The sequence below is a fragment of the Kribbella pittospori genome, assembly GCF_004331465.1.
Lineage (GTDB): Bacteria > Actinomycetota > Actinomycetes > Propionibacteriales > Kribbellaceae > Kribbella > Kribbella pittospori.
Genome location: NZ_SJKB01000005.1, coordinates 55,570 through 286,255 on the forward strand (window position 1 = coordinate 55,570; position 230,686 = coordinate 286,255).

Here is a 230,686-nt window from a genome sequence, read left to right on the forward strand (position 1 = left end):
GACCAGCTCCGGCTCGACGACAACCACGACATCCGGCACGCCATCCGCCAGCACTCCCTCGGCCAGTACGACGACCAGCAGCACCGACGTCGACGAGATCCCGCAGGAGACCGCCGGACCGTACCCCGGTGACGGCTCCAACGGCCCGAACGTCCTCACCGAGTCCGGCATCGTCCGCAAGGACATCACCAAGTCCTTCGGCTCCGCGTCCGGAGTGGCAACCGGCGTACCCCTGACCGTGACACTGACCGTCCTCGACGCGGACAAGGACACCCCACTGGAAGGTGCGGCTGTCTATCTGTGGCACTGCGACGCAGAGGGCCGCTACTCCCTCTACTCCGACGGCGCGACCAACGAGAACTACCTGCGCGGCGCCCAGGCCGCGGACTCGTCCGGCAAGGTCACGTTCACGACGATCTTCCCCGCCGCGTACATGGGCCGCTGGCCGCACATCCACTTCGAGGTCTACTCGAGCCTGTCCGAAGCCACCGCCGCCGGGAAGATCAGCGCGACCTCCCAACTCGCCCTCCCCGAGGATGTGTGCAAGACCGTCTACGCCACCGACGGATACGACGGAAGTGCGCAGAACCTGGCCCAGACTTCGCTTGCGAACGACAACGTGTTCGGCGACGACGACGGCGTACATCAGCTCGCGACAGTCACCGGAGACACCAGCAGCGGGTACGTCGCCACGCTCAATGTCGGCGTCTGATGCGGCACACCGTGGGTAGGTAGCACGGAGTTACCGGCGGGCAAGTAGCGTTGGGTCGATGCCAGAACCGCGTGATCCCCAGAATCCCGCCCAGCCGGCCGGGCCGCCGCCGCCCGGTACCTGGGTACTTGGTCGTATCCGCGGCATCCGGCTCACCATGCGGTTCACCTGGCTGCCGGTGGCGATGCTGCTCGCGATCGGGTTCGCCGCGATCATCGGGCAGCAGTTTCCCGACCTGGGTGGTTGGCGCTATCTGGCCGCGCTCGCGTTCGTGGTCGCGTTCACCCTGTCGATCCTGGTCCACGAGCTGGCGCACGCACTGATGGCGATGCGGTTCGGCATCGGGGTGTCGGAGATCAACCTCGGCTTCTTCGCGGCCGGCACGCATATCGAGGGGGAGCGGAAGTCACCGCTCGAGGAATTCGCCGTCTCGGTGGTCGGCCCGGTCGCGTCCCTGATCGTCGGTGGCCTCGCGTACCTCGGCTCGCGCGCCTTCGACGAGGGCGTCGGGTACGTCGCCCTGTGGGAGCTCGGTATCGCAAACCTCATCGTCGGCGTGACGAACCTGCTGCCCGGGCTGCCGCTGGACGGTGGCTGGGTGCTGCGCGCGGTGGTTTGGAAGTTCACCGGCAACATGCACACCGGCACGATCGTGGCCGCGTGGGCCGGCCGGATCCTCGCCATGCTGGTGCTGGCGGCTCCGGTGATCATCGAAGAGGTCTGGAACCGGCAGCCGACCATGATCGACTTCCTGATCGCGCTCGCGGTCGGGTTCTTCCTCTGGATGGGGTCGACCGCCTCGCTGATGCAGGCACGGCTCCGTCGCAAACTGCCCGCGCTCCAGGTCCGCACGATGGCCCGCCGCGCGATCGCAGTCCATTCCGGTACGCCGATCTCCGAGGCCGTCCGGCTGGCCGCGGACGCGCAGGCCGGGGCGGTCGTCGTGATCGACGGCGAGGGCAAGCCGCACGCGCTGGTGTCGGAGACCGCGGTGAGCGCGGTCGCGCCGAACCAGCGCCCGTGGACCACCGTCAGCGAGGTTTCGACCCGCATCGGCGCGGGCCACATCATCGGGATCAACGACACCGGTGAAGAGATCCTCAAGACGCTGCGCGAGCACCCCGCGTCGGAGTACCTCGTCCTGGACGCGGCCGGCTCGGTGTACGGCGTGCTCGCGACCAGCGACATCGAACGGGCGTTCCGAGGCCGCTGAGCCGGCCCACCCCTCCTCCACCTCATCCCGCCTCGCCAGCGTCTGGTGGGTTGACCCACCAGATGGTGGGTTCACCCAGGGGAATCCGCCCGGCCAACCCACCGTCTGATGGGTCAACCCATGAGAGGTTGTGGGGAGGGGCGGGATTCGGGGATCGGAGTGACTCAAAGTTAAGGTGAGCGCCTTATGGCTGACTTGCGCGACTTTCCCGACCAGGCGTACTCCGGGGTCCACCACGGCCCGTTGCAGGCGGGGGAGTGGATCACCCTGCAGGACTCCAAGGGCCGCCGGCACTCGGTGTTCCTGGAGCGCGGGAAGATCTTCCACACCACCAAGGGCGGGATCGCGCACGACGACCTGATCGACGGGCCGGACGCCGTGGTGATCAAGTCCAAGGGCGGCGTCGAGTACCTGGCGCTGCGCCCCTTGATGGCTGACTACTCAGTCTCCATGCCGCGCGGTGCGGCCGTGATCTACCCGAAGGACACCGCGCAGATCGTCACGATGGCCGACATCTTCCCGGGTGCGAAGGTGGTCGAGGCCGGCGCCGGCTCCGGCGCTCTGACCACGGCGTTGCTGCGTGCCGTCGGCATCCAGGGCCAGGTGATCTCGTTCGAACGGCGGGAGGACTTCGCCGAGGTTGCGCGCAAGAACGTGACCGGTTTCTTCGGCGGTGAACACCCGGCCTGGCGGCTCGAGGTCGGCGACCTGGTCGAGAAGCTGAACGAGCCGGATGTGGACCGGGTCATCCTCGACATGCTGGCGCCGTGGGAGTGCGTTGACGCCGTCGCTGAGGCCCTGTCGCCCGGTGGGGTGTTCTGTGCCTATGTCGCCACCACGACGCAGCTGAGCCGTGTTGTGGAGACGCTGAGGGCACATGGTGAGTTCACCGAGCCGCGCGCCTGGGAGTCGCTGGTGCGGGATTGGCACGTCGAGGGTCTGGCCGTTCGCCCGGGCCACCGGATGCAGGGGCACACCGCTTTCCTGGTCACCGCGCGACGGATGGCGCACGGAGTTCAGGCGCCGCGCAAGAAGCGCCGGCCGGCCCCGGGTGCGTACGGCGACGACTACGCCGGACCGCGTCGGGCCGAAAGATCGGAAGACATGCCGAAAGCAACTGGTTCATCCGCAACCGACACGTGATGGGATTCAGCTTGCCCAGCGACGTTTTCTGGGTAAGGTCCATAAGGTCGAGCCCCACATGGTGAGGTGATGATCGTGGCTGGAGACGAGAGTCCTACCGCGGCAGAGCTGCGTAACCAGGTCCGTTACCTGGAAGCCGAGGTCGCAGCGTTGCGGCGTCGGTTGCTGGAGCATCCGGCTGACAGCCGGTCGCTCGAGAGCAGGCTGTCCGAAACCCAGGCCTCCTTGGCGAGTGTCACCGCTCAGAACGAGCGGCTGGCAGAGACGCTGCGGGAGGCGCGAGAGAAGATCATCGCCCTGAAGGAGGAGGTCGACCGGCTGGCCCAACCGCCGTCCGGTTTCGGCACCTTCCTCGGCCGCAATGACGACGACACGCTGGACGTGTTCACCGGGGGCCGCAAGCTCCGGGTCGCGGCCAGCCCCTCGGTCGACCTGGACGGGCTGAAGCTCGGCCAGGAGCTGATGCTGAACGAGGCGCTGAACGTGGTCGAGGCCTGCGATTTCGAGGTCGTCGGCGACGTGGTGATGCTGAAGGAACTGCTCGCCGACGGCGAGCGGGCGCTGGTGATCGCGCAGGCCGACGAGGAACGGGTCGTCCGGCTCGCCTCGCCGCTGCTCGACATCCCCCTGCGGGCCGGTGACTCGCTGCTGCTGGAGCCACGCTCCGGATACGTCTACGAGAAGATCCCGAAGTCCGAGGTCGAGGAGCTGATCCTCGAAGAGGTCCCGGACATCGACTACACGCAGATCGGTGGCCTGTCCGGTCAGATCGAGCAGATCCGGGACGCGGTCGAGCTGCCGTACCTGCACAAGGACCTGTTCCTCGAGCACGAGCTGAAGCCGCCGAAGGGCGTCCTGCTGTACGGCCCGCCGGGCTGTGGCAAGACCCTGATCGCGAAGGCGGTGGCCAACTCGCTGGCCAAGAAGGTGGCCGAGCGGACCGGGGTGGACGGGCAGAAGTCCTTCTTCCTCAACATCAAGGGTCCGGAGCTGCTGAACAAGTACGTCGGCGAGACCGAGCGGCACATCCGGCTGGTCTTCCAGCGGGCCCGTGAGAAGGCCTCCGAGGGTATGCCGGTGATCGTGTTCTTCGACGAGATGGACTCGCTGTTCCGCACCCGCGGAAGCGGTGTCTCCTCCGACGTCGAGAACACCATCGTTCCGCAGTTGCTGAGCGAGATCGACGGTGTCGAGGGCCTGGAGAACGTCCTGGTCATCGGTGCCTCGAACCGTGAGGACATGATCGACCCGGCCATCCTGCGACCCGGCCGGCTGGACGTGAAGATCAAGATCGAGCGCCCGGACGCCGAGGCGGCCCGGGACATCTTCTCAAAGTACCTGACCACCACCCTGCCGCTGCACACCGACGACCTGAGCGAGTTCGGCGGCGACAAGGCGGAGTGTGTGAACGGTATGATTCAGCGCACCGTCGAGCGGATGTACACCGAGGCCGACGAGAACCGGTTCCTCGAGGTCACCTACGCCAACGGCGACAAGGAGGTCCTGTACTTCAAGGACTTCAACTCGGGCGCGATGATCCAGAACATCGTCGACCGGGCCAAGAAGATGGCGATCAAGGCCTTCCTGGACGAGAACCAGAAGGGTCTGCGGGTGCAGCACCTGCTGCAGGCGTGCGTGGACGAGTTCAAGGAGAACGAGGACCTTCCGAACACGACCAACCCGGACGACTGGGCCCGCATCTCCGGCAAGAAGGGCGAGCGGATCGTCTACATCCGTACGCTCATCTCCGGCAAGCAGGGCACGGAGCCCGGCCGCTCCATCGACACGGCCACCAACACGGGTCAGTACCTGTAAGACACCGTCGTACGACGACCGCCCCTGGACACGCCGTCCAGGGGCGGTCGTCCGTCTGTGGCAGTCAGGACACAGCGACGCGGCGGGTCAGATCGGCGAGCTCACGGTTGAAGTGGTCGGGCTGCTCCAGGTGCACGGTGTGGCCGACTCCGTCGTACCAGGCGGCCTCGGCGGTCGGGCAGGTCGCCAGGAGGTGTTCTGCCATCGCCGGGAGCACCACAGTGTCGGCTCTGCCGTGGGTGACCAGCAGCGGCACCGTGAGCGTCCGCAGTACGTCGTCCTCGTCGATTTCGCGGGCTCCCAGGTTGGCCCGGATCCGGGCCGGGACGGTCATGCTCGCCGCGAGCAGCAGTTCCGTGTCGTCCGCCGTGAACGGGATGGCCGAGAAGGCCCTGATCAGACCGCGCGCCCCACGAATGTTGGTCGGCAGGTCGTCGGCGATCAGATCGGGGAAGTTGTCCAGGAAGCCGGGCCCGATCAGTGTGCCGAACGCCGCCGGACCGAGCCGGGCTGCTCCGCCGATGAGGTCGATCCCGCCGATCCGATCCTCGCCGTACGCTCGCACGTAGTCGCAGATGACGAAGGCGCCGTACGACCAACCCACCACGACCGGTCGGTCGAGGTGCAACTGCTCGATGACCGCGGCGAGGTCGTCGGCCCACAGCCGGGCGTCGGTGTAGTGCTCCTGCTCCAGCGGCGCCTCGGACATGCCGTGACCGCGCAGGTCGAACGCCACGAGCCGGAACTCTCCGGCGAGCGCGCTCTCGTATTGCTTCCGCCAGCACAGATGGCTCTGCGACAGGCCGTGGATGAACACGATCGGTGGCCCGTCCGGCCGGCCCCATTCGCGGACGTGCAGGCGCAGACCACCACCGCCTCGCACGGTGTGGATCGTCGGCTGCTCGATGACTGCAGTCATGGTCCCTCCCCTTGGTTCGTTCGGTCGACTCGATCGTCACCGGGCGGGGGCAAGGACGGCATCGGGAACGAGCTACGTATCCCTGGCCCACCGCCTACGTATCCGGCGTGATACTGACGAGATGAAGGTCGGCCCGAGCGACGATGTGTTCGTCGGGCGCGCCCGTGAACTCGAGGCGCTCGAGGGCGCGCTGGACGCTGCTCGGGCCTGCCGCGGAGGAACCGTCCTGATCACGGGCGAGGCCGGCATCGGTAAGACGCGGCTGACCTCCGAGCTGTCCGTGCGCGCCCGGGACGCCGGCTTCGAAGTCCTGCTCGGGCGCTCGATCGACCTGGTCGGGACCGAATTGCCGTACCAGCCGTTCGCGCAGGCACTGGGTCCGGTCGGTGCCCTCCCTCGGGCAGACGGCCAGCAGTTCCGGGTCTTCGAGCTCGTCCTGGGTCTGCTGACAGAGCGGGCGGATTCCGCCCCGGTGCTGCTCGTCCTCGAAGATCTGCACTGGGCGGACACCTCCACGCTCGATCTCGTGGTGTACCTCGCGCAGTACGTCGACGACCGGCCGGTGCTGCTGGTCGGGACGTACCGCGCCGACGAGCGGTCGTCTGCCGAGCGGATGCTCCGGCTCGCCAATGGGGTACGGCGTTCGGGATCGGCCCTGCTCGTCGACCTCGGACCGCTCGACCGCGACGAACTGGCCACACTTGTCGCGTCGTACGCCGTCCCGCCACGGACCGCTGCCTTCGCTGACACGATCGTGGTCCGCTCCGAGGGCAATCCGTTCTTCGCGCAGGAACTGATCGCCGCGGCCCGCGACGGTGGTCTGCCGCGAGGCTTGCGTGAGCTCCTGCTGCAGCGGGTCGACCGGCTCGACCAGCAGGCCCGGGCGGTCGTCCGGATTGCCTCGGCCGCGGGCCGGGAGGTCGGATACTCGCTGCTGCGAGCGGTCGCCGTAATGCCCGAGCAGGACGTTCGCATAGCGCTGCGGCAGGCGGTCGAGCACGGCGTGCTGGTCGCCGAACCGGCGACGAGCAGCTATCGGTTCCGGCATGCGTTGCTGGCCGAGGCGGTGTACGCGACCCTGCTGCCGGGGGAGCGCGAGGAGATTCACGAACACCTCGCCGAGGAGCTCGCGCGCTCGGGCGCGGCCGCGCCGGCCGAGCTGGCACCGCACTGGGCGGCCGCGGGGCGCATGGCCGAGGCGCTGGCAGCGTCGGTCGCCGCCGCCAATGAAGCCGTGTCCGTCGCCGGTCTCGCGGAGGCGCGCGCCCATCTGGAGCGAGCGATCTCGCTGTGGCCGGCGGTGCCGAACGCGGCCGAGCTCGCCGGCTCCGATCTCGGCGGTATCTGTTCGTGGGCCGCCGTGCTTGCCGGCGAGACCGGCGAGGCACCTCGGGCGGTCGAGCTTGTCCGGCAGGCGATCGACCTGGTCGGAGTCGGCGATCGGCGTCGGGCGGCACTGCTGCAGGTACGCCTGGGGGAGTACCTCCACCAGATCGGCAGCGACCTGTCCGGACTCGCGGCGCTGGAGCGGGCGGTCGAGCTCGCACCGGCCGAGCCGGTGCCGGATCGGGCGTACGTGGTGGCCTCACTCGCGGGCGGTCTGATGGTCGCGTGGCGCCACGCGGCATCGGTACGGCTGGCCGAGGAGGCGTTGGCGCTCGCGCGTGACGCCGGTGCCGGCGAGGGCCTGGTTCGGGCGCTGACCGTGCGTGGCGCCGACCTCGTTTACCTGGGCAGGACCGAGGAGGGCCTGGCCGACCTCCGTGAGGCGCTGCTGGTGGCCGAGGAGATCGGCGACCGGATCGGGCTGGATCGGGTGTACGTCAACCTGACCGATTCCCTGACGATGCTCGGCCGGCTGGAGGAGTCCGTCCAGATCGGCCGCGCGGGTCTGGAGGCGATCCATCGGTACGGCCTCAAGAGCGCCGTACTGGTCTCGAATCTGATCGAGGCGCTGCTCGCCCGGGGCGAGTGGGACGAGGCCGATGCGCTGAGCACGGCCGCGCTGCGGTCGACGATGGCGAGCTTCCCGTACATGCTGCTGATGCTCCGAGCCGATCTCGACGTCGGCCGCGGTGACTTCGTCGCGGCGCGGGAGCACCTCGACGCCGCGCTCCAGACGCTGCGCCCGGACCGTGGCCTGGGCATCTACGACGTCGACCTGGCCGAACTCGCGCTGTGGGAGCGGCGGTGGGCCGACGCCGCAGAGCACACGAACGCGGCCTTGGAATCGTTGGGGTCCGTCAGGGCTGAACAGCTTCGGGTGTGGTTCTGTGCAAAGGGGTTGCGGGCACAGGCCGACCTCGCCGCGGTGGCCAGGACCCGACGCGATGCCGCCGCGGAGCGGAGCGTGCTCGACCGCGCTGACCAACTGATCGCGGTCGCCCGTCGTGCCGGCGAGGACGCCCTACCGGTGACGCCGGTCGGCGGCGCCTGGCTGGGGCTGGCCGAGGCCGAGTACGAGCGCACCCGGGGCATCGCCGATCCTGGACTGTGGGTGGATGCCGCGGGTCGCTGGGAACTCCTGGCCCGTGCACCGCTCACCGCCTACTGCCGCTGGCGCCAGGCGGAGGCAGTGGTGACAGCCGGAGGATCGCGGGCCGAGGCAAGCATTCCGGCCCGTTCGGCGTACGAGGTTGCGGTCCGGATCGGTGCGCAGCCGTTGCAGCGAGAGCTCGAGCTGCTCGCCGAACTGGCCCGCCTGCGGATCGCGACCCCGCCGGCCGACGTTGAACCCGCCGGAGGCTTTGACGAGGTTCTCGGCCTGACAGCGCGCGAGGCTGAGGTGCTGACGCTGCTGTCTCGTGGCTGCACCGATCGCGAGATCGCCGTGACGCTGGTGATCAGTGTCCGGACGGTCGGCGTCCACGTGTCGCACATTCTGCGGAAACTCGGTGCCGCCAACCGGATCGAGGCCGCTGCGATCGCCCACCGGATGTCCGGGCACAGCTGAAGGGTGCGACCGGGGTTTCCCCTGATTACGGGGACGGCGAGCCGGGCTTAACTTGCTGGTATGGCGACGGATGAGGTGCGGAAGGACCTGCGGGCGGCGGTGGCCGCGCGGCAGGAGTTGGGACCGGAGTACGAAGCGGAAGTCATCGACAGCTTCCTGGCGAAACTCGACGAGCGGGATGCGCACCGACAGGCCGGCGCGCTGCCGGAGCGGGCCGGTCCGCCGCACCCGAGCCGCGAAACGGACCCAGGTGGCCTCGCGTTGGCGATCATCTCGGTCGTCGCGGCCATCCCGATCACCGCCATCTCGGCCGACATGCTCGGCCTGCGTGGCCTGGTCGTCTCCTGGGCCGGCCTGGTCGCCGTCAACTTCGCCCGCACCATCGGCCGCCGCAACACCCGCTGACAGCCACTCAGAGCCCGGAGACGATGTCTCTGAGCCCGTTCTCCACGTCGTCAGGCAGATCCAGCAGCAGGCCGCGGTGGACGCCGTACCAGGGCGAGAGGCGCCCCCAGTCCCGGGCGCGCTCTCGCAACTCCGGAGTGATGTCGTAGGTCTCGGCCACACCGTCGACCAGTGCGTCCGGAGCACTGTTGAGAACCCAGCACAGATCGAGTGCCGGATCACCGATCTCGGCGTCGGTCCAGTCGATGATGCCGGTGATCCGTCCGTCGGTGACCAGGATGTGCTCCGGACCGAAATCGCAGTGCACCAGGCTGCTCCGAACCTGGGCAACACGATCGAGCAGTGCCATGGCCGACGGCCGCAGCTCGGCGGGTAGGAGCGGCACGATCTGAGCCCGGCACTCGTCCAGGAACACCGCCTTGTCGGCAAACGCCGCGGGCGCGCCGGGGACTCCACGTGCCTCCGCCTCCGCCGGGTCCACGGCATGCAGCGCTCGGAGGAATGCTCCGATCTGGCGACCGATCGCCGTACCGCCGTCCTCGAGCGGTGTGCCAGGCAGCAACAGATGCCGTACGCCGTCCTCCGTCGTCTCCGGCACCGGGACTGGCAGAGGTAGCTGTGGAGCAAGCCAGGGCATCAGTGTGGCCTCAGTCAGCAGGCGGGGACGGACTGCCGGGCGGCGGGGTGAGCGGTAGATCCACGGACCGTCGATCCACGCGTGGCTGTCCCACCCCTCGATGATGGTCACACGAGGCTCCTGACGTAGGGCCCGAGGAGGGCGGTGGTGTCGGGCATGAAGGACCAGTCCGGATCGTCCAGCTTGGCTACGAGGTCGGCGGGGGACATCCAGGCGCCCCACTCGACCTCCTCCGGCTGGTGCTTGACCGGGCCGTCCCAGACGCACGTGTACAGGTAGGCGTGGTACCTGGTGTGGTCGTCTGCGAAGTCGTCCTCCGGCAGCCGGGTCAGCTCCGCATCGGTGATCCCGAGTTCCTCGGCCAGCTCCCGGACCACGGCGTCGTACGGATCCTCGCCGGCGGCAACGACGCCGCCGGCCGAGAAGTCGTACCGGCTCGGGTAGAGATCCTTGGTCGGCGTACGGCGATGCACGTAGATCTCACCGGCCGCATTCCGGACGAGTACGCCGGTCGCGGAGTGTCGCAGGTTGTCCCGCCGCATCTCCGACCGCGGCCGTGCCTCGATTACCACGTTGTCGTCGTCCAGAATGGCCACCATTTCGTCCACCCGCGAAGTCTCACACGTAACCCTGTGGACACAGCAACGGATTTCGTCGCGGACACCGCGTAGGCTCGTTCGCATGAGTGTTCGGCGGATCATGGGAACCGAGACAGAGTTCGGGATCTCGGTACCAGGCCAGCCCGGGGCGAACCCGATGCTGACCTCGAGCCAGGTGGTGAACGGCTACGCGCAGACGCAGCCGCTCGCGCGCAAGACCCGATGGGACTTCGACGAGGAGCACCCGCTGCGGGACGCGCGCGGCTTCGACCTGAGCCGGGAGGTGGCCGATTCCAGCCAGCTCACCGACGAGGAGACCGGGCTGGCGAACGTGATCCTGACCAACGGCGCGAGGCTGTACGTCGACCACGCCCACCCGGAGTACTCGGCGCCCGAGACGACCAATCCGCGCGACGTGGTGGTCTGGGACAAGGCCGGCGAACTGGTGATCATGGAGGGCGCGCGACAGGCCCGGCAGATCCCCGGCGCCCCGCCGCTGAACCTGTACAAGAACAACGTCGACAACAAGGGCGCGTCGTACGGCTCGCACGAGAACTACCTGATGCGCCGGTCCACGCCGTTCGCGTCGATCGTGCGGCACCTGACGCCGTTCTTCGTGAGCCGTCAGGTGGTCACCGGCGCCGGCCGCGTCGGGATCGGCCAGGACGGCACCGCGAACGGTTTCCAGATCAGCCAGCGGGCCGACTACTTCGAGGTCGAGGTCGGCCTGGAGACGACGCTGAAGCGCCCGATCATCAACACCCGCGACGAGCCGCACGCCAATCCGGACCGGTACCGCCGGCTGCACGTGATCATCGGCGACGCGAACCTGTCCGAGATCTCGACGTACCTGAAGGTCGGCACCGCCTCGCTGGTGCTGGCGATGATCGAGGACGGCTGGCTGACCGACGACCTGAGCGTGGACCGCCCGGTCACCGCGCTGCACGAGGTCAGCCACGACCCCACCTGTACGCACCTGATGACGCTGAAGGACGGCCGCAAGCTCACCGCCGTCCAGCTGCAGACGGAGTACCTGGAGCAGGCCCGCAAGTACGTCGAGGACAAGTACGGCGACGACGCGGACCGGCAGACCAAGGACGTGCTGCACCGCTGGGAGCAGATCCTGGATCAGCTGGCCATCGATCCGATGAAGCTGGCCGACCAGCTCGACTGGGTGGCGAAGTACAAGCTGCTCCAGTCCTACCGCGACCGCGACGGCCTGGAGTGGGACGACCCCAAGCTGCACCTGGTCGACCTGCAGTACGCCGACCTGCGCCCGGACAAGGGTCTTTACTACAAATTGGTGAAGGCCGGCCGGATGCAGCGGCTCGTCTCCGACGAGGAGATCCGGATGGCGGTGTCGCACCCGCCGACCGACACGCGGGCGTACTTCCGCGGCCGCTGCATGCAGCAGTACGCGCCGCAGGTCGCGGCCGCCTCCTGGGACTCGGTGATCTTCGATCTGCCGGGTAAGGAGTCGCTGCAGCGGATCCCGACACTGGACCCGTTGCGGGGCACGAAGGCGCATGTCGGGGCACTTCTTGACCAATGCGACACCGCGAGTGACCTGGTTCGCACCATTACTGGGGGCGCCGCCGGGTAGGGTCGCTATTGAGGGTCGGTTGGGCGACCCTCCCAGCGGTTCTAGGAGGTGTGTCACATGGCGAAGGACGGCGGTCAGCAGCACAAGCAGCCGAAGCGTTCGTCGACCGAGGAAGAGGTCGAGCAGGTCGAGGCGTCGGAAGACGTCCAGGAGCGCAAGGAACGGCTCGACGAGGACGTCGATTCGATCCTGGACGAGATCGACGAGGTGCTCGAGGAGAACGCCGAGGAGTTCGTCCGCGGATTCGTGCAAAAGGGTGGGGAGTGAACCGCTCGATGACTTTTGATGCCTCCGGCCGGTTGCCGGAAGCCTTCCTGATCCCAGGTGGCTCGTCGTTCATGGACTTCCTGTCCGGGCACGCGCCCGACCTGTTGCCTGGACGGCGCAGCCTGGGGTCGGCCGACTTCTCCCACGACGTCCCGCACGGTACGACGATCGTCGCGGCCACCTTCCCCGGTGGCGTGGTGATGGCCGGCGACCGGCGGGCCACGATGGGCAACATCATCGCCCAGCGTGACATCGAGAAGGTGTTCCCCGCCGACGAGTACTCCGCGGTCGCGTTCGCGGGCTCGGCCGGTTTCGGGATCGAGATGGTCCGGCTGTTCCAGGTCGAGCTCGAGCACTACGAGAAGCTCGAGGGCGCCACCCTCAGCCTGGACGGCAAGTCCAACCGGCTGAGCGCGCTGATCCGGGGCAACCTGGCGATGGCGATGCAGGGCCTGGCCGTGGTGCCGCTGTTCGCGGGCTACGACGAGGACATCAAGGGCGGCCGGATCTTCTCCTACGACCCGACCGGCGGGCGCTACGAGGAGACCCACTTCCACAGTGTCGGCTCGGGCTCGCTGTTCGCCCGCGGCGCGCTGAAGAAGCTGTACCGCGAGGACCTGTCCGCCACCGACTGCGTGACGGTGGTGATCCAGTCCCTGATCGACGCCGCCGACGACGACTCGGCGACCGGTGGCCCGGACATGCTGCGGCGGATCTTTCCGGTGGTCGGCGTGGTCACGGCGGACGGCTACAAACGGCTGCCCGAGGACGAGGTGGCCGCGATCGTCGACAGCGTCTGGGCCGAGCGGCACCAGCGCCCCGACGGCCCGGCCTCGGCCTCCCTGACCTGACCCCCGATCAACCGATACAGTCCCATCGACCGATAGAGGACGACACCTTCGATGAGCGTTCCGTTCTACGTCTCGCCCGAGCAGCTGATGCGGGACCGGGCCGACTTCGCCCGCAAGGGCATCGCCAAGGGCCGCAGCGCGATCGCACTGCAGTACGCCGACGGCATCCTGTTCGTCGCGGAGAACCGCTCGCCCGCGCTGCACAAGGTGGCCGAGATCTACGACAAGATGGCCTTCGCCGCCGTCGGCCGGTACAACGAGTTCGAGAACCTGCGGATCGCCGGCGTCCGGCTGGCCGACATGCGCGGGTACTCCTACGACCGGCGTGACGTCACCGGCCGCGCACTGGCCAACGCCTACGCGCAGACCCTCGGCGCGATCTTCTCCTCCGGCGGTGAGAAGCCGCTCGAGGTGGAGATCCTGGTCGCCGAGATCGGCGGCAGTGCGGCCGAGGACCAGATCTACCGGCTCACCTACGACGGCTCGATCGCGGACGTCCGTGGGTACGCCGTGATGGGCGGTCCGGCCGAGCAGGTCGCGGACTACGTCGGCGAGCACTACCAGGAGGGCATCTCGCTGGCGGGTGCGCTCCGGCTGGCCGTGGACGCACTCGGCCACGACGGCACCGAGGTCCGGCAGTTGACGTCGGACCAGATCGAGGTCGCGGTCCTGGACCGGACCCGGACCCAGGTGCGCAAGTTCAAGCGGATCTCCGTGGAGACGCTGGAGCGCATCCTGTCCGAGTCCCGCCCGGCCGAGGACGCCACTGCGGAGTCCAAGGACTCGACGCCGGCCGCAGAGGACGGAGCGACGTCCGCACCGGCCGACGATGCCCCGGTCGCCCCGCCGACGGACGACGTACCTATTGCTCCACCGGAGGAGCCGGACGACGACCGGCCGCTGTGAGCGAGCCGGAATGGCGTTCAGCCGCTGCGGACTCCGCGGCGGCTGAACTGTCTCGGCCCGGTGACCCCACGGCCTGGGAGTTGGTGGGTGAGGAGCTGGGGTTTCACCGGTTCCTGACGGTGAAGCTGCGGCGGTACCGGCTGCCGGACGGGCGCGAGGTCGAGTGGGACGTGTTCGGCCCCGAGTCCGATCAGGGGATCAGCGCCGGTGTCACGGTGCTGCCGTTGACGCCGGAGGGACGGATCGTGACGATCCGGATGTTCCGGGCCGGGCCTGACCGGATCGTGACGAACCTGCCCGGTGGGCTGGTCGAGCCGGGGGAGGAGCCGGCGCTGGCCGGTGCACGCGAGCTCGAGGAGGAGACCGGGTACACCTGCGAGACGCTCGACCTGGTCGGCTGGCAGTGGTCTTCGGCATCCTCGACGTTCCGGAAGTACATCGCGATCGCGCGCGGCTGCCGGCCGGACGGCAAGCAGTCGCTGGACGAGACCGAGGACTGCGTTCCGGTCGAGCTCACTGTCGACGCGTTCCGTGCCGAGTTGCGCACACCAGGTGCGATGACCGGCCTCGACGCGGCCTATCTAGCGCTGGATCACGCCGGACTGCTGTAGTAGGGCCATGACGCCTGAGCCTCAGCAGACCACCCGTCGCGACGACGGTTTCGACCTCGGCGACACCGTCGGGCTGGTGCACGGCCCGACCACCGATCCGGACGCCGAGCGAGTCGTCCGCGAGACGCTGACACGGGCCGGCGTACAGACGATCACCGACGGCGAGGCTGCTGTCACTGTGCGACTCGGAGGCACTGCCGAGGGATTGCCTCCCGAGGGGTACGTCGTTGCCGTCGGCGACAACCAGGTCGTCCTCGACGGTGTCGATCAGCGCGGCACCTTCTACGCCGCGCAGACCTTCGCACAGCTTGTCGAGGGCAACCATGTGGACGGCGTCGAGATCCGCGACTGGCCGACGATGCGCTACCGCGGTTCCATCGAAGGCTTCTACGGTACGCCGTGGTCGCACGCGGATCGGCTCGATCATCTGGACTACCTCGGCACGCACAAGATGAACACCTACGAGTACGCGCCGAAGGACGACCCGTACCACCGCGAGCGGTGGCGCGACCCGTACCCGGCCGACAAGCTGGCCGAGCTCGGCGAGCTGGTCGAGCGCGCGGTGCGGAACAAGGTCGACTTCACCTTCGCGCTGTCGCCCGGCCTGTCGATCCGCTACTCCGACGACAGCGACTTCCAGGCGCTGATCGCGAAGTTCGAGGCGCTCTACGCACTGGGTGCGCGCGCCTTCAACGTGGCCCTGGACGACATCGAGTACGAGAAGTGGCACAGCACCGAGGACGAGGAGAAGTACGGCGCCGGCGGTGGCGGCGCCGGGCGCGCCCAGAGCGAGTTGCTGAACCGGATCCAGCGCGAGTGGGTCGCGACCAAGCCGGATCTCGCCCCGCTGCAGATGGTCCCGACCGAGTACTACAACGTCGACGAGACGCCGTACAAGCAGGCGCTGCGCGAGCAGATGGACAGCGCCGTGGTCGTGCACTGGACCGGCATCGGCGTCGTACCGGAGACGATCACGAGCGCACAAGCGGCCGAGGCGAAGGCCGTGTTCGGGCACGACATCCTGATCTGGGACAACTACCCGGTCAACGACTACGCAGCGGCCCGGATCCTGCTGGCGGCGTACAGCGGTCGCGAGCCGGGCCTCGCCGACCAGGTCGTCGGCGTGATCTCGAACCCGATGAACCAGGCCGCGGCCAGCAAGATCGCGCTCTACTCGTTCGCCGAGTTCGGCTGGAACCCGGCGACGTACGACGAGCAGGCCTCGTGGCACCGCGCGCTCGCCGAGCGGGCCGGGGGAGACGCCGAGACGATCGCGGCCCTGGAGGTCTTCGCCGACCTCACCACGTACGACGGCCGGCTCCACCTCGTGAACGCGCCGGTCCTGGCCGCGCAGATCACCGCGTTCTGGAAGACCTGGAAGGCGGGCGACCTCGCCGGGGCCATTGCTCAGCTCGAGCCGTACCTCGAGGCCATCGAGAACGCACCCGCCCGGATCCGCGCCGGGGTGGCTGACCCGGCGTTCGCTGACGAGGCCGGGGCCTGGCTCGACGCGGCCTTCCTCTGGGCGCAAGCGTTGCGCGAGTCTCTCCGGCACCTCGAAGCAGTGGCCGAAGGCAACAGCTCGGACGCCGCCACGACCCGGGACCAGATCGACCATCTGGTCACCCAGGCCAAGACGATCCGCGACAGCCGGCTCCCACACTCCAAGACCCATCCCCAACTCGGTGACCCTGTCATCGAGACCTTCCTGACCGAGGCGACAGAGGGCGGCCGGGTATCCTGACCGGTGGACCGCGACTGGCGCTGAGGTGGACGACCACCGGGGAACGGTCCGCCGGAGGATCCGGCCGAGCCGCGCGCCTGGGCACTTGACCTGTTGTCGACGCCCAAGGGAGCGCGTGCCATGACTGCCACTTTGATGACCGGGACCGACCTCGCCGCCGAGATGGTGGCGAAGGCGGCCGACCGCGCCCGTGCACTGCAGGAGCGGACCGGGGTCCAGCCGTGCCTGGCCACCGTGCTGGTCGGTGACGACCCCGCGTCCGCGACGTACGTGCGGATGAAGCAGAACCGCTCGAAGAAGGCCGGCATCGGGTCGCGGAGCGTCGTACTGCCTGCCGAGACGACGACCGAGGACCTGGTCGCGGAGCTGACCAAGCTGTCCGAGGATCCCGCGGTGCACGGGATCCTGCTGCAGCACCCGGTGCCGGCGCAGATCGACGAGCGGGCCGCGTTCGAGGCGATCGACCCGGCCAAGGACGTCGACGGGGTGACCACGCGGTCGTTCGGCGCGATGGCGTTCGGCGAACCCGGGTTCCGGTCCGCGACCCCCGGCGGGATCATGCGGCTGCTCGAGGCGTACGACGTACCGATCGCCGGGGCGCACGCGGTCGTGATCGGCCGCAGCCCGATTCTCGGCAAGCCGGTCGGGATGTTGCTGCTGGCATCGAACGCGACCGTCACCTACACGCACTCGCGGACCACCGACCTGCCCGCGATCGTGCGGACCGCGGACATCGTGGTGGCCGCGGTCGGCCGGGCGAACTTCCTCCAGGGCGACTGGCTGAAGCCCGGCGCGGTCGTCGTCGACGCCGGCTACAACGAGGGCAACGTCGGGGACGTCGACTTCGCCGCGGCGGCCGAGGTCGCGAGCCTGATCACGCCGGTCCCGGGCGGTGTCGGCCCGATGACGATCGCCCTGCTCCTGGAGCAGGCCGTCGACGCTGCCGAGGCACAGACCGCCTAACGGTCGCAGCCACCGTCCTTGTCGGCGCGGGAGTGCGGGCGGGCGATGTCGTCGATGCCCTTGTAGGCGTACGGGTCCGTCCCGGCGACCATCACGATGTCGCGGTAGTCGTGTTTGCCGACATGGACGTCGGCCGGCACGGAGTGCCAGGGGAGCAGCGACTCCGCGCTCATGTAGTGGTTGGCGAGGGCCCGGCGGAGTCCGCGCCGGCTGGTGTTCGGCAGTGATCGGTGCAGCAGGTAGCCGTTGAAGATCACCGCCGCACCCGCCGGCACCTCGACCGGTACGGCGTCGTCGTCGGAGTACGGGAAGTCGAACAACTCCACCGTGCAGTCGAAGCGGAGGTCGTCCTGCTCCCGGTCGGGATAGATGACGCCGCGCCGGTGCGAGCCGGGCAGTACCCACAGGCAGCCGTTCTCCACGGTGGCGTCGTCCAGCGCGATCCACACCGCGGTCAGCGAGCGGTCCCTGGTCGGGATGAAGAACTCGTCCTGGTGCCAGGCCTGGCCCGGCTTGCCCTCGGACTTGATGAACAGCATCGACTGCATCGCCTTGACGTTCGGCCCGATCAGCGCGGTCAGTGCCGTCACCACCCGCGGTGCGTGCAACGCGGCCAGCGCCGCGTCGGACACCTTGTGCGGCTGGTGGATGCACAGGTACTTGCGCAGGACGTCCTCGCCCGGCTCTGTGCTCGGGCCACCTTCGACCTCGCCGAGGTCACCGCGGCACAGGTCCTCGGCCGCTGTGTGGAGCGCGGCGACCTGGTCGGGTGGAAGGGCCTGATCGAGTACAACGAAGCCGTCCCGCTGGAACGACTCGATCAACTCGTCGGTGACCTCGGTGAACCTGCGTACGGCGGTGACAGGCGGCATCTGGTGCTCCATCCGGCGTGGGGTTGGTTCACAGTCTCAGAGCACGGCGGGACGGCCAATGTCGCGAGCAGGCGCTCTACTATCTGTTCGTGACATCGCGACCGCCGGTGATCAGCGTGAACTCCGTGGTCCAGGTCGCGGACTATGCGCCCGGGGCAACGTACGGTCCGCGCTGGTTGCCGAACTTCGAACTGCTCTGGCTCCTGCACGGTTCGGCGCTGTGGCGGACCGAGGTGTACGACGACGCCGGGGTCCATCAAGCGACGGTCGAGGAGGAGTTGCGCCCGGGAACGGTGGCGTTGGCCCGGCGCGGCAACCGGGATGCCTATATCTGGGACTGTGATCAGTGGTCGCGGCACGCCTACGTGCACTTCCAGATCGAGGACTTCGGCGGACTCGGTGCTCCGTCGAGTTGGCCTTCGGTACGGCCGAGGTCCGATCCCGGGCTGCTGGACGAGCTGTGCACCTATCTGCTGGACCTGGCCGGCGTACCGGAGTCGGTTCCAGGACACAGTGACCGGCTGGTGGCGACGATGCTGGAGGTCTTCCTCAGCGCTCCGGTCGGGGCGTCGCGGGAGGAGATGCCGGACGGTGTTCGGCGCATGGTCGACCACGTTGCGACGGTGTGGGCCAGGGGCGGGCCGCGGATCATCTCCGTCCCCGAGCTGGCCGCCGCGGCGAACCTGTCGGCGGGGCACCTGCACCGGCTGTTCCGGGAGCGGTACGACTGCGGACCGGCGTACGCCTTGGATCTGATCCGGCTGGCCCGCGCGGCGACTGCTCTGCTCCGCACCAACGCGACGATCGCGGAGATCGCGTCCGACGGCGGCTACAGCAATCCATACCACTTCTCACGGCGCTTCTCCCTCGCGTACGGCGAACCGCCGGGCACGTTCCGGCGTCGTCGGCAGCTGTCCGATCCGCTTGCGCCGGTACGCGAGGCCGGGCTGCTTCCGGTGGCCCGGCGGCTGCTGGAGGCCGCTCGGGCTGGCTGAGGCCCGGGGGCAGAATCCGAGACGGCTGTCCACTCTGTGGCGGCTCTGGCCTAGTGTTGAGACAGACAGGAGTACCTGAGCGAGGAGGCGGACACGTGGCGGTACGGGCGATCCGGGGTGCCACCCAGCTCGACGTGGACGAGCGCGAGCATCTGCTCGAGCGGTCCGCCGAGCTGGTGCGGGCGGTCCTGGAGGCGAACGATCTGGAGAACGAGGATCTGATCAGCATCCTGTTCACCGTCACGCCGGACCTGCACTCGGAGTTCCCGGCGGTGGCGGGCCGGCAGATCGGGCTGACCGACGTACCGCTGATGTGCATGCAGGAGATCGCGGTGCCGCACGCGCTGCCGCGGGTGGTCCGGATGATGGTGCACACCGAGTCGCAGCGGTCCCGGGAGAAGATCCAGCATGTCTACCTGCACGGCGCCGTCGCGCTCCGACCGGATCTGACGGGCGCCCAGTGACCCATGAGTGAGCTGCGGGGTCCGGTCCGGATCGTCGGGACCGGCTTGATCGGTACGTCGATCGGCCTGGCGCTGGCCCGGCTCGGTGTGGTCGTGGAGCTGGTCGACGCCAACCCGGACAGCGCGCTGATGGCTGAGCGGATCGGGGCCGGTTCGCGGCTGGTCCAGATCGAGCCTCAGCTCGTGGTGGTCGCCGTACCGCCGGACCATGTCGGCGCGGTGATCGCTGAGCAGCTCGAGCAGACCGACGCGATCGTCACCGACGCAGCCAGCGTGAAGTCCAAGCCGCTGGCCGACGCGCGCAAGCTCACGAACGACCTCAGCCGGTACGTCGGCAGCCACCCGATGGCGGGATCGGAGCGGAACGGCCCGTTGGCCGGTCGCGCTGACCTGTTCGACGGCGCGACCTGGGCGATCACTCCGCACGAGACCAGCGCACCAGAAGCGGTCGAGCTGGTCCGGCGGCTGGCCGAGGCGTCGGGCGCGCGGACTGTCGAGCTGTCGGTCGAGGACCACGACCTCGCTGTCGCACGGGTGTCGCACCTGCCGCACCTGATGTCGGCGCTCGCCGCCGGCACGCTGGCCGACGCCCCGAGCTCGCATCTGCAGTTGTCCGGTCAGGGAGTCCGTGACGTCACCCGGATCGCGGCCGGCGACCCGAAGCTGTGGACCCAGATCGTGTCCGCGAACTCGACTGCCCTGACCGGTCTGCTCGAGCAGATCCGCGGCGAACTCGACCGAGTACTCATTGCTCTGGGCAAGGAAGAGGCCGGCGAGGAGCTGACCTCGATCCTCGGCCAGGGCGTTTCCGGCGCGGTCCGCGTGCCCGGCAAGCACGGTACGCCGCACATCGATCTCGTCACCGTTCTGGTCACGATCCCGGACCGGCCGGGACAGCTGGCCCGGCTGTTCGCCGACGCCGCCGAGTCCGGTGCGAACGTCGAGGACCTGCGGATCGACCACAGCCCCGGCCGCCCGGTCGGTGAGGTCGAGTTGGCGGTCAAACCGGGCTCGGTCGACCAGTTGGTCGACGTACTGACCGAGCGGGGCTGGGTCGTGCACCGGTAGGTGCCCGGGTTGTCCCCTCCCACAGGTAATCTCTGGGCCATGATTATCGCTGTGGACGGCCCGAGCGGCTCCGGCAAGTCGAGCACCGCCCGAGGCGTCGCCAGCCGGCTGGGGTTGCGCTTTCTGGACACCGGTGCGACGTACCGCGCGGTGACGTGGTCGGCGATGGAGCACGGGCTCGATCTCGACGACCCCGCTGCGGTCGCGGAGCGGGCGCGGGAGCTGCGGCTGGAGATCAGCACCGACCCCACGCGGCAGTTCGTCATCGCCGACGGCACGGACGTGACGACCGCGATCCGGGAGCCGCGGATCAGCGAGTCGGTCTCCAAGATCGCCACCAACCTCGACGTCCGCAAGGAGCTGATCCGGCGGCAGCGCGCCGTCATCGACGCCGCCCAGCCGAGCGGCGGGATCGTGGTCGAGGGCCGGGACATCGCCACCGTGGTCGCGACCGACGCCGAGCTGAAGGTGCTGCTCACCGCCGACCAGGACGCCCGGATGGCGCGCCGCGGCGCCGAGCTCGCGGCCGGTTCGGTGACGGCCGAGCAGCTGCGCGACCAGATCGTCCGCCGGGACGCCGACGACGCGACCGTGTCGGAGTTCCAGGTCGCCTCCGACGGCGCGGTCACCATCGACTCGACGCATCTGTCCCTGGAGGAGGTCATCGACGTGATCAGCCGGCTTGCGAAGGAGGCCGAGGCCGCGCGCCGGGAGTCATGACAGCCGAAGTCACCGGGCACCTGGAGCTGCCCAGCACTGCCGACCTGCGCCCGTTGCCGTACCGGCTCGCGCTGCCGCTGCGCAAGGTCGCCAAGCCGTACTTCGAGCGCAAGTACAAGCTGACCGTCTACAACGAGGACCGATTCCCGCTGACCGGGCCGGTGCTGATGACCCCGAACCACCTCAGCCTGCTGGATGCACCGCTGCTCGGGGCGATCGCACCCCGGATGCTGCACCAGCTGGGCAAGATCGAGGTGTTCGGCGGCCTGCAGGGCTGGTTCCTGCGCCGGATCGGGCAGATCCCCGTCGACAGGTCGTCGTACGACCCGCTCGCGGTGCGGCAGTCGATCCACGTACTGCGGGACGGCCGGGTGCTGAACATCTACCCGGAGGGGACCCGCGGCCCGGGCGACTTCAGCCGGATCCGGGGCGGAGTGGCGTATCTGGCCATGGTGACGGGGGCGCCGATCCTGCCGGTGGCGCTGCTCGGGACCCGGCTGCCGCACGGCGATGTGGAGGGTTTCCCACCCGCCGGGAGCCCGATCGACGTCGTCTATGGCGAGGTCTTCACGGTTGACCGCGTACCATTTCCCCGGAGGCACTCCGACGTACGAGCGGTTGCCGACCAGATCGGCGACGTGCTGCGAGCCCATATGAAGGCGGCCGTCGAAGCCACCGGCCACCCTCTCCCGGGCGGGCCAGACAAGAAGGACCCTGATGAGTGACCTGCCCACCGGCTACGACTTTGCCGAGCCCACGCACGACCGTGAGGACACCGGTCCGCTGCCGGTGCTCGCGATCGTCGGCCGGCCGAACGTGGGCAAGTCCACGCTGGTGAACCGCATCATCGGCCGCCGGGAGGCCGTCGTCGAGGACACCCCGGGTGTCACCCGCGACCGCGTCTCGTACGACGCCAACTGGGCCGGCCGGGGCTTCACCGTCGTCGACACCGGCGGCTGGGACCCGGACGCGGTCGGAATGGCCGCACTGGTCGCCGCCCAGGCCGAGGTCGCCATCAACGCCGCCGACGCCGTCCTCTTCGTCGTGGACGCGACAGTCGGCATCACCGACGCCGACGAGGCCGTCGTCCGCGTACTGCGCAAGTCCGGCAAGCCGGTCGTGCTGGCCGCGAACAAGGTCGACGACCAGCGGATCGAGTCCGAGGCGATGAACCTGTGGAGCCTCGGCATCGGCGAGCCGTTCCCCGTCTCGGGCATGCACGGCCGCGGCACCGGCGACATGCTCGACGCCGTCCTCGAGGCGTTGCCCGAGGCGCCGCCGGAGCGCGACGGCGAGGCCGGTGGACCGCGCCGGATCGCGATCGTCGGCAAGCCGAACGTGGGCAAGTCCTCGCTGCTGAACAAGGTGGCCAAGGAGGACCGGGTCGTCGTCAGCGACGTCGCCGGTACGACGGTCGACCCTGTGGACGAGCTGATCACGCTCGCGGGCAAGGAGTGGCGGTTCATCGACACCGCCGGGATCCGGCGCAAGGTGAAGAACGCCTCCGGACACGAGTACTACGCCTCGCTGCGGACCAACGCCGCGATCGAGCGGGCCGAGGTCGTCGTCGTGGTCATCGACGCCTCGGAGACGATGTCCGAGCAGGACCTGCGGATCATGAACGCGGTCGAGGAGGCCGGCAAGGCCCTGGTGATCGCGTACAACAAGTGGGACCTGGTCGACGAGGACCGGCGTTACTACCTGGAGCGCGAGATCGACCGCGACCTGGTGCAGTTCCGCTGGGCGCCGCGGGTGAACATCAGCGCGCTGACCGGCCGGCACATGGAGAAGCTCGTCCCGGCCATCGAGGCGGCGCTCGAGGGCTGGCAGACCCGCGTCCCGACCGGCCAGCTGAACGCCTTCCTCGGCCGGCTGGTGGCGGCGCACCCGCACCCGGTCCGCTCCGGCAAGCAGCCGAAGATCCTGTTCGGCACCCAGGCCACCACCATGCCGCCGACGTTCGCGATCTTCACCTCCGGCCAGATCGAGCCGTCGTACCAGCGCTTCATCGAGCGCCGCCTGCGCGAAGACTTCGGCTTCGTCGGCAGCCCCGTCCACGTCCAGATCCGAGCCCGCCAGAAGAAGCCCAAGCGCTGACCCCACCTCCCCGAAACCCGGTAAGAACCACCCCCGAGCATGCGGTAAGGTTTACCCCGGCTCGCTCCTTGGAGCGAGCGCCGGGCTGTGGCGTAGTTTGGTAACGCGTCTGGCTGGGGGCCAGAAGACCGCAGGTTCAAATCCTGTCAGCCCGACCCCCAAAGAGGGGCGCCGATTCTGTCGGTGCCCCTCTTTACGTTGATCCCCATGAACACCACGGGGGAGCGGCGGACCTGGACCGATGTCGAACTTTGTGAAGCTGTGCAGACCAACGCGTCATGGCGCGCGGTCGCCCGCGCCCTCGGCCTGAAAGGCACCTCCGCAGGCACCATCCGCTCCCTCCAACGGCATGCGTCCCGGCTTGACCTGGACACGAATCACTTCACCGGACAACGGCGGTGGTCCGATCGGCAGTTGCGTGCGGCGATGCGTGAGTCGACCTGCTGGGCGGACGTGTTCGCCGGCCTCGGCATCGGCGACAGCCCCGAGACTCGGGTCCGCATCAAGGGCCATGCTGTGCGGCTGGGGCTGGATTGCACGCCGTTGAAGCCATCGCAACCGCCCTCACTTGCTGGCGAGGTGTTCGATCAGCCTGTGCGGCCGGAGATGCTGCGGACTGCAGCGCCTGGCCTGGCGATGGCTTGGTTTGCTCTGCGTGGTTGTGAAGTTGCGCTGCCGGTCGAGCCCCAGGCGTACGACCTGCTGGTGACGACGACCAAGGGCATCCAACGAGTGCAGGTCAAGACGTGCGCAGCCCGCGACGGCAAGGGCCACTGGAGCGTGGGGATCGGGCGACGTCCGTACGTGCTCGACAAATCCGCCGGGAAGATGCCGTACGACCCGGATTCGATCGACCTGTTCTTCATCGTGCTCGGCGAGGGCGACATCTTCGTGATCCCGAGTTCCGTCCTGGCCGGGCGAGTCCGGATCTATGCGGAGACGTACGTCCACTACCGAGTCGGAGACGCATCGAGTTTGTTGCGGTGAGGGGGTATCGGCTCTGGGCTGATGCCCCTCACCGGGTTCAGCGGATGCCGGCGAGTTCCTTGGGCTCGGGGTTTTCGTCGATGCGGAGGCTTTCGCCTTCGATGTCTACCTTTGGGGTGATGCGGTCGAGCCACTTCGGGAACCACCAGGCGCGGTCGCCGAGCAGGCTCAGGACGGCCGGGACCAGCGTCATCCGGACCACGAAGGCGTCGATCAGTACGCCGATGGTCAGGCCGAAGCCGATCGCCTTGATGATCGGATCGTGCACCAGGATGAACCCGGCGAACACCGACGCCATGATGAGCGCAGCCGCGGTCACCACCCGAGCGCCGTGCCCGATGCCTTGGATCGTCGCGTCGGTCGCGTGCCGCCCGTGCACGAACTCCTCCCGCACCCGCGACACGATGAACACCTCATAGTCCATCGCCAGCCCGAACAACACGCCCATCATGATGATCGGCAGGAAGCTCACCAGCGGTCCGGGCGAGTCCACGCCGACCAGGCTTGCTCCCCAGCCCTGCTGGAACACAGCGACCGTGATCCCGAACGTCGCCCCGATTGTCAGCACGAATCCGAGCGTCGCCTTCAGCGGCACCAGCAGCGACCGGAACGCCAGCAGCAACAGCAGGAACGAAAGCCCGATGACCACGAACAGGTACGTCGGCAACGCGTCGGACAGCTTGTTCGACACATCAACCCCGACGGCCGTGTTACCGGTCACCGAGATGCTCGAGTCGCCGGTCGCGAGCGGCTTGACCGCCGACCGCAGATCCTTCACCAGGTCCGCGGTCGCCTCGGTGGCCGGTCCGCTCTGCGGAATGATCTGCAGTAGGCGAGTCGATCCGTCCTGGCTCGCCGGGCCGGGCTGCGCCGCGACTACGTCGTGCATGCCCTGCGTCTTCGCCAGCACCTGCTGGACGAGCGCGCCGGACTTCGCCGGGTCGTTGCTCTTCACAACGACGACGAGCGGCCCGTTGGCACCTGCTCCGAACGCCTGAGCGGTCAAATCGTACGCGACCCGCTGGTTCGAGCCGGCCGCAGCCGACGCGCCGTCAGGCAGCGCGAGCCGCATGTCCTTGGCCGGAATCGCCAGCAGTCCGAGCCCGATGATGCCGATGGCAACGATCGGGACGCGGAACCGGGTGACCAGCCGCCCCCACCGGAAGCCGAAGCCTTCCTTCGGCGCGGTGGCCGGCGCCTTCCGGATCTTGCGGGGGAGGATCCGGTTCCCGATGAACCCGAGCATCGCGGGCAGCAGCGTGAGCGCGACCAGTACGGCGGTCAGCACTGTCGCTGCAGCCGCGAATCCCATCGCAGTGAGGAACGGAACGCCGACCACGGACAAACCGGCCAGCGCGATGACGACCGTCGCACCCGCGAACAGCACCGCCGACCCAGCGGTCGCCGTCGCCCGGGCAACAGACTCCTCGGGATCCATCCCCTCGGCGAGCTGGCTTCGGTGCCGTGAGCTGATGAACAACGCGTAGTCGATGCCCACCGCGAGCCCGAGCATCAGCGCCAGGATCGGTGCCGTCGACGACACATCGGTGAACGCGGTCACGATGAACAGACCAGCCATCCCGGCCAGCACGCCGAGCAGCGCTGTCAGCAAGGTCATCCCGGCGGCGACCAGCGAACCGAACGTGACGACCAGCACGATGCCCGCGACGACCACGCCGATCACCTCGGTCGCTCCGATCTCGGGTACGCCGCCGACGACCTGGCCGCCCGGGACCACCTTGAGGTCTCCGGAGCTGAGTCCGCTCAGGCCGTCGTACGCCTCGGTGGTCTGCTTCGAGAGCTCATCGGCGGGCTTGCTGAACTGGACGCTGATCAGGCCGGTGCTGCCGTCCGGGCTGATCGCCTTGCTGGTGAACGGGTCGACCGCACCGATCACCTCGGGCACCTTCGCGACCTTGGCGACGGTCGCGCCGACGGCGGCCTTCACGGTCGGGTCGGCGAGCGTCTTGCCGTCCGGTGCCTTCACCACGACCGTGGCCGACGCGCCGCTCGCCGCAGGCAACTCCTGCTTGAGAGCGTCGAGCGCGCGCTGCGACTCGGTGCCGGGGATGGAGAACGTGTTCGCGGTCTTGCCGCCGAGGCTCAGCGCGGCGACCCCCAGCGCGACGAGGAAGATCGCCCAGACGGCGGCGACGAGCCGCCGGCGCTGGTAGGAGAACCGGCCGAGCCGGTACAGCAGATTGGCCATCGGGTTAGGCGTCCGTTCGGATCGTGCGGGCGGGCAGTGGAGCGCGGCGTCGGGGCGGAGGCCGGGGCGATGTACGTCGTGGTCAGGCGGATCTGAGAATTCTGCGCAGGGCGATGTCGCAGAGGTTGCGGAGTTCGTCGCCGCTGCGTTCACCGGGATGGCGGCACTCGCCGAGCAGGCCGTTGATGGCGAACTTGGCCAGATCCCGCTCGAGTGGATCGTCGCTGCCGGCCAGCAGGTCGGTCAGTCTGATGCCGTCAGCAACCAGTTGGGCGATCTCGGGCACCTCGTCGATCACCGGGAGGATGTCTTGCAGTACGTCGATCACGCCGCGGTACCGCACCGCGAGGTCGGTGAACTGCTGGATCGCGAACTCCTGGGCCTCGGCCTGCGACAGCCCGGCGGCGGAGTCCATCAGCCCGGCCAGGTCCGCGGCGGCCGGCTCGAGCACGGCGGCCAGGACGGCGGGCTTGCCGTTGAAGTGGTACAGCACCGTCGCCTTGGAACAACCGGCGGCGGAGGCGATGTCCTGCAAGGAGGTGGCGTTGTAGCCCCTGTCCTGGAACAGGCGCATCGCCTGCCGGACGATCTCGTGCCGGGTGCGCTCCCGGACCGGGGTGGCTGCCATGGAAGCCATCCTTCCTGACCGATCGGCCAGTTTTCAACCGATCGGTCAGATCTGTGCTGTGGCTCACGTCTGGTGCGCTGGGTTGATTGCGGTGTAATGCTGTAATCAGGAGGCGGAGATGGCGGAGGACGACGTACTGGACGCGTACTCCCGGGTGGTTTCGGGAGTGGCGGAACACTTGATCCCGCGGGTCGCGAGTCTGCGGATCCGGAGCCGGCGGGGCGACTCGTCCGGATCGGCTGTGGTGCTGACCGAGGATGGGCACCTGCTCACGAACGCGCATGTGGTCGGTGACGGCTCGGGCGCGACCGCGGAGTTCGCCGACGGCACCTTGGCGGAGGCTCGGGTGATCGGCGTCGACCGGTTGTCGGACCTCGCCGTACTGCGCGCCGATCGGGACATCCCGGATCCGCCGGAGTACGGCGACGCGGACGGTCTGAAGGTCGGGAACCTGGTGGTTGCTGTCGGCAATCCGTTGGGCCTGGCCGGCAGCGTGACCGCGGGCGTGGTGAGCGCACTCGGGCGGTCGCTGCCGGTGCGCAGTGGGTCGGCGCAACGGATCATCGAGGACGTCATCCAGACCGACGCCGCGCTGAACCCCGGGAACTCCGGCGGAGCCCTTGCCGACGGCAACGGACGGGTGATCGGAATCAACACAGCCGTGGCCGGCATCGGTCTCGGTCTCGCGGTCCCCATCAACCCGACCACTCGCCGGATCATCTATTCGCTGCTGCATGACGGGCGGGTACGCCGTGCCTACCTCGGACTGGTGACGACGCCCGCACCCCTCCGACCCCAGTTGGCTGAACGCTTCGACCAACGGAGTGCGCTCCGCGTAGTCGAGGTCATCACTGGAAGCCCCGCGGCGCAAGCCGGCCTCCGCCAAGGCGACCTCGTCCTTGCCGTCGACGGCACACCTCTCCGCGACGCCCAATCCCTCCAACGCCAACTCTTCGCCGACGCCATCGGCCGTCGCACCGAAATCACAGCCATCCGCAACAACGCCCTGGTAGACGTAGTAGCCCACCCCACCGAACTAACCGACAGATAGTTCCCCATGCACCCGCTACGCGCGCTCCCTTCGTCCGCGTGCTCGCGGCCGCTCCCACCCGCCCCTTCCTTGCCTGCGCCGGGGCTCCTGCGTCGCCCGGTTTGCTGAATGCCTGAGGTGGACTCGGCTCAGTCGATCAACTCGAAGGTCCGGGGTACGGGGTGGGGACGGTCGCGAGACTGCAGTCCGTTGAGGGTGGGGACCGTCGCGGGACTGAAGTCAATCAGTTGTGGACTCGGGTCCGAACACACAGAACTCCAGCCGTCGCTCAGCGGTTCTTCTTGAGTGGCGCGCGGAGTAGGACGCCGGTGCCGGGCTTCAACGGGTTGCCGGGGAAGGTGAAGTCTCGGGTGACTTCTGTGAAGCCGAGGTGGTTGTGGAGGTCCAGGGTGGGGCCGTTTGCGAGGTTGGCGAAGTAGTGGATGGTGTCTGCTCGCTCTGCCGTCCAGCGCATGCGGTCGACTGTCAGGAGCTCGCCTATCCCGTGGCGGCGCCAGTCCGGTGAAACGATCAGGCCGACGAGGTAGTACCCGGTCGGCGCCATGCCAGGTGGATCGGCGGACGTCGTCTCATGCCAGATCACCCCGCCGTACCCGACCACCTCGTCACCGACGCACGCGACTGCGGAGTACCGGCGTGGATCCTGCAGATCGCCGAGCAACCTTCGACGCCGTCCGTCGACCGACCCGCCTGTGCGCGCCACGATCAACCGCGCGCAGGCCTCCAGATCGGCCTCTTCCGCCGGTCGTGTCGCTACCTCGGCACCTAACGCTCGGCGGTCAGTGTCTGGCTCGTAGTTCGCGAACCCGCTCATTGCGTCAGCCTAGAATCTGGCGATGGACGAGCGAATGGTGCGTGCCGCGGAGCTGTGTGAGCGAGCGATCTTCAACGGGGAGTTCGAGGGGCTGACCGCGGCCCAGCGAGAGCTCGATGCCGTGCAAGCGGATCTCGCAGTCGCTCGCGGCAAGGTGTTGCACGCACGGTTCCTGGACAACCGAGTCGAGGATCCGCACGAGCTCCCGCTGTTCGAGCAGGCGACCGAGCTCTACGGCGCGCTGGGCGATCAGCGCGGTGAGGCGAACGCGCAGTTCTGGATCGGTTGCTTCCATCAGGTCGTGCGCGACGACGTCCCAGCCTCGATCGAGCCGCTGACGACCTCGCGGGACCTTGCCCACAAGGCCGGCGACGACCTGACGCTGTCGTACGCCGTCCGGCACCTCGGCATCGCGGCGCAGATCTCCGGCGATCTCGACGGCGCCCGTACGCTCCTCGAGGAGTCGACAGCACTCCGTCGTACTCTCGGCTTCACAGCAGGCGTTGCCGCCAACCTCGTCGGCCTCATCTACGTAGCCATCGCCCAAGACCGTCCGGACGACGCCCGCGCACTGGCCGACGAGGCGCAGGAGCTGGCGGCGTCAGCCGGAGCCGTCAAGGTCAGCGAGCACATCGAGGCAGCCCGTTCCCGCATCTAGCGCCGGTCAGCGGGCGTCGACCTAAAAGGCCGCGCGAGCGGGACGCCGCGGACGCTAGGGTCGCGAACGTGTTGAGCTCACCGGTGAGTAAGGACTTGGTCGTCGTAGGCGCCGGCATTGTCGGCGCATCGGTGGCCTATCACGCCGCCCAGGCGGGCGCTGCCGTGACGCTGGTCGACGGCGGGCGGCCGGGCGCCGGCGTGACGGCGAACTCGTTCGCCTGGGTCACGCTCGCCGGGCCGAGCGGAACGTCCGGCGTGCAGGAAGGTCCGGCCGCCGGGCTGCGGGCCACCGCGACGGCGGAGTACCACCGACTCGGCACCGAGTTGCCAGGACTCCCGGTGACCTGGTCCGGATCGCTGACCTGGACCAGGGACGGCAGTGCACCGGACGCCGGGCCTGGGCAGGCGGTCGTCGACGCGGCCACCGTGGCGACGCTCGAGCCCACCGTACGGCAGCCTCCGGAGTGGGCGCTCTGGGCGCCGAGCGACGGCGCCATTGACTCGGTGGGTGTGACCGAGCGGCTGGTCGCGGGCGCCCGCGCCCATGGAGCTCAGGTGCACCTGGACACGCCGGTTACCGCGGTCCGCCGGGATGCAGCCGGCCAGATTGACGGGGTTGAGACGGCTGCCGGATACCTCTCCGGTACGACGGTGGTGCTGGCGGCCGGAGTGGCCACGGCCGCTCTGGCCGCGCCGCTCGGCGTACGCGTTCCGGTCGACCCGTCGCCGGCGACGTTGTTCCGGTTCAGCGCACCGGCCGGTCTGGTCCGCGGCGTCGTGAACACCGAGGACTTCGACCTTCGGCAGGTCGCCGCGGACCGCCTGATTGCCGCCGCGGACTCGCCCGAACAGACCCTGGCCGCCATCCGATCCACGTTCCATGGCGCCGAGAGCGTCGAGTTGCTCAGTACCCACGTCGGAATGCGCCCGATGCCGGCCGACGGCGAACCGATCGTCGGTCCGGTCGCCGAGGTCCCCGGCCTCTACCTGGCAGTGATGCACTCGGCGGTCACGTACGCCGCGGCCGTGGGCCGACTGGTCGCGCGGGAGCTGGTCGACGGAACCGTCGAGTCGGCCCTGTCAGGCTGCCGCCCGGATCGCTTCTAAGACAGCCTGCTAGTCGATCGCACGCGCGGGCGGGCACCATGCGCTCGGCCGCAGTCCGCCGCGCTTCCCGCAGAAGCCGATCTGGCTGGGTGCCTTCCTCCCGTCGACATGCTGCACGGAGACCAGTTTGTCGACGGGGATGTGCTGGTCGACGAGTCCGCCGAAGTCGATCTGCCCACTCTCTCCGTCCAGTGCGGCCTTCCCATGGATGCTGCTGAGACCGTGCCAGACGGCCGCCGGGGTCAGCGGCAGGCCGGGCGCGGTGTCCTGCAGTCGCCCGACGGCCTTCAGGAACAGGTTGACCGCATCGAAGGCCAGCGAGGCATGTCCGTCCAGCGAGGAGTTCTTCACCTTCTCGCACTCGCGGGGGAACAGGTCCTTCATCGTGCTGTAGAGATCGCTCGCGCTCTCACAGGTCGCCGTACCAGGAGTGAAGTCGAGGAAGTCGAAGGGCACTCTCGGGTACGTCGCGCGCTGCTGCGGGTCAGCCGCGAACCGTGCCACGTCGTCTCCGCCCAGGAACGTCGGCGGAGTCGAACCACACACGTCGTTGGCGCCTTCCAGCACCTTGGCGAAGTCCTCCGACCGGCCGGCGAAGAAGACCAGCCCTCGATAGCCGCACGCGCCCTCCCCGACACTGCGCGCGCCGTCCCCGGACAGCCCGGCCGGCGCAGGTGACGGGACGAACGACAGGTCCTGGACCGTGAACCCCGCGGTCGCGAACGATCGATCCGCATCGTCGCGCAGGTTCTTGCTGTATTCGTCCGTCGGATCGGACGAGTAGACCACGCGGACAGTACGCCGTACCTTGCCCTGCGAGACGAGGTGGTTCGCGTACGCCGCTGCGATCGCCGCCTCCCGTCGATTCTGCGGACCGACCTGGTAATACAGCGGCGACTGCTGGTCGAGCACGTCCGCCGACAGGGTGGTCGCGACCATCGGCAGCCCGATCTTGGTCAGTTCGTGGATCGTGGTGATCGTCGCCTGACGACTCTGGTCGAGCCCGGTGACGCCGACGATCGTCGGGTCGGCGCGCATCATGTCCTGCAGCAGTCCGACGACCGCAGGCCCGAACTGCATGTTGGATCCTGCGCTGGCCGGGAAGATCCGCAGTACCGGATCGGTCTCGCCCTGCTTGTCGAGTTGCCGCCGTTGCGCGCTAGCCACACCCTGAAGAGCCTCCCGCGCGTACTGCCGTCCGGAGCCGCCGAGCAGCGCCGAGATGTGGACCAGCGTCACGACCCGGCGCCGCGGCGACGCCTCGTGGAGGCGGTCGGCTTCGTCGTTCTGCCGGGCGATGGTCGCGAGCGTGTCCCGCACGTCCTCGTCCGGTACGCCGAACGCGTAGCCGTTGGGGGCGATGCCGACACACTCGCCGGTCGCCTGCCGCCGGAGGGTGCCGGCATCGGGGTTCGAACTGCTGAGGTCGCAGTGTTCGCGCTGCCAGTCCTTCAGGTCGTTGAGCGCGTAGACACATCCCGCGAGCACGACGACCGCAGCCATGACGCCGGCGGTGACCGTGACGCGGCGGCGACCCCACTCCAGGGTCGCGGGCAGCTTGATCACCTGCGCCGGTTCGACTCGCTCCAGCAGTTCGTCGTAGCTCTCGTCGTCCGCTGTCAGCGGCGTGGGAACATCCAGTACGAGGTACCAGTCCTTGGCCTGGCGGCTGCGCTTGGCTGTCCCGAACTTGAAGGCCCAGGTCTTGTAGGTCTGCAGCGGGTCGAACCCAGCACGGGGCTGGGACCCGGGGGCACGTGGCGTGCCGGCGATCACCAGCAGCGGGTCGAAGAGCCCGGTTTCGTTGCGGACGTCGATGAGCGATCGGATGAACGCGTTGCCACAGTTGTCGTCGTCGGCGCCCTTCAGGAACGCGATGCAGTACGCCGTACGCCGCCAGGCCCGCCGTCTCCAGAAACGGCGCCGGTACGCGACCCGGAGGTCCTCCAGAAAGGCGTTGATCATGAGCTTGCCGATCTGGTCCGGGTTCTCCCGTTCCCGGCGCGGCTGCGCGAGACGCAGGGCGAATCCGACGAACGTTCCCGGATCGCCCGGCGCCATGTAGGGCTGGCGCAGCAGCCAGCGGTACTCCGAGCCGAGCACTCGCCAGGCCCGGAACCAGACGGCCGGTACGACGTACAGGGCCAGGATCCAGCCCCACCACGGCACTCGCTCGTGCAGCGCCACCTCACCGCCAGGACTGCGCAGCGCGGCCCACAATCGTCCCCGGCGCAGCTCTCGCGCCCGCAACCTCTGCAGGAGCCGACGGTCGTGCGGGTCGTCCAGTCCCTGCTTGGTGTGGGTCGACTCCAGCAGCCAGTTGACCAGACCGAACCTGCGGAACCGGACGCGCGAGTCGCGGGCGTTGCTGGCCGACGAGAACTCCTCCGCCAGTTCGACCAGGATCCGTCGGTACAGCTCTGCCCGCAGCCAGCTCTCCTCTCCGTCATGACTCAGGTCCGGCCGGTCGTTGCCGACCTTGGCCCACGATCGGGACACATCGATGAACTCGTGGGGGACACTGACCGGCGTGGCCTCGGACAAGGACTTCCGGACGCCGTCGGCCAGGTCCACGTCGTCGTCGCACACCAGGCGGACAACGGGAATCCCGTCCCGGCCTTTGATGTCCTCGGGCAGCTCGCCATGGGCGGGGCGGCTGACCAGTCGGGTCAGGAGTTGGTAGAACGCGTCGCCGTTCTCGAACACAGGTGTTGGCATGCTCTCCCCAGTGAGGCCTCACGTCATCCCTGTCCGATGGGATGCGTCAGCTTACCGGCCGTGACCGGTTCACTACCTGCGGAAGTCCTGTTCCTGCCAATCCGGGTTCCTGAGCTGACCTACGCCTCAACGGAGACGGTAGAACCACCCTCCGTAGTCACGATCCACAGTCTCCTTCGACTCGACAGTGGTTCCCCTTACCAGCTCGGCGAGACCACACCCGTCGGCCGCGGCCCGCACTCGATCGTCAAGTGCGGGCTCCGCTGCGAGTGCGTCCCGCTCGGCGTCCGTCGCGGTGCCGAGCCAGACCGAGAAGTCGAACGGCGCGCTGAAAGCCACGACGTACTCCACGTGGTCGACGCCCTGGTCCCCGAACTCGTGCTGCAGCTCGTCCTTCAGTCGCTCGAGCGCAGGCCAGTCCGGTTGCGGACTACCAACCACGCGCCCGCCACTCGGGGAGCGAAGGCCTCTCCGCGCCGAGGGTCGAGTCGTTGCCGTGACCCGGGTAGAACCACGTCTCGTCGGGGAGCGTCCCGAAGAGCTTGGACTCGACATCGTCGATGAGGGACGTGAAGCGCTCCGCGTCGCCCTGCGTGTTGCCGACGCCGCCGGGGAACAGGCAGTCGCCGGTGAACAGGTGGGGCGGGCCGTCCGGGTCGTCGTACACGAGGGCGATGGAGCCCGGCGTGTGGCCGACCAGGTGGATCACGCGCAGGCTGCAGTTGCCGACGGAGATGTGGTCGCCCTCGTCGACGAGCTGGTCGGTGGGGACCTCGATGCCTTCGGCGTCGTACCGGCCGGCGACCGTGGTGGCGCTGGTTCGGGCGACGACCTCGGCGAGGGCCTGCCAGTGGTCCTGGTGGCGGTGGGTGGTGACGATGCGGGCCAGGCCGCCGTCGCCGATCAGCTTGAGCAGCGTGCCGGCCTCGTTGGCGGCGTCGATCAGCACCTGTTCGTCGGTCTGCCGGCAACGCAGCAGGTAGGCGTTGTTGTCCATCGGCCCGACCGCGACCTTGGTGATCATCAACTGGGCCAGCTCGTGCGTCTGCGCTGGTCCGCCGACCTTGACGTTTCCGTGGTACTCCGGCATGCGCCCTCTCCCTGGATGTCGGTGATACCGCCGATCCTCGCACCCCGGAGCCGTTCCGGTCATGTCCGGCCCGGGTTGCGCGAACCACCCGTCGCGATCGAATATACTTTCGAAACGGCCGGGGGACGGCACCGGTGTCCCGGCCGGTCCGGTGCCTCCGCCACAGCGCCGGAAGTTTTTGTCGGTGGGCCTCGTTAGCATGACGGGGCATGTCCCCGGTAACCCTCGAGAACGGCTGAGAGTGAGCTTGTGTCTGACCGTCTGATCGTGCGCGGAGCACGCGAGCACAACCTGAAGGACGTCTCGGTCGACCTGCCTCGGGACTCCATGATCGTCTTCACCGGACTCTCGGGGTCCGGCAAGTCCAGCCTCGCCTTCGACACGATCTTCGCCGAGGGTCAGCGGCGGTACGTCGAGTCACTGTCGGCGTACGCGCGGCAGTTCCTCGGCCAGATGGACAAGCCCGACGTCGACTTCATCGAGGGGCTGTCGCCGGCCGTCTCGATCGACCAGAAGTCGACCTCACGCAACCCGCGATCCACCGTCGGCACGATCACCGAGGTGTACGACTACCTCCGGCTGCTGTTCGCCCGCGCCGGCCGCCCGCACTGCCCGGAGTGTGGCGAGCCGATCGCGCGGCAGACGCCGCAGCAGATCGTCGACCGAGTGCTGGAGCTGGAGGAGGGCACCCGGTTCCAGGTGCTCGCGCCGGTCGTCCGCGGCCGCAAGGGCGAGTACCTCGACCTGTTCCGCCAGCTGAGCGGTCAGGGGCTGTCTCGAGCCCGGGTCGACGGCGAGACGATCCAGCTCACCGACCCGCCGAAGCTCGACAAGCAGAAGAAGCACGACATCGAGGTGGTCGTCGACCGGCTCGCCGTGAAGGCCTCGGCGAAGCAACGTCTGACCGACTCGGTCGAGACCGCGCTCGGCCTGGCCAGCGGTCTGCTCGTGCTGGACTTCGTGGACCTGCCGGAGGACGACCCGCATCGCGAGCGCCGCTTCTCCGAGAAGCTGGCCTGCCCGAACGATCACCCCCTGGCGATCGACGAGCTCGAGCCACGGTCGTTCTCGTTCAACTCGCCGTACGGCGCTTGCCCGGTGTGCACGGGTCTGGGCACGCGGATGGAGGTCGACCCGGAGCTGCTGGTCCCGGACCCGTCGAAGTCGCTCGACGAGGGTGCGATCCAGCCGTGGTCCGGCGCGAACGTCACGCAGTACTTCGAGCGACTGCTCGCGGCGCTGGCCAAGGACCTGAAGATCAAGACCACCACGCCGTTCGGCGAGCTGCCGGCGAAGGCGAAGAAGTCGCTGCTGACCGGGCACGACAAGCAGGTCCACGTCTCCTACAAGAACCGGTACGGCCGCGAGCGGTCGTACTACACGACCTTCGAGGGCGTGATCCCGTACGTCGAACGCCGGCACGCCGAGGCGTCCAGCGACACCGGGCGGGAGCGCTTCGAGGAGTACATGCGCGAGGTGCCGTGCCTGGCCTGCAACGGCGCCCGGCTGAAGCCGATCTCGCTCGCCGTGACGATGGGCGGCAAGAACATCGCCGAGGTCAGCGCGATGTCGATCGACGAGGTGCACGCGTTCCTCGTGGACATGGAGCTGAGCCCGCGGGAGAAGCAGATCGCGGAGCGGGTGGTCAAGGAGATCGGTGAGCGGCTGCGGTTCCTGCTCGACGTCGGTCTGGACTACCTGGCGCTGAACCGCCCGGCCGGTTCGCTGTCCGGCGGCGAGGCACAGCGGATCCGGCTCGCGACCCAGATCGGGTCCGGCCTGGTGGGCGTGCTCTACGTGCTGGACGAGCCGTCGATCGGTCTGCACCAGCGGGACAACCGGCGGCTCATCGACACCCTGGTCCGGCTGAAGGACCTGGGCAACACGCTGATCGTCGTCGAGCACGACGAGGACACCATCGACCACGCCGACTGGGTGGTCGACATCGGCCCCGGCGCCGGTGAGCACGGCGGCCAGGTCGTCGTCTCCGGCACGGTCGAGGACCTGCGCAACCACCCGGACTCGATCACCGGTGCGTATATCTCCGGCCGCCGGGAGATCCCGATGCCGGCGGTCCGCCGGCCGCTGACCGAGGGTCGCGAGCTCACGGTGTACGGCGCCCGGCAGAACAACCTCAAGGACATCGACGTGACGATCCCGCTCGGGGTGTTCGTCGCGGTCACCGGGGTGTCCGGCTCGGGCAAGTCGACGCTGGTCAACGACATCCTCTACACGTCGCTGGCACGACACATCTACGGCGCCCGCGCGGTGCCGGGTAGGCACACGAAGATCTCCGGCATGGAGCTGGTCGACAAGGTCATCCACGTCGACCAGTCGCCGATCGGCCGGACGCCGCGGTCCAACCCGGCGACGTACACCGGTGTCTGGGACCACATCCGCAAGCTGTTCGCGGACACCCCGGAGGCGAAGGTCCGCGGGTACCAGCAGGGTCGCTTCTCGTTCAACGTCAAGGGCGGCCGATGCGAGGCGTGCTCGGGTGACGGCACGCTGAAGATCGAGATGAACTTCCTCCCGGACGTCTACGTGCCGTGCGAGGTGTGCCACGGCGCGCGGTACAACCGCGAGACGCTCGAGGTGCACTACAAGAGCAAGACGGTGGCCGACGTACTGGACATGCCGATCGAGGAGGCGTCGGAGTTCTTCGCCGCGATCCCGGCGATCTCGCGGCACCTGAAGACCTTGGTCGAGGTCGGACTCGGGTACGTCCGGCTCGGGCAGCCGGCGCCGACGCTGTCCGGTGGTGAGGCGCAGCGAGTGAAGCTGGCGTCCGAGCTGCAGCGGCGTTCCACCGGCCGGACCGTGTACGTGCTGGACGAGCCGACGACGGGTCTACACTTCGAGGACATCCGCAAGCTGCTCGGCGTACTGGGGGGCTTGGTGGACAAGGGCAACTCGGTGCTGGTCATCGAGCACAACCTCGATGTGATCAAGACCGCCGACTGGATCATCGACCTCGGACCTGATGGCGGGCGTCGCGGCGGGACGTTGGTTGCCGAGGGTACGCCGGAGGAAGTCTCGGAGAACCCGGCGTCGTACACGGGGGAGTTCCTGCGGGAGATCCTGGCCGGTCGCGCGGCCAAGCCGAGTGCGAAGCAACAGGCTGCCGCGGTGAAGAAGGCGCCGGCCAAGAAGGCGGTGGCCGCGAAGAAGACGGCAGCCAAGAAGACCGCGGCGGCGAAGTCCAGCGCCGCGAAGAAGACGACGGCAGTGAAGAAGACCACGGCGAGGAAGCGCGTCGCGAGCTAGCCCTGCGGCCGGCTGACCCCCAGTTCATCCGGGCTGGGGGTCTCGGCGTACCCGGAAACAAGTTGGCTAGGGCAACGAGTTCCGGGCCCTGGGCGATGACTCCGTTCGACCTGAGCCGAATGTGACGGGTGTGCTGACGAGGTCCGCCGGGTGACCCGGTCCGACCACTAACCTGACGGGGCGGCGCAACGACACTGCGAAGGAGAGACTGTGAGCGGACGCTGGGACATGGGCCAGGACACCCTGGGCCAACTGGCCAAGAAGACCACGACCGGAACGCAGGACCTGGGCGGCTTGGTGAAGCAACTGGTCGCCGCGGCGCAACCGCTGGAAGGCAAGATGAACGGCTCCGGTAAGCAGGCGTTCATGGCCTTCAAGGCCAATGTCGACAGCATCGCGGGCGACCTGAACGCCGGCCTCGCGGCAATCAACCAGGGCCAGTCCGGGATGGACGCCGCCTTCCGCGGCGGTGACACCGAGATGGCCGACACCGCGAAGAAGAACCAGGGCGGCGCGGACTTCAACGCCGCCAAGTTCGGCAAGCGCTGAGAGAGGAACTGACGATGGCGAACCGCAACAGCTACGACACCGCCGCCTCCGGCGAGGTGCAGACGACCATCAAGAACCTCTCCGGCCAGATCGAGGGTCTGATCGCGGCGCACAAGAAGAACGTCGCCGCCGCACTCGGGGACGCCTCGGCCACCGACGTGACCGAGAAGTACCGCGGCGTCGAGGCGCGCTTCGACAAGGCGGCCGCGTCGACCCTGGCGATCATCAAGTCGCTGCAGGACACCATGTCGGCCAACGACGCCACCGCCGCCGCGACGCTGAAGAAGGCGTCGGCCGCGGTCGACGGTATCGGCTGACGCACCCGTCGGATCCGCACGGTCCCGGACGCCGGCCAGCGAGTGGCTGCGTCCGGGCCGGTTTTGTGAGCCCAAGTTGACCCCCGACCCCTCGGAGGAGCAAGAGTGGACTGGGATATCGACGTCGCCGGTACCAGCAAGGTCCTGACGGACACACAGACGGCCGCCGAGCCGTTCAACAAGCTGTCCAAGGACTACGGCGACAAGCTGAACAACCTGATCACCCCGCTGAAGTACGACGCCTTCGCGGTCGTCGCGGTCGCGATCGGCGAGTACGCCACGCACTGGCAGCCGACGATCGAGGCCGCCGCCAAGCAGGTCGGCTCCTCCCTGACCGGCGCGTCGAACGCGGTCAGGGCCTATATGAACGGCCAGCACGACATGGTCCTGAACGCGCAGCAGGCCGCGGGGCGGGGCGAGATTCCGAAGCCTCCCGGCTCGACTCGGCCGACCGGAGGGAACAGGGCGGAATGAGTGAGCAGCAGCCGGCCGAGGTGCCGGCCGAAGTGGTCGAGGCAGGCCGGGTCCGGCTGGCCGAGTGGCTGACGGCGCAGGCGCCGTCGCCGGATCTGGGCGCGACCCCGGAGGATCTGGCCGACTGGCAGGCGCGGCCCGCCGAGGAGTTCCTGGTCTTCGTGCCGCCGGGCTACGCCAACCAGGTGTTCCTGGTGGCCGAGCACGGCGTCAGCTCCTTCGCCCCGAGCGAGCAGTCGCTCGAAGAGGCGATGGCCGCGGCCCGGCCGCAAGCCTGAGCGTACGGCGCCGTACCCGGCGGAATCAGCACCCCCGTTGACCCAGCGCGACCGAGGAATGAACTGACATGATCGAACCGAACGGCATCCCGATCGAGAAGATCTCGACCGTGGTCACGGCGCTCGAGCAGAACGTGCCGGGACTGAGCGGCCTCGGGCAGCAGTTCACCGACCTGGGCAACAACGTGCACAACACGTTCCAGCGCCTGAACGGGGTGTACCACGCGCCGGAGCGTGAGGTGCTGGTCAACTCGACGAAGAAGATCCAGACGAACCTGACCGAGTTCGGTCCGAGCCTGCCGGCCATGTCGCGGCATCTGACCAACCTGACCGGCGACGTCCGGGGCAAGCTCGGCACGCTGAAGGACATCCGGGAAGAGGCCTACGAGTGGCATCGGCGGAAGAACCGCAACCCGGAGTGGAAAAACGATCAGGACATGATCGACGACAACAACCGGATGGTCGAGGACGTCCGCCGGATCGTCCGGGAGGAGATTCCGAACCTCTGCTTCTCCGCCGCCAACGAGATCGTCAAGCTGCACGGCGGTAAGCCCTGGGACCCGAAGACCGGCGTGCGCGAGGGCGAGAAGCCACCGGAGCAGAAGGAGCAGGAGGGCGACCCGCCGCCGGAGGCGTGGGGAACGTCCGAGGAACGGGACAAGCCGCTGTGGCAGGACTGCCTCGAGTTCCCGGTGAACTTCGTCGTCGGTGTCGCCACCGTGGTCGGTGAGACGCTCGAGGGTCTGCTGACCCTGATCCCGGTGCTGCCCGCGATAGCCAGCATCCCCGGCGTACGCGACTGGGCCAAGGACAAGCTCGGGTGGGACATGCCCACCTGGGAGGACGCGGGTAACGCCTGGAAGGGCCTGGGCCTGATGGTCGCCCATCTGGCGACAGCGCCCATCGAACTCGCCTGGTGGGGCTTCGATCAGCTCACCGGTATGGACACCCGGCCTGATGCGGTCAAGTCGTACAGCGAGCAGGGCGCCCAGATGGGCCTGGGCATGGTCAAGGGCTTCGTCGCCTGGGACGAGTGGGCGAAGAACCCGGGCAAGGCGTTCGGCATGGCGCTCACCAACGTGGTGGCCACCGTGGCCAGCGGTGGTAGTGCCGGTGCGATCAAGACCGCGGCGATGGCCGGCAAGTTCGGCGCGGCGAGCATGGCGGTGGCGAAGGTCGCCAAGGTGGCCGAGTTCGCGCAGGGAACCCGGATCGCTCTGCACGACGGCGTTCTCGGCGCGGTGACGAAGATCCCGAAGGTCGGCGACGTGGTGGGCGGCCTGTCGAAGATCCCGATCGTCGGCGACACCTTCAAGATGCAGGGCGTCCCGAAGATCGACGTACCGTCGACCCACACTCCCGACGTCAGTTCGTCGGACACCCCGGACATCAGCACGCCGTCGCACACCCCGGACGTCAGTACGCCGACGGCCCACGCGAACGCGCCGTCGGTCGACACTCCATCGGTAGACACGCCTGCGGTCCACGACAGCGGCGGTACGCCGCAGACTCCGGTCAGCGACGCCCCGCTGTCCCACGCCGACCCGAGTACGACGACGCCCGCCGCCCACACCGGCCCCGGCACCACCACCCCCGGCGGCACCTCCCCAACCACCCAAATGCCGGCGCCAACCACCCACGCCCCCGACACTCAGCCCACCTCCGGCCCGTCCCGCGCACCTGACTCCACCACGCCAAGCACTTCGCGCGCGCCCGAGTCGAGCTCTCCGTCCACCTCACGGGCACCGGAGTCGACCACGCCGAGCACGTCGCGTGCTCCAGAATCGAGTACTCCGTCCACGTCACGTGCGCCGGAGTCGACGACGCCAGGCACGACGCGTACTCCCGACGGGCAGTCGACGCCGGGCACCTCCCGCGGGCCGGACTCCTCGGCTCCTGGTTCGACCCGCACACCTGACTCGACCACGCCCAGCGGCACCCGCACGCCGGACTCCACGTCGCCGAGCACCACGCGTACCCCGGACTCCACCACGACTCCGGGAACCACCCGCACGCCCGAGTCGACCACCCCGAGCTCGCACACCCCCGGCACCACCCACACGCCGGACTCACCCGGCACGCACACCCCGGAGTCCGGCACGCCGGGCACGACCCGTACGCCCGAGTCGACCACGCCGAGCTCGCACACCCCGGGCACGAGCCACACGCCGGACTCACCCGGCACGCACACCCCCGAGTCCGGGACACCGGGCACGACCCGTACGCCCGAGTCGACCACGCCGGGCCGTACGCCCGAGCCGTCGACGCCGAGCTCACACACGCCGGGCACCAGCCACACCCCGGAGACCCCCGGCACGCACACGCCGGAGACCCCCGGCACGCACACGCCGCACACGCCGGAGAGCGGGACGCCGCATACGCCGGAGTCGACCACCCCAGGTCGCACGCCGGAGTCGACGACGCCGAGCACGCACACCCCGGAGACCCCTGGCACGCACACCCCGGAGACGCCCGGCACGCGCACGCCTGAGCCAGGACCGACGCGGGCGCCGGACGTGGCACCCGCGGCGAGGAACGCGGACCCCGTCGTCCAGCCGGTCATGCCGGTGCACCCCGGCGTACCAGGGCACGTCGGCGGACCGCACGGCACGCCGAACGCACCGCACTCAAACACCCCAGGCACACCGAACGCCCCGCATTCCAACGCGCCGGGTACGCCGAACGCACCGCACTCGAACGCCCCGGGTACGCCGAACACGCCGCACTCGAACGCCCCGGGTGCGCCGAATCGGCCGCATGATGCGGCGAACGATCCGAAGTGGGACGACCCGCTGCGCCGGCAGGTCGAGATCGACCGGTTGAAGCCGGACTATCTGCGTCCGGAGCCGGGGAAGCCGCGCTCGATGGTCGACCCGCACCAGCACATTCCGGCCCGGCGCGAGGACCCGCGCTGGGGCGAGCTGACCGACTCGGTCGGCGACCCGCCCGTGAGCAACGTGCCGGACTGGGTGGGCCGGGTCAACCCGGACCACGACCTGAGCCCGCACTACCGGATGAACTGCCCGGACATCTCGCGCAACGTCGCCGACATCCTGAACGGCGGTGAGCCGCGGCTGGCGTCCGGGAACGCGTTCAAGAGCGGCGAGGATCCCGAGGGGACCCTCGAGTGGATGGACCTGGACGACTTCCATCCGGACAACAAGATGGCGGCGCCGCAGGGCCCGCACAACCCGGCGGACTTCACGAATGCGGCGTACCGCCGGGTGTACGACGCGCTGTCCGGCAAGCCGCCGGGCACGCACGCGAACATCTTCGTGACCTGGAAGGGCGGCACCGGCGGGCACGTCTTCAACGCCTTCGTCGACGAGGGCGGCCGGGTCAAGTTCCTGGACGCGCAGCCTCCCGGTGGCAAGCTTGTGGACTCGTTCCCGCCCGGCCACACCTCGCCCCACCCGGTGAACCCGTACCACGACGCCAACGGCCGGCCGGTGGACATTGACTCCATGATGTTCGCGACCCGCGAACCAGGCGGCCGCTGGGACGGCATCCCGCGCTCCCCGAATACCCCGCCGGCGTCCCAGCTGCGCTTCCAGCGCGACGTACGCCCCGTCTCCGGCACTCCCGACGTACCCAACACCAACGCGGGCCACCTCAACCCACCACCCGCGCCAACCCACACCCCGGACCCGGCCTCACCAACAACCGCACGCCCCGACACCCCACACCCAGCCACCCCCGAGGCGCGTGCACCAGAGTCCGGCACTCCGAGCTCGCGGTCCGACGCCCCCCAGTCCCAGACCCCCCGTCACACAGACCAACCGCAATCCCGCACCCCGAACCAGCCACACCACGCCCCGGACACCCACGCCCCGGACGGCCAAACGCCAGCCCCGCACGCGCCCAACGGACGCGCCCCGGAGCCGCACACGCCGGAGGGCCACACGCCGGAGACGCGTGCACCCGAGGGCCGTGCGCAGGAGGCCCACACGCCAGACCCGCACGCGCCGGAGGGACGTACCCCTGAGACGCATGCGCCGGAGTCGCGTGCGCCGGAGTCGCGTGCGCCGGAGGGACGTACCCCGGACTCGCACGCGCCGCAGGGACGTACGCCGGAGACGCGTGCGCCCGAGGGTCGTGCGCCGGAGGCCCACACGCCAGACCCGCACGCGCCGGCGAGACGTACCCCGGAGACGCATGCGCCGGAGTCGCGTGCGCCGGAGGGTCGTGCGCCGGAGTCGCATGCGCCGGAGGGACGTACCCCGGACACACACGCGCCGGAGGGCCACACGCCCGAGACGCGTGCACCCGAGGGTCGTGCGCCGAGCTCACACACGCCCGACGGGCGTACCCCGGACGGGCGTACTCCGGGCACCGACGGGCGTGCGCCGGATGGGCGCACTCCAGACGCGCGTACGCCGGAGACTCGCGCGCCGGAGGGGCGTACGCCGGCGACGCACGCACCTGAGGGCCGTGCACCGAGCACACATGGGCCGGAAGGACGTACGCCGGACACGCACACTCCGGAGGGGCGTACCCCGGGTACCGACGGACGTACGCCGGACACGCACGCGCCGGAGGGGCAGACCGCGGATCCGCATAGGCCCGACGCGCCGGAGACTCGCGCGCCGGACACGCACACCCCGGATACGCATGCGCCCGAGGCGCGGACCCCGGACACGCACACCCCGGATACACATGCGCCGGAGACGCGTACCCCAGACACACATACTTCCGGCGCGCGTGCGGCGGAGGGGCGTGGGGGTCAGCGGTTTGGGGCTGGGCGGGTGGAGGATGGGGGGCCGTTTGCGGGGTCGGAGTTGGCTGATCGGAGGTTCCGGGCTTCGGCGCAGGACGAGGCGGCGTACCGGGCCACGTTGCGGTCGATCGACCGGGCCAAGATGGCCGAGCACCGGGTGCGTGGGCGGGCGCAGCTCGGGGATCAGATCGACGATCTGTCGGACATCGAGCTCAACGCCATGGAAGAGATGCTCGGGATGCCCCATCAGGACATCAACCGAGCGTTCCGTGCCGGCGACCCGAGTGTCGAGCGGATGCCGCTCGTTCGCGTGGCGACGTCGGCGATGAACAGACTGCCCGACCACGTTGGCGAGATCCATCGAGGGATCACCTTCGATACACCGGGCGAACTGCAGGCGTTCCTGGATCGGTACACACCGGGCAACACCGTCCGGGAGCCGGCGTTCACGCACTCGGACAAGGACCCGGCCGGCGCTGAGATCTTCAGCGGCGGGCAGTACGCGCCGGCTCGCGTGGTCATGCACATCGATGCTCACCACGGCAAGGACATGTCGTTCCTGCGTGATCCGCACCTCGGTGTGGATGAGGTCATCCACCCGCCGCACACGTCGTTCTACCCGACGAAGCTGGAGTTCGATCCGGACACCAAGACGTGGCACGTACATGTGCGTGACCACGGCGGGCCGGCCGCCCCGCCCGTCGGCGAGGCGCCGCGGGTTGCGGTGGAGCCCGACAACACAAGCTCGTACTGGCGCCAGCAGGCAGAGAGCCGCTACCCGTCGCAGCAGCACCCGCCGCAGCCGCCGGTAGACCTGTCCGTCCCCGGCCAGCCCGTGCACCCGACAGCACCGTTCACCCCCGGCCACCCGCACCAGCCGGCCGACCCGTTCGCCCCGAGCCAACACCAGCAGCCCAACGGCCCAGCCCAGCCGAACTACGGTCCGCCCCACCCAGGCGAGCCGTTCGGCCCCGGGCAGCCCGACTACGGCCCGCCCCAATCGGGCCAGCCGTTCGGTCCGGGTCAGCCGGACTACGGACCGCCTCAGCCGGGGCAGTCGCTCGGTCCGGGTCAGCCGGACTACGGACCGTCCCAGCCGGGGCAGTCGTTCGGGCCGGGGCAGCAGCGGCCGGGGCAGTCGTACGGACCTGGGCAGTCGCATCAGCCGGTAGGGCCTGGGCAGCATCAGCAGCCTGACTATGGTCCGGCCCATCCGGAGCCGGACTACGGGCCGCAGCAGGGCTATCACCCCGGGGAGCAGCAGCCTGGGTATCAGCCAGGGCAGCAGCCGCATCAGCAGTACCCGGGCCATCAGCAGCCGGGGCAGGCGCGTCAGCCGTACGGGCCGCCGCATCAGCAGCCGCATGCGCCGAACCAGTCGGGCCAACCCGGGCAGCCGGGCCAGCCGGAGTTTGGTCCGGGGCATCGGCAACCGGAGCAGCCGGGCTACCCGGGGCACCAGCAGCCGAATGGGCCGCACCAGCCGGGAGAGCCGGGGTACCCGGGGCAGCAGCCGCATCAGCCGTACCCGGGTCATCAGCAGCCGGGGCAGCCGCATCAGCCGTACGGCCCGGCGCATCAGCCGAACCAGCCGGGTCAACCAGGACAGCCGGGGTTTGGTCCTGGACACCGGCAACCGGGGGAGCCGGGGTTTGGTCCGGGGCATCAGCAGCCAGGACAGCCGCATCAGCCGTACGGGCCGCCTCATCAGGAGCCGCCGTACGGGCCGGGGCATCAGCAGCCGCATGGGCCGAACCAGCCTGGGCAGCCGCATCCGCAGCAGCCGGGGCAGCCGCATGCGCCGAACCAGCCTGGGCAGCCGCATCCGCAGCAACCGGGTCAGCCGCCGCACCGCCCGGGCCCGCCGCCGCGCCACCCGGGGGAGCAGCCGGGTCAGCCGCCGTATCAACCGGGGCAGGAGCCGTTTGGGCCGGCGGGGCAGGATCCGTATCGGACTCCGCATCAGCCGGAGTCGCCGTACGGGCCGCCGCATCAGCAGCCGCACAACCCGCAGCAGCCGGGTGACCCGCGACAGCCGTATGACCCGGGGCAGCCGTACAACCCGCAGAGGCCGGGGTATTCGCCGCAAGAGCATGGGCCGTACGCGCGGCACGACCAGACGTCGCGGCAGAGCGGGTACGGATCCGCGCCGGACGGACCGCAGCCGGGGTCACACGCCGGCCACGGTGAGCAGCCGGCGGACGCTGGGCAGCCGACACACGGCGAGCAGCGGACACACGGTGAGCAGCCAGCGCACAGTGGACAGCCGACGCACGGTGAGCAGCAGGCGCACAGTGCACAACCGACGCACGGGAGTGCGTCGGAGGGTGGCTCGCCGGCGGCGCAGCGGAACGCGGAGTATCCGGTGCGCGAACCGGATCACAACGAGTTCGTCGAGAACGACACCCCGAAGGCGGAGGCCGGGTACCGCGACATCCGGAACATGACCGATGACGTCCCGAACGTCGCCGCGGCGGCGGACCTCGATCCGTCGGTGGTGGACACAGCGAGGCGGAATCTCTTCGTGAACACCCACGATGTCGCGGTCGGGCCCGGCGACATCCGGCACGGCTACTTCAGGGCGGACGAGGTGATCGCCGACCTGTGGAAGGAAGCGGCGTCGGGGAAGCAGTTGAGCCCCGACAAGGTGAACATGCTGCGGTCACTGATCGCGCACGAGGTCGTGGAGGCCAAGCTGATCGAGGCCGGGGTACCGTACAACTTCGCCGAACCGAAGCTGTGGGGACCGGACAAGTACTACGACTTCAGTCGCGAGCACGCGGGCGCGCATCAGGTGGCGCCCCGGTCGTTGCAGAGCTGGGACGAGGCGGACTTGCTGAAACACTGGAGAGCGCTCGGGCTGACCCCTCCTCCCGGTGGGATCGCGCCTGATCTGTCGAACCTGGACGAGGTCGTCCGTACTGCGATCGAGGGGATGGGATGGTGACCGATACGACCGCCGCGGAGCGCATGGTCGACCGCCTCCTCGCCGTGAAGTGGGACGACGACGTCGCCTACGAGCGGCGCCGCTCCCGCGCGCGGCTGGCGAGCGAGTTCCTGCGGCGGACGGCGCAGTGGGCGCTGGCCGTCGGAGCGACCGAGAGTTGGCCGTTCGGCGATCTGGCCGGCGCCGTGGATCCGGCGGTCGCCGTCGACCCGGCGCTGACGGCCAGGCTCGCACTCGACGCGGCAACCGCGGGCGAGTTTCCGGTCCGTCCGACGGACGCCGCCGCGATCGTGCGGTGGGCAGCGCTCGGAGACCTGCCGCGGCAACGGTTCCCGGAGCTGCCTGATCCGTACGAGCCGTTGCTGGTGCTGTTCGGCCGCGGCGGTGCGTACACGGTGGCGAACGGCGCGATCGAGCTCGGCTACGGCACGCTCCCGATCCTGTCGGTGGCCGAGCGGGCTTCGCTTGCACCGCAGCCGATCGACGCGGGCTCGTTGGACGCGTTGGATCGGGAGGGTTGAGATGTCGGGGAACTACGGGACGCAGGTCATCGAGTCGGTGGCGGTACGGCGGCGGCGGTTGCGGGAGGCTTGGTTGTTCGGGGCCGAGCGGGCCAGGAACACGTTGACCGAGCAGACCGGGAAGGTGTTCGCCAGCGTGATGATCGGGGCCGTCGCCTGCGCCGGGTGTGCCGGTGTCTCGTACTTCAAGACCTCGATGGCCAAGGAGAACGAGAAGAACCAGCAGCCGGTGCCGACGGCAACGACCTCCGGCCCGGTCAGCCCGTCCCCGTCGAAGAAGTAGCAAGCCTTAACGGCCGAACAGGTGCCGTAGCCAGGTCCGCCGGGGCTGTGGTTTGACCGCGGCCGGGAGTACGGCGGTCGGCGGCGTCGCCAGCGTCACCGGAACCTGCACCATCTGGTCGCCCTGCAACCAGAAGAGATCCGGCGAGCATCGATCCGGTGCGCCCTGGTAGCTCTCGGCGACCCACCGGGCGAGCGCGTCGGCGCGCGCCTGCCCGGCGTCGGCGGGGCAGTACGCGAGCGTGCTCAGCCGGGGTACGCCGATCAGCAGGCCCGCCCCCACCGATGCCTGTGGCAACAAGTTCTCCCGGTCCACGATCGCCATCGAGACCAGCGGGTCGTCGTCGCGGCCGAGGACGGTGAAGCCGTCGTGCTGCTGCGGCTCCAGGTCGGCGATCTCGGCCAGGGACAACTGCACCGGTGACGGTACGCCGGGATCGGCGAGCCCGAGCATCGCGCGCCGCACCACGGTCAGCCGGCGCAGTTCGTCGCCGGTACGGACGAAGACGACGACTTCGAAGTGGTCCCCGAACGGGATCAACGCGTCGGCGACCGGGCCCGCCGTCCGGGCGGACCAGCCGCGCTGCACCAGCAGGGCACGCTGGCGTTCGCCGACGTCGCCGTACCGGTGCTCCTCGGTGGCGAGCTCACCCTCCGCGACGACGGCCCGCAGCCAGGCCTCGATCTGCTCCGGCCAGCGCGGCTGTGGTAGCTGGAGGCAACGATTGACGATCTCGCCGACGCCGACCACCGCGGACATCTGCAGTGCACCCCGGCCCCAGCCGACCTCCACGGTCCGCTCGTCGGCGTCCACCACGCAACCCGGTAACCAGATCGGTGCGAGATCCGAAATCATTTCCACCACGGTGGAATCGTTCGCGCCCGTCATCCCTTGACCTCACCCACCACTAGAGTGTCTCGCACGTCCGTCGGTAAGAAGTACGAAGTCCCCCGCGCAACCGCGGGCTGGTCCAGCGGAGGAAAACCTTAGTGGCAAGCCGGATCGTGCACCGCCCGGCGCGGCGTACACCTGCCCCCGGGGTGCAGCAGCAGCGAGTGATCGAGGTCGCACCGAGTCTTGGCGGTGCCGGCGGTGGTGGAGGCGGCGGCGCCATGCAGATGCTGCTGCCGATGGTCGGCAGCATCGGTTCGGTCGCGATGATGACGATGGGCCGGTCCGGTCCGATGGTCATGGTCGGTGTCGGGCTGCTCGCGCTCACCATGGTCGGTTCCATCGGCGGCATGATCGCGTCCCGCGGCAAGGGCGGCAAGGACCGCAAGCAGCAGCGCACCCGCTATCTGGACTATCTGGAGCGGATGCGGGACGACTTCTCGAAAGAGGAGCGGAAGGCCCGGGCCCAGGCGCTCGAGCTGAACCCGCCACCGGACGCGCTGCTCGACTGTGTCGTCGACGTGTCCCGGCTGTGGGAGAGGCGCCGTACCGACAGTGACTTCCTGCAGCCGCGCTGTGGTAGCGGCCGGGTGCCGGTGGTCCCGGCGTCGGTAGGCCAGGGCGGTTCCGCGATGGAGCCCCCGGACCAGTTCATGATGGCCGAGGCCAACGCGCTGGTCCGGCGGTTCACGCTGATGCCGGACATGCCGCTGACGGTCCCGCTGGACCACGTCGGCAACGTCAGCATCATCGGTGACCGCGAGGGCGTCGTCCGGGTCGCCCGGTCACTGCTCGTGCAGACGGCGGTGTTCCACGCACCGGAGGACGTGATCCTGGCGGCCGCGTACCCGCGGGCCGCGCTCCCGGACTGGCAGTGGCTGAGCTGGCTGCCGCATGTCCAGGACCCGGAGCGCGCGGACGGCCCGACGCCGTTCCGCCGGATCGCCGACACGCCGCAGAAGCTGTCGCAACTGCTCTCCGACGACCTGTCCGAGCGGGTCCAGTGGGCGACCGAGTCGCGCCGCGGCTCGGTGAGCTTCGAGGACCGCCGCAAGCTGACCCAGCGGATCCTGGTACTGCACGACACGTACGGCGACGTCGCGGCGGAGGTCCGGCCCCAGGCCGACGACTCCCTCGTCCCCGGCGAGCTCGGTGTCACTGTCCTGCACCTGGTCGCTGACCGTGTTCAGGAGCCGAGCTCGGTGACGATGCGCATCACCGTGTACGGCGACGACGTCCGCATCGAGGACCTGCGCGGGCAGTACCCGATGGTCGCCAGCGGCCAGGTCGACCGCCTGGACGCGGCGGTGGCCGAAGGCGTCGCCCGCGAGCTCGCCCCGCTGCGGCTGTCGGCGGAGTCGCTGGAGGAGGACGCCCAGCTCGACGACGTCGACTTCATGGGCCTGATCGGCATCGGCGACGTCGCCGAACTGGACTTCAACCAGCTGTGGAAGCCGCGGTCCGACCGGCAGTTCCTGCGCGTCCCGCTGGGTGTCGACGACAACGGCGCCGTCGTCCTGGTCGACCTGAAGGAGTCCGCCCAGCTCGGTATGGGCCCGCACGGCCTGTGCATCGGTGCGACCGGCTCGGGGAAGTCCGAGGTACTGCGGACCATGGTGCTGGCGCTGCTGGCCACGCACAGTCCGGAGGATCTCGCGCTGGTACTGGTCGACTTCAAGGGTGGTGCGTCGTTCGCGCCGTTCGCCGGTGTGCCGCATGTGGCCGGCATCATCACCAACCTGCGTGACGACGCCAGTCTGATCGAGCGCGCGTACAAGAGCCTGGAAGGCGAGGTACTGCGCCGCCAGCAGGTGCTGAAGGACGCGGGCAACATCGCCAACATCACCGACTACCGGCTGCACCGCGAGCAGAACCCGGACCTGCCGGCGCTGCCGCACCTGTTCGTGATCATCGACGAGTTCGGCGAGTTGCTGAACGAGCGGCCGGACTTCATCGACCTGTTCCTCTCGATCGGCCGGATCGGCCGGTCGATCGGTGTGCACCTGCTGCTGTCCAGCCAGCGGATCGAGTCCGGCAAGCTGCGCGGGCTGGAGACCTACCTGTCGTACCGGCTCGGTCTGCGGACGTTCTCCGAGGAGGAGAGCCGGACGGTGCTGGACACCACCGACGCGTTCCACCTGCCGCCGCTGCCGGGCTTCGGGTTCCTGAAGGTCGACACCAGCGTCTACCAGCGGTTCCGGGCGGCGTACATCTCCGGTCCGTACGTTCCGCCGGCCGACGAGGTCGTCGAGGTCGAGGGCGAGTACGTGCGGCCGCACGAGCTGACGCCGTACCAGCAGTCCGAGGCGGAGCTGGAGGCCAGCAAGCCGGTCGAGGAGAAGGCGACCGAGCGGACGACCGGTCCGACGGTGCTGAACGTGTTCGTCGACCAGGTACGCCGTACTGCGCAGCCGGTGCTGAAGATCTGGCTGCCGCCGCTGCCCGCCGCCTGCACGCTGGATGGTCTGGCCGGCCGTGCGGACTACGTCGACGGCCGCGGGCTGCAGTTGGCGGTCCGATCGCCGCAGATGTGCCCGCCGGTCGGTGTGGTCGACGACCCGGCCAACCAGCGCCAAGAGGTCTTCCGGCTGGACCTGACCCGGGCCGGTGGTCACGCCGCGATCGTCGGCGGCCCGCAGTCCGGCAAGACGACCGCGCTGCGGACGCTGGTGACCTCGCTGGCGCACACCCACACCCCGCAAGAGGTCGCGATCTACGCGCTCGATCTCGCCGGTGGCGGCATGCAGGCGCTGTCCGAGCTCCCGCACGTCGGCGGTGTCGCGCTGCGCACCGACCGGGAGCGGATCCGGCGGACGGTCGAAGAGATCCGCGGCATGATCGACCAGCGCGAGCGGGTGTTCCGCAACCACGCCATCGACACGATGGAGGCGCTGCGCGCGGACCACGCGGCCGGCAGCCTCCCGGAGCTGCCGACGGCGGACGTCGTCCTGGTGATCGACAACTTCGGCGCGATCCGGACGACGTTCGACGAACTGGACGAGCCGATCACCGACATCCTCCAGCGGGGCAGCAGCTACGGCGTGCACGTGGTCACGGCGATGATGCGGTGGAACGACATCCGGATGCAGAACCAGTCGATGTTCGGGACGATGCTCGAGCTCCGGCTGAACGACCCGTCGGACTCCAACATCGACCGGCGCCTGCAGGAAGTCCTGCGCAAGGCCGGCCCGGGCCGGATGCTGATCCCGGGCAGCAAGCTGTACGCCCAGTTCGCGCTGCCCCGGATCGACGGTGCGGCCGACGACACGAACCTGACCGACGTACTCGAGGCCCAGGCGGTGGCGGCGCGATCCACCTGGCAGGGTCCGCGGGCACCGCAGATCCGGATCCTGCCGCTGCAGCTGCCGCGCAACCAGGTGGCCGACGAGGTCCGGCAGCCGGCCGTCGTCCCGATCGGTGTGGACGAGCGGGCGCTGGCACCGGTGTATCTCGACCTGGCCGGCCGGGACACCAACCTGGTCGTCTTCGGCGACAGCGGTTCCGGCAAGACCAACATCGTCCGGCTGGTCGTGCAGCAGCTGCTCGACCAGCACACCTCGGACCAGCTCGTGTTCGCGGTGATGGACCCGCGCCGCGGCCTGCGCGAGTTCGTCCCGGAGGCGTACGTCGGTGGCTACGCGCCGACCGGCCGGGTCGCCGCCGGGCTCGCCAACGGGGTGTCGGAGGAACTGGCGAAGCGGATGCCGGACGACACCGGCGCGATCCCCGAGGCAGGGCAGGGCGGCCCGCGGATCGTCGTACTGGCCGATGACTATGACCTGCTGACCTCGGGCGGCCAATCGCCGATGGACGCGTTCCTGCCGTACGTCGCGTCCGGCCGCGACATCAAGCTGCACTTCATCGTCACCCGGCGTGCCTCGGGTGCGTCCCGGCAGATGTACGAGCCGTTCATGTCCGCAGTGCTCGAGTCCGGAGCGGCCGGTCTGGTCCTGTCCGGCGACCGCAGCGAGGGACAGCTCTTCACCGGGGCCTACCCGGGCGACTACCCGCCCGGCCGCGGTTTGTTCGTACGACGGGGCGACGGGCCGGAGCTGGTCCAGACGGCGATGGCGGACCCGGCACCGGCCGTCGTCCAGAGCAGCGGAGGAGGAACGACATGACCTGCGACCTGGTGGCCCTTGTGGACGGGCGCCCGTCGAGCGACGACATCCTGGCGGGCCTGCAGGCCGCGGGGGAGGAGCTCGGTGTCCGCGCGGTCAGCGACGGGGCCGTGGTCCAGCTCTGCGACGCCGATGACCTGCCGTTGGTGTCGGTCGAGTTGCCGTTGCTGATCCAGGTGCCGGGTGAGGTCGAGCGGATGCTCGGTCCCGGCGTCGGTCCGGTGCAGACACCGGCGTGGTGGGTGGAGATCCGCGCGACGGCGACCAAGGGTGGCCGCGAAGTGGCGGAGAAGTACGCGAACTCGCTGATCGACCGGCTCGGCGGCAAGGTCTGGACGTCCGAGGGCGTCGGGGCACCCGCGACCGAAGGGACGAACTGAGATGCCGAACGAACTGCCCTTCAGCCCGGGCGTCGACCTGATCACGGACAAGGTCGCCGTCGTCATGCAGGACCGCCCGGTGATCGGCATGTCGGCCTGGCTCAGCGACGCACTGACGTCGGCCAAGGCGGCCGGGCGCGACGTCCAGCTGATCACGCCGAAGACGTCCAGGCTGACCTGGCCGGTCCGCTCGACGCTGTTCGGCGGCCTGAACGCGAAGTGGGTCGTCACCGCCGACGACGGGGAGTACTTCGACGGCCTCAACGGGGTCCGGCTGAAGTGGAACGGCGAGCAGTTCCTGGCCCGGTCGACGGCTAAGCCGGGGGAGCAGACGTCGGACCTGCACCCGGACTTCGCCGTCCAGGAGGACCTGTTCGGCCAGTTGCAGTTCACCGTGCGGGTCCGGCACAAGCCGGTCGCGAGCCTGGTGCTGGGCCGGGTCGCCGAACGGCTGTTCACCGCGACCACCGGCACCGGACCGGTCGGCTGGTCGACGTCCGAGCCGGTCACGCAGCCGTGGAGCCCGGAGGCGCTGACGGAGTACTGCCGTGGCCGGGCGCCGGATCCGACCTGGCTGATCCTCGCCGGGCAGCCCGGCGACGAGTTCCGGCCTGCGGTCGGCACCTTGGAGGCTCGCCGGACCCAGTCCGGCCTGGACGAGACCGTGACGCTGGCCGTCGCGCAGCCCGGGATGGACTTCCCCGACGTGAACAAGGTCGGCGACTGGATCGACGAGATCGCCGACAACTTCGAGCTGATCTCGGCGATGGTGATGGGGTCGTACGGCGCTGCCGACGGGACCTACCAGCCGCGGTTCGCCGGGATGGCGAGCCCGATCGGGATCGCGGCCGGCCACGAGGCGGTCGAGGGTTCCAGCGTGGCGGAGATGGTGAAGGTCGAGGGGATCAGCAAGGCGCTGGCCATCGGCCCGGCACACGCGCCCGCGATCTGGTACCCGATCGGCAACGGCCGGGACCCGCGCGACTGGGAGAAGTACGCGGCCCTGATGAAGAAGCTCATTCCCGCCGAGGCCCTGGCCGGTGGGAAGTGACGAACGAGTACGACAGGAGTAGGGATCACGTGGACGAGCGGAGCGAGTTCACCATCAGGTACAGCGCGCACCGTGTCTCATCCGCGCCCGGAGCGAAGCGAGGACGTGGATGAGCGTGTACAGCCGGGTGACGGTGATCGGGCAGCGCCGTCGGCTGGATGCGGTGCTGCCCGCCGACGAGCCGCTCGGCGTACTGCTGCCGGACCTGTTGCGGATGCTGGACGAGCCGCTGCAGCAGACCCCGCAGCGACGGTTCCTGACCACGGCAGCAGGTGCGCTGGTGCCGCCCGAGGGAACCCTCGCGTCCGCGCAGATCATCGACGGCACGGTGCTGCGGCTCGCGGCCGAGGGTGAGCTGCCACCGCCTCCGACCGTGTACGACGTCACCGAGGAAGCGGTCGAGGACCTCAAGCGCCGCGGTACGACGTTCAAGCCCGCACACCGGCGGATCCTGGCCGGAGCAGGGCTGGTGTTCTCGATCATCGCCGGCGCGATCTCGCTGCTGGTGGCCGCGCCGAACGCGCTGACCGCGGCGATCCTGGTGGTGCTGGCCGCGATCTGTGCCTTCATCGGCATCGCCCTCGGTCGCGGCGGCAGCAAGGTGGTCGCGATCCCGCTGGTCACGGTCGCGACGGTGCTGCTGGCGCTGTCGGTGGGCTTCTGGGCGCTCGACGCGGGGTGGGACCTCGGGCTCGTCATCACGCTCGGCGCACTCTGCCTTGCCTTCGGACCGTTGCTGTACGCCGCCGCGGGCGTGGCCGGTGGTGGCGCGGTCGCTTCCGCGACGTCGATCCTGTTCGTCGCGGTCTGGATGATCGGTGTCGGCACCGGACTGGCCACCGAGCGGGTCGGTGCGCTCGCGGCGCTGCTCGCCGTACTGCTGCTCGGACTGCTGCCGCGGATGGCGCTGGCGCTGTCCGGACTGTCCAACCTGGACGACCGTCGCGCGTCCGGCCAGGAGATCATGCGCGGTGACGTGCAGAGTGCGCTGAACGCGGCGCATCTTGGCCTTGCGTTGGCGACCGTGCCGATCGCCGTGTCGTCAGGAGTCGCCGGGATCATGCTGCTCCGGCAGGGCGGTGCGTGGGCGGTCGCGTTGGCGCTCGTGCTGGCGTTCCTGCTCGCGTCGCGGTCGCGGCTGTATCCGCTGGTGAGTGAGGTGGCCGTTCTGTTCGCGGCCGCGTTCACGATCGTGACGGGGTGCGTGCTGATCGCGGCGCTGAACGGTCAGGGCGGTGCGTTCATCGCACTCGGCCTGCTGGTGCTGGTGGCGATGTTCTGCGCCTTCGGTCTCGGTTTCGCACCGGCGGAGCATGTCCGCGCGCGGCTCACGCAACTGCTCGACTATCTTGAGGTCGGGGCGATCATCGTGACGGTCCCCCTGGCGCTGGGTGTGTTCGGCGTCTACTCCAAACTGCTGCACGCGTTCTGACGACCGGATGGAATGACTGAATCGAACTGGCAGGGTGACATGCTGCGCCAGATGGCGGAGCAGTCACCGGCCGAAGAACAGGCCCGCACCGACAACCCTCCGGCCCCCGCGGAACCGGGTCCGGAAGCACCGCCTGCCCCGGCGCCACCGCAGCAGCAGTACCCGGCCCAGCCCTACCCCCAGGAGCAGTACCCGCCGCAGCAGTACGTCCAGCCGCAGTACGACCAGCAGCCGTACCCGCCGCAGCAGGAGTACTACCCACCACAGCAGCCGTACGAGCAGTACCCGCAACAGCCGTATCCGCAGCAGCAATACCCACCACAGCAATACCCGCCGCAGCAGTACCCACCGCCGCCGTACGACCAGGCGCAGTACCCGCCGCCGCAGCCGGTTCCGTACCAGTACGCGCCGCCGCCACCTCCGCCGTACCAGCAGTACCCACCGCAGCAGCAGCCGCCACCACCTCAGCAAGACGGGTGGGGCGCGCCACAGCCGCAGCAGGAGGGGGACGAGGGCGACTCGGTGTTCCGGCACTTCCGCCGGATCGCATCCGAGGCGGCGTACCTGGTCGGTGCGTCCGGCCGGATGCAGCGCGACGTCGACCACATCGCGACCATCCGCCGTCCGATCGCGATCATGCGTCGCGTCGGCGTACTGAGTCCGGTCACCGACGGCGGCACGTCGACTGTCACCGCCCTGCTCGCCACCATGCTCGCGGCGCAACGCAGCGACCGCGTGGTCGCAGTGGACGTCGACCCAGCCGGCGCGGAGCTGTCGCGACGACTCGAAATGTCCCTCGGAGCCGGTCCGATCGAGGGCGTCAGCCTGGTGCGCGCCGACCCGCACCCGGAGGCAGTCCGTACGTCGCTCGCCGAGGTGCAGATCCAGGGCTCGCGCGACGTCGGTCTGGCCGTGGTCGACTGTCCAGGGACCATGTTCGACGAGGTCGCCACCGAGATGGCGTCGGCGGGGCACTGCGCTGTGCTCGTGGTGCCGTCCGCGCAGCAGGTCGCGAACTACTGCCTGACGCAGCTCGACCAGCTGACCCCGGACGGACAGGACGTGCTGCTGAGCCGCGGCGTCATCGTGATCACCATGGTCGAGAACGTCCACCCGGGCTCGATCAACTGGCTGGTCGAGGCGTTCCGGCAACGCGGTCTGGAGCCGGTCGTGCTGCCGTACGACGTCCACATCGCGCAGTCCTGGCCGATACACACCGAGTCGCTCCAGGCCGAGACCCGGCGCGCGGTGCTGGAGCTGGCCGCGCGGGTGGTCGAGACAGTCACCCGTACTGCTGGCTGATTCTCAGCAAAGTCTCAAATCGCGGTTGAATCCTGTGGAGGTTGAACCGTTCGCCTCATCTGGTCGTTTGACTCGGTATCCGCCCGTTTGGAGGGGTCGGGTAAACCGGAAGATGTAAAGCGTTCAACCACTTTCCATCAGCTATGGAGGTCCAGTTTCGATGAGCGACGACGACAGGACGGCAAATCTCGCCCGGGCGATCGACACCCTGCGTGACCGGCGGGCGGTGCTTCGAGGTGCAGCGGTCGCCGGTCTTGCCGGCGTCAGCGTGCCGCTGCTCGCCGCGTGCAGTAGCGGCGACGACGCAGGAAGTACTCCGTCCAGCTCAGCGCCCGCATCAGACCCGACGTCGGCGCCTTCATCGAGCGCGCCTTCATCGAGCGCGCCGTCGTCGAGCGCGCCGTCGTCCAGCGCGCCGTCGTCCAGCGCGAACGTGCTCGGCCCGGTGTCCGACGTCCCGGTCGGCGGCGGCAAGGTGTTCACGGATGCGAAGGTTGTGGTGACCCAGCCGGCGGCCGGGCAGTTCAAGGCCTTCACCGCGGTCTGCACGCACATGGGCTGCATCGTGAGCAAGGTCGAGAACAAGACCATCGACTGCCCCTGCCACGGCAGCAAGTTCAACATCACCGACGGCAGCGTGGCCGGCGGACCGGCACCGTCCCCGTTGGCAGCCGTGCAGGTCGCGGTCGAGGGCAGCAACATCGTGCAGTCTGCCTGACAACAGCAAAAGGCCCGGCCGCTCTGGAGAGCAGCCGGGCCTTCCGTCACTTCTGGAAGTGTCAGCCCTGCGCCGGGTCGGCCTTGCCGACGAACAGGAGCTTGTTCGGCGAACCGGTGCCCGGGTCGCCTACCTTGTCCGGCGTCGAGGCGCCGACCAGAGCGGTGGCGACGTCAGCCGGCGTCGCGTCCGGGTGGTCGGCCAGGTAGAGCGCGACCCCACCGGCCACGTGCGGCGTGGCCATCGACGTACCGCTCATCTTGGCGGTCGCGTCCGGGTCGGTGATGCCGACCGACGTGATGTCGACACCAGGTGCGAACAGGTCGACGCACTTGCCCCAGTTGGAGAACGTCGCCTTCTGGTCCTGGTCGTCGGTCGCGCCGACCGTGATCGCGGACGGCTCCTTGGCCGGCGAGCCGCCACACGCGTCCGAACCCTCGTTGCCCGCGGCAACGGCGTACGTGACGCCGGAGTCGACCGACGCCTTCACCGCCGCGTCCAGCGCGTCGTCCGCGCCGCCGCCCAGGCTCATGTTCGCCACCGCGGGCTTCTTCGCGTTCTTGGTCACCCAGTCGATCCCGGCCACCACGGACTCGGTCGAACCCGAGCCGCTGCAGTCGAGCACCCGGACGCCGAACACCTTGGCGCCCTTGGCGAGACCGTACGTCGTACCGGCGATGGTGCCGGCCACATGGCTGCCGTGACCCATGCAGTCGACGCCGTTCTGGCCGTCGCCGACCGTGTCGGTGCCGACCGACGCGCGGCCGCCGAAGTCCTTGTGCTCGGCGTAGATGCCGGTGTCGATCACGTAGACGTTCACGTTGTCGGCGGTGGTGGCTGCCTCGTACTTCTTGTCCAGCGGCAGATCACGCTGGTCGGCCCGGTCCAGGCCCCACGGCGGGTCGTCCTGGCTGACCGTGATCTTCTGGTTCTGCTGGACGTAGGCGACCCGCTTGTCGCCGGCCAGCTTCTTCGCCTGCTCCTCACTCATGCTCGCCGAGAAGCCCTTGATCGACGCGTCGTACTGGTCGCGGACCTTCACGTCGTAGCTGCTCGCCAGGCTCTGGTTGGTGGCCCGGGTCTGGGCCTGCGAGCGCTGGCCCGCGAGTACGACGATGTAGCTGCCTGGGATCGCGTCTGCGGTGCCGGCGCCGCGGATGGTCACGTCGGCCTGCTGGGCGGCATCACTGCCGGCAGCGGTGGCGACGATCGCGGTGGCGGCGAGCGCGGCCGCTGCCACGGCGCCGAGAACGGCACGTGGCCTGCGTACGGATAGGGACATGGGCGGAACTCCCTCGAGTCAGCGCAAGGCCTTGTTGCCTCACGCAAAGGTCCTGCACATCTACCCTGAGTCACACGCTAGAGAGAGCGCCCATCCCAACCGGGGGTCAAACCGGCCTTATGGGACAACCCGCAACACGACCGCAATGTTCACTTGGTTTGCCGGGCCCGATGCCGGTCGTACTTGCGGACCGCGAACTCGTGGGCCTCTGTGAGCAGCGGCTTCAACGGGTCGAGTTCGGTGGGGGAGACGATGCAGACCCAGTACTGCGAGGCATAGAACGGGTGCGGCATCAGCTTGTCGCGTTGGGCGTAGTCGTGGCCCGAGTCGAGCACCCACTCGGCATCCCGCTCGGTCGGCACCGGCCCGAACAGTGAGGTGTACGTCGCCTTCGTCAGACCGATGTTGAGTCGCCATGCGCCGGGCCCGTCCAGCCGGGAGACCTTCTCGTAGTGGTCGCCGGTGACGATCGTGGCGAAGGGTTGCTGCCGCTCGGGTGGCAGGTCCGCGGCCGGGTCGTACAGGTAGAACAGGTCGTCCTGGGCCTCGAGTACCCGCAGGCCGTCGTACGCGCGGATCAGCCGATCCAGTTCCTCGACGTTCATGCCTTCAAGTGTGTCATTGAAGCTGCTATGAAGACTTTGCCGGAATTCCGGATTTGTCGGCGAACCGAACTAGGGTGGTTGGGTGGCTGATCCGTCCTCGTACCGTCCCGCTCCAGGGTCGATCCCCGATTCACCCGGTGTCTACCGCTTCAGTGATGCCGCCGGACGGGTGATCTACGTCGGCAAGGCGAAGAACCTGCGGGCCCGGTTGTCGTCGTACTTCCAGGACCTGATCAACCTGCACCCGCGCACGCAGGCGATGGTCACGACGGCCTCGAAGGTCGAGTGGACCGTGGTCGGCAGCGAGGTCGAGTCGCTGCAGCTGGAGTACTCCTGGATCAAGGAGTACGACCCGCGCTTCAACGTGAAGTACCGCGACGACAAGTCGTACCCGTGGCTCGCCATCACCCTCAACGAGGACTACCCGCGGGTGATGGTCGGCCGGGGCCAGAAGAAGAAGGGCGTGCGGTACTTCGGTCCGTACAGTCACGCCTGGGCGATCCGCGAGACCGTCGACCTGCTGCTGCGGGTGTTCCCGATGCGCTCGTGCAGCAAGGGTGTGTTCAACCGGCATCGCCAGATCGGCCGCCCGTGCCTGCTCGGGTACATCGGCAAGTGCGCCGCTCCCTGCACCGGTCAGGTGAGCCAGGAGGAGCACCGCAAGATCGTCGAGGACTTCGCCGCGTTCCTGTCCGGCCAGACCGCGACGTACGTTCGCCGGCTCGAGAAGGAGATGAAGGCTGCCGCGGCCGAGCTGGAGTACGAGCGGGCCGCGAAGATCCGCGACGACCTGGCCGCGCTGGAGAAGGCGCTGGCCAAGAACGCGGTGGTCCTCGGCGACGGCACCGACACCGACGTGATCGCGCTGAGCGAGGACCCGCTCGAGGTCGCGGTGCAGATCTTCTACGTGCGCGGCGGCCGGATCCGCGGTGAGCGCGGCTGGATCGCCGACAAGGCCGACGGGACGGCGACCACCGGGGACCTGGTCTCGCGGTTCATCCAGCAGACGTACGCCGGTGACTCGGGCGACGTGATCCCGCGCGAGATCCTGGTCCCGACCGAGCCGGACGACGCCGAGGCGCTGACCGAGTGGCTGTCGGAGCTGCGCGGCTCGAAGGTGTTCATCCGGGTCCCGCAGCGCGGCGACAAGAAGGCGCTGATGGAGACGGTCGGGCGGAACGCGCTGCAGACGCTGACCATGCACAAGACCAAGCGGGCCAGCGATCTGACCACCCGCAACCTTGCGCTGGAGGAGATCCAGGCCGCGCTCGACCTGCCGGAGGCGCCGCTGCGGCTGGAGTGCTACGACGTCTCGAACCTGCAGGGCACCGAGGTGGTCGCCTCGATGGTCGTCTTCGAGGACGGCCTGCCGCGCAAGAGCGAATACCGGCGGTTCGTCATCAAGGGCGTCGACGGGCAGAACGACGTCGCCTCGATCGCCGAGGTGCTGACCCGGAGGTTCAAGCGGCTGCTGGACGAGCGGGCCACGTTGCAGGAGGACGAGGACCCCGCGGCCGGCCTGATCGACCCGGAGACAGGTCGCGCGCGGAAGTTCTCCTACGCGCCCGGTCTGATCGTGGTCGACGGTGGTCCGCCGCAGGTCGCGGCCGCGCGGCAGGCGATGGATGAGCTCGGCCTCGGCGACATCCCGGTCGTCGGTCTGGCCAAGCGCCTCGAGGAGGTCTGGGTCCCGGACGAGGAGGACCCGGTCATCTTCTCCCGCACGTCCGAAGGGCTGTATCTCCTGCAGCGGCTGCGGGACGAGGCGCACCGCTTCGCCATCACCCACCACCGCAGCCGGCGGTCGAAGTCGATGGTGGAGAGCGTCCTCGACGAGGTCTCCGGCCTGGGCGAGGTGCGGCGCAAGACGCTGCTGCGGCATTTCGGATCGTTGAAGAAGCTGCGTCAGGCGACCGTCGACGAGGTCGCCGACCTGCCCGGATTCGGTCGTCGTACGGCGGAGTCCGTCGTACTGGCGGTGAACGCTGCCGCAACGAAGGCCGACACCGGCCGGGCGCCGTCGGTCAACACCGCCACAGGCGAGATACTGGACGACGACGTCCCGGCGCCGGCTGGGGCGCCTGACGGGGACCCAGGGAGAACTGAGAACTGATGGACGACACGGGCGGCAATCTCATCATCGTGTCCGGCATGTCCGGCGCGGGACGGAGCTCGGTCGCGGACGTACTGGAGGACCTCGGCTGGTTCGTGGTCGACAACCTGCCACCGATGTTCCTCACCACCATCGTCGAGCAGGTCGTCGGCACCGGCGCGGCGCCGCGGCTCGCGATCGTCGTCGACGTACGCACCGGTCTGTTCTTCGACGAGCTGAGCTCGGCGATCCACGACCTGCGGCTGAAGGGGTACCGGCCGCTGACGCTGTTCCTGGAGGCGTCCGACGATGTGATCGTGCGCCGGCAGGAGAGCGTCCGCCGACCGCACCCGCTGCAGGGCGAGGGCCGGCTGCTGACCGGTATCCAGCGCGAGCGCGAACTGCTCGGCGACATCCGGGCCGGCGCGGACCTGGTCATCGACACGTCGAACATGAACATCCACCAGCTCGCCGCGAAGATCGTGAACGCCTTCGGCGACGAGGAGAACGCCGAACTGCGGGCGACCGTGGTGTCGTTCGGTTTCAAGTACGGCATCCCGGTCGACGCCGACGTGGTGGCCGACATGCGGTTCATCCCGAACCCGTACTGGCAGCCGGACCTGCGCCCGATGACCGGGCAGGACAAGCCTGTGTCAGACTTCGTCCTCGGCCATCCGCTGGCCCAGCAGTTCCTGCAGAACTACGTGGACGTGCTGGACACTCTGCGGACCGGCTACCTGAACGAGGGCAAGCGCTTCGTCACCGTCGCGATCGGCTGCACCGGGGGGAAGCACCGCAGTGTCGCGATGGCCGAGGAGATCGCCCGCAGGCTGCGCGAGAAAGGGTCACCGACGTTGGTCGTACACCGGGATCTGGGGCGGGAGTGAGTCGACCTCCCCGGGTCGTCGCCTTGGGTGGGGGGCATGGTTTGGCAGCCTCTCTGTCCGCACTTCGCCATGTCACTGACCAGCTGACCGCTGTCGTCACCGTCGCGGACAACGGCGGCTCGTCGGGGCGGTTGCGTCGAGAGCTCGGTGTGCTGCCGCCGGGTGATCTGCGGATGGCGCTGGCCGCTCTGTGCCGCGACGACGAGTGGGGCCGGACCTGGGCCGACGTACTGCAGCACAGGTTCCGCAGCAACGGTGAGCTGCACGACCACGCGGTCGGCAATCTGTTGATCGTCGCGTTGTGGGAGTTGCTCGGCGAAGCAGTCGACGGACTCGACTGGGTGGCCCGGCTGCTCGGCGCACAAGGCCGCGTCCTGCCGATGTCCGCCGTACCGCTGGACATCACCGCGCGCGTGCTCGGGCTGGTTCCGGATCATCCGGAGGCGATCACCGAGATCCGCGGCCAGGCCGAGGTCGCGACGACCGAAGGTCAGGTCGTCGACGTAGCCCTCGACCCGGCCGACCCGCCGGCCTGTCCCGAGGCTCTGGTCGCCATCGCGGAGGCCGACTGGGTCGTGGTCGGACCGGGATCGTGGTTCACGTCAGTGATCCCGAACCTGCTGGTTCCCGCGCTGTCCCGCGGCCTCCAGGAAACGAGCGCTCGCCGGTTGCTCACCCTCAACCTCGGTGAGCAGAAGGGCGAGACCGACGGTTTCTCGCCGGAGACGCACCTCGAAGTACTGGCCGCTCATGCGCCGGATCTGCGCATCGATGTCGTCCTCGCCGACGAGCAGCATGTCCCCGACCCGGAGTCGCTCCGCCGTACTGCGGAAGCGCTCGGCGCCGATCTGGTGATCGCCGACATCGCCGCCGAGGACCGCCAGCTGCACCACGACCCCGGCAAACTGGCCAAGATCTACCGCGAACTCTTCGAGTGACTCACTTCGGGTAGATCGGTTTGCGGCGCGGTTTCTCACCCTCGTACGGGTTGTAGTCGTTCGAGTCGAACCGCGCGATCTCCCGGCCGGTCTTGTCGTAGTAGATCGCCCAGATCGGCTTGTCCGCCACCTTGCGGGGGTCGAGGTCGGCGTACCAGAGCATGAAGCCGTTCTTCACCGTCGCCTCGCTGGTGACGCCGTCGATCTCGATATCGACCGAGGCCACGTTCGCGGGCACCGGTCCTTCCGTGCCGTCGCTGTCGGTCCAGTTCACGAAGGGCTCCTGGTACTTGAGGTCCTCGCGCAGGTAGTTGTCACGGGGGGTGCCGGCGCCGGAGTTCTGCTGGCAGATCGCCCAGCGCTTCTTGTCGGGGGACACCAGGATCGCCCGGATCCAGGTGCCGGCCGCCTGGCTGACCGCTACCTTCCAGCCGGCGATCGTGCCTGTGCCGCCACCGGCCTTGTGATGGCCGAGCTGCCATTGGTCGTCGAGAGGTCCGCAGCGACTGATGATCTGCGCGTCGGTGAGTGTGCTGGCTGCCGGCTGGAGCGCCACTCCAACACCCGGGGCACCGGCCGGCTGGGCGCTGCCGCCGCGGTGTGCGGTCCAGGCGGTGATTCCTGCGACCACCGCGGCGGTGGTGAGCAGCGTGGTGCCGACGGTCGCGGCCCGAGTGATCCGTGTCGTCCGGCGGCCGCGGCGGACGATGTCTTCGACGGACGTCTGTAGTGGGTGGTCGGTGTCGTCGGCGGCCTGGATCATCAGCTGTTCGAGGTCGGTGCTCACGGGGTGCTCCTCACGGTCTGGTCGAGTAGTTCGCGAAGCCGGGTCAGCCCCCGGGAGGTCTGGCTCTTCACGCCACCGGTGCCGATGCCGAGGATGTCGGCCGTCTGTTCGAGGCTGAAATCCGCGTAGTGCCGCAGTACGACGCAGGCTCGCTGGCTCGGTGGCAGCGCGGTGAGTGCCTGCACCACGAGCAGACGGTCGTCGACGGCTCCGGCCGAATCCAGCAGCGGTACGGCGTTCTCGTCGGTGATGTCGTCGAGGCGTTCGCGGCGCCAGGGACGGCGCGACTGTGTCAGTACGGCGTTCACCACGCAGCGATGGGCGTAGCCCAGCAAACCGTTCCCGCGCTCGATCCGGTTCCAGTGCCGGTACACACTCACGAGTGCGTCCTGGGCGGCGTCCTCGGCACGATGCCAGTCGCCGCACATCAGATACGCCGTACGGCGCAGTCTGGGCATCGTCACCGCGGCGAACTCGGTGAACTCGTTCTCGTCGCGTCGTCTCATCCGGCCTCCTCTCAGGTGTCGATGAGGGAATGCGGCGAGTTGTTCGGAAGGTTGCACCGCCCGTAACAGATCGGCCGGGTGGCCGTTGGAGTTGCAGCCCCGAGGGTCTTTGACAGCGGTGGGAGGATGGCGTTCATGGCGATGACAGCACAGGTGAAGTCCGAGTTGACCAGTATTCAGGTCACAAAACCCTGTTGCCGCAAGGCCGAGGTGTCCTCCGTACTGCGGTTCGCGGGCGGTCTGCACCTCGTCTCCGGGCGGATCGTCATCGAAGCCGAACTGGACAGCGGCGCCGCCGCTCGCCGGCTGCGCAAGGACATCGCCGAGATCTTCGGCCACCCGTCGGACGTCGTCGTGATCTCCCCGTCCGGAATCCGGAAGCAGACCAAGTACGTCGTTCGCGTGGTTCGCGACGGTGATGCGCTGGCCCGTCAGACCGGGCTCGTCGACAACCGCGGCCGTCCGGTCCGCGGCCTTCCGCCCTCGGTCGTGTCCGGGGCCTCCTGCGATGCGGTGGCCGCTTGGCGCGGTGCTTTCCTCGCGCACGGCTCGCTGACCGAGCCGGGCCGGTCGTCCTCGCTCGAGGTGACCTGCCCTGGCCCCGAGGCCGCTCTCGCGTTGGTCGGAGCGGCCCGGCGACTCGGCATCGGTTCGAAGGCGCGCGAGGTACGCAACGTCGACCGCGTGGTGATCCGCGACGGCGACGCGATCGGTGCGCTGCTGACCCGCCTCGGTGCGCACGAGTCGGTGCTGGCGTGGGAGGAGCGGCGGATGCGCCGCGAGGTCCGCGCGACGGCGAACCGGCTGGCCAACTTCGACGACGCGAACCTGCGCCGCTCCGCGCGTGCCGCGGTCGCGGCCGGTGCTCGCGTCGAGCGGGCGCTGGAGATCCTCGGCGACGACGTACCCGACCATCTGCAGGTGGCGGGCAAGCTGCGGCTCGAGCACAAGCAGGCGAGTCTGGAGGAGCTCGGTCAGCTGCACGAGCCGGCCCTCACCAAGGACGCGGTCGCCGGCCGGATCCGCCGCCTGCTGGCGATGGCGGACAAGCGCGCCGCCGACCTCGGCATCCCCAACACCGAGGCGAACCTGACCCCGGACATGCTTGATCCAGCCTGATCCAGATACCAGACAGTCAACTGGTATTCGCATGGCGGCCCCGGATGGTTTCCGGGGCCGTTCTGCGTGCTTCTGGTCCGCTCGGCAGGTCGTCGCCAGCGGCGGTGGTCTGCTGTGGACGCTACCAGTTGGCCAAGTGGGCTGTTGGGCTAGTGTTCGGGGTGAAGCGGCAGTGCTCGAAAGCTAGTTCTGAGGAGACGCAGTCCCGTGACCGTACGCGTAGGTATCAACGGCTTCGGCCGGATCGGCCGTAACTTCTTCCGCGCCGCGCAGGCGTCCGGTGCCGACATCGAGGTCGTCGCCGTCAACGACCTGACCGACAACCAGACCCTCGCTCACCTGCTGAAGTACGACTCGATCCTGGGCCGCTTCCCTGGTGAGGTCTCCGCGACCGACGACGACATCACTGTCTCCGGTCACAGCTTCAAGGCGTTCGCCGAGCGCGACCCCTCGAACCTGAAGTGGGCCGACGTCGGTGCCGACGTGGTGATCGAGTCGACCGGTTTCTTCACCGACGCCACCAAGGCCAAGACGCACGCCGACAACGGCGCCAAGAAGGTCATCATCTCCGCCCCGGCGAAGAACGAGGACCTGACCGTGGTGATGGGCGTGAACCACGACCTGTACGACGCCGAGAAGCACACCGTGATCTCGAACGCGTCCTGCACGACCAACTGCATCGCCCCGCTGGCCAAGGTCCTGCACGACGCGTTCACGATCGAGAAGGGTCTGATGACCACGATCCACGCGTACACCCAGGACCAGAACCTGCAGGACGGCCCGCACAAGGACCTGCGCCGCGCCCGCGCCGCCGCGCTGAACATCGTGCCGACCTCCACCGGCGCCGCGAAGGCGATCGGTCTGGTACTGCCGGAGCTCAAGGGCAAGCTGGACGGCTACGCGCTGCGCGTCCCGGTCCCGACCGGCTCGGCCACCGACCTCACCGTCACCGTCGGCCGCGAGGTCACCGCCGACGAGGTCAAGGAGGCCTACAAGGCGGCCGCCTCCGAGGGCACCCTGAAGGGCTACCTGACCTACACCGAGGACGAGATCGTCTCCACCGACATCGTCACCGACCCGGCGTCCTGCATCTTCGACGCGGGCCTGACCAAGGTGATCGGCAACCAGGTCAAGGTCGTCGGCTGGTACGACAACGAGTGGGGCTACTCGAACCGCCTCGTCGACCTGGTCAACCACGTCGGCGCCTCGCTCTGACGCGTCCCGTTCACGTTGCGTCCGGCGAACTGTGGCTTCCCGCCACAGTTCGCCGGACGTTAGCCGTTTCTTCGAAGGAAGCTGACAGTGAAGACGATTGAAGAACTGGGCGACGTGGCCGGCCTGCGGGTGCTGGTCCGCTCCGACCTGAACGTGCCGATCGACGGCGAGACGATCGGCGACGACGGCCGGATCCGTGCGTCGCTGCCGACGCTGGTCCAGCTGGCCAAGGCCGGCGCCAAGGTGATCGTGACCGCGCACCTCGGCCGCCCGAAGGGCACGCCGGACCCGAAGTACACCCTGGCCCCGGTGGCGCAGCGGCTCGGCGAGCTGCTGCAGCCCGAGGGCATCACCGTGCACTTCGCCGCCGACGTGACCGGTGACAGCGCGCAGGAAGCCGTCCAGGAGCTGGACGAGGGTGAGGTCCTGCTGCTCGAGAACGTGCGGTACGACCCGCGCGAGGAGAGCAAGGACGAGACGCAGCGGGGTGCGCTGGCCGAGGAGCTGGCCGCCCTGGCCGATGTGTTCGTCAGCGACGGCTTCGGTGTCGTGCACCGCAAGCAGGCCAGTGTGTACGACGTCGCGCGCCTGCTGCCGCACGCCGCGGGTGGGCTGGTGCTGGCGGAGGTCGACGTACTGAAGAAGCTGACCGAGAGCCCGCAGCGCCCGTACGTCGTCGTGCTCGGCGGCGCCAAGGTGTCGGACAAGCTCGCGGTGATCGACAACCTGCTGGCCAAGGCCGACAAGCTGCTGATCGGCGGCGGCATGGTCTTCACCTTCCTGAAGGCGCAGGGTCACGAGGTCGGCACGAGCCTGCTGGAGGACGACCAGCTGGACACGGTCAAGGGCTACCTGGAGAGCGCGAAGGCCAAGGGGGTCGAGATCGTGCTGCCGACCGACATCGTGGTCGCGCCCGAGTTCAAGGCGGATTCGCCGGCGACTGTGGTGGCCGCGGACGCGATCCCGGCCGACCAGCTCGGCCTCGACATCGGCCCGGACTCCGCCAAGGCGTTCGCCGCCGAGATCGCCGGGGCGAAGACGGTGTTCTGGAACGGCCCGATGGGCGTCTTCGAGATGGAGGCGTTCGCGGGTGGAACGAAGGCCGTCGCGCAGGCGTTGACCGAGGTGGACGGGCTGAGCGTGGTGGGTGGCGGTGACTCCGCCGCGGCCGTGCGCCAGCTAGGCTTCGCGGACGACGCGTTCGGGCACATCTCCACCGGTGGTGGGGCGTCGCTCGAATACCTGGAGGGCAAGGAGCTCCCGGGTCTCGCAGTACTGGAAGAGGACTGAGCACGATGGCAGACGCTGCCCGTACGCCACTCATGGCGGGCAACTGGAAGATGAACCTCAACCATGTTGAGGCCGTGCACCTGCTGCAGAAGCTGTCGTGGACGCTGCAGGACAAGAAGCACGACTTCGAGCGCGTCGAGGTCGCGGTGCTGCCGCCGTTCACCGACATTCGCAGCGTGCAGACGCTGGTCGACGGTGACCGGATGAAGATCAAGTACGGCGCCCAGGACGTCTCGCAGCACGACGCGGGCGCCTACACCGGCGAGATCTCGGCGGCGATGCTGTCCAAGCTCGGCTGCACCTACGTGCTGGCCGGGCACTCCGAGCGCCGGCAGTACCACCACGAGACCGATGCCGTGGTGAACGCCAAGGCAGCCAAGGTGCTCGAGGCCGGACTGATCCCGATCGTCTGTGTCGGCGAGGGCCTCGAGATCCGGCAGGCCGACGGTCACGTCGAGCACTGCGTCAACCAGATCGACGGCGCGCTCGCCGGGCTGAAGGCGGACGACGTTCGCAAGCTCGTCATCGCCTACGAGCCGGTCTGGGCGATCGGCACCGGCGAGGTGGCCACCCCGGAGGACGCGCAGGAAGTCATCGCGGGGATCCGGGGCCGGCTGGAGGAGACGTTCTCACCCTCGGTGGCCGACTCGGTACGGATTCTTTACGGTGGATCGGTGAAGATGGCCAGCGCAGGTGGCATCATGGCCCAACCGGACGTGGACGGTTGCCTGGTGGGCGGTGCCAGCCTGCAGGTCGACGAGTTCGCCGGAATCTGCCGTTACCTGGACCTTCAGTTAGGCTACTCCTCGTGATTCTCGCTTTCTCGATCGTCGTGATCATCTGCAGCCTGATCCTCACGCTGCTCGTGCTGCTGCACAAAGGCCGCGGTGGCGGTCTGTCCGACCTGTTCGGTGGCGGTGTGTCGTCCAGCCTGGGCGGCTCATCGGTCGCGGAGCGGAACCTGGACCGGATCACGATCGGCATCGGTCTGGTCTGGTTCGCTGCCATCGTGGCGCTCGGCCTGCTCTACAAGCTCGGCTGAGGGGGAGTAGGTTCCCGTGGCTGGTGGTGGTAGTGCGATTCGTGGCAGCCGGGTCGGTGCGGGCCCGATGGGCGAGGCGGAGCGCGGCGACAGCGCGCCCCGGCAGCGCATCGTGTTCTTCTGTGCGAACGGGCACGAGACCGCGACGGTGTTCGCCGTCGAGGCAGCGATCCCGGAGGCGTGGGACTGTCCGCGGTGCGGTCTGCCGACCAGCACCGATGTGAACAACCCGCCCCCGCCGCCGAAGATCGAGCCCTACAAGACGCACCTCGCCTACGTGAAGGAACGGCGCAGCGAGCAGGAAGCGGCCGAGATCCTCGAAGAGGCCCTCGAAAAGCTCCGCGCCCGCCGCGCCCGCGGCGAAGTCATCTTCTGAACGGACGAAGCCCAGCCCGGACCGATCCCCGATCGGCCCGGGCTGTCGCGTTTCGTGCTGACCCACTGACACGCAGTGCGACGCACGCGTTAAGGTCGGCGGCATGAAGTCTTCGATCTCGCCGGTTCGTTGGACTCCGCCGCCGGCTGCCCCGGTTCGTCACCCGAAGAACGTTGATGTGGAGACGGTCGCGTTGCCGGGGGAAGGGCCGGAGGACACGCTGATCGATGATGACGGGAGCGTGTTGACCGGTCTGTTCGACGGGCGGATTCTGCGGGTCAGCGCGGACGGCAAGACGATCACCACCGTGGCGGACACCGGTGGGCGTCCGCTCGGTCTGGAGTGGCTGCCGGACGGGACGGTGCTGATCTGCGATGCGAACCGCGGCCTGCTGACGCTGGACAAGGACGGCCGGATCGCGACGTTGCTGGCCGAGATCGACGGCCGGCCGATGCGGTTCTGCAACAACGCGGACGTGATGCCGGACGGCACGATCTACTTCACCGACTCGTCCACGCGCTTCGGCGTCGACGAGTGGATGGCGGACCTGCTCGAGCATTCCTCGACGGGCAGTGTGTATCGGCTGACCCCGGACGGTCAGGTCACCCGGTTGGCCACCGGCCGTTCGTTCCCGAACGGCGTGGCGCTCAGCGGCGACCGCCGTACGCTCTTCTGGGCCGAGAGCGCGACGTACGGGCTGTTCAAGCTCGACCTCACCGATCCCGAAGCCGAGCCGGTGCAGGTGGCCGCGATCCCGGGACTGCCCGACAACATCGCGCGTGGCTCGGACGGCCTGATCTGGGTGGCGGTCGGCTCACCGCGCAACGCGCTGCTCGACCTGCTGTTGCCGAAGCACCCCGTCTTCCGCAAGCTCGTCTGGCAGTTGCCCGAGGCCCTCAAACCGAAGGCCGCCGACATCATCGAGGTCCAGGCGTACGACGACAACGGCACGCTGGTGCACGACCTCCGCGCCAAGCACCCGAACTTCCACATGCCCACCGGCGTGCGCGAGCGGGACGGGAAGGTATGGCTGGGCAGCATCGGCTCCAGCTCCCTGGCTACCTTCCCGACCCCGGCCAGGTAGCAGGGGCGTACTAGGGTGCGGGCATGCGATTCGGGATCACGATCCTGCCGGAGTACCGGTGGAAGGACGCCGCGCCGCGATGGCGACGGGCGGAGGAACTCGGCTTCGACCATGTCTGGACCTACGACCACCTGACCTGGGGCGGCCTGCAGGACTCGCCGTGGTACGGCACGACGCCGACGCTGACCGCGGCGGCGCTGGAGACGTCGACGATCCGGCTGGGCACGTTCGTGACGTCGCCGAACTTCCGCCATCCACTCGCGCTGACCCGCGACATCCTGGCCCTCGACGACGTGTCGGACGGGCGCTTCCTGTGCGGCATCGGTTCGGGCGGCGGCATCGACGCAACGATCCAGGGCGGTCCGGAGCTGACCGCACGGGAGAAGGTCGACCGGCTGACGGAGTTCGTCGAATTGCTCGACAAGCTGCTGACGACCGACGGCGTCGACTACCTCGGCGAGTACTTCGAGACCCGCAACGGCCGCACCTTGCCGGGATGCGTGCAGCAGCCGCGAGTGCCGTTCATCATGGCCGCCAACGGACCACGATCGCTCCGGCTCGCCACGAGGTACGGCGCCGGCTGGGTGACGACCGGCGTGAAGTCGCCGGACTTCGACACCTGGTTCGCGTCGGTCGTCGACCTGAGCCACCGGCTGGACGACGTACTCGAGAGCAAGCCGTTCGACCGCTACCTGGCCTTGGACTCCGCCCGCTACTCACTGTCCAGCGTGGCCGCCTTCGAGGACGTCGTCGGCCGTGCGGGGGAGCTGGGCTTCACCGACGTCATCACCCATTGGCCCCGCGCCGAAGGCGTCTACGCGGGCAGCGAGGACGTCCTGGAGCAGGTTGTCGCCGAGGTAGTTCCCCGCCACCGCTAGGGCACCGGGATGGCGAAAGAGCCGCACACCGGGATGGTGTGCGGCTCTTTCATTTCAGTTTCGAGAAGGGCTGATCCAAAGATCAGATCGGGCGGATGTTCTCCGCCTGCAGGCCCTTCTGGCCCTGGGTGATCTCGAACTCGACGCGCTGGTTCTCGTCCAGCGAGCGGAAGCCCGAGGTCTGGATGGCCGAGTAGTGCGCGAACACGTCCGCGCCACCGTCATCCGGGGTGATGAAGCCGAAGCCCTTGTCAGCGTTGAACCACTTGACAGTACCGACAGCCATTTGTGTCTATCTCCTTGATGGCTTGTAACAAACCGCGACCCACACCTCATGAGCCACGTGTCGCCGAAAGGCCCCAGAAGACAGAACCGGCCATGCAGCACAGCGAAAGTCAGTGGGAGTCCAAAAGTGCAACGCGACAACTGTAGCCGATCTGGGGCCGCGTGGAAGGGGTGACCACGAACACGTGTCGCTAATAGTCGCCGCCCGCCACGCTGTGTGTGCGCTCCGATCCAGCTTCCGCGGCACCCCGGCGTACGCCGAATCCCGTGCCGACCTGCTGATTCGCGGCCGGCGCCGGGTTCCGGCCGATGGCAACGAAGGACATTTCGCCGGTACGCCGGGTGATGGTCGCGCGAACCCGGCCGGGTTTCCCGGCGTGTCGCGCGGCTCTGGACATTCGTTGCGCGGCACGCAATGGTGTGCCCCGAGGAGGCACCCTTGATCGTCAAAGTGACCCGCAGTGGCGGATTCGCCGGCCTGATGGCGCACGGTGAACTCGACACGAGCGCCGAACCGGACGCAGGCAAGCTCGAGGATGCCGTGCGTGCGCTCGACCAGGGCAACCTCGGCAGCGGACGTCCGCAACCGGACCGGTACGTCTACCGGCTAGAGGTGCGTGACACCGCCGGAGCGGACGCCACGCACCTCACTGTCGCCGAGCAGGACGTGGACCAGACCACCGCGTGGCTGCTGGACCGCGTCCTCGGGCATTAGCTCCAGTCGACCTCAGGAGCGCGGTAGTAGTTCACGTTCAGCACGTCCCAGCGCGCCGCCTGGCCGGCCAGCCGCGCCCGGTACGACTCCCAGTCCAGCGCGGACGCCGGCGACCACCCGAGCTCGGCGATGCCCGGCAGCCGCGGGAACGCCATGTACTCGATCTTCGACATGTCGTCGAAGGTCTCCGACCACAGCGGAGCCTCCACGCCGATCACGGCGCTCTCCGGCAGGTCCGGGATCAGGGTCGCCGGGTCCCAGCGATACGCCTTCTCCACACTCACCAGACCGGCCCAGTCGAGGCCGTACGGCGTGTCCTGGTCGTACTTCATGTCCAGGTACGCCCGGTTGGCCGGTGACATCACTACCTCGGCGCCGCCGGCCGCCGCCTTGCGGGTCAGCTCCCGCGACCGGTCGTCGTCGGTACCCCAGTACTGCAGGATGCTTCCGGCCGGCAGCGGGGCATCGGCGATCTCGTGCCAGCCCATCACCCGCTTGCCGTGCTTGACGACCAGCTCGGCCGCCTTCGGCACGAACGTGAGGTAGTCCGAGTGCGGAGTCGAGTGTGCCTCGTCCCCACCGAGGTGGATGACGTCGCCCGGCGTCTGCTCGGCCACCTCCCGGAACACGTCGTCCAGGAAGTCGTAGGTGACGTCCTTGTGGACGGCGAGTGAGCTGAACCCCACCTCGGTGCCGGTGAAGTACTCCGTCGCCTCGCCGTCGGCGTTCAGCTCGGGGTACGACGTCAGCGCCGCGTTGGTGTGTCCTGGGGTGTCGATCTCCGGGACCACGGTGACGAACCGCTCGGCGGCGTACAGGACGATCTCGGCGAAGTCGGCCTTGGTGTAGTGGCCGCCCGGGCCGCCACCGACCTCGGAGCTCGCTCCGTGCTTGGTCAGCTCCGGCCAGGAGTCCACCTGGATGCGCCAGCCCTGGTCGTCGGACAGATGCAGGTGGAGCCGGTTGAGCTTGTAGAGCGACGCGAGGTCGATGCAGCGCTTGACCTCGGCGACCGAGCGGAAGTGCCGGGACACGTCGAGCATGACGCCGCGGTACGGGTAGCGCGGTGCGTCGGCGATCGTCGTACCGGCGATCTCCCAGGGACCGGACTGCTCCGTGCCGGCATCCGCCTTGGCCGGAAGCAGCTGCCGGAGGGTGGTGACTCCGCGGAAGAGCCCCTCCGCGGTGGCTGCGGTGACGGTGACCGCCGTGCCGTCCACGCGGAGCTCGTAGCCCTCCGCACCGAGTGAGCTCGGTCCGTCGGTCGAGAGCGTGATGGTGCCCTCGCCCGACTGGACCGGAAGCGGGAAGCCGGTGGACAGGCGGAGCTGGGCGGCGAGCTGGTCAGCCACCCAGGTGGCCGCCTCCTCGGTGCTCAGTACGCCGACAGTCGCCGAGGACTGCAGCGTGAAGGTCTGGTCGGGCAGGGGGTTCTGGGTGACAGGCTGCGGAATCAGGGTCGGCTCCGGTGATCGCGGGGGGAGTAGTTAGGAAGAGTCTTATCCATACTTGTGGGCCATGGCGATCGCCTGCGGCACATAACTTCCGCCGAACATCACCACATGGGTCAGCAGCGGGTGCAGCCGGTGCAGTCCGACCCGGTCGCGCCAGCCGTCCGCGAGCGGGTGCACCTCGCCGTACGCGCGCAGGACCCGCTCGAGCTGCGGCATGCCGAAGAGGCCGAGCATGGCCAGGTCTGTCTCACGGTGACCGCCGTGCGCGGCCGGGTCGATCAGGTGTACCCCGTTCGCACTCCAGAGGACGTTGCCCGACCAGAGGTCGCCGTGGATCCGGCTCGGCGGGTCGGACGGGTCGTCGTACTCGCCGGCCGTCAGTCGCCGGCACACGAGCTCGAACACCTCGAGCTGGTGCCCGTCGATCGTGCCTTGGTCGTACGCCGCCCGCAGGTACGGCCGGAGCCCGAGGTTGGCGTAGAACTCACCCCACGACTTCAGCGGCTGCAGCGCGTGCGGCAACCCGATCGTGCCGATGTACCCGTCACCGTCCCACCCATCCGGCGGTACGCCGAAATGCCGCGCACCGGAGTCGTGAGTGACCGCAAGTTGCCGACCGAACTCGTCCGCGGCCGCTCCGGTCGGCGGAACCAGGTCGAGCCGGACTGTGCTCAGGTGATCGCTGGAGACGTCGACCGGCGTGGCCACCGGCACTCCGCCCGGTACGGCGAGCCAGTGCAGGCCGGCGGCCTCGACCTCGAAGAACCCGTGGGGCGCGTCATGCCGCCTCTTCACAAACCTGTCGCCCAGGACCGTCATGTTCGGACTCTGCCACCCGGGCCCGGCGCCGAGCCAGCACCGGCTCGGCCACCATGAGCGCGAGTCCCGCAGCGGTCAGGATCGCGCCCACGAGCGCGACACTGCGGACACCAGGTCCGTCGATCAGCACGCCGCCCACGAACGCTCCCGCGGCGATGCCCACGTTGAACGCGGAACTGGTGCTCGCCGACGCGATGTCGGTGCTCCCGGGCGCCACCTGCAGCGTCCGGCTCTGCGTCGCCACAGCCAGCCCGCTGAACGCCACTCCGGTCGCCGTGATCAGGACAACCGTAGGTACCTTGTGGCCACCGAACGCGTAGAGCCCGGCGAGCGCGGCGGTGAGGAGCACGAGCGGCAGCACCAGCGAGGCCCACGGCCGTCGGTCGATCACGCGGCCGACGACCAGCGTGCCGGCCAGACCGCCCAGTCCGCTCACGAACAGCATCGGGCCAAGCGCATCGGGCGTGAAGCCGCTGATGTCCAGCAGGAACGGCGTGACGTAGGTGTTGAACGTCAGGAATCCGGTCACCGCGATCGCCGCAGTCACGACCAGTACGGCGAATCGGCGGGCATCCGGCTCCCAGCCCCGGCTGGAGGCGCCATCGCGCACCTCGATCCGCGGCAGCAGGACCGTCAGGCCGACGCAGGTGGCTGCGCCGAGCACGGCCATCACGACGAACGGGACCCGCCAGCCTGCCTGCTCGCCGAGCCAAGTGCCCAGCGGGATGCCGAGCACCGGCGCGGCCGCCGTACCGATGGCGAGTCTGGCCACCACGCGGCCGCGGACCGTCGGCGGGAACAGACCCGTGGCGATCGGCGCGACGATGGACCAGAACAACGCCTGGGCGAGCGCGGTGAACAGTCGCGAGACAAGGAGGACCTGGTAGCTCCCGGCCAGCGCCGCCAGCGTGGCGGACAGCGCGAGCACGGCCAGGGTCCCGCTGATGACCAGGCGGCGAGGGAGTCGGTGGGTGAGCCGGGTCAACGGGATGGACGCGAGCACGACGACCACGGCGTACCCAGTGACGAGGAGGCCGACGTCGGAGCGGGAGCGGCCGAGGTCGTCGGCCATCACCGTGAGCAGGCCGATCGGGAGCACCTCGACCGTGACGAACGAGAACGTGCCGAAGCCCAGCATCAGCAGCGCGGCGCCGGCTCGGCGGGACGTGATGGGCATGACCTCACCTGTGATTCCGGTATAGGGATCTATGGTGGTAGCGTCTCATCCATGACCGACAATTCCAGGGCGGTATTCCGGATCGTGGGCGGTCATCCCGCTCTCGACCTGGTGAACACGGTCGAGCCTCGGGTGCCCGGCGGCGTCGGCGGGCGTGATCATCTGTCCGGTCCGTCTGAACTGCTGGCCTGGAGCCGCCGGATCGAGCTCCTCACCGGGGATGAGGCCGACGCAGTCTCCGCTGCCTGGCTGGGCCGGCCGGGGCTGGGGGAGTCCGCGCTGCGAGCGACGGTCGAGATCCGTGAGACGACGTACTCACTGCTGACTGCAAGGCTAACGGATTCCCAGCCCCTGCAGGGATCTGATTTCGAGCAGTTGATGCTGCGCTGGGCCGCGGCCGCGGCCCGCTCGGCCCTCGTGCCCAGTGGTGACGCCGTCGCCGAACTGGTTGTCGGTACGGCGCCGGCACGGATGATCCCAGACCGCCTGGTGGCCGCCGCGGTCGAGTTGCTGCGGACGGTCGAGCTGCGGCAGTTGCGCGCCTGCCCGATCGACGAGGGTGGGTGTGGCTGGCTGTTCCTCGACCGGAGCCGGAACGGCTCGCGCCGCTGGTGCTCGATGGAGGACTGCGGCACCCGGGTGAAGATCCGCAAGCTGTCCGAGCGGCGTCGAGCTACCACTGTCTGAGCGTTATGGCGGTAGATCCGTCGCCCGTTCACTGTCCGCGTTCGGCTGACCCGTCAAGAAGGCGTGTCGAAAGATGCGAAGTGTCCGTCGGACCTGTCATCGTAGGCGGCCGGGCCTTCCGACCACGACGGGCCTGGCCGGTCCTGCCCCAGACAGGGGCAGGCAGTTGGTGAACAGAAGCTGGAGGACAGATGACGCAGGTGGCAGAGCAGCCGGGCAGTACTGCCGGGCGGCTCGGCTCGGTGGTGCTGGATTGCCCGGACCCACTCGAGCTCGCCCAGTTCTACTCAGCGCTGCTGGGGCTGGACATCGACGAGAACGGTGACGACGACTGGCGGAGCCTGACCGGCCCCGGTTCGTCACTGGGCTTCTCGACGCTGGCCTTCCGCCGCTCGGAGGAGTACGTGCCGGCCACCTGGCCCGGCACCGACGCGCAGGATCTCCATCTCGACCTCATCGTCGAGGACATTTCCAGCGGCCACGCCACCGTGGTCGCCCTCGGGGCCGAACCGCTCGACCCCCTGGACCCGCCACCGGCCGGCAACGGTCTCGGCTGGCGGATCTACGCCGACCCCGCAGGGCACCCGTTCCGGATCTGCCTCGAGTAAGGCGACTGTCCAGCGCCCGTCCCGGCCACCGGCCGGGGCGGGCGCTCGCTGTGTCAGACCCACGCACTGCTTCCGCTGAACGGGAAGTGCGTGCCTTCGACGTACGTCGGCCGCGGCTGGTAGCTGTTGACCCCCGGCTCGCCGCGCAGATGGAAGGCGCTCGGGTACGGCACCTCCGGATCCGTGATCCGCGTCGACGTCGGGATGTACCGGATCGTCAGCCCGCACCGCCGGTTCGGGGACGTGTTCGCGTTGCTGCCGTGCACGATGTTCGGGTGGTGCACCTCGACATCACCGGGAGCGAGCACCATGTCGATTGCCTTCGACTCGTCGACCTCGACCGCGATCTCCTTGCCGAGAACGCTCTCGACCTCGGTGTTGTCGCGCATGCCGGCCACCCCGGAGCGATGACTGCCCGGGATCACCCGCACGCAGCCGTTCTCCGGCGTCGAGTGGTCGACCGCCAGCCACAGCGTCACGACCTTCATCGGATCGAGCGGCCAGAACGCCGCGTCCTGGTGCCACAGCACCGGCTGCCCGGAGTACGGCGGCTTGGAGATGTAGTGCGACGCGAACAGGGCAAGATCGGGACCGACGAACTGCGACGCGATGTCGAGCAGCCGGTCGTCACTCACCAACCGCACCCAGAACGGGTCGTCGCGCAGGTACACGTGCCCGAGTTGTTCCGGCCGTACGTCGGGGTGCCGGGCCTGCAGCCACGCGACATGATCATTCACTTCCTTGATCAGGGCCGGGTCGATGACATCTCGGAAGATCACATAACCGTCGTCTTCGAACATGTCTCCATGGTCCGGTCTGGACAGATGTCCTACTAGCAGCAGCCTGACGAGAACTTGTAGCGTGTTGATGTGGATCAGGCGCTGCGCTTCGAGTCGCACGCGTTCGGCCGCGCGTACCACGCGGCCCGCGTCCGGATCGCCGCACGAGCGCGCGACACCGAACTGCACACCCATGCGGACTTCCACGAGTTGATGGGCGTGGTGTCCGGCAGCGGGGAGCACCTGTTGACCACAGGGACGCAGAGCCTCGTGGCCGGCGACGTCGTACTCGTGCGGCCGCAGGATCGGCATGCGGTCCGCGGCGCGGCACCCGACGGGCTCGAGTTCGTGAACGTCGCCTTCCCGACTTCGGCTTGGCTGGGCTTCCTCGACCTGACCAGGACGAACCCGACCGGAAGCTGGGCGACCGCGCGCGGACCCGTGGCCTTCCACACGCCCGCCGCGATCGCTGTGTTCGAACACGCCTTGGACCGCTTCCAGGACGAGCCTGGCGCCTACGATCTGATGCGCTTCTGGATCGACCTGCTGCCACTGGTTTCGCCGGAGGAACTCGCCTCACCCGCCGGCACGCCCACCGCACCGGACTGGCTGTCGAAGGCCTGCCGGTCGATGCGGGCCGAGGAGAATCTGCGCGGCGGAGTGCCGCGGCTGCTCGCACTGTCCGGTGTCAGTCCGGCCCACCTGTCCCGCTCGATGCGAGCGGCCTACGGGCGTACGCCGACCGCCTTCGTCGCCGACCTTCGCCTGGAACACGCCGCATCGTTGCTCGCAGCAACCAACCACCCGGTCGCCGCGATCGCGGCCCGCTGCGGTTTCGCCAGCCAGTCGTACTTCACCCGCTGCTTCACCGCCGCCCATCAGCTCTCGCCCCGGGACTTCCGCCGTCGCTCACAGCGAGCGTTCGTGCCGTAGCGGGTGAACCACGGAGGGCGGTCATCCGTTGGTGAAAGTGAGGACGGGAGGGCGCACTGTGCGGTTCAAGGTGCTCGGACCGCTGGAGATTCGCGACGGCCACGGCGAGCCGGTACAACTCGGCTCGGCGAAGCTGCGTGCCGTCCTCGCAGTGCTCCTGGTGAGCGCCAACCGTCCACTGCCCGCCGGCCGGCTGGTCGAGATGGTCTGGCCCGACCGTCGGCCGCCAACTGCGATCGGGGCGCTTCGCACCTACGTCTCGACGCTGCGCCGCGACCTGCAACTGAACGACGCGCCACCGCGGCTGGTGACCGACGCCGCTGGCTACCGGATGGATGTGACCGCCGCTGACCTCGACCTGCTCGCGTTCGAGGAGTTGGCCGCCCGCGGCGAGCAGGCGCTGCGTAACGGCGACCCCCTGGCCGCCACGGAGCTGCTGAGCCGCGGCCTGGCCCTGTGGCGTGGTCGCCCGCTCGAGGACGTAGCTGTCGACGCGGACCCCCACGGGCGGCTCGTCGTTGCGGAGGAACGGCGCCTGGCCGCGAGCGAGGCTCTGGTCGACGCCCGTCTCGCACTCGGGCAGCACACCGAACTGACCGCCGAGCTGCGCGCACTGGTCGAGGAGAACCCACTCCGCGAACGGCTCTGGCAACAGTGGATGCTCGCCCTCTACCGCTCCGGTCGTCAGGCAGATGCGCTCGCCGCCTTCCGCCGTCTCCGCGACCGCCTTGCCGGCGAACTCGGGACAGAGCCTGCTCGTGCAGTCCGCGACCTGCACGCGAAGATTCTGGCCGCGGACCCCAAGCTCGATCTGCCCGGCGAGGTGTCGCCTGGAACGCGGACCGTGGTCCCTCGCCAACTCCCAGCAGACGCCGCATCCTTCACCGGTCGCAGGACCGAGCTGGCCGAAATCGCGGACCTGTTACGAGGAGACCCGGACGACCGCGTACCGCCGATCGGTGCGGTCGACGGAGTCGCGGGCATCGGCAAGTCCGCGCTCGCCGTACATGCCGCGCATCTCGTCGCGGGCGGCTTCCCGGACGGGCAGTTGTACGCCGATCTGTCCTCGGACAGTACGGCGATCGGCGCACTCGGCCAGTTCCTGCGGGCACTCGACGTACCCGATGGTGGGCGGTACGACGTCACCGAGGCGGCCAGCCGGTTCCGGGCCGAGACGGCGACCCGGCGCGTGCTCGTCGTACTGGACAACGCGACGGATGCCGCTCAGGTGCGGCCGTTGCTGCCGGCCGGACCTGGATGCGCGGTCCTGGTGACCAGTCGCCGGGTGCTTGCGACTCTGGACGGAGTACGTCACCTGCACCTCCGTCCGTTGTCTCCGAGCGAGTCCACGAAACTGCTGGGCCGACTGGCCGGGGCGGACCGGATCGCTGCGGATCCCGCTGCCGTTCGGAAGCTGGTCGGGTTGTGCGGCGGACTGCCGTTGGCGGTGCGGATTGCCGGGGCTCGGTTGGCGGCACGGCCGACCTGGCCGGTCCGGACTCTGACGGATCGGCTGGCGAATGCTCGCAGCCGCCTGGACGAGTTGCGCGCAGATGACCTCGACGTCCGGGCGTCCCTGCAGGTCGGTCACCGGTTGCTGGCGGCCGGATCGGCGGAGGAGCGTGCAGCGGCCTCGGCCTTTGGGTTGCTCGGTCTGCCCGATGCGGCGGATCTGAGTACGCCGTTCGCCGGGCGGTTGCTCGGAGCGGTGGACGCGACGCCGGTGCTGGAGTTGCTGGTCGACGCGCAATTGTTGGAGAGCCCTGCGCCGGATCGGTACCGGCTGCACGAGTTGCTACGGCTGCTGGCCCGCGAGGTCGCGGCGACGCGCTCGGTTGGCGAGAGGACCGCTGCGCTGACGCGGGCGATGCGCTGGCAGGTCGCCACCGCGTGGAGTGGCTACGCGATGCTGCGCCCGGGCGATCCGCGGTTGGACACGGCTGGCGCGTGGGCTGACGGCGGTACGACGTTCCCCGGGGTGAGGGGGGCGCTGGAGTGGTTCGAGACCGAGCGGGCCAACCTGCTGGCCAGTGCCGAGCAGGCTGCCGCGACCGACGGCGTACCGGACGAGATCCCTGGGCAGTTGGCGCGGGCGCTGTTCGCGTTCTTCCACATCCGCGGTCATCGGGCCGACTGGATCCGGCTCAACCAGACCGCGTTGGCAGTCGCACGCCGTACCAAGGACGCGTACGCCGAAGGGTTCGCGCATCGCGACCTGGGGGCGGCGTACGAACTGCAGGGCGGCTTCGATCAGGCCGCGGGACACCTGGAGGCGGGCCTGCGATTGTTTACCGAGGCGGGTGACGACACCGGCCGGGCCTCGTGCCTGAACGGACTCGGCACTGTCTATGACAGCCTGCATCGCTACGACCAGGCTGCCGATTGCCTTTCGCAGGCGTTGTCGATCGCCCGTCGGCTCGGCGACCCGCACAGCCAGGGCGTCTACCTGAACAACCTCGGTCCGGTCTTGGGGCAACTCGGCCGGTACGACGAAGCGCTCGGGCACCTCGCTGAGTCGGGAGCGATCTTCGCCGAGCTCGGCAACCGCCGCGGCCACGCGGCGGCGGTCACGAATCTCGGTGAGGTCCACGAGGCCGCCGGCTCACCCGGCGAGGCGCTCGCGAGGTTCACCGCTGGGCTCGCCATCTTCCGCGAGCTGGCCGACGAGGCGGGCCAGGCGCATTGCCTGACCCACCTCGGCCTTGCCCACCGCGACCTTGGCCAGGTCGACCGAGCGCTGGAGTGCCTACGGTCCGCGCTGGCGATCTGTGAGCGGACCGACGACCAGCGCGGTGCGGCACGGTGCCTGCGACTGATCCGCGAGACTCTTCGCCAGGCCGGACCGCATGGCAAGGGTCAACGACTGAGTGCGAACGAGTAGACGTTCCCGCCGCCGCTGTCGCCGTACGTCCCTGCATAGACCTTGCCCTGGGCCACGACCGGTCCGGAGTCGACCGCGCCGGACACCTTCGCGGACCAGAGTCGCTGTCCGTTGGTCGCGCGCAGTGCGTAGACGCTGCGGTCGTCCGATCCGACGTACACGACCCCGTTCGCCACCACTGGCGACGACATCACCACGCCGCCGGTGCGGAAGCTCCACTTGGTGGCGCCGGTCGCCGCATCGAGGGCGAGCACTCGGCGGTCGTTGTTGGTACCGATATACACCGAGCCGTTGACGACTGCGGGCGAGGACTGGAACGACGCGAGGATGTTCGAGCCGTACCGCACCTTCCACCGCTGTACGCCGGTCTCGGCGTTGACGGCGTACACATTGCCGTCCCGGGATCCGAAGTACACGGTGCCGCCGACCACGGCCGGTGTCGAGGAGTTGTGCCCGCCGGTCGGGAACGACCACAGGACAGCGCCGGTCGCCGCATCCAGGGCGTAGACCTGCTGGTTGAGCGACGCCGCGAACACCTTGCCACCAGCAACAGTCGGGCTCGAGTAGAAGCCGGAACCGCGGCCGCCGTTGGGCTTGGCGTCCCAGATCCTCGCACCGGTGGCGGCGTCCAGGGCCAGGACCTGGTCCTCGGTGGTGGCGGCGTACACCACTCCGCCGGCGACCACGGGTGATCCGTTGATGTTGCTGATCGAGGCTCCGGTGCGCCACCTGGTCGCCCCGGTCACTGCGTCGAAGGCCCAGATCTCGGCCGCGGGCCGGTTGATTCCCAGGTAGACCACGCCGTCGCCGATGGCCGGCGACGTGAAGGTCCAGTCGCCGGTCAGCGCGCTGTCCGGCTTGGCCCAGAGCTGCTGGCCGGTGGCCGCGTCGAGCGCGTGCAGCCGGCCGTCCAGCCCGCCGACGTACACCCGGCCGTCGGCGGTCGCCGGCGAGGACCAGACGCTGCCTCCGATCTTGGTCACCCACTGCTGTCGCAACCCGCCGACGGTCGACACCGACAGCGCTGTCTCGGCAGTGTTGACGCCCTGGTGAGCGGGCCCGTTGCGGAACTGGGTCCAGTCACCGGTCGCGACGGCGCTCGCCGAGGCTGTCCCCACAGCCACCAGCGGCGTCATGACAAGCGCAGCGAGCGCGCACAGGGCCCGCACCCTCAAGAATCGTCCAGTCATGCACCGACGATCCCGCGCCGGCATCAACGATCGATCAAGCCGTCGCGAGCGCCTTGCGGATCCGCTTCTCCGAGACCGGGTACGGCGTACCGAGGGTCTGCGCGAACAGGCTGATCCGCAGCTCCTCCAGCATCCACCGGACCTCGAGCAGTTCCGGACTCGGATACTTGCCGGTCGGTACGGCATTGAGCCGGGCGCGGTAGTCGGCATCGAGCGTTTGGATGATCGCCATGCCCGAACGGTCGCGCAGAGCGTTGGCGCCGATCTTCTCCAGGCGCTGCTCCATCCCGCGCAGGTAGCGGACCAGATCGGGCAGCCGGGTGGCTCCGGTCTCGGTGATGAAGCCGGGGTGGACGAGCCCTTCCAGTTGGCCGCGCACGTCGGACAACGCCGCGAGCAGCGCCGGGCTCGATGCCCGCGAGATCAGCTTGTCCACGGTCCGCGCGTGGCCCAGCACCTGCTCGACCTGCCGCAGGATCGTCAGCACCGAGTCCGCGAGGTCCGAGCGTACGGCGTCTCGCAGTACGGAGAAGGCGGTCAGGTTCCACGCCGGGCCGTGCGCCGCGGTCATCAACTGGTCGACGGCCGCAGAGATCGCGTCGTCGAGCAGCTCACCGACGTTGCGGTGCGGCCCGGCCATCAGCGTCATCTTCTGCTGGTTGGTCAGGTTCCGCTGGACCACGTCGATCACTGACGGCATCGTCAACAGCAGAAGCCTGCGGATGCCGTTCCACATCGCGGCGGCCTGGTCCCGCTCGGTCTCCTGCAGCCGGATCGCGACGGTCTTGCCCTCGTCGACCAGAGCCGGGTAGCCGGCGACCGTGAGCCCGTTGCGGTGCTCGGAGAAGCTCCGCGGCAGGTCGCCGAACGTCCAATCGGTCAGGCCGGATCGCTCGAGCCCGCTGACCGCCTTCGACGCGACCTGCGAGATGGCGGCCTTCGTCTTCGGCTTCAGGCGTTCCTTGAGCTTGGCCAGGTCCTTGCCCTCGGCCACCGTCTTGCCCTTGTCGTCGATCACCCGGAACGTCATCCGCAGGTGCTCCGGCACGCGGCTCCAGTCCCAGTCGGCCGGCTCGATGACCACGTCGCGCAGGTTACGCAGTTCACGCGCCATCGCGTCGGTCAGCGGACCGGAAGCCGGGTCGAGGTGGGGGAGGATCTGACGGGCGTGATCCGGCGCCGGGACGATGTTCCGCCTGATTGCTTTTGGCAAGGACTTGATCAGGGTGGTGACGAGCTCCTCGCGGAAGCCGGGCACGCTCCACTCGAAGCCGTCCGCGGTGACCTGGTTCAGCACCAGCAGCGGGATGTGAACGGTCACGCCGTCCGCGTCCGTGCCCGGCTCGAAGGCGTAGGTGAGGTCGAAGGTCATCCCGTTCTGCATCCAGTGCAGCGGGAACTCCTCCTCCTTGACCTCGGCACCCTCGCGGACCACGAGCGACCGCTCGAAGTCGAGCAGGTCCGCGTCGCGCTGCCTGGCCTTCTTCCACCAGGTGTCGAAGTGCCGCCCGGTGACGACCTCGGCGCCGACGCGTTCGTCGTAGAACGCGAACAGCGTCTCGTCGTCGACCAGCAGGTCGCGCCTCCGAGTGCGCTCTTCGAGCTCTTCGACTTCCTCGACCAGCTTGCGGTTCTCGTGGAAGAACTTGTGGTGCGTGTCCCAGTCGCCCTCGACCAGCGCGTGCCGGATGAACAGTTCGCGGGAGACCTCGGGCTCGACCTTGCCGTAGTTGACCTTGCGCCGCGCCACGATCGGTACGCCGTACAGGGTGACCTTCTCGTAGGCCATCACCGCGCCGGCCTTGCGCTCCCAGTGCGGCTCGGAGTACGTGCGTTTGATCAGGTGCTGGGCGATGTCCTCGGCCCACTCGGGCTCGATCTTGGCGTTGACGCGTGCCCACAGCCGCGACGTCTCGACCAGTTCGGCGGCCATCACGAACTGCGGCGGCTTCTTGAAGAGTCCGGAGCCGGGGAAGATCGCGAACTTGGTGCCGCGGGCACCGAGGTACTGGTGCTGGTTGGCCGGATCCTTCATGCCGAGATGCGACAGCAGACCGGACATCAGTGAGACGTGCACCGCCTGTGGGTCGGCCGCCTCGCCGCTGTTCAGCGTGACGCCGATCTGGGATGCGACCTGGCGGAGCTGGGCGAAGATGTCCTGCCACTCGCGGACGCGGAGATAGTTGAGGTACTCGCTGCGGCACATCCGGCGGAACTGGTTGCCGGACAGCTCCTTCTGCTGCTTCTTCAGGTAGTTCCAGAGGTTCAGGAACCCGAGGAAGTCGCTGGTGGGATCGCGGAAGCGGGCGTGCGCCTGCTGCGCCTGCGCCTCGGCGTCGGTCGGCCGCTCGCGCGGATCCTGGATCGACAGGGCGGCGGCGATCACCATCACCTCACGGACACAACCGTGCTTGTCCGCCTCGACGATCATCCGGGCCAGCCGCGGGTCGAGCGGGATCTGGGCCAACTGGCGGCCGATCGGGGTGAGCCTGCGGTGCCGCTCGGTCGCCTTGGCGGACTCGATCGCGCCGAGCTCGGTGAGCAGTTGCAGGCCGTCGGTGATGCTGCGCTTGTCCGGCTCGTCGATGAACGGGAAGGCGGCGATGTCGCCGAGCCCGATCGACGTCATCTGGAGAATGACGGACGCGAGGTTGGTGCGCAGGATCTCGGGGTCGGTGAACTCGGGCCGGCTCTCGAAGTGCTCCTCGGAGTACAGCCGGATACAGATGCCGTCGCTGGTCCGGCCGGAGCGGCCCTTGCGCTGGTTGGCGCTGGCCTGCGAGACGGGCTCGATCGGCAGGTGCTGGACCTTGGTGCGATGGCTGTACCGCGAGATTCGCGCCGTACCGGGGTCGACGACGTACTTGATGCCGGGGACCGTCAGCGAGGTCTCGGCGACGTTGGTCGCGAGGACGATGCGGCGGTTGGAATGCGGCTGGAAGACGCGGTGCTGCTCGGCGTTGGAGAGCCTTGCGTACAGCGGCAGGACCTCGACGGCGCCGGGCCGGCCGCGCTGGCCGGCGTACTTGTCGTTGAGTGCGTCGGCGGTGTCGCGGATCTCCCGCTCACCGCTGAGGAACACCAGTACGTCGCCCGATGCCTCGTACTCGAGTTCGTCGACGGCGTCCAGGATCGCCTGGGTCTGGTCGCGGTCGAGTGTGCTCGGGTCGTCTGGATCGTTGATCGGACGGTAGCGCACCTCGACCGGGTAGGTCCGGCCGGAGACCTCGACGATCGGCGCCGGGTTGCCTTGGCTGTCGGAGAAGTGTTCGGCGAACCGCTCCGGGTCGATGGTCGCGGAGGTAATGATGACCTTGAGGTCCGGGCGGCGGGGGAGGAGACGTTTGAGGTAGCCGAGGATGAAGTCGATGTTCAGGCTGCGTTCGTGCGCCTCGTCGATGATGAGCGTGTCGTACCGGCTCAGGTCGCGGTCGCGCTGCAGCTCGTTCAGCAAGATGCCGTCGGTCATGAGCTTGACCAGGGAGCGCTCACTGACCTTGTCCGTGAACCGTACGGCGAAGCCGATGGTCTCGCCGAGCTCCGTGCCGAGCTCCTGGGCGATTCGCTCGGCCACGGTGCGGGCGGCGAGGCGTCGGGGCTGGGTGTGCCCGATCATGCCTTGAATGCCGCGGCCCAGCTCGAGACAGATCTTCGGCAGCTGGGTCGTCTTGCCGGATCCGGTCTCGCCGGCGACGACCACAACCTGGTGGTCCCGGATCGCGGCCGCGATGTCGTCCTTCAGTTGGCTGACGGGCAGCTCTGGCGGATAGGTGATCTCGGGCACCGCCAGCCGGCGCAACTCCACCCGCTGCTCGGCCTGCTCCATCGCCCCGAGCACACCCTGCAACGCCTGCTCACGCTTGTGCGCGTCCTTGGTCCCCCGAACCCGCTCCAACCGCCGCCCCAGCTGCTCCCGGTCATACACCGAAAGCCCCTCGAGCCGCGCCGCGACCTCCGCGAGGTTGACTGTCGCATCACCACTCACGCTGTGGTCGGGCGACGTACCGGAGGGCTTGCTCCCACGACGGCGCCGCGGACGACGACGCGCGGCAGGATCCTGGACAGGACCGGTAACTGGGGAAGGACTCGACGACTCGGTCCGGGCATCAGGCATAACCCCACCAGTTTAAGCGCCCACCCCCAGCCCCTCACCCGGATTAACCAGGCGGTCAGTCCTGGGAGGAGGCTTTGACTGCTAGGACGGGGACTGGGGATTCGAGGAGGACTCTTTGGGCGGTGCTGCCGAGGATCAGTTTGCCGACGGGGCTGCGGCGGCGGAGGCCGAGGACGATCAGGCCGACCTCCTCGGCGGCGGCCGCCTTGAGGAGTTCGCCGGCTACGTCGCCCGAGGAGACCGCCTGCTGGATCGTCACCTCGACGCCGAGGTCCCGAAGCCGAGCCTCGGCCGCGGCCAGCTCCTCAGCGTTGGCATAGCGAGCATCGATGTACGCGTCACCACGGCTGGTGTTCAGCAGCAGCACCGACGCCCCCCGCAGCTCGGCCTCGGCAGCCGCCACCGTGAGCGCGGCCTCACCCTCGGGAGTTGGCACATAACCGACCAGGATCTTCACAGGCTCACTCTCCCATCTCCAGGCCCGTCTCCGGTCCAGCTTGACTCTGACATCGGTGTGAGGCGATAGCGTCGGCCGCATGGTCGAACTGCAAGTGGTGCTGCCTGACGAATCGGCGACCATGCCACCCGAACGGCTGGTCGAACTGGCCATCGCCGCGGAGGAACTCGGCTACGGTACGGCGTGGTTGCCAGATCACATCCTGCCGCCGGGCGAGTTCGGATCAGAGTACGGCGGGGTGTACGAGCCACTGGTGACGATCGGCTACCTCGCGGCGCGGACGACGCGGATCCGGTTCGGCACCTCGGTGATGATCCTGCCGCTGCGCAACCCGTTCGTCGTCGCGAAGCAGGCAGCGACCCTGCACCGGCTGTCCGGTGAGCGAGTGGTGCTCGGCGTCGGCGTTGGGTGGACCGAGAAAGAGTTCGCCGCCGTCGGCGCGCCGTTCCGCGAGCGGGGTCGACGTACGGACGAGTCCCTGGAGATCATCCGGGGCTTGTTCGCCGGTGAGGACCGCGGCGGTGTCTTCGAGCCGAAGCTGCGCGCCCCGCTCCCGATCATGGTCGGTGGCGACAGCGCGCCCGCCCTCCGTCGCGCCGCACGCTTCGGAGAGGAGTGGCAGGCGCTGGGCCTCGACGCGCAGTCCTTCGCCGCGGCCGTCGCGAAGCTCCGCGCTCAGACCGACCGCCACGTCACGGTCGGCAGCCGCCTGCACTGGTACGGCCCGGACTCAGAATTCGACCAGGCCGTCCGGCTGGGCACCGAGCTCACCGCAGCCGGCGCCGAGACCCTGGCAGTCTTCTTCGGCGACCCCGAGCACACGATCGACCGCATGACCCGCTTCCGCGACGCCCTCGGCGCAGCGAGCTAGCCGACCTCGATCGCGACCGTGGACGTGCTCCCGTCGGCAGCAGTCAAGGTGACCGGGCCGAAGGTGATGACCACAACCGAGTTACCGCTGGGAGCGCGGTAGAAGCCACGCGCCTTGGTGATCCGGACAGCCAGCGCCACCAGCGTCGACGCGAGCTGCTCATCTGCCTCGACCTTGGCCCGGGCGAGTGCCTCCTGGCCGTTGGCCATCGCCCAGTCCCGGACCGCGAGCGCATCGCGACTCAGCTCCGGCAGGATGCTCTGGTTCGCCCACGCCCACAGCCACGTCCCCGAGGTCGGACTGAAGCTGCCCAGGATCTGTGCGGGTGCGGTCGCGACCTTGTCGGGAAAGCTCCACGTGATCAGACCGGTGGTCTGGTCCAGGTCCCAGCGGTCGGCCGATCCCAGGCCCCAGGTCAGGTGCGCCTTGGCCAACTGTTCGACCATGTTCTCGCCCTGCAGCAGCATCGTGGCGAGCTCACCGTCAGCCGTCGCTCGGACCTCGCTCGCCGGCTTCGTCGCCCGCTTGAACAGTCCCATGCCGGGGAAGTCTGTCAGGTCTCGTGGAGCTTGTTGCGGAGGACCTTGCCGGTGGCGTTGCGGGGGAACTCGTCAACGATGCGGATCTCGCGGGGCGTCTTGTAGCGGGCGAGGTTCGCGCGGACGTGGGCCATCAGGTCGTCCTCGGACACCGGTCCGCGGAGTACGACGTACGCGATCAGGCGTTGGCCGAACTCTTCGTCCGGTACGCCGACCACCGCGGCCTCGGCGACCGCGGGGTGACTGGCCAGGCACTCCTCGACCTCGACCGGGTACACGTTCTCGCCACCCGACACGATCATGTCGTCCTCGCGGCCGTCGACGAACAACCGGCCGAACCGATCCAGGTGGCCGAGGTCGCCGGTGCTCATCCGCCCGTCGACGACCGTCTTGCTGGAGCCGTCGGAGTAGCCGCCGAACACGAGCCCGCCGCCGGCGAAGATCCGTCCGGTCTCGCCGGTCGGCACCGGCCGATCGTTGTCGTCGAGGATCCGGATCGAACTGCCGAGACACGGCCGCCCGACCGTCCCGGGCGCAGCGATCAGGTCGGCGGAGGTCGCGATCGTCGCGATGCCGACCTCGCTCGATCCGTACGCGTCACACAACACCGGTCCGAACTGCGTGATGAACCGCTCGGCCAGCGGCGCGCCAAGCGCGGACGCACCGGAGATCACCGCCCGCAGCGACCGCAGTTCGTGCGTCGCGATCTCCGTCGGGCCGAGTTCCAGCATCCGCCGCAGCATCACCGGTACGGCGACCATCGAGCCGGCTCGGGTCCGTTCGATCGAGGCGAGCACCGCGCCGGCGTCGAACCGGCGGGCGAGCACCAGCGGCGAGCCGAGGAAGAGCGCGAGCATCGAGGTCAGCAGACCGAGCCCGTGGAACAACGGCGGGCAGATCACCATCGGCTCGCCTGACCGCAGCCCGATGCGGTTGAGCGCACTCGCGGTCAGGCCGGCGAGGCCGAGCGCGGTCGGCACCCGCGGCGCGGCCTTCGGCGTCCCGGTCGTGCCGGAGGTGAGGATCGTGATGTGGCCCGGTGAATCCGGCTTCGGGGCCTCGGGTGCGTCGGACCTGGCGAGCTCATCGAGGTCCGAGACCACCGACGGGATGTCTGCCGGTGGGCTGAACTCGGCGTCGTGGATCAGTAGATCGGGTCGATGCCGCTCCAGGACCGCGGCCAGCTGCGGAGGAGCGAACTCAGTGTTCACGAACAACACATCCGCGCCAACCCGGGAGGCGGCCAGCGTTGCCTCCAGGAAGCCACGGTGGTTCCGGCACAGCACCGCGACCTTGCTGCCGGCAACGATCCTGTGCTGGGCGTGCATCGCCGCGGCGATGCGTTCGCACCGGTGGTCCAGCTCGGCGTACGTCGTACTGCCGTTCTCGTCGATCACCGCGGCGCGATCGGGATAGCGGATCGCGGCGATCACACCTAGTGCGGCCATCGACTGACCCCAGTGGCGCAGAGCGCGCTCGATCCCGATCAGGTGCGAGGGTCGCGCGGACCGCCAGACGCCGGACTTGAGTAACGCGACGGACACCCCACCGACCTCGGCCGCGCCCTGGACCAGCCACTCCGGCGGACGGATCGGTGCGATCGGCCGCGGCGCCCTCACGGCTGCCTCCGGCGTTTGGACCTGCTGTCGGTACGTCGGAAGTACTGCTCGAAGATCCGGTCGGTGGGCACCCGCAACAGGTTGCCCAAGGCATCGGCCGGCCGGACCATCGGTGGCGTGATGTTGTGCGGCCGCTCGGCGACCGCCGTACACACCTGATCGGCCGCCTGCTCCGGCGACAGTCCAGGCATCTTGTTCAGCAAGGGAGTCGGCTCGCTCATCCGTGTGTGCACGAGACCCATGTAGACGGTGGACGTGGTCACGCCGTCGCCACGGATCTCCTGCGCCACGGATCGCAGCCAGACATCGAACGCGCTCTTCGAGGCCAGGTACGCCGACCAGCGGGCCATCGGCGGTGTCCGCACCCCGGCGGTCGAGACGTTCACGATGTGGCCCGAGCGGCGTTCGCGCATCGACGGGAGCAGCTCGAGGACGAGCTTGGCCGGGCCGAGGTAGTTGACCGCGTTCGTCCGCTCGATGTCGTGGAAGCGTTGATACGAGTCCGCGATCGACCGCCGGATCGACTTACCCGCGTTGCTCACCAGCACGTCGACGTGTCCGTGCTCGGCCAGCACCGTGCGCACCAGCTCCTCGACAGCAGCCGGATCCGCCAGGGTGGCGGGGTAGGCGAACGCCGTACCGCCTGCTGACCGGATCTCGCCGGCCACCACGTCCAGTTGGTCGGCCGTCCGCGCCACCAGCAGCACGGTCGCGCCGGCCCGCGCGAGCCGCCTTGCGGTCGCCTCACCGATCCCGTATGAGGACCCGGTCACCAGGATGACCTGTCCACGGACGGCAGCGGCAAGCTGGTCGTCGGCGATCCGCGCTCGACCGTTGGTCAGCGCAACAAGCAACGACCACCCGATCGACCGCTTCCCAGTCACCATACAGGTGACATTACCCGCTGGTAGCTGCTGGTGGCAGGGCCTGCGCGTCGTAGGCGACCCGCTCCAGCCACTCGCGGATCAGAGCGGCGAAGAGCCCGGGTTGCTCGATCTGGAGGTTGTGCCCGGCGACATCCAGGATGGCGAAGCTGGCCCGCGGATAGTGGGGGAGCAGGACGTACGTGTCCTCGTAACCGGTGATCGAGTCCTGCCGGCCGCAGAGGATCAGTGTCGGCCGCGTGTAGGCGGGACCGCTGTCCGGATCGACCGTCAACGTGCGCTTCGGCAGGATGCGCTCGAGTGCCTCGTCGTCGGCGATCGCAAGCCCCGGCGCGATGTCCTTCCGGTACGCCGCCAAGGCCTCCGCGGTCTGTACGACGGCCAGCTCGGTGAAGTCCTCACCTTCGGTCAGCGATTCGACGACACCTGGCTCAGATCGCAGTACGACATGTTCGGGCACGGTGCGGTCGGCGTTCTCGACGACTGTGCCGATCGGGCAGATCAGGCTGAGGCCGAGCACCTGCTCCGGTCTCTCCCGAGCCAGGGCTCGCGCCAGGTAGCCGCCGTACGACTCCCCGATGAGCAGGAACGGCTCCGCGCCGATCTGCTCGTCGATGAAAGTCTGCACGGCCGCGAGGATCCCGTCCGAGCTGTCGATGTCGCCGGCCGGGCTCTTCCCCATGCCGGGCAGGTCGGGATAGAGCCGGCGGTAGCCCGGCAAGTCGCTGAAGATCGGCTCGAGGCAGCCGGTCATCAGCCGGAGATCGGGACTCCAGCCATGCAGCGCCAGCACGGGAGTGCCGTCGCCGTAGGACACGTGGTGCAGTGTCATCAGAATCGCCTTTCGCCAAAGCCCGGTCAGGGCGAAACCAGTTGTAACAATCGCCGCCGACAGTTCTAGAGTCGACCTCATGGCTCGTCGCTCACCCCTTGGTCCTGTCCCTGAATCCGCGGTTCTCCGTTCCCGCCTGGAGCGTGCCCGGGAGGCCGCGGCCGGCACCGGCCTGCTCATCGCGCCGGGCTCGGACCTGCGCTATCTCCTCGGTCAACCCGGCGGATCCTTCGAACGCCTCACCATGTTGGTGATCCCGGCCGAAGGTGCTCCGGCGCTCGTCGTACCGAAGCTGGAGGCGCCGGGGTACGACGGCCTCCCGCTGGAGGAGCTCGGCGTCGAGGTCCTCACGTGGGTGGACGGCGAGGATGCGTACGGCCTCGCGGCGGATCGGCTCCGCGGCTCGGACCGAGTGGCGGTCAGCGACTTCACGCCTGCGCTCCACGTGCTGGCGATGCGAGACGCGCTGCCCAAGGCAGAGCAGACCCTGGCCGGACCGATCGTGCGTGAGCTGCGGATGCGGAAGGACGCCGCGGAGGTTGAGGCTCTGCGGAAGGCGGGCGCGGCGATCGACCGCGTGCATGCCCGGGTCGGCGAGTGGCTGCGGCCAGGCCGGACCGAGGCGGAGGTTGGTGCGGACATCGCGGACGCGATCGTCGAGGAGGGTCACGTCGTGGCCGACTTCGTCATCGTCGCCAGCGGACCGAACGGTGCGAGCCCGCACCACGCGCTGTCCGATCGGGTCATCGAGGCGGGCGACGTCGTGGTGGTCGACATCGGCGGACCCGTTGCCGAGGGCTACAACTCGGACTCGACCCGGACATACGCCGTGGGCACACCGCGTGACGCCGACGTCGCCGCGACGTACGCCGTACTGCGGGATGCGCAGCAAGCAGCGGTGGACGCAGTGCGTCCGGGGGTGTCCGCGGAGTCGATCGACGCGGCGGCGCGGGACGTGATCGCGGCAGCCGGTTTCGGCGACTTCTTCATCCACCGGACCGGTCATGGGATCGGGCTCGACGTACACGAGGAGCCGTACATCGTCGGCGGGAACGGATTGCTGCTCGAGCCGGGCATGGCGTTCAGCGTCGAGCCGGGGATCTACCAGCCGGGCCGGTGGGGTGCACGGATCGAGGACATCGTGGTCGTCACCGAGGACGGCGTCGAGCCGATGAACCAGCGGCCGCACGACCTCGTGGTGCTCTGACGCTCGTCAGCCGGCGCGGAAGGTCTTGCGGTAGGCGAGCGGCGACACCCCGAGCTCGGAGCGGAGGTGGTGCCGCAACGACGCAGCGGTGCCGAGACCAGCAGCGTCGGCTACGCGGTCCACAGGGAGGTCGGTCGTCTCCAGCAGCTCACAGGCATGCCGCACGCGCTGCTGTAGCAGCCACGCACCCGGCGACTGCCCGGTCTCGGCCTTGAACCGGCGGCTGAACGTACGCACGCTCATCCGGGCATGCGCGGCCAGCCCCGGCAAGGTCAGCTCCTCGTCGAGCCGCTGCAGCGCCCACGCCCGGGTGGGCGCCGTACCGTCGGTGCCTTCGTCCGGTACGACGCGCTCGATGAACTGGGACTGACCACCGTCCCGCCACGGCGGTACGACGCAGCTCCGCGCAGCGCGGTTGGCGACCTCGCTGCCGAAGTCGCGACGGATCAGGTGCAGGCACATGTCGACGCCGGCGGCCAGACCGGCGGACGTGACCACGTCGCCGTCGTCGACGAACAGCAACTCCTCCTGCAGATCGATGTGCGGGTAGATGCGGCGGAACAGTTCGGCCCGCTTCCAGTGCGTCGTGGCCGGCCGCCCGTCCAGGTAACCCGCCGCGGCGAGCACGAACGCGCCGGTGCAGATCGAGGTGATCCGCGTCCCGGGCCGGATGGTGGCGAGGGCAGCGGCGAGGTCGTCGGGCAGGATGCCCTCATTGCGAGGCTTCGGGTAGTAGGTCCCGGGGATGATGACGGTATCGGCCTCGGCGAGCTCCTCGGGGCCGTAGTCCGGGATCAGGCTGAATCCGGCGCTGGTCCGGACCGGCGACTTGTCCAGGCCGCAGACTCGGACGTCGTACAGCGGCTTGCCGTCCGCCCGGGTGGCGGCGCCCAGCACAGCCGGTGGGATGGTCAGGTCGAAGCCGACCACCGGTTCGAGGGCCAGGACGGCGACCCGGTGCGGGCCGACCGCGGCCAGATGTCGCTTGCCTCGGGCTGTCATGGCCATATCTTGACACATGGTGGCGGTCCGGCCACTGGTTCAGCGACCCTCCGGACGGCAATCTAGGCGGGTGACGCAGATTCTGCCGACGAAGAAGGCTGCCCGGGTGCATCTGGCCTGGGCAGTCGCCGCTGTTGGGTTCGTGACCCTGATCGGCGCGGCCGGGTTCCGGTCGGTGCCGAGTGTGCTGCTCGACCCGCTGCATGACGAGTTCGGCTGGTCGCACGCGACCATCTCGTCGGCGGTGTCGATCAACCTGCTGCTGTACGGCCTGATCTCGCCGTTCGCCGCGGCGCTGATGGACCGGCTCGGTCTGCGCCGAGTGGTCAGCGGTGCGCTGGTTCTGATCGCGCTTGGCAGCGGACTGACGATCTTCATGACCTCGTCCTGGCAGTTGCTGCTCTGCTGGGGTCTGCTGGTCGGTGTCGGCACCGGATCGATGTCCATGACCTTCGTCGCGACCATCACCGGTCGCTGGTTCGTCGCCCGCCGCGGACTGGTCACCGGCATCCTCACAGCGGCCGGTGCGACCGGGCAGCTGATCTTTCTGCCGCTGATCGCGAACCTGGCGACCAACTACGGCTGGCGCGTACCGGCCCTGGTCGCAGCCGGCACCGCGCTGGCGGTCGTACCGCTGGTGCTGTTGTTCCTGCGCGACTACCCGAGCGATGTCGGACTGACGGCGTACGGCGCTCCGGAGGGGAGCACTGCCGGGCAGCGGGTCGAGTCGACCGGGAGCAGCGCACTTCGCGCGGTGACTGCGTTGTGGACCGCGATGCGGCGGCCGGCGTTCTGGTTGCTCGCCGGCGGGTTCGCGATCTGTGGAGCGTCGACCAATGGCTTGATCGGTACGCACTTCGTGACCGCGGCGCACGACCATGGCATGCCGGCTACGACAGCGGCGTCGCTGCTGGCGCTGGTGGGTGTGTTCGACGTCGGCGGAACGATCGTGTCCGGCTGGCTGACGGACCGGTGGGATCCGCGGTACCTGCTGATCGGCTATTACTCGCTCCGCGGGCTGTCGCTGCTGATCCTGCCGTCGCTGCTCGGTCCGACCGCGCAGCCGAGCGTCTGGGTGTTCATCGTCTTCTACGGCCTGGACTGGGTCGCGACCGTACCGCCGACGGTGGCGCTGTGCCGGGAGTGGTTCGGAGTGGACGGGCCGATCGTGTTCGGCTGGGTGTTCGCGTCGCACCAGATCGGAGCGGCGCTGGCCGCCACCGGTGCGGGCGCGATCCGCGACGTGCAGGGCAGCTACAACCTCGCCTGGTACTTGGCCGGTGGACTGTGTGCGGCGGCCGCGCTGATGTCCGCGAGCATCGGACGTCGACTCGTGACCGCCTGACGCTCTGAGCTAGCCTCGATCTAGGTTGAGGTTGGAGGGCGGAGCGGTGGACATCGAGCCAGGTGAATTGACGGTCGGGCAGCTGTCGCAGCGCAGTGGTGTGGCGATCTCGGCGCTGCATTTCTACGAGCGGCAGCACCTGATCGTGAGTCGCCGTACGTCGGGCAACCAGCGCCGCTACAAGCGCGACACCCTGCGCCGGGTGGCCTTGATCCGGATCGCGCAAAGGGTCGGCATCCCGCTCGCGGAGGTGGCGGCGATCCTGGCGTTGCTGCCGGAGAACCGCACGCCGACCCGGCAGGACTGGGAGCGCATCTCGGAGTGCTGGCAGGCCGAGCTCGACAAGCGCATCCTGCACCTCGAGCAGCTCCGGGACGACTTCAAGGACTGTGTCGGCTGCGGCTGCCTGTCCCTCGACCGCTGCGCCCTGGCCAACCCGTACGACGCCCTGGCCGCGAACGGGCCGGGTCCACAACGACTGGTGTCGACGAACGGCGAGCCGTGCCATCCCGGAAAGTGCGCCTGACCGAGGGTTTTCCACAGGTCGGCGGCCGCGCCCAGCGAACTGGGGGTGCGGGCGTCTAGGGTTTCGGCATGGCTGACTCCAGTGCGACGCTCACTCTGACCGACACGCGCGCGGGGATCGCGGGTGGCGTGATCCAGGCGATCGCGGGCGAGAGCGCGCGGTTGCGGCCGGATCAGGAGACGGCGGTCGCCGCCCTGTGTGAGGCGGGCGCGCGAGTGCTGGTCGTGCAAGCGACCGGGTGGGGGAAGTCGGCTGTCTATTGGGCCGCGACCGCGATCCGCCGGGCTGAGGGAGCTGGCCCAACGCTCGTCGTGTCGCCGTTGCTGTCGTTGATGCGGGACCAGGTCGCGGCCGCGAGTCGCGCTGGTCTTCGCGCGGCGACGCTGAACTCGAACAACATCGACGAGTGGTCGAGCATCGAGCACGACCTGCGTTCCGGCGGCATCGACGTACTGCTGGTGTCGCCTGAGCGGCTCGCGAATCCGGGCTTCGGGCGGCGGGTGCTCGACGGGCTGGCCGGCCAGGTCGGGCTGCTGGTGATCGACGAGGCGCACGCGGTGTCGGACTGGGGTCATGACTTCCGGCCGGACTACCGCCGGGTGTCCGACGTACTGCAGCAGCTCAACCCGAAGACTCCGGTCCTGGCGACGACGGCGACGGCGAACTCACGCGTCACGGACGATGTCGCGCATCAGTTGGGCGAGTCCACGCTGGTACTGCGAGGTCCGCTGGCGCGATCGAGTCTGCAACTCGCGGTCGTCGATGCGTTGTCGCCGTTGGATCGGTTCGCGTGGGTGGTGGATCACCTGCCGAAGCTGCCGGGATCGGGGATCGTCTACACGCTCACCGTGGCCGATGCGCAGCGGCTGGCGGCGACGATCCAGGAGGTCCACGGTCGCGACGTCCCGGTCGCGGCGTACACCGGTGGGTTGGAGGCGGGGGAGCGGGAGAGTCTCGAGGATGCGCTGCGGGCGAACCAGTTGAAGGCGCTGATCGCGACCTCGGCGCTCGGGATGGGGTACGACAAGCCCGACCTGGGGTTCGTCGTACACGTCGGATCGCCTCCGTCGCCGGTGTCGTACTACCAGCAGGTCGGGCGGGCCGGGCGTGGCATCGACCACGCGATCGTGGCGTTGCTGCCGTCGGACGCGGATGCCGGTGTGTGGGACTACTTCGCGACCGCGACCATCCCGGTCCCGGAGAACGTGAATCGTCTGCTCCAGGCTCTCGACGGGTACGGGCCGGATCAACCGGCGACCGTCCCCATGCTGGAGGCGGAGACCGGACTGCGCCGGACCCGGGTCGAGCTGATGCTGAAGCAATTGGCGGTCGACGGCGCGGTCGATCGGGTCGAGCGCGGCTGGGTGCGGACCGGCGTGGAGTGGACCTTCGACGCCGGGCACTACGACGGGATCGTCGCGGTACGGCGGCGCGAGGCGGACATCATGCGCGCCTACACACGTGGTGACCGTTGCCTGATGCAACTGCTCCAGGAGTCGCTGGACGATCCCTCGGCCGAGCCGTGCGGTCGGTGCTCGGTGTGCCTCGGGGCATTGCCGGATCCACTGGTGGCGACAGCGCACGCCGAGACGGTGGCGACGATCACGCGCCTGCTGCGGGGCGAGGTGCATGTGCTGGAGCCGCGGAAGATGTGGCCGGGCGGCGCGTTCGGTGCGAAGGGACGCATTCCTGCCGAGCTGATGGCCGAGCCCGGCCGGAGCCTCATCTACGCCGATGCACCCGAGTGGCGTGAAGTCCTCCGTGCCACGCTCAACGCGGACGCAGAGCTCCCCGCCGAGCCGGTGGAGGCGTTGAAGTCGGGTGCCGTCGCCGCCTTGTCCCGCTGGCGTAGCAGTTGGTCGGCTCGCCCCGAGGTCGTCGTACCGCTGCCGGCTGCCGGCCACGGCCGGCTGACTTCGGCGATCGCCGACCACGTTGCGTCCGTCGGTCACCTCGACCGTGCAGAGCTGACGATCAACCCGACCGGCTTCACCGACGATCTGTCCTCGGCCGAGGAGGCCAAGGTCTGGCGCGACGGCCTGCACGTCGACGACCAGACTGCACAGTCGGTGGCCGGCCGGACCGTCCTGCTGCTCGTCGACGCCAGTTCCTCACAGTGGCCCGTCACGATCGCTGCCGCGAAGCTGCGCGAGTCGGGCGCGGCAGCCGTCCTCCCACTGCTCATCCACAAGCGTCCGTAAGGACTACACGGCCGCGAGTTCCGGGGTGGATTCGACGAAGGACTTGAGGTCGGACAGGAGTGCGACCCAGCCCTCGCTGACCATCTCGCGGATGGCACTGTCCGGCCCGAAGCCGCTGTGGATGACGGTCAGCTTGACCTGGTCGCCGGCCGGCACGAGCTCGAAGGTCGCCGTGGACAGCGGCTCGGCGCTGGCCCTGCGGTAGAGGTCGTCGTCCAGGTCCACCGCCTTGGCGAACTCGGGCGTGATGTGATGCCAGGCGTAGGACAACCGCGTGTACGGATCGTGCTCCAGCACGAACTGCCCCGGCCCAGCCATCGTCACGTCACCCTGGTGCCAGACCAGCTCGGAGCCGGCCTTCCAGTCGGTCTCGAACTGGACACCCCAGTACTGCTCGGTGAACTTCGGATCGGTCAGTGCCTGCCACAACCGCTCCGGCGTGGTCTTGATGTACGTGGTGTAGACGAAGTCGTTGTCGTCCATGGTTTCGGCCTCCAGAACCGTCTTGAGATCGGCGAACAGCTCGACCCGCCGGCGGTCGTACCGGTTGATCCAGCGCTCGGCGATGGCGTTGATCGGCTCGGCGTTGAGGTGGTGCAGCTTCTCCCGGCCCCGCCACACGGTGGTGACGAGGTTCGCCGACTCGAGAACGGCGAGGTGCTTGCTCACCGACTGCCGGGCCATGTCGAGGCCGGCGCAGAGCTCCCGCAGCGTCTGGCCGTTGCGCGCGTTCAGCATGTCGAGCAGCTGCCGGCGGCTGGGGTCGGCCAGGGCGCGGAACACCTCGTCGTCCATCACGCTCCGATCAGAGATATGCAGCCGTCTGGCTGCACGACTGACCATAGGCAGCCAAACGGCTGCATGTCAACACCCGAATCCGATTGACGGACGCTGGAGGATGAGCGGGTGGAGATCAAGAGCCTCGGCTACCGGACCGATCTGTTGCTGCTGGAGCTGAGCGGCAGCGAGTTCCAGGACACCGGTGAGTACGTCGTGATCCGGACGCCGGCGAACCCGGCGTACTGGTGGGGGAACTTCCTGCTGTACCGCTCGATCTTCGCCGCCGGTGACGTGAAGGCCCGGCTGGAGACGTACCGCGCCGAGTTCCCGGCCGCGAAGCATGTTGCCTTCGGCATCGACAGCGTCGACGGCGAGATCGGGGTCGAGGACGAGCTGGCCGCGGCCGGGTTCACAGTCGACCGCAACGTGGTGATGACCGCGAGCGAGGTCGTCGCGCCCCGCCGGCCCGACGACGAGTCGACGTACCGGTTCCTCACCAGCGACGACGACTGGGAGCAGCTGACGCAGCTCGGCCTGGCGACCGCGACCATGAAGGTCGACGACGGGTACGTCGAGTTCACCCGGCGCAGGGACGCGGCGCAGCGAGCGCTGGTGGAAGCCGGGCACGGCAAGTGGTTCGGTGCGTTCGACGATGGCCGGTTGCAGAGCTCGCTCGGACTGATGTTCGACGGCAACGGTCTGGCGCGATTCCAGCACGTGCAGACCCACCCGGACGACCGCAACCGCGGCATCGCGAGCACGCTGGTCCACCACGCGTCGACGTACGGGCTGACCGACGGTGGTGCGCGGACGCTGGTGATGGTGGCGGACCCGGAGTACCTCGCGATCCGGCTGTATCGCGCGCTCGGCTTCGAAGACACGGAGACCCAGCTGCAGTTCACTCTGCCGCCTGCTGCGTAAGGCATGACAGGGTAGGGGGCATGACTGGGACTGACGGACGGCGCGGGGTCGCTGTGATCACCGGTGGGAGCCGCGGCATCGGCGCCGCGGCCTCGGTCGCTCTGGCGGCCGACGGGTGGGACGTGGGCGTGAACTACCGGACCCGCTCCGACGAGGCAGCACGCGTCGTGAAGGCGTGCTCGGACCTCGGCCGCCGCGCGATCGCGATCCAGGCCGACATGCTCGAGGCGGACCAGATCGAGCACCTCTTCGACACTGTCACCGCCGCACTCGGGCCGATCGGTGCCGTGATCAACAATGCCGGCATCGTGTCACCGACCGGCCGGGTCGCGGACTACGACGCCGAACGGCTGGAGCGGGTCTTCCGGATCAACTCGATCAGCGCCTTCCTGGTCGCGGGCGCCGCGGTACGGCGGATGTCCACGGCGTACGGCGGTACCGGGGGAGTGATCGTCAACGTGTCGTCGCGGGCAGCCGTGCTCGGTGCGGCGGGCGAGTACGTCGACTACGCGGCCAGCAAGGCGGCCGTGGACGCGCTCACCATCGGTCTGGCGAACGAAGTCGCAACAGAGGGCATTCGCGTTCTCGGAGTCCGCCCGGGCCTGATCGAGACCGACATTCACGAGCCCGGCCGCCTGGACCGCATCGGCACAACGCCACCCCTGGCCCGCACCGGCAAGCCGGAGGAAGTCGCCGAGGCGATCGCCTTCCTCGCTTCCGATCGCTCGTCGTACATGACCGGCACCACCCTCGACGTCTCCGGCGGCCGCTGACAGCCGGAGCTCTTGAACGGAGGTACGGCGTGGGGTTGCGGCCGGTGGATCTGGCGCGGCGGGCTGGGGTCTCGACGCAGTTGGTGCGCAACTACGAGGCGGCCGGGATCCTGCCGCCGGCGCCGCGGAGTGCGAGCGGGTACCGCCAGTACGACGAGGAGCATCTGTCCGCGCTGCTGACCTATCGGGCGCTGGCGCCTGGGTTCGGGCCTGAGGTGGCGACGTCGATCATGCAGGCCGTTCATGAGGGTGACCACGAGCTCGCCTACCGGCTGGTCGACGCCGCGCATGCCGGGCTGCATCAGCAACGGCTGGCGACCGATGCGGCGAGCGAGGCGCTCGGGGCGATGGCGGCTGAGTTCCTGGACGAGGCGCCGGCCAACGGTCCGTCGTTGCTGGTCGGTGAGCTCGCGCATCAGTTGGGAGTGCGTACCTCGGCGCTGCGCGTCTGGGAGGCGGCGGGGTTGCTGTCGCCGACGCGCGAGCCCGGGACGAAGTACCGGAAGTACGGACCGGAGCAGATCCGTGATGCCCGGATCATCCACATGCTGCGCCAGGGGCGCTACTACTTCGAGCAGATCAGGCCTGTCCTCGACGGACTCCGTCGTACCGGCAATACCGAGGCTCTTCGCAGTGCGATCGCCGAGCGCCGGGCCGCGCACAACCGGCAGACGCACGCGATGCTGCACGGTGCGGCCTTGCTGTACCAGCTCCTACAGGAGAGGGATGGCCAGGTGGGTCGGGGTGGCGCGGCCCCTGACGGTCACCTGGTCACTTGAGTGCCAGTACTGCGCCTCGGTCGGGACTGCCTCGGAGACGGCGGTCATCGAGGCGATCAGCCGGCCGGGCGTCGACTTGGCGAGTTCGCTGAGGCGGGCGGCCTCGTTCACCGGGTCGCCGATGACCGTGTATTCGTGCCGTCGTACGTCGCCGACCGTGCCGGCGACCACGATGCCCGCGGTGACGCCGATGCCGGCAGTGACCTCGGGCAGCTCTTCGTCGAGCCGGGATGCCAGCGTGCGAGCGGCCCGGAGTGCGCTCCCGGCCGCGTCCGGGAGCTCGGCCGGGGCGCCGAAGATCGCGAGCGCGGCGTCGCCGGCGAACTTGTTGACGAACCCGCCTTGCTGATCGACCTCGTCGACCACGATCGTGAAGAAGCGGTTCAGCAACTGCACCACCTCGGCCGGTGGACGCTCGGCGGCGAGCTCGGTCGAGCCGATCAGGTCGACGAAGAGGACGGCGACGAAACGATCCTCACCGCCGAGCCGATCACTCGCGAGCGCCTCCTGCACCACGTCCGGACCGACGTACCGGCCGAAGACGTCCCGGATCCGCTCGCGTTCGCGCAGCCCTTCGGCCATCTGGTTGAAGCCGGACTGCAGCGAGCCGAGCTCGGTGCCGTCGAAGACCGGGATGCGGATGTCGAGCTCTCCCTCGCCGATCAGCGCGAGCGCGTTGCGGACCGACCGCACCGGGGCGACCACCGACCGCGCCGACAGCACGGTGAGCAACCAGCCGTTGCCGATGGCCACGATGCCCAGGGCAAGGATCACGACCGAGAGCCGGGTCGCGGAGACGTCCTTCTCGAACAGGGCGACGATGGCCGCGAGCATCAGGCCGGCCACCGGTACTCCGGAGCCGACCGCCCAGAAGATCACGATGCGGGCCTTGAGACCTGCCGCGAGCACCCGGCGCGGCGGTGAGGAATCGGCCAGCGCCCGCGCGGCGACCGGCCGGAGTGCGAACTCGGTCAGCAGGTAGGAGATCGTGCAGGTGATGATCATGCCGTCGAACACCGTGGCCGCGACGCGGAGGGCGTTCTCCGCCTGGAGCGCGAGTGTCATCGCGGTGAAGATCACCCCGGCGACCGCCCAGAGCAGCACCTCGATCAACGTCAGCCGCAGCGGCAGTTGGAGCGTCGCGAGCTGCTCCTTGCGGGTGGCGGGCCGTTCCTCGTCGACCCACCGGGTGACATGGCGGGTGAGCCGCGTGCTCCAGATGCAGCCGATCGCCACCGCGAGAAGGAAGTACAGCGGGATGACGATGGCCTCGGCGAGCTGGAGCTCGTCGACGAGCGGTGGCCCCGGCAGTACGAAGACCGCCAGCACGAACACGACCGCGGCACCGATCAGGTTGGTGACGATCGAGAAGGTTGTCATCAGCACCTGCAGCCGGAACCGCAACAGCGTCGTACTCTGATCGGCCGGTCCGAGCAGCCACGATCCGAACGGCCGACGCTTCAGCACGAGTTCGGGTCGTCCCTCGGACATCATGGTGACAGTCTGCTAGCAACCACCCCGGTTCCCGCAACCGTCTTATTCCTTGGCGAGTCTGGCTACCGTGGATCCATGGCGGTATGGCGGCGTCTCTCGCTGGCTGCTGCAGCGGCCGCCCTGGTCGCCTGCTCGGACAACACCACGACACAGCCTTCGCCCAGCCCTTCGAGCACGCCGAAGCAGTCGCCGAGCCGTCCGCAACCTCCTGCGACCGTCAGAGAGACTCAACCGCTCGTTCTCGTTATTCATCCGACGCGCGCGGCACAGGACATCGACCTGGCCACCGCAAGGGCGATCGCGCGGGGAACGACCAAATCCTGGCGGGGATTCCGCGTCGCGTCGTTGCGGGACGCGCAACGATCCACCAGTGCACTCGCCGTCGTGCCTGCTGCCACCGTCGGGCCGAGCGTGAGGCCTGTGACGGTCGGCGGGATCGACCCGCTGAAGCAGCCCGCCCGGTATCCGCTGCGCACAGCGGGGCCGAAGCGTGAAGGGCCGGTCGTCGACGTGACGTTCGGCGGTGACGTCATGCTCGGCCGACGGGTGGCGACCGCTGCCGCCCAGAGTGGCGATGTGTCCAGACCGCTGCGCGTCATCGGACCGCGCTTGGCGGAGGCTGACGTCACCGTGGTGAACCTGGAGAGCACACTCTCCCGAGCAGGAACGGCACAGCAGGGTGGTGACTCGTTCGCTGCCCCGCCGCGCGTGGTGAAGGGTCTGCGGGAGGCCGGCGTCGACGTGCTGTCGCTGGCCAACAACCACACCGGCGACTTCCAGGATCGCGCCCTGCTGGAGACGGTCCGGTTGGTGCGAGCCGGTGGCCTTCAGCCGGTAGGGGCCGGAGGCAACTTCGCGGAGGCCGTCCGCCCGGCGATCGTCGAGCGTGACGGAGTGCGGTTCGGCTTCCTGGCGTTCAACGCGATCGGTGAGACACCACGGGCGACGGCAACGAGTCCCGGTGCGCTCAGCGTGCGGATGCCGCCACGGACAGGACCGCTGAACGCCGGTGACCTGGCTGCGCTCACCAAGGCCGTGGCGACGTTGAAGGCCGCCGTCGACGTGGTCGTCGTATTGCCGCATTGGGGTCAGCAGTACACGCACACACCGGTTCCGGCGCAGCGGACGGTTGCGTCTGCGCTGACCAGGGCTGGAGCGGATCTGGTGATCGGTGGGCATCCGCACTGGGTGCAGGAGGTGCAGTTCGCGGCGGGGAAGGTCGTCGCGCACTCGCTGGGCAATCTGGTGTTCGACATGGACTTCTCGCAGCAGACCCAGGAGGGCGTCCTGCTGGAGCTCACCTATTGGGGCAAGACGCTCAAGGCTGCGCGACTCACGCCGTACGTGATCGGTAGTGACTTCAGTCCGCGAGTGGTGACCGGCACTCGGGCGGAGCAGATCCTGTCGGACATCCGCTAGCTGTCGAGCCAGGCGGTCACCACGCGACCCATGCGGCCGAGCTGGGCGGGCGACACGACCCGAGGGAGGTCGCGGGCGCTGTGATATTCGGCGTACGGCGTGCTGCCTAGCCGGACGCCCGGTAGACCGGAGCGGACGAAGGACCAGTGGTCACTCGATCTGTTCACGCAGGCTCGGCTCGGTACGCGGGTGCGTGCCGCGACGGTCCGAAGCTCGTTCCGCAATGCGACGGCGTTCGCTTGAGCAGAGCAGATCGGTACGACGGTTCCTACGCCGACGCGGTCGAGGGACACCATGCCGCGGAGCGCCCTGCGTTGCGCGCTCGGCAGCGAGGCCACGTACGTGCGGGAGCCGTAGTGGTGGCGGTTGTCGCCGTCGCCGCGCGGCTCTTCGGCGCCGAAGGCAACGAAGACGGTCGGGAGCTTCGGCGTCCGGCCTTGGTAGACCTGGGCGGTGCCGAGTAGGACGGAGACGCCCGAGGCGTTGTCCTCGGCGCCGGGTGCCTGGGGGACTGTGTCCAGGTGAGCGCCGACGATGCGGTGTGGTGCTGACGGAGTGAAGCCGGGTTTGGTGGCGATGAGATTCCAGCTGGTGCCGGCGCGGACCGGGACGCCCCAGGAGACACCTGACGGCACGCGCACCGGTTGACGCGTGGTCTGGTAGCCGGCGGCACGGAAGCGTTGCTCCAGCCAGGTGAGAGCACGCAGGTACGCCGGACTGGTCGCCTCACGCGGGCCGAGGGCGGCCAACTGGTTGACGGTCTGCAGAGCGGCGCGGCCGTCGAAGACCACCGGGGTCGGCCGAGGTGTCACGGTCGGAGCTGGCGTTGGCGTCGGCTGGGGTTGTGGTGCCGTCGAGGATGGTGCGGGGGACGGGAGGCGTGGCGGGGTGCTGCTGGTGCACGCGGCGGCCAGCAGGACCAGGAAAGCGGCCAACGCGGCCCGCATGTGTCCATGGTGCAGGGCGACACCAAGACAGCAGTGTTTTGGCACGGTGGTGCTGTTGGCTCAGATAGGCCGCCTGATCGTGCTCCAGCGTGGGTACTGTTCCCCGGACCACCTCTCTCGGGGAGACTCTGTGACGTACGACCGGCATTCCTATGCCGAACCTGCCTTGGTTCGGACCACCCACCTCGAGCTCGACCTCGAGCTGGACTTCGACGAGAAGGTGCTGGCCGGCACGGCCACGCACACACTCGCCTGGACCGGCACCAGCGACCGGCTCGTGCTCGACACGCGTGATCTGACCGTGCTGGCGGTGGAGGGTGCGACGGCTGACGGCTGGGAGCCGCTCGAGTACAGCGTCGCCGTACCCGACAAGGAGCTCGGCTCCGCGCTGACGATCCGCACGCCGCAGCACCAGCGGGTGCGCATCAGCTACCGGACCGCGCCGACCGCGACCGGTCTGCAGTGGCTGGAGCCGTCCATGACCGCGGGCGGCGTGATGCCGTTCATGTTCAGCCAGTCGCAGGCGATCCACGCCCGCAGCTGGGTGCCGGTGCAGGACACTCCGAGCGTCCGCTTCAGCTACGCCGCTCACGTGACCGCTCCGCCCGAGCTGATGGTGCTGATGAGCGCCGACAACGGGACGACGTCCCGCCGTACCGGCTCGTACGACGTGGTGATGCCCGAGCCGATCCCGTCGTACCTGCTGGCGATCGCTGCGGGCGACCTGGTGTTCGAGCCGATCGGCGAGCGGTCCGGGGTGTGGGCCGAGCCGGAGATGGCCCGGCGGGCCGCGACCGAGTTCGTCGACACCGAGGAGATGATGCGGGTTACCGAGGAGCTCTTCGGGCCGTACCGCTGGGGGCGCTACGACATCCTCGTGCTGCCGCCGTCGTTCCCGTACGGCGGGATGGAGAACCCGCGGATGACGTTCGCGACGCCGACCGTGGTGATCGGCGACAAGTCACTGGTGAGTGTGGTCGCGCACGAGCTGGCGCACAGCTGGTCCGGCAACCTGGTCACGCAGGACAGCTGGGACGACATCTGGCTGAACGAGGGTTTTACGTCGTACGTCGAGAACCGGATCGTCGAGGCCGTCTACGGCACCGAGTTCGCGGTGATGGAGACGGCGATCAAGCAGCACGCGACCGTGGTGAAGCTGGACCCGCTGACGCCGGCCGAGCTGGCGGTGGAGCTGCCCGGACTGAACCACCGGTCCGAGTACCACGGCACGACGTCGTGCGGCCCGCTGAAGGGGTCGTGGTTCCTGTCCTGGCTGGAGGAGCGGTTCACGCGGGAGGTGTTCGACCCGTTCCTGCGCGGGTACTTCGACCGGTTCGCGTTCCGCAGCATCAACTCCGAGGACTTCGTCGCGCACCTGGGCGAGCACCTGCTGGAGCCGCACCCGGGCGTGGTGACGGATGCCGAGGTCGCGGCGTGGCTGGACGAGCCGGGCATTCCGGCGTTCGCTGCGCGGGCAGTGTCGGAGCGCTTCGAGGCGGTCGACGAGGCACGGGACAGGTGGCTCGGCACGGGCGAGCTGCCGCATGGCGCGGCGGCGTGGACGACGCAGGAGTGGCTGCGCTTCCTGGACGCGGCGCCGGACGTGCTGGGCGCGGTGCAGCTGCAGCAGCTCGACCGGGAGTTCGGCCTGACCGGTACGGCGAACGGCGAGATCGCCCGCCGCTGGTACCAGATCGTTGCCGCCAGCAGCTACGAGGCGGCGTACGCCGAGCTGGCCGGCTTCCTCACCAACGTCGGCCGGATGAAACTGGTCCTCCCGGTCTACCGAGCCCTGGCCGGCACCGACCGCGAGTTCGCAGCCGAAGTCTTCGCCAAAGCCCGCCCCGGCTACCACCCCATCACCACAGCCGCAGTCCAAAAGATCCTCGGCGAGTAGATCTACAGGTACTGCGCTTCGCCGTTGGCGAAGGACCAGTCGGGGGAGGCGTTCTCGGTGAGGGTGATGAGGACGTTGCGCGGGTCGGTGCCGGTGTAGTCGTGGACGAGTTCGGCGATCCGGCGGTACATCGCCTGCTTGACCTCGTCGGGGCGGCCGGCTCGCAGGGTGATGGCGATGAACACGACGTCGTCGTCCCGCTCGATGCCGGGGAAGCCGCCGTACCGCATCGTGCTCGTGGTGCCGTCGTGGCTGGTGAGGACCTGGAAGAGGTCGTCGGGCGGGATGCCGATCGTCTCGACCAGCGCGTCGTGCACCGCGCGGCCGAGGTTGGTCAGACGGTCGGAGCCGGCCCGGAGTACGTCGATCCGGATCAGAGGCATGCCGACATACTAGTAGGTACAGACGTCCAGGGTGCAGCGGTGGATGGTCTCGGTCGGTTGGTAGCCGAGGTGGTCGTTGACCCGTTGCATCGGGACGTTCGTGCTGACCGTGTCGGTCAGGAGGCCGTCGAGGTCGGGGAAGTGGGTGCGGACCGAGCGGATCTGCTCGGCCTTCATCCACAGCCCGAGACCGCGACCGCGGTGCGCCGGGAGGACCGCGGTGCCGTAGTGCTGCGCATCGCCCTTGCCGTTCCCCGGTACGACGAGTTCGGTGAACCCCACGATCGTCCCGGTCGCCCTGTCCACGGCCGCCACCGTCAGGAGGTGATCACCGCGCTGCTCGATCACCCGGGCCGCATGCCGGGTCCGCTCCACGTCCCACGTGTCAGCGCCGTACGTGATGTCGCCGGACGGTGCGTCGTCCATCCCGGACCGCGCGTCGGTGAACGTCTGCGCCAACTCATCGGGTACGACGCCCGCCCACGACTGCAACCGGTAGCCCGGGTCCTGAGGAACGATCAGTACGGCGTCGTCGACGTCGGCCAGCCGCAGTCGCGCGTAGATGAGTGTCAGTCCGATCGTGAAGCCGCGAGCCGTCAGGAAGTGGTACGCCGGGGAGTCGTCCGGAGCGTCGGCCAGGATGTTCCGGACCTCGTGCGCACGAGCCGCGGCGACGACCGCGTCGAGGAGTCGGGAGCCGACGCCGTGGCGGCGCTCGGCTGGGTGCACGTTCAGTTCGAGCTCGGCCAGATGGCCGTGGGACTCGCGGCTGTTGAGCCGGAGGAAGGCCGATCCGACCGGGTTGCCGTCGGCGTCCGCGGCAAGCCAGGCGATCCGGCGGCTGAACGGCCGGAAGTCGGGATCCGTCAGCGGAGTCAGCGTGATGCTCAAGGCGGCAACATATCGCGCCGGTGGATCACGTGCCTTGAGTGTCCTGAGTCGGCTACCGTGCTTCGGAGTCGACGGGGAGAGGAGCACCGGGTGGATCAGCCGGGTGGGGCCAAGATACGGACGATCGGTGCGGACCATGTCGCCTTGCGCGAGCAGGTGCTGACGGAGCTGCGTCGCCGGATCGTGGACGGCGAGTACGGGCAGGGCGAGCGGCTGACCGAGACCCGGCTCGCGGACGACTTCGGGGTGTCGCGCAACCCGGTGCGTGAGGCGCTGCGGGTGGTCGAGGCCGAGGGCTTCGTCCAGATCCTGCCGCGGCGCGGTGCGGTGGTCGCGACCCTCGACGACACCGCGGTGCGCGACCTGTTCGCCGTACGGCAGCAGCTCGAGACGCTGGCCGCCGGACTTGCGGCCGAGCGCGCGGACGCTGCCGACGTGGCCCGGCTCCGGCGACTGCTCGACGACGCGAACAAGGCCAGCGAGGCCAAGGACTTCGACCAGCTCGCCGAGCTGAACAGCGCGTTCCACCGCGCGGTGATCGAGGTCAGCGGCAACCGCTGGCTGCACTCGATCTCCACAGCGATGTACCACCACGTCCACTGGGTGTTCCGGGTCGGCGCGGCCCAGCGGGCGCCACACTCCACCGAGGAGCACATCCGTCTGGTCGACGCCATCGCCGCCAAGGATCCGGAGGCCGCCAGCACCGCAGCCGGCCTGCACGTGGCGGCTGCGGCGAAGGCGGCTCTCGGTCAGCGTCCTACCGCGTAGCCCTGCATCCCACGCGGGTTGGCGGCCGCGGCCAGCACGCCATCAGGCTCCTTGCGTACGGCGCACAGTCGGCCAAGGCTCCACGCATCGGACTCGGTGACGACGTGCCCGCGCCGTACCAGGTCGTCGCGGACGGCTGAGCCGAGGCGGCTCTCCATCACCAGACCACCCGGCTCGGTCGCCCGCGGGTAGAAGGACGACGGGAAGCCGGTGGTGTGCCAGGCGGGCGCGTCGATCGCCTCCTGCAGGTCCATGCCGGCGCCGAGGTGACGCAGCAGGAAGAGCAGCTGCCACTGGTCCTGCTGGTCGCCGCCCGGCGAGCCGCAGGCCATCACCGGCTGTCCGTCCCGCAGTACGAGCGTCGGCGTCAGCGTGGTCCGCGGACGCCTGCCGGGTGCGAGCGACGCGGGCAGCCCGTCCTCCAGCCAGAACATCTGCGCACGGCTGCCGAGACAGAACCCAAGCTCCGGGATCGTCGGCGACGACTGCAGCCAACCGCCGCTGGGCGTGGCGGAGATGATGTTGCCCCAGCGGTCGATCACGTCGACGTGGCAGGTGTCGCCCCGCGTCACGCCGTCCGACGAGACGGTCGGCTCACCGGTCGTGGCGTCGCCAAGGTCATTGCCCACGGCAATCGAATGCAGCACCGGCTTCCGGCCGTCCGGACGGCCGGGACGAAGCTCGCGCGTTGCCTCCGAACCGACCAGCTTCGCCCGCTCCGCGGCGTACGCGGGGGAGAGCAGCGTCTTCAGCGGTACGTCGGCGCCGTCGCCGTACCACGCCTCGCGGTCGGCGTACGACAGCTTCATCACCTCGACCGTGGTGTGTACGCCGTCCGCGCTGTCCAGGTCGACGTCACCAATCTCGGCCAGTACGGCGAGCGACTGCAGCAGGCCCGGTCCCTGGCCCCACGGCCCGGTCTTGGCGACGGTGTAGCCGTTCCAGTCCAGCGTCGCCGGGTCCTCCCAGGTCGCTTGGAACGCGGCCATGTCGTCACCCGTGACCAGTCCGGCGTGGTCCTCGCCGCTGGAGTCGCGGTGCGGCAGCTTGGAGAACTTGTCGACCGCCTCGGCGACGAAGCCCTCACGCCAGGTCTTGCGGGCGCGCTCGACCTGTGCCTGCCGATCAGCGCCGGCCGCTTCGCCCTCGGTGACCAGTCGCTCGAGGGTGGCGGCGTACGCCTCGTTGCGGAACATGCCGGTCGGCGGTCGCCCGTCACGCAGCCAGAGCGCGGCAGAGGTCTTCCAGTTCTCCTCGAACAGCTCCTGCACCGTGCCGACCGTCTCACCGACCCGCGGCACGAGCGGATGGCCATTGCGTGCGTAGTCGATGGCAGGCTCGAGTACGACGCGCAGCGGCAGTGTGCCGTGGTCGTGCAGCAGGAGCAGCCAGGCGTCGACAGCACCCGGCACCGTGGCCGCCAGCGGTCCGGAGCCGGGGACGAGGGTCAGGCCGAGCGAGGTGTAGTGGTCGATCGTCGCACCGGCCGGAGCGACGCCCTGACCAGCCAGCACGCGCGGTGTGGGGTCGTCGGCGGTCGCGATGATCCCCGGCACCTCACCACCCGGGCCGTTGAGGTGGGGCTCCACCACGTGCAGCACGAACCCCGCGGCCACGGCGGCGTCGAACGCGTTGCCGCCGAGCTCGAGGATGCGCATCGCCGACTGGGAGGCCAGCCAGTGCGTGGACGAGACCATCCCGAACGTGCCGCGCAGCGTGGGCCGGGTGGTGAAGGTCATCGGGCAACTCCCTCTCCTGTACGAACATCGGGTCCGGTGCCGTTGTCGTCGACCAGATGACAGGCGACCTGGTGTCCACCCTCTCCGATCACGCGCGACTCCGGGATGACTGTCCGGCATGTGTCGACCGCTACCGGACATCTGGTGTGGAATCGGCACCCGGACGGCGGGTCGATCGCCGACGGCAGGTCATCACCGAGCAGCACGGGCTTGCGTGCCCGCTGCTCGGCCGGATCGGGCACTGGCGCGGCAGACAGCAGCGCCTGCGTGTAGGGATGCGCCGGTACGCCGAAGATGCGCGAGCGCGGACCTTGTTCGACCAGTTGGCCCAGGTACATCACGGCGACCTCATCGGCCAGGTACTCGACCGCGGACAGGTCGTGGGTGATGAAGAGGCAGGCGAAGCCGAGGTCGCGCTGCAGGTCGGCCAGCAGGTTGAGGACTGACGCCTGCACCGACACATCCAGCGCGCTCGTCGGCTCGTCCGCGACCAGCAGACGCGGCTCAGAGATCAGAGCGCGGGCGATACTGACGCGCTGACGCTGCCCACCGGACAGCTCATGCGGTGAGCGCTGGGCGACCTCCGGGCGCAGCCCGACGCGACGCAGCGACTCGGACACCTTGGTTGAGATGTCTTTGCGGTGCATGAGCCGCAGTGGCTCCCCGACGATGTCTCCGACGGACAGCCTGGGGTCGAGCGAGCCCGCCGGGTCCTGGAAGACGATCGACACGTTCCGGCGGTGTGGACGCAGCTGCCGGCGGGTGAGATGCGTGATATCGGCATCAGCGAGTCGGACCGTCCCACCGGTCGGCTCCAGCAGCCGGACGATGCAGCGTCCCACCGTGGATTTCCCGGAGCCGCTCTCACCGACCAGTGCGACCACAGAGCCTTGCCGGATCCGCAGTGTCACGCCGTCGACGGCGCGGACCGGTCCGAAGTGCATGACGAGGTCTTCTACCTCCAGAGCAAGGGTGCTCATCAGACCTCCACTGGTTCTCGGACCGGGTTCCAGCAGGCGACACGGTGGTGACCGGGTGTCAGGTCCGGCTCCGTCGCCGTACAGGTGTCGATTGCTCGCGGGCAGCGGTCGGCGAAGGTGCAGGCGTCCGGCTGTTGGGTGAGGACCGGGACCAGACCTGGGATCTCGTTGAGCCGGTGGCTCTCCGCGTGGCGACCGGCGGCGGGTGAGGCACCCAGCAGACCGGCCGTGTAGGGGTGTTGTGGATGCGCGAACAGTTCGTGTACCTCGGCTGTCTCGACGACGCGTCCGGCGTACATGACCGCCACCCGGTCGGCGAGGTCCGCGACCACTCCGAGGTCGTGCGTGATCAGGACGATGCTGGTCCCGAGCCGTTCGCGCAGTTCCCGCAGTACGTCGAGGATGCCGGCCTGGATCGTCACGTCGAGCGCGGTCGTCGGCTCGTCGGCGATCAGCACCTTCGGGTCGCAGGCGACCGCCATCGCGATCATCACGCGCTGGCGCATGCCACCGGACAGTTGGTGCGGGTAGTCGCTGATGCGGCGCTCGGCGGACGGGATGCCGACGAGCTTGAGGAGTTCGATCGAGCGGTCGCGGGCAGCCTGCCGGTCCAGTCCGATGTGCGTGCGGAGGACTTCGCCGATCTGGTGCCCGACCGTGAAGACCGGGTTCAGCGACGTCATCGGCTCCTGGAAGATGTAGGCGACCTCGCGGCCGCGGATCGTGCGGAGCGTGCGTTTGTCGGCGCCGATCAACTCGACGCCATCGAGCCGCACTGAACCGTCGACCGTGGCGGTGCGGGGGAGCAGGCCGGCCAGGCTCATCGCGGTGACGCTCTTGCCGCAGCCCGACTCGCCGACGATCGCGAGGACCTCGCCGTCGCCGACCTCGAAGCTGACGCGGTCGACGGCCGACACCAGACCGTCCTCCGTCCGGAACGTGATCGAGAGGTCGTTCACCTGGAGAACCGGAGCTGTGGTGATTCCTGCGGTCATCGGCGGCTCGCTTTCGGGTCGAGCGCGTCGCGCAGGCTGTCGCCGACGACGTTGAACGCCAGCGTCAGCAACATGATCGCGACGCCGGGCATCACCGCGGCCCATGGTGCGCGGGACGCGAACTGCTGTGCGTCGGCCAGCATCGTGCCGAGGCTCGGCGCCGGCGGTTGGATACCGAGACCGAGGAACGACAGCACTGCCTCGCCCAGGATCGCGGCCGGGAGCGCGACCGTGGTCTGGACAATGACGACCGAAGCCGCGTTCGGCAGGATGTGCCGGCCCATCACCCAGACATCGCCGGCGCCCTCGACGATCGCGGCGGCGACGAAGTCCAGGGATTTCAGCCGCAGCGTCTCGGACCGGACGATGCGGATCATGCCGGGGATCTGCGCGATGCCGATCGCGATCGCCGCGTTGCCGAGGCTGGCACCGCGGATCGCGGCCAGTCCGACCGCCAGGATCAGGAACGGGAACGCGAGTACGAGATCGGTCATCCGCGAGATCAGCGCGTCGATCGCCCGGAAGTACCCGGCGAGCAGGCCGAGCGGTACGCCGACCACCAGCGAGGTCGCGACTGCGAGCAGCGCCACGTGCAGCGAGGCACGCAGGCCGAACATGATCCGGGACAGCACGTCGCGACCGAGGTCATCGGTCCCGAGCAGGTGTCCCGGCGTACCTGGGGGCGCGAAGGCCTGACCGAGGTTCGTCTGGGTCGGTTCGTGCGGTGCCAGCCAGGGGGCGAACACCGCCATGATCACCGCGATTACGAGGACGACGAGCCCCGTGATCGCGAGCGGGTTGCGGAGGATCCGCCGTACCACTTTGCGTCGGTTGCTGCGCAGCGGCGTACCGGCGGTGATTGCTTCGGCGACGGCCATCACGCATCACCTCGCACGCGGATGCGCGGGTCGATCACCGAGTACAGCAGGTCGACCAGCAGATTGATCACGATGTACGCCGTCGCGGTCACCAGGACGACCGCCTGGATCACCGGGTAGTCGCGTTGGAAGACCGCGTCAACGGTGAGCTTGCCGAATCCCGGCAGGGCGAAGATGCGCTCGGTGACGACCGCGCCGGAGATCAGCGCGCCCAGCTGCAGGCCGACGATCGTGACCACCACGATCAGGCTGTTGCGCAGGGCATGTTTACCGATCACCGACTTGGGCGGCAGGCCCTTCGCCTCGGCCGTCCGGATGTAGTCGGCCGAGAGGGCATCCAGCATCGACGATCTGGTCTGGCGCATGATGACCGCGGCGAGGCCGGTGCCGAGGATCAGCGCGGGCAGCACCAGGTGGTGCAGGTTGCCGGCCGGGTCGCTGAAGAACGGCACGAAGCCGGACGCCGGGAAGAGGCCGAGGGCAACGGACAGGTACAGGATCGCCATCAGGCCGAGCCAGAAGTGCGGCACCGAGAGGCCGAGCAGCGCCAACGCGTTGGCAGCCCACTCGGCCGGACCGCCGCGGCGAACAGCCGCGACCACGCCGGCGCCGACACCGATCAGGCTGGCGATCAGGATCGCCAGGACCGACAGCTCGATCGTCACCGGCAACGCGCTGCCGATCATCCCGCGGACCGGCGCACCGGTCCGGATCGACTGGCCCAGGTCGCCCCGGGCCGCGTGACTGACGAACTGCCAGAACTGCACGAGCCACGACTGGTCCAGCCCGTACTGCTGCCGGATCGCCCGCAACGACTCGGGATCCCGGTCCTCGCCGGCGAGGGCGAGGGCCGGGTCACCCGGCAACGCCCGTACGCCGGCGAAGACCACGATCGTTGCCAGCACCAACGTGACGGCCGACTGCCACAACCGATGGAAGAGGTATCGCCTCACGAACCCCACCACCTCACTCGGTCCCGCCGCCCGCGGGCGGCGAGAACACTCACTTGGCGAATCCGGCGAACGCCGTCCGGATGACGCCGTCCGGGAAGGTCTGGACGCCCAGGAGCTTCTTCGAGACGCCGGTCAGGTTGCGCTGGCGGTACATGTAGATCAGCGGGTCGTCCTCCTGCAGCTTGCCCACGACATCGCCGTACAGCTTGATTCGCTGCGCCTTGTCGGTCGACTGCCGCGCGTCGGTCAGCAGCTTGTCCACGTCGGGGCTGCTGTAGCCGGCGACGTTCTGGCTGCCTTCCGAACCCACGAAGTTGTAGATGTTCGCGTCCGGGTCGACGCGGCCGGACCAGCCGAGCTGCAACAGCTCGAACTCACCACGGTCCTGCTGGTCCAGCAGGGAGGCGTACTCGACCGGCTTGATCTCCAGCTCGAACCCGCCGTCCTTCACCATCGCCTGCAGTGCCTGTGCGAGTCGCAGACTGTCCGGGTTGTTGGACGTGATCATGCTGACCTTGTACGGCGTGGGTACGCCGGCGTCGGCCAGCAGTTGCTTCGCCTTGGCCGGGTCGTGTGGCGGGCAGACCTGCGCGGCGTCGGAGGTGAACTCGCTCTTGGGCGAGACCGGCGAGCAGGCGACCGTGTTCAGTCCGTTGAAGATCGACTTCACCAAGGCCTCCCGGTCGATCGACAGCGCCAGCGCCTGGCGGACCCGCGGGTCCTTCGCGATCGGGGTGTCGAGTTGCTTGAGCGGCTTACCGATGCCGTTCGCGTTCGCGACGTTGATGGTCAGGCCCTGGTACCCGAGCGACTGCGACTGCAGCACGGTCATCGTGCTGTCCTTCTGCAACTGCGGCGCGTCCTGCGTCGACAGCGAGTCGGCGATCTGCGCGTCACCGGACTTCAGGTTGGCCGAACGGATGCTCGAGTCGGTGATGATCCGGTACTCGATCGCGTCCAGATGCACCTTGGCGGCGTCGTAGTACAGGGGGTCCTTGACCACCTTGATCGAGTTCTGCGCGACCCGGCTGGCGAACTTGAACGGTCCGACACAGACCGGCGCGTTGGAGAAGTTCGCGCCGAGCTTGGACACCGCGGCCGGGCTGAGCACCATGCCGGCGCGGTCAGCCAGTGCGGCGGTCAGCGGGGCGAACGGCTTCGAGAGCTTGATCACCACGGTGTTCGGATCCGGAGTCTCGATCGAGGTGATCGGGCCGAGTTCGCTCTTACGGCCGGAGCCGGCGATCGTCAGGCCGCGCTCGATCGAGATCTTCACCGCGTTCGAGTCCATCGTGCCGCCGTCGGCGAACTTCACGCCCTGCTTCAGCGGGATGGTCAGGCTCAGACCGTCGGCCGAGATCGTCGGCAGCGCGGTGGCCAGTTGCGGTACGACCTTCGCGTCCGGGCCGAGGTCGTACAGCTTCTCGCACATCGTGTGGAAGACGTAGCGCGAGTACAGGCTGCGCGACAGCGACGGGTCGAGCTTGTCCGGGTCCGCGGACAGCGCGACCGTGAGCGTGCCACCCTGCTTGACCGCTGCCGGGTCGGCCGGATCACCGAACACGTCCTGACCGCCGGCCGACTGCGTTTCCCCACCCCCGTCGTTACTGGCCGGTTCGACGGGAGAACAGGCCGTTCCGACGAGCGCCAGCGCGATCACCCCCACCATGGTTCCGGCGACCATCGGGCGGCGGCGGTAGCTCCTGCTGGAGCGGTTCAGTAAGAACGGAAGTCGACGAGTCATCGGGTGCTCCTGAGTAGGCGGTCCTGTCGACTGTTTCATGTATACAAGGCAGGTGCGCAAGTGATTCGGCGAGTTTGGCTGAACCTTTTACGACCGCCTGCCGTACTCACTGTCGAACGTTCAAGTGCCGACCGCCGCGGGGCCGCCGGAGACTGGGTTACGCCCCGGCGGCCCCGCGGTTGATCAGGTCGTCACTGGTAACTTCAGGTGACCGGTGGGCGGTTGCTGATCACCGAGGGCGAGCGCCATCAGGTTCGGTCCGTCGTACTGCGGATGGTGGATGCCGAACTCGGTTGCCTGCCGGAATCCGAACCTCGGGTAGTACGTGTCGTGGCCGAGCACGACGACGGTCTGCTCACCACGATCACGTGCCGTGTCGAGCGCCGCGGTGACCGCAGCGCTCCCTGCGCCTTGTCGCTGGTACGCCGGATGTGCGGCCACCGGGCTCAGGGAGAGGATCGGGGTATCACCGATGTAGGCGCGGGTCAGGAGCGCATAGGCCACCGGTTGGTCGTCCGGTGTGGTTGCCAGGAGCGACAGCCTCAGGAGGTTGGCGATCGGGTCCAAGCGCAGGGTGTCGAGGTAGTCGACCTCGAACTGGCGGCCGAAGGCCTGCAGAGTGATGTCACGGACCGTGTCGGCGTCGGCCGGCGTCTCGGCGCGAGTGTTCCAGGTGATGGACAACGGAGGATCCCTTTCGGGCAAGGGGTTCCGCCGGTGTTGGTCAGACGGAACCCGGGGTGGGTTGGATGAGCGTGTGTGCTGCCGGGCATGCGGCAGCACTGGATCGCGCCGACATCAACCCACCTCCTCGATGCTCCGAAGTTCCGGCCACCTTAGCCACGTTGCCGGGTGGTTGCACTGGATTTACGACTCTGTGGCCAAAGCGGTGAGGGGATCGGTAGTGGCAGGTGCTGTTGGGGTCCACGTGGTGTCGACCAGATGGTACGGGTGCCAGCGCCCGTGGTGGTCGAGTCGGAGCTGGGTGTCCGGTCCGAGGGTGAGTTGGTTGCCGAGGACCTGGATGGTGAGTTCGTCGTCGGCGGCAAGCAGTTCGGTCCGGGCGCGGGCGAGCTCGGCGGGATCGGGGGTCCAGGTGTGCTCGAGGACGTCGAGTCCGGGCGCTCCGCCGTAGCGCCAGGCTTGGATGCCCAGGGCAAGCTCTTCTTGTCGTCCGGTTGCTTTTGCAAGGGTGTCGCTCAGCTCGGGGAAGTCCGCGGCCAGTCGTACTGCGTCCTGCCATTCGTCGAGCCTTTGCGGATCGGGTGTGCCGTTCAGCAGCGCATGCAGCAACGCGCGAGCGCGTCGAGCCGCGTCCAGCACGAGCAGCGGCAATTTTGTCGGGCCGAAGCCCGGTGGCGCCTCGATCCCGGTCACCGCGAGCTCGTCGAGGACAACCTTCCCCGGCAACTCCGGAACGTCGGGCAGCGCGCCGACGGGAGTCACGAGTACGTCGTGCAGTGATGTGCCAGCTGGAGTTTTGCCGGCTTTGTCGGAGGGCGCTGTCTGGCTCCTCGATTGCAGTTGGTCGAGGAGATCGTCGCGGGATGTGCCGCGGAGAAGGAGGAGGACGAAGGGGTCCGAGTCGAGAAGCCAGGCGACCTGATAGCAGAGGCCGGCCGCGTGCTGGCATGGGAGTTCCCAGCCGTCGCAGGTGCAGCTGGGGTCGAGATCCCCGATGCCGGGAAGCAGGGAGACGCCCGCATCGGCGGCAGCTTCGACGAGGTCGTGTGGCATCTCGCCGTCGAGGAGCGCCGCGATGTGACCTGCCCGCGCGGCCACCTGATCGAGGAAGCGGCTCCAGTCGGAGTCACTCAGCTCATCGACCTGAACGACGGCCTCGAAAGTGTCGTCCGGGGAGTAGACGGTCGCCGCGATCCGGCCCGGGCTGATCGTGATCGTCCCGACCTGACCGGAGTTCGCGTACCGGCGTCCCTTGCGCAGCTGGTCCGAATCCAGCGACGTGTCCTCGAGTGCCTGCACCCACGCCCGCGCCCACCACGAACGTCCTCGCGTGCTCCGCCGCTGTGCCGGAAAGGCCGGAAAGCCCTGAGCCTCCGTCATCGCGCACCTCTCAGCTTTACGAGGTCGGCGAGTTCTGCGTCGGAGAGTTCGGTGAGGGCCGCCTCGCCGCCGGTCAGGACGGCTTCGGCGAGCTCACGTTTGCTGCTGAGCATCGTGGCGATGCGGTCCTCGATGGTGCCTTCGGCAATCAAACGGTGCACCTGCACCGGCCGCGTCTGCCCGATCCGGTACGCCCGGTCCGTGGCCTGATCCTCGACCGCCGGATTCCACCACCGGTCGTAGTGCACGACGTGATCCGCCCGAGTCAGGTTCAGCCCGGTCCCGGCCGCCTTCAACGACAACAGGAACACGGGCACCTCGCCGGCCTGGAACCGCTCGACCATCTCCTCACGCTTCGGCACCGGCGTCCCACCATGCAGCAGGTGCGTACCGATGCCGCGGTCGGCCAGATGCCGCTCGAGCAGCCGCGCCATCGCGACGTACTGCGTGAAGACCAGGACCGCGCCGTCCTCGGCCACGATCGTCTCCAGGAGTTCGTCGAGCAGTTCGAGCTTCCCGGACCGTCCGTTCAGGCGCGCGTCGTCGCCTTCCTTCAGGTACTGCGCCGGGTGATTGCAGATCTGCTTGAGTCCGGTCAGCAGCTTCACGATGAGTCCGCGCCGAGCCATCCGGTCGCTGGCCTGCACCTCCGTCATCAGCTCGCGAACCGTTGCCTCGTACAACACCGCTTGCTCACGCGTGAGGGACACCGGCTGATCGGTCTCGGTCTTCGGCGGCAGCTCGGGCGCGATGCCGGGATCGGACTTGCGGCGCCGGAGCAGGAACGGCCGCACCAGCTTCGCCAGCCGCTCCGCCACCTCCTCGTCTTTGTCCGCCTCGATCGGCGCTGCCCACAGATTCCGGAACGTCCCGAGCCGGCCGAGAAGCCCCGGCGTCGTCCAGTCGAGGATCGCCCACAGCTCGGACAGGTTGTTCTCCACCGGGGTTCCGGTCAACGCGACCCGCGCCTGCGACGGCACGGTCCGCAACGCCTTCGCCGTACTGGACGACGGGTTCTTCACATGCTGTGCCTCATCGGCGACGACCATCGCCCACTGATGAGCAGCCAGCCGTACGGCGTCGCGGCGCAGAGTCCCGTAGGTCGTCAGGACGAAGCCGTCCCCGGCGTCGTCGAGGGATCGCGAGGAGCCATGGAAGCGACGTACCGGGGTGCCTGGCGCGAAGCGCTGGACCTCACGCTCCCAGTTGCCGAGCAGGGACGCCGGACAGACCACGAGGGTCGGGCCGGCGGTCGCCTCCGACTCCTGGCGGTGCAGGTGAAGCGAGATGAGGGTGATCGTTTTGCCCAGACCCATGTCGTCAGCCAGGCAGCCGCCGAGGCCGAGTGAGGTCATCCGGGAGAGCCAGCGCAGGCCGCGCAGCTGGTAGTCGCGCAGGGTGGCGTGCAGTCCGGCCGGCGCTTCGATCGGTTCGTCGGCGCGGTCTGGGTCGGCGATGCGGGCGCGCAGGTCTGCGAGCCAGCGGGTCGGCTCGATCGTGACTTGGCGGCCGTCGATCTCGGCGCTGCCGGTGAGAGCGGCACCGAGGGCGTCGATCGCGGTGACTGGTTTGAGGATCCGCTCGCGGGCCTTGCGCGCCAGGTCGGGGTCGATTAGCATCCACTGGTCTCGGAGTCGGACCACCGGTCGGGTCGCTTCGGCCAGCTTGTCCATCTCAGCCTCGGTCAGCGGGTCATTGCCGAGGGCAACCTGCCAGCTGAAGTCGAGGGTGGCGTCGCCGCCGAAGAAGCTCGGCAGATCGCTGGGCGGTCCGTCCGACGACGTGATCGCGGCTCGAGCGGTGAGCGCACGGCCGAGGCTGCGTGGCCAGTGCAGGTCGACCCCGGCTGCCGTCAGCCGCTGCGCCGATCCCGCGAGTAGCTCACCGACCTCCTCATCGGCCAGCTCCATCCGATCCGGTACGGCGGAGTCGAGCAGGCGACCCAAGGGTGCCCAGACGCGTGCCGCCCGCCGGATCGCCAGCGTTGCGTCGATCCGCGCTCGTGGGCCGAACCCGGCGACGTCCTCGGCCCAGACGTCGTACGCATCCCGCACCAGGGTCGGGTCCTTCAGGCTGTGCAGTTGCACCACGGCCGAGAACGCGAGCGAGTCGGCCATCTCGATCCGCAACGAGATCCGCACTCCGGTGTCCAAACCCACCGACACCTCGTCAGCCCACGACCGCAACCGCTCCGCCCGCTGCGGGACCGACGCCGCGAACAGCCCAGTTTGATGCGCCTTCGCCGCAGCCGGCGACCGAGGCATCCCATCAGCCACCGCATCCACGAACGCCCGAACCAACTCCTCAGCCACAGGCAACCGAACCCCAGCAACCCGCCCACCAGCGTCGTCCGACGGAGCACCCTCCGTCGGGGAAGCGGTGGATGGGGGAGCCCCCGACCGGGATGCGGTGGACGGGGGACCACCCGACGGGGATGCGGTGGACGGAGCACCGCCCGTGGACGAGGCGGACGGCGGAGCACCCGACAGAGATGCGGTGGACGGGGGAGCATCCGACCCGGGCGCTGCCGGGGCTGGTTCGAGGGGGAGAGCTCGGGCGGATGGGGGCATGGCTTCGGCTAGGTCGAGGAGGCGGGTTATGTCGGCGGCGTCCAGTGGGCCGGCGCGCCAGGCGTCGTGGCCGGCGGGGGAGACGCCGGGCAGAAGCTTGCCCCGGGCCACCAACTGCAGGGCGATCAGCGACGCGCCGCCCCAGAACGCCGCGGACGGGTGGGCGCCTGGCGCGCGCCGCGCACGGCCGAGCACCGGCACCGCATCAGCAACGGACAGCTCGATCGCGCGGACCGAGCGCGGCTCCGCGTCGACGACCAGCTCCAACTCCGTCTGCTCACCGACACCCAGCGGAAGCTGCCCACCGTCCGGATCCCAGAACGCGACCCGGCCTTCCCGAGGCGGGTCGGCCGGCTTGAACACCACCGCACATCCCACCAGCTCCTGCTGCCCCGTACCCGCCAACCCGACGTCCTCCCTCATCACAACTGAAGATGCACAGCGATCGAGCTCAGACCGTGACGACCTCCGCATCGGCCTGGCCACTGTCAGGCTGGTCGAACTGCGTCCGATACAACTCCTCGTACCGACCACCAGCAGCGAGCAGATCCGCATGAGTGCCGCGCTCGACGATTCGCCCGGCCTCGATCACGAGGATCTGGTCGGCAGCCCGGATCGTCGACAACCGGTGCGCGATCACCACCGCCGTACGTCCGGCCAGCGCCTCGGTCAGCGCCGCCTGGACAGCCGCCTCGTTCGTCGAGTCCAGCGCCGCGGTCGCCTCGTCGAGGATCACGACCCGCGGCTGCGCAAGTAGCAGCCGAGCGATCGTGAGCCGCTGCCGCTCACCACCCGACAGCCGGTAACCGCGCTCGCCAACAACCGTGTCCAGCTGATCCGGCAGCGACCGGATCAAGTCGCCCAGCCGCGCCCGAGTCAGCGCATCCCACAGGTCGGCCTCCGAAGCCTCCGGCCGAGCCAGCAACAGGTTCTCGCGGATCGAGTCGTGGAACAGATGACCGTCCTGCGTGACCATGCCCAGGGTGTCCCGCAGCGACTCCGCCGACACATCCCGTACGTCGACCCCGGCGAGCTTCACCGCGCCCGAATCCACGTCGTACAGGCGGGGGATGAGCTGCGCGATCGTCGACTTCCCGGCGCCGGACGAGCCGACGAGCGCGACCATCTGCCCCGGCTCGGCGCGGAACGACATGTCGTGCAGCACCTCGACACCGCCACGTGTATCGAGCTTGGCGACCTCCTCGAGCGAGGCCAGCGAGACCTTGTCCGCGGACGGATACGCGAACCTGACCTGCGCGAACTCGACCGCCACCGGTCCCTCGGGCACCCGGCCGGCATCCGGCTTGTCCTTGATCAGCGGCTCGAGATCCAGCACCTCGAAGACGCGCTCGAAGCTGACCAGCGCGGTCATCACCTCGAGCCGCGCACTTGCCAGCGCAGTGAGCGGCGAGTAGAGCCGCGTGAGCAGCAAGGCCATCGAGACGACCGCGCCCGCGTCGAGCTGGTCGCGCAGCGCGTAGAAGCCGCCCAGTCCGTAGACGAGCGCCAGCGCGAGCGCCGACACCAGCGTCAGCGCGGTGACGAAGATCCACTGCACCATCGCGGTCCGCACGCCGATGTCGCGCACCCGCCGCGCCCGGATCGCGAACTCCAGCGACTCCCGCCTCGGACGGCCGAACAGCTTCACGAGCGTCGCGCCCGGCGCCGAGAACCGCTCGGTCATCTGCGTGCTCATGGTCGCGTTGTAGTCCGCCGCCTCCCGCTGCAGAGCGGCCAGCTTGGTCCCGATCCGGCGGGCCGGCACGACGAAGATCGGCAGGAGGATCAGTGCGAGCAGAGTGATCTGCCACGACACTCCGATCATCACGACCAGGGTGAGCACCAGCATCACCAGGTTGCCGACGACGCCGGACAGCGTGTCGCTGAACGCGCGCTGCGCCCCGATCACGTCGTTGTTGAGCCGGGACACCAGCGCCCCGGTCCGGGTCCGGGTGAAGAACGCGATCGGCATCCGCTGGATGTGGTCGAACACCGCTGTCCGCAGATCCAGGATCAGCCCTTCTCCGATCGACGCCGACAGCCAGCGCGTGAGCAGGCTGAACCCGGCCTCGGCGATGGCGATCGCCGCGATCAGCAGCGACAGTCGCAGAACGACACTGAACTCCTTCCCGCCGACGATCGCGTCGACCACGTGGCCGGCCAGCACCGGCGTGGCGACCGCGAGCACGGCCGCGCCGACACTCAGCACGAGGAACGCGATCAGTTGCCGCCGGTGCGGGCGCGCGAAGGCGAGGATCCGCAGCAGGGTGGCCCGTGAGAACGGGCGTTTCTCGTCCTGGGCGTGCATCGCGTGGTACAGCGAGTTCCACGCGGTCATTTCCATGCTCACGGCTGTGCTCCGCTGGGATCGGTCGATCGGGAAGGTCGATGATTCAGGACAGCACCGACAGTTCCCGACCGTAGAACCTCGACAGTGCTTGAGGTCAATCAACTTTTAAACTGAGTACGCTGTACGAAGTGCGGTTGAGTGTAGCCAATCCGGAGGAATCGCGCACATGAATACGGAGTACAGCGGCAGTGGCGACCCGGCGCGGAGCCTCGAGCTGCTCTGGCGCCGGCGCCCGCAGCCGACCCGTGGCCCGAAGCCGGCGCTCACGGTGGAAGGGATCGTCGAGGCCGCGGTGCGCATTGCCGATGCCGAGGGGATCGGTGCGATGTCGATGCGCCGGGTCGCCGACGAGCTCGGCGTGGGCGCGATGACGCTGTACCGCTACTTCCCGGGCAAGGGCGAGTTGCTCGACGTCATGCTCGACACCGTGTACGGCGAACTGCCGCGGCGTGACATGGACGGGGACTGGCGAGCCCGGCTCGACGAGGTGGCCCGGGAGAACCGCGAGCTGTACCTGCGCCACCCGTGGATGCTCCAGATCGCGGTCAATCGCCCGCCGCTCGGTCCGCACGTGATGGCGAAGTACGAGTACGAACTCGAGGCGGTCGAGGGCATCGGCCTGACCGACGTCGAGATGGATGCGACCGTCGCTCTGGTGAACGGATACGTCCACGGCGCCGTACGGACCGACGTCGAGGCGCGGCAGGTGATCCAGCGGTCGGGGATGACCGACAAACAGTGGTGGCTGGCGCACGTGCCGCACCTGGACAAGATCGCCGACGCCCAGCAGTTCCCGCTCGCGACCCGGGTCGGGACGACGGTCGGGAATGAGTTCGACGCGCCGTACGACTCCGATCATGCGTTCGAATACGGTCTCGCGCGGCTGCTGGACGGCGTGTCCGCGCTGGTGGAGAACCGGTCTGGCCCGAAAGTGCGAAAACAGTTGTGAGTGAGTACTCACTCAGTTAATCTCGAACGCGTGACACCACGAGCCACACCACTGCCACCCGAAGAACGGCGCGCCGCCATCGTCCGGGCCGCGCTGCCGTTGCTGGAGGAGTTCGGCGCCGAGGTGAGCACCAAGCAGATCGCCGAAGCGGCCGGGATCGCCGAGGGGACGATCTTCCGGGCCTTCGGCAGCAAGGACGCGCTGATCGATGCCGTGATGGCGACCGCGTTCGACACCAGTGACCTGATCACGGCACTGGAGAACGTCGACCGCTCGCTGCCACTGCGGGAGCGCACCATCGCCGCGGTCGAGGTCGGTCAGAACCGCCTGCGCAGCGTCTTCAAGCTCATGTTCACCCTACGGATGCGCCGGCCGCCCGACTTCAAGTCCATGCCGATGGACGAGGCCCGCCGCAAGCGCCAGTCCGATCTGGCCAACGCCGCGTTCGCCGACCTGCTCCGCCCGGATCAGGACCAGCTGCGCTTCCCGCCCGAAGAAGTGGTCCGCCGGATCGGGCTGATCACCTTCTCCGCCACCCACCCAATGATTTCCGGTGGCGTCGTACTGACCGCCGAGGAGATCGTCGACTTCGCGTTCGACGGTGTCCGCTGGCACGACTCCGGTCAGCATGCCGCCCCCGAGGGCGTCGCCGAGTACGCACTCGACGGTGCCCGCCATCACGACTCTGGGGATGATCGATGTTAGTTCGACTCTTGCGTACGCACCTGCGTCCGTACGTGGGAAACCTGTCCATAGTGGTCGTCCTGCAGCTGGTCGGGACGATCGCCTCTCTCTACCTGCCCAGCCTGAACGCCGACATCATCGACAACGGCGTGGCCAAGGGCGACACCGACTACATTATGCAAACGGGCGGCTGGATGCTCGCCGTCAGCTTGGTGCAGATCCTCTGCACGATCGTCGCGGTGTACTTCGGTGCGAAGACGGCCGCGATGTTCGGCCGGGACGTCCGGGCCGCGGTCTTCCACCGGGTCGGCGAGTTCTCCGCGCGGGAGGTCAACCAGTTCGGTGCACCGACGCTGATCTCGCGCAGTACGAACGACGTCACCCAGATCCAGATGCTGGTGGTCACCACCTGCACGATGCTGGTGGCCGCACCGATCACGATGATCGGCGGCGTGTTCATGGCGGTCCGCGAGGACGTCGGCCTGTCCTGGCTGGTCGCCGTCGCCGTGCCGCTGCTGGCGATCTGCATCGGCTTCATCGCGAGCCGGATGGTGCCGCAGTTCCGGAAGATGCAGAAGAACATCGACGGGGTGAACCGGGTACTGCGCGAGCAGATCTCCGGCATCCGGGTGGTCCGTGCCTTCGTCCGCGAGCCGCACGAGGTCGAGCGCTTCGGCGAGGCGAACCAGAACCTGACCGACACGGCCATCCGGGCCGGCCGGCTGATGGCGCTGGTGTTCCCGACGGTGATGCTGATCCTGAACGTGTCGAGCATCGCGGTGCTGTGGTTCGGTGCCTCGCGCGTCGAGAACGGGACGATGGAGGTCGGTGCGCTGACCGCCTTCCTGAGCTACCTGATCCAGATCCTGTTCTCGGTGATGATGGGCGTGTTCGTGATGATCATGGTGCCGCGCGCCGCGGTCTGCGCGGACCGGATCTCCGAGGTCCTCGACACCGAGTCCTCGGTCCGGCCGCCGGTCACCGCGATCAAGTCGTTCACCGGGCGCGGTCAGCTGGTCTTCGAGAACGCCTCCTTCCAGTACCCGGGGGCGGCCGAGCCGGTACTGCGCAACATCGATCTCGTCGCGTCGCCGGGGCAGACGACCGCGATCATCGGCAGCACGGGTGCGGGCAAGACGACGCTGCTCTCGCTGGTGCCGCGGTTGTTCGATGCCACCGACGGGCGGGTGCTCGTCGACGGGATCGACGTACGCGACATCGAGCCGGAGGCGCTCTGGGAGCGGATCGGCCTGGTGCCACAGCGGCCGTACCTGTTCTCCGGCACGGTCGCCAGCAACCTGCGGTACGGCAATCCGGACGCGACCGACGAGGAGCTCTGGGAGGCACTGGAGATTGCCCAGGGCAAGGACTTCGTCGAGGCGATGCCGGAGGGACTTGAAGCGCCGATCGCACAGGGCGGTACGAACGTGTCCGGCGGTCAGCGGCAGCGGCTCGCGATCGCGCGAGCACTGGTCCGCAAGCCGGAGATCTACCTGTTCGACGACTCGTTCTCGGCTTTGGACCTGTCCACCGACGCCCGGCTGCGGGCGGCGCTCCGGCCGATCACGGCGGAAGCGTGTGTGGTGATCGTGGCGCAACGCGTGTCCACGATCGTCGACGCCGACCAGATCGTGGTGATCGAGGACGGCGCGATCGTCGGCAAGGGCCGGCATGACGAGTTGCTCGACACCTGTCCGACGTACGTCGAGATCGTCGAGTCCCAGCGATCCGCGGAGGAGGCGGCATGAGCGAGAACAAGACTCCGCCACCCTCTCCGAACGGGCAGGGACCGGCGACTGAGGCGGCACCTGCTGGTGGTGCGGCGACGGTGAAGGCGACCGAGCGGCCGACGACGGGACGCGCGTTCGGGCCTCCGGGCGGTATCCCGGGGGACAAGTCGATGAACTTCGGTCCGTCGGCGAAGCGGCTGCTCGGGCGGTTGCGGCCGCATCGGCTCCAAGTGAGCGGTGTCATCGCGCTGGCGGTCTGCAGTGTCACACTGTCGGTGCTCGGGCCGAAGATCCTCGGTCGCGCGACCGACCTGATCTTCGCCGGCGCGATCGGCAAGCAGTTGCCCAGCGGTCTGACCAAGGACCAGGTGATCGAGCAGACCCGGGCTTCGGGCAACGGCCGGCTGGCCGACCTGCTCGGCGGGATCGACCTGATCCCGGGCGTCGGCATCGACTTCGATGCCCTGCGCAACGTCCTGCTGATGGTGCTCGGCCTGTACGTCGGGGCGTTCTTCCTGTCCTGGATGCAGGGCTACATCCTGAACGGCGTGGTCCAGCGGACCATCCTCGCGCTGCGGTCCGACGTCGAGGGCAAGCTGAACCGGCTGCCGCTGAGCTACTTCGACGGCGCACCACGCGGCGAGCTGCTCAGCCGGGTGACGAACGACATCGACAACATCTCGACCAGCCTGCAGCAGACTCTGAGTCAGCTGCTCACCTCGCTGCTGACAGTGATTGGTGTGGTCACGATGATGTTCGTGGTCTCGCCGCTGCTGGCCCTGATCGCGCTCGTCACGATCCCGATCTCGATGATCCTGACCGCGGTGATCGCCAAGCGGTCGCAGGTTCGGTTCGTGGCGCAATGGCGTCATACCGGCGCGTTGAACGGCCAGATCGAGGAGGCGTTCACCGGGCACGAGCTCGTGAAGGTGTTCGGCCGGCAGAAGGAGATCGAGGAGAGCTTCGCGAAGAAGAACGAGGAGCTGTACCAGGCCGCGTTCGGGGCGCAGTTCATCTCCGGTCTGATCATGCCGGTGATGATGTTCATCGGGAACGTCAACTACGTGGTCATCGCGGTCGTCGGCGGTCTGCGGGTCGCCTCCGGCACGATGTCGCTGGGCGACGTCCAGGCGTTCATCCAGTACTCGCGCCAGTTCACCCAGCCGCTGACCCAGGTCGCCTCGATGGCCAACCTGCTGCAGTCCGGGGTCGCCTCGGCCGAGCGGGTCTTCGAGGTACTGGACGCCGAGGAGCAGGTGCCGGACGATGCGACGCCGGAGAAGGTCACCGACTCCCGCGGGCGGGTGGAGTTCGAGCACGTGTCGTTCTCGTACGACCCGGAGAAGCCGCTGATCGCCGATCTGAGCCTGGTCGCCGAGCCCGGCCAGACGGTCGCGATCGTCGGTCCGACGGGTGCGGGCAAGACCACGCTGGTCAACCTGATCATGCGGTTCTACGAGCTGAACGGCGGGCGGATCACGCTCGACGGTGTGGACATCACCGAGCTGACCCGGCACGACCTGAGGTCGCGGATCGGGATGGTGCTGCAGGACACCTGGCTGTTCGGCGGCACGATCCGGGACAACATTCTCTACGGCAACCTCGAGGCCACCGAGGAGGACATGCTGGCCGCGGCCAAGGCGACGTACGTCGACCGGTTCGTGCACAGCCTGCCCGACGGGTACGACACGGTGATCGACGAGGAGGGCAGCAACGTCAGTGCCGGTGAGAAGCAACTGCTGACCATCGCGCGGGCGTTCCTGGCGGATCCGCAACTGCTGATCCTGGACGAGGCGACCAGCTCGGTCGACACCCGCACCGAGGTCCTGGTGCAACGGGCGATGGCCGCCCTCCGCTCCGACCGCACCAGCTTCGTCATCGCCCACCGCCTCTCGACGATCCGCGACGCGGACCTCATCCTCGTCATGGAGAACGGCGCAATCGTCGAACAAGGCAACCACCACGAGCTGCTAGCAGCCGACGGCGCCTACGCCCGCCTCTACAACGCCCAATTCAGCGGCGCAGTAGTAGACATAGACGAAGAAGCCGCAGCAATCCCAGCACCTGTAGGAGCCCCGGCCGCAGTACGCCGGTAACAGCAGGAAGGGGCGCCACCCGGGTTGGGTGGCGCCCCTTGTGTTGGGGGTCAGTCTTTCGGGATTGCCAGGTGGGGGCGGAAGGCTAGTAGGACGCCGAGGGTGGCGTAGCCGACCAGGAGGTGGGCGCCGCCGATCCAGCGGGCGGTCTGGTCGCCGAAGATGATCATGGAGGGGACCGTGACGACGGCCCAGCTTTCGGCGATCAGGGGCCACCAGCGGAGTACGCCGCGCCAGCGGCCGGTGAAGGCGATCTTGACTGCGATCACGGCCATGCCGAGCATCGACAGCGGCCAGCAGATGTCCATCGGCACCAGCCACGCGGCGTCCTGGTGCGGAGTCGGCAACACACCGTGCAGCAGCGACCACACACTCGCGATCCCCAGGATCACCGCCTCCACCTTCAGCAGGACCAGGGATCCCTGGCTCAGCCCGGTCGCCCGGGTCCGGAACTGGATCGCCAGCAGGCTGAACACTCCGAGCTGGAACGCGAGCCCGGTCAGGTCACCGACCCGCTCGGGCACCCCCTCGTTCATCGTGCCGAACGCGAAGATGCTTGCGGCCCAGGTCAGGGTCCCCGCAGTCAGTGCCAGACCCAGTCGCTGGATCGTGCGCACGTCCACACCGGCCGGCGAGGCCGTCGTACCGCCGTACCGAACGTCGGTCCGGACTCGCGCTGGTGTCTCCGTCATGGTCTTTCCTTCCTCCCCTGAGGTACGGCGTACCTCCTGACCAGAACTCTCCCGGGCGGGGCGACCCGGGCGGCAGGTGCTGCGGTCCTCAACCGTGTCCCGGATCGGGACGGGACAGTTGACCCGCGACGGCGGGACACACTGTGGGTGACAATGCAGGCGTGGGGGAGGACGCACGGGCGGGGTGGTGGCCGGCTGCACTAGGGGCAGCCGCCCTGTTGCTTGCCGCCGTCACAATGGTCCTCGACGTCCGGAACGGCGCCGGCGCACCGGCTGCCGCTGAGCTGGACGCAGGCTGGACCAGCGCCCTCTCTGGACTCGCGCAGGTCATTCCGGGCCTGCTGCTTCTCCAGCGTCTGCCGCGTCACCCGGTCGCCTGGATCCTGACCGGATCCGGGCTGTTGTGGATCCTCGACGGGTTCGCTGCGAGCTGGGCGACGTACGCGATCTACACGTCGCCAGGGCTGCCGGGCGCGTCGGCGGCGTACTGGTTCTACTCCCGCTTCGGTGCGTTCCTGCTGCTCGGGCTGCCGCTGCTCATCCTGCTCTTCCCGGACGGCAAGCTGCCCACGGCGAGGCTGTGGCGCTGGCTGTCCGTCGTCAGCCTTGCCCTGACCGTGCTCCTACCGCTCCTGCTGCTAGTCGCGCCGGTCGCCGTCATGGAGCGCTATCACAACGCGGCCCTGCCGCCGGAGGTCTCCCGCTTGTCGCTGGACCCCTTCAGCGTCGGCCTGTCGTACAGCACGTGGGAGCCGATCCTGCAGGTCGCGTACGCCGGTGTGCTGGCGAGCCTCGTCGTACCGTTCGCCGTCACCGTGCACCGCTACCGGACGGCCACGCGGGAGCGACGCGCGCAGATCCGGTGGCTGATGTGGGCTGCGCTGGTGGACCTGATCGTGCTGATCATCCCGTTCGAGAACCCGCCCGAGGTCGTGGCCATCCTCTTCGCGGGGTCCATCGCGCTCACCTCGGCCGCGATCGTCGTTGCGGTCACCAAACATCGGCTGTACGACGTCGATCGGTTGCTCTCGGCCACCTTCCTGTACGGCGTACTCGCGGCTCTCGTGGTCGGTGTCGACCTGGCCGTGTTCGCGATCGCGGGCGGCGTACTCGGCGAGCGTGATGCCGCACTGGTCGCGATCGCAGTCGTCGCCGTGGTCTACGCCCCGCTGCGAGTCCGGCTCTGGCAGTGGGTACGGCGTCTCGTCCGCGGCTCTCGCGATGATCCGTACGCGACCATGTCCACACTGGCCGAGCGGCTCGAGTCGGCCGCCGACCCGGATGAGCAGCTCCGAGCGGTGACCCGCACGCTGGCAGAGGCGTTCCGCCTGCCATACGTACGGGTGGAGCTCGAGCGACCCGGCGGCCGGCTGGCGATCGTCGAGCACGGACGGGAATCGGGCCCGACACATGCGCTGCCGGTCGGCTATCGGGGCGAGTCGGTCGGCCGTCTGGTCTTCTGCCGAGGTGACGGTACAGCGTTGTCCGAGCGGGACCAGCGGTTACTCGGCGATCTCGTACGCCAGGCCGCCGCGGCTGCGCGGGCCAGCGAGCTGAGCACCGAGTTGCAGCAGAGTCGGAGCCGGCTGGTCGCGGCCCGCGAGGAAGAGCGGCGGCGGATCCGGCGGGACCTGCACGACAGCCTCGGTCCGAGTCTTGGAGCGGTTGCCCTGCGCATCGAGACGGCCCGCAACCTCGCCGCGTCCGCTCCGGCCGACGCCGATCGGATGCTGGATCAGGCGACGACCGAGGTGGCTGCCGCCCTGGCCGACGTACGGCGGCTCGTGCACGACCTGCGTCCACCGGCTCTGGATGAGCTAGGCCTGGTACGGGCGATCGAGCAGCAGGCCGAGCGCTTCCGGCTCGGCGGACTGGCGGTGTCCGTTGCCGCGGACCCGCTCGGCTCGCTGCCGGCGGGCGTGGAGGTGGCGGCGTACCGGATCGCATCGGAGGCGCTGACGAACGTGGCGCGGCATGCGGAGGCGTCCCGGTGCGACATCGTGCTGCGGCTGGAGGAGTCGACGTTGGAGTTGTCGGTGACGGACGACGGTGTGGGGATCGGCGAGGAGGTGCATGCGGGCGTGGGCATGTTGTCGGTGCGGGAACGGGCCGCGGAGCTCGGGGGAGTCTGCAGTGTCACCTGCCCGGCGGGTGGCGGCACCGTCGTACAGGTGCGGTTGCCGCTGGACGCCGTACCGGAGGTAGTCCATGGGTGAGACGGTGCGGGTGCTGCTGGCCGACGACCATCCGGTGTACCGCGACGGGCTGGCCGCACTCCTGGGATCGCTGGATGGCGTCGAGGTCGTCGGTACGGCGGCCGACGGGGTCGAGGCCGTGGACCGCGCGCGGGAGTTGCAGCCGGACGTGGTCGTGATGGACGTCCAGATGCCGCGCCTGGACGGGATTGAGGCCACCCGCGCGATCACCGCGGACAGTCCGCACATCGGGGTCGTCGTACTCACCATGGCGGAGGAGGATCAGACGCTGTTCGCGGCGATGCGGGCCGGCGCACGCGGGTACTTGCTGAAGGGCGCGAATCAGGGGGAGATCGTGCGGGCGATCACCGCGGTCGCCCAAGGCGAGGCGATCTTCGGGCCGGCGATCGCCCGGCGCGTGGCCGATTTCTTCACCGCCGGACCGGCCGCGACGCCAGACAGTCCGTTCCCTCAGCTCACCACCCGCGAGCAGGAGATCCTGGCCTTGGTCGCCGCCGGCCGATCGAACGCCCAGATCGCCGCCGAGCTGTACCTCTCACCGAAGACCGTCCGCAACAACGTCTCGAACATCTTCGCCAAACTCCACGTCGCCGACCGCGCCGAGGCGATCATCCGAGCCCGCGACGCCGGCCTCGGCCACTAGGTTTTTGACTGTGCGATACAGAATGGGTTAGCGTGCCGGGGTGGCCAGACCTCGGGAGTTCGACGACAGTGCCGTGCTCGACGCGGCGATGGAGCTGTTCTGGGAGAAGGGGTACGAGGCAACGACCACCCAGGACCTGTGCGATCGCACGGGTCTGGGCCGGGGGAGTCTCTACAACGCCTACGGCAGCAAGCACGCGCTCTACGAGGACTCGATCAAGCGGTACGCCGCAACCCGCGCGGCCATGCAGCTGGACGAGTTGACGCCGAACGGCGGCTCGGTGCGGCAGAGACTGCGAGACCTGATGATCAGCATGATCGACCTGGACCTGAAGGATCCCGGCCGCCGCGGCTGCCTGGCACTGAATGCGGCGACCGAGGTGGCAGGCCGGACCGGCGACGTCGGCGGCTTGGTCGCGCGGCAGTTCCAGGATCTCGAGGGAGCGCTCGCTGCACTGATCTCGATCGGCCAGAGCACGGGGGAGTTGCGGGCGGATCGGCCGCCGCTGCAGGTCGCGCGGATGTTCCAGAGCGCGTACTACGGCCTGCGCGTGCTCGCGAAGGTCACCGACGACCGCCGGGCCCTGCTCGACGTCGTCGACGGCACCGTCGACGCGCTCTGATGGAACGCTCCCTCGCTGCCCTGCTGGTCTGCGTCTTCGGCGTCACCACCGGCGAGTTCGTGCTGGCTGGGATCCTGCCCGCGGTGGCCGGCGACCTGGAGGTCTCGATCCCCGCGGCCGGGTTGCTGGTCACGGCGTACGCGCTGGGCATGATCGTCGGCGGACCGTTGCTGACAGCAATCACTGCCGGCCGCCCGCGCAAGCCGCTCGTCGTCGGCCTGCTGGCGGTCGCCGTCGCCGGCAATCTGCTGTCGGCCGTCGCTCCCGGGTACGGCGTCCTGTTCGCGGCGCGGGTCGTGACCGCGTTGGTGACGTCGACCTTCTTCGCCAACGCGATCGTGATCGCGACGTCGGCCGCGCCCGCGGGCAAGCAGGCCTCGACCGTGGCGAAGCTTGTCTTCGGCATGAATCTCGCGATGATCCTCGGCGCACCGCTCGGCACGTGGATCGGCGAGGCGTTCGGCTGGCGCGCGACGTTCGGTGCGATCACCGCGTGCTGCGCCGTCGGTCTGCTGCTGGTCGCCCGGCTGGTGCCCGGGGATCAGCCTGTCACCCGGAGCCGGGCGTTCGGAGAGTTCACCGTCTTCCGAAACCAGGACCTGGTGCTCGCCATCGCCATCACCGCGGTCGCGAACATCGGCCTGCTGATGGTGTTCACGTACCTCGCTCCGCTGCTGACCGGCCCGGGGGCCTTCGCGGCGGCAGCCGTCGCGCCGATGCTCCTCGTGTACGGCGTCGGAGCAACCATCGGCAACCTGATCGGCGGCCGCCTGGCAGACCGCGCACTCCTCCCGTCCCAACTCGGCGCGCTCGCCGTCCTCGTCGTACTGCTCGTCGCACTCTGGGCAAGTCCGCATCCCGTAGTCACTGGTCTCCTGGTGTTCGCCGCCGGTGCCGTCGGCTTCTCAGTCATCCCAGGCATGCAAACCCGCGTCCTGACCACCGCCGCCGCAGCCCCAACCCTCGCCATCGCCGTCAACGCATCGGCCTACCAGGTAGCGGCAGCATTCGCCGGCTGGCTCGGCGGCAGGGTGATCGCCGGCCCAGGCATGACGTCGATCTACCTTGCCGCTGCCCTGGCAACGGTTCTCGGCATCGGGCTGAGTGCAGTGGCGTTGCGGCGGGATCGCGTCAGGGTCAAGCAATCAGTGCTTCGGTGACGAAACGGCGGAACTCGTCCGGGGCCGAGAACATCGGCATGTGGTCGGCGTCGGGGATGACCTTGAGGCCGGCCGTCGGGGCCTGGGTGGCGAGGCGGGCGGCCCAGAGTTGGGTGCCTTGGAAGTCGCGGCCGCCGACGAGCACGGACAGCGGCGGCTTGAGCTCCGCGAACCGGGTCTTGATCGGGGGATCGAGCTCCTCGCCATGATGGACGGGCATCGTCAGCACGCGGGAGTTGGCGATCGCCAGGCCGATCAGCAGGCGTCGATCGGCCTCGTTGACCACCGGGCACCAGCCGGCCACGTCATACGCGGCGGCAGCCGGGATGCCGTCCGCGGCCAGGATCTCCTCGAGACGGGTGAAGTGTGCCCGCATCACCACGCGAGCCGCCGCCTCCGCCGGGCTTGCGTCCGGGAACTCCCCGAACGATCCGGCCACCGCGCACACCCGGCGAACCCGGTCGGGATACCGGTGCGCGAAACCCAACGCCCGCCGCGCACCATCCGAGGAGCCGATCAGCACGGCACGCTCAACGCCTGCCGCGTCCATGACCGCGGCGAGGTCGTCGATCTCGCTGTACGCCGCGTACGACGCTGACGATAGCCCGTTGTCGCGATAGTCCCACGTGGTGACCCGGGCCGATTCCGACAGCCACGCGACCGTCGAGTCCCACATCCGTACGTCGGCCAGACCGCCGTTCAGGAGCACGACATCCGCGCCTTGGCCGTGCTGCTCGTAGTAGAGGTAGCCGTCGGGCACCTCCACGAAATTCCTCATCGGACGAGGCGGCGTACGGCGAGCTCGGCCAGAAGGGCGGCTCCGTCGGGGAGGACGGAGTCGTCGAAGTCGGCCAAGGGGGAGTGGTTGTCGGCGGCCGCGTCGGGGTCGGTGGATCGGCAGGCGCTGAGGTTGAGGTACACGCCAGGGACCTCGTTGAGAACGTACGACATGTCCTCGGCACCACAGCGGGGATTGGCGCGTTCGCGGAAGCGGTCGGGGCCGAAGACGTCGACGATGACGTCGCGGGCGAACTGATACTCCTCGACGTTGTTGACCGTCACCGGGTAGCCGATCTGGTACTCCGCCTTGGCGACCAGTCCGTGCGCCGTGGCCATCGACTCGACCAGCTGGATCGACGCCTGCTGCACCTTCGCCCGGGCTTCTTCGGAGAACGTCCGGACGGTCGCGTCGAAGAACGCGTCGTCGGGAATGATGTTCTCCTTCGTGCCGCCGGCGATCCGTCCGACCGTGAGCACGACCGGGTCGAACACGTCGAACTGCCGCGTGATCATCGTCTGCAGAGCGGTCACGATCTCGCAGAGCACCGGGATCGGGTCCTTGCCGCGGTACGGCGTCGACCCGTGCGTCCCCGCACCGACGACGCGGACGTGCAACTGGTCGGCCGCCGCCATGAACGAGCCCGGACGGCTGCTCCACATCCCGCGCGCCAGCCCTGCCGACCCGACATGCAGTCCGTACGCCGCATCCGCGCGCCGCCCGGCCGCGTCGAGAACACCTTCGCGGATCATGATCGGCGCCCCGCCGCTGGTCTCCTCGCCCGGCTGGAACATGAACACCACGTCCCCGGCGAGCTCGGCCTGCATCGCCGACAGGATCTTCGCGGCGCCGACCAGCCCGGCGACGTGGAGATCGTGGCCGCAGGCATGCATCATCCCGGGATGCTGGGACACGAACGGCACGTCGGTCCGCTCCATCACCGGCAGCGCGTCCATGTCACCGCGGAGCAGGACGACCGGTCCGGGACCGCCTCCGCCGCGCAGTACGGCGGTCACCGAGGACAGCTCCTTGCCGAGCGTGATCTCCAGCGGCAGGCCGGCGAGCGCGTCGAGGACGAGTTGCTGGGTCTTCGGCAGTTCGAGGTCGTACTCCGGTACCTGGTGCAGCGCCCGGCGGAGAGCGACGATCTCGTCGCGGAACTGCTCCGCCAGCTCGACAGTCTTGGTCATGCCTTCGGTCCCAGGTTCAGCGCGTTCATGACCCGCTGGGCGCTGCCGCCCAGCTCGAGCAGTTCGACCAGGTCGAGCCAGCGTTCGGGGTCCTTGACCTCGCTCGGGATGGTCGCGTCGAACTTGCCGACCGGCGCGTCCTTGGCCACCGCGACCACCTTCGGCGCGACGTCCAGGTAGTCGCTCGCCTCGAGGATCTTGCGTTTCACCGACGGCGACATCGGCGTACTCGCCTCGGCGGCCGCGGCCCGGATCGCGTCCAGGTCGCCGTACGCCGTGACCAGGGAGGCTGCTGTCTTCTCGCCGATGCCCTTGACGCCGGGCAGGCCGTCGGAGGCGTCGCCGCGGAGCGTCGCGAAGTCGGCGTACCGGTTCGCGGGGACGTCGTACTTCGCGAGCAGCGCCTTCTCGTCGTACACCTCGGCCCGGCCGACCCCGCGCGCGGCGGTGTAGACGATCCGGATGCCACGGCTGTCGTCGATCAGCTGGAACAGGTCGCGGTCGCCGGTGACGACGTCGACCGGCATCTTCGCCTGGTGCGACAGCGTGCCGATCACGTCGTCGGCCTCGTGGTCGGCGGCACCCACGATGGCGATGCCGAGGGCCTCCAGGCAGGCACGGATGTACGGCACCTGGACCTCGAGCCGGTCCGGCACGTCCTCGACCTGCTCGCCCTTCGGCGTCACGAACTCGACCCGCTGCGCCTTGTACGACGGGATCAGCGCGACCCGCCAGGACGGACGCCAGTTGTCGTCCCAGCACGCCACCAGGTGCGTCGGCCGGTGGTTCTCGGTCAGCCGCGCGATGAAGTCGAGCAGCCCGCGGACCGCGTTCGTCGGCGTACCGTCGGCAGCCTTCATCGTGTCCGGCACGCCGAAGAAGGCGCGAAAGTACAGCGACGCGGTATCGAGCAGCATCAGCCGCTGGGGTGTCTCAGCCATGGGGCGATGCTTTCATGCCGGGGCGTCGCGGCAGTAGGGTCTCCAGGGTGGAGGACCTGGACCGCAAGATCGTCGGGCTGCTGGCCAGCGACGGCAGGATGAGTTTTACCGACCTCGGGAAGGCGACCGGCCTGTCCACGTCCGCGGTGCACCAGCGGGTCAAGCGGCTCGAGCAGCGCGGCATCATCCAGGGGTACGCCGCCACCGTCGACCACACCGCGCTCGACCTGCCGCTGACCGCGCTGATCTCGATCCGCCCGATCGACCCGTCCCAGCCTGACGACTCGCCCGAGCGCCTCCGCGACGTACCAGAGATCGAATCCTGCTACTCCGTCGCCGGCGACTCCAGCTACATCCTCGTCGTCCGGGTCGCCTCCCCGGTCGCCCTCGAAAACCTCCTGGCCACCATCCGGGCCCGCGCCAACGTCTCCACCACAACCACCATCGTCCTCAGCACCCCCTACGAACGCCGCCCCCCGGCCCTTTAGCTGGAGTATGACCGGGTGAGGACCTGCCGGAGGCGGGTTGCGGTGGCTCGAGGGCGGTAGGTGTAGGCGTTGTGGCCGCCGGGGAAGGGCTGGCAGCGGACGCCGAGGTGCAGGGCGAGGAGTCGGGCGCACTTGTTCGGCCAGATGTGGGTCGAGTCCTCGCCGGCAGCGGGGACGATGTGGGCCGGCGAGCTCTTGAGGTCGCTGAGATCGACGGTGTGCGTGCGGATCGTCGGGGTGTCGTGAGCCAGGAGGACCGTTGCGTTCGCGACGTCGTCGGGACCAGGGGTGCGCTGCGGGTTGTCTGGCTCGCGGTCCGTCGGGTCGAGGTCGAGGAACTTCGCGTACCAGCGGAGCGCCGGAGCGACGCCTTCTGTCCGGAAAGTCTCCTCGGCCGTGCGGAAGTCCTGGTTGGCGACGGTGCGCTCCGGGGCCGGCAGCAGTTGGGTGACGGGGGCTTCGTGGGCGACGACCAGGCCGACCTGATCGGGGTGCCTGGTGGTGAGTTCGAGCGCGATCAGGCCGCCGAAGCTGGTGCCATAGACGTACGCCGGCTCGGTGGTGACGGTGGCGAGCAGAAGGGACAAGTCGTCGGCGTGGGTCGCGACCGTGAGTGCGGGCGCGTCGGTCGTGCTCCCGGACAGGCCTCGGCGGTCGTAGGTGAGGACGGTGTAGCTGTCAGCCAGCTGGTCTGCGAGCGCGTCGGTCGCGGTGGCGTCCCCCTTTCCTCCGCCGATAAGTACGAGCAGGGGACCTGACCCACGGACGAAGTGGTGCAGTCGGGCGCCGGGGACTTCCAGTACGGATTCCTTCATGACACAACCTTCCTCGTTCGGACCGGACAGCTGTCGACTATGCAGTCGCCGTCGGCGGCTCGGGAGAGGAGCGGTTTGCCTAGGATCGGCAGTCCGAGGATGCGCTGGGGAAACGGTGGTTCACTAGCGCTATGGCCATGAACCGCGAGGACCTCGCCGACTTTCTGCGCCGGTCCCGGGAGCGGTTGGGTCCGCGCGACGTCGGACTGGTCGAGGGACCGAGGCGTCGTACGCCGGGACTCCGCCGCGAGGAGGTCTCGCAGTTGGCGGGCATGTCGGCCGACTACCTCATGCGGCTGGAGCAAGGCAGGAGCCCGCAGCCGTCGGTGCAGATGCTGGCCGCGCTGGCCCGCGCTCTGCGGCTGACGGCCGACGAGCGGGACCACCTGTACCTGCTCGCCGGACAGCGCCCGCCGGAGGGAGCACGGGCCGGGGAGTATCTCGGGCCGGGCATGCTCTACATTCTCGACCGGCTGGAAGGCGTTCCGGTCCAGGTCCTGAGCGATCTGGGCGACCTGCTGGCACAGAACGACATGGCGCTGGCGTTGTTCGGGTGCGTGTGCGACGTGGCCCACGAGGACCGCAACATCGTGCTGCGCTGGTTCACCGAACCCGACGTACGAAGCCACTTCGCGGCTGAGGAGCGCGAGGAGCAGGCCCGGCAGTTGGTCGCGGATCTGCGCGCAGCCGTGGCCCGCCGCGGGAACGACGAAGCCTCCCGCACCCTTGTCACGCGGCTCCGCGCAGCCAGCCCCGAGTTCGCGGCGCTCTGGGACCGGCACGAGGTCGCCGTACGCAGATCTCATCCGTACCGGCTGGACCATCCGGACCTCGGCAGGATCGAGTTCGACTGCGAGGTACTGGCGACACCCGCGGCAGACCAGCGCCTTCGAGTCTTCACCCCGCCACCCGGGCAGACCGACGCGCTGGACCTGCTGCGCACCCTCGGCCCGCAGCACCAGTGCGACGCTGCTGCCGGGCAGTAGATCGTGCGCGCGCCGTCGTAGGGTGCCGCTGTGCGGCACATTCTTTTGCTGGACCTGTTCAGCACTCTGGTGTCAGGTGGGGACGATGAGCGGGGGCTGGTACATCAGAAGATTGCCGGTGTGCTGGGGGTCGAGGCGGGCGCGTTCGCGCGCGAGTTCGATGCGACCGCGTACGAGCGGTTCATCGGCGCGCACGGCGATCTGGAGAACACGTTGCGGGTGGTAGCCGCGCGGTGTGGGGGTGCGCCTGGTGAAGAGCAGGTGCGGAAGGCAACGGAAATGCGGCGGGGGTATGTGCGGCAGTTGCTGAATGCGGTGCCGGAGGGGACCGTCAGGACGCTGGTTGGGTTGAAGGCAGCTGGGTGGCGGATCGGGCTCGTGAGTGACGCGACCGCGGAGGTGCCGCTCGAGTGGGTCGCTTGTCCGCTCGCGCCGTACTTCGAGGTGACCGCGTTCTCCGCCGAGGTTGGTGCCGTGAAGCCGGATCCGAAGATGTATCTGACCGCCTGTCACGCACTGGCCGTCAAACCGAGGTGCAGAGCGCCCTCGGTGCCACCCCCTGCATTGGTGGCACCGAAGGCGGGATCGGGAGTCAGTTGATCTGCAAGAGCTTCTGCGACTCGGCGGCGGCACGGGAGGCGGCGGCGCGCTTCTCGGCTTCGGCCAGTGAGGTGCCGGCGTGCTGCCGCCACCAGTCCTGGCCCTCGGCCGGGAGGGTGTCGATCGGGTCGTAGTACTCGTACGTGCGGTTCAGCGCCTCGGGATCCTGGTGCTCGATGCCGGTGCGGTAGTTCTTCTTCCAGTACGAGATGCCGCGGACCTCGTCGTACTCCGACAACTGGTGCACCCAGCGCTTGCCGACGTACGGGACGTCGCAGACGATGCGCGGCGTGGCGAAGCCGGGGAGGTAGCCGAGGATGCCGTGCTGTAGGTGCTGCGCGTCGCGGACCGAGACCCGCCAGTGCTCCGAGAACGGGATCATGTCGCACATGTAGAAGTAGTACGGCGTGATGGTCGCGCCGTCGAGCAGCGCGAAGCACAGGTCGAGCAATTGCGGCACCGAGTCGTTCACGCCGCGCATCAGCACACCCTGGTTGCGGACGTCACGCAGACCCGCCTCGAACATCGCCTTCGTTGCCTCGGCCACCAAAGGCGTCACCGACTGGGCCGCGTTCACGTGTGTGTGCATCGCGATCATCACGCCACGCTGCCGGCCCAGCTGCGCCACCCGCTCGACGCCGGCCCGGACGTCGTCCGACAGCCAGTGCTGCGGCAGGCCCATCAGGGCCTTGGTCGCCAGCCGGATGTCGCGGATGTTCTCGATCTCCAGCAGGCTGGTGAGGAACGACTCGAGCCTCGGCCACGGCATGTTCGCCACATCGCCACCCGATACGACGACGTCCCGGACACCTGGCGTACGGCGCAGGTAGTCGAGCATGTCGTCGAGCCGGGTCTGCGGCTTCGCGGTGAACTTCAGCTTGTCGATGACCGGGGTCGAGTTGCCGACCAGGTCCATCCGGGTGCAGTGACCGCAGTACTGCGGGCACGTCGGCAGGATCTCCGCGAGGACCTTGGTCGGGTAGCGGTGGGTCAACCCCTCTGTGGCCCACATCTCATGCTCATGGAGCGAGTCCCGGGTCGCATGCGGATGCGACGGCCAGTCGGTACGGCGGTCACTGAACACCGGCAGCATGTAGCGCCGGACCGGATCGGCATAGAACGCCTCGGTGTAGTCGGAGGCTCCGGTCGGCACGATCGTGTTCAGCATCTGCGGCGGCAGCAGCATCGACATGGTGGCGCGTTCGGCCTGGTCCCGGGTCAGGTCCTCGTACAACCGGTCCTCGAGCAGGTCGCCCATCACGTCGCGCAGCTGCTTGACGTTCTTCACACAGTGCGACCGCTGCCACTGCACCGATCGCCACTCCTCGGCCGTGACGTCCTTCCAGCCGGGCAGCCGGGTCCAGTCCGGCTCCACCAGCTCGGCTCGCCGGTACGCGTACGGCTGGCCCGCGAGATCGCGCTCGCCGGGCTCCGGGACGCCCAGCTCCGGGCTGATCAGGTCGGTCACGAGTCCTCCGGGGGCTTCAGGGGTAGTGCGGTCTCATGTGAGGATAGCGATAGAACTTCCCTTAGATCCAACAGTACGCCGTAAGAATTCTCGTCAAGAGCTAGTTTCAGTAGTATTTTGCCTGATCCCTCAAGGAGGCCCCGTGTCGTCGAGCCCGGTAGGACTGCACCGCGTACTCGCGCCGTCCGGCGTGTTGCCGCAGGCGGCGGACAAGCTCGACGCACGCCCGGAGATCTGGCCCGACGAGGTCCGGGTCGCGGTCGAGCGGCTGAATCTCGACGCCGCGTCGTACCGCCAGTTGGCCGAGGCGCACGGCGGCGACGGTACGGCGATCCGCCGCGCGGTGCTCGACATCATCGGGACCCGCGGCAAGATGCAGAACCCGGTGACCGGCTCCGGCGGGATGCTGGTCGGCGTGGTGGACGAGGCCGGCCCCGAGTCGCCGCTCGGCGTACGCAAGGGTGACCGTGTCGCCACGCTGGTGTCCCTGACGCTCACCCCGTTGCAGATCACTGATGAGCTCGCGCGCTGGGACGGCCGCAGCGAGCAGGTCCCGGCGCAGGGGCACGCGATCCTGTTCGCCCGGTCGATCGTCGCCAAGCTGCCCGACGACCTCAAACCCGAGCTGTCACTGGCCGTCATGGACGTCTGCGGAGCGCCCGCCCTGACCGCCCGCGTGGTCCGCGACTATGTCGACAAAGGCACAAAGCCTGTCGTGTCAGTAATTGGCGGCGCAGGTAAAAGTGGCTCGCTGTCGCTGGCGGCCGCACGGCAGGCCGGCGCGGCGCGCACGATCGGGATCGTGCCGGTCGAGTCGGAGAAGGACCGGCTGACCGCCGCCGGCCTGGCCGACGTCGTCACTCTGGCCGACGCCCGGGATCCGGTGGCGCTGGCAACGGCCGTCGAGGAGGCCGGGGGACCGGCGGACATCACCGTTGTCTGCGTCGACGTACCGGGCTGCGAGCACGGAGCCGTACTCTCGACCGCGGCTGGTGGCACGGTGATCTTCTTCTCCATGGCGACGTCGTTCTCCGCTGCCGCGCTGGGTGCTGAGGGCCTGGCCGCGGACGTCACGATGCTCGTCGGCAACGGCTACGTGCCTGGGCACGCCGACTACGCGCTCGAGCTGTTGCGGACCGAGCAGGGTGTCCGCGGTCTGTTCGAGAGCAGGCTGGCGGAGGATTAGTCCGTGCGCACACTTCTGACGAACGGTTCCGTCTACTCACCCGCCGACCCGCATGCCACCGCGATCGCCTTCGACGACGGCGTGGTGACCTGGCTCGGTGACGACACCGGCGCGGGCTCGTACGCGGACGGCGCCGACGAGGTGGTCGACCTCGACGGCAGACTGGTGACGCCGTCCTTTGTCGATGCCCACGTCCACACCGCGCAGACCGGCGCGCTGCTGACCGGCCTCGACCTCGCCGGCACCACCTCGCTCACCGAAGCCCTCGACCGCCTCGCTGCCTTCGCCGCGGACCTTCCGGCGGACGCAGTGATCGACGGCGCCGGGTGGGACGAGACGAAGTGGCCCGAGGGTCGCCCGCCGACGGCCCAGGAGCTGGACCGGGCCGCCGCGGGCCGCAGGGTGTACCTGTCCCGCGTCGACGGTCACTCCGGTGTGATCTCCTCGGCATTGGTGCCTGCGGCAACAGGCGACGGGTACGACGCCACCGGCCGGGTCGAGCGCGACGCGCATCACGCCGTCCGTGACGCACTGAGTGAACTGATCGGGCCGGACCAGCGGCGCAAGGACGTCGAGGCCGCGCTGACCGCGATGGCGTCGAAGGGGATCGGCGCGTTCCACGAGATGGCCGCGCCGCACATCGGGCCGCTGTGGGAGCTCCCGCTCGTGCGCGAGGTCGCCCACAAGCTTGGTCTGTCGGCGACCCTGTACTGGGGTGAGCCCGGCGTCTTCGAGCACATCGCGACGTACGACCTGGCCGGCCTGGCAGGTGACCTGAACGCGGACGGCGCCCTCGGCTCGCGGACGGCTGCGTTGCGGGAGGCGTACGCCGATCGCGCGGACCACCGTGGTCACGCCTACCTGACGCCGGAGCAGATCGCCGAGCACGTGATCGCCTGCACCGAGCGGAACGTGCAGGCGGGCTTCCACTGCATCGGCGACCAAGCGCTCGACAACATCGTTCGCGGATTCCAGTTGGCTGCCGAGAAGGTCGGCGTACAGGCGCTGGTCGCCGCGCGGCATCGGCTCGAGCATGTCGAGATGGTCGACGAGGCTGCGATCGCGACCCTCTCGCAGTGTGGAGTGGTCGCCAGTGTCCAGCCGATGTTCGACGCGCTGTGGGGCGGGCCGGATGGCATGTACGCCGAGCGGGTCGGTGAACGGTGGCGGGGGATGAACCCGTTCGGTTCGCTGGCGCGGGCGGGCGTCGTACTGGCGTTCGGTTCGGATTCGCCGGTGACCGAGCTCGGCGGCTGGGACGCCGTGCGGGCGGCCGCGTTCCACCACGAGAAGGGCGAGCGGATGACTGTGCGTTCCGCGTTCCAGGCGCATACCCGTGGTGGCTGGCGGGCGGCCGGGATCGACGATGCCGGTGTCCTTGCGCCCGGTACGGCTGCGACGTACGCGGTCTGGCAGAGCGACGCGGATCTGGTTGTGCAGACGCCGGACGAGCGCGTCGCTGCGTGGTCGACGGATCCGCGGGCCGGTGTACCCGTGCTGCCGGATCTGAGCGAGGGAACACCTACTTGCTTGCGGACTGTCGTCGGCGGGCGTGTGATTCATGAAGCCGAGGGATGGTCACAGTGACGCGTGCAGTGAAGAAGCTCGACCTCGATCCGGTCACCGTCCGGAAGGCGCGCAGCCTGGCCCGGAAAGCCGGCCGGCCGATCGTCAACCTCGCCCGGCAGCACACGACGGTCTCGGTCGAGCGTGCTGTCCTGCGCTTGGCCGGCCTGACCGGCGCGGATACCGATGGCATCCCGTGGGTGAACCGGCTCGCGGACACGGTGCGGGCGGACGTCGGCCTGGAGCACGGACTCGCGCTGCCCGTGTGGGACGCGCTGGTCCGGGGCGAGGCGGAAGACCTGGCCGTCCTCGCGCAGAAGGCTGCCTCGGGTTCGGTGGCGTTCCGGTTGCCCGAGGGACGGGACGCCGTACGGGCCAGGGCCGCGGCGCGGAAGGCCGCGGCGGCCGGAATGAAGCGGATCGACGGACGGCGACGGGAGCGGGACCGGCTGATCAAGCGGCACGGTGATCCGGAGCAGCGGCCGTGGATCTACCTGATCGTTGCCACCGGCGACATCTACGAGGACATCCCGCAGGCGCAGGCGGCGGCTCGCGCCGGCGCCGACATCATCGCCGTGATCCGGTCGACCGGCCAGTCGCTGCTCGACTACGTGCCCGAAGGGGCGACACGGGAGGGCTTCGCGGGCACTTATGCGACGCAGGAGAACTTCCGGCTGATGCGAGCCGCCCTCGACGAGTCGTCGAAGGAGCTCGGCCGCTACATCCGGCTGACGAACTACGCGTCTGGACTGTGCATGCCGGAGATCGCGACGCTGGCCGGACTGCAGCGGCTCGACATGATGCTGAACGACTCCATGTACGGCATCTTGTTCCGCGACATCAACCCGATCCGGACCTTCGTCGACCAGCGGTTCAGCCGGCAGATCCACGCCCGGGCCGGGATCATCATCAACACCGGCGAGGACAACTACCTGACCACCGCGGACGCGGTCGAGGCCGCGCACACGGTGACCGTGTCGCAACTGCTGAACGAGTACTTCGCGAAGGAGGCCGGACTGCAGGACTGGCAGCTGGGCCTCGGGCACGCGTTCGAGATCAACCCGGATCTGCCGGACTCGTTCCGGCTGGAGTTGGCGCACGCGATGCTGGCCCGGCAACTGTTCCCGGAGGCGCCGCTGAAGTGGATGCCGCCGACGCGGCACATGACCGGTGATGTGTTCCGCGGCTACCTGCTGGACGGATTCTTCAACCTGGTCGGCGCGATGACGGGCCAGGGCATCCTGCTGGTCGGGATGATGACCGAGGCCGTGGTGACACCGTGGATCTCGGACCGCGACCTGGCGCTGCAGAACGTCCGCTACGTGTTGGGTGCCGCGGGCAACCTTCACGAGGATTTCCGTCCCGCTCCGGACGGCTTCATCGCTCAGCGCGCCCGGCAGGTGCTGGCGGAGTCGGTCGAACTGCTGGAGGAGATCGTCGACGACGGCCTGCTGAACGCGATCGGCGACGGCACCTTCGGCCTGATGAAGCGCCCGCAGGACGCCGGCCGCGGCCTCGAAGGCGTCGCGCGCAGATCGTCGGAGTACTACAACCCGGCGATCGAGTTGTTGGAGGACTCACCCCCACCCCCTTCTTCTTCTCCCTCCAGAACCCCAGCGAGCGGTCAGTCGAGAGGCAGGCTGACATGAGCATCATTCGGCCGTACGGCGACACCACCGGCGACGGGATGGTGCAGCTGTCGTTCACGCTGCCGATCCCTCACGACAAGCGGGCCGAGGGCGCCGCCGTACAACTGGCGAACAAGATGGGGATGGATCCGGCGCTGGTCGTACATGCCAAGGCGATGGGGCCGGACTTCACCTTCTTCGTCGTGTACGGACCGGTGAACCACCTCGTCGACACCTCCAAGGTCGAGGTGATCGAGCGCGACTACCCGTTGCTCTCGCCGAAGGAGGTGAACCTGGCGATCCGCAAGAGCTTGCGCCGCCGGCTCACCGTGGTCGGCGCCTGCATCGGCACCGACGCGCACACCGTCGGCATCGACGCGATCATGAACATCAAGGGGTTCGCGGGGGAGAAGGGTCTGGAGTACTACCGCGAGCTGAAGGTGGTGAACCTCGGCGCCCAGGTCGCCGTACCGGAGCTGGTCCGCCGGGCCAAGGCGGAGAAGGCGGACGCGATCCTGGTCTCGCAGGTGGTCACCCAGCGCGAGGCGCATGTGCTGAACACCAAGGAGATGTCGGCCGCGTTCCGGGAGGCGTACGCCGAGGACGCGCGACCGGTGTTGGTTGCCGGCGGCCCCCGTTTCACCGAGCAGATGGCCGGCGAACTCGGCGTCGAGCGCGTGTTCGGTCGTGGCACCACACCAGGCGAAGTGGCCAGCTATCTGGTCGATGCACTGGTGACGAAGCGAGTCCCTGCGAAGAGGAGTGCATAGGTGTCAAAGGCAACTATCGGCCTGAGTGCGACGCATCGGCGCTATGTGCCCTACAGCCATGCGCACTACGCCGGCAATCTGGTCGACGGCGCGTACGTGCTCGGGCTGTTCGGCGACGTCGCGACCGAGGTGTGCATCCAGGCCGACGGCGACGAGGGCCTGTTCGCGTCGTACTCCGACGTGCAGTTCCTGCAGCCGTTGCGGGCCGGCGACGTTGTGGAGGTGACAGGAACCATCAGCCGGGTCGGCAATCGCAGCCGTGAGATCGATTTCAGCGCCTCGGTGGTCTGCCGCGGCCGTCCGGACGTGTCCGCGTCGGCGGCCGAGGTGCTGTCGGAACCGCTTGTGATCACGCGCGCAAAAGGAGTGGTCGTCGTACCGTTTGGGTGACGAATAGTTGCCCAGGGTAACGATCACGTGGAGTGCCGAGACGGCTCTGTAACGTGACCCGGCTGAAGTTTCCTCGTTTTTCCAGTGAGTACAGCCGAATGTGTTACAACGGCCTCAAGGAGCCGCTGGAGAGGTTGACACCGTCGCCGTCAGCGAGCATCGTTTTGGGAGTCGTCATATCCCGTTTTATCAACGGTCACACGAAGTTCGGCCACCGGATGATCCCGCGACGCTGACCAGGCCAGTGCCAGGCCTGAGTCGACGGGGGCTGAGATCGCCGGTGGTTAGCCCCCCGCGGGGCAGAGGTGGAAGAGGCTCGGCGGCCAGTAGACAACAGCCGGACGGTTCGCAGCCAGCGGTCCGACGGTTGGTCCGAAGGAGCGCCGAGCCTCTTTCCTTATGGCCGGGCCCCGGACTTCACCGACAGTGAACGCCGACCCGCTTATTTCTGAGGCCTTTTCACTTCCTCGCACTCTGCTGATCTCCCTTCACTTTCCGCGATCGCTGCCTATTGGCTACTGACCGGATACATTGGCGTGTCCGGAACGTTGTACGGTCGTGCGACCGGCGTCCGCCGGGCAGTGAGGACAAGGGGATACCGCGTGGACCGTTTGAAGGCTCTGGAACGCGTCCTGCCGAGGGTTGCGGTGGCCGCCGGCGCCGGCGCGCTACTCGGCCTGGCCTTCGAACCGCACGACCACCCCTGGCTGACGATCATCGCCGTACCGCTCTTCCTGGCCGCGCTGAACGGCGCCTCCGCCAAGGCGGGCTTCCTGATCGGCGCCGGCTTCGGCATCACCTACTACGCGGTCCTGGTCCCTTGGCTCACGGTCATCGGCGGCGACGCCGCGATCGCGCTGGCCATCCTCGAGGGGCTGTTCTATGCGGTCTTCGGGTTGTTCGCGACGCAGGTGCTGAAACTCAAGCTGTGGATGTTGTGGATCCCGTGCATGTGGGTCGCGACCGAGTTCGCCGCCGCCTCCGTTCCGTTCGGCGGCTTCCCGTGGGGCCGGCTCGCGTGGGCGCTCTCGGACTCCCCGGTCGGCAGGCTGGCGTCATTCGTCGGCATCCCGGGGCTGAGCTTCGTCGTCGCGCTGCTCGGAGTCCTCGTGTACGCCGTACTGCGATTGGAGAGCGGCCTGCGGCTCCGGATCGTCGCGCTGGTTGCCGGTGTGGCGATCGTCGGCGGCAGCTCGCTGATCGACCTCTCGACCGAGGGCAACGGCAAGACCGTGACCGCGGCGATGGTGCAGGGCAATGTGCCTGGCAAGGGCCTGGAGTTCCTCGGCCGCGCCCGGACCGTCACGCGCAACCACCTGGCCGCGACGCTCGACCTGCAGAAGCGGGTCGAGGAGGGCACCGAGGCCAAGCCGGACGTGGTGATCTGGCCGGAGAACTCGACCGACATCGATCCGTTCCAGGACTCCGAGACCAAGGCGGACATCGAGGAGGCGGTCAAGGCCGTCGGCGTACCGATCCTGGTCGGCGCGGTCCTCGACGGCCCAGGACCGAACGAGCGGCAGACCACCGGCGTCGTCTGGGACCCGGTCAGCGGACCCGGCCAGATCTATGCCAAGCGGCACCCGGTGCCCTTCGGTGAGTACATCCCCTTCCGCGACCAGCTGCTGCCGTACATCAAGCGCCTCGAGATGATCGGCCGGCAGACCGCGCCCGGCAAGGTCCCCGGCGTGATGCCGATCCGCGGCGTCACGTACGGCGATGTGATCTGCTTCGAGCTCGCCTACGACAACGTCATCTCGGACGTGGTCAAGGGCGGTGCGCAGGTCCTCGTGGTGCAGACGAACAACGCGACGTACGGCGACACCGGGCAGCCCGAGCAGCAGTTCGCGATCACGCGGATGCGGGCGATCGAGACCGGCCGGACCGTACTGATCGCGTCGACCAGCGGGATCTCCGGCGTGATCCAGCCGGACGGCAAGGTCGAGCACAAGTCCGGCCAGTTCGTCCGCGACGTGTACGTCGCGAACGTGCCGATCCGGGACACGGAAACGCTGGCCATCAAGCTCGGCGGCTGGCCGCAGTGGATCCTGACCGGGCTGGGCATCCTCGGCATCGTGCTGGCGATCGTCGCCCGTCGCCGACGGCGGGAGGACGGGCCGGAGGCGCCGCCCGCGCCGACGCGGAGCCGCGAGAAGGTCCCGGCCTGAGCCCGTGCTTTCCCCGGTGCGCAACACTGGAGGGAATCGCCGGAAGGGGTAGGACATGCCGTGGCTCGTAGCGCTGGCGCTGCTGGTGGTGCCGATCGTGGAGATCTTCGTGATCATCCAGATCGGCCAGGTGATCGGCGGCTGGCCGACGGTCGGGCTGCTGCTCGTCGAGAGCGCGCTCGGCGCGTGGATCATCAAGCGCGAGGGACGCCGCGCGTGGAACGCGCTGCAGTCCGCCCTGCAGACCGGCAAGATGCCCGGGCGTGAGCTGTCCGACGCGGCCCTCGTCCTGGTCGGCGGCACGCTGCTGCTGACGCCGGGCTTCGTGACCGACATCTTCGGGTTCTTCTTCGTCCTGCCCTTCACCCGCCCGCTGGCCCGGCGTGGCATGCACGCCTTCCTGGGCCGCCGCGTCGCCACCCAGTTCGGCGGCGCGAACCTCGGCGGCTTCATCCCCGGCGCCGGTCCAGGCCAGCCGCCGAGACATTCCCAGGACGACGTCATCCAGGGCGAGGTCATCGACCCCGACCAGAAACAGTAGCGCCCGGCGTACCGACTATCCCTCCGCGCCCCGGTCGCGCCCCGCCGTCCCGCCGCAGTCCCCGCACCCCCGCCGTACGCCGAGGTCCCCGCCGCACGAGTTGACCTTGTGCACCGCTCGACCACGCTCAGCGCGCCACGGCGGTCGAGTGGTGCTCAAAGTCGCGGTGTGGTGGAGGTCGGGCCGCCGCGGGTCCGCCGTACGAGGCGACATTGTGCACGGGCCGACCACGATCCGCGCGCCGTGGTGGTCGAGGGGCGCTCAAAGTCGGGTCGAGGGGGGAGAGAGCGGTTGCGAGAGAGGCTGGTCAGGCGAACGGTCCCTTGACCGCGAAGGCGTAGTCGGCGAACCGCTCGGCCATCACGCGATGGGTCTCGCCGTCGGGATGCAGATCGTCCGGCAGCGGTCGTACGGCGTTGTCCGCCTCGCCGTACAGGACACGGCCGTCGAGGTAGTGCAGGTTCGGGTCGTCGGCAGCCCGTTGCTCGACGATCCGCGAGAGCTCGGCGCGGATGACGGACAACGTCAGCTTGCCGGCCGCGACCTCCGCCGGATCCCCGGTTGCCGCGAACCGGAGTTTGCCTTCACCCAACGCGGACAGGTCCCAGCCCGTCGGTCCCGGGGTGTTCTCGTGGATCGGGCAGAGGATCGGGGAGACGACCAGCAGCGGTGTCGTCGGGTGGCCGTCGCGGATGGTGTCCAGGAAGCCGTGGACCGCCGGGGTGAACCCGCGCAGCCGCAGTACGTCGGTGTTCACCACGTTGATGCCCAGCTTGACGCTGATGAGGTCAGCCGGCGTGTCCCGCATGGTGCGTGCCGTGAACGGCTGCAGGAGTGAGCTGCCGGCGAAGCCCAGGTTGATCAGCTCCACGTCACCGTGAGCGGCGGCCAACGCCGGCCAGGTGCCCGTCGGGCTGGAGGCGTCGGAGCCGTGGCTGATCGAGCTGCCGTGGTGCAACCACACCCGCCGGCCGCCGGCCGGGATCGGCTCGACCGGCGCATCGGTGCGCAGGGCAACGAGTTCGGTGGTCTCGTTGTGCGGCAGCCAGAGCTCGACGGTCTTCAGGTCGTCGCTCAGCTCGCCGAAGCGCAGCGTGCCCGACTCGCCGCGCCGGGTCTCGGTCGCTCCGGTCATCAGGTCGATCGTGACGACGTCACCGGCGTCCACACTCGCCTGCCCGATCAGCTTGCCGTCGACAACGAAGTCGTAGACACCGTCCGGCCGCGCCGGTGCGCCCACGTAGTCCCGCTTGGTAGGCAACGTCTCCAGCTCGACGATCGTCGCGCGGGTTCGGAATGCCAACCGCACCCCGGATGGTTGCGCCTCGGCCATTTCGAGCTGGCCGTCGTCGTACTGCCGCCTCGCCCACGCGGGCAACCGATGCGGCAGGACGCCGCGATCGGTCTGTTCGAGGTCGAGCGCGCCGCGCAGGAGGTGGAGGGTGATGGGCGTCGGGATCAGAGGGCCGGCCACGCCCTCATTATCCGGCTCAGCGCGAAGGCGTCGCGCCCGGGTTGCGGAAGCCGCCGGGGAACGAGCCCTGCCGGACGGTACTCGCGGTGATCGAACCGTCGGCGTTCTGACCGCTGACGACGACCTGCTCGCCGGCCTTGAGATCGGTCGCCGTCCCCTTGTTGGTGATCTCGTACGTCGTGTCACCGGTCAGCTTGACCGTGACGTTGCCGTTCTGCGTCTTCACCACGAGCTGCGAGCCGCTCGCCGAGACGACCGTGCCGATCGCCGCGCTGCCCTGCCCACCACCGGGCCGCTGCCCCTGGACCTGACCTTGCCCCTGACCCTGTCCTTGACCTTGACCGTTCTGACCACGGAAGCCGCCGTACCCGCCGCCGAAGCGACCCGCCTGCGGCGACTGCGTCGTACTGTCCGAAGCGAAGGCCGCGTGGAGACCTGCGCCGCCGGCCAGGCCGACGGCCAGCACGACAACGCCGGCGAGAATCGCGGTCGCGATCGGCAGGTTGAGGGTCTTCTTCGGCTCGAGCGCCGTGTCGACCTCCTCGTCGGACCCGATCTGGGCGAACTCATCGGGCGTCTGGTTGCTCATCGGAGAGCCTCTCTCACTCGTGACGTAGTGCATCGATGGGACGGAGTCCGGCAGCGCGGTGCGCCGGCATGCTGCCGAAGAACAGGCCGACGGCCGCGGACACGCCCAGGGCGAGCCCGATCGACGACGGCACCAGCACCGGTTGCACCCCGGCCAGCTGGAAGCGGGTGACGATCAGCGCGACGGCGACACCGACCGCGCCGCCGATCAGACTCAGCAGGGTCGCCTCGATCAGGAACTGCCCGAGGATCGTCCGCCGCCGTGCGCCGAGTGCCTTGCGAATCCCGATCTCCCGGGTCCGCTCGGTGACGGTGACCAGCATGATGTTGGTGACCCCGATCCCGCCCACGACCAGGCTGATCGCGGCGACCGTCGCCAGCAGCGCGGTGAAGGTCGCGGCGGTGTCCTGGCTGGTCTGCAGGATCTGCGCCGAGTTGGTGATCCGGAACGGCGACGTCTGGTCGGTCGGCACCTGGTGCCGCGCGGTCAGCAACTGGGTGACCTCGGCCTGCGCGGTGTCGACCCGATCTTTGTCCGCCGCCTGTACGACGATCTGGTTCAGCGGACCGTACCCGGCCTGGGTCGCGCGCAGGGTGCTGATCGGCACGATCGCGGTCGCGTTCGGATCCGAGAACCCGGTGCTGTCCTTGCTCGCCAGCACTCCGCGGACGACGAAGTCGACAGCGCCCAGCTTGATCGTCTGGCCGACCGCGGTCGCGGGCCGGGTGAACAACTCGGTCGCGGCCGTCTGCCCTAGCAGGATGACCCGCTGCGACGTGTCGACGTCCTGCTGAGTGAAGGACTGCCCGAGCTCGACCGGTGTGTTGGTGGCCGGCATGTACTCCGGCGTCGTACCGATCACCTGGTTGACGGTGTAGCTGGTGTCGCCACTGGTCGCGGTAGCCGAGCTCGTCATCACCGGAGCGACCGCGGAGACGTCGGGTGCGAGGCGGTCGTCGGCCAGCGCGGCGGCGTCGGCGAGAGTCAGGCTGTACTGCTGGGCCGACGGTCCGGCCTGACCGCGGGCGAAGCCGCCGCCACCGCCGGTCGTGGAGACCGTGAGGAGATTGGTGCCCATCGCCTCCAGCCGGGCCTGTACCGCCTTGCCCGAGCCGTTGCCGACAGCAACCAGGACGATGACCGCGCCGACTCCGATGGAGACGCCGAGGACGGTCAGCAGGGAGCGCAGCTTGTTCGCGCTGAGGCCGCGCAGGGCGGCGCCCATGAGGTCGCGAGGTGTCATCGGCGCGTCACCTCGTCCGCGACGATCCGGCCGTCGGCGACCTGGATCAGCCGCCGGGCCCGGGCCGCCACGTCGTGCTCGTGGGTGATCACCACGACCGTCCGGCCGTCGGCATTCAGTTGATCGAACATGCCGAGTACCTCGTCGGTCGAGTGTGCGTCCAGGTTGCCGGTCGGCTCGTCGGCGAGCAGGATGCGCGGGCCGGTCGCGAGCGCGCGGGCGATCGCCACGCGCTGCTGCTGGCCGCCGGAGAGCTCGTTCGGCCGGTGGTCGGCTCGGTCCGACAGACCGACCAGGGCCAGCGCACGGGACGCTCGCTTGCGTCGCTCAGCACGCCGCAGATGCGCGTACGTGAGCGGGAGCTCGACGTTGGCCAGTGCGGTGGTCCGGGGGATCAGGTTGAAGGACTGGAAGATGAAGCCGATCTTGCGGCCGCGGACGAGCGCCTGCTGGTCCTCGGTCAGCCGGGCGACGTTGCTGCCGTCCAGCCAGTACTCACCGCGACTCGGGACGTCGAGACACCCCAGGATGTTCATCAGCGTCGACTTGCCGGATCCGGACGAGCCCATCACGGCGACGTACTCACCGGCCTCGACGCGCAGGGAGACCCCGCGGAGTGCGTGGACGGCGGTCTCGCCGGCGCCGTACGTCTTGGTGACGTCCCGGATCTCGATCAGGGCGTCAGCGGCCACGGTTGACCCCGCCCGCGCCGACCCGGGGGAGCTGACCGTTGCCGAACTGCCCGCCGCCGGGGAGCTGCCCGGTCCGGCCCTGGCCGTTCTGGTTGGCCGTGCCACCGATCGCACCCTGGAGCAGCTCGACCCGGTCACCCTCGCTCAGTCCGGAGGTGATCTGGGTGAAGCTGTCGCCCCGTACGCCGACCTTGACCTCTCGCGTCCCGCCGCCGTCGGCCATCGTCACCGTGTACGTCGTACCGCTGGTCGCGACCGCCGTACTCGGGACGTAGAGGGCGTCGGCGGCCTTCGCAGTCTGGACTGTGACGTTGGCGGTCTGGCCGATCCGGGCGTTCGCGGGGATCTTGGCCAGCGAGAAGGTCGCGGAGTAGGCGACGACGCCGTTGGTCGTAGTCGGGGTCGGCGACACCGAGGCCAGCGTCGCGGTGAGCGTCGTACCGGGCTCCGCGTTCAGGGTGACGGTGGCCGACTGGCCGGCCTTGATCTTGATCGCGTCCGCTTCCGGGAAGGACGCGGCCACCTGGAGTGACTTGAGGTCGGAGATGTCGACGAAGCCGGAACCTGAGGTTGTCGTCGTACTCGAGGCGCTGGACCCTGAACCTTGACCTGAGGTCGAGCCTGCACCGCCTGAACCGCTGCTCGAACTCGAGCCGCCGGTGACCGAGCCGACGCTGCCGTTGATCGCGGTGATCGTGCCGGCGATGGGTGCCTTCAGCGTGGTCGCGTCGACCGCGGCCTGCGCGCCCTCCACGTCCTGGTCGGCCTGCTCCTTGTCAGCCTTCGCGCGGGCCAGGCTCGCCTCCGCGTTGCTCACCGCGACCTCGGGGCTCTGACCTTGGTTCTGGTTCTGACTCTGTGCCTGCTGCCCATTGGTCGGCGTCGGGCTGGGGGAGGCCGACGCCTCCGCAGCGGCCTCGGCAGCATCCTGCGCGTCGTCCAGCGACTCGCTGGCCGCCGTGACCGAGTTGGCGGCCGCGATCTGGTTCTGGTCGGCGATCCTGAGTTGCCTCTCGGCGGCGGATGGGTCGACCTTCGCGATCGCGGCGCCCTTGGCGACCACCTGGCCGACCTTGACCAGGATCTGGGTGACTGTGCCGGACGTCTCGAACTGCGGCGACGCGGTCTGGGAGCTCTGCAGGGTGCCGCTGGAGCTCACGCTGGCGGTCACCTCGCCCCGGGCGACTGCGAAGGTCGGGCGGGTCGCGCCGGCGGCCGGCGTGTCCTTGCGGAAGAACAGGAAGTACGCCGTGATCGCGATGGCGAGGACGACGGCCACCAGGCAGACATTGAGCAGGCTGAGGCCACGGAGCTTGTGGCGGGGTAGCACCATGGGTGCAGACGCTAAGGACACTTGCTGAGGAACTGATCCCTGATTCCTGGCAACTGGCTGTGAAGTTCGCGCGTCGTACGACGGACGGTTCGCGACACACCGTGATGTGTGAACGCTCGATGACAGGGCGTCACGACGGTGCTGTCAGGTGCGTACATATGGCTCGGGCATGCCAAAATGGGAATGATCCGGGCCGGCCGACCGTTGGCACGGATGACGATCTCGGAGGTTTGACATGTCTAATCGCGTACTGCGTGGTTCGGGGCTGGGTGGGGTCAGCTTCGAGGATGACCGTGGTGTTGAGTTCGCTCCTCGCCAGATGATTACGTACGACTGCCCCCGCGGCCACGTGGTCGAGGTCACCATGGCGCACGACGCCGAGGTGCCCGCGATCTGGGAGTGCCCGCACTGCGGCAGCGAGGCTGCCCGTTCGACCGGTGAGAAGCCGGAGCCGAAGCAGGAGAAGCCGGCCCGTACGCACTGGGACATGCTGCGCGAGCGTCGCAGCATCTCCGAGCTGGAGGAGCTCCTCGCCGAGCGGGTCGAGCTGCTCCGCAAGGGCGAGATCGGCCCCGCGCACCTGCACCGGACCAAGCGCACCGCCTGAGCAAGACCGACGGGCCCTCACCGCAACGACGCGGTCAGGGCCCGTTTCTCATGTCAGCTGCGGGTCGCGGTCAGTGCCAGCGCGGTGAGGCCCATCTGGAAGCTGCCCCCGGCCGCGTCGACCGCAGCGCCGATCCCAGTCAGCAGTTCGTCGAACTTGCTGGGATCGAACTGAGTGGCGTCGCCGCCGGTGCGCAGCTGCTCGATCCACTCGCCCCGGCTGTACGGGCGGCTCCACGGGAACTGCCACCGCTCCGGCTCATCGAACGCGCCCGACTCGCGCATCCCTTCCGCTGCCTTGCCGAGGAAGGCAAGGTACGCGTCCAGCGGGGACGCCGACACGCGGTGGTACATCGGCCGGTCGGGGAGTACCTCGCGATAGACGGCGGCGAACGCCTTCGCCAGGTCGGACGGGGGCTGGAAGACGTTCCAGAACACGGCCAGCCGGCCGCCAGGCTCGAGCACCTCGGCGGCCTTGGCCGCGCCGGCGACCGGGTCGACCCAGTGCCAGGTCATGCCGGCGACCACGGCGTCGAACGTCCGGCCGGCCGGATCCCAGGCCTCACACCATAATGGGCACGTGCCCACTCGCGTCAACGGAAGGGGTGTCATGCCGACGGGTGTGGCCATGCGCGACGTACGGGAGCAGTTGTTCGACGCCGCCGAACGCGTGCTGCTCCGCGACGGGCCGGACGCGTTGACGAGCCGGGCCGTCACCACCGAGGCCGGCTGCGCGAAGGGCGTACTGCATCGGCACTTCACGGACTTCGACGCGTTCCTGACCGAGCTCGTGCGGGACCGGATCCGTCGGCTCGCCCATCAGGGCGATCTGCTGCTGGGATGCGTCGGTCGGGGGGCGATCGCCGACAATCTCACCGGTTTCCTGACCGACTTGTTCAGCTCGGTCGCCGTCGCGATCGTCGGGCTGACCATCTCCCGGGACGGACTGCGCGCCAGGCTGCGGTCGTCGAGCCCCAGCGGGGTTCCGATCCTCACCGAGGCCGTCGCCGCGATCGCCGGCTACCTGACCGCCGAGCGCGATCGCGGGCGACTCGATGCCGGTGCCGATGTCGACACACTGGCCCTGACCCTGATCGGATCCGCGCACATGCTCTTCGCCGACCGGACCGGCACACCGCCGAGTCCCGAGGCGGTGCAGCGGCTGGCCAGGTCCGTCGTACCTCAGACCAGCGTGGGCTGAGTGTTGCCCGCTTCCCTGATGCCGCGGCGCATGTCGACGCGGGAGAGCAGGGCCAGGCCGATGAGGAAGAAGAGGCCGAGGGCAACGATCGCCGGTCGATAGGAGCCGGTGATCTGGTGCACCAAGCCGAAGACCAGGGTGCCGAGCCACGACGTACCGCGCTCACCGGCCTGGTAGAGCGAGAAGTACTCCGCCTCGCGGCCTTTCGGGATCAGCTGGCTGAACGCCGACCGGGACAGTGCCTGGGTCCCGCCGAGGACGATGCCGATCGCGACGCCCATCGCCAGGAACGGCGCGATCTGCTTGGCCGGGAGCAGGAAGCCGGCGATCACGATCAGCATCCAGACCACGAGGCCGCCCATGATCGTGAGCTTGGTCCCGAACCGGCGGGCGAACCGGCCGAACGCGAGCGCCCCGAAGAACGCGACGAACTGCACCAGCAGGATCGTCGCGATCAGCACCTGGGTCTCGAACCCGAGTTGCTTCTCGCCGTACGTCGACGACACCGAGATGACCGTCTGGATCCCGTCGTTGAAGAACAGGTACGCGATCAGGAACAGCAAGGTCACCGGGTAGGTGCGCATGTGCTTCAGCGTCGCCGACAGCTGACCGAAGCTCTGCCGGACGATGTTGCCGCGCACGGGCTCGACCAGGACCGGTGGGCGATTCCGCAGTTTGGTGAAGGGGATGAACGTGAACGCACCCCACCACAGCCCGGCGCTGAGCAGACTGAGCCGGACCGCAGTCCCTTGGCTGAGGCCGAGCGCGTCGTGGGCGGTGACCACGCCCAGGTTGATCGCGAGCAGGATGAAGCCGCCGAGGTAGCCGAACGCCCAGGCACGCGACGAGACGTCGTCCCGCTCGTCCGGCCCGGCGATGTCGATCAGGATCGAGTCGTAGACGACCAGGGACGACCCGAGGCACAGGTTGCCGATCAGGAGCAGGAGCGCCCCGAGCTCCCAGCGGCCGCCGCCGACGAACACCATGCAGCAGGCCGCGAGCGCGCCGGTCCAGGCGAACCCACACATCAAGAGCTTCTTGCGCGCCATCCGGTCCGCGATCGCGCCGACGACGGGCAAGAACAGCGCCGACACCAGCGTCGCGACCGTGACGACGTAGAAGGCCAGCGAGCCGGGGGACAGGCCCAGTCCCAGTACGTCGAGGTTGGTGTGGCACGGCTTGTCCGTGGTCCCGACGTACCCGCAGGCCGCGGTCTCGGCGACGGAAGTCAGGTACGGCGCGAACAGCACCGTGCCGACGGTGGTGACGTAGCCGGAGTTGGCCCAGTCGTAGAGGCTGAACCCCCAGTACTCCCGCTTGTCGACCGCCGCCGGGGCGGAGAGAAGTCCCATGCGCAGGAGTGTGTCAGGTCCGGGGGACGAAGCGGCGTACCCGCGGATAACACTTCAGTGGCCGATTTGCTGCCACTCTCCGCGCTCGATCAGCACGTCCCGGAGCAGGTCGGTGCGGTCGGTGATGATGCCGTCGATCCCGGCGTCGAGCAGCCGCCGCATGTCGGCCGGATCGTCGATCGTCCAGACGTGCACCTGCTTGCCCAAGGCATGGGCTCGCCGGATCAGCCCGGGCGTGAGCACCCGGAGCGGACCGTACTGCTGCGGGATCTGCAGACAGGCGCCGCGCGTCTTCAGCGGGATCGGCAGGAACCGGATCAGCGCGGTCTCCCAGTCGCCGTACCCCGTGCACAGGCGTGGGCCCACCTCGCGGCGGATCCGGCGGACCCGGGACTGTGAGAACGACGAGACGCAGACGCGGTCGATCGCGTTCGCCGAGCGCAGTACCTCCGCGGCCGGGTGCAGGCCGTTCTCGGCCTTGATGTCGAGGTTGAACCGGATCTCCGGGAAGTGTTCGAGCAGTTCGTCCAGCCGGGGGATCGGCTCGTGGCCGTTGATCCTGGCCTTGCTCACCTCGGACCAGGGCAGCTCAGCGACCACGCCGGTCCGGTCGGTGACCCGGTCGAGCTTGCTGTCGTGGAACGCGATCACCACCCCGTCGCTGGTGGCGTGCAGGTCGGTCTCCAGGTACCGGTAGCCCAGTCCCACGGCATGCTCGAAGGCGCGCAGCGAGTTCTCGAAGCCGATGTTGTCCGGGTGCCGCGCACCGCCACGGTGGGCCATCGCGATCGGCCCGTCGTGGTCGAGGTAGGGGTACACGACAGGAAGTATGTACCGTTTGCGTGGTGACGCTACTCAGCCCCCGCCCCGACCTGTGGACCCTCGACGCCGGCGTACTGCACCTGAACCACGGTTCGTACGGCGCAGTCCCGCGGCGTACCCAGGAACTGATGGCCGCCCTGCGCACCGAGACCGACGCCAACCCGATGGCGTGGTTCCGCTCGGTGGCCGACCAGTTGACCACGAGCCGTCTCGACCTGGCGTCGTACCTGCAGACCGACCCGGCCGGCTTCGCCCTGGTCCCGAACGCCAGCGCCGGCGTGACTGTTGCGCTCGCGACCCTGCCGATCCCACCTGGCAGCCGGATCGTCCTGACCAACCACGCGTACGGCGCCGTCCGGTACGCCGCCGAGCGGTTCGCGAAGGCCAATGGGGCCGAGGTGGTCGTGGTCGACGTACCGCTGGAGGCCGACGACGAGACGGTGGTGTCGCTGATCGCTCCGAGGCTGGACCAGGCGTCCGTTCTCATCGTTGACCAGATCAGCTCGGCGACGGCGATGGTGTTCCCGATCGGGGGCCTGGTCGCACTCTGCCGGGAGCGAGACGTGGCGATCGTGGTCGACGGCGCGCACGCACCGGCCCTCATCGACGCGCCGGCCGCCGACGGCGCCGACTTCTGGACCGGCAACTTCCACAAGTGGCCGGCTTCGCCGCGGGGGACCGCGGGCCTGGTGGTCGCGGAGAAGTGGCGATCGGAGACGCTGCCGCTGATCGTGTCGTGGTCGGAGTACGACGAGCGGTTGCCGGAGCGGTTCGACATGCAGGGCACGTACGACTACGTCCCGTGGATCGCGGCGCCCGAGTCACTGCGGGTGCTGGACGAACTCGACTGGCCGGTACGACGCTCGCAGCTGAGCAACCTGATCGACGAGGGCGCCCGCATCATCGCGAAGGCCCTCGCGACCGGCGTCGCCGAGGTTGCGCGTCCCGCGGCGACGATGCGGCTGGTCGAGCTGCCGTCGTCCGTCGACCTCACCGCCGCGGAGGCGTTCAAGATCCGGGTGTCCCGTGAGCTGAAGGCCGAGATCACGCTGACCGGCTTCGACGGCCGCGGCTTCATCCGGCTGTCCGCGCACGCCTACAACTCGCTCCAGGATTACAGGTCCCTCGCCGAACGGCTGCCGGCGTTGCTCTGAAGATCGCTGAACGACCGCTCGCCGTGCACGGCCAATTCGGCCAGTACGGCGGCGGGGTCGCCGGCCTCGACGAGCTCGAGCAAGGTGCGATGCCGACCGACGTGCTCGTGGAGATCCTCGTAGAAGTGCTCGCGGGCGTAGAGATTGCGCGCCATGCAGAGGAGCAGTTGTTGCTGCACTGACGCGTACGCCTCCTCGAGCCGCCGATGGCCGGCGAGAGCGATCAGCGAGGCGTGGAAGCGGTAGCCGGCCTGGACGAGGCTGCCGCGGTCCTCGGCGTCCGCGCAGTGCTCCATCTCGGCCAACGCCTCCTGCGCGTCCTTGAGCCGGTCGGGGAATCGCACCGGCACACCCAACTCGATGGCGAGTCGCTCCAGTGCGGTGCGAAGCGTCAGGATCTCGAACACGTCCTGGTCGGTCAGTGTCGCCACCATGGACCCTCGCCGCGGACGGGTGACGATCAGGCCCTCCTGCTCCAACACCCGCAACGCCTCGCGCAGGGGAGGGCGGCTGATGCCCAACTGCTCGGTGAGCCGTTCCTCGATCAGCCGCTCACCCTCGGCCAACTCACCGGCCAGAATCATCCGCCGGATCGCATCGGCCGCGAGCTGAACCAAGCTCGGAGACCGCAACCGCTGCTCTGTCATGGTTCATTCTCACCTGCGATCTTGTCAGCGTCGACTATCTATTGTAGACAATAGTTCATAGACGATCTGGTCGTTGACCTGGAGGCGTCCGTGACCGATGACATCGATCGAACCTCGCCCGTGGGCTTCGCCGGGCTCGGCAATCTCGGCCATCCGATGGCGCAGGCGCTGCTGCGCGACGGGTGGCGGCTCACGGTGTACGACCGCGACGAGCGGCGTACGGATGGGCTGGATGCCGAGATCGCGGCCGGACCTGCGGACCTGGCGGGCTGCCGGGTGATCGGGCTGGCCGTGCCCGACGACCAGGCGGTGACCGAGCTCGTCGACGCGTTGGCGTCGGAGCTTCAGACCGATTCGGTCGTGCTGGTGCACAGCACGATCTTGCCCGCGACGGCGAAACGCCTTGCACAGAAGGCGGAATCGCATCAGGTCGGGCTGCTCGACGTACCCGTGAGTGGGGGAGCGGAGAGAGCGCTGACTGGTTCTCTGACCGTGATGGCGGGCGGTCGGGCCGAGGTTCTGGATCGGGTCCGGCCGGTGCTCGACTCGGTGGCGGAGACGGTGCTGCACGTGGGGCCGGCCGGTGCTGGTGCCGCGGTGAAGTTGGCGAACCAGTTGATGATGTTCTCCGCACTCGCCGGAGTGCACGAGGCGCTCGGGTTGGCGGCGGCGTACGACGTACCGGAGCAGACGGTGCTGGACGCGGTGTCGACCAGCACGGGCGAGTCGTGGATCACGAGGAACTGGGGATTCTTCGACCGGGTCGCGGCGGCGTACGACGAGGGCGGAACGCCGGTGCGCGACCGGCCGTGGGCGAAGGACCTGTGGGACGTCGTCGCCGCGGCGCGCGACTGTGATGTGCAGGTCCCGGTGGCAGGTCTGCTCGCGCAGCACCTGGCTGAGCGGGTCGAGGCGCACGCGCGGAAGGGACCTGCCTCGTGAAGAGCTCCCGCACCGGCCGCGAAGGTCTGACCGCCTACCTGTTCCTGAGCCCGTGGCTGATCGGCATCGTGCTGCTGACACTCGGCCCGATGCTGTACTCCGCCTACCTCGCTTTCACCAGCTACGACCTGCTGAGCCCACCGCGCTGGATCGGGCTGGACAACTTCCGGCGCATGTTCACGGCCGATCCCCGGTATCTCTCGTCGGTCCGCGTGACCCTGGTGTACGTCGTTGTGTCCGTACCGCTGCTCCTCATCGTCTCGATGGCGCTCGCCCTCCTGCTGGACAAGGGGATCCGCTTCCTGTCGGGCTACCGCGCCCTGTTCTACCTGCCGTCGCTGATGGGTGCGAGTGTCGCGATCGCGGTGCTGTGGCGGCAGATCTTCGGCGGCACCGGTCTGGTGAATCAAGTACTCAGCTTGTTCGGGATCACCCGCGGCAGCTGGGTCGGGAGTCCGGGTACGGCGTTGTGGACAATCGTCACGCTGAACCTGTGGGCGTTCGGCGCGACCATGATCATCTTCCTGGCCGGTCTCCGGCAGGTCCCGGTGGAACTCCACGAGGCAGCCGCGGTCGACGGCGCCGGACCGATCCGCCGGTTCTTCAGCGTCACGCTGCCGTTGATGACGCCGTTGATCTTCTTCAACCTGCTGCTCGACACGATCCACGCGTTCCAGGCGTTCACCGGCGCGTTCGTCGTCAGCCGCGGGTCCGGCGGACCGGCCGACTCGACCTTGTTCTACACGCTGTACCTGTACCAGCAGGGATTCGCCGAACTGAAGATGGGCTACGCCTCCGCCATGGCCTGGACCTTGGTGATCGTGCTCGCGGCCTTCACCGGCTTCCTGTTTCTCACCGCGAAGCGCTGGGTCTACTACGGAGACGAACGATGACGAGCGTGTCGATTCCCGCCCGCCGGTCCCTGCTCGGCCGGCGTCGTACCACCAACCCGTTCGTCATCGGGGTCATCCGGCACGCGTTCCTGATCGCCGTGCTCGTGGTGATGCTGTACCCGGTCGTGTGGATGGTGGCCGCGTCGTTCCGGCCGTCGGCGGAGGTGATGAACAGCCTCGGTCTGTTCAGCCGGCACTACACGCTGGACAACTACAAGCACGGATGGTCCGCGGGTCAGCTCGACTTCTCCCGCTACTTCCTGAACTCGATCGCGATCACCGCGCTGTCGATTGCCGGGAATCTGTTCGCCTGCTCGCTGACGGCGTACGCGTTCGCCCGGCTGGAGTTCCCGTTGAAGCGGGTGCTGTTCGGGTTGCTGCTCGGCACCATGCTGCTGCCGTACCACGTCACGCTCGTCCCGCAGTACATCTTGTTCAACGAGCTGGCCTGGATGAACACCTACCTGCCGCTGGTGGTGCCGAAGTGGCTCGGCGTGGAGGCGTTCTTCATCTTCTTGATGGTCCAGTTCATCCGCACCCTGCCGCGTGAGCTCGACGACGCCGCCCGGATCGACGGGTGCGGGCACTGGCGGACGTTCATCCGGATCATCATGCCGCTGTCCCTGCCCGCGATCGGCACCACCGCGCTGTTCACCTTCATCAACAGCTGGAACGACTTCCTCGGCCCGCTGCTCTACCTGAACCGCCCCGAGCTGTGGACCGTCTCGCTCGGCCTGAACTCCTTCCTCGACGTCACCGGGGAATCGGCGTACGGCTCGCTGTTCGCCATGTCCACCCTCGCGCTGGCACCGATCGTCGGCTTCTTCCTGGGCGCCCAGAAGCTGCTGATCGAGGGCGTCGCGACCACCGGCCTCAAGTAACCCTGTGGAGATCCTGATGAGAAGAATCGGTACGACGGCACTGGCCTGCGCGGCCCTGCTGGTGGTTGCCGGATGCAACGGAACCTCAGTGTCCGACACCAACGCCGGCGGTGGCTCGGACGGCAAGGACGGCAAGGGTGAGGTCAGCGGCAAGCTGCAGCTCACCTTCTGGGGCGGCGCGGCCCGGGCCCAGAAGACGAACGCGGTCGCCGACATGTTCGCGAAGGAGCACTCCGGTGTCACCATCGACCGGCAGAACGCGGACTTCGGCAACTACTTCAACAAGCTGAACATCCAGGCGTCGAGCCACACCCTGCCCTGCGTCATGCAGTTGCAGGGCCGTCAGCTGAACGACTACACCAAACGCAAGGTCCTGCTTCCGTTGGACCCGATGATCTCCTCCGGCGCGATCAAGGTCGACGACATCCCGAAGGAGATCGTCGACACCGGTCGCGGCCCGGACGGCAAGCTCTACTTCCTCCCGTACGGCGCGGCGTACGACGCCGTCGGTGTGAACCAGACCATGGCCGATCAGGCGGGTGTCGGGCTACCACCGGATGGCTACGACTGGACGCAGTACACGGAGTGGATGACCAAGGCCTCGGCCAAGCTGCCGAAGGGGACGTTCGCCGCCGGGTCGCGAGGTGGGCTGCCGAACTACTTCATCGCGTACCAACTGGCCAACGGCAAGCAGTTGTTCACCGACGACGGGAAGCTGGGCTTCACCAAGGAGTCGCTGGTCGAGTACTGGAACATGTGGGAGAAGCTCCGCACCGCCGGTACGACGATGGGCGCGGACGCCCAGGCGGACGAGCCGGAAGGCGCCGAGCAAGGCTTCATTGCCCAGGGCAAGTTGCTCACCGACAGCATTCCCGGCAACGCGCTGACGCCGGCGTCCGCGACGCTGGCCACCAAGCCCGGTGGGCAGAAGCTGACCACGCTGCCGATGCCGTCCGGCCCGTCCGGCGGCGGGAACGCGATGTTCACCTCCGGCTTCGCGATTCCGACGAACTGCGACAACATTCCGACCGCGGCGGCGTTCATCGACTTCTTCACCAACAACCCGGAGGCCGGCTCGGTGTTCAAGTCCGACAACGGTGCGGCGACGAACCAGAAGGTCCTGCAGGCGCAGATCGACGACCCGAAGCTGGCGCCGCTGAAGAAGCACGAGCTCGAGCTGTACCAGCAGATCGTGGCGAAGAAGCCGCCGACGATCCTCTACCCGCCGGGCTACCAGGCGACCTTCGAGTCGGCGTTCACCCGCGCGTACGAGGAGATTGCCTTCGGCAAGAAGAGTGTGCAGCAGGCGGCCGACTCCTTCTTCACCGAGGCGAATGCGGGGCTGGGGGGCTGATGACCGATCCGACGGGGGCGCTCGACGGCTTGCGGGTGCTGGACCTCACGCAGGTGATGGCCGGACCGTTCTGCACGATGCTGCTGGCCGACCTGGGCGCGGACGTGATCAAGATCGAGAACCCGCGCACCGGCGACCAGACCAGGCGGTCCTGGGGCTATCCCGTCCACGGCGAGGACAGTCGTGCGTTCCTCGCCCTGAACCGGAACAAGCGCAGCGTCTGCCTGGACCTGAAGGAACCGGACGACCTGGCAGCGTTCCGGCGGCTGGTGGAGTCGGCGGACGTGGTCGTGGAGAACTTCCGCCCCGGCGTGACGCGCCGGCTCGGCGTCGACTACGACACCCTGGCCGCGATCAACCCGCGGCTGATCTACGCCAGCGTTTCCGGCTTCGGCCAGACCGGCCCGTACGCCGACCGGCCCGGGTACGACCTGATCGCGCAGGCGATGTCCGGGGTCATGAGCATCACCGGCACGTCCGACGGCACACCGGTCAAGTGCGGTCTGCCAGTCGGCGACCTCGGCGCCGGGATGTTCTGTGCCCTCGGCATCGTGGCCGCCGTCCACGCCCGAGCGAGGACTGGGGAGGGGCAGTACGTCGAGACGTCGCTCTTCGAGGCCGCATTGGCCATGTCGGTCTGGGAGTCGACGGAGTACTGGGCCACCGGTCAGGTCCCGCAGCCGCTGGGTTCGGCGAACCGTATGTCGGCGCCGTACCAGGCACTGCGCACGAAGGACGGGTACGTGACGCTGGGCGCGAACAATGAGCGCCTCTGGCAACGACTGTGTGCAGCTCTGGAAGCGACCGACCTCGAAGCGGACCCGCGCTTCGTGACCAATACCGATCGGATGGCGCACCGCGACGAACTGGCCGCCGAGCTCGAGGAACGGCTGGCCTCCGGTACGACCGACGAGTGGGTGGCGCTGCTGCTCGACGCCGGCGTACCGGCCGGACCGATTCGCGACTACCAGCAGGTGCTGGACGAGGATCCCCACGTCAAGGCGCGTGGCATGGTGCAGGAGGTTGACCACCCGGTCGAGGGACGGGTCCGGGTCCTCGGGTCGCCCGTCCGGATGAGCGGGACACCGGCGCGGATCCGGCGGCATCCACCCTTGCTCGGCGAGCACACGGAGGAGGTCCTCGGCGAATGAGTTCGCTGGAGGTCGAACGCGACGGCGCGATCCTGCGGCTGACCCTGTCGAACCCGGGCCGCCGCAACGCGATCACCTGGCCGATGTATGACGCCTTGGAGCAGGTCGAGTCGACCGTCGACGGCGATCACGGCATCCGGGTGGTGGTACTGCGGGGAGCCGGCGGCGAGGCGTTCGCCGCCGGGACGGACATCCGGCAGTTCACCGACTTCACCACCGGCGAGCAGGGTGTCGAGTACGAGCGCCGCGTCGGTCGCGTGCTCGGGTCACTCCTACGGGTCCGGGTCCCGGTCGTCGCAGTGGTCGAAGGTCCTGCGGTCGGCGCCGGGCTGGCGCTGGCGGCGTGCAGTGACCTGGTGGTCGCGACACCGGACGCCGTGTTCGGCGCGCCGGTCGCCAGGACGCTTGGCAACACGCTGCCGCCGGTGGTTCTGGCGCGGCTGTTCCAGCGGCTCGGTGCCGGCCGGACGATGGCGATGGTGCTGACGGCTCGGTTGCTCTCGGCAACGGAGGTGGACGGCTTCGTCACAGAGGTGATCGAACGCGAGCAGCTGACGACCCGAGTCGACGACCTGTTGGAGCGGATCTGCTCCAACGCACCGCTCACGCTCGCGGCACTGAAGGAGGTCGAGCGGCGGGTCCTTCGTGACGGGGCGGCCGCGGAGGCGGACGACGTACTGGCGGCTGTGTATGCGAGCCGCGACTTCCAGGCCGGTGTGGCCGGCTTCCTCAACCACGAACCTGTCGAGTGGGAGGGACGATGACGGTCATCGACGCGCACCACCACTTCTGGCGAGTGGCGGCGCAGGACCAGCCCTGGCGGGACGACCGGCACGACGCCATCGCGCGCGACTATACCCCCGATGACCTCGCCACCGAGCTCGCCGCGGCGGGGGTCGACCAGACGATCCTGATCCAGTCGGTCGACGAGTCGGCCGAGAACGACCGGCTGGTGCGTTCTGCGGCCGAGGCGCCGTACGTCGGAGCGATCGTCGGATGGCTGCCGCTGTCTGATCCGGCCGCGGCCCGCGCCGAGTGGAAGCGCAGCGGGGACGCCTTCCACGGGGTGCGATGTCTTGTCGGCCGGGACCCCCTGGAGTGGCTGAGCCGGCTGGAGACGGTCGAGTTGTTCACGGATCTGGCTGCGGCCGGGGTGAGCTGGGACGTCGTACCGGTGACCGCCGAGCAGACCGCCGCGGTGATCGGACTCGCCGAGGCCGTGCCGGATCTGAGGATCATTGTCGACCACCTCGGCCGGCCGCCGATCGACAGCGGCGGGTGGGAGCCGTGGGCGACCCAACTCGCTCACCTCGCCGCTTCACCACAGGTCGCGCTGAAGGTGTCGCTCGGCATCGACCTGCTCACCGCCTTACCCACTTGGCCGGATGAGGTCGATCGCTACGTCGCCTGGGCGGTCGAGTGCTTCGGCGCCGATCGGCTCATGCTCGCCAGCAACTGGCCGGTGGTCCTACTGCGCGCGTCGTACCAGGACGCCTGGTCGGCGCTCCGCTCGACCGTCGAACGGAACGTCACAACCCCCGATGAACTCGCGGCCGTGCTCGGAGGCACCGCCGCTCACAACTACCGAACGAAAGGTCAGCCCTGATGACGGAGACTGCCAAGCCGAACGACCTGTCCAGCCTCTACAAGCATCTGCGGGTGGTGGATGTCGCCGACGCGCTCGACGGCATCGGGTACTTCGACATCGGGCTGATGTCGCCCGAGGTCAGGCCGCTGTGGCTCGGGATGAAGTTCTGGGGCCGCGCCGCGACGATCCGCGCGGTGCCGTCGAACCGGCCGATGTGGAAACTGGAGAGCACCCAGGACATCGTCGAGGCGCACCGGATCTGGTTCGAGGAGACCGGCAACGTGAAACTGCCCGGCGACCTCGAGCCCGGGCACGTGGTGGTGATGGACGCCGGCGGTGGCAAGGAGGTCGGGTTCTGGGGTTCGGAGAACGGGATGGGTGCGGTCAAGGCCGGTGCGGCCGGCATCGTCACCGACGGGTACTGCCGCGACACCGCCGAGATCGTTGCCCAGCGCACCCCGATCTGCTCCCGCGCCCGGGGCCGCACGATCATCCCCGGCCGGATCAAGGTGGTCGAGACACAGACCACCGTCGCCTGTGGCGGCACGCAGGTGAGCCCCGGCGACATGGTCGGCTGTGATGACGACGGCGTCATCGTGGTCCCGGCCGAGGTCGCCGACGAGGTCGCGGTCCACGCCCGCGCGATCCTGCTCGCAGACATGCGGGCCCGCCGCAAGCACTACGAGGCCCTCGGCATCAAGCCGGACACCTCAGTCGACTACGAGGCAGTCGAGGCGTACTACGCCGGCGTCTAAGGCAATCAGCCGATCGGTGTCGCTCCTCTTGTCCGGACGTCCTCCGGCCAGCGGAGGGGGACACCGAGGCTGGACAGCACGCGCTGGAAATCGGTGAGCTTGCGCTCGTCGGCCCGGACCGCGCGAGGGATGTCACCGGTGTGGACACAGTGCTCTGCCAGGGCACCACTCACTTCCCCGATGTTCCACTCGACCGGGTGGAGGCGATAGCAGCCGTTCGTGACGTGCGTCGTACCGATGTTCTTCGCGGCCGGAAGGAGGTTGTCGACGCGGACCGGGAGCAGTGCACCGAGCGGGATCTGGAACGGCCAGGTCGCCAGGTCGATGTATGTGCGCGGGCCGCCCGGTCCACCGGTGCTCGGGTGGAGGTCGAGCCGGTAGTGGCCGATCCCCACTGAGTCGTGGAAGTCCTCAGCGCCGATGAGGTCGCCGCGGGCGGTCACGCTGATGTGCTGCTCGGTCACCGTCGTCTCGGCGCGGATCCGCCGCGCCTCGCGCACGTACGGGTACAGCGCGAGGCCGTCGGGTCCGTCGCCGGTGAGGTCACCGCGCAATCGTAGGCTGCGGTAGCCGACGCCGCCGTCGAGCCGTGGTGCCTCGGTCTGCATCCAGTACAGGTAGGACAGGCTGAGCTGGCGTGCCCGCTCCTCGTGCGTACGCCGCTCGTCCGCAGTGACCCCGGTCAGCGGACCGAGCCAGTAGTCGATGGCCGGCCAGTTCACGAGGGTGACGTCGCGGATCCCCGAGTCCGGCGTGAAGTTGGCGTGATCGAGGATCCGGCGGAAGTGCCACAGATCGCAGCCGTCGCGACCGGGGTAGTGCGGCGGATCCTGGAAGATCGGCCGGTGGTGCGGGCTCAGCGAATCGGGGAAGACCTCCCACCAGGACAGCTGCTTGTCCGGCCAGAAGTCGGCCTTGTACGCGTTCCAGAAGTCGTACTCCGCAGGCCGATCGATCGTGTGGTCCTCGCCCGGCCGGTGCTCGAGCGCGAAGCAGACACTGAACGACTGCTGGTCGAGTGGCTGTGCCGGTCCGTCCAGAGCGTGTGGCTCGCCGGTCTCGGCGGCGCTCTCCGAGCCGATCACATGCTCGACGCCGCCGAGCTCGAGCAGGTCGCCGAGCTCAGTGGCGTCGATGAAGACACTGCCGGTGAGCGTGATCTCGGCGCCGGTCTGATTGTTGCGTACGGCCACCGCCTCGAGCCGGTCGCCGTCGACGGAGACCTGGACCGGCTCGTGCTCCAGTAGCAGTCGCAGGCGGCCCGAGGCGATCGGGCTCGCGAGCAGATCGGACAGTACGGCGTGGGCAGCCCGCGGTTCGTGGCACAGCCGGCTGACCCGCCCGTTCCCCGGATTCAGGAACGGATCTGTCGCCGCGTCGAGCGTCAACGGGTAGTTGCGGCGGTAGTGGTCCCGGATCCGGTGGCGGAGACTCCGGTAGCTCGCCGTCGCGCCGAAGTCCTCGATCCATTCGTTCTCGTCCGGTGGCACCGCCTGTGCGGTGAGCTGCCCGCCGATCCACCGGGTCTGCTCGGTCAGTACGACGCTGCAGCCCCGGCGTACCGCGGTGAGCGCGGCGGCGATTCCACCGAGCCCGCCGCCCACGATGACGACGTCGGCCTGGATCTCAGTCATGGGGTCCTCTCGAATCGGCATGCTCGTCAGCCCTTGATCCCGCCGTCGGCGAGACCGCTGATGAAGGCTCGCTGGTTGAACGCGAACACCACGAGCACCGGCACGGTCACGAGTACGGCGCCCGCCAGCACCGGCCCGTACTGCACGTTCCCGCTGGTGAGGAACTTCGCCAGCGCCAGTTGCACGGTGTTCATCGAGTCCGTGTTGGTGATCACCAGCGGCCAGAGGAAGTCGTCCCAGATCCCGGTGAAGGCGAAGACTCCGAGGGTCGCGATCAGGGGCTTGGCCAGAGGCAGGTAGATCTGGAAGAAGATCCGCAGTTCACCGGCGCCGTCGGTCCGGGCCGCTTCGGCCAGTTCGTCGGGGAACTCCAGGAAGTACTGCCTGGACAGGAAGATGTTGAGCGGCGTGACGAGATACGGCAGCGCGAGTCCACCGATGCTGTTCAGCAGACCGTAGCCACCGACGCCGAGGATGTCGTTGCCACCGGCAAGCGGGATCCCCTTGGTGATCAGGAACAGCGGGATCAGCGTCACCGAGACCGGGATCATCGCCGTCGAGATCAATACCGCAAAGACGATGGTGTCGCCGCGGAACCGCAGCTTGGCGAACGCATAGCCGGCCATGCTCGCGAACAGGCAGTTCGACACCACCACGATGACCGCGACCGCCGAGCTGTTCAGCATGGCGCGTCCCAGGCCACCACTGGTCAGCGCAGTGACGAAGTTGGCGGTGGTGGGGGACTCCGGGATCAGGTTGCTCGCACTGAACGCCTGATCGGCCGAGGTGAACGCCAGCGACACCATCCAGATGAATGGCGTCAGCACGACCAGCGTCGCCACACCCAGCGGCAGCAGCGAGACCAGAGTGCGGGCGTGAGCTTTGCTCGAGTGGGCCATCGTCACGACCTCGTCCGCATCATCTGCCGGAGCGAGACGAACGCCACGGCTGAGATCAGCGCGAACAGGACGAAGCCCATCGCGCTCGCCGTTCCCATGTCGTTGAACTGGAAGGCCTGCTTGTAGATGAGGAAGTTGACCGTCGTGGTCGAGTCCACCGGTCCACCCCGGGTAAGCACGTAGATCTCGCCGAACGACTGAGCGAGATAGACGATGTCGGTCACGACGACGTACGTGAGCATCCCGCGCAGACCCGGCAGCGTGACGTACCGGAACTGCGCCCACCGGCCGGCCCCGTCGACGGCAGCCGCCTCATACAACTCGCGCGAGATCGACTGGAGTCCGGCGAGCAGCAGCACCATGTTGCCGCCGAGGGCCTTCCAGATCCGCATCACCGCGACGGACGCCAGCGCCGAACTCGACTCCAGCAGGAACTGCTTCGGCTCGGCGCCGAACCGTCCGAGGATCTGGTTGAACCAGCCCTGTGGGGAGTACAGCCACAACCACACCATGCTGACGGCCGTCAGCGAGACCACGTGCGGGACGTACAGCGCGGTACGGAAGAAGCCGATGCCGCGACGACTGCGGTTGACCAGCAACGCCAGCACCAGTGCCAGGATCACCGCCCCGGGCAGCACGTACAGGACATACTTGCCCGTGACGGCCAGCGAACTCAGGAAGACCGGATCGGTCAGGATCTTCGTGTAGTTGGAGATCCCCACCGGCTGCGGTCCCGACCGGGACTGCGGGTCGTAGTTGGTGAAGCTGAGGTACAGCCCGTACACCAACGGGAACAGATGGAAGATGACGACGTACGCCGCCGCCGGCAGGATGAACAGGACGGCGATCCGCCGCGTTCGCCGGGTGGGGGAGCCACGCCGGGCCGTCCCGCGAGCGGCCACCTGGTCCGCGGGCGGGCCGGCCTCGGTCGGGGTGAGGGTCGTTGTCTCCGGCAAGGTCTCACGACCCTTCCAGCAGCGGCTTGACCTCCTGGGCCGCCTTGTCCAGCGCGTCCTTCGGCGCCACCTTGCCGGCCAGCGCCTGCTGCAGATAGCGACTCAGTACGTCGCGGACCTGGACCCAGGCGGGCACGTTCGGATTGCCGATGTACGCCGATTGCGCCGCCAGGAAGGTCGTCAGCAACGGGTTCTTGGTCACGTAGGCGCTGCTCTTCGCCGACTGACGGACCGGGAGACTGCCGATCACCTCGGCGTACTGGTTGCTCACCTCGGGCGAGGCCATGTACTCAAGGAACTTCCACGCCAGGTCCTGATTCTTGCTGTCCTTGCTGATGAACAGTCCGGTGCCCATGCCGCCGTACGCCTTGCCCGGCTGACCGCCGAGAGTTGGTGGCGCCAGTACGCCGAGCTTGTCGGCGAGGTCCGGCTTCGCCTTGACGAGTTGCAGCAGCTGGCTCGGCCCGAACTGGGTGATCGGCGCGGTGCCGAGCGCCAGCGGCTGTTGGGCGGGCGGACGGCTGAGGTAGTCGTCACCGACTCCAGTGGCCACTGCACCATCGCCCTGGTACAGGTTCACCATGTAGGTCAGCGCCTGCACCCCGGCCGGCGAGTTGAACTCCGCGGTCTTGCCGTCGTCGCTGAGCATCTTGCCGGATGCTGACCTGAGCAGAGCGATGAACGACTGCTCGTCGGCGATCGGCGACGTGGCGATGAGCATCCCGGACCGGGTCTTCGTCTTGAGCTTGCGAGCCGCGTCGTAGACCGACTCCCAACTCGTCAACGTGGCCGGGTCGACGCCTGCACCTTGGAGCAGGTCCTTGCGATAGACCAGCAGCGTTCCGGTGCCGGACAGCGGCATCAGATAATGCTTGCCGTCGACAACACCTTGGTCGAGCAGTCCACCGAAGTCGTCCTTGTCGGCCAGCGCGTTGATCCGGTCGTCCAGGGCGAGAACCCGATCGTTGGCAGCGAATCCCGCTGCTGCGGCGGTGCCGTGGCCCCAGACGTCCGGCGTCGTACCGGAGGCGAACGCCGTGGTGAGCTTGGGTGACAGGTTCGGCCAGTCGACGTAGGTCACAGTGACCTTCGAACCGGTCTGCTGTTCGAACTTGGGGACCAGTGTCTTGGTGACGAGATCGATCTCGACCTGGCTGTTCCCGGGGAACCAGACGGTGAGCTCCTTCGGCCCGGAGTTCCCGCCGGATCCGGACGGACTGCCGGTCCCACAGGCGGCGAGTACTGCGCTCAGCCCGATCGCGGTGACAGCGGTGAGCGTACGGCGAATGTTCATCACAATCCTTCGGAAGGTCAGATGGTTCGCGGGCGCCCGATCGTGGCGCCGGGGTGGAATCCGCACTGCGCCACCAAAGGCGCGGCGCCCGCGGATCCATTGAGCAGTGACAAGAGAAGCCGCACGCCCAGCCGCCCGAGCTCGACGCGAGGCATCCGCAAACAGGTCCAGTCGCGTGCGGCCGGCGGCTTGGGCGGGGTGTCCTGTAACACGACGACCGACAGGTCGGCGGGAATTCTCAGCTTGGCCGCACGCGCGGCCTTCCCCAGCGCCGCCGCCTGTACGGCGTTGTCCACCAGGACAGCGGTGACCCGGGAATCCAGGAGTCCGCCGAGCGTGGCCGGCCCGATCGCGCCAGGGTCGACAACGACCGGCCGGACGGCAGGCAGTCCGCGGTCCGCGAGACCTCTGCGTCGTCCGCGAGCCAGATCCTGCCTCGGTTCGTCGCGGTCGCGTTGCTGCAGATGACCGATCCGCACATGCCCGAGATCGGCCAACGTGTGAACGACCCGCGCGGTCGAGTCGGCATAGTCGCCGGTGACGAAGTGCAGGTCGACGCCGGGGACGTCCCGCCTGCCGATGAAGACGAACGGGTAGTCCTCCGCGGCCAGCCGGCGCAGCTCGGCCTTGTCCACCCGGATGCCGACGAAGATGCAGCCGTCGGCCACCTTGAGCCGGTTGCTCCCGTTCTTGTACACCCGCCGGACTCCTTCTTCGTCACGGGTCGACGTGAACAGCACGAGGTCGTAGCCCGCGGCCTCAGCTTCCTCCTCGATCCCCAGCAGGAACGGCTGGTAGTAGTCGTGGTGGTCGATCGGGAACATCGACTCGTAGGTGTGCACCCCGAGGAGTTGGTTGCTCATGCCCTGCAAGCTGCGGGCGATGACGTCCGGCACGTAGCCCAGGGTCCGGATCGCGCGCTCGACCTTGTCGATCGTCTCCGGTGGGATCCGGCGGCCGGACGCCTGACCGTTCAGCACGCTCGACACCGTCGCCTGGGAGACGCCGGCAGCTCTGGCGACGTCGGTCTGGCGCGGGCGGGTCTGCGGCACCGTCCATACCACCTTTCGTTCGTGGATGGCCGTGCTAATACCTATAAGCGTTGGTGGATCTGCTCATCGTCGTCACCGCCTCCGAGCACTGTCAAGGCTTCGCGGCCTTGCCTGGGCAGATCGTAGTATGGTAGTACGGCGGTTGTATGGTAGTACGTTAGCATGGTGAACCGCCACCACCAGGAGGCACCGTTGAATCCGCTCCCCGCCCCGAGCCGCCGCGCCGTACTCGGTGGGCTCGCCGGAAGCACTGTCGCTGCCGCGATCGGGACCACGGTCCCGGCCCAGGCGAAGAGCGACAAGCCCGGGAAGAAGGACACCGTCCAGACCACGCCCAAGTTCCTGATGGGCCTCAACACCCACCTGACCGGACCGAAGTACATCCCCGACTCCGTCAGTGTGATCCAGCAGAGCAGTGCCAACGCGATCCGCGACGAGTGCGCCTGGGCCAAGGTTGAGCTGCAGGCCGGTGTCTTCGCGGTACCACCTGAGATCGACACCTACTACACCCAAATCGTTGCCCAGGGCATTGAGCCGATGATCATCCTCGACTACGGCAACCCGCTCTACGACGGTGGCGAACGACCGACCTCGGCCGCCGGCATCGCAGCCTTCTGTGCGTACGCCGAGTTCCTGGCGCAGCACTTCGCCGGGCAGGTGACCCGCTTCGAGGTGTGGAACGAGTGGGACATCGCGATCGGCGGCGTCACCGGCAACGGCGACCCGGTCCAGTACGTCAACCTGCTGTCCGCGGTCTACGCGACCCTCAAGGCGGTCGACCCGACGATCACCGTCGTCGGGGGAGCGGTGTCAGCGCTGAACTACACCTACATCAACACCCTGCTGGACAACGGGATCCTCGATGTCTGCGACATCTTCTCGGTCCACACCTACGTGTACGCCGACCTGCCGATCGAGAACCGGGTCCCGGAAGTCTGGTGGCAGCACGTCCAGGACTTGCAGACGGTGGTGCGTACCTACAACAGCGGCCAGGACTTCCCGCTCTACGTCACCGAGCTCGGCTGGACGACCGGATTCAAACCCCTGACTGACGACGCCGGCATCACGCAGGAACTACAGGCGGCGTACGTCGCCCGGCTGTACCTGATCGCCCGCAGCCTGCCGTACCTGAAAGGTCTGTGGATCTACGGCTTCGAGGACGAGGCCTGGTCGTACAACACCTACGGCCCCAACTACGGCATCGTGCGGCCCGACCTCACGCCGAAGGAGGGGTACTCCGCCTTCCACGCGGTCGCGCACATCGTCAAGTTCGGGACCTTCGTGAGCCTGACCAACCCGCTCGACCCGAAGCTGTGGGCGCTGCAGTTCAGGGATCTGGACGGTTCCGACGTACTCGCCCTGTGGAACTCCTATCTCGACGACCACTACTCCGTCGTACTGCACAACAACGGCACCACGTTGGCGCCGATGAAATTCGAGCAGCCAGGCGGCCTGTCCGTCACCCGCCAGTGGGGTCGCAAGGCCTGGTACGACGCGAGCAACGCGGTCTTCACCCCGGACGATCTGGACGTGACGCTGCGACGGCCGCCGGTGCTGATCAGCGGACCGCTCACCGATGTGACGTTCCGGTTGATCCGCAAGCACACCTTCCCCGACACGACGCGGTAGCGATGACGGTGGACAACGCCATCGTCTTCCCGGCGCCCGGTGTCGCCGAGCTGCGTCAGGTGCAGCTCCCCGACGCCGGGCCCGGTGAAGTCCGGCTGCGGACCCGGCTCTCACTGATGAGCACCGGCACCGAGGGCATCGCCTTCGCCCGCCGCTTCGGCGCGGGCACCCACTGGGCGCAGTACGTCGAGTATCCGTTCCGGCCCGGCTATTCCGTTGTCGGCGTGGTCGACCAGACCGGTCACGAGTCGGGCTTGTCGGTTGGCGACCGGGTCGTGGCCCGCGCACCTCACGCCTCGCGGGTCGTAGTCCGCGCCGACCGGTGTACGCCGGTCCCGGCCGGCCTGGCCGACGAGCAGGCAGTGTGGTTCGCGCTCGCGAAGATCGCCTTCGTCGGGATCCGGGTGGGGGAGGTCCGGCCAGGATCCCGGGTTCTGGTGGTCGGAGCGGGGCCTATCGGCCAGATGGCGACTCGCTGGGCCGCAGCCGCGGCGGCCGCGCGGATCGTGGTCGTCGACAGCGTCGCGGCTCGGCTGGACCTAGCGATGGCCGGCGGAGCGACCGCCACGATCGGCAGCCCGATCGACGACGCCCAGGACGAGCTCGCGGCAGCCTTCGGCGGTCAGCCGCCCGAGGTGGTGCTCGACTCGACTGGCAACGCCGCGGTGCTACCCGGCGCCCTGCGCGCCGCTGCCGACCATGGCCGGGTGGTCCTGCTCGGCGACGCCGGCACGCCGTCGGACCAACGACTCACCTCGGATGTGATGGTTCGCGGCGTGTCGATCATGGGTGCTCACGACTCGTACACGATCGGTGATCAGCGCTGGGACAACGACCGTGAGATCGTCCGGCTGGTGTTCCGGCTCGCTGCCGCGGGACGGTTCCCATTGACCGGAATGGTCGGCGACCGGTTCGGCCCGAAGGATTGTCAGCGGGCCTACGAGTTGGCCGCCACTCAGCGGCACCGGACGATGGGCATCGTCTTCGACTGGGATTGAGCGTGGCGGAAGGACTTTGCGAGGTTGCATGCTACCATACATGGGACATTGAGGCAGGTCGAAGGGTGGTAGTACATGGTCGAGCGGAGGACGCGCGGCACACGGCGGGTCCAACTGAGCCGGATGCGGGACTCCAGCACGCGCTCGCAGGTCTACAGCCAGCTGCGCAGTGAGATCATCACGCTGACGATGAAGCCCGGCCAGGTGCTGTCCGAGAGCGAGCTCGCCGAGGTGTACGGCGTGAGCCGGACACCGGTCCGTGAGGCGCTGATCAGGCTGGCCGACGAGAGCCTCGTCGAGGTGGTGCCGCAACTCGGCACCTACGTCTCGCGGATCAGTGTCCGCGAGGTCCGCGAGGCGCAGTTCATCCGCGAGACCCTCGAGCGCGCTTCGCTGCCGCTGGCGATCAAGCGGATCACCCCCGTCGACGAGGCCCAGTTGCGGTTGCTGCTGGCCACGCAGGCCGACGCCGGCGAGCGTGGCGATCTGATCGAGTGGTTCAGCACCGACGAGCAGTTGCACCGGGCGTTGCTGGAGATCGCCGGCCACCCGAAGACCTGGTCCGTGGTGTCGTCGATCAAGGCCCACCTGGATCGGGTCCGGATGCTGTCGCTGCCCGAGCCGGAGATCCTGTCGTCGATGCACGGCCAGCACGCCACCTTGGTCGACCACGTGGTCGCCAAGCGGACGCAGCAGGCCGACAAGCTGCTGACCCAGCACCTGCGCGGCGTCCTCGGCGTACTCGAGCCGCTGGAGAAGCAGCATCCGGACTACTTCCAGCTCGACGAGGAGCACGACGTACGGTCGCCTCGTCCGGCCGGCCGCGCTCGCTGACACCACCTGGTCAGGCTGACCGAGGCGCGGTCGCGTCGATCAGCGCCTGGATGTAGCCAACAGCGTGTGCCCGTCCGCGGTGACCCCACTCGGTGTCGCCGACCAGCCGCGGCGTGTGGTCGTCGAGGATGAAGCCGTCGAAGCCGGCCCGGCGCAAAGCCTGGACGACGCGGTACGGCTCGTAGTTGCCCTCACCGAGGAAGCTTTCCTCGAACACCGGCACGGTGCCGCGGACGTCGCGGAGATGGACGTAGCCGATCTGGCCGCGCGGTCCGAAGTGGTCGATCGCCGCCAGCACCGCAGCCTCACCGCCCATCTCCGACACAGTTCCCAGGCACAACTCCACCGCCCAGGCTGGACTCGGGACCAGCTTGGCGGCGCGCTTCAGCGCGTCGACACTGCGGATGATGCGGGCGATGCCGCCGAGCGACGGAACCGGTGGGTCGTCCGGATGGATCGCCAGCCGGATGCCGGCCTCCTCCGCAGCGGGCAGCACTCCTTCCATGAAGTAGCGGTAGTTCTCCCACATCTGCTCCTCGCCGATCTCGACGCCGAGATCCGGATAGCCGCCGGCGGCGAAATCGTCCTTGCCCAGATGCTCCGAGTCGTCCCGGGGTGCGTTGCGCCGGGCAACCAACAGGTCTGCGGCGTTGGCCGGATCCAGGGCCGCGGCCAGGTCGAACGACGTGACCTCGGCGCCGCCACGACCACGGTCGTCCATGCCGGTCCGGACGACACCGACCGGGCAGAAGTGATACCCGAGGATCGCGATGCCCGCGCGTCCTACGTTGCGGATCGTCTCCCGGACGTTGTCGATGTCCTCGTCGCGGCCCGGCAGGCCCAACATCGCGCGCTGGTAGAACGACTGCGGGATGTTCTCGATCGCCTCCAGCGCCAGCCCTCGACTCTCGCACCGCTCCCGCAAGGCGATCAGGTCGGCCACCTCCCAGCGTCGCTCGCCAGGAAGCCAGGGCGTGTTCACTTGGATGCCGGCCAGCCCGAGTTGCCGCGCGAACGTCAGGAGCTCGTCCGACGGATCGTGGAACTGGCCGAGTACGACGCGCACGTCAGGCCTGCACCGGGATCGGCGTACTGGCTGCCTCGCGCCGATAAGCCGAGTCGGCGAGCGGTCGTTCCCGGATCTCTCGCGGCCATTCGAGTGGTACGCCGAAGGTGCCGGTGAGCAGCCGTTGGTAGTCGGCCAGCAGGCCAGGCTCGTTGCGGACCTGCGTCGGCTCATGCCTACCGTCGAGGCAGAACGCTGCCAGTGCGCCGACAGCCTCACCGATCGCCCACTCGACCGGGTGCAGTCGGTAGCAGCCGTTGGTGATGTGCGTGCTGCCGATGTTCTTGTTGGCCGGCAGCAGGTTCGTCACCCGCCGCGGCAGCAGCGCACCCAGTGGGATCTGGAACGGATGACTGTCCAGGTCGACGTACGTACGGCCGGACGTGCTCGGGTGCAGGTCGATCCGGTAAGCCCCGATGCCCACGCTGTCCGCGAACTGCGCGGGACCGCCGAGCCCTTCCCGCGCGGTGACACCGAGGTGGTTTTCGGTCACGGTCAGCTCGCCGAGGATGCGTCGGCTCTCCCGGATGTACGCCGCCTTCGCCAGCCCATCCGTGGTCCCGGTGGCCTCGCGGCACAACCGCAGTCCTGGGTAGCCGGTTCCGCCGTCGGATCGCGGTACGGCGGTCTGCAGCCAGTACACCAGCGAGCGGGTGAGCTCGCGGCTCTCGGCCAGCGCACGGTCTCGCGTGGCGTCGTCCACGCCGATCAGAGGCGCCAGCCAGTAGTCGTTCTGCGGCCAGTTCATCAGGGTGACGTCGGTGGTGAGCACCTCGGTGAACTGGTCGGCGCTGCGGATCCGCCGGTAGTTCCACCGGGTCCTGGCGATGCGATCGTCGGCCGCATCCCCGAACAACTGCAGCTCGCGGATGACCAGCGTCCCCGGATCGACATCGGTCAGGGTGAGCTGCGAGCCGGGCCAGACCCCCGACTCATGGTTCAGCCAGAAGTCGTAGCTGTCCGGCTTGTCGATCGTGTGATCCTCACCCGGCCGGTGCTCGAGCGCGCAGCACCAGGTGATCGCCTGCTGGTCGAGCGGATTGGCAGGGCCAGGAAGTGCGTGCGGCTCGCCGGTCTCGTCCTGCGACTCGGCACCGACGACATGCTCGATGCCGCCGAGCTCGAGAAGGTCGCCCAGCTCGGTCGCGTCCACGACGTACGGCGCGCTCAACGTGCGTTCGTCGCCTGTCTCCAGGCTGCGGACCGTCACGGCCTCGACTCGGTCGCCGTCGGTGTGGACCGCGACGGGGACATGCCGCATCAGGAGTGTGATCCGCCCCGAGGACAGGTATGGCGCCAGCATCTCGCCGATGACCGCGACGGCGACGGGTGGTTCGTGGCACAAGCCGCTGACGAGGCCGCGGCCAGGGTTCAACGTGGCGTCGGCCCTGGCCGCCTCGGTCAGCGGATAGTTCCGCCGGTAGAAGTCGCGGATGCCGGCACGCAGTCGCTGGTACGACGCTGAGCTGTACGGACCCTCGATCCAGGCGTTCTCGTCCGGCGGCACGGCCTGGGTGGTGAGTTGACCGCCGAGCCAGTCCAACTCCTCGGTGAGGACGACGGTCCGGCCGAGCGTCGCGGCGGCCAGTGCGACGGCGACGCCACCGAGCCCGCCGCCGATGACGACGACATCAGTCTGAGTCATACGAAACCTCTCAACCCTTGAGGCCGGTGAAACCGACGCCTCGGACGATGTAGCGCTGGAAGACGACGAAGATCAGCAGCGGCGGGACGATCGCGATGAACATGCCGGCCAGCAGCAACGCCTGGTCCGCCGAGTTCGCCAGCCGGGGGAGTGCGACCGCGAGCGGCTGTCGTTCCGGATCGGTGATCACGATCAACGGCCAGAGGAAGTCCTTCCACGCCGTCATCACCGACAGCAGCGAGATCACCGCGAGCAGCGGACCGGACAGCGGCAGCACGATCCGCCAGAACACCCGGAACGCCCCGGCACCGTCGACCTCGGCGGCCTCGAACAACTCGCGCGGGATGGCGTCGAAGAACTGCTTGGCCAGCAGGATGTTGAAGGCATGTGCGCCGGCCGGCAGCCACACCGCCAGTGGTGTGTCGGTCAGCGACACGCCAAGGCCGGGAACGTTGAGCACGGTCAGGTAGAGGGCGACCATCGACACCGTCCCGGGGAGGAACAGTGTCGCCAGGATGCCGCCGTACACGACGCGGCCGAACCACGGTCGCAGGACCGAGAGCGCGTACCCGGCAGTCGTTGCCACGAGCAACTGGGTGAGCCACGATCCGCCGACCAGGACCGCGGTGTTGACCAGGTAGTGGCCGATCTGCAGGGTCGACCACGCATCGGACATGTTGTGCCACTCGAACGTCTCCGGCCACAGCGACAGCGGATGCGCGAGCAGATCGGGCGTGGCCGAGATCGCGCTCTTCACCGTCCAGTACAGCGGCCCCGCACCGGCGACGACGACAGCGAGGACGAGCACGGTCTGCATGCCGCCCGACCACAGCCGGACCGGCGTACGACGGCGGTCCGCCGACGACAGCACGCCCCGGTCGGTCTGGGCGCTCATCACTTGCTCCACGGCCGGGTGAGTCGCAGATACAGCGCGGAGACGAGACCGAGCACGATCGCCAGCAGGACACTCAGGGCGCCGGCCCGGCCGTAGTCGCCGTCGAGGAAGGCATACCGGTAGATCAGCATCAGCACGCTGATCGTCGCATTCTCCGGCCCGCCGGCCGTCATCACGAACGGCTCCGTGAACACCTGGAAGGCGCCGATGATCTGCAGCAACAGCATGAGCAGGAGGACACCGCGGATCTGGGGGAGTGCGATGTGCCAGACCCGGCGCAGGATCGAGGCACCGTCGATCTCAGCCGCGTCATACAACTCGGTGGACACTCCGGCCAGCGCGGCCAGGTAGATGAGCACCGCACCACCGACGCCGGCCCAGGTCGCGGTGATCACCAGACCCGGCATCGCCCAGTGCTGGTCCTGCAGCCACAAGAACGGTCCGAGCCCGATCAGACCGAGCACGTGGTTGGCCAGCCCGGAGTCCGGGTCGTAGAACTGCTTCCACAGCAGGACCGAGACCACTGGCGGAACGACGACGGGCAGGTACACGAGCACCCGGAGCAGGCCGCCGAACCGGCGGATCTCCGACATCAGCAGCGCGACGAGGACGGGCAGCGGGAAGCCGATCAGCAGTGAGAGCGCGGTGAACCACAGCGTGTTCCGTACCGCGATCGGCAGCACCGGGTCGTCGAACAGACGGCCGAAGTTCGACCACCCTACCCAGGTGGCTGGCTCGACCAGGTTGGTCTGCTGGAACGCCAGCAGGGCACTCCGCAGGATCGGCCACCAGGAGAAGTAGCCGAACAGGAGCAGGGCCGGCAGCAGGAAGACGAGGGCGGCCAGGTTCAGCCGCCACGCCCTACTCAGCTGCGGTCCGGAGCGGCGGCGTGCGGTCGGCGGCGTACCGGCCCCGGACGGCGGCCGCCGCTCGCCATCCGGGATCGGTCGGTTGCCGGGGCGGGTGACTCCCTCGGCCTGGGCGGTCGACATCCGGACCACCTAATGCTGCTGCAGGATCGAGTCGACGTGTCCACTCGCTGTCTTGAGCAGCGCCGGGATGTCGGCGTTCTGCCTGGTCAGTGCTGCCTGCACCACCGGGTCGAGAGCGGCGTACACATCCTGCGATCCGACCGGCGGCTCGGGAACCAGTTTGAGCTTGGCGGTGCCGTCGACGTACGGCTGGAAGTGTGCGGTGGTGACGTTGACGTACGGCTTGATGGCCGCGTCGACCTTGGCCACGACGGACTGGTCGTAGATCGGCAGTCCGGGGACACCGACCGGCAGCTTGTCGGCCGCATTCGCCTTCGCCTGCGCGGCGGCGATGTCAGGATCGTAGGCGGGCTTGAGGTACTGGAACTCCATCCACTTCACCGCGGCGGCGCGCTGGTCCGCCGTAGCCTTCGCGCTGACCATCAGCACGGTGCCGCCAATCAGCGTGGCGTTGCCTGCGCCCTGCGGCAATGCGGCCGCTCCGAAGTCCTCGGCCTTGCCCTTGTAGAGCGACAGATAGCTGCCGTACGCCGAGGGGCCGTTGATCTGCATGCCGATCTTGCCGGCCGCGAACTGAGGTGCGATGTCCTCGGACTTGCGCAGCATGTTCGTGCCGAGCGAGTTGTCCTCGAACCGCATCGCGTGCAGCAGATTGAGCGCTTGGGCGGTGGCGTCGCCGTCGGTGAACCCGGCCGCCTGCTTGTCGCCGTTCTGCTTCTCGATCGTGCCGCCGTTGGCGTACGTCATCGCGGTCAGGTGCCAGCCGCCGCCGTTGTTGATCGACATCGGGGCGTAACCGATCTGGCCGGTGCGGTCGTGGATCTGCTTGGCGTCGGCACGGAACTCGTCCCAGGTCGCCGGTGGCTTGTCCGGGTCGAGGCCGGCCGCGGCGAACAGTTTGCGGTTGTACAGCAGGCCGAGCGCGTACATCGACTCCGGCAGGCCGTAGATCTTGCCGTCCCGGCTCAGGGTGTCCATGATCCGCGGGTCCAGGGCGGCGTACTCCGGCAGTGCCTTGGCCTCGGCGCTGATGTCGGCGACCTGCTTGCGGTCGATCAGGCCGGGCGGCTCGGTGAGTGGGATCTCGAGCACCGTCTCGGCGCGGCCGCCGGCCATCTTGGCGGCGAAGGTCTGGACGTCCCAGGGCGCGTCGGACGGCTCGATGTGGATGGTCGGATTGGCCTTCTCGAACTCGGCGACCCGGTCCAGGAACGCCTGCCGGGTGGCGGCCTTGGTCGCCGGTGGCAGGCCCATGACGGAGATCGTCACCTTGCCGTCGCCCGAGCCTCCCGAGCCGGAATCGCCGGACTTGCCGCAACCGGCCAGGCCGGTGCCGAGGGCAACGACCAGGGTGCCGGCGGCCAGCCGGCCGAATGTTGTGTTGACGCGCATCAGATGCCTCCGTGCTGAGTGCGGATGACGGGCGGCTGTCGCGCGGACGGAATCATCGGGCTGCGCCACCATGGTAACGTACTACCATACATGTGACGGTCCAGGGAAGCTTCCGGCCGGCGACGGCCTACAGATCGAAGCGGGTCAAGGTCACTCGCGTGTGCCATTCCTCGCCAGCGGGGAGCAGCGGTGTCGCGGCCAGATCGTCGTCGGGCAGCACGTTGGACGGCTCGACTCCCACGACGTACGCGCGCCCGAACCAGGGGAACTCGCGGATGCGGTGAACCTCCTGCCACAGCCAGGCGTGCGGCAGCACCGCCGAGTCCCAGCTCAGCCGTACGCCGAACCCGACCGTCGGGCTGCTGATCGAAACCCAGGCGTCGTCGAAGCCGGTCAGTCCGGCGAAGAACGAGCGCTGGTCGTCGGGGCCTGGGATCACCTGGAGGTCTGCGATCTCGTCGTACCCGTCGGCCACGACCAGGTGCCGGGCGCTGGTTTCGAGCCGGCAGTGGCCGTCGAGGAACGGAGCGCCGAAGCCTGCGTGCTGGACGCACATGACGGGCACCGTCACGGGCGAGGTGTTCCGGATGTGGTCGGTGACCACGAGCGTCATGCCGTCCAGAACGATCTCCCGAACGAGGCGCAGCGGCGCCGTGACCAGGTCGACGGTCAGCCGGGCGCTGTCCGGCGTACTCTCCTCGACGGCCCAGCCGACCAGTGCGGCCTCGCCGTGGAATCCGCGTCGTACGCCGCCGTGCTCGCGCTCCGGTCCGGCGTTGGGCACCAGCAACTGCCAGCCGCCGGGATACCGAGCCAGCCAGTCGACCTGGCTGTCTCCCGTCGCCGTGATGGTCGCCGGGTCGCGCCAACCCCACGGTGTGCGAAACAGTACGTCGACGCCTGTCCGGCGGTCGATCACCGAGTAGATGTCCGCGCCCTTGCCGGGCAGCACGACCACCTCGAGGTGCTCGTTGCGCAGGACCAGGGTGGCGTCGGGTGGTGGTTCAGTCATCGGCTATCCCTTGAACGGCACGGTCGGCAGGCCGGTCGTGCCGAGGTTGCTGACGATCAGTACCGAGCCGTCGAGAGTGGGGTCGGCAAGCCCTGCGCGGGCCGATGTCACACACAGCAGGTCCAGGTCCGGACCGGCGAAGGCGCACGAGCTCGGCTGAACTACTGGCACCGGCAATGTGCTGAGCACCTCGCCGTCCGCAGTCATCCGGATCAGTCTCCCTCCACCCCACAACGCGATCCACAGGCAGCCGGCGGCATCGACACACAAGCCGTCGGGAACGTCATCGTGGCTGAATTGGTGCACCAGGCGCCGGCGGGTGAGTCCGTCGTCGACCACGTCGAAGGCGCTGATCTCCTGCTCGGCGGAGTCGACGAGATAGAACGTTCTGCCGTCCAGACTCCAGTCGAGGCCGTTCGGCTGAGTCAGCCCGTCGAGTACGACGTGCGTGGACCAGCCGGCGTCGAGTAGATGTAGTGCGCCCTTGCCGGGGGCGAAGTCCATCGCAGTACTCCCCGCCCAGAACCGGCCGCGGCGATCGCACTTGGCATCGTTCATCCGGATGCCCTCGCCGAGGATGTGCCGCCGTACCACCAAGCTGTCGTCGACCTCGGCGAAACCCTCGGTGACGGCGGCGACGAAACCACCCGTAGTGCGGGGAGCCGCAGCGCCGACGAGCGTCGGCACGGTGACGGTGGTCGTCGCGCCGGAGTCCAGATCGCTGGTGTGGATCTGCCCGGCGAGGATGTCGACCCAGTGCAGTCGATTCGCAGTCGCGTCCCACACGGGGCCTTCACCGACGCGGGCGTTTGCTCGAACTGCGACCCGCATGGTCGCGCCGCCCAGTTCCGCAGGTTGTCGCACAACTAGAATGCTTGCATACAAGTATCTCAGTGCCTAGAGTGTTTCCCCGACCCGTCGACCCTAGGTGGCATGCATGGATCGCTTCGCCGACCGCTGCGCCCTCGTCACCGGTGCCGGCTCCGGCATCGGCCAGCAGATCACCCAGCAACTGCTCGACGAAGGCGCCCGGGTCGTGGGTGCCGACCTCGATCCGGCCGGTGTGCCGGAGGGTGCGATCGCGCTACGAGCCGACGTGAGTGACGAGGCCGAGGTGCGTGAGCTGGTCCGGGCCGCGGGTGCGGAGCTGGGCCGGATCGATGCCCTGTTCAACAATGCCGGCATCGGCTCGACGACGAACGTGCTGGAGTCGACGGTCGACGAGTGGGACCGCGTCTTCGCGGTCAACGTGCGTGGGGTCTTCCTCTGCACCAAGGAGGTTCTGCCGCAGATGCTCTCGCGCGGTGGCGGCGTCATCGTCAACACCGCATCGGTCGCCGGAATGATCGGCCTGCGCGATCGTGCGTCGTACTGCGCCAGTAAAGGTGCGGTGATCGCGCTGACCAAGCAGATCGCCGTGCAGTGGGCTGGTGACGGGATCCGGTGCAACTGCGTCTGCCCCGGGACCGTCGACTCGCCATGGGTCGCGCGACTGACCGCGAGCGCGCCCGATCCGGCGGCCCGCCGGGAGGAGCTGATTGCGCGGCAGCCGCTCGGCCGGCTGGGCCGGACCGACGAGGTCGCGGCGGCTGCGTTGTATCTGGCCAGTGACGACGCGGCGTTCGTGACCGGTACGGCGCTGGTCATCGACGGCGGCATTGTCGCGGCATGACACTGACGGACGGGCTGTCCGTCGACACGGTGGCCGGCTATCTGCGTGATCGTCGCGTCATCGGTTCCGCGCCGGTCGTTGCCGAGCCGCTCCTGGGAGGGGTGTCGAACGAGGTGCTGGCCGTCACCGGCGACGGGGTCGACCTGGTCGTCAAGCAGGCGTTGTCCAGGCTGCGGGTCGAGCAGGAGTGGAATGCGGACCCGCGCCGCATCCTCACCGAGGCGGCTGCGCTGCTGATCGCCGCGAAGATCCGGCCGGACGACGTACCGACAGTCCTCGATGTGGACAGGTCAGCGATGACTCTGACGCTCGGACGGGCGGATCGGTCGTTGCGGAACTGGAAGGACGACCTGCTGGCGGGGACGATCGACCGGCGTACGGGCGAACGGTTGGCGGCCGCGTTGGCGGCGTGGCACACTGCGACCGCGGGTCAGCCGCAGTTGTGCGACGAGTTCGGCACCGCCGGCTTCGTCGAGCTGCGGATCGATCCGTTCCACCGGGTTGTCGCCCGGCGGCACCCGACCCTCGCGGCGCGGATCGACGAACTCGCCGACAGCCTGTTGACCGAGCGGTTGTGCCTGGTCCACGGTGACTTCTCGCCGAAGAACGTGCTTGCTGCCGGCAACAAGGTCTGTGTGCTCGACTGGGAGGTCGCACACTACGGCGACCCGGTGTTCGATCTCGCGTTCCTGCAGGCCCATCTCCTTCTGAAGGCGGTCCATCGCCCGGCCGATCGAGCTGCTTACAGATCCCTGGCGATCGGCTTCCTGGAGGAGTACGGCGCGTTGGTCGATCCTGTGTTGCGCCGACCCGATGACTACCTCGCTGCTCAGACGGCGTGCCTGCTGCTCGCGCGGGTGGACGGCAAGTCGCCGGCGGCGTACCTGACTCCATCGGAACGCGACCGGGTTCGTGACCTCGCGGTTGATGCGCTGACCCGACGGCCGAGCATTGTTGAGCTGTGGGACGGTGTCGATGGCTGACCGGCGGATCGCGGGCGTGTATGCCTGGGAGGCGTTCGACTCGAGGGGCAATCCGACCGTTGGTTGTGAGGTCGTGCTCTCCGACGGTGCGAGTGGCAGTGCGACCGTGCCGAGCGGGGCGTCGACCGGCGCGCACGAGGCGGTCGAGTTGCGCGACGGCGGGACGCGGTACGGCGGCAAGGGTGTGGCCAGTGCGGTCACGAATGTGACCGGTCCACTCGCTGCGGCAGTCACGGGCATTGACGCCGGCGATCAGCGCCGGGTCGACGCGGCGCTGCGGGAGGCCGACGGCACGACCGACCTCAGCCGTCTCGGGGCCAATGCGGTGCTGGGTGTGTCGTTGTCGGCGGCGATCGCGTATGCGAGTTCGATCCGGCAGCCGCTGCACGCCGCGGTCGCCGAAGGGGACGACGTACCGCTGTTGCCTATGCCGATGGTCAACATCCTGTCCGGCGGTGCACATGCTGATGGTGCGCTCGATATCCAGGACGTGCTCGTCGTACCGGTCGGTGCCGAGTCGTTCCGCGAAGCCATCGAGTGGGCTTGGCGGGTGCGTCGCGGCACGGTCGAGGCCGCGGAGGCGCGCGGACTGCCCGCACATCTGGTCGCGGACGAGGGCGGTCTTGGTCTGCGCCTTGGTGGCAACCGGGATGCGTTAGAGCTGGTTGCCGAGGGCATTGACCGCTCCGGCCTGCGAAGCGGTGACGAGGCCGCGATCGCTATCGACGTCGCCGCCAGCACGTTCGCTGAAGACGGCGGCTATGAGCTGCGTACGGAGGGGCGTCGGCTGACCGCAGATGAGCTGGTCTCGGCGCTCGCCGGGTGGGTGGCGGACTTTCCGATCGTCTCGCTCGAGGATGTGCTGGGGGAGGACGACTGGGACGGCTGGCGTCAGGCCGGTAAGAGGCTCGGCGGTGTCCAGTTGCTGGGTGACGACCTGTTCGTGACGAACACCGCACGGCTGAGGCGAGGCGTCGACGAGCAGATCGCCAACGCCGTACTGGTCAAGCCGAACCAGGTCGGAACGCTCAGCGATGCCCTGGACGTCGTCCGCCTCGCCCAGCACTCCGGCTACGCCACCGTGCTGTCGGCCAGGTCCGGCGACACCGAGGACCACTGGCTGGCCGATCTCGCCGTCGGCTGGCGAACCGGCCAGATCAAGGTCGGCTCGACCACCCGCTCCGAGCGAACCGCCAAGTGGAACCGCCTACTGAGAATCGAGGCCGGCCCCGCTCCCACCACCTTCGCCACCTGGTGATCGATGGTTCGGGGCCGGCCCACATCAGCCCTTGACGGCGCCTGAAGTCATGCCGGCGACTATTTGGCGGTTGAAGAAGAGGAACATGATCAGGGGCGGGATCGTGATCAGCAGGATGTCCATGAACAGCAGGTTGTACTGCGTGCTGAACTGGCTGGAGAAGTTGTAGAGGGTCAGCTGCACGGTCGCGTTCTTGTCGCCGGGCAGGAAGTACAGCGGGTTCACGAAGTCGTTGAACACGTTGACCGACTGGATCACCACGACGGTGACGATGACGGACTTGAGCAGCGGGAAGATCACCCCGAAGAACAACCGCAGCGGTCCCGCGCCGTCGATGATCGCGGCCTCGTCGAGCTCACGGGGAATGGTCGCGACGAAGGCCCGGAACAGCAGGATGCAGAACGACAACCCGAACGCGATCTCGATCAGGATCAGCCCCGGCATGGTCCGGAACAGTCCGAGCTTCTGCAGCACCCAGATCGTCGGTACGACGGCCGGCGGGATGATCAGGCCGGACAGCACCAGGAAGTTGATGAACGGGTTCCACCGGCTCTTGCGGCGTTGCAGCACGAAGCCGGCCATCGCCGCCAGCACCACCATGCCGGCCACACTGGTCACGGTCAGGATCGTGCTGTTGATGTAGGCGATCACCAGCATGTAGTCGCGGGCCTTGACCACCTCGACGAAGTTCTGCGCGAACCGGAACTGGTGTGGCCAGGCGAAGCTGAGGTCGGCGGCCTGCTGCCGGTCCTTCACCGCGGTCAGCACCATGAATGCGAACGGGATGATGAACACCACGATCGAGGACACGATCGCGACCGCGCTGAGCAGGTAGCTCCGGCCGGGCCGGTGGTTGACGAGTTCGGCGGTACTCACATGTCCACCTCCTTCCGGTTCAGGAACAGGTTCAGCGGCAGGATGATCGCGGTAACGAGCAGGAACAGGATCACGTTCCCGGCCGTGGACAGACCGTAGAACCCCGCCTGGTACTGCTTGTAGATCACCGACGAGATCACGTCCGAGGTGAACCCGGGGCCGCCGCGTGTCATCGCCCAGATCAGCTCGAACGACCGCAGGCCGCCGATCAGCGACAAGATGATGACGGTGACGGTGGCCGGCTTGCACAGCGGCAGCACGATCCGGCGGAACGTCTCGAACGACCCGGCGCCGTCCACCCGGGCGGCCTCCATGTACTCACGCGGGATCGACACGATCCCGGCGATGTAGATCAGCGTCGCCAGTCCGACGCCCTTCCAGACGTCCACGGCGGCGATCGACAGCAGGGCCCACTTCGGGTCGGTCAGCCAGCCGGGTCCCTGGATGCCGATCACCCCGAGCGCGCCGTTGATGATGCCGCGCTCGGGATTCATCATCACCTGGAACATCAGGCCGACGCCGATCGTGCTGACCAGCACCGGGAAGAACACGACCGAGCGCAGATACCCGCGGCCGACGATCCTGGACGTCAGCAGGACGGCGAGCAGCAGACCGAGGACGACCTTCGCCCCGGACGTCACCGCGCCGTAGATCAGCGTGTTGGTGAAGCCCTTGACCAGAGCGGGCTCCTGGAAGAACGTGACGAAGTTCTCGAACCCGATGAACTTCGACTCGAACAGGCTCCACCGGGTCAGGCTGTAGTAGAAGGACGCGAACGTCGGGACGAGGAACAAGATGCTGTAGAGCACCGCGGTCGGTAGGTAGAACCAGAACTTGTACGGCGTGTAGGCCTTCCCCCCGGCCGCGGGTGCGGCCGGGGCTGCCTTGGTTCCGGCCCGAGGCCGGGTCGAGGAGGTGATGGCCACGGACCTCACCAACCTGCCAGTCCGAGTTGCTGCGCCTGCTTCTTCACATCCTCGTCGTACCGCGCCGCGCCGTCCTTCGCCTTACGGATGCCGGATCCGACCTCGACGGTGATCTGCTCGAGCGAGGGGCCCTTCACCGGTGACACGAACTCCAGCGCCAGGCTGGAAGCGCCGTCCTTGTCGAGGTACGGCTGCATGTCCTTGATCGACTGCGGTACGTCGGACCCCAGCTGGCAGCCCTTGATGGCGTACGGCCCGGTCGGCACACCCGCGCTGGCCAGGGACTTGCAGCCGTCGGGGCTGGCCACGAAGGCGAGGAACTTCTTCGCCGCCTCGAGCTTGTCACCGGTCGTAGTGGTCGGGATGTAGATGCCACCCGGCGTCCACACGGTCAGCCCGTTCTTGCTCGCGTCGTCACCAGGCAGCGCGAACAGCCCGACGTCCTTGGCCGCGTTCGGGTTGGTCGCGATCATGTCGTTGACCACCCCGGACAGGATCGGGTAGTGCGCACCCTTGCCGGTGGCAAGCATCTTCAGGCCGTCCGGCAGCTTCGCCGAGGCGAAGTCCTTGTTCTCGTAGCCGAGGTCGTGGACCTGCTCGGTGTGCTCGAATCCCTTCAGCGCGGCCGGCGAGGTCGCGTACTTCGCCTGGTTCTTCGTGTACTTGTCGGCGAAGTCCGGCTCGACGGCGGCCACGTTGTGGAAGTCGCCGAGGACGAACAGCTGCGACGTCCAGGTCTCGCCGTACGTCTGGATCACCGGCGCGACCCCGCCCCCGGCGGCCTTGATCTTGGCGTTGTTCGCCATGAACTCCGCCCAGGTCTTCGGCACCTGCAGCCCGAGCTTGGTATAGATCGGGATGTTGTACAGGACGGCTCCGCCCATGAACCCGCCGGACGGCACGCCGTAGACCTTGTCGCCCGACGTCACCGTCTTGGTGAAGTTCTCGTCCAGGTCGCCGATGTAGGACTGGTCGCTGATCGGGACGAGGTTCTTCTCCGGCGCGATCGCCTGGAACAGCGACCCGGTGTTGTAGGCGAAGACATCGGTCATGTCGCCGGTGGACAGCCGGGTCTTGACGATGTTGTCGCCCTCGCTACCGGCCGGCCTGGTCTCCAGGTTGACGGTGATACCAGGGTTCTTGGCCGTGAAGTCCTTGGTGAGCTGCGTGGCGTCCTTGAGATCCTGGTCCTGATTGCCGATCAGGTAGGTGATCTCGACCGAGGTGGCCCCCGCATCGTCACTGGAACCGAGACTGCCCGCGCTGCACGCGGTCAGTGCGAGCGAGCAGGCCGCGACGACGGCCAGTCCTCTCGTGCCTGGGCGGAACGTCATCATGACCTCCAAGGGATGTTTCATCAGGGCATCTGCAGCGGGGCGGAGTCGTCCAGGTGGTTGGTCAGTTGTTGTCGAGAAGGGTTTCGAGCCGGGCCTGAAGTGCTTCGGCGCGGGGGGAGAAGCCGCGCGGGCTAATGGCTTCGACCAGTTGGGTCGCGGGCTGGTCGAGGTACCGCTCCAGCCGGCCGGCCAGTTCGGCGTCGTCGGTGACGACCTCGTTCTCCCGGGCCGCCGCGGAGATCTCGTCCCAGCTCGGCTCGTGGTCCATCAGTTGCCGGATGCTCGCATCCGCGGGCAGTGCCGGCATTGCGGCGTACGTGTCGTCGCCGGTCCACTCGTGGGTCCCGTGGCCGACCTCGACCTGCTCGTCCGCACCGGGTACGGCGACCTGTGCGCGGGCGCCGACCGGGACGGTGACTGTCAGCGTGATCCGGCCGTCGGCTCGCGTCCACGAGACCGCGGCCTCGCCGTACGGGGTGAGGTGCTTGGCGGAGACGCTCGTGAGGTGCGAGGAGAACAGCGGGCGTACCACGATCGTCCGGTACCCCGGATCGCCCGGGGCAAGACCCGCGACCCGGCGGTGCATCCAGTCGGCGACGGCACCGAGGGCGTAGTGGTTGAACGAGGTCATCTGGCCGGGGTTGATGCTGCCGTCGGGCAACATGCTGTCCCAGCGTTCCCAGACCGTCGTGGCTCCCATCGTCACTGCGTACAGCCAAGAGGGGCAGCCTGTCTGTAGCAGGAGGCGGTACGCGAGGTCAGGATGTCCGGAATCGGCCAGTGCGTCGGCCATCAGCGGCGTACCGACGAATCCGGTGCTGATCCGGAAGCCCGACGTACGGACGAGGTCGGCGAGACGTTCGCCGGCACGTTGACGCTGTGCGTCCGTGGGCAGCAGAGCCCACTGCAGGGCTAGTGCGTACGTCGTTGCCGCGTCGCTCAGTACGCGACCGCCTTCGGTGGCGTACTCCGCTGCGAACGACTGCCGGACCCGTGCGGCCAGGTCGGCATACTCGCCGGCCAGGTCCGAGTCACCGACAACCTCCGCGGCCTTGGCAACGACCTCGGCCGAGCGGGCCAGGTGTGCGGTGGCGATGACGTCGGGGTCGGCCTTCGCCCGGAACGGGTTGTCCGGCGGCGCGGTCGGGTCGAGCCAGTCGCCGAACTGGAAGCCGCCGGACCAGAGCAGGTCACTGCCGGCCAGGTTCGCCATTTTGTCGACCCAGGCACGCATGCTCGGCAACTGGCGGGCCAGCAGACCCGCGTCGCCGGTGCGCTCGTAGATCACCCACGGCACGATCGTTGCCGCGTCACCCCATGCGGCCGTGGCCGGGCCGTTGTGCTTGAGCACGTCCGGGATCACGAACGGCACCGAGCCGTCCTTCTGCTGCTCGGCGGCCAGGTCGGCCAGCCAGTTGGTGAGGAAGCCGGCGGTGTCGAACAGGAAACTCGCGGTGGGGGAGAAGACCTGGATGTCACCGGTCCAGCCGAGCCGCTCGTCGCGCTGCGGGCAGTCGGTCGGTACGTCGACGAAGTTGCCGCGCATGCCCCAGACGACGTTCTCGTGGAAGCGGTTGAGCAGCTTGTGCGACGAGTCGAACCAGCCGGTGCGGCGCAGGTCCGAGCCCACGACGACAGCCTCGAGGTCGTCGAGCCGGAGTTCACTGACGCCGGTGACCTCGGCGTACCGGAAGCCGTGGAAGGTGAGCGGCGAGTCGAGCGTGACTGCGTCCGGCCCGGCCAGGACGTACGAGTCGGTGGCCTTCGCGGTCCGCAGTGGGCGTACGCCGAGCTCGCCGTTCTCGAGGACCTCGGCGTGCCGCAGGACGATCTCGTCACCGGCCGTGCCGCCGCGGACCTTGAGGCGGATCCGGCCGACGACGTTCTGGCCGAAGTCGACCAGCGTCTTGCCCGTCGGCGAGCTCGTGATCTCGACCGCGGGCACGATCTCGGTGATGCGGACCGGCGGGCCGTCGGGTGCGACCAGGAGGTTGAGGTCGGCGTCGAGTACGTCGACTGCGCTGGCGTCGCCGGGCGTCCGACGGAGGTCCGTGCGCTGGCCGTCGTACAGATCGTCGGCGACGACGGCGCTTTCGCGGGCGGTCCAGGTGTCGTCGCTGCCGAACGTGTGAACCTGCCCGTCCTCGGTCGTGACCTCGAGCTGGGCGAGTACGGCGAGACGGTCGCCGTACAGGGAGTTCTGGCCGTGGAAACCGAGCCGGCCGCGGTACCAGCCGTTTCCGACCAGGAACTCGAGGCGGTTCTCGCCGGACCGCACCAGGCTGGTCACGTCGTAGGTCTGATAGCGGAGCCGCTGCTGGTACGCCGTCCAGCCCGGGGCCAGCTCCTCGTCGCCGACACGTTCGCCATTGAGCTCCGGCAGGTAGATGCCCTGCGCGGTGGCGTAGAGGCGGGCCTTGACGATGCCGTCGGGCAGCTCGGCGACGCCGCTCAGCAGGGGAGCGGGGGAGCCGTAGCTGTTGCCTCGCGGGCTGACGAAGCGCGCGCTCCAGTCGGCCGACGTGAGCAAACCGGCCTCGACCGTCGCGGCCTCGCTCCAGTCGCTCCACTCGTCGTTCCCACGCACTCGCACCCGGACCTGCGCCGACTGCCGCGCCGCGAGCGGGTCACCGGGCCACGGGACCAGCACCTGGTCGGGGGACTGGACCGTGTACACCTGCGCCGAGCCGGTGGTGATCTCGACCTCGTACGCCGTCTGCGCGTACGCGGCGTCCGCGGTCGGGATCTGCCACGACAGCCGTGGGGTCGCCGTACCGATGCCCAGCACGGAGCCGGCGTCGGTGCGGTGCTCGAAACGGAGGAAGGTGGGTGCGGCGAGGTTCGACATAAGACTCCAACCGGCGAGTGAAACGATTCATTGGGTGCTGTGGCGAAGCGGCTCGCTGCGTTACGGATTGATGGCGGAGAGGTTTCGCCTGTCCCCCGATCCTGCGACCGATCGCCGCCGGGGGCTAGCCCGGAGTGCACTCGCGCTAGCACAAAATGCACCTTGGCCCGTATCGTGAGGCATGGCCGACGAGCCAGTGAGGACCAAAGGGACACTGCTGCACTTCGTCGAAGGGACGATCGTGCACGCAGGTCCGCATGTGCACGAGGACTGCCATCCACTGCACACGCACAGCTTCTTCGAGCTGGCGTTGGTGACAGGCGGTGAAGGGGTTCACCACAGCCAGGCCGGGCGTCAGGACCTGCGCGTCGGCGACGTGGTGGTGCTGCGACCGGGCGTGTGGCACGAGTACGAGCGATGCCGTTCGCTCGAGGTCTACAACTGCTGCTTCTCGGCCGACCTGGTTCAGCGCGAACTGGCCTGGACGCGCGAGGATCCCTTGCTGGGTTATCTGTTGTGGACTGGACCTTTCTCCGCGCAGCGACGTGGAGTGCTGAGCACGCACCTCGACGACGAGACACTCGCCGAGGCGCTCGGTCATCTGGACGGCCTGCGGCAGCTACGCAACCAGTCGATGCGCCGGCATCGCGGTGATCTGATCGGGTGGCTGTCGCTGTACCTGAGTTGTGTCGCGCGGACCGTCGGCGAACGCGACGAGCTCGGCCGGCAGACGCATCCCGCCGTACTGGCTGCGATGCGGATGATGGAGGCGGAGCCGGCGCGGCCGTGGACGCTGACCGATCTGGCGCAGGAGTTGCACCTGGCGCCGGGGTATCTGGTCCGGTTGTTCAAGTCCGCGACCGGGATGCCGCCGATGGCGTACCTGTCCCGGCATCGGGTCGAGCTCGCGGCCGTTCAACTGCTGCACACGGACCTGCCGATCGCCCGGATCGGTGAGGCGGTCGGGTGGCCGGATCAGAATTACTTCGCCCGGCGGTTCAAGTCCCACTACGGCCTCAGCGCAAGCACGTATCGGCAACGTTTCAATCAGCCGAGGCTCACGCATTCCTTGCGCTGATCAGGAGGTCGAGGCCGTCGAGGATGCGGGCGAGACCGAACTCGAGTCCCTGGTTCTCCTGACCGCTCGGGGTGTGCAGTGCGGCGACGAGGCTCGGGAACCGGTCCGCCTCGGCGGCGAGGATCCCGGCGAAGGCAGCGGTGAAGGACTCCTCGGTGAGACCTTGCCGGCCGCCGGGCATGGTGGCGGTCTGCAGAGCGATGGTGCGGATGTGGCCGGACAGGACCAGGATCGAGTCGAGTTGCTCAGTGCCGTTCAGGCCGGAGTCGGTCAGGGCCTGCACGCCCCGATCGAGCCAGGCGGCCTCGTTCGGCCCGACGGGGCGGCGTCCGACGGTGGACAGCAGTAGCCACGGATGGCGGTTGAAGCCGTCGAACAGGTCCATCGACCACGCGTGCAACGCCTCGCGCCAGGACAGCCCGGGATGCTCGGGTGGTTCGCCCATGGCCAGGTCGCTCATCACCGCGACCAGCTCGGTCTTGCCGGGCACGTAGCGATAGAGCGCCATTTTGGTGACCGGCAGGTCGTCGGCCACGCGCTGCATGGAGACCGCGTCGAGGCCCTCGGCATCCGCGATCCGGATCGCCGCCTCCGCGATACCGGTCAGCGTCATCGCCGGTTTCGGCCCGCGGCTCGGCGGCTGCTGCCGCCCCCAGAGGAGTTCCGTCATCGCCTTCCTTCCCAAAGCGCTTGAACTGTGTCTACCATACACTTTACTGTGTCCGACGGACACAGTTAACGATGATGGAGGCAGACAGATGAAGGTTCTGGTGTCGGGTGCGAGCGTCGCGGGCCCGTCGGTGGCGCTCTGGCTGGGCCGGTCCGGTCACGAGGTGACCGTGGTCGAGGTCGCGCCGGCGTTGCGGCAGGGTGGGTACGCCGTGGACTTCCGCGGTGAGGTGAACAAGGTCGTCCTGGACAAGATGGGCGTGCTGCCAGATCTGCGGGCGCTGCAGACCGGCGGCACCGCGATGCGGTTCGTCGACGAGGACGGCCGGCAGTTGATGCGGATGCCGGAGGAGTTCGCCGGCGGCGAGCTCGAAGTACTGCGGGCCGACCTGTCCCGGGTGTTCTACGAGCACAGCCGCGGACAGGCGTCGTACCGGTTCGGTGACTCGATCGCGAGCCTGCGCGAGCATTCGGGCGGGGTCGATGTGCGGTTCGAGAGTGGATTGGAGGAGACGTACGACGTGGTCGTGGGGGCGGACGGCATGCACTCGGTCGTACGGCGGCTCGCGTTCGCGCCGGAGCAGGTGACCGAGCGGCATCTCGGTTACTACGTTGCCGGGTGGGAGGCGCCGAACACGATGGGGATCAGCGGCGACGCACTGCAGTACAACGTGCCCGGGAAGCTGGCGAGCGTCGGTGCGGACCGGCGTGACCCGGCGCTGGTGCAGACGCTGTTCGTCTTCAAGTCACCGCAGCTCAGCTACCACCGGCGCAACCTGGACGAGCAGAAGGCCATCGTCCGCGAGCACTTCGAGGACGTCGGCTGGCACGTACCGTGGATGCTCGACGCGTTGCCCGCGGCAACGGAGCTGTACTTCGACTCGATCAGCCGGGTGCACGTGGACAGCTGGTCGACCGGCCGGGTGGTGCTGCTCGGCGACGCTGGGTACGGCGCGACGTTCGGTGCGCTGGGCACAAGTACGGCGGTGATCGGCGCGTACGTGCTGGCGGGGGAGCTGGCAGAGTCTCGCGGCGACTACCGAGCGGCGTTCTCGCGGTACGAAGCGCGGCTGCGGAAGGCGGTGCAGACCACGCAGGACGGCAGCCGGACCGGTCAGTTCCTTGCCCCGGCGACGCAGCTCGGGATCACTGCGCGAAACAGGATTCTGAACACGAAGTTCTTCATGAACCAGATGCTCAAGATGGCTCAGAAGATCAGCAACCTGATCGATCTGCCGGCGTACCCGGTGCTCGATCAGGGCAGCAGCGGCAGCCTCGCCAGGAACCTCTCCCAGGGGTCCGGGAACCAGCCAGGCACGCCCAGGACCGCCAGGTAGAGCCAGATCGCGATCAGTACGCAGATGAACAGCGCGATGGTGCCGAGCATCTTCAGCCAGGCCGGCTGCTTACCGGTCCAGGCGGTGAGCGCCTTGACCCAGTCCTTGACCTTGTAAAGCACCCGCTGGGCCCACTCGAACTCGCTCGCGAGTACGGCGAGACCCGCGATGAACAAGGGGATCCCGCCCGGTCCCGGCAACCATCCGGTCAGCGGCGCGGCGATGAGCAGCAACCCGCCGACCACGCCCACGCCGATCCGGTAGACGAGATGCTTCGTCGGGTTCGCCCGGATGCGCCGCCGCCACTCCCACCGGTCGTCGTCAGCGTCCAGCGTGATGTTGTGATCAGTGCGGTCGGGAGTCTTCTGCTCGGCCACAGACCCAGCCTACGTGGTGGGAGGTGCCGGGACGGCGCAGCTGCGACCTGGGGCAAGCGATTGCGCGAACCGGGCGGCGAGAGATCAACCGTTCGAAGTCGTGACATTGCGACCCGATCGCCTCACACTGGCGTCACCGATCGGGGCGTGACCGGCACTTTTCGTGACCAGCCGGTCTCCAAATTGGGTGTCCGAGCCATGGGGGGCTGGGGGCATGATCCGAGTCGTTCTCGGGCATCACGGCGCGCTGCTGCGCGGGGCGTTGGCGACCGTGATGTCACAGGAAGAAAATCTGGAGGTGCCGGCCGAGGTCGAGTCGGCGCAGGGCGTCGTGGCCGCTGTGGCACGGACGAAGCCGGACGTGGTGGTCCTCGACGCGTCGCTGGCGGACGAGTTGGTCAGCGCCGGGCTCTGCGAGCCGCGGCCAGGTACGGGCCTGCTGATCCTGATCGACCGCGACGCGGTCAGCCGGACCTGCCTGGAGTTCGCGCGGCTGGCGCCGAGGATCGGGTTCATCGCGACGGACGCCTCGACGGCCGAACTGGTCGAGGCGGTACGAAGTGTGGCCAAGGGCGAGCCGGTGATCGATCCTGTCGTGGCGCTTGCCGCGTTGCGCGCAGAGCCCAATCCACTCACCGGGCGCGAGCAGGAGGTGCTGCGGCTGGTGTCGACCGGTGCCACCGGCCAGGAGATCGCGCACCGACTCAACCTGAGCTCGGGCACGGTCCGCAACTACCTGTCGCACATCCTGGCCAAGGTCGGCGCGCGCAGCCGGATCGAGGCGGTCCTGAAGGCTCAGGAAGCGGGCTGGATCTGATCCTCCCGGTCGTGCGGCGGCTGCCAGTGGCCGAGGAGGTCGCGGTAGAGCTCCGAGGTGCGCACCAGAGTGGTGTGCCGCCCCAAAGACGCCTCCTTGCCGTCGAGGACGAGGATCCGGTGTGCGCGCAGGGCGGAGCTGATCCGGTGGGCGACCACGATCAAGGAACCAGGGCGGGCGGCGAAGGCTTCCTCGGCCCTTCGCTCTGCCTCCGGATCAAGGTGACAGGTCGCTTCGTCGAGGACGGCCAGCGGTGCCGGGGACAGATAGGCCCGGGCGAGGGCGACCAGTTGACGCTCACCGGCCGAGAGCTGGGCCGGGCGAAGCATCGCGCGGGTGCCGCCCAGCCGCGCGACCAGCGCCGCGGCGCCGACCGCCTCGATCGCCTGCTCGAGCTGCTGTGCGGTGGCGTGCGGCGCCAGGTACGTGAGGTTGTCTGCCACCGTGCCGGAGAAGACGTAGGCCTCCTGTGGGATCAGAACGCGGGTCCGTGCCAGCAGTTCGGCGGAGAGTTCCCCAGGTGCGACCCTGCCGACCAGCACCCTTCCTTCGGTCGGAGGCAGGAGTCCGCAGACGAGGCCGGCCAGAGTCGACTTCCCGATTCCACTCGGGCCGACGACCGCCAGGTGGTCACCGTCCGGCACCACGAGATCCAGGGCGCGCAACACCGGCTCCGCGTGAGCGCCGTACGTGAAGGACACCTTGTGCAGCCGGACCTGGTGACCGCGCGGTACGACTGCGGGCAGCTGCCGCCGGGCCGGAGGCCCGCTGTCGAGAATCCGTCCGAGCGTGACGACGAAGCGCAGTCCACTGTCACCCAGGGCGGCCATGACGGTGTTCAAGGCCGGCTGCAGGCCGAGCAGCACATAGGTGAGCCCACCGAGCAGGGTTCCCGTGCTGATACCGCGGCCGATCAGCCAGGGCCCGGTCGCCAGCAGAACCAGCAGCGGCAGCCAGCCGCCGATGGCGAAGCAGAGCGTGCGCAGAGCGGCGACCTTGGCCAGTGCTCTCTCGGCGGCCGCATGGGCATCGATCGGTTCGCCGACCAGGTCCGCGGCGAAGTCCTCGGCGCCGGCCGAGGTGATGTCGCGCACCCCGGCGAACGCCGTACCCGCGGCCGTCGTCAGGTGCTCGTCGGCCGACAAGGACGCCGCGACCCGCTGCGCGGCCGTCCCGAGGATCGCGAGCGACGCGGCGAACCCGAGCAGGAAGGGCGGGACCACGAGCAGCGCGATGATCGGGGCGAGCGACAGCAGGCCTGTCACCACCCCGACCACGGTGACCGCGAACGTGCGCGTCACCAGGATCAGACCGGCGTACGTGTCACGGACGATCTCGACCTGACGGTTCATCCGGGACAGTGCCCCATCGGTACGCTGCCCGGCGACGCCGCGCCGGAGTGCGCCGCCCACGACCAGGCGGACCAGTTCGTCGCGGAAGGGCTCGACCAGCTCACCGAGTCGCCGGTACACCTGGCGGGCGCCGACGGCACCCAGCCCGGCGGCCGCGACGAGTCCGGCCAGCCAGCAGAGTCCCGCTCCGGATCGTCCGCCGAGGAAGGCGTCCGTCGCGTGGGCGACGGCGATTCCGTACGCAGCCGTCGGCAGGATCTCCGGAACGGACCACGCGGCGAGCAGCAACGTCGGCCGCCGCCTCAGCGCAGCCGCCCCGAACGCCAGTTCGCGTCTCATCCGAAGATCTCCCGGTAGGACGCGTCCTGCCACAGCCGGGAGTGCGGACCGACCGCCCGGACCCGGCCGTGGTCCAGCCACACGACCAGGTCGGCCCTGGCCGCGGTGGCGACGCGGTGTGTGACGATCAACCGGGTCCGGTGCAGGCTGTCGCCGGTGAGGGTCCGGCTGATCAGCATCTCGGTCGCCGTGTCGAGGCTGGACGTGGCGTCGTCGAGTACCAGCAGGCGCTCAGCGTGCCATGCCCGCGCCAGGCCGAGACGCTGCGCCTCCCCGCCGGACATCGGTGCCTCAGGCAACGGAGTGTGATAGCCGTCGGGGAGACGGCTGGCGTAGTGGTGCGCCTGCGTCGCGCGTGCGGCGGCGAGCGTCCGGACCGGAGTGATCTGACCGGACGAGATCGCCTCCTCGACCGAACGGCCGATCAGGACGGGGCGCTCGAACGCACAGCCGACAGCGCGCCGCAGGACCGATCGTCGCAAGGCTCGCAGCGGTACGCCGTCGAGCCGCACGAACCCGGCATCGGGGTCACGCAGCCGCGCGGCGAGTGCGGCCAGCACCGACTTGCCGGCGCCGTTCGGTCCGACCACCGCGATCGCGGCTCCGCCCGGCAGATCGAGGTCGACCCGGTCGAGGAGTGTGAAGCCGTCGGCGGTCACGCTGACCTCGTCGTAGACGAGCCGGCCGGGTCCGGGGGGCAGCCGCAGGCTTCCGTACTCGATCGGTTCGACGGACAGGATCTCCGCACTCCGGCGAACGCCGGCCTGGGCCCGGGCGAGCTCCCCGATGATGCCGGTCAGCCCGCCGAGTCCAGCACCTATCACTGCGTACTGTGCCGCGGCGAACAATTCACCCGCCGTGATCCGGCCGGCAACCAGTTGGAGACCACCGATCGCCAGGACAGCGACCAGGATGAACGGCCCGACCAGAGCGGCTTGAGCGCCGGAACGGGCCAGCACGCGCCACGTCTGCAAGCCGTGGCGGTGCAGGTCGGGCAGTGGCTCGAGGACGCGGCGTTCCTCCTGGTCGACCGTGCCCGCTGCGGCGATCGTACGGATTCCGTCGATGGCTTCGGTCAGCAGCGCGGCGAGACGGCTTTGCGTCTCCTGATAGGCGACGCTGATCTCGGCGGTACGCCGGGCGAAGATCCACAGCACCACGATCACCAGCAGCACGCCGCCGAAGAACGCGACCGCCAGCCACGGGTCGATGAGCGCGAGCAGGACCAAGCTGCCGACCGGTGGCACTGCGGCGGCCACCGCTGTGACCGTGGCCGGCCCGGCCTGGGCCGCATCACTCGCGCTGCCGGACACCCGGCTGACGAGGTCGCCGCTGTCCCACCGCCGCGTCCCTTCCGGTCCGCCTGCGAGGACGCTCCGGACGAGACGATGCCGTAGCCAAGCGGTCGTCCCCGCGACACACGCCGTACCGGCGAAGGCGTCCGCCAGCGCGCCGGCGACGGCCAGGCCGACGAGTACGCAGGCCAGCGTCAGCCAGCGGTTCACATCGGTGCCTGAGGCAATGGCATCGACGGCACGGCCGAGGACCGCCGGCAGCGCGAGCGTGACCGCGCTACCGAGCAGAGCGGACAGCGCGATGAGCGGCAACCAGCCACGGCCGCGCCGTACCACGGCGCCGAAAGTGAAGCCGGCGGTGCTGTGCGCGCTCATCGCGTCAGCCCGGTGTGAGCGCCCAGGAAAGCGAGCATGTCCGCGGCGAGGGCAACGCCCCGGCTGACCGCCGACGCGCCATGCCCGCTGTCCTGATCGAGGCGGACCAGGATCGGCCGCGAGCCGGCTGACGCGTGCTGCAAGGCAGCGCACATCTTGCGTGCGTGCAGCGGGTCGACGCGGGTGTCACCGCCGAAGACCGTGAACAGGACCGCCGGATACTCCTTGCCATCAGCAACATGATGGTACGGCGAGTAGGCCAGCAGGTGCTCGAAGTCGCCGGGATCAGTGGCTGACCCGTACTCAGGGATCCACGCCGCGCCGAGTCCGCTGTACTGGTACCGCAACATGTCCAGCACGGGCGCCGAGCAGACGGCCGCGGCGAACAGCTCCGGCCGTTGGGTCAGCGCCGCGCCGACCAGCAGTCCGCCGTTCGACTCACCACAGATGCCCAGCTGCCCGGGCGTCGTCCATCCGTCCGCGATCAGCGTCTCGGCCGCGGCGACGAAGTCGTCGAACACGTTCTGCTTGGACTGCCCGCTGCCCGCACGGTGCCACTCATCGCCTTCCTCACCACCGCCGCGCAGCTGGGCGGTGACGAACACGCCGCCGGACTCGACCCAGGCGAGGCTGAAGGCGGAGTAGGACGGCGTCAACGGCTGCCCGAATCCGCCATAGCCGTACAGGACAGTCGGCCGCGGCCCACTCGCACCCGGCCGTGCGAGCACGAGCATCCGGACCGGGGTGCCGTCGCCGGACCGGTAGACGAGCTGTCGCGTTTCCGCGCGCGGTCCGTCGACCATGCCCGGCGGCGCGGCCCAGAGCGTGGTCTCGCGGGTCCGGGCGTCGTACCTGTACACCGCCCCAGGAGTCAGGCTGTCGGTGTAGCTGAACCAGACCTCGTGACCGCCCTCCGGACGGGTGGTCAGGGAACCGATCGTGCCGAGTCCGGGCAAGGGCACGTCACCGAGCCGCTCACCGGTGTGCAGGTCGTGGATGGCGAGCTCCGCGAGCGTGTGCCGGGTCCTTGCGACGAGAAGGAGCGGTCGCTGCGGTCCGTCGAGCACGGCCACGTCCGTCAAGGGTGCATCGCGATCCTCGGCGACCAGCTCCGTCCAGTCCGCGAACCCGGGCCGGCTGGGATTGCCGACGCAGATCCGGCCTGCCGGTGCACCCAGGGTGGTGACGGCGTACAGCCGTCCGCCGTGGACCATCACGGCGCTCCGCGCGTCCACTCCCTGCTGCGCGACGACCGGCTCGGGCTTGTCCGGGACCGACACGTCCACGAGCCAGACGTCGTTCCGGGCGCCGTTCGCCGCGGAGACCGTCAGCCACCGACCGTCCGTGCTGATCTCCAGTCCGTACGATGCCTCGCGTGTGAAGACCCGCACATCATCGCAGCGGCCTATCCGGTGGAGCTGAACCTGTCCTGAGCGGACGAAGTAGAGGGACTGCCCGTCGGGGAGCCAGGCCACGGGGGAGTAGCGGCACCGGTCGATCGGACCGTCCACCACCGTGCCGGTACAGGTGTCCATGACGTAGAGCGTGGAGTCCTCCGTGCCGCCACGGGAGAGCTGGAAGGCCAGCAGACGGCCGTCCGGCGACGGCTGCCAGTGATCGAGAGTCGTGTTGCCGGCCGGATCGAGCTCCGTCGGGTCGATCAGCGCCTGGGCGTCCTGCTGTGGGTGGACGACGTACAGGATCGGATGGTCTTGTCGCGCGGTCCGGCGCAGGAAGAAGTGCCGCCTGCCACGCCACATCGGGGCACTCACCATGCCGACGCCGCTGAGCGCAGCGACCCGGGCACGCAAACGGTAGCGTTCGGTCAGCTCGGCGGCGTGGTTCAGCCAGAGCTCGTCCTGTGCGGCCTGCCAGCGGACGGTCTCCGGAGCAGTCGCGTCCTCGAGCCAGCGGTACGGATCGGCGACGGCATGACCGTGCAGCAGGTCGACGACCGGCCGGCGGTCGGCCGCGGGATAGCTGAGGCCGAGGCTTTGCACCAGGCCCTCCTTCCTTCGCCGGTGACCAGGCTCAGCTCTGGACGGGAAAGGCATCCCGTCCAGAGCGTCGAACCTCTGCTTGCCGATCAGTGACACAGGAGCAGGCTGAGGTTGCTGGGCGTCTGCGAGCCGCAGCCGAGAATGGTCAGCGTGCTTCCACCGCCGCCACCACCGTGACCGCCGGGGGCCTGGAGACCTTGCAGGTCGAGAAGTGCCATGTCTACACCTCCTTCCACACAGGAGTGATTGGCGGACCACCCGTGGGCGGGAGTCCGAGGAATGGAAGGGCGACCGGTTGCCGGTGCAGTGCGGCGCCCAGGGCGAGCAGGACACCGGCCGATCCGGTGGCCAGGTCCATGGAGAGGCGCAGCAGTTGGTTGCCGGGAAACGCGAGCCCGCCGGCGGATGGCAGCGCGTGCCAGCCCAGTCCGCGGATGAGATCTGCCGTCACCTCACCCGGCTGCACGGCGGCCGAGAGGATCAGGCCGGCGCGCCCCATGAACAGCCCGGGCTGGACGAAGTAGGCGCAGTGGTTGACCCGGCGGAGCGCCGCCAGGTCCCCGGCGAGCTCCTCGTCGGGTCGGTGCCGCAGGTAGCGGTCCAGGACGAGGGCGATGCCGGCCGAGCCCTGCTCGAGGTAGGGGAGGGTGCGCCAGCCCTGGTTGACCTGGAGCATCCCGGTCTCGTCACGGATGCAGCGGCGCAGATCCTGCCTCAGCGCTGTCTCGGCGAGGTCCAGCAGGCCGAGGTCCCCAGATCGCTCGTACGCGTGCAGGAACAGCAACGCGGGTCCCGAGGAACCGAACATCAGACCGGCCCGCGGATGCCCGTCACCACTGAGCTCCGGTACGTCGTCGATGCCGCCGAGCCGATCGGCCACCAGGTCGATCACCCTGGTCGCCGCGGCGCGCAGCCCCGGTTCGCTGTCGAAGTGGAGCAGGTTCAGTCCGATGCCGGCCAGCCCCGAATGCAGGCCGAGTTCGCGCGAGTCGAGCGGCGTTGCGAGGCAACGGTCCACAGCGTCCAGGGCGTCCTGGCGGTAGCCGAGTTCACCGAGCACGTGGGCGGCACCGTGCAGGCCGTCGTACAGACCGATGCCGGTGACCGAATCCAGGGCATGCCTGCGGAGCCAGTCGTCGTACGCCGGGAAGCGGCCGGCCCCCGTGCGGTCAAGGGCGTAGAGCACGCCGGCGGCGCCGGACGCGATGCTGGTGCCACCGCCGGGCTGGAACTGCGCGATGTCGCCCGGGAAGAGGCGGTCGTCCCGCTCCGGCGTGGCGCTGGCCACGATCGCCCGGGTGATCGCGTCGCGGACCTCTTCCCAGCTCGCGCGACCGGGCAGCGGAAGAGTGGCCGGGGGTGGGTCGTCCGTGCCGCCGAGGATGATGCCGGCGGCCTGGTCGATCGTTGCCTTGGGCACCGGGAACGTCTCGGTGATCAGCTCGGCCAGGTGCCGGGCCTTCCCCGGGTGGAGCTGCAGCAGGATCGTCGTCTGCGGCGCGAACAGTCCGAGGCAGAGGCAGGCGAGCGCGTACCGGTCGGCCTCGACGCCGTGCCGGTCCGGCGGCGCCGCGTAGCCCGGGTGGGCGAGCGCCGAACGGGCCCGCAGCTCGGCCAGGGTCGCCACCTCGAAGTCGATCAGGACCAGCCGGTCGTCGGCGTCGATGAGCACGTTGTCCGGATGCAGGTCGCCGAAGACGACGCCGCGTTCGTGCAGCGCCTGGATCGCGCGCTCGACGCGGCCCAGCATCTCGATCGCCCAGTCCGCGTACTCCCGCAGCGTCTCCGGCGACGGATCGGGCTTGGTCAGTGGGAAGCGCCTGACCAGGAGTCGCTGCAGCGGGTTCGCGTCGATGAACTCCTGTACCAGGAAGTGGTGATCGCCGAGAACAAAGTAGTCGTGCACCGCCGGCACGACGTCCAGCCCGGCCAGCCGAGCGAGGATCTCCCGCTCATGCCGTAGCCGGGTCACGGCATCCCGTTGGTCGACATCGAGCCCGGCCATCGGCCGGCCCTCCTTCAGCACGACCCGGTCCTGGCTCTCCCGGTGCCGGCCGAGGTAGACCCCGCCGCCGTTGGAGAACTGGATCACGTTCTCGATGTCGTAGGCGAGTTCGTTGGTGGTCACCGCGTTGCGGGCCGCCAGGTGCGGCTCCAGGAAGGACGGAAGACTCACCCAGGCAGGTGTCGAGAAGACCGGCCCGCGAAGGTCGGGAACCAGCCGGCCGTCGGCGTTCTCGATGGCGAGCACTCGTTCGCCGGTGTCCGACAGGCAGTGCCGCTCGACGAACGCGCCGTACCGGACGAAGAGAGCCCCGTCGCCGTAGCGGAGGTCGCTGAGGATGTACGGGCCGCGGACGCCGGTGAGGACCTGGTCCAGTTCCTTGAGGACGAGCTCGAGCTGGGACTCGTCCACGGGGTAGATGGTGACGAGCTTTCCGCTCGATCCGCGGAAGGCGGCCTTGGAATTCATCATCACCAGGACGGCTTCACTGCGCAGGAACTTGAACGGAATGCCCTGACGGACGCAGTAGTCCCAGACAGCGGTCAGCGTCCGCTCGGCGTCGTCGAGACAGGACGACACGTGGATCTTCCAGCCCTGCGGAGGCAGCGGGACACCGCGGGGCGCGTAGTGCATCCAGATGTCGCCGGCGGCATGCTCCCAGCCGTCCGGCACTGGTCGCCCGCAGGTGGCGAAGTCGACGTGCTCCGTGCTCGTCGTGGGGACGTCGTAGAACTGCCGATCCACGAGACAGTAGAGCTCGTACTGCTCCATCGCCATCCCCATCCCGTCCCGCAGGCTTGCCGGACGCCTCGCCGATATCCTTCGGCAAGAAGCTCCGGGCGACGTAGTGAATGACGTCACCAGTTCACGGTGAGAAGCGCGTCGCCCTACTCACGCGTATGTCACTACAAGTGGGATGGCGTTGACAGCACGTAGCGACTGATGAGGTTTGGTGTCCCTGTGTGACCGGGGGAGTGCGCTGCGGTTCAGGCGCTGGCCGGTTTGCCGAATTCCCAGTGCCAGGGTTCCTCGCGGGAGCCGCCCTGTTCGGCCCAGGACGGGTGCACCCAGCCATACGTCGCGGCGTGGTTCTTCATCCACTGGTACTGCCTCGTGCCGAACCGGTCGATGCCGCCGCACAGGTCGACCGCGACACCCCAGCCGTGGTTCGACGTACCGGGGAGGGCGGCCAGGGACGGCTTGCGGGAGTACAGGTCGACCTGGGACGTGTAGGAGCGGTACGAGTCGGTGATGCACAGCGTCTCGCCGAACTGGGCGCGGTAGGCGGCGGCGAGTTGCGCGTACGCCGCTGCCGCGTCGCAGCGGAGCTTGTGGCCGGAGCCGAGGCCACACAGCTTGCTGGACGGGATCATGCCGTTGCTGAAGCCGCCCCACCCGACGCTCGCCGACCCGGTGGCCAGGAACGGCATCGGGTTGACCGGGTCGCCGCCGAGCCGGACCTCGAAGTGCAGATGCGGTCCGGTGGAGTTGCCTTCGGTGCCGACAGCACCGATCCGCTGGCCGGCCTTCACCTGTGCACCGTCGGCGACGTCGATCGCGCTCAGGTGCGCGTAGAGGGTCTCGAGGCCGTTGCCGTGGTCGATCCGGACCAGGTTGCCGGCCCAGGCCGGGTGCTCGATCCGGACGACACCGGATGTCGCCGCACGGACCGGCGTACCGACCGCTGCTGGGAAGTCCTGGCCGGTGTGGATTCCGGTCGCCCACATCGAGCCGGCCTGGCCGAACGGCGTACCGATCTCGTAGGTGCCGTCGGCGAGCGGCCAGGTCCAGGCGCCGGTGCCGATGTCGTACGACGTCGCGGTGTTGCCGCAGCGGAAGGCGTACGACGAGGAGTTCGGCGTCGGGGAGACCTGCGGCTTGGCGGGCTTGCCCAGCGTCGGGCGCAGCGCGGAGTACAGGTTGTCCGGGACGGTGGTGACGACGACCGAGCCCTTGGCCTCGTCGGCGGCGATCATCTCGCCGTTGTCGAGGGCGACGCCGATGTGGACGAGGCCGAGCGACTTGCTGCCCATCACGAGCAGATCGCCGGGCTGGACCTGGGTCTTGGGTACGGCCTGGTAGTTCGGGTAGACCTTGCCGACCAGGTTGGGGAGCGTCGTGTACGGCTGCCACGCGACCCGGGCCGCGCCGAGGCAGCCGTATTTGGCCGGGCCGGTCGCGCCGACGCCGTACGGCTTGCCGAGCAGGCTGAAGGCCTGGTTGACCGCGCGGATCGTCTCGGCCGGCAGCACCCGGATCGTCCGTCCGCCGGTGACGGTCGACGCCGCTCCGGGCACGGGCGCACCGGCGGCGGTCAGCGGCTTCAGGCCGGCGGGGAGCTTGGCCGGGTTCTTGAGTACGGCGGCCGCCGGTGGCTTGACCTTGGCGGTGGTGAGCTCGGTCAGGTAGGTCTTCCAGCGCGTGAGGGCCTGCTGGTTGCGGGCGAGCTGCAGCTGCCTGGAGAGCTCGGACGCACCGTCGAGGTCGGCGGCCTGGCCCTCCATCGCCGTGGCGGCGAACGCGGCCTTCTGCTGGACCTGCTGGCTGAGCTCCTTGGCCTTGGCGGCCGCCTCGTTCGCAGCGGCTCGCTTGCCGGCGGCTTCGGACCGGGTCCGGCCTGCCTCGGACTCGGCGGCCATCGCGGTCTTGTACTGCGCGACCTGGGTGCTGCCGAGCTGGGTGATCGCGGTCTGGCGGTCGGCGATCTCCTGCAGGTTCTCCGCGACCGGGGCGAGGGACCAGAGCATCGACTCCGCACCCATCACGGTCGGGATGCCGAGCTGGTAGGCCTGCGCGGTCAGCAGACCGAGCCGGCGGCGCTGCTCGTCCGCCCTGCCCTTCGACGCGGCCGCGGTGGTCTCGGCCTTCTTGGCGGCGGCCTCGGCGGTCTGAGCCGCCTTGAGAGCGTTGGTGTAGGCGATCGTGGCCTTGGCGAAGTCGGCCTGGACGGCGGCGGCCTCGGCCTGCAGCTCCTCCAGGGTCCGGTTGACGTCCGTCACCGACGCGGGTGGCGGTGGGGTCGGGTCATCGGCGTACGCCGGCAGTGCGACCACTGCCAGCAGCGTGCCGAGTGCTGCCAATCGCAGCCCCCGACGGTTCCCCACAACCATCAGGCCCCCATTCGTCTCGCCTCACGCGCGCGGAGGGAGACGGGCCCCTGCGCCAGGCCAGCGTAGGCGGCAAACGCTGCTGACGAAACCCTGGTCTACAGAACGTGACCATGAGGCGTGCCACAGAGCCCGCAGGTGGTGTCGGAGCGATTGGAGTGACCGATTAAAGTTCACTTCATGGCCTCGCACTTTGACGTTGTTGTCCTCGGCGCGGGTCCGGGTGGGTACGTCGCGGCGATCCGCGCCGCCCAGCTCGGGCTCAAAACCGCCATCATCGAGAAGAAGTACTGGGGCGGTGTCTGCCTGAACGTGGGCTGTATCCCGTCCAAGGCGCTGCTGCGCAACGCCGAGCTCGCGCACATCTTCCGGGCGGAGGCGAAGACCTTCGGCATCAGCGGCGAGGTCAGCTTCGACTTCCCGACCGCGGTGCAGCGCAGCCGCAAGGTGGCGGACGGCCGGGTCAAGGGCGTCCACTTCCTGATGAAGAAGAACAACATCACCGAGTTCGACGGCTGGGGCTCGTTCACCGACGCCAACACCCTCGACGTGACCCTCAATGGAGACGGCTCCGCTGAAGACACTGTGACCGTCACGTTCGACAACTGCATCCTGGCGACCGGCGCGACCACCAAGCTGCTGCCGGGCACGCAGCTGAGCGACCGCGTGGTGACGTATGAGGAGCAGATCCTCACCGAGGAGCTGCCGGGCTCGATCGTCATCGCCGGCGCCGGCGCGATCGGCGTCGAGTTCGCCTACGTGCTGGCGAACTACGGCGTGAAGGTGACGATCGTCGAGTTCCTGGACCGGATCGTCCCGCTCGAGGACCCCGAGGTCTCCAAGGAGCTGGCCCGGGCGTACAAGAAGCTCGGCGTCGACGTACTCACCTCGACCCGGGTCGACTCGATCGACGAGTCCGGCGAGAAGGTCAAGATCACCGTCACCGGCAAGGACGGCAACCAGCAGACGCTGGAGGCCGACAAGGTGCTGCAGGCGATCGGCTTCCAGCCGCGCGTCGACGGCTACGGCCTGGACAAGATCGGTGTCGCGCTGACCGAGCGCGGCGCGATCGGCATCGACGGCTTCTGCCGGACCAACGTGCCGAACATCTTCGCCATCGGCGACGTGACCGCGAAGCTGATGCTCGCGCACGCGGCCGAGGCGATGGGCGTGGTCGCGGCCGAGACCATCGCCGGGCACGAGACGATGGAGCTCGACTACGCGATGATCCCGCGGGCGACGTTCTGCCAGCCGCAGATCGCCAGCTTCGGCTACACCGAGGAGGAGGCCCGCAAGCTGGGCCACGACGTCAAGGTCGCGAAGTTCCCGTTCACCGCGAACGGCAAGGCGCACGGCCTGGGCGACCCCACCGGCTTCGTCAAGGTGATCAGCGACGCGAAGTACGGCGAACTCCTCGGCGGCCACCTGATCGGCCCGGAGGTCACCGAGCTGCTGCCCGAGCTGACCCTGGCGCAGAAGTGGGACCTGACCACCAAGGAACTGGCCCGCAACGTGCACGCCCACCCGACCCTGAGCGAGGCCCTGCAGGAAGTGTTCCACGGCCTCGAAGGCCACATGATCAACTTCTGATCTGCCCTGACAGGCAAGCCCCCCGGACCGCCTGGTCCGGGGGGCTTGGTCGTTCGGGACCCAGGTCCTGACGATCGGGGACTTTCGGCCGCAGTGCCGGACCGGGGCCGGGTGATGGACTTGGGTGGCGGGATTCCTAGCTGAAGGCAGGCCGGATGACATCGTTTGACCTCAACGAAACAGACAGCACCTACGAGCTGCACGCGGATGTGGAGACCTACCACCAGGGCGGCACGTGGTACACGCGGCGGTGTGACAGCCCCGAGCCGTTCGCCTCCGGCGCGAGCCGGCTGCGGCTGATCGCGATCGGCGTCGAGGTTGCCCGCTGGAACGGCCTCCGCCATGTCATCCGCGACCCCGACGGCACCATCGCCGAGATCAACACCTACCTCACCGGCCCGTACCCGAGCCGCGCGCCGACCGGGCACCAACGCGTCCGGGGTTGAGCCGCCTCACCGCTCGGAGATGTCGCCGAGGACGGGTTTGACGTCGACGACGGGGGTGCCGTCGAGGGCTTCGAGGTGATCGACGTGCAGGCGAAGCCCGTCGGTCGCCAGGATCGTCACGCGGTGCAGGCCGAGCGGGTTCGGGCGGTCGGGGGAGCGGGTGCTGAAGACGCCGGTCGCCGGACGGGACAGGTCGCCGCGGGGATGCACCGTGAGTACGTCGCGGTCGGCCCGGTCGAACCAGCTGATCAGGATCAGCTCGTCGCCCGGAGCGAGGTCCTGGAGAGCGACGCGGACGGACTCGTCGAACACGACCCACGCGTCCGGCGCGCCTTCGTCGGCCTGGCGTGGAGCCTCCGCGCGGGTTGCGAGTGACGACTCGACCCGTCCGATCGGCCGCAGTACGAGATCGCCGGTCACAGCGGGAACCTGTACACGGTCTGGAGCGCTTCGCCTGGGATGTGGACGTGCAGGGCAAGGCCGGGATGGGCGGTGGGGTCGACGACGCCGGTGCCCGAGGTCGGTGGCTCGAAGGGAAGCGGAACGGTGGAGCGGATGCCGGGGGCGCCGAGGACGGGGTGGCCGGCGAACGTCGTGACGATCGGGTTGTGCACGTGGCCGGTGAGGATGGCGGTGACGGTCTTGCCGGTCAGGACCGTCGCGAGGCCCTCGCGATCGTGGAGCATCCACTGATCCATCACGGGGTGGTGCAGCTCGAGCGGCGGGTGATGGATCGCCACGAACACCGGCCCGTCGAAGGACTTCCGCAGTACGCCGTCCAGCCAGGCGAGCGAATCGTTGGACAGCAGCCCGTGGTCCTCACCAGGCACTGTGCTGTCGACGAGGACGAACCGCGCACCGGCCACATCGTGGACCTGATGCACCGGATGTCCATCGCCGGGTGAGTCGACGTACGACGCCAGTCCGGTGCGGAGCGGCGTACTCACATCGTGGTTGCCCGGCAGCATCAGCAGCGGTATGTCCATGGACAGCTCGGCCGCGACTTCGGCGTACTCGGACTCCAGGCCGTGGTCGGCCAGGTCGCCGGTGACGAGGATGACGTCGACCGGGCGGGTGAAGGACTTCAGGTACGACGTGATCCGACGGAGCCGGGATCGTGGCTCGTCCGAACCGTCGAGATGCGGGTCGCTCAGGTGTGCGATGACGATCATCCCCGCAGACTAACCACAGAAGCCCGTCGGGAGATCACTGCACGGGACCAGGCCGCTGCGTTCGAGGATCGGGCGGGCCTGCGGCGAGCGGACGTACTCCAGGAAGGTCGCGGTCAGCGACCCGGTCTCCGGCACCTTGTAGGTGTAGACGTGCTCGACCTCCCAGAACTTGTATGCCCCGGCCGCGACCTTCGAGGAGTCCGGTACGACGTCGTCGACGGTCGCGATCGTGATGTCGGGGAACTTCCGGGCACCGCCGAGCTCGGCGTAGCCCATCGCGCCGCCGATCTCGTTGACCCGGGTCAGCAGCTCCTCCGTCGTACCGACCTCGCAGCGGTGGTACTTCGCGGCCGCGGCGTCGTCGTCCTTGCGGCAGTCGTCGGAGGTGATCCCGAGCTCCTGATCGCCGCCGAGCACCTTCTCCCGGAACACCCGTCGCGACCCCGAGTCCGGGCCGACCCGGCTGACCATCCGGATCGGCAGATCCTTGCCGCCGACGTCCTTCCAGTTGGTGATCTGACCGTTGTAGATCGCCCGCAGTTGCGCGGTGGTCAGCGATGTCACCGCGGCCGACCGGTTGATCACCACGGCGAACACCACCACCGCCATCGGTTCCCCGCGCAGCGTGGGTGCGTCCTCGGCCGGTCCGTCCGACATGGCGATCACCTTGCTCGCCGCCGTCCCGTCCTGTGCACCCAGGTCGCTGAGGCTGCGCACGCCACTGCGGCTGCCGTTCGCCGCGATCGTGATGTCGGCCTGCGTGCAGTCGGTCACGTACGCACTGCGCAGTTCAGTCATGGTCGGCTCCACCGCGGTCGACCCGATCACCCGCAGCTGACCCGACTCGCAGTTGTCCGGCGGCTGCAGTACGTCGACCAGGAAGAACGCGACCAGCGCGCCGACCAGCACGAGCGTCGTCGCACCGAACATCAACGTACGGCGACCCGGCCCGCGCGGCCGTGGTTCGTGGTAGACCCCGCCACCGGTCGACCCGCCGGCCAGATAGCCGGAGTGGGCGACGTCGCGGCCCTTCCCGGACAGCACCAGCAGGAACTTGAAATGGTCGCCGCGGTTGATCGCGATCCGGGGGACCACGAGCTTCTCGGTGTCGACGTAGTCGGCCGGGTTCATCCGGCTCTCGAGCATCTTGCCGAGCGAGTCCGGCTGCGACTCGACCACCTTCATCCGGACGATCTTGCGGTCCGGGAACACGAACGAGACCTTGTCCTGCATGTCGCGCGCGTCGATGTCGGTCCCGCCGGCGTTGTCCAGCCGCAGCAGCACGATGCTGGGATCCTGGACCACCGTGCCCTGGTGGACCACCTCGACATCGACCATTTCCCTGGCCCGGTTCTGCTTCGGGTGCACCCCTATCTGCGCATCCACCTGGACCCGGTAGACGAGCCGTTTGCGGCGCAACAGGTAGCGGTCGAGCAGCCAGACGATCGAGGTGCCGAACAGGGTGACGGCGGCGATGACGGTCTCGATGTTGATACTGCCGAAACCAGAGAAATCGAACAACGTGTCCCCACTTCCACGAGTTCTGCAGCGTAGGTGCCCGCGGTGAACGCCTGCTTACCGCGCGGTGACACGCAGGCTCGGAGCTTGGCCGGTTCCGGCCCCGTCTGCGAGATTGTCCGCATGGCTGAACAGGTGGACGTGGTCGTTGTCGGACTGGGTGTGGGCGGCGAGGAGACCGCCGGGCGATTGGCACAGGCAGGGCTGCGCGTGGTCGGGATCGAGTCCCGGCTGGTCGGCGGCGAGTGCCCGTACTACGGCTGCATCCCGAGCAAGATGATGATCCGGGCCGCGAACCTGATCGCCGAGACCCGCCGGGTCGACGGCATGGCCGGTACGGCGTCCGTCCAGCCGGACTGGGCACCGGTGGCCAAGCGGATCCGCGTGGAGGCGACCGACACGTGGAACGACAAGGTCGCGGTGGACCGGCTGGTCAACAAGGGCGCGACGGTGCTGAAGGAGCGTGGCACGATCACCGGCCGGAACACGGTCCGGGCCGGCGACCGCGAGTTCGAAGCCACCCGCGGCATCGTGATCGCGACCGGCACCATCCCGGCCGTTCCGCCGATCGACGGTCTGGCGGGTACGCCGTACTGGACGAACCGGGAGGCGATCGAGGCGGACACGCTGCCGGCGTCGATCCTGGTGCTCGGCGGCGGTGCGATCGGGATGGAACTGGCTCAGGTGTTCGCCCGGTTCGGATCCCGGGTGAGCGTGATCGAGGGCGCCGCCGAGGTGCTGTCGATGGAGGAGCCGGAGTCCGGCGTACTGGCGCGCGAGGCGCTCGAGCGCGACGGCGTCACCTTCCACACCGGCGTGCACGCCAAGCAGGTCGGGTACGCCGGGAACACCTTCACCGTCACGCTGGACGACGGGTCAGTTGTCAGCGGCGAGAAGTTGCTGGTGGCAACGGGACGCCGGATCGCGACCGACGAGCTCGGCCTGGACCAGCTCGGGCTCGACCCGAAGGCCCGCCGGATCGAGGTGGACGGCCATGTCCGGGCCGGCGAGAGGGTGTGGGCGATCGGCGATGTCACCGGTGTCGGCGTGTTCACTCACAACGCGATGTACCAGGCTGACATCGCTGTCCGCGACATCGTCCAGGAGCCGGACGCACCGACCGCGAGCTACCACGCGATGCCGCGGGTGACGTTCACCGATCCGGAGATCGGCGCGGTCGGGCTGACCGAGAAGCAGGCGCGGGAGGCAGGGCTCGACGTCCGGACCGGATCGACTCCGATTCCGGCGTCGACGCGTGGCTGGATCCACAAGGCGGGCAACGAGGGCTTCATCAAGGTGGTGGCTGACAACGAACGCGGTGTTCTGGTCGGCGCGACCAGTGCGGGTCCGACCGGTGGCGAGGTGCTCAGCGCACTCGCGGTCGCGGTGCATGCGGCCGTTCCTGTGCACTCTCTGCGACAGATGATTTACGCATATCCGACCTTCCACCGGGCGATCGGCGAAGCACTGAAGGCGTTGTGAAATTGCTTGTTGCGATTCGGTCGCAACTAGCTCACCATTGTTCAGGTGCATGTTCCTGACGGCTTCTTCGACGCCCCGACGTCCGTCGCGACCGGTCTGATCGCGGCGGGCGCGGTCGGCTTCAGCCTGCAACGCGCCAACCGAGAGATCCGCGAGACCGGGCCGGCGCTGGCCGGGCTCACGGCGGCCTTCGTGTTCGCGGTGCAGATGGTGAACTTCCCGGTCGGCGCGGGGACCAGCGGGCACCTGCTCGGTGGTGCGTTGGCTGCGGCGTTGGTCGGGCCGTGGTCCGCCGTACTGGTGATGTCGACGGTGCTGCTGGTCCAAGGGTTGCTGTTCGCGGACGGCGGGCTGACTGCCCTGGGCACGAACATCACACTGATGGGCCTGATCACAGTGCTCGTCGGCTACTTCCTGACGCGGGCCGTTCTGAAGGCGCTGCCGCGCCGGGTCGGCAGCGTCGTACCCGCGGCCACGCTCGGTGCGCTGGTGTCTGTCCCGGTTGCCGCGCTCGCCTTCACCGGGCTTTATGCGATCGGTGGCGCGGTCGACATCCCGCTGGGCAAGCTTGCGACCGCTATGGTCGGCTGGCACATTCTGGTCGGGATCGGCGAGGCCGTCATCACCGCCGCTGTGCTGAGCGCGGTTGTCGCGACGCGCCCTGATCTTGTGTACGCCGCACGCCACCTGCAACAGGACCTCGTCCTGGTCGATGCCGACGGCAACACTTCGACGGTCTCGCCGGACCGGCCGATCGCGGCCAGGCCCGCCGGGCGCTCGTTCGGTGTCGGGATCGCGGTCACGCTGGTGGTGGCCGGCGGTCTGAGCCTGTTCGCGAGCGCGCATCCGGACGGACTGGAGTTCGTCGGGGCGAAGCTGGGCTTCGAGACCGCCGCCAAGTCGTCCGCGGTCGCGGGCAGCCCGCTGGCCGACTACGGCGTCAGCGGCATCGGCAACTCCGAAGTCTCCGGTGCCCTGGCCGGCATCATCGGCGTACTGGTCACGATCGTGCTCGGCCTGGCCATCGCCAAGCTGGCCTCACTCCGGGCGAACAAGGCATCGTGAGCGGCGACGGCCTGCTCGTGGCGGTGGACAGCAGAGTCCACCGGGTGCCGGCGCAGGTGAAGCTCGTCGCGTTGTTCGTCTTCGTCCTCGCGGTCGTCTCCACGCCGGCGCCCGTCTTCTGGGCCTTCGGTCTGTACGCCGCGATGCTTGTGGCTGCTGTGGTCATGGCCAAGCTGCCGGTGCACGTGGTGTCGCGGCGGCTGGCGGTGGAGACACCGTTCATCGTGTTCGCGTTGCTGTTGCCGTTCGTGGCGACCGGGCCGCGGATCGACGTACTCGGACTGGAGTTGTCGCAGTCCGGCGTACTCGGTGCGTGGAACGTGCTGGCCAAGGGGACGCTCGGAGTGGTCGCGGCAATCTTGCTGTCTGCAACGACTGCACCGCGAGACCTGTTGGCCGGCCTAGAGCGGCTGCGGCTCCCCGCGACGCTGGTCGCGATCCTGTCGTTCATGATCCGCTACCTCAGCGTGGTGTCGGACGACCTGCACCGGATGCGGATCGCCCGCGAGTCGCGCGGGTACGCCGGCGGTCGCGTGGGACATCTGAAGGCGGTCGCCGGGGGAGTGGGCGGCCTGTTCGTCCGCAGCTTCGAGCGCGGTGAGCGCGTGCACCTGGCGATGCGGTCCCGCGGGTACACCGGCCGGATGCCGTTGCTGAGTCAGGCCGGAGCAGTCCGATCGCAATGGCTGGAAGGTCTCACGATCTCCCTGCTCGCGGTCCTCATCGCAGTCATGGCAAGGGTGGTGGGCTTGTGAGCGGTCCGGCGATTCACGTTGAGCGGCTTGTCTTCGCGTATCCGGACGGGCGGCAGGCGCTGTTCGGCGTCGACTTCACTGTCGAGCACGGGGAGCGAGTGGCACTGCTCGGGCCGAACGGTGCCGGCAAGACCACGTTGGTGTTGCACCTGAACGGGATCCTCGGCTCGGTCGCGGGTGGGACCGGGAGCGGCACGATCCAGATCGGCGGGACCGGTTTGCATCGAGAGCACCTCGCCGTGATCCGGCGCAAGGTCGGGCTGGTGTTCCAGGACCCGGACGACCAGTTGTTCATGCCGACCGTGCGGGACGACGTCGCGTTCGGGCCGGCGAACCTCGGTCTGCGCGGAGCCGAGCTCGACGAGCGTGTGCACGAGGCGTTGGTGCAGGTGGGCATGCAGGATCACGCCGATCTCGCACCGCACCACCTGTCGTTCGGTCAGCGGCGACGGGTCGCGGTGGCGACCGTGCTGGCGATGCGACCCGAGGTCCTGGTGCTGGACGAGCCGTCGAGCAACCTCGACCCGGCAGCGCGACGGGAGCTGGCCGACATCCTGTCCGAGCTCGACGTCACGCTGCTGATGATCACCCACGACCTGCCGTACGCCTTGCAGCTGTGCGAGCGCAGCCTGCTCATGGACGACGGCCGGATCGTTGCCGACGGCAAGACCCGGGACCTACTCGGTGACGCCGAGTTGATGAGTGCGCATCGCCTGGAGCTCCCGTACGGCTTCGACCCCCTGTCGGTGTCCGGCCCCGAGCGCTGACCCACACGACGGGATATCCCCTCGAGTGGTGCCTTCTCCCCTTGCATGCCAGGGGAGAACCCACAAGCGGGAGGGTTATCCCCTCGTGTGTTTGGCGGGGTGGGGTGGCTTCGGCGGGGTCAGGAGGGGGTTGGGGTGGCTTCGGGTGGGGTCAGGAGGGGGTTGGGGTGGCTTCGGCGGGGGGTCAGGAGGGGGTTGGGGTGGCTTCGGCGGGGAGTGGTTCGGGGGTGCTCTCGAAGGCGGACCTCAGGCGGCTGCGGGACGCGGTCAGGTGAGCGTGCATCGCGGCGTCCGCGGCCTCGGTGTCGCGCTGCCGGATCGCGGTGACGATCAAGTCGTGCTCCTCGAGGGCGTCCTCGGTCACCCGGGAGTCGCGCAGCAGCCGGAACAGCTGCAGATGGCAGTGCAGCTTGGCGAAGATCTCGCCGAAGTAGCTGTTCCCGGTGGCCGCGATGATCGCCTGGTGGAACTCGGCGTCCTCGCGGGCGAAGGCGCCGTACGACATCGTGCCGGCCTGGTAGCGGACGCGCAGGTCGGCGGCGATACCGGCGATCTGCTCGACCTCGACCCGCTGGTGCCGGCCGGCCGCCAGACCGGCGCAGTACGGCTCGATCAGGAACCGCGCCTCGAAGAGATCCTCGAACCGCTCCGGGGTCAGTTTGGGACTGGCGGAATATCCGATCAGATGTGTCTTGGTGACCAGATCTTCGGCCTCGAGCCGGTTCAGTGACTCCCGGACCGGGGTCTGGGAGACGCCGAGCTGGCGGCTGACCACGTCGACCCGGATCCGCTCACCGGGCTGGATCGCCCCGTCCAGCAGCCACGTCTGCAGCTGCTCGTAGACGACATCACTCATCCGGGTCCGTTCGGGACGCTCGGCACCGCGTTCGCTCATCTGTCGTTCCTGTCCGGCCGGCGGGGTGGTGGGCCAGATCGTGAATTCGTATCCACAGACCATTGCAAATCATATCTGATCTGATCTAACCTGCCAAAAATATCGCCACGATCCACCGATCCACCCCTGGGATGGTCGACGTGCACACAGACCTCGCAACAGCTCAGTCCCTGGCCGAACGTCTACTCGTCGCCGCGGGTGTTCCTGCCGCGGCGGCGGCCCAGCAAGCCGAACTTCTCCTGGTCGCCGAGGCGAAGGGAGTGCCGTCCCACGGCCTGCTCCGCCTGCCACGTCTGCTCCGCCGGCTGGGCAACGGCATCGCGAGCCCGACGAACACGGGTAAGCACGAATGGCTCAGTCCCTGCTACCTGTCCGTCGACGGCGAGCAGGGCCTGGGACCGGTGGTCGCGCTCCGTGCTCTGGAGGCGGTCGTCCCGGCGGCCGAACGGCACGGCGTCGCGGTCTGCTCGATCACGAACAACAACCACCTGGGCATGCTCGGCTTCTACGCCGGCCGGATGGCCGAGCGCGGTGTGGTCTGTCTGGGGATGACCACGAGCGAGGCGCTGGTCCATCCGTGGGGCGGCACCGAAGCGATCCTCGGGACGAACCCGCTGGCTCTTGGTGTCCCCGCGCAGCCGCATCCGCTGGTGCTGGACATGGCGACGTCGCAGGTGTCGATGGGCAAGGTCCACGACCACGCGCTTCGCGGCGTACCGCTCGAGCCGGGCTGGGCGTTGGATGCCGCCGGCAACCCGACGGTCGACCCGGTGGCGGCCAAGTGCGGATCGATCGCGCCGTTCGGGGGAGCGAAGGGCTACGGACTCGGGCTCGGTCTGGGTGCGATGGTCACCTTCCTGACCGGTGCCGCCTACGGTACGGCGGTCGGCGGGACGCTGGACGACACCCGCCCGAGCAACAAGGGCGACCTGTTCATCCTGATGAGCGGCGGCGGCCACTCCGCCTCCGAGTACCTCGACCAGGTCCGCGGCAGCCGGCCTGCCGACCCCGCTTCACCGGTCGCGGTTCCGGGTGACGGGGCTCGGGCCCGCTATCAGGAATCAGTGGCTCACGGCATCGAGATCGCCGACGAGTTGTGGCGCGAGCTGACCGCCCTGGACTCAGCCCAGGATGCAGCCCGAGATGCCGCCCAGCCCGAAGCAGTTCTGGCCGAATGACCCCGCCCACGACCGGACAAGGACCCGCCACGATGACGATCACCTCTGCCTCGTTCGGCGTACAACGATCACCGCGCACGGTTCTCTTCGGCGCCGGTCAACGCTCGCTGCTCGGCCGCCATGCCGCGGAGTACGGGCGGAAGGCGCTGGTCTGCACGGACGAGCGGCTGGCCGCATCGGCCGAGTTCACCGAGTTGATCAACGACCTCAAGGACCACGGCATCGACGTGAGCGTGTGGTCCGACACCGCCCCCGAGCTGCCTGCGTCCGACATCGACGCCTGCTACAACGCGATGAGGTACGCCGGGATCGAGGTGGTGATCGGAATCGGTGGAGGCAGCTGCCTCGACCTGGGCAAGGCGCTGGCGTTGCTGCTCAGTCATGGCGGCCCGATCGACCGGTACTACGGGGAGAACGCCGTACCTGGACCGGTCCTGCCGATCATCGCCGTACCGACGACGGGTGGGACCGGGTCCGAGGTGACGCCGGTCTGCGTTCTCAGCGACAGCCGGCGCGAACTCAAGGCAGGTATCTCGTCGGCGTACCTGATTCCCTCGGTGGCGATCTGCGACCCGGAGCTGACCTACACCTGCCCGCCCGCACTGACCGCGAGCGCCGGTGCCGACGCGGTGTCGCATCTGGTGGAGTCGTTCACCGCGATCCAGCGGCCGCCCGCGGCGGTCGGCGAAGGCCGCGTTTTCATCGGCAAGAACGTGATCAGTGACTCCTACGCCCGCTGGGGTCTCGGGCTACTCGCCCGCGCTCTCCCGGAGGCCTTCGAGCATCCGGACGGCCGGGAGGCACGCTCCGACGTGATGCTTGCCGCCAACGCCGGCGGGTATGCGCTCGGAGTCGCCGGGACCGCCGCAGCGCACGCACTGCAGTACCCGCTCGGTGCCCTGACGCACACCGCACATGGTGTCGGAGTCGGCGTACTCCTGCCGTACGTGATGCGCTACAACGCTCCCGCCCGGGTCGCGGAGTTCGCTGAGATCGCGACGATCTTCGGCGTACCGGCGAGTGACGGCGGACAAGCGCAAGCGCTGGCCGGCATCGAGGCGGTCGAGACCCTGCTGGATCGGATCGGCATCCCACCCACGTTGAAGGAACTCGGCCTGACCGAGGACCAGCTCTCGTACGTCGCGTCGATGGGGCTGAAGTCGGCCCGGCTCGTCGACAACAACCCCCGTCCGCTGGATACCGACGCGCTGTACGAGATCACTCGCGCCGCGTACGCCGGCGATCGCGGCAACCCGTTCTGACCAGGCGTTTGGAGCACACCTGATGATCTCTCCGCACGATCTCTTCATCGATGGTCAGTGGCGCCCGGCCGCCGACGGCCGGCGGTTCGTCGTGCACGATCCGGCCGACGGGTCCGAGCTGGCCCAGTTCGCGGCCGCCACCGAGGCGGACTGCCTCGCGGCGGTCGACGCGGCAGCCGACGCGCTGTCCGGCTGGGCGACGACCCCGCCCAGGCAGCGCTCCGAGATCCTTCGGACCTGTTTCGACATCCTCACCGCCGAACGTGAGCAGTTCGCCGGCCTCATCGTCGCCGAGAACGGCAAGGCGTACGCCGACGCCCTCGGCGAAGCGAGCTACGCGGCCGAGTTCTTCCGCTGGTTCGCCGAGGAGGCGGTCCGGATCGGCGGCGACTTCCGCCTCTCGCCGTCGGGCGACAAAACAATCGTGGTCCGGCGCGATCCGATCGGGGTGTCGGTGCTGATTACCCCGTGGAACTTCCCGGCCGCGATGGCCACCCGCAAGATCGCCCCGGCTCTGGCCGCCGGTTGCTCGGTGGTGCTGAAGCCGGCGAGCCAGACCCCACTCACCGCGGCGTACGTCGTCGAGGTACTCCGCCGAGCTGGTGTCCCGGCGGGTGTTGTGAACCTCGTGACACCGGTGCCGGCCGGGCCTGCGGTGAGCGCGATGCTGCACCACCCCGCCGTACGCAAGCTGTCGTTCACCGGCTCGACCGAAGTCGGCCGGCTGCTGCTGCGGGAGGCTGCGGATCAGGTGGTCAGCTCGTCGATGGAGCTCGGCGGGAACGCGCCGTTCGTGGTCCTGCCCGGCGCCGACGTGGACGCGGCGGTCGAGGGCGCGATGGTCGCGAAGATGCGCAACGGCGGATCGGCCTGTACGGCGGCCAACCGGTTCTACGTGCACGACTCGCTGGTCGAGGAGTTCACCGCCCGGATCACCGTTGCGATGAAGGGCATCACGATGGGCCCGGGCGCCGACCGGTCGAACGAGCTCGGCGCCCTGGTGTCGCCGGAGGAGCGCGACAAGGTCGCCCGGCTGGTCGACCAGGCCGTCGCCGACGGGGCCACGCTCGCCCTGGGCGGTGAGACTCCGGAGGTCGGCGCCTTCTATCCGCCGACGGTGCTCACCGACGTACGGCACGGGAGCGAGATCAACCAGATCGAGATCTTCGGCCCCGTCACCGCGATCGTTTCCTTCAACGACGTCGATGAGGCGATCGCGATGGCGAACGACACCATCTACGGCCTGATCGCCTATGTGTACGGCGATCCCGCCCAGGCGCTCGCGGTCGCGCAGCGGATCGACGCCGGCATGGTCGCGGTCAACCGCGGCGTACTGAGTGATCCGGCGGCGCCGTTCGGCGGGACGAAGCAGTCCGGGCTGGGCCGCGAAGGCAGCTCCGAAGGCATCCTCGAATTCCTCGAGGAGAAGTACATCGGGATCGAGGTGTGACCGATGGCCAACGCCGTCCTTCCGACTCTGACACCGCCCGACGTCGACGGCGGACCCCCGGCCCGTAAGCGGGTGAAGGCGAAACCGAAACGGCAGAACCTGGCCGGCTGGCTGTTCGTCGGCCCGGTGATCTTCGGCGTGCTGTTCTTCCAGCTGGCGCCGGTCGCGGCATCGCTGGTGGTGTCGCTGACGAACTGGACCGGACTGAACTCGCCGAAGTTCCTTGGCCTGGGCAACTACCGCGAGCTGTTCACCGTCGACGACACCTTCTACCCGTCGCTGCGGAACACGGTGATCTTCACTCTGGTCGTGGTCACCTTGAGCATCGGTATAGGCCTCGGGCTGGCGGTCCTGTGCAACCAGAAGGTCAAGGGCATCGGCATCTTCCGGACCCTGTACTACTCGCCCGCGGTGACCAACGTGGTCGCGATCGGCTTCGTCTGGTTCTGGCTCTACAACCCGGACAACGGGCTGTTCAACTCGACGCTGAGGACCATCGGGATCGACGGACCGGCCTGGCTGTCCGACACCAAGACGGCGCTGATCGCGGTGATCATCGTCGCGCTCTGGCAGGGCGTCGGCTACCCGATGGTGATCCTGCTGGCCGGGCTGCAGAGCATCGACAGCTCGCTGATCGAAGCCGCCACGGTGGACGGTGCGTCGGCCTGGCGCCGGTTCTGGGCAGTCGTCGTACCGCTGCTGACGCCGAGTCTGTTCTTTCTCACGATCACGCAGTTCATCACGTCGTTCCAGGTGTTCGGGATCATCTACGTGATGACGTCCGGCGGGCCGAACAACGCCACCTCGGTGTTCATCTTCCACATCTACGAGACCGCCTTCGGCCACGGCCGGCTCGGCTACGCCTCGGCGATGGGCTGGGTGCTGTTCGTCATCGTCGGTGTCGTCACCGCGATCCAGTGGAAGATGGAGAAGCGGTGGGTGCACTATGACAACTGAAGCGCTGCGGATCCCGGTCAACAAGCCACCACGGCACCTGCCGCGCCGGGTCGTCGTCCTCTTCGTCCTGATCTTCTTCGCCGTCGTGTTCGCGATGCCGATGCTGTGGATGGTGAGCGCGTCACTCAAGCCGGAGAACGAAGTACTGCAGTCGCCGCCGACGTTCATCCCGTCGACGTTCCAGTGGGGCAACTACTCCCAGGCCGGCGATGGACTGCTGCCGTTCTTCCTGAACAGCTGCAAGCTCGCGGCGCTGAACGTCGGATTCCTGCTGCTGTTCGCCTCGCTGGCCGGCTACGGCTTCGCCCGGCTGAACTTCGCGTTCAAGAACCTGGCCTTCGCCTTGTTGTTGTCGACGGCAATGATCCCGAGCATGGTGTACCTCGTCCCGCAGTACATGCTGTTCCGCGAGATGGGCTGGATCGACACCCACTACCCGCTCTGGATCCCGAACGTGCTGACGCCGGTCTTCGGCACGTTCCTGCTCCGGCAGGCGTTCCGCGGCGTACCGATGGAGCTGGAGGAGGCGGCCAAGCTCGACGGCGCGTCGACGTTCGGCACCTTCTGGCGGATCATGCTGCCGCAGGTGAAGCCGGCCCTGGCTGCGGTCGGCGCACTGACCTTCATGGGCTCGTGGAACGACCTGTTCGGGCCGCTGATCTTCCTCAACTCGACGCGGCTGCAGACGATGCCGATCGCGCTCGCCCTGTTCAAGGGTGAGTACTTCACCCAGACCAATCTGATGATGGCGGCGGCGACGCTGACGATCCTGCCGCCGTTGCTGCTCTTCCTGCTGGCCCAGAAGTACTTCGTCCAGGGCATCACGATGTCCGGCCTGAAAGGATAGCCATGCGGATCACCCGGATCGAATCGATCATCCTGCTCGACAAACTCCACCTCGTGAAGGTGCACACCGACGAGGGCCTGGTGGGCGTCGGCGAGGTCAGCCCGATGAACGCCCACGTCTCGCACAGCGTGGTGGAACACGCACTCGCTCCGTTGCTGGTCGGCGAGGAGGCCACCGACATCGAGCGGCTGTGGCGCCGGCTCTACACCAAGCCGTACAAGCTCGGTCCAGGCGGCGCCCAGCTGAACGCGATCGCCGGCATCGACATCGCGCTGTGGGACCTGCTCGGCAAGGCCGCCGGGCTGCCCGTCTACAAACTGCTCGGCGGAAAGTACCGCCAGAGCATGAAGGTCTACGCCAGCTCGATGGCCCGCGGGATGACGCCGCAGGAGGAGGCCGAGCGGGCGAAGTCCTTCCAGGAGAAGGGTTTCTACGGCTACAAGATCCACTCGTCGACGCCATGGATGCACGACGACGGATTCGATCAGACGATCGCGACCGTGACCGCGGTTCGCGAACTGGTCGGGGACGACTTCCCGATCCTGGTCGACGTCAACAACGCGTACTACGAGCACACCGCGATCAAGCTGGCCCACGCGCTGGAGGATCTCGGGGTCTGGCACTTCGAGGAACCGCTCGCGGCGCACGACTACGCGGCGTACGGGCGACTGGCCGACGCGGTCGACATCCCGATCGCGGTGGGGGAGCAGGAGTACACCATCTGGCAGTTCCGCGACCTGATCACGGAGGGCCGGGTCGACATCCTGCAGCCGGACGTCATCAAGTGCGGCGGGATCACGGAGTTCAAGAAGATCGCCGTACTCGCCGACACGTATACCAAGCCGATCACCGTGCACAACACCCAGCAGACGGTCGGTACGTCGGCACACGCCCACCTCTGGGTCAGTACGCCGGCCTGCGTGTACCCGCAGGAGTACAACATCGAGCACAACCCGATCCTCGACGACGTGCCGATCTGGCAGAACCCGCTCGTCCCGGTGAACGGGGAGATCACGCCCTGGGAGCTGCCCGGGCTGGGTGTCGAGCTGAACGAGGACGCGATCGCGAAGCTGCGCACCAACTGAGACAGCCAACCTCCGCCCCATCCGAGCACTGCAACACCCGTCACGCGTGCCGCGTGGCGTCACCCCTGACAGAACAGGAACGACCATGACCGCAGGACAGTTTTCTCGAAGGTCGGTGCTCAAAGCCCTCGGCCTCACGACCGGGGCGATCGCGGTCGGTGCGCCGCTGGCCGCCTGCAGCGGCAACAGCGCCGGGGGAGGAGGCGGTGGCAATGCCTCCTGGCTGACCTGGGACACCAACAGCGGCACCCCGCTCTACACGGTTGCCGAGAACTGGGCCAAGCAGGCCGGCAAGACACTCGACATCCAGTCGGTGCCGGGCGACGACTACGACACCAAGCTGCGCACCGTACTGTCGTCGGGCGCGGCCCCGACGGCGATCCGGATCAACGACGACTACGTCAAGGGGTACTACGCGGAGGGCTCGCTGCTCGACCTGAAGCCGTACCTGGACAAGGACGGGATCAAGGCCGAGGACTACTTCCCGGTCGCCTTCAACTTCCCCAAGCAGGAAGACGGCGCGCACGCGGCCTGGCCGATCATGACCAACCCCGGCGTCATCTACTGCAACACCGACGCGTTCGCCGAGGCCGGTGTCGAGCTGCCGCCGAAGGACTGGGCCGCCAGCGGCTGGACCTGGGACGACTTCCTCGACGCCGCGAAGAAGCTGACCAAGCCGAACGGCGAACGGTACGGCGCGCTCGTGTTCCCCGACACCTCGCTGGAGACCGTGTGGCCGGTGAACAACGGTGGCGACGGCATCTACTCCAAGGACGCCACCCGCTTCACGCTGGCTGAGGCGCAAGGTGCCGAGGCAGTCCAGTGGGTCGCCGACCTCGCCCTCGTCCACAAGGTGCACCCTGATTTCGCCACCGTCACGGCCGGCCGGCAGACGCCGAACTGGGCGCTCTCGCAGCTGGGGACCGGCAAGGTCGCGATGCTGCTGTCGCTGACCAGCGGCATCCCGTACCTGCGCAGCAACGCCAAGGTGAAGTGGGACATCTTCCCACCGCCGATGAAGGCCGCCCGCAAGACGGTGAACACGATGACCGTGCTGGCGATCCCGAAGGACTCCAAGGACCCCGACACGGCCTGGGATTTCCTCAAGTACTGCGCCGGCGCGGACGCGTCCAAGCTGCTCGCCGAGTCGCGCGGCTTCATGCCGGTCGCGAAGAGCTCGTCGGCGCTGTTCGTGCCGGACGACAAGGGCCCGGCCAACCTCGCCCTGGTCACGCAAGCGCTGGACAACGCGGTGAACGAGAACTTCAGCCGCTACATCGAACGCGCCCGGACCATCTACCGGCCGGTGCTGGACGACGTCTGGAGCGGTAAGCAAACCGCCGCCGCGGCGCTGGGTAGTGTCAAGCAGAAGGTCGAAGACGTGCTCGCAGGCAAGGGGTGAGGATGAAGATCACGGAGATCAGCGTCGAGGTGCTGTCGGAGGCCAAGGCGCATCCCGTTCGCGACGCGATCCAGTTGCTCGACCGCAACGGGCGTACCCGGGTGCGGATCGACACCGACGAGGGCATCAGCGGGGTCAGCAACACGTACTTCGGCCGGGTGGCGAGCTCGCCGGCCGTGCTGGCCTCGATCGTCACCGAGCAACTGGCGCCCGCGATCGTCGGTGAGGACCCCACCCTGATTCGCGGGATCCGGCAGAAGCTGCAGACGCTCACCGACTACCAGGGGACCGCCGGACTCTCGTCGTACGGGATCTCCGCGATCGATCTGGCGTTGTGGGACCTGCTCGGCAAGTCGCTGGACGTGCCGGTCTGGAAGTTGCTCGGTGCGCAGCGGACCGCGATCCCGACGTACGCGATGGTGGGCTGGCTCGAGCTGGACGTCACGGGCCTGGAGACCGTGTCGGCCAAGGCGATGGAGCAGGGCTTCCGGGGCGTGAAGATGAAGGTCGGCGGCGGTCCGCTGAGCGAGGACGTCCAGCGGATCAAGGCGGTCCGGGCGGTGATCGGGCCGGATGCGCCGCTGATGGTGGACGCCAACCAGGCGTTCGGGTACTCCGAGGCGCTGCGGCGGGGCCGGGTGTACGAGGAGCTGGACTGCCGGTGGTTCGAGGAACCACTGCCGGCCGGTGACACCGACGCCCATGTCCGGCTGGCCGAGAAGCTGGACATCCCGATCGCGACCGGTGAGAACCGGTACGGGCAGGCGGCGTTCCGGGATCTGATCGCCCGCGGGGGAGTCGGGGTGGTGCAGCCCGACCTGAGGCGTGCCGGTGGGCTCACCGACTGCCTGGAGATCGGACTGATGGCAGCCGGCTTCGGTGTCCCGTACGCCTCGCACGGGGGAGGCGCTCACATCCACGTTCTGGCCGCGTTGCCGAACACGATCTACGTGGAGAGTGGACTGCTGCCCGCGGACGGCCGGGTCGAGTTGGTGGACGGCTGTTATCCACTGCCGCTCGGCCCCGGCCTGTCGTCGTGGAACGACTAACCGGAGTCCCCGGCCTACCAGGATCGGCAACTGGCGGTGAATTTCTTACCAGACTCTTGCTTGTTACTCGTGAGTCGGCGAAGGTGACGATGAGTACTTCTGTCGCCACCCCTCGCACATGCAAAGGCGGTCCGCCCCATGAAGTCCATCGCCAGTTTGCTCACCGCCGCGGCCCTCGGCGCCGCGATGCTGCTCAGTCCCGGGGTCGCTCACGCGGCGGCGCCGAACTACGTCGCCCTGGGTGACTCCTACGCCTCGGGCGTCGGCACCCGCACCTACATCTCCAGTAGTGGTTCCTGCCAGCGTTCGACCAAGGCGTACGCCTACATCGACGCGGGCCGGATCGGGGCCAACCTGACCTTCGTGGCCTGCTCGGGGGCCCGGGTCTCCGACGTCACCGCGAACCAGCTGCCGTCGGTGACGGGCTCGACCAACATCGTCTCCGTGCAGGTCGGCGGGAACGACGCCGGGTTCTCGTCGGTGATCACCGAGTGCGCGAAGCCGTCCTGGCTCGGCGACTGCACCGGCGCGGTCGCCAACGCGCAGTCGATCATCAACAACACGCTGCCCGGCCGGCTGAACACTCTCTACTCGTCGATCAGGAGCCGGGCGGCGTCGGCCCGGGTCGTCGTGGTCGGCTACCCGCGGATCTTCAACGGCACCGACTGCAATGCCGGCACGTTCTTCAGCCCGGACGAGATGACCCGGCTGAACGCTACCGCCGACCTGCTCAACTCGAAGATCGCCGCCTCGGCGAGCGCGGCCGGGTTCGCGTTCGTCAACCCGACCCAGTTGTTCATCGGCCACTCCGTCTGCGGCAGCCCGGAGTGGATCAACGGCCTGTCCAACCCGGTCACCGAGTCCTACCACCCGAACGTCACCGGCCAGGCCAACTACGCCAACCTGGTCCAGCCGGCCCTGGACTGACCAAGCAACTAGGTGCGGCACCCCACCTCATGGTCTGATGCTGGGGTGCCGCACAGGTCTGTCGACTGGCTTTTGGCTGCGCGTTCGCAGGCCAACTGCCTTCATCGTCCCGTAACCGATCCTGGGTCCGGGGCCGCGGCGGACGTCGTACGCCGGATGGCCGGGGTACAGGCTCAGGCCTGGCGTGGAGGGGCGTATGCCGTGCGTGCACGATCGACGGCCACGACGTTGGCTGATGTGTCGCAGGCGCAGGAGGTCGAGCGATCCGTCGTCCGCGGATGGTTCA

204 protein-coding genes, 1 tRNA gene, 1 pseudogene and 1 riboswitch (2 of these 207 running past the window's edge) are annotated in these 230,686 nt (G+C 68.7%); of the genes and pseudogenes, 119 read left to right on the forward strand and 87 right to left on the reverse strand.

Features of this window, described 5'->3' with window-relative positions:
* From E0H73_RS17100 to arc, 4 genes are all read left to right on the forward strand, one after another.
* Nucleotides 1-712, forward strand: partial view of an intradiol ring-cleavage dioxygenase gene (locus E0H73_RS17100; RefSeq protein WP_131356784.1) — the 3' portion only. It extends 149 nt beyond the left edge of the window; the window shows 712 of its 861 coding nt (coding positions 150-861); its start codon lies off the left edge, out of view; the stop codon is at nt 710-712.
* 58 nt (nt 713-770) lie between these two features.
* Nucleotides 771-1,925 carry a site-2 protease family protein gene (locus E0H73_RS17105; protein ID WP_238164052.1) on the forward strand — a complete coding sequence of 385 codons (1,155 nt, stop codon included), beginning with the start codon at nt 771-773 and terminating at the stop codon, nt 1,923-1,925.
* A gap of 186 nt (nt 1,926-2,111) precedes the next feature.
* Nucleotides 2,112-3,068, forward strand: coding sequence for a tRNA (adenine-N1)-methyltransferase (locus E0H73_RS17110; RefSeq protein ID WP_131356787.1), 957 nt, complete (start codon nt 2,112-2,114; stop codon nt 3,066-3,068).
* 69 nt (nt 3,069-3,137) lie between these two features.
* A complete protein-coding gene (gene arc, locus E0H73_RS17115) occupies nt 3,138-4,883 on the forward strand; it encodes a proteasome ATPase (protein WP_131356790.1) in 1,746 nt (581 codons plus the stop codon).
* 64 nt (nt 4,884-4,947) lie between these two features.
* On the opposite strand, the gene E0H73_RS17120 is transcribed toward arc, so the two are convergent.
* The gene (locus E0H73_RS17120) at nt 4,948-5,802 is read right to left on the reverse strand and encodes an alpha/beta fold hydrolase (RefSeq protein ID WP_131356793.1); all 855 of its coding nucleotides are present in this window, start codon (nt 5,800-5,802) and stop codon (nt 4,948-4,950) included.
* A gap of 121 nt (nt 5,803-5,923) precedes the next feature.
* On the opposite strand from E0H73_RS17120, the gene E0H73_RS17125 reads away from it, so the two are divergent.
* Nucleotides 5,924-8,755, forward strand: a complete 2,832-nt coding sequence (locus E0H73_RS17125) for a helix-turn-helix transcriptional regulator (protein ID WP_165555723.1) — start codon at nt 5,924-5,926, stop codon at nt 8,753-8,755.
* Nucleotides 8,756-8,815: 60 nt separating this feature from the next.
* The gene (locus E0H73_RS17130) at nt 8,816-9,160 is read left to right on the forward strand and encodes a hypothetical protein (RefSeq protein ID WP_131356799.1); all 345 of its coding nucleotides are present in this window, start codon (nt 8,816-8,818) and stop codon (nt 9,158-9,160) included.
* Nucleotides 9,161-9,167: 7 nt separating this feature from the next.
* On the opposite strand, the gene E0H73_RS17135 is transcribed toward E0H73_RS17130, so the two are convergent.
* Together E0H73_RS17135 and E0H73_RS17140 are read right to left on the reverse strand one after the other, a co-directional pair.
* Complete coding sequence (locus E0H73_RS17135) at nt 9,168-9,908, reverse strand: phosphotransferase (RefSeq protein WP_165555724.1); 741 nt, start codon at nt 9,906-9,908, stop codon at nt 9,168-9,170.
* Nucleotides 9,905-10,396: an NUDIX hydrolase gene (locus tag E0H73_RS17140; RefSeq protein WP_238164094.1), complete on the reverse strand. Its 492-nt coding sequence runs from the start codon at nt 10,394-10,396 to the stop codon at nt 9,905-9,907. Before E0H73_RS17140 ends, E0H73_RS17135 begins: the two co-directional genes overlap by 4 nt.
* A gap of 82 nt (nt 10,397-10,478) precedes the next feature.
* Between E0H73_RS17140 and dop the strand changes: the two genes are divergently transcribed.
* From dop to E0H73_RS17175, 7 genes are all read left to right on the forward strand, one after another.
* Nucleotides 10,479-11,999 carry a depupylase/deamidase Dop gene (gene dop / locus E0H73_RS17145; RefSeq protein WP_131356809.1) on the forward strand — a complete coding sequence of 507 codons (1,521 nt, stop codon included), beginning with the start codon at nt 10,479-10,481 and terminating at the stop codon, nt 11,997-11,999.
* A 57-nt stretch (nt 12,000-12,056) separates the two neighbouring features.
* Nucleotides 12,057-12,266, forward strand: coding sequence for a ubiquitin-like protein Pup (locus tag E0H73_RS17150; protein WP_130448384.1), 210 nt, complete (start codon nt 12,057-12,059; stop codon nt 12,264-12,266).
* Nucleotides 12,267-12,274: 8 nt separating this feature from the next.
* Nucleotides 12,275-13,117: a proteasome subunit beta gene (gene prcB / locus E0H73_RS17155; protein WP_131356812.1), complete on the forward strand. Its 843-nt coding sequence runs from the start codon at nt 12,275-12,277 to the stop codon at nt 13,115-13,117.
* Between the two features lie 51 nt (nt 13,118-13,168).
* On the forward strand, nt 13,169-14,023 hold the full coding sequence (gene prcA / locus E0H73_RS17160) for a proteasome subunit alpha (protein WP_131356815.1): 855 nt from the start codon (nt 13,169-13,171) through the stop codon (nt 14,021-14,023).
* Nucleotides 14,020-14,634 carry an NUDIX hydrolase gene (locus tag E0H73_RS17165; RefSeq protein WP_131356818.1) on the forward strand — a complete coding sequence of 205 codons (615 nt, stop codon included), beginning with the start codon at nt 14,020-14,022 and terminating at the stop codon, nt 14,632-14,634. The genes prcA and E0H73_RS17165 overlap by 4 nt, the downstream gene beginning before the upstream one ends.
* A 7-nt stretch (nt 14,635-14,641) precedes the next feature.
* Nucleotides 14,642-16,378: a glycoside hydrolase family 84 protein gene (locus E0H73_RS17170; RefSeq protein ID WP_131356821.1), complete on the forward strand. Its 1,737-nt coding sequence runs from the start codon at nt 14,642-14,644 to the stop codon at nt 16,376-16,378.
* Nucleotides 16,379-16,468: riboswitch (ZMP/ZTP riboswitch) on the forward strand.
* 30 nt (nt 16,469-16,498) lie between these two features.
* A complete protein-coding gene (locus E0H73_RS17175; protein ID WP_131356824.1) occupies nt 16,499-17,341 on the forward strand; it encodes a bifunctional 5,10-methylenetetrahydrofolate dehydrogenase/5,10-methenyltetrahydrofolate cyclohydrolase in 843 nt (280 codons plus the stop codon).
* Here E0H73_RS17175 and E0H73_RS17180 read toward each other — a convergent pair.
* A complete protein-coding gene (locus E0H73_RS17180; RefSeq protein WP_131356827.1) occupies nt 17,338-18,213 on the reverse strand; it encodes a phytanoyl-CoA dioxygenase family protein in 876 nt (291 codons plus the stop codon). The two genes, E0H73_RS17175 and E0H73_RS17180, sit on opposite strands and share 4 nt — an antisense overlap.
* An 89-nt stretch (nt 18,214-18,302) precedes the next feature.
* Here E0H73_RS17180 and E0H73_RS17185 point away from each other — a divergent pair, with 89 nt between their 5' ends.
* The 8 genes from E0H73_RS17185 to E0H73_RS17220 all read left to right on the forward strand — a co-directional run bounded on the left by E0H73_RS17185 (nt 18,303) and on the right by E0H73_RS17220 (nt 24,544).
* The gene (locus E0H73_RS17185) at nt 18,303-19,208 is read left to right on the forward strand and encodes a helix-turn-helix domain-containing protein (protein ID WP_131356830.1); all 906 of its coding nucleotides are present in this window, start codon (nt 18,303-18,305) and stop codon (nt 19,206-19,208) included.
* A 95-nt stretch (nt 19,209-19,303) separates the two neighbouring features.
* The gene (gene aroH / locus E0H73_RS17190) at nt 19,304-19,672 is read left to right on the forward strand and encodes a chorismate mutase (protein WP_131356832.1); all 369 of its coding nucleotides are present in this window, start codon (nt 19,304-19,306) and stop codon (nt 19,670-19,672) included.
* Between the two features lie 3 nt (nt 19,673-19,675).
* Nucleotides 19,676-20,740: a prephenate dehydrogenase gene (locus E0H73_RS17195; protein ID WP_131356835.1), complete on the forward strand. Its 1,065-nt coding sequence runs from the start codon at nt 19,676-19,678 to the stop codon at nt 20,738-20,740.
* A 39-nt stretch (nt 20,741-20,779) separates the two neighbouring features.
* On the forward strand, nt 20,780-21,460 hold the full coding sequence (gene cmk, locus E0H73_RS17200; RefSeq protein WP_131356838.1) for a (d)CMP kinase: 681 nt from the start codon (nt 20,780-20,782) through the stop codon (nt 21,458-21,460).
* Nucleotides 21,457-22,185 (forward strand): lysophospholipid acyltransferase family protein, encoded by a 729-nt coding sequence (locus E0H73_RS17205; RefSeq protein ID WP_131356841.1) that lies wholly within the window; start codon nt 21,457-21,459, stop codon nt 22,183-22,185. The genes cmk and E0H73_RS17205 overlap by 4 nt, the downstream gene beginning before the upstream one ends.
* Nucleotides 22,178-23,557, forward strand: coding sequence for a ribosome biogenesis GTPase Der (der, locus tag E0H73_RS17210; protein ID WP_131356844.1), 1,380 nt, complete (start codon nt 22,178-22,180; stop codon nt 23,555-23,557). The genes E0H73_RS17205 and der overlap by 8 nt, the downstream gene beginning before the upstream one ends.
* Before the next feature lie 81 nt (nt 23,558-23,638).
* A tRNA-Pro gene (locus E0H73_RS17215) sits at nt 23,639-23,712 on the forward strand.
* Between the two features lie 52 nt (nt 23,713-23,764).
* Complete coding sequence (locus E0H73_RS17220; protein ID WP_131356846.1) at nt 23,765-24,544, forward strand: group I intron-associated PD-(D/E)XK endonuclease; 780 nt, start codon at nt 23,765-23,767, stop codon at nt 24,542-24,544.
* Nucleotides 24,545-24,581: 37 nt separating this feature from the next.
* On the opposite strand, the gene E0H73_RS17225 is transcribed toward E0H73_RS17220, so the two are convergent.
* On the reverse strand, nt 24,582-26,753 hold the full coding sequence (locus tag E0H73_RS17225) for an MMPL family transporter (RefSeq protein WP_131356849.1): 2,172 nt from the start codon (nt 26,751-26,753) through the stop codon (nt 24,582-24,584).
* Between the two features lie 82 nt (nt 26,754-26,835).
* Complete coding sequence (locus E0H73_RS17230) at nt 26,836-27,381, reverse strand: TetR/AcrR family transcriptional regulator (protein WP_131356852.1); 546 nt, start codon at nt 27,379-27,381, stop codon at nt 26,836-26,838.
* Between the two features lie 118 nt (nt 27,382-27,499).
* Here E0H73_RS17230 and E0H73_RS17235 point away from each other — a divergent pair, with 118 nt between their 5' ends.
* Nucleotides 27,500-28,432, forward strand: a complete 933-nt coding sequence (locus E0H73_RS17235; RefSeq protein WP_131356855.1) for a S1C family serine protease — start codon at nt 27,500-27,502, stop codon at nt 28,430-28,432.
* Nucleotides 28,433-28,700: 268 nt separating this feature from the next.
* On the opposite strand, the gene E0H73_RS17240 is transcribed toward E0H73_RS17235, so the two are convergent.
* Complete coding sequence (locus E0H73_RS17240) at nt 28,701-29,246, reverse strand: GNAT family N-acetyltransferase (RefSeq protein WP_131356858.1); 546 nt, start codon at nt 29,244-29,246, stop codon at nt 28,701-28,703.
* Between the two features lie 22 nt (nt 29,247-29,268).
* Between E0H73_RS17240 and E0H73_RS17245 the strand changes: the two genes are divergently transcribed.
* On the forward strand, nt 29,269-29,904 hold the full coding sequence (locus E0H73_RS17245) for a tetratricopeptide repeat protein (protein ID WP_131356861.1): 636 nt from the start codon (nt 29,269-29,271) through the stop codon (nt 29,902-29,904).
* A gap of 83 nt (nt 29,905-29,987) precedes the next feature.
* Nucleotides 29,988-31,013 (forward strand): NAD(P)/FAD-dependent oxidoreductase, encoded by a 1,026-nt coding sequence (locus tag E0H73_RS17250; protein WP_165555725.1) that lies wholly within the window; start codon nt 29,988-29,990, stop codon nt 31,011-31,013.
* A gap of 9 nt (nt 31,014-31,022) precedes the next feature.
* Here E0H73_RS17250 and E0H73_RS17255 read toward each other — a convergent pair whose 3' ends face one another.
* The 3 genes from E0H73_RS17255 to E0H73_RS17265 form a co-directional block, all read right to left on the reverse strand.
* Nucleotides 31,023-33,731 carry a type 1 periplasmic-binding domain-containing protein gene (locus E0H73_RS17255; protein WP_131356867.1) on the reverse strand — a complete coding sequence of 903 codons (2,709 nt, stop codon included), beginning with the start codon at nt 33,729-33,731 and terminating at the stop codon, nt 31,023-31,025.
* Nucleotides 33,732-33,857: 126 nt separating this feature from the next.
* A complete protein-coding gene (locus E0H73_RS17260) occupies nt 33,858-34,172 on the reverse strand; it encodes a hypothetical protein (protein ID WP_131356870.1) in 315 nt (104 codons plus the stop codon).
* Nucleotides 34,162-34,821, reverse strand: a complete 660-nt coding sequence (locus E0H73_RS17265) for an MBL fold metallo-hydrolase (RefSeq protein ID WP_131356873.1) — start codon at nt 34,819-34,821, stop codon at nt 34,162-34,164. The genes E0H73_RS17260 and E0H73_RS17265 overlap by 11 nt, the downstream gene beginning before the upstream one ends.
* A 249-nt stretch (nt 34,822-35,070) precedes the next feature.
* Here E0H73_RS17265 and uvrA point away from each other — a divergent pair, with 249 nt between their 5' ends.
* From uvrA to E0H73_RS48400, 6 genes and pseudogenes are all read left to right on the forward strand, one after another.
* Nucleotides 35,071-38,088 carry an excinuclease ABC subunit UvrA gene (uvrA, locus tag E0H73_RS17270; protein WP_131356876.1) on the forward strand — a complete coding sequence of 1,006 codons (3,018 nt, stop codon included), beginning with the start codon at nt 35,071-35,073 and terminating at the stop codon, nt 38,086-38,088.
* 210 nt (nt 38,089-38,298) lie between these two features.
* A complete protein-coding gene (locus tag E0H73_RS17275; protein ID WP_238163241.1) occupies nt 38,299-38,637 on the forward strand; it encodes a hypothetical protein in 339 nt (112 codons plus the stop codon).
* A 14-nt stretch (nt 38,638-38,651) separates the two neighbouring features.
* The gene (locus tag E0H73_RS17280) at nt 38,652-38,954 is read left to right on the forward strand and encodes a hypothetical protein (protein ID WP_131356880.1); all 303 of its coding nucleotides are present in this window, start codon (nt 38,652-38,654) and stop codon (nt 38,952-38,954) included.
* Nucleotides 38,955-39,059: 105 nt separating this feature from the next.
* Nucleotides 39,060-39,428 (forward strand): DUF6507 family protein, encoded by a 369-nt coding sequence (locus E0H73_RS17285; RefSeq protein ID WP_131356883.1) that lies wholly within the window; start codon nt 39,060-39,062, stop codon nt 39,426-39,428.
* Nucleotides 39,425-39,706, forward strand: a complete 282-nt coding sequence (locus E0H73_RS17290) for a hypothetical protein (protein ID WP_131356886.1) — start codon at nt 39,425-39,427, stop codon at nt 39,704-39,706. The genes E0H73_RS17285 and E0H73_RS17290 overlap by 4 nt, the downstream gene beginning before the upstream one ends.
* Before the next feature lie 3,014 nt (nt 39,707-42,720).
* A pseudogene (locus E0H73_RS48400) lies at nt 42,721-43,053 on the forward strand (toxin glutamine deamidase domain-containing protein); the annotation flags it as partial.
* Nucleotides 43,054-43,359: 306 nt separating this feature from the next.
* Here E0H73_RS48400 and E0H73_RS48405 read toward each other — a convergent pair.
* On the reverse strand, nt 43,360-43,908 hold the full coding sequence (locus E0H73_RS48405; protein WP_420323430.1) for a pentapeptide repeat-containing protein: 549 nt from the start codon (nt 43,906-43,908) through the stop codon (nt 43,360-43,362).
* Between the two features lie 3,458 nt (nt 43,909-47,366).
* Here E0H73_RS48405 and E0H73_RS17300 point away from each other — a divergent pair.
* Together E0H73_RS17300 and E0H73_RS17305 are read left to right on the forward strand one after the other, a co-directional pair.
* Nucleotides 47,367-47,891, forward strand: coding sequence for a hypothetical protein (locus E0H73_RS17300; protein WP_131356892.1), 525 nt, complete (start codon nt 47,367-47,369; stop codon nt 47,889-47,891).
* Between the two features lies 1 nt (nt 47,892).
* Entirely contained in the window at nt 47,893-48,174 is a 282-nt protein-coding gene (locus E0H73_RS17305) for a hypothetical protein (RefSeq protein WP_131356895.1), read from the forward strand.
* A 6-nt stretch (nt 48,175-48,180) separates the two neighbouring features.
* Here the strand turns inward: E0H73_RS17305 and E0H73_RS17310 are convergent, their stop codons facing one another.
* Nucleotides 48,181-49,029 carry a hypothetical protein gene (locus tag E0H73_RS17310; protein ID WP_131356898.1) on the reverse strand — a complete coding sequence of 283 codons (849 nt, stop codon included), beginning with the start codon at nt 49,027-49,029 and terminating at the stop codon, nt 48,181-48,183.
* 134 nt (nt 49,030-49,163) lie between these two features.
* On the opposite strand from E0H73_RS17310, the gene eccCa reads away from it, so the two are divergent.
* From eccCa to E0H73_RS17340, 6 genes are all read left to right on the forward strand, one after another.
* Nucleotides 49,164-53,186, forward strand: coding sequence for a type VII secretion protein EccCa (gene eccCa / locus E0H73_RS17315; RefSeq protein WP_131356901.1), 4,023 nt, complete (start codon nt 49,164-49,166; stop codon nt 53,184-53,186).
* Nucleotides 53,183-53,566, forward strand: a complete 384-nt coding sequence (locus E0H73_RS17320; protein WP_131356903.1) for a hypothetical protein — start codon at nt 53,183-53,185, stop codon at nt 53,564-53,566. Before eccCa ends, E0H73_RS17320 begins: the two co-directional genes overlap by 4 nt.
* A 1-nt stretch (nt 53,567) precedes the next feature.
* Nucleotides 53,568-54,617: a DUF6177 family protein gene (locus E0H73_RS17325; protein ID WP_131356906.1), complete on the forward strand. Its 1,050-nt coding sequence runs from the start codon at nt 53,568-53,570 to the stop codon at nt 54,615-54,617.
* Nucleotides 54,618-54,726: 109 nt separating this feature from the next.
* Nucleotides 54,727-56,049, forward strand: coding sequence for an EsaB/YukD family protein (locus tag E0H73_RS17330; protein WP_131356909.1), 1,323 nt, complete (start codon nt 54,727-54,729; stop codon nt 56,047-56,049).
* A 12-nt stretch (nt 56,050-56,061) separates the two neighbouring features.
* Nucleotides 56,062-57,351, forward strand: a complete 1,290-nt coding sequence (locus E0H73_RS17335; RefSeq protein WP_131356912.1) for a MinD/ParA family ATP-binding protein — start codon at nt 56,062-56,064, stop codon at nt 57,349-57,351.
* A 160-nt stretch (nt 57,352-57,511) separates the two neighbouring features.
* Entirely contained in the window at nt 57,512-58,069 is a 558-nt protein-coding gene (locus E0H73_RS17340) for a Rieske (2Fe-2S) protein (RefSeq protein WP_131356915.1), read from the forward strand.
* A 61-nt stretch (nt 58,070-58,130) separates the two neighbouring features.
* On the opposite strand, the gene E0H73_RS17345 is transcribed toward E0H73_RS17340, so the two are convergent.
* A complete protein-coding gene (locus E0H73_RS17345) occupies nt 58,131-59,351 on the reverse strand; it encodes a S8 family peptidase (protein ID WP_131356918.1) in 1,221 nt (406 codons plus the stop codon).
* A 149-nt stretch (nt 59,352-59,500) separates the two neighbouring features.
* A complete protein-coding gene (locus tag E0H73_RS17350) occupies nt 59,501-59,956 on the reverse strand; it encodes a DUF6194 family protein (protein WP_131356921.1) in 456 nt (151 codons plus the stop codon).
* Between the two features lie 82 nt (nt 59,957-60,038).
* Between E0H73_RS17350 and uvrC the strand changes: the two genes are divergently transcribed.
* Genes uvrC through E0H73_RS17365 form a run of 3 tightly spaced genes read left to right on the forward strand, consistent with a single transcriptional unit; the run spans nt 60,039 to nt 63,873 of the window.
* Nucleotides 60,039-62,069, forward strand: a complete 2,031-nt coding sequence (uvrC, locus tag E0H73_RS17355; RefSeq protein WP_131356924.1) for an excinuclease ABC subunit UvrC — start codon at nt 60,039-60,041, stop codon at nt 62,067-62,069.
* Nucleotides 62,069-62,935 carry an RNase adapter RapZ gene (gene rapZ / locus E0H73_RS17360; RefSeq protein WP_131356927.1) on the forward strand — a complete coding sequence of 289 codons (867 nt, stop codon included), beginning with the start codon at nt 62,069-62,071 and terminating at the stop codon, nt 62,933-62,935. The genes uvrC and rapZ overlap by 1 nt, the downstream gene beginning before the upstream one ends.
* On the forward strand, nt 62,932-63,873 hold the full coding sequence (locus tag E0H73_RS17365; protein WP_131356930.1) for a gluconeogenesis factor YvcK family protein: 942 nt from the start codon (nt 62,932-62,934) through the stop codon (nt 63,871-63,873). Before rapZ ends, E0H73_RS17365 begins: the two co-directional genes overlap by 4 nt.
* 1 nt (nt 63,874) lies before the next feature.
* Here E0H73_RS17365 and E0H73_RS17370 read toward each other — a convergent pair whose 3' ends face one another.
* Together E0H73_RS17370 and E0H73_RS17375 are read right to left on the reverse strand one after the other, a co-directional pair.
* Entirely contained in the window at nt 63,875-64,660 is a 786-nt protein-coding gene (locus E0H73_RS17370) for a hypothetical protein (protein ID WP_131356933.1), read from the reverse strand.
* A complete protein-coding gene (locus tag E0H73_RS17375) occupies nt 64,657-65,166 on the reverse strand; it encodes a SigE family RNA polymerase sigma factor (protein ID WP_131356936.1) in 510 nt (169 codons plus the stop codon). Before E0H73_RS17375 ends, E0H73_RS17370 begins: the two co-directional genes overlap by 4 nt.
* Before the next feature lie 135 nt (nt 65,167-65,301).
* Here E0H73_RS17375 and whiA point away from each other — a divergent pair, with 135 nt between their 5' ends.
* The 8 genes from whiA (at nt 65,302) to E0H73_RS17415 (ending at nt 72,170) form a co-directional block, all read left to right on the forward strand.
* Nucleotides 65,302-66,285, forward strand: a complete 984-nt coding sequence (gene whiA, locus E0H73_RS17380) for a DNA-binding protein WhiA (protein ID WP_131356939.1) — start codon at nt 65,302-65,304, stop codon at nt 66,283-66,285.
* 207 nt (nt 66,286-66,492) lie between these two features.
* Entirely contained in the window at nt 66,493-67,500 is a 1,008-nt protein-coding gene (gap, locus tag E0H73_RS17385) for a type I glyceraldehyde-3-phosphate dehydrogenase (protein WP_131356942.1), read from the forward strand.
* Between the two features lie 87 nt (nt 67,501-67,587).
* Nucleotides 67,588-68,790, forward strand: a complete 1,203-nt coding sequence (locus E0H73_RS17390) for a phosphoglycerate kinase (protein WP_131356945.1) — start codon at nt 67,588-67,590, stop codon at nt 68,788-68,790.
* Between the two features lie 5 nt (nt 68,791-68,795).
* Nucleotides 68,796-69,602 (forward strand): triose-phosphate isomerase, encoded by an 807-nt coding sequence (gene tpiA / locus E0H73_RS17395; protein WP_131356948.1) that lies wholly within the window; start codon nt 68,796-68,798, stop codon nt 69,600-69,602.
* On the forward strand, nt 69,599-69,832 hold the full coding sequence (gene secG, locus E0H73_RS17400; RefSeq protein WP_131356951.1) for a preprotein translocase subunit SecG: 234 nt from the start codon (nt 69,599-69,601) through the stop codon (nt 69,830-69,832). The genes tpiA and secG overlap by 4 nt, the downstream gene beginning before the upstream one ends.
* Before the next feature lie 16 nt (nt 69,833-69,848).
* On the forward strand, nt 69,849-70,208 hold the full coding sequence (locus E0H73_RS17405; protein ID WP_131356954.1) for an RNA polymerase-binding protein RbpA: 360 nt from the start codon (nt 69,849-69,851) through the stop codon (nt 70,206-70,208).
* Nucleotides 70,209-70,311: 103 nt separating this feature from the next.
* Nucleotides 70,312-71,292, forward strand: a complete 981-nt coding sequence (locus E0H73_RS17410) for an SMP-30/gluconolactonase/LRE family protein (protein WP_131356957.1) — start codon at nt 70,312-70,314, stop codon at nt 71,290-71,292.
* A 23-nt stretch (nt 71,293-71,315) separates the two neighbouring features.
* Nucleotides 71,316-72,170 (forward strand): LLM class flavin-dependent oxidoreductase, encoded by an 855-nt coding sequence (locus E0H73_RS17415; protein ID WP_131356960.1) that lies wholly within the window; start codon nt 71,316-71,318, stop codon nt 72,168-72,170.
* 82 nt (nt 72,171-72,252) lie between these two features.
* Here E0H73_RS17415 and E0H73_RS17420 read toward each other — a convergent pair whose 3' ends face one another.
* Nucleotides 72,253-72,456, reverse strand: coding sequence for a cold-shock protein (locus tag E0H73_RS17420; RefSeq protein WP_012921273.1), 204 nt, complete (start codon nt 72,454-72,456; stop codon nt 72,253-72,255).
* Nucleotides 72,457-72,894: 438 nt separating this feature from the next.
* Between E0H73_RS17420 and E0H73_RS17425 the strand changes: the two genes are divergently transcribed.
* Nucleotides 72,895-73,170, forward strand: a complete 276-nt coding sequence (locus E0H73_RS17425) for a protealysin inhibitor emfourin (protein WP_238164053.1) — start codon at nt 72,895-72,897, stop codon at nt 73,168-73,170.
* Here E0H73_RS17425 and E0H73_RS17430 read toward each other — a convergent pair.
* Genes E0H73_RS17430 through E0H73_RS17440 form a run of 3 tightly spaced genes read right to left on the reverse strand, consistent with a single transcriptional unit; the run spans nt 73,167 to nt 76,620 of the window.
* Complete coding sequence (locus E0H73_RS17430) at nt 73,167-74,627, reverse strand: family 20 glycosylhydrolase (protein ID WP_131356966.1); 1,461 nt, start codon at nt 74,625-74,627, stop codon at nt 73,167-73,169. The genes E0H73_RS17425 and E0H73_RS17430 overlap by 4 nt on opposite strands.
* A 42-nt stretch (nt 74,628-74,669) precedes the next feature.
* Entirely contained in the window at nt 74,670-75,443 is a 774-nt protein-coding gene (locus tag E0H73_RS17435; RefSeq protein WP_131356969.1) for a fructosamine kinase family protein, read from the reverse strand.
* Nucleotides 75,403-76,620, reverse strand: coding sequence for an MFS transporter (locus E0H73_RS17440; protein ID WP_131356972.1), 1,218 nt, complete (start codon nt 76,618-76,620; stop codon nt 75,403-75,405). Before E0H73_RS17440 ends, E0H73_RS17435 begins: the two co-directional genes overlap by 41 nt.
* A gap of 51 nt (nt 76,621-76,671) precedes the next feature.
* Here E0H73_RS17440 and E0H73_RS17445 point away from each other — a divergent pair, with 51 nt between their 5' ends.
* Nucleotides 76,672-77,307, forward strand: a complete 636-nt coding sequence (locus tag E0H73_RS17445; protein WP_131356975.1) for a CGNR zinc finger domain-containing protein — start codon at nt 76,672-76,674, stop codon at nt 77,305-77,307.
* Nucleotides 77,308-77,498: 191 nt separating this feature from the next.
* On the forward strand, nt 77,499-77,915 hold the full coding sequence (locus tag E0H73_RS17450; protein ID WP_131356978.1) for a VOC family protein: 417 nt from the start codon (nt 77,499-77,501) through the stop codon (nt 77,913-77,915).
* A gap of 53 nt (nt 77,916-77,968) precedes the next feature.
* Here E0H73_RS17450 and E0H73_RS17455 read toward each other — a convergent pair whose 3' ends face one another.
* A complete protein-coding gene (locus tag E0H73_RS17455) occupies nt 77,969-78,715 on the reverse strand; it encodes a phytanoyl-CoA dioxygenase family protein (RefSeq protein WP_131356981.1) in 747 nt (248 codons plus the stop codon).
* Between the two features lie 69 nt (nt 78,716-78,784).
* On the opposite strand from E0H73_RS17455, the gene E0H73_RS17460 reads away from it, so the two are divergent.
* Together E0H73_RS17460 and E0H73_RS17465 are read left to right on the forward strand one after the other, a co-directional pair.
* Entirely contained in the window at nt 78,785-79,627 is an 843-nt protein-coding gene (locus tag E0H73_RS17460) for a helix-turn-helix transcriptional regulator (RefSeq protein ID WP_131356984.1), read from the forward strand.
* 58 nt (nt 79,628-79,685) lie between these two features.
* On the forward strand, nt 79,686-82,508 hold the full coding sequence (locus tag E0H73_RS17465; RefSeq protein ID WP_165555726.1) for an AfsR/SARP family transcriptional regulator: 2,823 nt from the start codon (nt 79,686-79,688) through the stop codon (nt 82,506-82,508).
* Here E0H73_RS17465 and E0H73_RS17470 read toward each other — a convergent pair.
* The 3 genes from E0H73_RS17470 to E0H73_RS17480 form a co-directional block, all read right to left on the reverse strand.
* On the reverse strand, nt 82,484-83,698 hold the full coding sequence (locus E0H73_RS17470) for an outer membrane protein assembly factor BamB family protein (RefSeq protein WP_165555727.1): 1,215 nt from the start codon (nt 83,696-83,698) through the stop codon (nt 82,484-82,486). The two genes, E0H73_RS17465 and E0H73_RS17470, sit on opposite strands and share 25 nt — an antisense overlap.
* Before the next feature lie 34 nt (nt 83,699-83,732).
* A complete protein-coding gene (gene hrpA, locus E0H73_RS17475) occupies nt 83,733-87,683 on the reverse strand; it encodes an ATP-dependent RNA helicase HrpA (RefSeq protein WP_131356993.1) in 3,951 nt (1,316 codons plus the stop codon).
* 184 nt (nt 87,684-87,867) lie between these two features.
* On the reverse strand, nt 87,868-88,269 hold the full coding sequence (locus tag E0H73_RS17480) for a universal stress protein (RefSeq protein ID WP_131356996.1): 402 nt from the start codon (nt 88,267-88,269) through the stop codon (nt 87,868-87,870).
* A 79-nt stretch (nt 88,270-88,348) separates the two neighbouring features.
* Here E0H73_RS17480 and E0H73_RS17485 point away from each other — a divergent pair, with 79 nt between their 5' ends.
* On the forward strand, nt 88,349-89,140 hold the full coding sequence (locus tag E0H73_RS17485; RefSeq protein WP_131356999.1) for a TIGR03619 family F420-dependent LLM class oxidoreductase: 792 nt from the start codon (nt 88,349-88,351) through the stop codon (nt 89,138-89,140).
* Here E0H73_RS17485 and E0H73_RS17490 read toward each other — a convergent pair.
* The 4 genes from E0H73_RS17490 to E0H73_RS17505 are packed head-to-tail and all read right to left on the reverse strand — an operon-like array spanning nt 89,137 to nt 93,014.
* A complete protein-coding gene (locus E0H73_RS17490) occupies nt 89,137-89,679 on the reverse strand; it encodes a DUF6882 domain-containing protein (RefSeq protein ID WP_131357002.1) in 543 nt (180 codons plus the stop codon). The genes E0H73_RS17485 and E0H73_RS17490 overlap by 4 nt on opposite strands.
* A 14-nt stretch (nt 89,680-89,693) precedes the next feature.
* Nucleotides 89,694-91,298, reverse strand: a complete 1,605-nt coding sequence (locus E0H73_RS17495; RefSeq protein WP_238164055.1) for an AMP-binding protein — start codon at nt 91,296-91,298, stop codon at nt 89,694-89,696.
* On the reverse strand, nt 91,295-92,185 hold the full coding sequence (locus E0H73_RS17500) for an SDR family NAD(P)-dependent oxidoreductase (protein WP_131357005.1): 891 nt from the start codon (nt 92,183-92,185) through the stop codon (nt 91,295-91,297). Before E0H73_RS17500 ends, E0H73_RS17495 begins: the two co-directional genes overlap by 4 nt.
* Before the next feature lie 10 nt (nt 92,186-92,195).
* Complete coding sequence (locus tag E0H73_RS17505; RefSeq protein WP_131357008.1) at nt 92,196-93,014, reverse strand: alpha/beta fold hydrolase; 819 nt, start codon at nt 93,012-93,014, stop codon at nt 92,196-92,198.
* Between the two features lie 79 nt (nt 93,015-93,093).
* On the opposite strand from E0H73_RS17505, the gene E0H73_RS17510 reads away from it, so the two are divergent.
* Nucleotides 93,094-94,221, forward strand: a complete 1,128-nt coding sequence (locus E0H73_RS17510) for a M24 family metallopeptidase (RefSeq protein WP_131357011.1) — start codon at nt 93,094-93,096, stop codon at nt 94,219-94,221.
* Between the two features lie 6 nt (nt 94,222-94,227).
* Here E0H73_RS17510 and E0H73_RS17515 read toward each other — a convergent pair whose 3' ends face one another.
* The gene (locus E0H73_RS17515) at nt 94,228-95,223 is read right to left on the reverse strand and encodes a GlxA family transcriptional regulator (protein ID WP_131357014.1); all 996 of its coding nucleotides are present in this window, start codon (nt 95,221-95,223) and stop codon (nt 94,228-94,230) included.
* Between the two features lie 70 nt (nt 95,224-95,293).
* On the opposite strand from E0H73_RS17515, the gene E0H73_RS17520 reads away from it, so the two are divergent.
* From E0H73_RS17520 to E0H73_RS17530, 3 genes are all read left to right on the forward strand, one after another.
* Complete coding sequence (locus tag E0H73_RS17520; RefSeq protein WP_238164056.1) at nt 95,294-96,568, forward strand: MFS transporter; 1,275 nt, start codon at nt 95,294-95,296, stop codon at nt 96,566-96,568.
* A 46-nt stretch (nt 96,569-96,614) separates the two neighbouring features.
* Nucleotides 96,615-97,094, forward strand: a complete 480-nt coding sequence (gene soxR / locus E0H73_RS17525) for a redox-sensitive transcriptional activator SoxR (protein WP_131357020.1) — start codon at nt 96,615-96,617, stop codon at nt 97,092-97,094.
* Between the two features lie 68 nt (nt 97,095-97,162).
* Nucleotides 97,163-99,295 (forward strand): RecQ family ATP-dependent DNA helicase, encoded by a 2,133-nt coding sequence (locus E0H73_RS17530; protein WP_131357022.1) that lies wholly within the window; start codon nt 97,163-97,165, stop codon nt 99,293-99,295.
* 3 nt (nt 99,296-99,298) lie between these two features.
* On the opposite strand, the gene E0H73_RS17535 is transcribed toward E0H73_RS17530, so the two are convergent.
* On the reverse strand, nt 99,299-100,090 hold the full coding sequence (locus tag E0H73_RS17535; protein ID WP_131358042.1) for an ArsR/SmtB family transcription factor: 792 nt from the start codon (nt 100,088-100,090) through the stop codon (nt 99,299-99,301).
* 111 nt (nt 100,091-100,201) lie between these two features.
* Between E0H73_RS17535 and E0H73_RS17540 the strand changes: the two genes are divergently transcribed.
* The 3 genes from E0H73_RS17540 to E0H73_RS17550 are packed head-to-tail and all read left to right on the forward strand — an operon-like array spanning nt 100,202 to nt 102,548.
* Nucleotides 100,202-100,996 carry a GNAT family N-acetyltransferase gene (locus E0H73_RS17540; RefSeq protein WP_131357025.1) on the forward strand — a complete coding sequence of 265 codons (795 nt, stop codon included), beginning with the start codon at nt 100,202-100,204 and terminating at the stop codon, nt 100,994-100,996.
* Nucleotides 100,997-101,016: 20 nt separating this feature from the next.
* Nucleotides 101,017-101,769 carry an SDR family oxidoreductase gene (locus tag E0H73_RS17545; RefSeq protein ID WP_131357028.1) on the forward strand — a complete coding sequence of 251 codons (753 nt, stop codon included), beginning with the start codon at nt 101,017-101,019 and terminating at the stop codon, nt 101,767-101,769.
* A 29-nt stretch (nt 101,770-101,798) separates the two neighbouring features.
* On the forward strand, nt 101,799-102,548 hold the full coding sequence (locus tag E0H73_RS17550) for a MerR family transcriptional regulator (protein WP_131357031.1): 750 nt from the start codon (nt 101,799-101,801) through the stop codon (nt 102,546-102,548).
* Here the strand turns inward: E0H73_RS17550 and E0H73_RS17555 are convergent.
* Nucleotides 102,483-104,042: an adenylate/guanylate cyclase domain-containing protein gene (locus tag E0H73_RS17555; RefSeq protein ID WP_131357034.1), complete on the reverse strand. Its 1,560-nt coding sequence runs from the start codon at nt 104,040-104,042 to the stop codon at nt 102,483-102,485. The genes E0H73_RS17550 and E0H73_RS17555 overlap by 66 nt on opposite strands.
* A gap of 411 nt (nt 104,043-104,453) precedes the next feature.
* Here E0H73_RS17555 and E0H73_RS17560 point away from each other — a divergent pair, with 411 nt between their 5' ends.
* Nucleotides 104,454-105,461 carry a CapA family protein gene (locus E0H73_RS17560; protein ID WP_165555728.1) on the forward strand — a complete coding sequence of 336 codons (1,008 nt, stop codon included), beginning with the start codon at nt 104,454-104,456 and terminating at the stop codon, nt 105,459-105,461.
* On the opposite strand, the gene E0H73_RS17565 is transcribed toward E0H73_RS17560, so the two are convergent.
* Nucleotides 105,458-106,408 carry a M28 family metallopeptidase gene (locus E0H73_RS17565; protein WP_131357040.1) on the reverse strand — a complete coding sequence of 317 codons (951 nt, stop codon included), beginning with the start codon at nt 106,406-106,408 and terminating at the stop codon, nt 105,458-105,460. The two genes, E0H73_RS17560 and E0H73_RS17565, sit on opposite strands and share 4 nt — an antisense overlap.
* A 130-nt stretch (nt 106,409-106,538) precedes the next feature.
* Between E0H73_RS17565 and E0H73_RS17570 the strand changes: the two genes are divergently transcribed.
* The gene (locus E0H73_RS17570; protein WP_131357044.1) at nt 106,539-108,305 is read left to right on the forward strand and encodes a M1 family metallopeptidase; all 1,767 of its coding nucleotides are present in this window, start codon (nt 106,539-106,541) and stop codon (nt 108,303-108,305) included.
* Between the two features lie 2 nt (nt 108,306-108,307).
* Here E0H73_RS17570 and E0H73_RS17575 read toward each other — a convergent pair whose 3' ends face one another.
* Together E0H73_RS17575 and E0H73_RS17580 are read right to left on the reverse strand one after the other, a co-directional pair.
* Nucleotides 108,308-108,688, reverse strand: coding sequence for a tautomerase family protein (locus tag E0H73_RS17575; RefSeq protein ID WP_131357047.1), 381 nt, complete (start codon nt 108,686-108,688; stop codon nt 108,308-108,310).
* A gap of 9 nt (nt 108,689-108,697) precedes the next feature.
* Nucleotides 108,698-109,579: a GNAT family N-acetyltransferase gene (locus E0H73_RS17580; protein WP_131357049.1), complete on the reverse strand. Its 882-nt coding sequence runs from the start codon at nt 109,577-109,579 to the stop codon at nt 108,698-108,700.
* A gap of 90 nt (nt 109,580-109,669) precedes the next feature.
* Here E0H73_RS17580 and E0H73_RS17585 point away from each other — a divergent pair, with 90 nt between their 5' ends.
* Nucleotides 109,670-110,347, forward strand: a complete 678-nt coding sequence (locus tag E0H73_RS17585; protein WP_165555730.1) for a GntR family transcriptional regulator — start codon at nt 109,670-109,672, stop codon at nt 110,345-110,347.
* Here the strand turns inward: E0H73_RS17585 and E0H73_RS17590 are convergent.
* From E0H73_RS17590 to E0H73_RS17635, 10 genes are all read right to left on the reverse strand, one after another.
* Entirely contained in the window at nt 110,329-112,086 is a 1,758-nt protein-coding gene (locus E0H73_RS17590; RefSeq protein WP_131357055.1) for a gamma-glutamyltransferase family protein, read from the reverse strand. The genes E0H73_RS17585 and E0H73_RS17590 overlap by 19 nt on opposite strands.
* Entirely contained in the window at nt 112,083-113,066 is a 984-nt protein-coding gene (locus E0H73_RS17595; RefSeq protein WP_131357058.1) for an ABC transporter ATP-binding protein, read from the reverse strand. Before E0H73_RS17595 ends, E0H73_RS17590 begins: the two co-directional genes overlap by 4 nt.
* Complete coding sequence (locus E0H73_RS17600) at nt 113,066-114,061, reverse strand: ABC transporter ATP-binding protein (protein ID WP_131357061.1); 996 nt, start codon at nt 114,059-114,061, stop codon at nt 113,066-113,068. Before E0H73_RS17600 ends, E0H73_RS17595 begins: the two co-directional genes overlap by 1 nt.
* Nucleotides 114,058-114,939, reverse strand: coding sequence for an ABC transporter permease (locus E0H73_RS17605; protein ID WP_131357064.1), 882 nt, complete (start codon nt 114,937-114,939; stop codon nt 114,058-114,060). Before E0H73_RS17605 ends, E0H73_RS17600 begins: the two co-directional genes overlap by 4 nt.
* Nucleotides 114,939-115,892 (reverse strand): ABC transporter permease, encoded by a 954-nt coding sequence (locus E0H73_RS17610; protein WP_131357067.1) that lies wholly within the window; start codon nt 115,890-115,892, stop codon nt 114,939-114,941. Before E0H73_RS17610 ends, E0H73_RS17605 begins: the two co-directional genes overlap by 1 nt.
* A gap of 49 nt (nt 115,893-115,941) precedes the next feature.
* Nucleotides 115,942-117,636: an ABC transporter substrate-binding protein gene (locus tag E0H73_RS17615; protein ID WP_238164057.1), complete on the reverse strand. Its 1,695-nt coding sequence runs from the start codon at nt 117,634-117,636 to the stop codon at nt 115,942-115,944.
* Nucleotides 117,637-117,819: 183 nt separating this feature from the next.
* Nucleotides 117,820-118,320 (reverse strand): GNAT family N-acetyltransferase, encoded by a 501-nt coding sequence (locus E0H73_RS17620; protein WP_131357070.1) that lies wholly within the window; start codon nt 118,318-118,320, stop codon nt 117,820-117,822.
* Nucleotides 118,321-118,503: 183 nt separating this feature from the next.
* Nucleotides 118,504-119,700: an SWIM zinc finger family protein gene (locus E0H73_RS17625; RefSeq protein ID WP_131357073.1), complete on the reverse strand. Its 1,197-nt coding sequence runs from the start codon at nt 119,698-119,700 to the stop codon at nt 118,504-118,506.
* Nucleotides 119,697-122,693, reverse strand: a complete 2,997-nt coding sequence (locus tag E0H73_RS17630; protein WP_165555731.1) for a DEAD/DEAH box helicase — start codon at nt 122,691-122,693, stop codon at nt 119,697-119,699. The genes E0H73_RS17625 and E0H73_RS17630 overlap by 4 nt, the downstream gene beginning before the upstream one ends.
* Nucleotides 122,694-122,721: 28 nt before the next feature.
* Nucleotides 122,722-124,608 carry an ABC transporter ATP-binding protein gene (locus tag E0H73_RS17635; RefSeq protein WP_202867460.1) on the reverse strand — a complete coding sequence of 629 codons (1,887 nt, stop codon included), beginning with the start codon at nt 124,606-124,608 and terminating at the stop codon, nt 122,722-122,724.
* A gap of 178 nt (nt 124,609-124,786) precedes the next feature.
* Here E0H73_RS17635 and E0H73_RS17640 point away from each other — a divergent pair, with 178 nt between their 5' ends.
* The 4 genes from E0H73_RS17640 to E0H73_RS17655 are packed head-to-tail and all read left to right on the forward strand — an operon-like array spanning nt 124,787 to nt 130,079.
* Nucleotides 124,787-125,569, forward strand: coding sequence for a TetR/AcrR family transcriptional regulator (locus tag E0H73_RS17640; RefSeq protein ID WP_131357079.1), 783 nt, complete (start codon nt 124,787-124,789; stop codon nt 125,567-125,569).
* A 30-nt stretch (nt 125,570-125,599) separates the two neighbouring features.
* The gene (locus tag E0H73_RS17645; RefSeq protein ID WP_238164058.1) at nt 125,600-126,274 is read left to right on the forward strand and encodes a TetR/AcrR family transcriptional regulator; all 675 of its coding nucleotides are present in this window, start codon (nt 125,600-125,602) and stop codon (nt 126,272-126,274) included.
* The gene (locus E0H73_RS17650) at nt 126,268-128,001 is read left to right on the forward strand and encodes an ABC transporter ATP-binding protein (RefSeq protein WP_131357082.1); all 1,734 of its coding nucleotides are present in this window, start codon (nt 126,268-126,270) and stop codon (nt 127,999-128,001) included. Before E0H73_RS17645 ends, E0H73_RS17650 begins: the two co-directional genes overlap by 7 nt.
* Nucleotides 127,998-130,079, forward strand: coding sequence for an ABC transporter ATP-binding protein (locus tag E0H73_RS17655; RefSeq protein ID WP_131357085.1), 2,082 nt, complete (start codon nt 127,998-128,000; stop codon nt 130,077-130,079). The genes E0H73_RS17650 and E0H73_RS17655 overlap by 4 nt, the downstream gene beginning before the upstream one ends.
* A 50-nt stretch (nt 130,080-130,129) precedes the next feature.
* On the opposite strand, the gene E0H73_RS17660 is transcribed toward E0H73_RS17655, so the two are convergent.
* Complete coding sequence (locus tag E0H73_RS17660; protein ID WP_131357089.1) at nt 130,130-130,771, reverse strand: hypothetical protein; 642 nt, start codon at nt 130,769-130,771, stop codon at nt 130,130-130,132.
* Nucleotides 130,772-130,932: 161 nt separating this feature from the next.
* Between E0H73_RS17660 and E0H73_RS17665 the strand changes: the two genes are divergently transcribed.
* From E0H73_RS17665 to E0H73_RS17680, 4 genes are read left to right on the forward strand one after another with little or no spacing between them, the layout of a single operon-like run.
* Nucleotides 130,933-132,987, forward strand: coding sequence for a sensor histidine kinase (locus tag E0H73_RS17665; RefSeq protein ID WP_131357093.1), 2,055 nt, complete (start codon nt 130,933-130,935; stop codon nt 132,985-132,987).
* The gene (locus E0H73_RS17670; RefSeq protein WP_131357096.1) at nt 132,980-133,630 is read left to right on the forward strand and encodes a response regulator transcription factor; all 651 of its coding nucleotides are present in this window, start codon (nt 132,980-132,982) and stop codon (nt 133,628-133,630) included. Before E0H73_RS17665 ends, E0H73_RS17670 begins: the two co-directional genes overlap by 8 nt.
* Before the next feature lie 40 nt (nt 133,631-133,670).
* Nucleotides 133,671-134,252, forward strand: coding sequence for a TetR/AcrR family transcriptional regulator (locus E0H73_RS17675; protein WP_131357099.1), 582 nt, complete (start codon nt 133,671-133,673; stop codon nt 134,250-134,252).
* Complete coding sequence (locus E0H73_RS17680; RefSeq protein ID WP_131357102.1) at nt 134,252-135,412, forward strand: MFS transporter; 1,161 nt, start codon at nt 134,252-134,254, stop codon at nt 135,410-135,412. The genes E0H73_RS17675 and E0H73_RS17680 overlap by 1 nt, the downstream gene beginning before the upstream one ends.
* On the opposite strand, the gene E0H73_RS17685 is transcribed toward E0H73_RS17680, so the two are convergent.
* The 3 genes from E0H73_RS17685 to E0H73_RS17695 are packed head-to-tail and all read right to left on the reverse strand — an operon-like array spanning nt 135,390 to nt 138,297.
* Nucleotides 135,390-136,190 carry an alpha/beta fold hydrolase gene (locus E0H73_RS17685; RefSeq protein WP_131357105.1) on the reverse strand — a complete coding sequence of 267 codons (801 nt, stop codon included), beginning with the start codon at nt 136,188-136,190 and terminating at the stop codon, nt 135,390-135,392. The genes E0H73_RS17680 and E0H73_RS17685 overlap by 23 nt on opposite strands.
* The gene (locus E0H73_RS17690) at nt 136,187-137,380 is read right to left on the reverse strand and encodes a M20 metallopeptidase family protein (protein ID WP_131357109.1); all 1,194 of its coding nucleotides are present in this window, start codon (nt 137,378-137,380) and stop codon (nt 136,187-136,189) included. The genes E0H73_RS17685 and E0H73_RS17690 overlap by 4 nt, the downstream gene beginning before the upstream one ends.
* On the reverse strand, nt 137,377-138,297 hold the full coding sequence (locus E0H73_RS17695) for a 5'-3' exonuclease (RefSeq protein WP_131358054.1): 921 nt from the start codon (nt 138,295-138,297) through the stop codon (nt 137,377-137,379). Before E0H73_RS17695 ends, E0H73_RS17690 begins: the two co-directional genes overlap by 4 nt.
* A 71-nt stretch (nt 138,298-138,368) precedes the next feature.
* On the opposite strand from E0H73_RS17695, the gene E0H73_RS17700 reads away from it, so the two are divergent.
* On the forward strand, nt 138,369-138,809 hold the full coding sequence (locus E0H73_RS17700) for an Lrp/AsnC family transcriptional regulator (RefSeq protein WP_131357112.1): 441 nt from the start codon (nt 138,369-138,371) through the stop codon (nt 138,807-138,809).
* On the opposite strand, the gene E0H73_RS17705 is transcribed toward E0H73_RS17700, so the two are convergent.
* A complete protein-coding gene (locus tag E0H73_RS17705; RefSeq protein WP_131357115.1) occupies nt 138,806-139,624 on the reverse strand; it encodes an alpha/beta fold hydrolase in 819 nt (272 codons plus the stop codon). The two genes, E0H73_RS17700 and E0H73_RS17705, sit on opposite strands and share 4 nt — an antisense overlap.
* Before the next feature lie 137 nt (nt 139,625-139,761).
* Here E0H73_RS17705 and E0H73_RS17710 point away from each other — a divergent pair, with 137 nt between their 5' ends.
* Nucleotides 139,762-140,610: a helix-turn-helix transcriptional regulator gene (locus tag E0H73_RS17710; RefSeq protein WP_202867434.1), complete on the forward strand. Its 849-nt coding sequence runs from the start codon at nt 139,762-139,764 to the stop codon at nt 140,608-140,610.
* Between the two features lie 30 nt (nt 140,611-140,640).
* Nucleotides 140,641-141,210, forward strand: a complete 570-nt coding sequence (locus tag E0H73_RS17715) for an HAD family hydrolase (RefSeq protein ID WP_131357121.1) — start codon at nt 140,641-140,643, stop codon at nt 141,208-141,210.
* Here the strand turns inward: E0H73_RS17715 and E0H73_RS17720 are convergent.
* A complete protein-coding gene (locus E0H73_RS17720; RefSeq protein ID WP_131357124.1) occupies nt 141,203-142,678 on the reverse strand; it encodes a KamA family radical SAM protein in 1,476 nt (491 codons plus the stop codon). The two genes, E0H73_RS17715 and E0H73_RS17720, sit on opposite strands and share 8 nt — an antisense overlap.
* 142 nt (nt 142,679-142,820) lie before the next feature.
* On the opposite strand from E0H73_RS17720, the gene kdd reads away from it, so the two are divergent.
* From kdd to E0H73_RS17755, 7 genes are all read left to right on the forward strand, one after another.
* Nucleotides 142,821-143,864 (forward strand): L-erythro-3,5-diaminohexanoate dehydrogenase, encoded by a 1,044-nt coding sequence (gene kdd, locus E0H73_RS17725; RefSeq protein WP_131357127.1) that lies wholly within the window; start codon nt 142,821-142,823, stop codon nt 143,862-143,864.
* Nucleotides 143,865-143,867: 3 nt separating this feature from the next.
* Nucleotides 143,868-145,451: an amidohydrolase gene (locus E0H73_RS17730; protein WP_131357130.1), complete on the forward strand. Its 1,584-nt coding sequence runs from the start codon at nt 143,868-143,870 to the stop codon at nt 145,449-145,451.
* Nucleotides 145,448-147,079 (forward strand): lysine 5,6-aminomutase subunit alpha, encoded by a 1,632-nt coding sequence (gene kamD / locus E0H73_RS17735; RefSeq protein WP_238164059.1) that lies wholly within the window; start codon nt 145,448-145,450, stop codon nt 147,077-147,079. Before E0H73_RS17730 ends, kamD begins: the two co-directional genes overlap by 4 nt.
* Nucleotides 147,076-147,828: a lysine 5,6-aminomutase subunit beta gene (gene kamE, locus E0H73_RS17740; RefSeq protein WP_131357133.1), complete on the forward strand. Its 753-nt coding sequence runs from the start codon at nt 147,076-147,078 to the stop codon at nt 147,826-147,828. The genes kamD and kamE overlap by 4 nt, the downstream gene beginning before the upstream one ends.
* Nucleotides 147,829-148,218: a 3-aminobutyryl-CoA ammonia lyase gene (kal, locus tag E0H73_RS17745; protein WP_131357136.1), complete on the forward strand. Its 390-nt coding sequence runs from the start codon at nt 147,829-147,831 to the stop codon at nt 148,216-148,218.
* Nucleotides 148,219-148,820: 602 nt separating this feature from the next.
* Nucleotides 148,821-150,386 (forward strand): apolipoprotein N-acyltransferase, encoded by a 1,566-nt coding sequence (gene lnt, locus E0H73_RS17750; protein WP_131357138.1) that lies wholly within the window; start codon nt 148,821-148,823, stop codon nt 150,384-150,386.
* A 55-nt stretch (nt 150,387-150,441) separates the two neighbouring features.
* Nucleotides 150,442-150,927 (forward strand): FxsA family protein, encoded by a 486-nt coding sequence (locus tag E0H73_RS17755; RefSeq protein ID WP_131357142.1) that lies wholly within the window; start codon nt 150,442-150,444, stop codon nt 150,925-150,927.
* A gap of 307 nt (nt 150,928-151,234) precedes the next feature.
* Here the strand turns inward: E0H73_RS17755 and E0H73_RS17760 are convergent, their stop codons facing one another.
* The 5 genes from E0H73_RS17760 to E0H73_RS17780 are packed head-to-tail and all read right to left on the reverse strand — an operon-like array spanning nt 151,235 to nt 156,258.
* On the reverse strand, nt 151,235-152,401 hold the full coding sequence (locus E0H73_RS17760; protein WP_131357145.1) for a GDSL-type esterase/lipase family protein: 1,167 nt from the start codon (nt 152,399-152,401) through the stop codon (nt 151,235-151,237).
* A gap of 16 nt (nt 152,402-152,417) precedes the next feature.
* Complete coding sequence (locus E0H73_RS17765; RefSeq protein WP_131357147.1) at nt 152,418-152,990, reverse strand: DUF5666 domain-containing protein; 573 nt, start codon at nt 152,988-152,990, stop codon at nt 152,418-152,420.
* Nucleotides 152,991-153,003: 13 nt separating this feature from the next.
* A complete protein-coding gene (locus E0H73_RS17770; protein WP_131357150.1) occupies nt 153,004-154,233 on the reverse strand; it encodes an ABC transporter permease in 1,230 nt (409 codons plus the stop codon).
* The gene (locus E0H73_RS17775; protein ID WP_131357153.1) at nt 154,230-154,925 is read right to left on the reverse strand and encodes an ABC transporter ATP-binding protein; all 696 of its coding nucleotides are present in this window, start codon (nt 154,923-154,925) and stop codon (nt 154,230-154,232) included. The genes E0H73_RS17770 and E0H73_RS17775 overlap by 4 nt, the downstream gene beginning before the upstream one ends.
* Nucleotides 154,915-156,258, reverse strand: coding sequence for an efflux RND transporter periplasmic adaptor subunit (locus tag E0H73_RS17780; protein ID WP_131357156.1), 1,344 nt, complete (start codon nt 156,256-156,258; stop codon nt 154,915-154,917). The genes E0H73_RS17775 and E0H73_RS17780 overlap by 11 nt, the downstream gene beginning before the upstream one ends.
* A gap of 235 nt (nt 156,259-156,493) precedes the next feature.
* Between E0H73_RS17780 and E0H73_RS17785 the strand changes: the two genes are divergently transcribed.
* Complete coding sequence (locus E0H73_RS17785; protein ID WP_131296220.1) at nt 156,494-156,865, forward strand: RNA polymerase-binding protein RbpA; 372 nt, start codon at nt 156,494-156,496, stop codon at nt 156,863-156,865.
* A 53-nt stretch (nt 156,866-156,918) separates the two neighbouring features.
* On the opposite strand, the gene E0H73_RS17790 is transcribed toward E0H73_RS17785, so the two are convergent.
* On the reverse strand, nt 156,919-157,380 hold the full coding sequence (locus E0H73_RS17790) for a hypothetical protein (protein WP_131357159.1): 462 nt from the start codon (nt 157,378-157,380) through the stop codon (nt 156,919-156,921).
* Nucleotides 157,381-157,474: 94 nt separating this feature from the next.
* On the opposite strand from E0H73_RS17790, the gene E0H73_RS17795 reads away from it, so the two are divergent.
* Nucleotides 157,475-158,065, forward strand: a complete 591-nt coding sequence (locus E0H73_RS17795; protein ID WP_131357161.1) for a TetR/AcrR family transcriptional regulator — start codon at nt 157,475-157,477, stop codon at nt 158,063-158,065.
* Here the strand turns inward: E0H73_RS17795 and E0H73_RS17800 are convergent.
* The gene (locus E0H73_RS17800; protein WP_131357164.1) at nt 158,047-159,417 is read right to left on the reverse strand and encodes an MFS transporter; all 1,371 of its coding nucleotides are present in this window, start codon (nt 159,415-159,417) and stop codon (nt 158,047-158,049) included. The two genes, E0H73_RS17795 and E0H73_RS17800, sit on opposite strands and share 19 nt — an antisense overlap.
* A 54-nt stretch (nt 159,418-159,471) precedes the next feature.
* Entirely contained in the window at nt 159,472-160,236 is a 765-nt protein-coding gene (locus tag E0H73_RS17805) for a glycerophosphodiester phosphodiesterase family protein (protein WP_202867435.1), read from the reverse strand.
* Nucleotides 160,237-160,262: 26 nt separating this feature from the next.
* Here E0H73_RS17805 and E0H73_RS17810 point away from each other — a divergent pair, with 26 nt between their 5' ends.
* A complete protein-coding gene (locus E0H73_RS17810; protein ID WP_238164060.1) occupies nt 160,263-161,393 on the forward strand; it encodes an aminotransferase class V-fold PLP-dependent enzyme in 1,131 nt (376 codons plus the stop codon).
* On the opposite strand, the gene E0H73_RS17815 is transcribed toward E0H73_RS17810, so the two are convergent.
* Nucleotides 161,354-162,040 (reverse strand): GntR family transcriptional regulator, encoded by a 687-nt coding sequence (locus E0H73_RS17815; RefSeq protein ID WP_131357170.1) that lies wholly within the window; start codon nt 162,038-162,040, stop codon nt 161,354-161,356. The genes E0H73_RS17810 and E0H73_RS17815 overlap by 40 nt on opposite strands.
* Before the next feature lie 90 nt (nt 162,041-162,130).
* On the opposite strand from E0H73_RS17815, the gene E0H73_RS17820 reads away from it, so the two are divergent.
* From E0H73_RS17820 to E0H73_RS17855, 8 genes are read left to right on the forward strand one after another with little or no spacing between them, the layout of a single operon-like run.
* Nucleotides 162,131-162,982, forward strand: coding sequence for an NAD(P)-dependent oxidoreductase (locus tag E0H73_RS17820; protein WP_131357173.1), 852 nt, complete (start codon nt 162,131-162,133; stop codon nt 162,980-162,982).
* Nucleotides 162,979-163,875: a carbohydrate ABC transporter permease gene (locus tag E0H73_RS17825; RefSeq protein WP_131357176.1), complete on the forward strand. Its 897-nt coding sequence runs from the start codon at nt 162,979-162,981 to the stop codon at nt 163,873-163,875. Before E0H73_RS17820 ends, E0H73_RS17825 begins: the two co-directional genes overlap by 4 nt.
* Nucleotides 163,872-164,756, forward strand: coding sequence for a carbohydrate ABC transporter permease (locus E0H73_RS17830; protein ID WP_131357179.1), 885 nt, complete (start codon nt 163,872-163,874; stop codon nt 164,754-164,756). Before E0H73_RS17825 ends, E0H73_RS17830 begins: the two co-directional genes overlap by 4 nt.
* Nucleotides 164,757-164,772: 16 nt before the next feature.
* Nucleotides 164,773-166,110: an ABC transporter substrate-binding protein gene (locus E0H73_RS17835; RefSeq protein ID WP_131357182.1), complete on the forward strand. Its 1,338-nt coding sequence runs from the start codon at nt 164,773-164,775 to the stop codon at nt 166,108-166,110.
* The gene (locus tag E0H73_RS17840) at nt 166,110-167,261 is read left to right on the forward strand and encodes a CaiB/BaiF CoA transferase family protein (protein ID WP_131357185.1); all 1,152 of its coding nucleotides are present in this window, start codon (nt 166,110-166,112) and stop codon (nt 167,259-167,261) included. Before E0H73_RS17835 ends, E0H73_RS17840 begins: the two co-directional genes overlap by 1 nt.
* On the forward strand, nt 167,258-168,025 hold the full coding sequence (locus E0H73_RS17845; protein WP_131357188.1) for an enoyl-CoA hydratase: 768 nt from the start codon (nt 167,258-167,260) through the stop codon (nt 168,023-168,025). Before E0H73_RS17840 ends, E0H73_RS17845 begins: the two co-directional genes overlap by 4 nt.
* A complete protein-coding gene (locus tag E0H73_RS17850; RefSeq protein ID WP_131357191.1) occupies nt 168,022-168,867 on the forward strand; it encodes an amidohydrolase family protein in 846 nt (281 codons plus the stop codon). Before E0H73_RS17845 ends, E0H73_RS17850 begins: the two co-directional genes overlap by 4 nt.
* Entirely contained in the window at nt 168,867-169,604 is a 738-nt protein-coding gene (locus E0H73_RS17855; protein ID WP_131357194.1) for an RraA family protein, read from the forward strand. Before E0H73_RS17850 ends, E0H73_RS17855 begins: the two co-directional genes overlap by 1 nt.
* A 5-nt stretch (nt 169,605-169,609) precedes the next feature.
* Here the strand turns inward: E0H73_RS17855 and E0H73_RS17860 are convergent, their stop codons facing one another.
* From E0H73_RS17860 to E0H73_RS17880, 5 genes are read right to left on the reverse strand one after another with little or no spacing between them, the layout of a single operon-like run.
* Nucleotides 169,610-171,238 (reverse strand): FAD-dependent oxidoreductase, encoded by a 1,629-nt coding sequence (locus E0H73_RS17860; protein ID WP_131357197.1) that lies wholly within the window; start codon nt 171,236-171,238, stop codon nt 169,610-169,612.
* Between the two features lie 26 nt (nt 171,239-171,264).
* Complete coding sequence (locus E0H73_RS17865; protein WP_131357199.1) at nt 171,265-172,137, reverse strand: carbohydrate ABC transporter permease; 873 nt, start codon at nt 172,135-172,137, stop codon at nt 171,265-171,267.
* A 2-nt stretch (nt 172,138-172,139) separates the two neighbouring features.
* Nucleotides 172,140-173,093 (reverse strand): carbohydrate ABC transporter permease, encoded by a 954-nt coding sequence (locus E0H73_RS17870; protein ID WP_165555732.1) that lies wholly within the window; start codon nt 173,091-173,093, stop codon nt 172,140-172,142.
* 4 nt (nt 173,094-173,097) lie between these two features.
* The gene (locus E0H73_RS17875; RefSeq protein WP_131357205.1) at nt 173,098-174,387 is read right to left on the reverse strand and encodes an ABC transporter substrate-binding protein; all 1,290 of its coding nucleotides are present in this window, start codon (nt 174,385-174,387) and stop codon (nt 173,098-173,100) included.
* A gap of 17 nt (nt 174,388-174,404) precedes the next feature.
* Complete coding sequence (locus E0H73_RS17880) at nt 174,405-175,439, reverse strand: LacI family DNA-binding transcriptional regulator (RefSeq protein WP_131357208.1); 1,035 nt, start codon at nt 175,437-175,439, stop codon at nt 174,405-174,407.
* Between the two features lie 162 nt (nt 175,440-175,601).
* Between E0H73_RS17880 and E0H73_RS17885 the strand changes: the two genes are divergently transcribed.
* The 3 genes from E0H73_RS17885 (at nt 175,602) to E0H73_RS17895 (ending at nt 178,900) form a co-directional block, all read left to right on the forward strand.
* Nucleotides 175,602-177,068, forward strand: coding sequence for a glycoside hydrolase 5 family protein (locus E0H73_RS17885; protein WP_131357211.1), 1,467 nt, complete (start codon nt 175,602-175,604; stop codon nt 177,066-177,068).
* A gap of 2 nt (nt 177,069-177,070) precedes the next feature.
* On the forward strand, nt 177,071-178,066 hold the full coding sequence (locus E0H73_RS17890) for a zinc-dependent alcohol dehydrogenase (protein ID WP_131357214.1): 996 nt from the start codon (nt 177,071-177,073) through the stop codon (nt 178,064-178,066).
* A 75-nt stretch (nt 178,067-178,141) separates the two neighbouring features.
* Nucleotides 178,142-178,900 (forward strand): GntR family transcriptional regulator, encoded by a 759-nt coding sequence (locus E0H73_RS17895; protein WP_131357217.1) that lies wholly within the window; start codon nt 178,142-178,144, stop codon nt 178,898-178,900.
* 10 nt (nt 178,901-178,910) lie between these two features.
* Here E0H73_RS17895 and E0H73_RS17900 read toward each other — a convergent pair whose 3' ends face one another.
* From E0H73_RS17900 to E0H73_RS17930, 7 genes are all read right to left on the reverse strand, one after another.
* Complete coding sequence (locus E0H73_RS17900; RefSeq protein WP_165555716.1) at nt 178,911-179,966, reverse strand: mannonate dehydratase; 1,056 nt, start codon at nt 179,964-179,966, stop codon at nt 178,911-178,913.
* 1 nt (nt 179,967) lies between these two features.
* The gene (locus tag E0H73_RS17905) at nt 179,968-181,611 is read right to left on the reverse strand and encodes an FAD-dependent oxidoreductase (protein ID WP_131357223.1); all 1,644 of its coding nucleotides are present in this window, start codon (nt 181,609-181,611) and stop codon (nt 179,968-179,970) included.
* A gap of 10 nt (nt 181,612-181,621) precedes the next feature.
* Nucleotides 181,622-182,506 carry a carbohydrate ABC transporter permease gene (locus E0H73_RS17910; RefSeq protein ID WP_131357226.1) on the reverse strand — a complete coding sequence of 295 codons (885 nt, stop codon included), beginning with the start codon at nt 182,504-182,506 and terminating at the stop codon, nt 181,622-181,624.
* A complete protein-coding gene (locus tag E0H73_RS17915; RefSeq protein ID WP_131357229.1) occupies nt 182,506-183,498 on the reverse strand; it encodes a carbohydrate ABC transporter permease in 993 nt (330 codons plus the stop codon). The genes E0H73_RS17910 and E0H73_RS17915 overlap by 1 nt, the downstream gene beginning before the upstream one ends.
* A gap of 9 nt (nt 183,499-183,507) precedes the next feature.
* Entirely contained in the window at nt 183,508-184,890 is a 1,383-nt protein-coding gene (locus E0H73_RS17920; protein WP_165555733.1) for an ABC transporter substrate-binding protein, read from the reverse strand.
* Between the two features lie 127 nt (nt 184,891-185,017).
* On the reverse strand, nt 185,018-185,902 hold the full coding sequence (locus tag E0H73_RS17925; RefSeq protein WP_131357234.1) for a DUF4432 family protein: 885 nt from the start codon (nt 185,900-185,902) through the stop codon (nt 185,018-185,020).
* Between the two features lie 3 nt (nt 185,903-185,905).
* Nucleotides 185,906-186,766: an SMP-30/gluconolactonase/LRE family protein gene (locus E0H73_RS17930; protein WP_131357237.1), complete on the reverse strand. Its 861-nt coding sequence runs from the start codon at nt 186,764-186,766 to the stop codon at nt 185,906-185,908.
* Nucleotides 186,767-186,839: 73 nt separating this feature from the next.
* Here E0H73_RS17930 and E0H73_RS17935 point away from each other — a divergent pair, with 73 nt between their 5' ends.
* Genes E0H73_RS17935 through eno form a run of 3 tightly spaced genes read left to right on the forward strand, consistent with a single transcriptional unit; the run spans nt 186,840 to nt 189,815 of the window.
* Nucleotides 186,840-187,574 carry an SDR family NAD(P)-dependent oxidoreductase gene (locus tag E0H73_RS17935; RefSeq protein WP_131357240.1) on the forward strand — a complete coding sequence of 245 codons (735 nt, stop codon included), beginning with the start codon at nt 186,840-186,842 and terminating at the stop codon, nt 187,572-187,574.
* On the forward strand, nt 187,571-188,557 hold the full coding sequence (locus tag E0H73_RS17940) for a phosphotransferase (RefSeq protein WP_131357242.1): 987 nt from the start codon (nt 187,571-187,573) through the stop codon (nt 188,555-188,557). The genes E0H73_RS17935 and E0H73_RS17940 overlap by 4 nt, the downstream gene beginning before the upstream one ends.
* Nucleotides 188,550-189,815, forward strand: a complete 1,266-nt coding sequence (gene eno / locus E0H73_RS17945; protein ID WP_131357245.1) for a phosphopyruvate hydratase — start codon at nt 188,550-188,552, stop codon at nt 189,813-189,815. Before E0H73_RS17940 ends, eno begins: the two co-directional genes overlap by 8 nt.
* A 24-nt stretch (nt 189,816-189,839) precedes the next feature.
* Here the strand turns inward: eno and E0H73_RS17950 are convergent, their stop codons facing one another.
* Genes E0H73_RS17950 through E0H73_RS17965 form a run of 4 tightly spaced genes read right to left on the reverse strand, consistent with a single transcriptional unit; the run spans nt 189,840 to nt 195,802 of the window.
* The gene (locus tag E0H73_RS17950) at nt 189,840-190,691 is read right to left on the reverse strand and encodes a carbohydrate ABC transporter permease (protein ID WP_131357248.1); all 852 of its coding nucleotides are present in this window, start codon (nt 190,689-190,691) and stop codon (nt 189,840-189,842) included.
* Entirely contained in the window at nt 190,688-191,617 is a 930-nt protein-coding gene (locus E0H73_RS17955) for a carbohydrate ABC transporter permease (protein ID WP_238164061.1), read from the reverse strand. The genes E0H73_RS17950 and E0H73_RS17955 overlap by 4 nt, the downstream gene beginning before the upstream one ends.
* 5 nt (nt 191,618-191,622) lie before the next feature.
* Entirely contained in the window at nt 191,623-192,975 is a 1,353-nt protein-coding gene (locus E0H73_RS17960; RefSeq protein ID WP_238164062.1) for an ABC transporter substrate-binding protein, read from the reverse strand.
* Between the two features lie 40 nt (nt 192,976-193,015).
* Nucleotides 193,016-195,802, reverse strand: coding sequence for a family 78 glycoside hydrolase catalytic domain (locus E0H73_RS17965; RefSeq protein ID WP_131357254.1), 2,787 nt, complete (start codon nt 195,800-195,802; stop codon nt 193,016-193,018).
* A gap of 181 nt (nt 195,803-195,983) precedes the next feature.
* Here E0H73_RS17965 and E0H73_RS17970 point away from each other — a divergent pair, with 181 nt between their 5' ends.
* Entirely contained in the window at nt 195,984-196,880 is an 897-nt protein-coding gene (locus E0H73_RS17970; protein WP_131357257.1) for an AraC family transcriptional regulator, read from the forward strand.
* On the opposite strand, the gene E0H73_RS17975 is transcribed toward E0H73_RS17970, so the two are convergent.
* Entirely contained in the window at nt 196,861-197,550 is a 690-nt protein-coding gene (locus tag E0H73_RS17975; protein WP_131357260.1) for a TetR/AcrR family transcriptional regulator, read from the reverse strand. The genes E0H73_RS17970 and E0H73_RS17975 overlap by 20 nt on opposite strands.
* An 88-nt stretch (nt 197,551-197,638) precedes the next feature.
* Between E0H73_RS17975 and E0H73_RS17980 the strand changes: the two genes are divergently transcribed.
* Nucleotides 197,639-198,886, forward strand: a complete 1,248-nt coding sequence (locus tag E0H73_RS17980; protein ID WP_131357263.1) for an FAD-dependent monooxygenase — start codon at nt 197,639-197,641, stop codon at nt 198,884-198,886.
* Here the strand turns inward: E0H73_RS17980 and E0H73_RS17985 are convergent.
* Entirely contained in the window at nt 198,805-199,263 is a 459-nt protein-coding gene (locus E0H73_RS17985; protein ID WP_131357266.1) for a PGPGW domain-containing protein, read from the reverse strand. The genes E0H73_RS17980 and E0H73_RS17985 overlap by 82 nt on opposite strands.
* A gap of 214 nt (nt 199,264-199,477) precedes the next feature.
* On the opposite strand from E0H73_RS17985, the gene E0H73_RS17990 reads away from it, so the two are divergent.
* Entirely contained in the window at nt 199,478-200,080 is a 603-nt protein-coding gene (locus E0H73_RS17990) for a response regulator transcription factor (RefSeq protein ID WP_131357270.1), read from the forward strand.
* On the opposite strand, the gene E0H73_RS17995 is transcribed toward E0H73_RS17990, so the two are convergent.
* The 6 genes from E0H73_RS17995 to E0H73_RS18020 form a co-directional block, all read right to left on the reverse strand.
* Nucleotides 200,059-201,771: an ATP-binding cassette domain-containing protein gene (locus E0H73_RS17995; protein ID WP_131357273.1), complete on the reverse strand. Its 1,713-nt coding sequence runs from the start codon at nt 201,769-201,771 to the stop codon at nt 200,059-200,061. The two genes, E0H73_RS17990 and E0H73_RS17995, sit on opposite strands and share 22 nt — an antisense overlap.
* Entirely contained in the window at nt 201,768-203,441 is a 1,674-nt protein-coding gene (locus E0H73_RS18000; RefSeq protein ID WP_131357275.1) for an ABC transporter ATP-binding protein, read from the reverse strand. Before E0H73_RS18000 ends, E0H73_RS17995 begins: the two co-directional genes overlap by 4 nt.
* Nucleotides 203,438-205,441 (reverse strand): prolyl oligopeptidase family serine peptidase, encoded by a 2,004-nt coding sequence (locus E0H73_RS18005; RefSeq protein WP_202867436.1) that lies wholly within the window; start codon nt 205,439-205,441, stop codon nt 203,438-203,440. Before E0H73_RS18005 ends, E0H73_RS18000 begins: the two co-directional genes overlap by 4 nt.
* 86 nt (nt 205,442-205,527) lie before the next feature.
* Nucleotides 205,528-205,659: a SapB/AmfS family lanthipeptide gene (locus tag E0H73_RS18010; protein ID WP_131357278.1), complete on the reverse strand. Its 132-nt coding sequence runs from the start codon at nt 205,657-205,659 to the stop codon at nt 205,528-205,530.
* Nucleotides 205,660-205,661: 2 nt separating this feature from the next.
* The gene (gene lanKC, locus E0H73_RS18015; RefSeq protein WP_131357281.1) at nt 205,662-208,217 is read right to left on the reverse strand and encodes a class III lanthionine synthetase LanKC; all 2,556 of its coding nucleotides are present in this window, start codon (nt 208,215-208,217) and stop codon (nt 205,662-205,664) included.
* A gap of 215 nt (nt 208,218-208,432) precedes the next feature.
* Entirely contained in the window at nt 208,433-210,556 is a 2,124-nt protein-coding gene (locus tag E0H73_RS18020) for a peptidoglycan DD-metalloendopeptidase family protein (RefSeq protein ID WP_131357290.1), read from the reverse strand.
* Nucleotides 210,557-210,733: 177 nt separating this feature from the next.
* Between E0H73_RS18020 and lpdA the strand changes: the two genes are divergently transcribed.
* The gene (gene lpdA, locus E0H73_RS18025) at nt 210,734-212,143 is read left to right on the forward strand and encodes a dihydrolipoyl dehydrogenase (protein WP_131357293.1); all 1,410 of its coding nucleotides are present in this window, start codon (nt 210,734-210,736) and stop codon (nt 212,141-212,143) included.
* 155 nt (nt 212,144-212,298) lie between these two features.
* Entirely contained in the window at nt 212,299-212,589 is a 291-nt protein-coding gene (locus E0H73_RS18030; RefSeq protein WP_131357296.1) for a DUF2188 domain-containing protein, read from the forward strand.
* 6 nt (nt 212,590-212,595) lie between these two features.
* Here the strand turns inward: E0H73_RS18030 and tsaA are convergent, their stop codons facing one another.
* From tsaA to E0H73_RS18045, 3 genes are read right to left on the reverse strand one after another with little or no spacing between them, the layout of a single operon-like run.
* The gene (tsaA, locus tag E0H73_RS18035; protein ID WP_131357299.1) at nt 212,596-213,009 is read right to left on the reverse strand and encodes a tRNA (N6-threonylcarbamoyladenosine(37)-N6)-methyltransferase TrmO; all 414 of its coding nucleotides are present in this window, start codon (nt 213,007-213,009) and stop codon (nt 212,596-212,598) included.
* Nucleotides 213,006-213,761 (reverse strand): metallophosphoesterase, encoded by a 756-nt coding sequence (locus tag E0H73_RS18040; protein WP_131357302.1) that lies wholly within the window; start codon nt 213,759-213,761, stop codon nt 213,006-213,008. The genes tsaA and E0H73_RS18040 overlap by 4 nt, the downstream gene beginning before the upstream one ends.
* A gap of 9 nt (nt 213,762-213,770) precedes the next feature.
* The gene (locus E0H73_RS18045; protein ID WP_131357305.1) at nt 213,771-215,282 is read right to left on the reverse strand and encodes a PstS family phosphate ABC transporter substrate-binding protein; all 1,512 of its coding nucleotides are present in this window, start codon (nt 215,280-215,282) and stop codon (nt 213,771-213,773) included.
* Nucleotides 215,283-215,402: 120 nt separating this feature from the next.
* Here E0H73_RS18045 and E0H73_RS18050 point away from each other — a divergent pair, with 120 nt between their 5' ends.
* The 4 genes from E0H73_RS18050 to E0H73_RS18065 are packed head-to-tail and all read left to right on the forward strand — an operon-like array spanning nt 215,403 to nt 219,348.
* On the forward strand, nt 215,403-216,761 hold the full coding sequence (locus tag E0H73_RS18050; protein WP_131357309.1) for a dihydrolipoyl dehydrogenase family protein: 1,359 nt from the start codon (nt 215,403-215,405) through the stop codon (nt 216,759-216,761).
* A gap of 45 nt (nt 216,762-216,806) precedes the next feature.
* The gene (locus E0H73_RS18055) at nt 216,807-217,826 is read left to right on the forward strand and encodes an energy-coupling factor ABC transporter permease (protein WP_131357312.1); all 1,020 of its coding nucleotides are present in this window, start codon (nt 216,807-216,809) and stop codon (nt 217,824-217,826) included.
* On the forward strand, nt 217,823-218,581 hold the full coding sequence (gene cbiQ / locus E0H73_RS18060; RefSeq protein ID WP_238164063.1) for a cobalt ECF transporter T component CbiQ: 759 nt from the start codon (nt 217,823-217,825) through the stop codon (nt 218,579-218,581). The genes E0H73_RS18055 and cbiQ overlap by 4 nt, the downstream gene beginning before the upstream one ends.
* Nucleotides 218,578-219,348 (forward strand): energy-coupling factor ABC transporter ATP-binding protein, encoded by a 771-nt coding sequence (locus E0H73_RS18065; RefSeq protein WP_131357318.1) that lies wholly within the window; start codon nt 218,578-218,580, stop codon nt 219,346-219,348. The genes cbiQ and E0H73_RS18065 overlap by 4 nt, the downstream gene beginning before the upstream one ends.
* A 184-nt stretch (nt 219,349-219,532) precedes the next feature.
* Here E0H73_RS18065 and E0H73_RS18075 read toward each other — a convergent pair whose 3' ends face one another.
* Nucleotides 219,533-220,243 (reverse strand): GntR family transcriptional regulator, encoded by a 711-nt coding sequence (locus tag E0H73_RS18075; RefSeq protein ID WP_165555734.1) that lies wholly within the window; start codon nt 220,241-220,243, stop codon nt 219,533-219,535.
* A 140-nt stretch (nt 220,244-220,383) separates the two neighbouring features.
* On the opposite strand from E0H73_RS18075, the gene E0H73_RS18080 reads away from it, so the two are divergent.
* The 10 genes from E0H73_RS18080 to E0H73_RS18125 form a co-directional block, all read left to right on the forward strand.
* Entirely contained in the window at nt 220,384-221,421 is a 1,038-nt protein-coding gene (locus E0H73_RS18080; RefSeq protein WP_202867437.1) for an Ldh family oxidoreductase, read from the forward strand.
* A gap of 32 nt (nt 221,422-221,453) precedes the next feature.
* A complete protein-coding gene (locus E0H73_RS18085) occupies nt 221,454-222,683 on the forward strand; it encodes an iron-containing alcohol dehydrogenase (protein ID WP_131357327.1) in 1,230 nt (409 codons plus the stop codon).
* 22 nt (nt 222,684-222,705) lie between these two features.
* On the forward strand, nt 222,706-224,133 hold the full coding sequence (locus tag E0H73_RS18090; RefSeq protein ID WP_131357330.1) for an NAD-dependent succinate-semialdehyde dehydrogenase: 1,428 nt from the start codon (nt 222,706-222,708) through the stop codon (nt 224,131-224,133).
* Nucleotides 224,134-224,136: 3 nt separating this feature from the next.
* The gene (locus E0H73_RS18095) at nt 224,137-225,090 is read left to right on the forward strand and encodes a carbohydrate ABC transporter permease (protein ID WP_131357333.1); all 954 of its coding nucleotides are present in this window, start codon (nt 224,137-224,139) and stop codon (nt 225,088-225,090) included.
* Entirely contained in the window at nt 225,080-225,937 is an 858-nt protein-coding gene (locus tag E0H73_RS18100) for a carbohydrate ABC transporter permease (protein WP_131357336.1), read from the forward strand. Before E0H73_RS18095 ends, E0H73_RS18100 begins: the two co-directional genes overlap by 11 nt.
* A gap of 2 nt (nt 225,938-225,939) precedes the next feature.
* Nucleotides 225,940-227,022 (forward strand): mandelate racemase/muconate lactonizing enzyme family protein, encoded by a 1,083-nt coding sequence (locus E0H73_RS18105; RefSeq protein ID WP_131357339.1) that lies wholly within the window; start codon nt 225,940-225,942, stop codon nt 227,020-227,022.
* A gap of 85 nt (nt 227,023-227,107) precedes the next feature.
* Complete coding sequence (locus E0H73_RS18110; protein WP_131357342.1) at nt 227,108-228,424, forward strand: ABC transporter substrate-binding protein; 1,317 nt, start codon at nt 227,108-227,110, stop codon at nt 228,422-228,424.
* A gap of 2 nt (nt 228,425-228,426) precedes the next feature.
* A complete protein-coding gene (locus E0H73_RS18115) occupies nt 228,427-229,473 on the forward strand; it encodes a mandelate racemase/muconate lactonizing enzyme family protein (RefSeq protein WP_131357345.1) in 1,047 nt (348 codons plus the stop codon).
* Nucleotides 229,474-229,611: 138 nt separating this feature from the next.
* Nucleotides 229,612-230,400, forward strand: a complete 789-nt coding sequence (locus E0H73_RS18120; RefSeq protein ID WP_131357348.1) for an SGNH/GDSL hydrolase family protein — start codon at nt 229,612-229,614, stop codon at nt 230,398-230,400.
* A gap of 156 nt (nt 230,401-230,556) precedes the next feature.
* On the forward strand, nt 230,557-230,686 hold the beginning of the coding sequence (locus tag E0H73_RS18125) for a winged helix DNA-binding domain-containing protein (RefSeq protein WP_131357351.1). 788 nt of this gene lie beyond the right edge of the window; only the first 130 of its 918 coding nucleotides appear in the window; the start codon lies at nt 230,557-230,559; its stop codon lies beyond the right edge, outside the window.

Excerpts from the sequence above, each read along its gene's own strand:
- E0H73_RS17105 (WP_238164052.1), top strand. The coding sequence starts at position 771 with ATGCCAGAACCGCGTGATCCCCAGAATCCCGCCCAGCCGGCCGGGCCG.
- E0H73_RS17110 (WP_131356787.1), top strand. The coding sequence starts at position 2,112 with ATGGCTGACTTGCGCGACTTTCCCGACCAGGCGTACTCCGGGGTCCAC.
- arc (WP_131356790.1), top strand. The coding sequence starts at position 3,138 with ATGATCGTGGCTGGAGACGAGAGTCCTACCGCGGCAGAGCTGCGTAAC.
- E0H73_RS17120 (WP_131356793.1), bottom strand. The coding sequence starts at position 5,802 with ATGACTGCAGTCATCGAGCAGCCGACGATCCACACCGTGCGAGGCGGT.
- E0H73_RS17125 (WP_165555723.1), top strand. The coding sequence starts at position 5,924 with ATGAAGGTCGGCCCGAGCGACGATGTGTTCGTCGGGCGCGCCCGTGAA.
- E0H73_RS17130 (WP_131356799.1), top strand. The coding sequence starts at position 8,816 with ATGGCGACGGATGAGGTGCGGAAGGACCTGCGGGCGGCGGTGGCCGCG.
- E0H73_RS17140 (WP_238164094.1), bottom strand. The coding sequence starts at position 10,396 with ATGGTGGCCATTCTGGACGACGACAACGTGGTAATCGAGGCACGGCCG.
- dop (WP_131356809.1), top strand. The coding sequence starts at position 10,479 with ATGAGTGTTCGGCGGATCATGGGAACCGAGACAGAGTTCGGGATCTCG.
- E0H73_RS17150 (WP_130448384.1), top strand. The coding sequence starts at position 12,057 with ATGGCGAAGGACGGCGGTCAGCAGCACAAGCAGCCGAAGCGTTCGTCG.
- prcB (WP_131356812.1), top strand. The coding sequence starts at position 12,275 with ATGACTTTTGATGCCTCCGGCCGGTTGCCGGAAGCCTTCCTGATCCCA.
- prcA (WP_131356815.1), top strand. The coding sequence starts at position 13,169 with ATGAGCGTTCCGTTCTACGTCTCGCCCGAGCAGCTGATGCGGGACCGG.
- E0H73_RS17170 (WP_131356821.1), top strand. The coding sequence starts at position 14,642 with ATGACGCCTGAGCCTCAGCAGACCACCCGTCGCGACGACGGTTTCGAC.
- E0H73_RS17175 (WP_131356824.1), top strand. The coding sequence starts at position 16,499 with ATGACTGCCACTTTGATGACCGGGACCGACCTCGCCGCCGAGATGGTG.
- E0H73_RS17180 (WP_131356827.1), bottom strand. The coding sequence starts at position 18,213 with ATGCCGCCTGTCACCGCCGTACGCAGGTTCACCGAGGTCACCGACGAG.
- E0H73_RS17195 (WP_131356835.1), top strand. The coding sequence starts at position 19,676 with ATGAGTGAGCTGCGGGGTCCGGTCCGGATCGTCGGGACCGGCTTGATC.
- cmk (WP_131356838.1), top strand. The coding sequence starts at position 20,780 with ATGATTATCGCTGTGGACGGCCCGAGCGGCTCCGGCAAGTCGAGCACC.
- E0H73_RS17205 (WP_131356841.1), top strand. The coding sequence starts at position 21,457 with ATGACAGCCGAAGTCACCGGGCACCTGGAGCTGCCCAGCACTGCCGAC.
- der (WP_131356844.1), top strand. The coding sequence starts at position 22,178 with ATGAGTGACCTGCCCACCGGCTACGACTTTGCCGAGCCCACGCACGAC.
- E0H73_RS17220 (WP_131356846.1), top strand. The coding sequence starts at position 23,765 with ATGAACACCACGGGGGAGCGGCGGACCTGGACCGATGTCGAACTTTGT.
- E0H73_RS17225 (WP_131356849.1), bottom strand. The coding sequence starts at position 26,753 with ATGGCCAATCTGCTGTACCGGCTCGGCCGGTTCTCCTACCAGCGCCGG.
- E0H73_RS17230 (WP_131356852.1), bottom strand. The coding sequence starts at position 27,381 with ATGGCAGCCACCCCGGTCCGGGAGCGCACCCGGCACGAGATCGTCCGG.
- E0H73_RS17235 (WP_131356855.1), top strand. The coding sequence starts at position 27,500 with ATGGCGGAGGACGACGTACTGGACGCGTACTCCCGGGTGGTTTCGGGA.
- E0H73_RS17240 (WP_131356858.1), bottom strand. The coding sequence starts at position 29,246 with ATGAGCGGGTTCGCGAACTACGAGCCAGACACTGACCGCCGAGCGTTA.
- E0H73_RS17245 (WP_131356861.1), top strand. The coding sequence starts at position 29,269 with ATGGACGAGCGAATGGTGCGTGCCGCGGAGCTGTGTGAGCGAGCGATC.
- E0H73_RS17255 (WP_131356867.1), bottom strand. The coding sequence starts at position 33,731 with ATGCCAACACCTGTGTTCGAGAACGGCGACGCGTTCTACCAACTCCTG.
- E0H73_RS17265 (WP_131356873.1), bottom strand. The coding sequence starts at position 34,821 with ATGCCGGAGTACCACGGAAACGTCAAGGTCGGCGGACCAGCGCAGACG.
- E0H73_RS17280 (WP_131356880.1), top strand. The coding sequence starts at position 38,652 with ATGGCGAACCGCAACAGCTACGACACCGCCGCCTCCGGCGAGGTGCAG.
- E0H73_RS17290 (WP_131356886.1), top strand. The coding sequence starts at position 39,425 with ATGAGTGAGCAGCAGCCGGCCGAGGTGCCGGCCGAAGTGGTCGAGGCA.
- E0H73_RS48405 (WP_420323430.1), bottom strand. The coding sequence starts at position 43,908 with ATGCGACTCCGGCGCACGACCCTCCGGCGCACGCGACTCCGGCGCATG.
- E0H73_RS17305 (WP_131356895.1), top strand. The coding sequence starts at position 47,893 with ATGTCGGGGAACTACGGGACGCAGGTCATCGAGTCGGTGGCGGTACGG.
- E0H73_RS17310 (WP_131356898.1), bottom strand. The coding sequence starts at position 49,029 with ATGATTTCGGATCTCGCACCGATCTGGTTACCGGGTTGCGTGGTGGAC.
- E0H73_RS17320 (WP_131356903.1), top strand. The coding sequence starts at position 53,183 with ATGACCTGCGACCTGGTGGCCCTTGTGGACGGGCGCCCGTCGAGCGAC.
- E0H73_RS17325 (WP_131356906.1), top strand. The coding sequence starts at position 53,568 with ATGCCGAACGAACTGCCCTTCAGCCCGGGCGTCGACCTGATCACGGAC.
- E0H73_RS17330 (WP_131356909.1), top strand. The coding sequence starts at position 54,727 with ATGAGCGTGTACAGCCGGGTGACGGTGATCGGGCAGCGCCGTCGGCTG.
- E0H73_RS17335 (WP_131356912.1), top strand. The coding sequence starts at position 56,062 with ATGACTGAATCGAACTGGCAGGGTGACATGCTGCGCCAGATGGCGGAG.
- E0H73_RS17340 (WP_131356915.1), top strand. The coding sequence starts at position 57,512 with ATGAGCGACGACGACAGGACGGCAAATCTCGCCCGGGCGATCGACACC.
- E0H73_RS17345 (WP_131356918.1), bottom strand. The coding sequence starts at position 59,351 with ATGTCCCTATCCGTACGCAGGCCACGTGCCGTTCTCGGCGCCGTGGCA.
- E0H73_RS17350 (WP_131356921.1), bottom strand. The coding sequence starts at position 59,956 with ATGAACGTCGAGGAACTGGATCGGCTGATCCGCGCGTACGACGGCCTG.
- rapZ (WP_131356927.1), top strand. The coding sequence starts at position 62,069 with ATGGACGACACGGGCGGCAATCTCATCATCGTGTCCGGCATGTCCGGC.
- E0H73_RS17375 (WP_131356936.1), bottom strand. The coding sequence starts at position 65,166 with ATGAGACGACGCGACGAGAACGAGTTCACCGAGTTCGCCGCGGTGACG.
- whiA (WP_131356939.1), top strand. The coding sequence starts at position 65,302 with ATGGCGATGACAGCACAGGTGAAGTCCGAGTTGACCAGTATTCAGGTC.
- tpiA (WP_131356948.1), top strand. The coding sequence starts at position 68,796 with ATGGCAGACGCTGCCCGTACGCCACTCATGGCGGGCAACTGGAAGATG.
- E0H73_RS17410 (WP_131356957.1), top strand. The coding sequence starts at position 70,312 with ATGAAGTCTTCGATCTCGCCGGTTCGTTGGACTCCGCCGCCGGCTGCC.
- E0H73_RS17415 (WP_131356960.1), top strand. The coding sequence starts at position 71,316 with ATGCGATTCGGGATCACGATCCTGCCGGAGTACCGGTGGAAGGACGCC.
- E0H73_RS17420 (WP_012921273.1), bottom strand. The coding sequence starts at position 72,456 with ATGGCTGTCGGTACTGTCAAGTGGTTCAACGCTGACAAGGGCTTCGGC.
- E0H73_RS17435 (WP_131356969.1), bottom strand. The coding sequence starts at position 75,443 with ATGACGGTCCTGGGCGACAGGTTTGTGAAGAGGCGGCATGACGCGCCC.
- E0H73_RS17440 (WP_131356972.1), bottom strand. The coding sequence starts at position 76,620 with ATGCCCATCACGTCCCGCCGAGCCGGCGCCGCGCTGCTGATGCTGGGC.
- E0H73_RS17445 (WP_131356975.1), top strand. The coding sequence starts at position 76,672 with ATGACCGACAATTCCAGGGCGGTATTCCGGATCGTGGGCGGTCATCCC.
- E0H73_RS17450 (WP_131356978.1), top strand. The coding sequence starts at position 77,499 with ATGACGCAGGTGGCAGAGCAGCCGGGCAGTACTGCCGGGCGGCTCGGC.
- E0H73_RS17455 (WP_131356981.1), bottom strand. The coding sequence starts at position 78,715 with ATGTTCGAAGACGACGGTTATGTGATCTTCCGAGATGTCATCGACCCG.
- E0H73_RS17470 (WP_165555727.1), bottom strand. The coding sequence starts at position 83,698 with ATGACTGGACGATTCTTGAGGGTGCGGGCCCTGTGCGCGCTCGCTGCG.
- E0H73_RS17485 (WP_131356999.1), top strand. The coding sequence starts at position 88,349 with ATGGTCGAACTGCAAGTGGTGCTGCCTGACGAATCGGCGACCATGCCA.
- E0H73_RS17490 (WP_131357002.1), bottom strand. The coding sequence starts at position 89,679 with ATGGGACTGTTCAAGCGGGCGACGAAGCCGGCGAGCGAGGTCCGAGCG.
- E0H73_RS17500 (WP_131357005.1), bottom strand. The coding sequence starts at position 92,185 with ATGGTGACTGGGAAGCGGTCGATCGGGTGGTCGTTGCTTGTTGCGCTG.
- E0H73_RS17505 (WP_131357008.1), bottom strand. The coding sequence starts at position 93,014 with ATGACACTGCACCACGTGTCCTACGGCGACGGCACTCCCGTGCTGGCG.
- E0H73_RS17510 (WP_131357011.1), top strand. The coding sequence starts at position 93,094 with ATGGCTCGTCGCTCACCCCTTGGTCCTGTCCCTGAATCCGCGGTTCTC.
- E0H73_RS17515 (WP_131357014.1), bottom strand. The coding sequence starts at position 95,223 with ATGACAGCCCGAGGCAAGCGACATCTGGCCGCGGTCGGCCCGCACCGG.
- E0H73_RS17530 (WP_131357022.1), top strand. The coding sequence starts at position 97,163 with ATGGCTGACTCCAGTGCGACGCTCACTCTGACCGACACGCGCGCGGGG.
- E0H73_RS17535 (WP_131358042.1), bottom strand. The coding sequence starts at position 100,090 with ATGGACGACGAGGTGTTCCGCGCCCTGGCCGACCCCAGCCGCCGGCAG.
- E0H73_RS17545 (WP_131357028.1), top strand. The coding sequence starts at position 101,017 with ATGACTGGGACTGACGGACGGCGCGGGGTCGCTGTGATCACCGGTGGG.
- E0H73_RS17555 (WP_131357034.1), bottom strand. The coding sequence starts at position 104,042 with ATGATGTCCGAGGGACGACCCGAACTCGTGCTGAAGCGTCGGCCGTTC.
- E0H73_RS17565 (WP_131357040.1), bottom strand. The coding sequence starts at position 106,408 with ATGCGGGCCGCGTTGGCCGCTTTCCTGGTCCTGCTGGCCGCCGCGTGC.
- E0H73_RS17575 (WP_131357047.1), bottom strand. The coding sequence starts at position 108,688 with ATGCCTCTGATCCGGATCGACGTACTCCGGGCCGGCTCCGACCGTCTG.
- E0H73_RS17590 (WP_131357055.1), bottom strand. The coding sequence starts at position 112,086 with ATGACCTTCACCACCCGGCCCACGCTGCGCGGCACGTTCGGGATGGTC.
- E0H73_RS17595 (WP_131357058.1), bottom strand. The coding sequence starts at position 113,066 with ATGAGCACCCTTGCTCTGGAGGTAGAAGACCTCGTCATGCACTTCGGA.
- E0H73_RS17600 (WP_131357061.1), bottom strand. The coding sequence starts at position 114,061 with ATGACCGCAGGAATCACCACAGCTCCGGTTCTCCAGGTGAACGACCTC.
- E0H73_RS17605 (WP_131357064.1), bottom strand. The coding sequence starts at position 114,939 with ATGGCCGTCGCCGAAGCAATCACCGCCGGTACGCCGCTGCGCAGCAAC.
- E0H73_RS17615 (WP_238164057.1), bottom strand. The coding sequence starts at position 117,636 with ATGACTCGTCGACTTCCGTTCTTACTGAACCGCTCCAGCAGGAGCTAC.
- E0H73_RS17625 (WP_131357073.1), bottom strand. The coding sequence starts at position 119,700 with ATGACGGAGGCTCAGGGCTTTCCGGCCTTTCCGGCACAGCGGCGGAGC.
- E0H73_RS17630 (WP_165555731.1), bottom strand. The coding sequence starts at position 122,693 with ATGAGGGAGGACGTCGGGTTGGCGGGTACGGGGCAGCAGGAGCTGGTG.
- E0H73_RS17635 (WP_202867460.1), bottom strand. The coding sequence starts at position 124,608 with ATGACCGCGTGGAACTCGCTGTACCACGCGATGCACGCCCAGGACGAG.
- E0H73_RS17640 (WP_131357079.1), top strand. The coding sequence starts at position 124,787 with ATGAATACGGAGTACAGCGGCAGTGGCGACCCGGCGCGGAGCCTCGAG.
- E0H73_RS17650 (WP_131357082.1), top strand. The coding sequence starts at position 126,268 with ATGTTAGTTCGACTCTTGCGTACGCACCTGCGTCCGTACGTGGGAAAC.
- E0H73_RS17655 (WP_131357085.1), top strand. The coding sequence starts at position 127,998 with ATGAGCGAGAACAAGACTCCGCCACCCTCTCCGAACGGGCAGGGACCG.
- E0H73_RS17660 (WP_131357089.1), bottom strand. The coding sequence starts at position 130,771 with ATGACGGAGACACCAGCGCGAGTCCGGACCGACGTTCGGTACGGCGGT.
- E0H73_RS17670 (WP_131357096.1), top strand. The coding sequence starts at position 132,980 with ATGGGTGAGACGGTGCGGGTGCTGCTGGCCGACGACCATCCGGTGTAC.
- E0H73_RS17680 (WP_131357102.1), top strand. The coding sequence starts at position 134,252 with ATGGAACGCTCCCTCGCTGCCCTGCTGGTCTGCGTCTTCGGCGTCACC.
- E0H73_RS17685 (WP_131357105.1), bottom strand. The coding sequence starts at position 136,190 with ATGAGGAATTTCGTGGAGGTGCCCGACGGCTACCTCTACTACGAGCAG.
- E0H73_RS17690 (WP_131357109.1), bottom strand. The coding sequence starts at position 137,380 with ATGACCAAGACTGTCGAGCTGGCGGAGCAGTTCCGCGACGAGATCGTC.
- E0H73_RS17695 (WP_131358054.1), bottom strand. The coding sequence starts at position 138,297 with ATGCTGCTCGATACCGCGTCGCTGTACTTTCGCGCCTTCTTCGGCGTG.
- E0H73_RS17705 (WP_131357115.1), bottom strand. The coding sequence starts at position 139,624 with ATGAAGGAATCCGTACTGGAAGTCCCCGGCGCCCGACTGCACCACTTC.
- E0H73_RS17710 (WP_202867434.1), top strand. The coding sequence starts at position 139,762 with ATGAACCGCGAGGACCTCGCCGACTTTCTGCGCCGGTCCCGGGAGCGG.
- kamE (WP_131357133.1), top strand. The coding sequence starts at position 147,076 with ATGAGCATCATTCGGCCGTACGGCGACACCACCGGCGACGGGATGGTG.
- E0H73_RS17755 (WP_131357142.1), top strand. The coding sequence starts at position 150,442 with ATGCCGTGGCTCGTAGCGCTGGCGCTGCTGGTGGTGCCGATCGTGGAG.
- E0H73_RS17765 (WP_131357147.1), bottom strand. The coding sequence starts at position 152,990 with ATGAGCAACCAGACGCCCGATGAGTTCGCCCAGATCGGGTCCGACGAG.
- E0H73_RS17770 (WP_131357150.1), bottom strand. The coding sequence starts at position 154,233 with ATGACACCTCGCGACCTCATGGGCGCCGCCCTGCGCGGCCTCAGCGCG.
- E0H73_RS17780 (WP_131357156.1), bottom strand. The coding sequence starts at position 156,258 with ATGGTGCTACCCCGCCACAAGCTCCGTGGCCTCAGCCTGCTCAATGTC.
- E0H73_RS17785 (WP_131296220.1), top strand. The coding sequence starts at position 156,494 with ATGTCTAATCGCGTACTGCGTGGTTCGGGGCTGGGTGGGGTCAGCTTC.
- E0H73_RS17790 (WP_131357159.1), bottom strand. The coding sequence starts at position 157,380 with ATGACCTGGCACTGGGTCGACCCGGTCGCCGGCGCGGCCAAGGCCGCC.
- E0H73_RS17795 (WP_131357161.1), top strand. The coding sequence starts at position 157,475 with ATGCCGACGGGTGTGGCCATGCGCGACGTACGGGAGCAGTTGTTCGAC.
- E0H73_RS17800 (WP_131357164.1), bottom strand. The coding sequence starts at position 159,417 with ATGGGACTTCTCTCCGCCCCGGCGGCGGTCGACAAGCGGGAGTACTGG.
- E0H73_RS17815 (WP_131357170.1), bottom strand. The coding sequence starts at position 162,040 with ATGACAGAGCAGCGGTTGCGGTCTCCGAGCTTGGTTCAGCTCGCGGCC.
- E0H73_RS17830 (WP_131357179.1), top strand. The coding sequence starts at position 163,872 with ATGACGAGCGTGTCGATTCCCGCCCGCCGGTCCCTGCTCGGCCGGCGT.
- E0H73_RS17835 (WP_131357182.1), top strand. The coding sequence starts at position 164,773 with ATGAGAAGAATCGGTACGACGGCACTGGCCTGCGCGGCCCTGCTGGTG.
- E0H73_RS17840 (WP_131357185.1), top strand. The coding sequence starts at position 166,110 with ATGACCGATCCGACGGGGGCGCTCGACGGCTTGCGGGTGCTGGACCTC.
- E0H73_RS17845 (WP_131357188.1), top strand. The coding sequence starts at position 167,258 with ATGAGTTCGCTGGAGGTCGAACGCGACGGCGCGATCCTGCGGCTGACC.
- E0H73_RS17850 (WP_131357191.1), top strand. The coding sequence starts at position 168,022 with ATGACGGTCATCGACGCGCACCACCACTTCTGGCGAGTGGCGGCGCAG.
- E0H73_RS17855 (WP_131357194.1), top strand. The coding sequence starts at position 168,867 with ATGACGGAGACTGCCAAGCCGAACGACCTGTCCAGCCTCTACAAGCAT.
- E0H73_RS17860 (WP_131357197.1), bottom strand. The coding sequence starts at position 171,238 with ATGACTGAGATCCAGGCCGACGTCGTCATCGTGGGCGGCGGGCTCGGT.
- E0H73_RS17865 (WP_131357199.1), bottom strand. The coding sequence starts at position 172,137 with ATGGCCCACTCGAGCAAAGCTCACGCCCGCACTCTGGTCTCGCTGCTG.
- E0H73_RS17875 (WP_131357205.1), bottom strand. The coding sequence starts at position 174,387 with ATGAACATTCGCCGTACGCTCACCGCTGTCACCGCGATCGGGCTGAGC.
- E0H73_RS17885 (WP_131357211.1), top strand. The coding sequence starts at position 175,602 with ATGGTGAACCGCCACCACCAGGAGGCACCGTTGAATCCGCTCCCCGCC.
- E0H73_RS17890 (WP_131357214.1), top strand. The coding sequence starts at position 177,071 with ATGACGGTGGACAACGCCATCGTCTTCCCGGCGCCCGGTGTCGCCGAG.
- E0H73_RS17895 (WP_131357217.1), top strand. The coding sequence starts at position 178,142 with ATGGTCGAGCGGAGGACGCGCGGCACACGGCGGGTCCAACTGAGCCGG.
- E0H73_RS17905 (WP_131357223.1), bottom strand. The coding sequence starts at position 181,611 with ATGACTCAGACTGATGTCGTCGTCATCGGCGGCGGGCTCGGTGGCGTC.
- E0H73_RS17910 (WP_131357226.1), bottom strand. The coding sequence starts at position 182,506 with ATGAGCGCCCAGACCGACCGGGGCGTGCTGTCGTCGGCGGACCGCCGT.
- E0H73_RS17915 (WP_131357229.1), bottom strand. The coding sequence starts at position 183,498 with ATGTCGACCGCCCAGGCCGAGGGAGTCACCCGCCCCGGCAACCGACCG.
- E0H73_RS17920 (WP_165555733.1), bottom strand. The coding sequence starts at position 184,890 with ATGCGCGTCAACACAACATTCGGCCGGCTGGCCGCCGGCACCCTGGTC.
- E0H73_RS17925 (WP_131357234.1), bottom strand. The coding sequence starts at position 185,902 with ATGACTGAACCACCACCCGACGCCACCCTGGTCCTGCGCAACGAGCAC.
- E0H73_RS17935 (WP_131357240.1), top strand. The coding sequence starts at position 186,840 with ATGGATCGCTTCGCCGACCGCTGCGCCCTCGTCACCGGTGCCGGCTCC.
- E0H73_RS17940 (WP_131357242.1), top strand. The coding sequence starts at position 187,571 with ATGACACTGACGGACGGGCTGTCCGTCGACACGGTGGCCGGCTATCTG.
- eno (WP_131357245.1), top strand. The coding sequence starts at position 188,550 with ATGGCTGACCGGCGGATCGCGGGCGTGTATGCCTGGGAGGCGTTCGAC.
- E0H73_RS17960 (WP_238164062.1), bottom strand. The coding sequence starts at position 192,975 with ATGAAACATCCCTTGGAGGTCATGATGACGTTCCGCCCAGGCACGAGA.
- E0H73_RS17965 (WP_131357254.1), bottom strand. The coding sequence starts at position 195,802 with ATGTCGAACCTCGCCGCACCCACCTTCCTCCGTTTCGAGCACCGCACC.
- E0H73_RS17970 (WP_131357257.1), top strand. The coding sequence starts at position 195,984 with ATGGCCGACGAGCCAGTGAGGACCAAAGGGACACTGCTGCACTTCGTC.
- E0H73_RS17975 (WP_131357260.1), bottom strand. The coding sequence starts at position 197,550 with ATGACGGAACTCCTCTGGGGGCGGCAGCAGCCGCCGAGCCGCGGGCCG.
- E0H73_RS17980 (WP_131357263.1), top strand. The coding sequence starts at position 197,639 with ATGAAGGTTCTGGTGTCGGGTGCGAGCGTCGCGGGCCCGTCGGTGGCG.
- E0H73_RS17990 (WP_131357270.1), top strand. The coding sequence starts at position 199,478 with ATGATCCGAGTCGTTCTCGGGCATCACGGCGCGCTGCTGCGCGGGGCG.
- E0H73_RS17995 (WP_131357273.1), bottom strand. The coding sequence starts at position 201,771 with ATGAGACGCGAACTGGCGTTCGGGGCGGCTGCGCTGAGGCGGCGGCCG.
- E0H73_RS18000 (WP_131357275.1), bottom strand. The coding sequence starts at position 203,441 with ATGAGCGCGCACAGCACCGCCGGCTTCACTTTCGGCGCCGTGGTACGG.
- E0H73_RS18010 (WP_131357278.1), bottom strand. The coding sequence starts at position 205,659 with ATGGCACTTCTCGACCTGCAAGGTCTCCAGGCCCCCGGCGGTCACGGT.
- lanKC (WP_131357281.1), bottom strand. The coding sequence starts at position 208,217 with ATGGAGCAGTACGAGCTCTACTGTCTCGTGGATCGGCAGTTCTACGAC.
- E0H73_RS18020 (WP_131357290.1), bottom strand. The coding sequence starts at position 210,556 with ATGGTTGTGGGGAACCGTCGGGGGCTGCGATTGGCAGCACTCGGCACG.
- lpdA (WP_131357293.1), top strand. The coding sequence starts at position 210,734 with ATGGCCTCGCACTTTGACGTTGTTGTCCTCGGCGCGGGTCCGGGTGGG.
- E0H73_RS18030 (WP_131357296.1), top strand. The coding sequence starts at position 212,299 with ATGACATCGTTTGACCTCAACGAAACAGACAGCACCTACGAGCTGCAC.
- E0H73_RS18040 (WP_131357302.1), bottom strand. The coding sequence starts at position 213,761 with ATGATCGTCATCGCACACCTGAGCGACCCGCATCTCGACGGTTCGGAC.
- E0H73_RS18050 (WP_131357309.1), top strand. The coding sequence starts at position 215,403 with ATGGCTGAACAGGTGGACGTGGTCGTTGTCGGACTGGGTGTGGGCGGC.
- E0H73_RS18075 (WP_165555734.1), bottom strand. The coding sequence starts at position 220,243 with ATGAGCGAACGCGGTGCCGAGCGTCCCGAACGGACCCGGATGAGTGAT.
- E0H73_RS18085 (WP_131357327.1), top strand. The coding sequence starts at position 221,454 with ATGACGATCACCTCTGCCTCGTTCGGCGTACAACGATCACCGCGCACG.
- E0H73_RS18090 (WP_131357330.1), top strand. The coding sequence starts at position 222,706 with ATGATCTCTCCGCACGATCTCTTCATCGATGGTCAGTGGCGCCCGGCC.
- E0H73_RS18095 (WP_131357333.1), top strand. The coding sequence starts at position 224,137 with ATGGCCAACGCCGTCCTTCCGACTCTGACACCGCCCGACGTCGACGGC.
- E0H73_RS18100 (WP_131357336.1), top strand. The coding sequence starts at position 225,080 with ATGACAACTGAAGCGCTGCGGATCCCGGTCAACAAGCCACCACGGCAC.
- E0H73_RS18105 (WP_131357339.1), top strand. The coding sequence starts at position 225,940 with ATGCGGATCACCCGGATCGAATCGATCATCCTGCTCGACAAACTCCAC.
- E0H73_RS18110 (WP_131357342.1), top strand. The coding sequence starts at position 227,108 with ATGACCGCAGGACAGTTTTCTCGAAGGTCGGTGCTCAAAGCCCTCGGC.
- E0H73_RS18115 (WP_131357345.1), top strand. The coding sequence starts at position 228,427 with ATGAAGATCACGGAGATCAGCGTCGAGGTGCTGTCGGAGGCCAAGGCG.
- E0H73_RS18120 (WP_131357348.1), top strand. The coding sequence starts at position 229,612 with ATGAAGTCCATCGCCAGTTTGCTCACCGCCGCGGCCCTCGGCGCCGCG.